Source organism: Ciceribacter sp. RN22 (assembly GCF_024054295.1).
In the GTDB taxonomy this organism is placed as follows: domain Bacteria; phylum Pseudomonadota; class Alphaproteobacteria; order Rhizobiales; family Rhizobiaceae; genus Allorhizobium; species Allorhizobium lividum.
The window spans coordinates 482,154-707,385 of the sequence record NZ_JAMXLD010000002.1; the positions used below are offsets into that span (position 1 = coordinate 482,154).

A 225,232-nucleotide genomic window follows, 5' to 3' on the forward strand; every position below is an offset into this window, starting at 1 on the left:
TGAACTCCACCGTTCCCGCCGACTCATAGTTCGCCTTCTGCCCCAGGGCGACGGCAGCGGCATGAAGACGCTTGCGCACGGCGTCGGGAAGGCCGGGCGCCGGTGTCTCCTCGATGACCTTCTGGTTCCGCCGTTGCAGTGAGCAATCCCGCTCGCCGAGCGCGATCACCCGGCCTTTGCCATCACCAAAGATCTGCACCTCGACGTGGCGCGCCTTGGCAACGAAGCGTTCCAGATAGACCCGCGCATCGCCGAAGCTGGATTTCGCCGTACGTTGCACGCTGTCGAAGGCGGCAGCGAGCGCGTCCGGCGTATCGCACAGCTGCATGCCGATGCCGCCGCCGCCGGCCGTCGATTTCAGCATCACAGGATAGCCGATCCCGTCCGCGGCCGTCTGGGCCTCTTCCTTCGTTTCCAGGAGGCCGGATCCCGGAAGCAGCGGCACGCCGCTTTCGCGCGCCAGTTCGCGGGCAGTGTGCTTCAGACCGAAGGCCTCGATATTGTCGGGCCGGGGACCGATGAAGGCGATCCCTTCCGCCTTCAGTCGCTCTGCAAAGCCGATATTCTCCGAGAGGAAGCCATAACCGGGATGAACGGCCTCGGCACCGGTTTGCCGGCAGGCGGCGATCACGGCATCGATATTGAGATAGCTTTCGGACGCCGGCGAGGGTCCGATCCGGACGGCCTCGTCGGCTGTCAGGACGGCCTTGGAGAAGCGGTCGGCATCGGAATAGACCGCGACCGATGCAATGCCGAGCTTCCTCAGTGTATGGATGATCCGCACCGCGATCTCGCCGCGGTTGGCAATCAGGACTTTCTGAAACATGGTCAGGCCTCGCCGTCCCAAACGAGCACGCGGATCGGCGTGGGGTCGAAGCCGTTACAGGGATTGTTGATCTGCGGGCAGTTGGAAATGACCAGCAACACGCCCATCTCGGCCTTCATCTCGACATAGTCGCCCGGTGCGGAAATGCCGTCGACGATCGTCATCTTGCCATCGGGTTCGATGGGCACGTTCATGAAGAAGTTGATGTTGGGGGCGACATCCCGCTTGCTCATGCCGTGTCTGGAAACCTCGAGGACGAAGTTGTCGCGGCAGGCATGCAGATATTTGGTGCCATGCCCGAAGCGCACGGTATTGCTCTCGCATGAGCAGGCCCCGGCCGAAGTGTCATGCCGTCCGCAACTGTCGGCGGTCATGGTCGCCATCAGCCGGCCCTCGTTCGACATGATCTTCGTGCCGGTCGAGATATAGGCCGCACCTTGCATGCGCATCGTATCCTGGCTGGAATAGCGCTCGGAAAAATCCGCGGCATTGTAGAACAGGGTGTCGACAGCCTGCTGGCCGTAGCTATCCTCGATGCGCAGGATCTGCCCTTTCTTCACGACGGTGGAGAAAGGGGCTTCGGCCGGGATGAAATGGTCCTGGACGGCATTCTCGACGGTGCGGTTGACAGAGGTCGCAATGAAATTCGTCATGGTCATCTCTCCCTTAGGCTTCGGCGCGTGCGTTGTTTTCGAAACCGCGTACGGCTTCGGCGGTCGCGGTCCGGCAAAGGTCGTCGGCCGCCGGCGTGACGGCGGCGACGCGGGTGACGGTTACCGGGACGGGCGCCCATTCCGGTTTCGGATCGAGGGGATGCGGGCAATTGGAGAAGCCGACGAGCATATCCATCTCGGCACGCAGTTCGACATAGTCGGCGCCGTTCAGGAGCTCCGGCTTCCAGGCGAACCGGCCTTCGGCATCCACCCGCACGGGGGCGAAAAGTGACAGGGCGGCCGGAATGTCGCGCTTGTCGAGACCGAGCTTGGTGGCAACGATCACGAAATTGTCGCGCGTGTTGCGGGTCTTCGCCTCACCGTATCTTTCCGCGTTCGAAGCAGCGGTCGAGCCGCCCATCAGACAATCATGCGCGCCGCTCGAATCCTCGGTGATCGAGAACATGACCTTGCCCATGTCGGAGAAGATCACGCGGCCCTTGCCGAGGCCGGTCGTCCATTGCAGCTTGACGGTATCGGGCAGGTTCAGCCGCTCCGACGGATCGGTCTCGTTCCAGGCGACCATGGCAACGGTCGAGAAGCCGCCGTCGAGGCTCACCCGAAGCGTCTCGTTCTTCTTGACCCGGCTCCACCAGTACCAGCCGCCGGGGATGACCTCGCGATGAACGATGCTCTCGGCCGGGACTGTCGGCGCAGGTAAGCTGCTCCTGTCGGGCAGGGCCTTTGGTGCGAAGTCGAGCCCCTTCTTCTGGTGTTCCTCATAGCGCGCACGGTTGGCGGCGATTTCTTCGGGAGAACGTCTGATATGCATGAGTTCTTCTCCTTGCATCCGATGAGCCGGGTCGTCCCGACTAATGACCGCTCGCGACCGGGCCGTCCCGGTCTGGTCGAATGAGTGAAGGCCGGCCCGCCTGACGAGGCGGCCAGATCGGCAGGTCGCGCGTTATCGTTGCACCGTATCGAAGCTTTTCCTCGGGCCGGTCCCGCCTGCGCTCGAAGGCGACGACCCGCGTGGCGAGCGTGAAGGCCTCGCGCATGTCATGGGTCACCATCACCACCGTCATCGGGTTCTCGTGCCAGAGCCGTTTCATCAGCGTATGGATCTCGGCGCGGATGCCGGGATCGAGCGCACCGAAGGGTTCGTCGAGAAGCAGGACCTTCGGCTTCATCACCAGTGCCTGCGCGAGCGCCAGGCGCTGCTGCATGCCGCCGGAAAGCTGGGCGGGATATTTGTCCTCGGCATGGGTGAGGCCGACTTCCGCGATCATCGCGCGGGCTTCTTCGATGGCGGCCTTGCGCGCTGTCCCGAACAGCCGCGCGCTATAGCGGGCGGTGGTCATTTCCTTGCCTATCAGCACATTGCCGAGCACGGTGAGATGCGGGAAGACGGAATAGCGTTGGAAGACGACGCCGCGATCCGGCCCGGGTTCGGCCGACAGTGGCTTGCCGTCGATCAGAATGGTGCCACGCGTCGGCGGCTCCTGACCGAGCAGCATGCGAAGGAAGGTGGTCTTGCCGCAGCCGGAGGGGCCGACAAGTGCGACGAAGGCGCGGGATTCGATCTCGATCGAGATGTCTTCCAGGACGATCTGGTCTCCGTATTCCTTCCAGACCTTGTCGATGGTGAGCGCGCTCATGCGTTCTTCTCCAGTTCGGACCAGGGGAAGACGGTGACGCGCAGCCGGTCGAGCAGAAAGTCCGTGCCGACGGCGAGAAGTGTGATCCAGGCGACATAGGGAAAGATCACATCCATGGCGAGATAGCGGCGCACGAGGAAGATGCGGTATCCGAGGCCGGCCTCCGACGAGATCGCTTCGGCGGCGATGAGGAAGAGCCAGGCCGGACCGATCTGCAGGCGCAACGTGTCGATGAGCCGCGGCAGGATCTGTGGCAGAACCACGCGCAAGGCGATCTGCCACGACGAGCCCCCGAGCGTCTCGGCCTTGATGATCTGTTCGCGCGGCAACGCCGTCGCCGTCAGCGCCAGGTCGCGGATCATGATCGGCGTAACGCCGATGGCGATCAGGGCGATCTTCGAGGTCTCTCCGAGACCCAGGATGATGAAGAGGATCGGCAAGAGTGCGAGCGGCGGCACCATGGAGATGGCAGAAACGAACGGCGCCAGCAGCGCCCGCATATAGGGCAGCATACCGATCAGCATGCCGATCGCCAGTGCGATCAGGGTGGCGACGCCGATGCCCGAGTAAAGCCGGGTGAGGCTTGCGGCTGTGTCTGTCCAGAGCAGGTAGTCGCCGCTACGTACATCGGGCACGAAAGCCATGCGATTGATGGCGTCGGCAAAGCCCGCAAAACTCGGCAACAGCCTGTCGTTCGCATTTTCGGCCAATCGCACAGCCGAACCGATCAGATAGGCGATCAGAACGACCGTGAAGGGCGCAAGCGAAAGGGCGAGCCGGGCGCCTTTGCTCGGGCGCGTATTGATCCAGCGCATCATCTGCTCCGTCGAAATCCCCGGGGATGTGCCGGGCAGCGGGCTGCCCGGCCGTTCAGGTTCGATAGGCGATCAAAGCGTGCCCTTGGCGACGGCCTCCATGTATGTGGAAGTGAAGCGCAGTTTCACATTGTCTTTGTCGCCCAGCACGGAACCGTCAGGCATTTCAATACCGATGACGTCGGCCGACGATGCGCCACTGCCGAGCAGGCCCTTCTCGAACAGGAAGTTGCGAACGTGATCCATGGTTTTCGGGAGATCCGCGGAGCCCGTGAAGCCAACGGCATCCGCCGGCTTGTCGAACAGCTTGGTGGCCGCCATCTGCGCTTCGAACCCTGCCAGATCCGTGCCCGACGCCGCGCCCATCGCAGTGCGCGCGGCCCTGCCTTCGTCGCTGTCGGCAGTCATCACGGCCATGGTGTCATACCAGATGCCGGCGAGCGCCTTGCCGAAATCCGGATTGTCTTTCAGGACCTCCGTATTGGCCACCATCAGGTCGATGATTTCGCCGGGAATCTGTGAGCTGTCGAACACCTTCCTGGCCGACTTGTCTTCCTGGATCGCGGAGACGAGCGGGTTCCAGGTGACGACCGCTGTCACGTCCGGTGTCTTGTAGGCGGCGACCATGTCCGCATCGGACGTGTTGACCACCTTCACATCACGCTCGGTGGACCCCATGCTTTCGAGCGCGCGGGCGAGCAGGTAATGCGAGACGGAAAACTCGACCAGGTTGACGTTCTGCCCCTTGATGTCGGCAAGCTTGTCCTTGTCCTTCAGGATCACCGCATCATTGCCGTTGGAGAAATCACCGACGATGACCGCCGTCGTATCCACACCACCGGCGGCCGGGATCGAAAGCCCGTCCATATTGGTCAGCGTCACGGCATCGAAGGCGCCTGCCGTGTACTGGTTCATCGACTCCACGTAGTCGTTGAACTGAGTGACCTCGATGCTGATCCCGTATTTGTCCGCCCATTTCTTGACGATGCCATGGTCGGCCGCATAGCCCCAGGGCATCCAGCCCACATAGATCGACCAGGCGACCTTGAATTCCTTTTTCGCTTCCGCATGCGCAATGCCGGTTGCGGCGACTGCGAGCGACACGGAGAGAGCGGAGATGGAAAGAAGCTTTTTCAAAGTCTGCATTGGTATTCCCCTTTTTGCATTTTCAAAAAGGGATCGGCAAAGACCAACGCCGCCAATCCCTTGGCTAACGAGGTCTCCCGGGCTTTTGTCCCGCCGTGCACCCGACAGGCTGTCTCTCCTGTCGGTGGCTGCTCTCGGACCAGCGTGCTCGAAAAAGCACCGGAACCCTAGCGGCCAACTCTAACCCGAATGAAGCAAGAGACGTGCCAGCCCGATTTGCGGCACTTTTTTCGGCCATCTGCACTCCATTGACCGTAGGAGGGGCGATGGGCTGCCTGCCCGCTTGATCTTTCGCCTCTTTTTTGGGCGCCTTCTGCCCGCTGTCAGGCAGCGCGCCGTGTCGAATGCCGCCGATCCGAATTGTCTGCGCAATCGTGGTCCGTCAGGCATTTCGCGCGTAGCGCTGGGCAATCAGTGCACACACCATCAACTGGATCTGGTGAAACAGCATCAGGGGCAGGACGACGGCGCCGACGCTCTGGCCGGCGAAGATCGCACCGGCCATCGGAACGCCACTGGCGAGACTCTTTTTCGAGCCGCAGAAGGTGATGGTGATTTCGTCCTCCCTGGAAAACCCGAGGAAACGGCTGCCGAACATGGTGACGGCAAGCACCGTTGCGAGAAGGACGACGTCGACAAGAGCGACAATGCCGAGATCTTGAAGCGAAAGCGTCCGCCACAGGCCCTCGACGACAGCGGAGCTGAAGGCGAGATAGACCACCATCAGGATCGAACCGCGATCAATCGGCGCCAGCAGCTTCTTGCGGGCGCGGATCCAGTCGCCGATCCACGGTTGGAGGATCTGCCCGAGAATGAAGGGCGCCAGCAACTGCAGCAGGATCTGCTCGAGCGCCGTCATCGAAAATCCACCCCCGCCTGACGCCGAAAGCAGCAAGCCGACGAGAAGCGGCGTCAGGAACATGCCAAGGATATTCGAGGCGGACGCAGCGCAGATGGCGGCCGGCACGTTGCCACCGGCCATCGACGTAAATGCGATCGATGACTGCACCGTCGAAGGCAAGACGCAGAGAAACAGGAGACCGGTATAGAGCGCCGCGGGAAGCGATGACGGCAGCACGAGGCCGGCGGCGAGCCCGAGAAGTGGAAAGATGGCGAAGGTTACAAACAGGATCACGCCGTGCAGCCTCCAGTGCAGCAGGCCGGCGATCACCACGTCGCGCGCGAGGCGCGCGCCGTGCAGAAAGAACAGCAGAGCGATGGCGAGCTTCGTCGCAAGCGCCATCCACACCTGCGCCCCGCCGGTGACCGGCAGGACCGAGGCCAGGAGCACTGCCGCCAAGAGCAGCATTGTGAAGGTATCGGGGAGGAAACGGCGCATCTTCTCATTCCGGTGGACGTCGTTTCGCTCACTCCATTATTGTGATACAAGATGCAACAAATAACACTCATCGCGAAACGAGATATCAGATGCTCGACCTCGTCCAGTTGCGCAGTTTCCTCGCGATCCAGCAGACAGGCAGTTTCACCCGCGCCGCGGAAAATCTCGGGCTTGGGCAGTCAACGGTCAGCCAGCATATCCAGAAGCTGGAGGCCGCGCTTGATCGCCGTCTCATCTTTCGCGACACCCATCGCCTCGGCTTGACACCCGATGGCGAAGTCCTGGCCGGCCACGCCCGCGCAATGCTCGCAATCGACGCTCAGGTTTTCGACCTGTTTGCAGCGAACAAGCTGCGCGGGCAATTGCGACTTGGCGTCTCCGAAGACTTCGCAACCAGCCGCCTGACGGCGGTCCTCGAAGATTTCACCCGCGCGTATCCCTCCGTGGATCTGCAATTGACCGTGGCATTGAGTGGAGCGCTTTACGAGATGCAGGATCTGGGAGAGATCGACCTCGTCTTCGCCAAACGACGCCTTGGCGACCAGCGCGGTCGTCTCGTCTATCGCGAGCCGCTGATCTGGCTGGCGCGCGATCCGCTGCAACTGACGGCTCAGTCGGCTCCTTTGCCGTTGATCGCGTTCCCGCCACCAAGCATTACCCGCAAGCTCGCTCTCGAAGCCCTGGATGCAAGCCGGATTCCCTGGCGCATCGTCTGCACATGCGGCAGCCTCAGCGGACTGACGGCTGCAGCGCGCGCGGGCATGGGCGTCCTGGTGCAGCCTCGCAGCATGGCGCCCGCCGGGCTGAAAGAAATCCCCCAGGATATTCTGCCACCGCTCGAGGACGTGGAATTCGTCCTGGTTCCGCGCAACGGAGCCGACCAGGCGCTCATCACCGCCCTGTCGGACGAAATCCTCTCGAAAGTCGGGAGCAGTTCCGAGACGACCTGAAGTCGGAACGGCCGGTTCCTACTCTGAAAGGCCTAAGGTGCGCGTGGATACGCCGCTTCGGCACCGCAATGGTGCGCCTGTTTCGAGCATGACCGCGCGCACCTGCCTCAAAATTGTGCATTTGATTTATTGCACAAAAACTATCTTGACGGTCGCGTGAAATCGGCATTCACTGAACCAATCGGAAATTGGTTCGGACCAATCATGCCAGACACCTCACCCAAAGAAAACTCGAACTACGCCCTCGAAAAGCTCCGGGATCTTCTTCGCCACGGTGACGTCGGAGCGGAAGGGAAACTGCCGACCGAGCGCACACTGTCGGAAAAGCTTGGCCTCAGTCGCCGGGCGATCCGCCGGGCGCTGGAGGTTCTCGAGGCGGAAGGCGCAATCTGGCGTAAGCAGGGATCCGGCACCTTTGTCGGCCAGAAGCCGCACGAGTGGAGCGATCAGCTCGAGACCATCGTGGCGGGAACCAATTTCATGGAGATCATGGAAGTGCGCCTGCGCATCGAACCCCAACTGGCGCAACTGGCGGCCCTCCGGGCGAAAGGCAGCGACATCGACCGCATGCGGGAGCTCGCTCAGAAGATCCTCGGCAGCGAGGATGCCGACGCCAAGGAGCTCTGGGACGGGGCGCTCCACCGGCAGATTGCCCAGGCAGCAGGCAACCTGCTGTTCCTGTCCATCTTCGACGTCATCAACCGGGTTCGCCAGGACGACGCCTGGCAGTCGATCCGCGAGCGCGCCCGCAGCAACGCCAACACGATGAGCATATCCAGCGCCCAGCACGCGGCGATCATCGATGCCATTGCCGCCCGAGATCCAGCCAAGGCGGGCGAAGCGATGCGCCGGCATCTGTTGATGCTGCAAGAGCGCCTGATCCGGCAAACCTCGATGGATCATCTGGAGGATGATCCGATCGGCGATGTGTCATGACGTACCGAATTCCGGCCGCGTGGCCGGTCTGACGTGAACGCCGGGGAAACAACCGGTGAGACCCTTGAGAACAGAGAACCAGACCAGAGGAGTTCCAGAATATGAAGATATTGTCCCGTCTTTCGACCTTATTGCTGGCCGGTGCGATGCTCGCGAGCCCCGCCCTTTCTGCCGAGCTTCGCATCGGCCTCGCGGACGATGCCGACGTGCTTGACCCGGCCCAGTCCCGGACCTTTGTCGGCCGCATCGTCTACACGGCGATGTGCGACAAACTCGTCGACGTCTCGCCTGACCTGAAGATCGTGCCGCAGCTCGCCACGGAATGGGCCTGGTCCGCTGACGGCAAGGAACTCACCATGAAGCTGCGCGAGGGCGTGAAGTTCCATGACGAAACGCCGTTCAACGCGGCCGCGGTCGTCGCCACCATCGAACGCAACATGACGCTTCCGGAATCGCGTCGCAAAAGCGAGCTGAGCTCGGTCGAGAAGATCGAGGCCGTCGGCGACTACGAGGTCAAGTTCACTCTGAAGGCGCCGGACGTCACGCTTCTCGCGCAGCTTTCCGACCGCGCAGGCATGATCGTCTCGCCGGCGGCTGCCAAGGAGCTGGGCGCCAATTTCGGCTCCAAGCCCGTCTGCGCCGGGCCGTTCAAATTCGTCGAGCGCGTGCAGCAGGACCGTATCGTCCTCGAGAAGTTCGCCGACTACTGGGACAAGGACAAGGTGTTCATCGACAAGGTCACCTATCTGCCGATCCCGGATTCCACAGTGCGTCTCGCCAACTTGCGCTCCGGCGAACTCGACATGATCGAGCGGTTGGCCGCAACCGATGCCGCTTCGGTCAAGAGCGACGCCGCCCTCACCTATGCGGATACCGTCAGCATCGGCTACATGGCCATGTACGTCAACATCGCCAATGGGCCGCGCGCCGAAAATCCGTTCGGCAAGGACAAGCGCCTGCGTCAGGCTTTCTCGCTCGCTATCGACCGCGAGGCGCTGAGCCAGGTGGTCTTCGAAGGAACGGCCATGGCCGGCAATCAGCCCTATCCGCCGACAAGTCCGTGGTTCAACAAGGAGATCCCGGTTCCCACCCGCGATGTCGCCAAGGCCAAGGAGCTCATGAAGGCGGCAGGGCATGAAACGCTCGACATCGAGCTGCAGCACGCCAATAGCCCTGTCGTAACCCAGATGATGCAGGTCATTCAATCGATGGTCGCGGAAGCCGGCTTCAACGTCTCGCTGAAGGCCACCGAATTCGCCACCCTGCTTTCCGAACAGTCTGCCGGCAATTTTCAGCTCAGCCGCTCGGATTGGTCGGGCCGCATCGATCCTGATGGCAACCTGCACCAGTTCGTCACGTGCGAAGGCGGTATCAACGACTCCAAGTACTGCAACGCGGAAGTCGACAAGCTCCTCAACGAGGCACGCGCCTCGACCGATGACGCGGTCCGCAAGCAGAAATACGACGCTGCGGCCAAGATCCTCAACGACGACCTGCCGATCATCTATCTCGGCCATCAGTCCTGGATCTGGGCCATCAAGAAAGAAGTCACCGGCTTCGTACCGTCGCCCGACGGCATGATCCGCCTGCTCGGCGTCAAGAAGGGCTGATTTTGCCCAGTCTTGCCTACGGAGCGCCGATGCTCCGTAGGCAACCCCGCAATCCAGGACCGTGCGCCCATGCATCTCTACATCGGAAAACGGCTGCTCGTTGCCATCCCGACGCTGCTGATCGTCTCGATCTTCGTCTTCTCGCTGCAGAAGCTGCTGCCGGGCGATCCCGTCCTCGCCATGGCCGGCGAAGAGCGCGATCCGCAGGTGATCGAATTCCTTCGGGAGAAATACCGCCTGAACGATCCGGTCGTGTACCAGTACGGCTATTGGATCGCCAATGTATTGCAGGGCGATTTCGGCATGTCGCTGCGCACCAACCAGCCGGTGCTGGAACTGATCGGCGAGAAGCTGCCGGTCACCATCCAGCTCGCGGTGATGTCGATGATCTTCGCCTTCGTCATCGGCGTGCCGATGGGCATCCTGGCGGCCGTCAAGAAGAACAGTGTTGTTGATTATGTCGCCAATATCGTCGCGTTGTCGGGCCTTTCCATCCCGAATTTCTGGCTGGGCATCATGCTGATCCTGCTCGTCTCGGTCAGGTTAGGCTGGCTTCCGGCCTCCGGCTACGAATCGATCTTCGTCGATCCCGTACGCTCCATCGAAACGATGATCATGCCGTCCTTCGTGCTTGGCACGGCGCTCGCCGCCACCTTGATGCGACACACCCGCTCGGCCATGCTGGGCGTCATGAGGGCGGACTACATCCGAACGGCGCGCGCCAAGGGCCTGTCGGAACGGGTCGTCATCCTCAGCCATACCTTTCGCAACGCTCTGTTGCCGATCGTAACGCTCAGCGCGCTTCTGTTCGGCGAACTGCTGGCCGGGGCCGTCCTCACCGAACAGATCTTCACCATTCCCGGATTCGGCAAACTGATCGTCGATGCCGTGTTCAACCGCGATTACGCCGTCGTTCAGGGTGTCGTTCTGTGCACCGCCGTCGGCTTCATCCTGATGAACCTCGTGGCCGACGTACTCTATGTCCTCCTCAATCCTCGCATGAGGGCCAACCTATGACCGCGCTCGACCAGACCGCCGTTGCCGCACCGGCCAGGAGCAGCAATCGCGCATGGCGGAAACTCAAGGCCAACAGAAGCGCCCTTGTCGGCCTCTCCATCATCGTGTTCTTCACCTTGCTTGCGATCGCCGCCCCTCTTCTGCCGATCGTCGATCCGCTGGCGACCAGCTGGACGGCCATTCGCAAGGCACCATCCGCCGCCCATTGGATGGGCACCGACGATATCGGCCGCGATATCCTGTCCCGCATGATCTGGGGGGCGCAGGCGTCGCTCATGGCCGGTATCTTTTCGGTCGCCATCGCCATCGCCATCGGCGTTCCCTTTGGCTTGATCTCCGGCTATTTCGGCGGGTGGGTCGATCAGGTGATATCGAGGATCACCGAGGCCTTTCTGGCCCTGCCGTTTCTGATCATGGCCATTGCCCTTGCCGCCTTTCTCGGTCCCAGCCTCACCAACGCGATGATCGCGATCGGCCTTTCCGCGATGCCGGTCTTCGTGCGGTTGACGCGTGGCCAGGTGCTCGCGGTCAAGACCGAAGACTATGTCGAGGGCGCGCGCTCGATCGGCCTTGGCCACTTCGACATCATGACCCGATACATCCTGCCGAACATCATGGCGCCGATCATCGTGCAGGCGACCCTGACGGTCGCGACGGCCATCATTGCCGAGGCCAGCCTCTCCTTCCTCGGCCTTGGTCAACAGCCGCCGGCCCCAAGCTGGGGTTCCATGCTCAATGTCGCGAAGAATTTCCTCGACCAGGCACCCTGGATGGCCATGTGGCCGGGGGCCGCAATCTTCCTGGTCGTGATCGGGTTCAATCTGCTCGGTGACGGTCTGCGCGATGCGCTCGACCCCCGGGAATCATGAAGTAATATCGAAGGAACAGTTGATGAATGACTTTACCACCCGCCCGGAGATCCTCGGCACCTTCGGCGTCGTGACCTCCACCCACTGGATCGCCTCGGCCGTCGGCATGAGCATCCTGGAAAAGGGCGGCAACGCCTTCGATGCGGCCGTTGCATCCGGTTTCGTGCTGCAGGTTCTCGAACCGCATCTGGTCGGCCCCGGCGGAGACATGCCCGGTGTCATCTATTCCGCGAAGAAGGGCAAGGTCGAGGTCATCTGCGCGCAAGGGACCGCACCCGCCGGCGCGACCATCGAACACTACAGCGGCGAAGGCCTGTCGATCATTCCCGGTGACGGGCTGCTGGCGACCGTCATCCCCGGCTCCTTCGATGGCTGGATGCTGATGCTGCGCGACTACGGAACCATGTCGGTGCGTGATGTGCTCGAACCGGCGATCCATTATGCCGAACACGGCCACCCGGTACTGCCGCGCGTTTCGGCGACGATCAAGGGACTGGCGGGCTTCTTCGAAAAGGAGTGGCCGACATCCTATGAGACCTGGCTTCCGGGCGGTTCCGCCCCCGAGCCCCACGCACTCTTCCGCAATCCGGTCCTGGCCGCCACCTGGCAGCGCATCGTCACTGAGGCCGAAAGCGCCAAAGGTCGCGAAAACCAGATCGAGGCGGCCCGCAACGCCTTTTACCGCGGCTTCGTGGCCGAGGCGATCGATACCTATCTGAAAACCGCCGAAGTCATGGATGCCAGCGGCAGCCGCCACAAGGGTGTGCTGACTGCCGGCGACATGGCCGGCTGGAGCGCCACGGTAGAAGAACCGCAGACCTATGACTATCATGGGTGGACCGTCGCCAAGACCGGCCCATGGGGCCAGGGTCCGGTGCTGTTGCAGTCGCTGGCACTCCTGAGCGGCATCGATATCGGCGCCATGGAACCCGGGAGCGCCGAATTCGTCCACACGGTCGTCGAGGCGATGAAGCTCGCTTATGCCGATCGCGAGGTCTATTACGGCGATCCGGCGTTCGCCACCGTCCCGATGGACCGGTTGTTGTCGGCCAGCTACAACGACGAGCGGCGCAAGCTGATCTCCTCGCAGGCATCAATGACGCTCCGCCCGGGCAAGCTGCCCGGCTACGAGACCCAATACGATCTTACCATGGAGATGCTGGCCGGCATGTCGGGCACAGGCGCGGTCTACGAGCCGACCATGTCGCACCTGACCGAAAAACGTGGCGACACCGTCCACATCGACGTCATAGACCGCGAGGGCAACATGGTGTCGGTGACGCCGTCCGGCGGCTGGCTGCAATCCTCGCCGATCGTTCCGGGTCTTGGCTTCTGCCTCAATTCCCGTGCCCAGATGTTCTGGCTGAAGCCCGGACTGCCGACCTCGCTGGCACCCGGCAAGCGCCCGCGCACGACGTTGACGCCATCCCTGGCTCTCTACGAGGGCAAGCCGACGCTCGCATTCGGCACGCCGGGTGGCGACCAGCAGGATCAGTGGCAGCTGTCCTTCTTCCTGCGCTACGTTCACCACAAGCAGAACCTGCAGGCGGCAATCGACATGCCGTTGTTCCACACATCGCATTTTCCGGGCTCGTTCTACCCACGCACAAGCCAGCCCGGAAGCCTGATGATCGAAAGCAATATCGGCAGCGATGTCATCGCCGGACTGGCCGCCATGGGCCACCAGATCACGCCGGCCGATCCCTGGACGGTCGGTCGACTGACCGCGGCCAGGAGAGATGCCGACGGTTTGCTGCGCGCCGCAGCGACGCCGCGTCTCATGCAAGCTTATGCAATAGGGAGATAGTCATGACCTGGTCGATTGTCGCACGTGATCCGCAGACGGGCCATCTGGGCGTGGCGGTGGCAAGCCGCTTCTTCGCCGTCGGCGCCGCCGTTCCACACATTCGCGGCCGGGTGGGCGCCATTGCCACCCAGGCCTTCGTCAGTCCCCTTTACGGCACGGATGGCCTTGTCCTGCTGGCCGAAGGCCGTACACCCGAGGGGATCATTTCGGTATTGACGGCCCGCGATGACGGGAGCCAGCAGCGCCAACTGCATCTGATTGACGCTGCAGGACGCAATGCAGCCTTCACCGGCTCCAGGTGCATCGACTGGGCCGGGCATATTGTCGACGACAATGTGTCCGTTGCCGGCAATATGCTGGCTGGTCCGCAGGTCATCGCCGAGACGCTCAGGGTTTACAAGGCGCTGGCGGATGCGCCTTTCACCGAGCGGTTGCTGGCGGCCATGGACGCCGGGGAAGCGGCCGGCGGTGACAAACGCGGCAAGCAGTCGGCGGCACTCGTGATCTACCGGGACCAGGACTATCCGTGGCTCGACATCCGTGCCGACGACCATCCGGACCCGCTGGCAGAACTCCACCGGCTCTATGCTGTCGCGCAGGAGCGCTATCTCCATGTGGCGCAGACCATGCCGACCCGTGAGAACCCTCACGGACTGACGGACCGCACGGAGATCGACCGCAAGATCGCAGAACTGGAGGCCGCGCGCATAGCCGAAGGACGCCCCTCGCCTTCATTCGCAACCCCGCTGAAGCCCGTGTGAACCACCGCCCGACACGCGTGACCGGATCAGGAAAACCATGAGCCCCATGACGACAGCAGCCGCCGCCCGAGCCGAGATGCCCGCCGTTCTCTCTGTCGAGGGGTTGACGACCTCGTTCCTGGTCGACGGCCAATGGCGATCGGTGGTGCGCGACATCTCCTTTGACGTGAGGCCCGGCGAAACCGTTGCCATCGTCGGCGAATCCGGTTCCGGCAAGAGCGTGACATCGCTTTCCATCATGCGTCTGCTCACCCGGGACACAAGTCGCGTTGAAGGCCGGGTATTGCTGAACGGGCGGGACGTTCTGGCGCTGTCGGAAAAGGACATGCAGAAGGTGCGCGGCAACGAGGCCGCGATGATCTTCCAGGAGCCGATGACCAGTCTCAACCCGATCTTCACGATCGGGCGGCAGATCTCGGAAGTGCTGACACGGCACAAGGGCATGTCGAAAGCCGAGGCCCGAGCCGAGACCGTCCGCATGCTGGAAAAGGTCCGTATCCCCAACGCCGCGAACCGCTTCGACGAATACCCGCATCAATTCTCAGGCGGCATGCGCCAGCGCGTGATGATCGCCATGGCGCTCGCCTCCAGACCGAAGTTGCTGATCGCCGACGAGCCGACCACCGCGCTCGACGTCACGATCCAGGGCCAGATTCTCGACCTCATCAAGGTGCTTCAGGAAGAGGAAGGCATGTCGGTTCTCTTCATCACCCACGACATGGGTGTCGTTGCAGAAATTGCCGATCGGACGATCGTGATGCTGCGTGGAGAGACGGTCGAACAGGGTGCGACCGCGGATGTTTTCCATCGTGGCAAGCATCCCTATACGCGCGCCCTTCTGGCCGCCGTTCCGAAGCTGGGCTCGATGCACGGTCATGCCTGGCCACTGCGCTTTCCCATTGTCGATATCGGGACAGGCAAGGCGAGTGAGCCGACAGAGGTGGCCGACACCGTCGACACTCGCAAGACGCCGGTACTGTCTGTCAAAAACCTCGTGACGCAGTTCCCGATCCGCAGCGGCCTGTTCGGCCGCCAGACCGGCGCCGTGCATGCCGTCGAGGACATCTCGTTCGAGCTCTTCCAGGGCGAGACACTTTCGATCGTCGGGGAATCGGGTTGCGGCAAATCCACGACTGGCCGTTCGATCACTCGGCTGGTCGAGCCGAGAAGCGGCGAAATCCATCTCGACGGCTACAATGTGCTGACGCTGGATCAGCCAAGCCTGCGCGCCATGCGCCGCAGCGTGCAGATGATCTTCCAGGATCCGTTCTCGAGCCTCAACCCGCGCATGACGGTGGGAGCAGCCATCGCCGAGCCCTATCTGAAACACCGGCTCGGGAACAGGCAGGAGGCAAATGAAAAGGTCGCGGATCTCCTGCGGAAGGTTGGCCTCGCCCCGGAGATGATGAGCCGCTATCCGCACGAATTCTCCGGCGGTCAGCGCCAACGCATCGCCATTGCCCGCGCACTGTCGCTCAATCCGAAGGTGATCGTTGCGGACGAAAGCGTCTCGGCGCTGGATGTCTCCATCAAGGCGCAAGTCTGCAATCTCTTGATGGACCTGCAGGAGGAGTTCAATCTCGCTTTTCTGTTCATCAGCCATGACATGGCCGTGGTCGAGCGCATCAGCCACCGGGTCGCGGTCATGTATCTCGGCGAAATCGTTGAGATCGGGCCGCGAGCCGCGATTTTCGACAATCCACAGCACGAATATACGAAGAAGCTGATGGCAGCCGTACCCGTGCCGGACCCCGCCCGGCGCAGTTTGAGGCGCAACACGGCCGTCGATGAACTGAAAAGCCCCGTGCGTCCCTCCGGCTACGAGCCACCCCGCCGCGAATACCGGGAAGTCGCCAAGGGGCATTTCGTGCAGGCCTGATCGGCGACACGACTTCGGCCCGGCAGATTAGCCGCGGCTGGGCACCCCCCTGACGATACTAACCGCACGGACAAGGCCGTGCTCGATCTCGAGGTCCAAAACCTTCGGGCAGGCCAGCGCCGTCGGGTCCCGTCACGCCTGGAATTTCGCCGCGATCACGCACATCAGCTCGAACATCATCGTCGCGCCGGCGATCGCCGTCATGCCGGCGAGATCGAAGGGAGGCGCCACCTCGACGACGTCGGCACCGACGATATCGACGCCTTCGAGCAGCCGGATCATCTGCTGCGCCTCGCGCGTGGTGAAGCCGCCGACCTCAGGCGTCCCGGTTCCCGGTGCCATCGACGGATCGATGCTGTCGATGTCGAAGGTCACATAGGTAGGCGCCGAACCGACGATCGCCTTCGCTTCGGCGATCACGTCGGCCGCGCCGCGGCGGGTGAACTCTTCCATGTAGATGATGCGGATGCCCTGCTCGAGAGCCCAGGCGTGCTCGTCGGTCTCATAGATCGAACCGCGAATGCCGATCTGCACCATGCGCTTGGGCTCGAGCAGCCCCTCCTCGATGGCGCGCCGGAACGGCGTGCCATGCGTATAGCGATTGCCGCCGAAATAGGTGTCGTTGGTGTCGGAATGGGCATCGAAATGGATGAGGCCGACCGGCCTGTGCCGGGCCACCGCCCGCAGCACCGGCAGTGTCGTCAGATGGTCGCCACCGGCCGCGAGCGGAATGGCCCCCACCGCGATGATGCTGGCAATCCCTTCCTCGATGCGCTTGAGTGCATCCATCAGGTCGATCGGATTGACGGAGAGGTCGCCCACGTCGGCGATATTGGCGAGGCTGAAAGGCGCGATCTTGGAAACGTGATGCACCTTGCGCATCAGGCTCGACTGGCTGCGGATCTCGCGCGGCCCATGCCGGGCGCCGGCCCGGTTCGTGGTTCCGCCATCCCACGGGATGCCGACCAGGGCGATGTCGAGCCCCTCGGCGGTCGGCACGGCCGGAAGCCTCATGAACGTGGCCTGACCGGCAAAGCGCGGAACCTCCGCGGCATCCACCGGCTGATGCTTACCATTGATCATATTAGCCTCCAATGCCGAATTCGTCTCGAACGATCTGTGTCATGCGGCTGACCACGTCGGTCAGCAGCCAATTGCCTTTTTCAGCCTGCGATCCTGCCGTCATGGACAGCACGCCGGAGGGCGGCACGTCGGCGAGCGGAGGAGGATAGCGATCATAGGGCTTGAACTTCGCCGGCCCGTCGTGAAGCGACCGGCCGAGATCGACGAGTTCCGGGCGCAGCGCCAGCATCATGGACGTCTCGATCACGCTGGCATGCTCGAGCTCGATGCCGGGATAGCCGTCCGGGAAGATCCGATCGATGGTCGAGGCCTGGACGAGATCCCAGTGGTCGAGCCTGAGGATCGTCAACCCGTCGCAGTGGTCGCGGCCGATCGCATCCAGCGCCAGTTCAATGCCTTCGACGGCGGGCCAGATGTTCTCGTAGTGGCCGTTCACCACCACGATCCGCCGGACCTTCTGCCGGTAGAGCTCGCACAGGACGTCGCGCACCACCAGCGAGAAGGTGTGGGCCGTGAGATTGATCGTGCCGCCGAAGGCCGACCCGCCGCCAGTCTTCGGCTGCGATCGATTGCCGTAGGGAATTGTGGGCAGGACCAGTCCTCCCACGGCTTTCGCGACCGTTTCACAAATGGACGTCGGCAGCACGACGTCGACATTGAGCGCCATGTGATGGCCGTGCTGCTCCGTCGCTCCGAGTGGCAGGAATATCGGTGCGCCGCCGGCCACCTTTGCGGCCGCCTCGGGCCAAGTCTGCTCCGCCCAGAATACACTGTCGTTCATCGTGACGTCCTCAAATCATCGCCGCGCCGCCATTGGCGCCCAGGCATTGTCCGGTGAAGAAGGTAGCCCCCGGCCCTGCGAGAAAAACCACGGCCGCCGCCACTTCCTCCGGCCTGCCGATCCGCCCCATGGGATTGGCCGTCTCGGCCGCCTTCTGTTCCACCGTCAGTGTCTCGAACGCCAGGAGCGGAGTGTCGGTCGGTCCCGGAGCAACGGCATTCACAAGGATCTTCGGCGCGAGCTCCCGCGCCCAGGAGCGGGTCAAGCCGAGGATGGCCGCCTTGGTGGCGCAATAGACAGAGGCGTCCGCCCTGCCGAGATAGGCGAGTTCGGAGGCGATATTGATGATCCGCCCTCCATCGGGCAGATGCGGCAGTGCTTCCCGCGCCACGAGGATTGCCCCCCGCACGTTGACCGCGACCATGCGATCGACATGGGCGGCGCCGATGCTCCCCAGTGGGCATTCCTCGAGTATGCCCGCATTGTTGACGAGGATGTCGATTCCGCCCATTCGCCGCGCGGCTTCGCCGACGCAGGAGACGACCTGCCCCTCGTCCGCGAGATCGCAGGCGAGAATGGACCGGTTCCCCTCCTGCGCTCTCAGATCGAGGCCGATGACCGTGGCGCCTTCGGCCGCCAGCGCCTCCGCGACAGCTAGACCGATGCCGCTGGCCGCTCCGGTCACCAGCGCCCTCTTGCCCGTCAACGGCTTCACCATGGAACTTCTCCCCGATCGGCGCCGATCGACTGGCCGGTGATGTTCTTCGCCTTGTCGGACGCGAGGAACAGATAGATTTCGCCCATGTCGTCGGGTTCCATCAGGCCGGGCAAGGCCTGGCCGCTGACGATGTCTTCGAGAAGGCTGTCTTCGCTGACCCCTTGCGCGGATGCCATCAGCCCCAGCGAACGCATCGAGGCTTCCGTCCTCACCCAGCCGGGGCAGACGGCATTGACGCGGATATTGCGCGGCCCGAGTTCCTTCGCCCAGGTCTTGGTGAGCCCGATGATCGCGTGTTTCGAGGCCACATAGGCGTCGAACTGTGCCTCCGCCACACGCCCCCAGATCGAGGCCGTGTTGACGATCGCCCCACCCGAAGACATGGACTGGAGTGCGCGCCTTGTGACCAGCGCCGTGCCGGCGATATTGATGTCGATGATGCGGCGGAAAGTGGCGAAAGCCTCGGGGCTCGGATCGCCAAGCGGCGTCAGGCGTTCGAGGCCGGCGTTGTTGATCAGCACGTCGATCGTTGCCACGTCCTTCAACGCGGCGTCGACGCTGGCTCCGTCCGCAATGTCCGCCTGGGCGGCGGTGGCGCCGAGTTCGTCGGCGCGCGCGTGCACCGCAGGGTCATCGGCAATCAGATGGAGCCGCGCACCCTCGCGGTGGAAGGCCCGGGCAATGCCGAGCCCGATCCCGCGGCTTGCCCCGGTGATCACCACCGTGCGATCCGAGAACATGCCCTTCATAGGGGGTCTCCCGTTTCATTGCGGATGAGATGGAGGATCTTGTTGCGAAGGTCGAAGAAGCTCTGCGTTTCGCGGATCTCTAGCGGCCGCTCGACCCCCAGTGCGGCGTTGACGTCGATGTCGGCGACGATGCGCGCCGGCCGCTTCGAGAACAGCACGATGCGGTCAGCAAGGAGCACGGCCTCCTCGACGTCATGGGTGACGAAGATCACCGTCTTCTGCTCGGAGATCTGCAACGCCCTCAGTTGCACCTGCAGGCGTTCGCGGGTCAGGGCATCGAGCGCACCGAATGGCTCGTCCATCAACAGGACTTCGGAACCGGCGGCAAGCGTGCGGGCGATGGCGACGCGCTGGCGCATGCCGCCGGAAATGCGCGACGGATAGGCATCGGCGAATTCCTCGAGGCCCACCAGCTTCAGATAGTGCGCCTTGCGTTCCGCCTTTTCCTGCGCCGAAATATCGGAACGGTAGCGCATGCCAAAGGCGATGTTTTCCGCGACCGTCAGCCAGGGAAAGGAGGAGTAGGCCTGGAAGACCATGCCGCGGCGGCGATCGGGGGCACGGACGATATCGCCGTCGAGCCGAATACGGCCGGTCGTGGGCGTATCGAGCCCGCCCACCATGCGCATCAGCGTGGTCTTGCCGCAGCCGGACGGGCCGAGAAAGACGACCAGGCTGCCGCGGCCGATCGAAAGATCGGTCTTTGTCACGACGTCCATAGGGCCGAAGCTCTTGGTGACGCCTTCGAATGCCAAGTAGTTCTCTGCCATGGAGGACTCACACATATTGGAAGATCCTGCGATGCAGGACACGCAGCAACTGGTCGGTCACCAGGCCGACCAGCCCGATGACGAGAACGCCGGCCATGACTTCCGGCGTCTTGACATAACGGCGCGCCGACCAGATGACGAAGCCGATGCCGGAATCGGCTGCGACGATTTCGGCGATGATGAGGTAGGTCCAGCACCAGCCGAGCGTGATCCGGAGATTGTCGAGCAGCGACGGTCCCATGGCCCTGAAGATCACATCCGTCATCACCTGCCGCGACCGCGCACCCACGGTACGGGCGACCTCCACATATTCGTTAGGCACCCGGCGCACGTCGTCCGCCACGAACAGCACGAGCTGAAAGAAGGTACCGAGCCACAGCAGGAAGATCTTGGTGGACTCCCCCACACCGAACCAGATGATCGACAAGGGCACGAGAGCCGGCACCGGCAGGTAGCGGATGAAATCGATCATCGGTTCCAGCGACGCCCCGACGATGCGATAGCTGCTCATCAGCATGCCGATCGGGATCGCCATCAGCGCGGCCAGCAGGAAAGCCGACCAGACACGCCCCGCCGAGACCGCCGTGTGCCAGAGGAGGTCTTGCTGCGTCAGCATGCGCCAAAGCGCCGCCAGAACGTCGCCCGGAGACGGCAGGAACTGCGGCTTGACGAGCCCCATCCTTGCCACCAGCTCCCAGAACCCCAGCAGGAGCGCTGCCGCCGCCAGACCGACAAGCAGTTCGGCGACGGGCGACTTCCCGCCTCGAAAGGTGAACAGTTTTGCAAACATCCGCGTGTGCCGGTCCGAACTCACTTGCCGACGGTCGCGATGACGGTGCTATCAATCTGCTCGGCAGCCACCAGCTGGTTGTCGGCCGCTCCGTTCTCGAGGTTGAGCGCCATCAACGTGTCGAAGATCGCAAACAGGCTGCCGGGCTTCGAGGGCTCGCCCATATAGGTCTTGGCTTCCGACAGTGTGGTATAGGCCAGACTGCCGTTGACCACGTCCAGTACCTCTTCAGGCGTCAGGCCAAAGCTCGGGGCGGCGATTTCGGCGAACTTCTGTGGTTCGGCCTTGATGAAGTCGACGGCCGAATAGATGCACTTCAGGAAACGCCCATACTTGTCCGGCGAGGCCTTGAGGTCGTCGTTGCGCGCAATGATGGCGTCAATGATGAGGCCGCGGTGATCCTTGGAAGAGATCAGCACCTTTGCGCCCTCCCGCGAGGAGGCCTTGATGGCCTGCGACATGAAGGGTTCGTAGGTGGCGACGGCGGCAATGCTCTCGTCGACGAAAACGGCACCCGTATCGGCCGTGGAAATCTCCTTGATGTCCAGATCCTTCAGGGTGAGGCCGGCCTGCTTGAGCTCCATCTGCAGCAGAAGGCGCGAAGGGATATTGGGCTCGGCGGCGATGGTCTTGCCCTTGAGATCGGCAACCGTCTTGATGCTGCCGTCGGCGATCACGCCGTCGCCACCGACCGATTCGTCGATCGTGCCGATGATGATACCGGGCGTCGTCTTGTCGCGCGGACGGCCCTGATACTCGCCGACGCTGCGCATCTGGATCTCGATATCGCCGCGCGCCATGGCCGCCATCACGTTGCTGAGGTCATCTTCAAAGGCGATGGTGACGTCGAGCTTCTCCTGTTCGAAGCAGCCGTTGGCCTGCGCCACATGGACCGGCGCGAAGCCGAGCCAGGTCGGCGCGAGAATGCGGATCTGGTCCGCAGCGAAAGCGTTCGTCGACGACACGATCAGGGCGATCGCGGTCGTCAGTCCGAGTGTCTTGTTCATGATGTTCCCCTTTTTTGAATTTGAGGCAGCGTCATGCATATTCACATTGGAGTAAATCACAATATTTGGGATTATACATCGAAGAACGTCAATGTGAGTTTCGTCAATGCGTCGCCTCGACAATATCGATATCCGCCTGCTTCGCGTTTTCGTCGCGCTTGCGGACGCCAATGGCTTTTCGGATGCGCAACTGGCGCTGAACCTGTCGCAGTCGACGCTGAGCACCCATCTGGCGGAGCTCGAAAAGCGGATCGGCGGCCAGTTGTGTCATCGCGGCAGGCAGCAGTTTCGCCTGACCGAACTCGGCCGCGCCACCTATGACGCTGCCGTCAAGCTGTTCCGCGACATCGACGATTTCACCCAGCGCGTCAGTGCGGCGAGCGGCAATCTTTCGGGCCGGCTGCGTCTGGGCGCGTCGGACGGCGTGATGACCAGCGAGCAGCTCGGAGTGCAAAGGGCGATCGCCCAGTTCATGCAGCCGGGTACGGACATTTTCGTCGACCTCGAACTGGGCACGCCCTCGGAGCTCGAACAAAAGGTGGCGGATGGCGATCGCGATATCGCCATCGGTCCGTTTTCACAGCGTTCTCCGGGCCTGACCTACCGGGATTTTGCCAGCGAGCCGCACAATCTCTACTGCGGCCGCGAACATCCGCTGTTCGACAGACCGGACCACGAGATCGACCAGCGGGTCATCTCCGGCGCCCGCTTCTCGGTCCGGCGCTACCGCCATTTCGACGACCTCTACCTGGTCGGCCATCCGCGCGCGAGCGCCTCTGTCGTGGCGATGGAAGCGCAGGTCATGCTCATCCTGTCCGGGCAGTTCATCGGTTTTCTGCCCTGCCATTTCGCCGACCCGTGGGTGGCGCGCGGCGAACTGCGCGCCATTCGCCCCGGCGCTTTCGGCTTTTCGTCGATGCACAAGATCGCCTATAGGCGAGAGAACAAGAACAGTCCGCTAATTGCGGAGTTTCTGACCATCCTGGAGCGACTAAAGAGCCCGATCTGACGTGCACAGGAATTCATTGCGGGGTTCGCAACCAATCCCGGATCTGGCAGAGCTCGTCAGCATCTGATTTCAACCGTCGCACGGTATTGAGGGAACCGCTCTCCCGCTACGACTCTTCCTTTCTTTTCAAAGATCTGGGCCTTCGATCATCGCCGGTCGATCGCATTGCCCGACAGACACGCCGGTGCATTCACGCGCGGTCTCCCGCCGTGGTGTCCGGCATTTCGGTTCCCCCTTCTGCCCTTTCGGACGCGGGGGATCGGACGGGGCGCTGAAAGCTGCCTCGTAAGTTATTTTATGTGGCACCTCTCAGCGCCCCGTTCGGCGTTCTTGACCGCTGCATGCGTCTCTCTGGCAAGGCGGCGCCTTTGCCGAAACTTGAAGTCTCGGCATCGGCCGGCGCGGATCGGCATCGAGCGCGCATCCGTCCGGTGACGGACCTTCGCTGACGCCTGGCCGGTGGCCCGGGAGGTTCCCGCCGGATGGTACCGTCCGGCCTGACCCTCGCCGGCAGATGGAGGAGCGGCATTTCCGCCGGCTTGCTCCACCCCGCCGTCTTTTTCGCCGGGGGGCTTTTTCAAGCTCCCAGGGCGCCTGTCTGTGTGCCTCCAAGGCACGCCCGCGTTAGCGGCGGGGACGGCGAGCCGGTCCGGACCGTTTCGCCTTCCGCCTCCCGCGGAGGGAGACCGTTGCAGCGGCCGGGGTTTTCGACCTGCGACAGTCGTCCACCCCGGCGCCGGTCCCGCCTCGCCGGACTTCGCATGGCCCGGTGTATCCGATGGCGGAACGGGGTTGATTCTACGACAGGCCGGAAGGGGGTGAACGAAAAAGGGGTGTGGGGATTGATTTTATTGGGGAATTTTTGCGGTGAGGCCGAAGGTGGAGGGCGCTCACCCCCCCCTGTCCTGCCGGACATCTCCCCCACAAGGGGGGAGATCGGTCTGCGGCTGGTGCTACGGCCAACCGTGAGCGCGAAGGTAAGGGACACAACGAGCGTCTGGGGATCCTCGGGTCAAGCCCGAGGATGACGGGAGTGCGGGAATCGTGGCCCCAAAGAGGCGTTGACGTGATCGGGGAGGACGACGCGGCACTCGAGACAGATGCCGAGCTTGCACAGACCTCTCGGTAGGGCACTCAAGCGACACATGAAAAGTCGTCATCCTCGGGCTTGACCCGAGGATCCACGCCGTCCTGCCAATCGCGCTAGGGTGTCCTTGCAGCAGAGGGAGCTGGGCCAATGTGAGGGATACGCGCCCTCCCCCACATCCCGCACCTTGACACACCACATCCATCCATTATTCTGGATATATGGATGAGAAAAACGTCATCGCGGCGCTGGCCGCCCTTGCCCAGCCGACCCGGCTGCAGACCTTTCGCCTGCTGGTGGCGTGCGAGCCGGACGGCGTGCCGGCGGGAGAGTTGGCGCGGCTTGCGGGCGTGCCGCAGAACACCATGTCGGCGCATCTTTCGACGCTGGCCCAGGCCGGACTGGTCACGGGCGAACGGCAGGGCCGCTTGATCCTCTACCGCGCCGATCTCGCCCGTTTCCGGGCGATGATGCTTTATCTCCTCAAGGACTGCTGCGGCGGCAATGCCGAACTCTGCGCGCCGCTGATCGCCGACCTCGCACCCTGCTGCCCGCCTGCCGCTCACGCGAAATAACCACGCTCACGCCCGAACCAACCGACGGACGACGACCATGACCGACAAGACCTACAACGTGCTTTTCCTCTGCACGGGCAATTCCGCCCGCTCCATTCTCGCCGAGGCGATCCTGGCGAAGGAGGGGAACGGACGCTTCCGCACCTTCTCAGCCGGCAGCCATCCGAAGGGCGAGGTGCATCCGCTGGCGCTGAAAACGCTTGGCGCCCTCGGCTATCCGACCGATGGCTACCGCTCGAAAAGCTGGGACGAATTCGCCGAACCCGGCGCCCCGGAGATCGATTTCATCTTCACCGTCTGCGACAACGCCGCCGGCGAGGCCTGCCCGGTCTGGCCCGGTCATCCGATGACCGCCCACTGGGGCGTCGAGGACCCGGCTGCCGTCGAGGGCTCCGACGTCGAGAAGGAACGCGCCTTCGGCCAGGCCGCCCGCTTCCTGAAGAACCGCATCACCGTCTTCACCAGCCTGCCGCTTTCCTCGATCGACAAGCTCGCGCTGCAAACGCGGCTGAAGCAGATCGGCACCATGGAAGGCGCAAGCCATGCTGCCGCCGACGCGGCCGGCGGAAAGGTCGCCTGATGTCCACGTTCGAACGCTACCTCACCGTCTGGGTCGGCCTCTGCATCATCGCAGGCATCGCGCTTGGCCATCTCTTCCCGCCGCTCTTCCACGCGATCGGCGCGCTGGAGGTCGCCAAGGTGAACCTGCCGGTCGCCGTGCTGATCTGGCTGATGATCGTGCCGATGCTCCTGAAGATCGACTTCGCAGCCCTTGCCGAAGTCGGCCGCCACTGGCGCGGCATCGGCGTCACCCTGCTGGTCAACTGGGCGGTCAAGCCCTTCTCGATGGCGCTGCTCGGCTGGCTTTTCGTCGGCTGGCTCTTCCGCCCCTACCTGCCGGCGGGCCAGATCGATTCCTACATCGCCGGCCTCATCATCCTCGCCGCCGCCCCGTGCACGGCGATGGTCTTCGTCTGGTCCAACCTGACGAAGGGCGAACCGCATTTCACCCTGACGCAGGTGGCGCTGAACGACGCGATCATGGTGGTCGCCTTCGCGCCGATCGTCGCCCTCCTGCTCGGGCTTTCGGCGATCACCGTCCCGTGGGACACGCTGGTGCTTTCGGTGGTGCTCTATATCGTCATCCCGGTCGCAGTGGCGCAGATCCTGCGGCGGCGGCTGCTTGCCGCCGGCACACCGATCCGGCTGGAGCGCCTGCTCGCGAAACTGCAGCCGCTGTCGCTCGTCTCGCTGCTGGCGACCCTCGTCCTGCTCTTCGGCTTCCAGGGCGAACAGATCATCGCGCAGCCGGCGGTCATCGGCCTGCTTGCCGTGCCGATCCTGATCCAGGTCTATTTCAACTCGGGGCTCGCCTATCTCCTCAACCGCTGGTCCGGCGAAGAGCACTGTGTCGCCGGTCCGTCCGCCCTCATCGGCGCCTCGAACTTCTTCGAGCTCGCCGTCGCCGCCGCGATCAGCCTCTTCGGCTTCCAGTCGGGGGCGGCACTCGCGACCGTCGTCGGCGTGCTGATCGAGGTGCCGGTCATGCTGTCGGTCGTCTGGATCGTCAACCGCAGCAAGGGATGGTACGAACGCGGCGCCGCCGTCTCCCGCGGCATCTCCACCGAAAAGGCCTGAACATGGACGTCGTCATTTATCACAACCCCGCCTGCGGCACCTCGCGCAACACGCTGGCGCTGATCCGCCATGCCGGCATCGAGCCGACCGTGGTGGAATACGTGAAGACCCCGCCGGGACGGGAGGTGCTTGCCGCCATGATCCGCGACGCGGGGCTCTCCGTCCGCGAGGCGATCCGCGAGAAGGGCACGCCCTATGCCGAACTCGGCCTTGCCGATCCGGCGCTCACCGACGAGCAACTGCTGGACGCCATGCTCGCCCATCCGATCCTGATCAACCGGCCCTTCGTGGTGACACCGTTCGGGACCCGCCTCTGCCGGCCCTCGGAGGCCGTGCTCGACATCCTGCCGGCCGACGCCTTCAAGGGCGCCTTCGCCAAGGAGGACGGCGAACAGGTGCTGGACACGGACGGCAAGCGTCTCGCCTGAACCGAAATACCGCTAGCCTTCCGAAGGCGGCCGATCGAAACCGTCCGCAAAGCGGTCGTCGTCGAAGGGGTAGAGGAGCCGCCCGAGCCTTCGGAAACCGGGATCGGAAAGCTCACGGAAAAAGCCGATCGGGTCGCTGCGGTAGCTCGCCGCATCTTCGGCCGAGCCGAGGCGGGCGACGAGCGGCGCGACGAGCGGCGGCAGAAGATGCCGCCAGCCGAGGAGGCCGTAGGGACCGGAAGGCCGCCAGGGTGCAGCGCGCCGGCGCGTTCCGACGAGCCGCCGGCTTTCCGCCGGCACCCCCTCCTCGCGCCAGGCGACCATCTGCGAAAGGCACGCCTCGAAGCTGCTCGCCGCCCCCGTCAGCGGATCGAAATAGCGCGGATAGAGGAGATAGACGCCGGCGAACAGTGCCTCGAGGCTGAGCCTGCGACCGCGCCGCGGATTGGCCTGCCGGTCATCGGTGAGGCCCCAGCCGGCATAGAAGGGCGAACCTATGACCGTCACCGGCTTGCCGCGCAGGAGCGCCTCGAAGCCGGCAAGCGAGGTGATGGTGTAGACGCGGTCGGCAGCCTCCAGCACGTCGGCAAGCGGCACCGGATCGGTCAGGATCTCGCAGAGATGCGCGACCTCCCCTGGATCGGACTGCGCCTTGCGGACGCCTTTCAGCACGTCGGGATGCGGCTTGTAGACGATCCGGGCGCCGGGGTTCTCCGCGGCGGCGAGCCGCACGAGATCGTTGTTGCGGAAGAGCCGGTCGCAGCCGAAGCGGATCGAGGCGTCGTCCTCCACCTGCCCCACCACCAGCACCGTGCGGCGCCCGTCGCCCCTTGCCGGTGACGTCACCCCCGATGCCTGCGGCGCGTTGTACTTGCTGACCCGGCTCTGCAGGAGGGCCGCGATCCCCGCCCTCGCCCGCGCGATCAGCCCGGCATCGCCCTCGAAGTCGTGGGTCTTCAGAAGGTCTTCGAGATCAGAAGGGCCGCGGGCGTCGAAATAGGGGCGCTTGCCGTCGACCGTCAGCGAGAAGGGTGCGCTCTGCCCGGCGCTCGACTGCAGCGAGCGCAGGAAGCCGTCCTCGACGAAGTGGACGGGAATGCCGTGCGTGGCGGCGTGAGCACGCGCCGCCTGCGGCAGGTTCGGCCCCCAGACCACGAAGGCGGTCTTGCCGAGCGCGGCGATCCGCGGCGCCCAGACGGTGCGGAACTCGTCGTCACCAAGATGAAAGGGGATGTAGTGGAAGCGCCATTCCGGGAAATAGGCCTCCATCAGCCGCCTTTTCCATTGGTGGATATGGAAGGCGACGACCGGCAAGGGCGTCGGCCGGGTGCTCATTCTATGCTCCTTGCTCGCTCGCCACGGACAACCTGAGACTGCCTTTACCCTGTCTTCACGCGGGACGCCAGTTCCGCCGGCGAAGCGGCACGGCGACGCAAAAGGCGATCGGAAAACCTTTCGTTAAATTTTACCTAATAGGATCGCCAGTCGAAGTGAGGATTAGCGATGCGTGGCGTAATTGTCGTTGGCCTTCTGCTGGCATTGACTGCTTGTGCGAAACCGCCGAGCCAGACGAAAAATGCCTGCGCGATATTCGAGCAGCGCGACGGGCTGTTCAACAACTGGCGGCGGGCGGCAAAGAGTGCCGAACGGGAATACGGCGTGCCCGTGCCGATCCTGATGGCGACGATCTATACGGAATCGAATTTCAGGCACAATGCGCGCCCACCGCGCACCAAGCTCCTCGGCTTCATTCCGTGGAAACGGAAATCCACGGCCTACGGCTATTCGCAGGCGCTCGACGGCACCTGGGAGCGCTATCAGCGCGAGACCGGCCGCTGGAGTGCGCGGCGCACCGATTTCTCCGACGCGATGTCCTTCATCGGCTGGTATCACCGCGAAAGCGCGATGAAGAACGGCATCCCACTCAACGACCCCTACCAGCTCTACCTCGCTTACCATTCCGGCCATGTCGGCTACGCCAAGGGCAGCTGGAGGAACAACAGCGAGGCGCTCTCCGGCGCCAAGCGCTTCACCGAGATCACGTACACTTACGCCCGCCAGCTGCAGAGCTGCCCGGATTGAAGAGGCCGCTCGGGAGCCTGAAGCGCTCGTCCCCACCGGCGATGCCTTTGCTCAGTACGGCGTGGATCCTCGGGTCAAGCCCGAGGATGACGGCGTATCTGCAAGACCCGTGCCCAAATGCAGCTTGTGGGGCGGTGATGACGTTCCACGACGTGATGCCTGGAACTCGCGCACACGGCCTGGTGGGGTACCTTGCGAGTCATGAAAGGTCGTCATCCTCGGGCTTGACCCGAGGATCCACGGGCGCACGCGACGTCCTTGCTCCCCCCTCATCGCCTCGCATACGCTCGGCACTTCTCCCCGCCGGGGAGAAGAGAGAGTTCCAGACCGGTGGCGTTTATTCCGCGTCGCCCGCCGCCTGGATGGCGGAGATCTGCCAGTCGGCGCCCTGCCGGCGGGTGAAGGTCCAGATCTCCGTCGATTCGGAGAGATTGTCGGGGTCGCCACTCACCACCTTGCCGGTCGCGCGGTCACGCAGCACGTCGATGCTCTCGTAGCGCATGGCGACGGTCGCATAGTCGACATTGCCCTCGCGCCAGGCTTCGGCGACATCGCCCTGCAGAAGCCGGACGTCGCGCACCTCGTTCTTGACGCCCTTCGTGGCGTTCTCGCTCAATTCCTCGGCAAGATAGGACATCGCCTCGGGCGTGGTGATGCGGCGAAGTGCGGAATAGTCCTCGGCCATGTAGGCGGTCTGCATTTCCTTGAGCAAACCGTCGAACCGGTCGAGATCGGCCTGGCTTATGCCGATCTCGTCGGCGGAGGCCGACGGCGTGCGCGGCGCGGCGGACGCGGACGAGCCGCCGAAATCGACGCCGCCCATGCGCGGGATATGAAAGCCGGGGCCGCTCGCCACATTGCTGCGCGCCGAAGCGCCGGCGCCAGAATAGGCGGTCTGATTGTTGCCGAACATGCGCATGAAGAAGCGGATCGCAAAGAAGATCAGCGCGCCCTGCAACAGCAGGCCGAGGAAGCCGAAGCCGCCGCCGATGCCGTGGCCGAGCAGCATGCCGAACAGGCCACCCATCAGGAGGCCGCCCATCAGGCCGCCCGCGAGACCGCCGAACAGGCCACCGGTGCGCCCCGTCTGGTTCGGCGCGGCCGCCGGACGCGTGGCCTGGCTCTGCGGCGTCATGCTGCGCTCGATCGGGGAAGCCGTCGCGGGAGCCGTGCGGGTGACAGGCGGTGCGCTGTAGGTGCGGGTGCCGCGGCTGCCGAAGCCGCCGAAGCTTCCGGCGCGCCGCGCCTCGGCGAGATCGGCCACGCTGACGACGACCGCAAGCGCGATTGCCAGGATCCCGAAGAACTTTCCGTATTGCCGCATCATGCCTTCCTGCATTCCTCCGTCGCCGGGGTGGCGACCGATACGCCTACCATATGGAGGCGGCGGACGCGGAGTTGAAGGGCAAGACGCCGAAATCAACCGGAAAGTCTCGGCCCGCGACGGATGAGCCCGGCTCATGTCCCGATGAAGACCGGCAGCATTGAGGCGACCAGCAAGACGGCCATCGCCACATTGAACGGGACGACGTACTTTCCTTCGCCGAGCAGTCGCTTCAGCATCTGGCCCGAAATCGACCAGACGCCGATCGACGGCACGTTCACCACCGCGAAGACGAGGATCAGCAACATGAGGCTGGCGAGATAGCGGGACGGATCAGTGTAGGAAACCGTGACGATCAGCGCCACCGCCCAGGCCTTCGGATTGACGAGCTGGAAGAGCGCCGCCTCGATAAAGCCGATCGGCCGCGCCATGGAAGGATCGCCGGCGTTGCCCGAAGCGCCGCTCCGGGCGATCTTCAAGGCGAGCCAGAGGACATAGACCGCGCAGATGATCTTGAGCGCGAGGTAGACGGCAGGCGACATCGCCAGGACTTCGCCGAGCCCGAGACCGACCAGCAGGACCATCGACAGGAAGCCGCAGGTGATACCGAAGAGGAGCGGCAGCGAACGGACGAAGCCGAAATTCATGCCGGAGGCGAGCAACATGACGTTCGACGGCCCCGGGGAAATCGACATGACGAGCGCAAAGCCGGCAAGGGCGAGGAGATTTCCGGAGAACATGGGGACCTCTCGGGCAGTGAGCTTCAGGGGCTTTCCGATCGGCGACACCCGATCACGCTCCGGATATTGACATCATCGAAATGCAGACGCAGCCTCGGATTGTTTCGTATTTTTATCCGATCGTCCCGAGATCGATGACCATGAATAAAAATGACATTCTAACTGGCATATTTTCGGCGCTCCGTCTCGAAACCCGGCTCTATTTCGAGGCAGCGTTCCCGAAGGCGTTTTCGGTCGCCCTGCCGAGAGAGCGGCAACACATCCGCTTCCATCTAGTGCTCGACGGTGACGCCTGGATCCGCGCCGGAGACGAGGAGCCGCAGAGGCTCGTCGAAGGCGATCTCGCGATCGTGCCGCACGGCAGCGAACAGATCGTTTCCGACACACCGACGCGGCCACCCGTCGACCTCGCCGAAGTGCTGGCGCGGCATCCGCCGGAAGAGGGCGTGCTAAGCACCGGCGGCAATCCGGCGACGCGCCTGCTCTGCGGCTTCTGCGCCTTCGACGAAGCGATCGCCCACCCGCTGATTGCCGGCCTGCCGGCGCTCCTGGTCGTGCGCCCGGCCGAACTCAGGGACGAAGCCGCGGCCGCCGCGGCGCTCCGGCTGCTGGCGATGGAGGCGACCAATCGCCGCGAAGGCATGCCGGCCGTCGTCATGCGGCTCGTCGAGATCATCCTGATCCAGACGATCCGCCGCCTTTCTTCGGAAGACGATCAGCGCATCGGTTTTGTCGCGGCACTCGCCGACCGGCGGCTCTCGCGCGCCCTTTACGCCATGCACGACGCGCCGGAGCGCGACTGGACCGTCGACCTGCTGGCGAAGGTCGCGGGCATGTCCCGCAGCCGGTTTGCCACAGAATTTGCCGAGGATGTCGGCCGGACGCCGATCGAGTACCTCACGGCCTGGCGGCTGGCGAAGGCAAGAGCGCTGCTCGCCCGCTCGGGACTGGACATCGCCGAGATCGCGGAGCGCTGCGGCTACCGGTCCCTGCCCTCCTTCTCGCAGCGTTTCAAGGCGACCTTCGGCGTCTCGCCGGCACGCTTCCGCCGGGAGAGCCGCGGGCAGGCATGAAAAGCCCGGCGCGGAGGCATCCGCGCCGGGCTCCGGTCACTTCCCTGGGAGGAGGAAAATCAGTCGACGTTGAAGATCAGCGGCTTCGCCTGCTTGATCGCGTGGTGGGCAGTCAGCTTGTCGAGAACGTCCTGCCTGACCGGCTCGTCAACATAGAGAAGCGCAATCGCATCCCCGCCTTCCTTCTCGCGGCCGAGCTGGAAATTGGCGATGTTGACCCCGGCATCACCGAGCGTCGTGCCCATGAAGCCGATCATGCCGGGAACGTCGGTGTTGGCGATGTAGATCATGTGCGCGCCGACATCGGCATCCATGTTGATGCCCTTGATCTGGATGAAGCGCGGCTTGCCGTCGGAGAACACCGTGCCGGCGACCGAACGGGTCTGGCGCTCGGTGACGACGGTGAGCTTGATGTAGCCGTCGTACACGCCGGTCTTGTCGCGCTTGACCTCGGAGAGCACGATGCCCTTCTCCTTGATCATGATCGGAGCCGAGACCATGTTGACGTCCGAGACCTGGTTGCGGATGAGGCCGGCGAGCAGCGCGCTCGTCAGCGCCTTGGTGTTCATCGTCGCGGTGACACCGTCGTAGAGGATCTCGATTTCCTTGATCGGGCTTTCCGTGACCTGGCCTGCAAACGAGCCGAGCACGTCGGCCAGCCGGATGAACGGCTTCAGGATCGGCGCCTCTTCCGCCGTGATCGACGGCATGTTGATTGCGTTGGAGACCGCGCCCTTGATCAGGTAGTCGGACATCTGCTCGGCAACCTGGAGCGCGACGTTCTCCTGGGCTTCCGTCGTCGACGCGCCGAGATGCGGCGTGCAGACGACGTTCGGCAGGCCGAAGAGCGGGCTTTCCGTCGCCGGCTCGACCTCGAAGACGTCGAAGCCGGCGCCGGCGACATGGCCGGACTTGATCGCTTCGGCGAGCGCCGCCTCGTCGACCAGGCCGCCGCGGGCGCAGTTGATGATGCGCACGCCGGGCTTCGTCTTGGCGATCGCATCCTTGCCCAGGATGCCACGGGTCTTGTCGGTCATCGGCACGTGCAGGGTGATGAAGTCGGCGTGGGCGAGCAGTTCGTCGAGCTCGACCTTGGTCACGCCCATTTCCTCGGCGCGCTCCTTCGACAGGAAGGGGTCATAGGCCAGCACATGCATGCCGAGCCCGATCGCCTTCTTGCAGACGATGCCGCCGATATTGCCGGCGCCGATGACGCCGAGCGTCTTGCCGGTGATCTCGACACCCATGAACTTCGACTTCTCCCACTTGCCGGCCTGGGTCGAGGCGTCGGCGGCGGGGATCTGGCGGGCGACCGCGAACATCAGGGCGATCGCGTGTTCGGCGGTGGTGATCGAGTTGCCGAACGGGGTATTCATGACGATGATACCGCGGCGCGAGGCGGCCGGGATGTCGACATTGTCGACGCCGATGCCGGCGCGGCCGATGACCTTGAGATTGGTCGCAGCCGCGATCAGCTTCTCGGTCGCCTTGGTGGCGGAGCGGATGGCGAGACCATCATAATTGCCGATGATCTCGGCGAGCTTTTCCTTGTCCTTGCCGAGCTTCGGCTGGAAATCAACTTCGACGCCGCGATCGCGGAAGATCTGGACGGCGGTTTCCGAGAGTTCGTCGGATACGAGAACGCGAGGTGCCATGACGAGGCCTCCTTCAAAGAGTTCGTGTGTCAAAATTCTGGAAAGAGGGCTTCGCCCGCAGGCGAAGCCGGATCGGCGTCAGGCCGCAGCCTTGGCAAGGGTCGCCTTCTGGGTCTGGTAGGCCCAGGTGAGCCAGGGCATCAGCGCTTCCATGTCGGCCGTCTCGATGGTGGCACCGGCCCAGATGCGAAGTCCGGACGGCGCGTCACGATAGGCGCCGATGTCGTAGGCGACGCCTTCCTTGTCGAGCAGGTTGACAATGCCCTTGGCGAAGGCGGCCTGTGCGTCGGCGTCGAGCGCCAGCACGTTCTTGTCGACGATCGTCAGGCAGACGGAGGTGTTGGAGGCCGTCGCCGGGTCCCTGGCGAGGTTGGCGATCCAGTCGTTCGCCGCAACAAAGTCGGCGATCACCTTCGCATTGGCGTCGGCGCGGGCCATCAGGCCTTCGAGGCCGCCGATCGACTGTGCCCAGAGGAGCGCGTCGATATAGTCCTCGACGCAGAGCATCGACGGCGTGTTGATGGTTTCGCCGGTGAAGATGCCCTCGATCAGCTTGCCGCCCTTGGTCATGCGGAAGATCTTCGGCAGCGGCCAGGCCGGCGTATAGCTTTCGAGACGCGCGACGGCGCGCGGCGAGAGGATGAGCATGCCGTGGCCGCCCTCCCCGCCCAAAACCTTCTGCCAGGAGAAGGTGACGACGTCGAGCTTGGCGAAGTCGAGGTTCTGCGCGAACGCCGCCGAGGTGGCGTCGCAGATCGTCAGGCCCTTGCGGTCAGCCGGGATGAAGTCGGCGTTCGGAACGCGAACGCCCGAGGTGGTGCCGTTCCAGGTGAAGACCACGTCGCGGTCGAAATCGACGGCGGAAAGATCGGGGAGTTCGCCGTAGGGCGCTTCGAACTTGCGGACGTCCGGAAGCTTCAGCTGCTTGACGACGTCGGTGACCCAGCCGGCACCGAAGCTTTCCCAGGCGAGCATGTCGACGCCGCGCTCGCCGAGCAGCGACCAGAGCGCCATTTCGACGGCGCCGGTATCGGAAGCGGGCACGATGCCGATGCGGTAGTCCGCCGGCACGTTCAGAATTTCGCGGGTGAGGTCGATGGCCTGCTTCAGCTTGGTCTTGCCGACCTTGGCGCGGTGCGAACGACCGAGCGGAGCATCAGCGAGCGCTTCGAGCGACCAACCGGGGCGCTTCGAGCAGGGGCCAGAAGAAAAGTGAGCATTCGCCGGACGCGCGGCGGGGGCGACGATATCAGCCATATAGATACCCTTCCAGGTAATTAGCCTCTCGTTGGGGAGAGGTGTCCCGCCGTCGTCGTTAGTCCTCCGCCCTTTTTCAGTCAAGCGCTTTGTGTCGCGATCCGGAAAATTTTTGCCGCAACCGTTGCAGTCGAAATGTCGTACGCCCGCAAGCGCCCCGCCCGACGTCACTCGTCCTGCGATGGAAAACGACGATCTACCAGAGGCTCACGCGCACGCCGGCGCGGAATTCGTGGCGCCGGAGACCGGCGTCATCGCCCGAACTGCCGCCGGAGAACATCGCTCCGCCGGCGATGTCGGAAAAGCGATAGCCGATATCGAGCTTCACGCGGTCGCTGACGCTGTAGCTGACGCCGGCCATCAGGGCGTAGGTGAAGCGCCAGCCGTCCTCGCCGCCGTAGCGCGCGTCGGCAAAGGTCGCGCCGCCGCAGGCGCCGGCGCCGTCGACGCAGTTCGCGCTTGCGGTAAAGCTTCCCCAGGCGACATGGGTCGCGCCGATGCCGGCGCCGACGTAAGGGGTGAAGCCGGAAACGTTCAGGAGATCGACGTAACCGTTCGCCATCAGGCCGTAGGCACGGAAATCCGCCTTGCCGCCATAGGAGCATCCGGTGCCGGCCGGTGCGGCACCCGAACAGGGCTGCGCCGCGCGTCCGGAGCCTTCGAACGTGCCCTCGAAGAACTCGCCCGTGAGATCGGCGCGGAAGAGGTCGTTGAACTGGTAGCCGATGCCGGCGCTGCCGGAGAGCGGCTTGCCGAATCGCGAATCATCGAAATCGCCCGAATTGAGGAGCGCGCCGCCGCCATCGTTGAAGCGGTAGGAGGCATCGTCGTCGCCGGTCCAGCCGGCATAGCCGAGATCGGCGCGCAGATAGAGCCCGGCCTTGGGCTCGCCCGCGGTGATGTCGACTTCCGGCGCGTCGATGAGATCCTCGTCCCCGGCGCGAGCCGATACGGCCGCGGCGGCAAAGGCAAGGGCGGTGATTACAAAAAGGCGAGCCGGCTTCATGGCATTTCCCTGTTCGGGCAAGCGCGCGCCGCCCGGACCAACGATCATCTGCCCGCACTATGCCGGCGACTGGTTAACCCGCCGTTAAGCATATCTGTTAAGCATCTTCGTTAGGAAAAGCGCCCCACCAAACGCGGAAAGGCCGCCCGAAGGCGGCCTCGTCCCGTCGACGCTCCCGGCTGTCAAGCGAGGAGGCAATGCCGGAAGCGTTCCGGACAGACGATCAATCGTCGTTGTCGCTGCCACCGTTGTGGTCGCTGCCGCCGTCATGGCCGCCACCATGGTCGCTGTCGTTACCGCTGTCATGGCCGGCACCGTGGTCGTTCTCGCCACGGCCGTTGTCGTCATTGCCGTTGCGCTCGTTGCGTTCGTTCCGCTCGCGGTTGCGTTCGGTATGGCCCATGCCGTTGTCGTCGTTCGAACGGTCGCTCCGTGCGGACGAGGAATCATGGCCGAGGCACTGAGCAACGGTAGAGCAACCTTCGCTCGCCATGGCAGGCGCGGAAAGCAGCGAGGAAGTGGAAGCGGCGAGAAGGGCGGCGAATACTGCGATGTAGGTCTTCATTGGTCAGTCCTCCGTGTTGAATATGGGACCATGTATACTCAACGCTGGCTGACGGATGCCTGACCGGTACCTGACGGGAAACTGACAGGGGAAGAAAAGTGGAAGAAGGAGAGGTCGGCACCACGATGGCGCAGGTGTGACGGCGGCACTTCTGCGTCGGGCCGGCATCGCGGTCTTTTCCGATCGCGAGATCGATGCGCGCGTGGCACGCATCGCCGAGGGGATGGAATAGTTCCGTCCTGCGGTCGGTGTGCTGCAGGCAGGACAAAAAACGCGAAGGGCGGCGTTGCCGCCGCCCTGATCAGCTCCGGGGGTGTCCGGATCAATCGTCGTTGTCGCTGCCACCGTTGTGGTCGCTGCCGCCATCATGGCCGCTGTCGTTGCCGCTGTCGTGGCCGGCACCGTTGTCGTTCTCGCCGCGGCCGTTGTCGTCGTTGCCGTTGCGTTCGTTCCGCTCGCGGTTACGGTCGGTATCGCCGGCCGTGCCGTTGTCGTCGTTCGACTGGTCGCCCCGTGCGGACGAGGAAGAATCATGGCCGAGGCACTGGGCGACGGTGGAGCACTTTTCGGTGGCCATGGCCGGGGCGGAAAGCAACGAGGAAGTGGAAACGGCGAGAAGGGCGGCGAATACTGCGGTGTAGGTCTTCATTGGTCAGTCCTCCGTGTTGAAGATGGGATTATGTATATTCAACACTGGCTGACGGTTGCCTGACCGGTATCTGACGGGAAGCTGACGGGGACAAGAAAAGCGTCCCCGCAACGAAAAAAGCCGCCGGATCGCTCCGGCGGCTTTCGGTAGGTGCTCCGCCTGCTATGCGGCTATTGCAGCGAATAGCGGAAGCCAAGCTTGATGTCGTGGGACGTGATGTCCTTGAAGTGCATCGGCTCGTTGACCACCGAGCCGTCATAGGCCTTGAGATCGCCGGTCTTGGCGTCTCCGAGATTCATGTAGGAATAGCCGAGATCGAGGGTCATGCGATCGGTGACCTGATAGGCGAGCCCCGCGTGGAGCGCCCAGGCGAAGTTCCAGGTCGAGGCCGTATCACCGTAGGAGACGCCCGCCGTCGGAACGTTGACGTCCTGGAAGTGAGAGATCGTGTTCCGCGACGCGCCGATACCGGCGCCGACATAGGGCGTGATGCCGTACCAGTGGCCGATGTCGACATAGGCGTTCGCCATCAGCAGCCATTCCGATTTCGTGCCGGTATAGTCGTCGGTCGCGTCCCAGACGGTGCCCCCCGCGCCCGTGTGGCCGTAGCGGTCGAGCGCGGAAAAGCTTGCGTCGCCGCGATATTCCACGAAGGCGTCGGCGCGCAGCCAGTCGTTGAACTGGTAGCCGACGCCGATGCCGGCGAGCGGCGCGCTGTCGAAGCCGCCCTCGTCGAGGACGTCGTGGATCTCGACGTCGTTGAAGAGCGTGTGCTGCAGGCTGCCGAGCTGCTGGTTGCTCATGCCGAGGTGGCCGCGCAGGTAGAAGCCGCCGAATGCGGGCGCGACCGGATCCGGGCCGGGATCGACATAAAGGTCAGCAGCAAAAGCCGACGTACTTGCGAAGAGCATTGCTGCAAATGCTATGGGCAATCTGGTCATCTGTTGTTACTCCGCGCACCTTCTTCGGCCGTAGGGATCGGCGCTGCGTGCTTGTATGGACCGGATGATCGCAAATCGGAGTTAACACGACATTAAGCGTACTCGTTAACTCTAGTACTTAACCATACTTTTTAGGAGTTTTTACTGTGGACGGCCCTGCCGGGTGTGACGGCCCGCACTATCGGCAAAGAAAATGCCGGCCCGAGGCCGGCACTATAGTATTGCTAAAGGCTTGCCGCGGTAGAGGTCAGCCGGCGCGGCGCATCGCGTCGTGTCCGTACCGGTCATCGGCTGGCCGCCCGGACTGGGCGAGCTGGAACTGGCCGAGCCGCTGGTCCATCTCGACCGCCTCGGAGGCGAGGCGATGGATGGCGGCGGTCGTTTCCTCGACCATGGCTGCATTCTGCTGCGTCATGATGTCGATCTGACCGACGGAGCTGTTGATCTCGACCAGCGTCTGCGCTTCCTCGCGGGTCGATTCCATGATCTCGCCGATCTGCCCGTTGATCGCGACGACGTGGGCGCCGATACCCTCCAGTGCCGAGCCGGCCTTTTCCACGAGCGAGACACCGTTCGCCACCTCGCTTGTCGATTTCGCAAGCAGGCTCGCGATCTCCTTGGCGGCGGCGGCCGAACGCTGGGCGAGCTCGCGCACTTCCTGGGCGACGACGGCAAAACCCTTGCCGCTTTCACCGGCACGTGCCGCTTCGACGCCTGCGTTGAGCGCCAGAAGGTTGGTCTGGAAAGCGATCTCGTCGATCACGCCGATGATCTGGTTGATCTGCTGCGAGGACGTCTGGATCGCCTCCATCGCCGCGATCGTGTCGCGCATGATGTGCCCGGAATGCTCGGTGTCGTTCTTGGCGTTGCGGGCCAGTCGCTCGGCGTCCTCGGCGCGGGCGATCTGCGTCTTCACGGCGTCGGTGATCGCCTTGATCGCGCTTGCCGTCTCGGTGATCGCGGCCGCCTGACGCTCGGTGCGGGCGGCGAGCTGATCGGCGCCGGCACGCATTTCTTCGGAACCCTCGCGGACGGCGACGGAGTTTCCGCCGATGCCCGAGAGCGTCTGGCTCAAGGTCGACAGCGCCTTGTTGAAATTGTGCCGCAGGCCTTCGAGATCCTGCGGGAATGCCTGGGAGATCTGGAAGGCAAGATCGCCGCTGGCAAGCCGGTCGAGGCCCTCGTCCAGCGCTTCCACGACTGCCTGCAGCGTGCGGGCCTCGGCTTCGCGCTCGGCAAAGCGCTGGCGGCGCTCGGCTTCGGACTTTTCGCGGTTTTCCTCGCTCACGGCCTCCAGCCGATGCTGTTCGATCAGCGCCGTGCGGAAGCGTTCGAGCGCACGCGCCATGGTTCCGATCTCGTCCTTGCGGTCCTGGTTACCGACCACATCGTCGAGCTTGCCGTTCGCGACGTCGCCGGTCACGGTTGCAAGCCTGGCGAGCGGCGCGAACAGGCGGCGGGTGAGAACGCCGGTTGCGACCGCCATGACGGCGAGTGCGGCAACGGCGATAGCCGTCAGGATGCCGGCAATCTCGAGGGAGCCGGCATTGAGTTCGGAAAGACCGATGCTCTCGACCACCAGGAAACCGTGTTCTCCGAAGGAGATCGGTCGGGCATAGGCACGGGCGGTATCCCCGTCGCGGTCGAAATCGGCGATGACGGTGTCGGTGGCAGCCATGGCATCGGCGGTGAAACCGAAGGGAGCGGCGGAGATGTCGGCAAGATGACCGTCCTGCGAAAGCGCTATGCCGGTTCCGTCGGAGGAAAGGATCGCCGAACGCTCCCCGCTCTCGGCGCTGATGCCCTTGGAGAGGATGCCGGCGACGGCGCTTTCCTTGAGCTGGAAGAGGATCGTGCCCTTGAAGGCGCCGAACTTGACGACCGGCACCGCGAAATAGATGTCCGGCGAGGACGGATCGGCACCGACGACAAGCCCGGAGAACCGTGTCGGGGCTGCATCCTCCGTCGCGCCGGCGGCGGCTTCCGCGCCGGCGGCGAAGGCGCGGCCGATGCCGGACGCCTGGAAGTCGCCGGTCGTCACGTTTTCGGCAAACGAGCGGTCCTTCTTGTAGGAATAGACGATGTTGCCGGTCTGGTCGGCGATCAGCAGGTCACGGAACTGCGTGTCGGCGAGGAAGCCGGCGACCTCGGCCTGGGTCTTTTCATGCGCCCCGTAGTAGAAGCCGCTCGGACCCTCGGGCTTCAGGAGCTTCTCGCGTTCGTTCGCGGGGTTCGGGTTCTTGTCGACGAAGACCGAGCGCAGTTCCGCATGGGCATCGCCCGAGTTCTTCACGATGGTGTTCCAGCCGCTCTTCAGCGAGGTCACCGCCTGCTGCAGGCTTTCGATCTTGGCGATCGAGGTCGCCTGGTTCTCCATCTGCGTAAGCTGTTCCTTCAGCATGTCGCCGCGGAAGGTGAGCGTGCTCTCCATCGCATGATAGGTCTGGCGACCGAAAATGCTGCTCGACGTGTAATAGGCAAGAACGTTCAGCACGCCGACCGACGCCGCCGTGAGCAGAAGAAAGATACCAATGACTTTCGAGGACAGTGAATTGAACCGGTAATGCATCACTCTATCCAGCCTTCCCGCATCGCGCCTTTTCGGCGCAGTTCCCCTTGAAACGGTTCGACGGCTCGCGAGCGAGCGCGGCGCCAGAACGGACCGTGATGCTTCTACCCTTGGGAAGCTTTACTTAAACGCCGGTTAATTTGGCGGGCAACATCTCACAAAAGCGCTGAAAAGCCGATGAAAATGACCTCGGAGACAACAAATCTCGCGCTCCGGCCGGCCTCAGTGGGCAGGTTGCATCACCCCTGAGAAGGTACTGAAAATTTCGATCGACTGCAGCCGGGCCTCGACATCGTGGACCGGCGTCGAAATGATGAGCTCGTCGGCGCCCGTCTCGTCGAGGAAGCGGGTGAGTTTCTCTTCCGCGGTCGAGGACGCGCCGACCACCGCGTAACGCAAGGTGTGCTCGACACCCATCCGCTCGACGTCGGACCAGAACCCGTCCATCGTCTCGACCGGACGGGGGAACGGTCGGCGAACATTGCGCCTCAGATTGACGAACTGCTGCTGCGCCGACGTGAAGAGATGCTGCGCCTCGGCATCTGTCTCGGCGGCGACCCCCATCACCCCGACCATCACATGAGGCTTCTGCAACTGCTCCGACGGTTCGAACCGTTCACGGTAGATCGCGATCGCCTCCATCATCTGGTCGGGCGCGAAATGCGAGGCGAAGGCGTAAGGCAGGCCGAGCGCCGCGGCGAGATGGGCGCTGTAGAGGCTGGAGCCGAGAAGCCAGAGGGGCACATTGCTGTTGTTGCCGGGCACCGCGATCACTGCCTGCTCCTCCTGCCGGGGGCCCAGCAGCCGCTGCAGGTCAATGATGTCGCGCGGAAAGCTGTCGGCGGAGGCTTCGAGATTGCGGCGAAGGGCGCGGGCCGTGCGCATGTCGGTGCCCGGCGCACGGCCGAGGCCGAGGTCGACGCGGCCGGGAAAGAGCGCCTCCAGCGTACCGAACTGCTCGGCGATTACGAGCGGCGAGTGATTGGGCAGCATGACACCGCCGGACCCGATGCGGATGCGCGAGGTGGCCGCTCCGACATGGGCGATGACGATCGAGGTGGCGGCGCTGGCGATCCCCGGCATGCCGTGATGCTCGGCGAGCCAGAAGCGCTTGTAGCCGCAGGCCTCGGCCTTCTGTGCCATTCGCCGTGACGCGTCCAGCGCCTCGCCGACGGTGTGTCCCTCGGCGACCGGTGAAAGGTCGAGGATCGAAAAAGGTATCATCGGCAGCCCCTGCGTCTCGTTCTCTCGTGGTCGGAAAACTCTATTTAGAAAGCCGGAGTGCGATTGCCAGCCCGAAGCCGGCGCGGCGGCGATCACGATCCCTTGTTGTTGAATGTTTTTGTTTTGTTCACATTTTGCTGGCAAACCCTCCGGGAGACGGAATAGGGTGAACCATGCAAAGTGCGATTCGCATCATCGGTATCGATCCGGGCCTCAGACGCACCGGCTGGGGCGTCATCGAGACGCTCGGCAACAGCCTGCGTTTCGTCGCCTCCGGCACCGTGACCTCGGACGGAGACATGGATCTCGCCTCGCGCCTCTGCCAGCTGCATGACGGACTTGCCGAGATCGTCCATGCCTACAAGCCCGACGAGGCGGCGGTCGAACAGACCTTCGTGAACAAGGACGCGGTCGCGACGCTGAAGCTCGGCCAGGCGCGCGGCGTTGCCATGCTGGTTCCGGCCCGCGCCGGCCTGCCGGTCTCCGAATACGCGCCGAACGCGGTGAAGAAGTCGGTGATCGGCGTCGGCCACGGAGAAAAGCAGCAGATCCACATGATGCTGAAGATCCTGATGCCGAAGGCCGAGTTCAAGGGCAACGACGCCGCCGACGCGCTGGCGATCGCCATCTGCCACGCCCACAATCGCGGCGGCGAGCGGATGCGCAGGGTTCTCGCCACCGGTTGACAATTCGCCCCCACCACCCGACGGATCACACTTCATGATCGGCAAGCTCAAAGGCACCATCGAGGAAATCGGCAGCGACTACGCCCTGATCGACGTCCACGGCGTCTGCTACATCGCCCACTGCTCCTCGCGCACGCTCTCGAAGCTCGGCTCCGCCGGCGAGGCGGCCGTGCTCTTCATCGAAACCTATGTCCGGGAGGACCAGCTGAAGCTCTTCGGCTTCCTGACCGCACTGGAACGGGAATGGTTCAACCTGCTGCAGAGCGTGCAGGGCGTGGGCACCAAGGTGGCGCTCGCCGTCCTCTCCACCCTCACCCCGTCCGAACTCGCCAACGCGATCGCGCTGCAGGACAAGACGTCGATCTCGCGCGCGCCGGGCGTCGGGCCGAAGGTCGCGGTGCGCATCGTCACCGAACTCAAGAACAAGGCACCCGCCTTCGCCGGCGACGCGGCCGGCACGATCGGCCTGAAGCAGGAGCTCGGCGAAGGCGTCGCCCCTGCCCCGGTCTCCGACGCCGTCTCGGCGCTCACCAATCTCGGCTATTCGCGCGAACAAGCCGCAAATGCCGTGGCAGCGGCGCTCAAGAATGCCGGCGAAGGCGCCGACAGCGCCAAGCTCATCCGGCTGGGGCTGAAGGAGCTGTCGCGGTGAGAATTTGATACCCGGCATCTTACTGGTACTATTGCCGCAAGAACACGGAGCCGGAGGGCGAGAGATGGGCGCATTGACGACGATGACCTCGAAAGGACAGCTCACGATCCCGAAGGACGTGCGCGACCAGTTGAACCTCGCTCCGGGCACCCGCTTCTACGTGACGGTGCGTAACGGGCAGGTGGTGGCCACCCCGAAGAACAAGAAACTGGCCGATCTCGCGGGCGTTCTGGGCAAGCCTCCCTTTGGTGCGGGCATGACCGCCGAGGATATGGACGAGGCGATCATGGATGCCGCCGCCGAGGATGACGCGCGGATCACGCGGGAATGGCACGAAGGCCGGAAATGATCGGCGTCGATACGAATATCCTGTTGCGCCTGGTCGTCATCGACGATCCGGAGCAGAACGAGAGGGCTCGTCGTTTCCTCTCCGAGCGCTCGGCCGGGGACCCCGCCTATATCAGCGGCATTGTCCTGGCCGAACTGGTATGGGTCCTGCGCAGAAGGCTGGGCTATCAGCAGCCGCAGATCGCCGAGCTGCTGCTGTCTCTCCTTGCGTCGGAGGACGTTGTGATGGAAAACGCCGAGGAACTCGGCCTGCTGCTTTCGGAGGAAAATCCGCCGGTGGACACGCTCGCCGACAACCTGGTCGCTTGGGCCGCAATGAGGGCCGGCTGCAGCAAAGTCGTCACCTTCGACCGAAAGGCCGCAAAGATAGTACCCGGCATGGAACTCCTCGCATGAGCACACCGAACCCCATCCTCTCCCCGGACAAGCGCGGCGAGGACATCGACGCCACGCTGCGCCCGCAATCGCTCGACGAGTTTACCGGCCAGGCCGAGGCGCGGGCAAACCTGAAGATCTTCATCGAGGCGGCGAAGGGTCGCGGCGAGGCGCTCGACCACGTGCTGTTCGTCGGTCCGCCCGGCCTCGGCAAGACGACGCTCGCCCAGATCATGGCGAAGGAACTCGGCGTCAATTTCCGCTCGACCTCCGGTCCGGTCATTGCCAAGGCGGGCGATCTGGCCGCCCTGCTCACCAATCTCGAAGAGCGCGACGTCCTCTTCATCGACGAAATCCACCGGTTGAACCCGGCGGTCGAGGAAATCCTCTATCCGGCGATGGAGGATTTCCAGCTCGACCTCATCATCGGCGAGGGTCCGGCCGCCCGCTCGGTCAAGATCGACCTCTCGAAATTCACGCTGGTTGCCGCGACCACCCGCCTTGGGCTCCTGACCACGCCGCTGCGCGACCGCTTCGGCATTCCGGTGCGGCTCAACTTCTACACCGTCGAGGAACTGGAGCTGATCGTGCGACGTGGTGCCCGGCTGATGGGGCTCGGCATGACGGACGAAGGCGCCCGCGAGATCGCCCGCCGCGCCCGCGGCACGCCGCGCATCGCCGGCCGGCTGCTGCGCCGCGTGCGCGATTTCACCGAGGTCGCCCGCGCCGAGGCCGTCACCCGCGAGATCGCCGACGAGGCGCTGACCCGGCTTCTGGTCGACAATATGGGCCTCGACCAGCTCGACAAACGCTACCTCAACATGATCGCGGTCAATTTCGGCGGCGGCCCGGTCGGCATCGAGACGATCGCCGCGGGCCTTTCCGAACCCCGCGACGCGATCGAGGACATCATCGAGCCCTACATGATCCAGCAGGGCTTCATCCAGCGCACGCCGCGCGGGCGCGTGCTGACGGCAACCGCCTGGAAACACCTCGGCCTGCAGCCGCCGAAGGACCTCGAAGCCGCGCAGTTCCGGCTGACGCTGGAGGACGAATAGTCCGATCACAGACGAAGGGAGTGCAGCGATGGACGACCTGACCGACCCCACCCGCGTCTTCCGCAAGCTCGCGCGCAACAATGCGCTCGCCAACTGGCGGCTGCACGACGCCTGCGCGCGCCTGCAGCCGGGCGAGCTGGAAGCGGCGCGCACCAGCTTCTTCCCCTCGATCCTCAAGACCCTCAACCATATCCTGGTCGTCGACTGGTTCTACGTCGATGCGCTCGAAGGCGGGACGCTGGGGCCGAAGGCCTGGGAGGACGAGGAACCGTCCCACGACCTGCCGGGACTGGCAGACGCACAGGTGACCGTCGACCGGCAGCTGCTCGACTTCTGCGACCGGCTGGAAGCTGGCGATCTCGCGCGGGTGGTCGCCATTCATCGCGGTAACCGCGTGCAGCACGACCGCTGCGACGACATCCTGAGCCACCTCTTCCAGCACCAGACCCATCATCGCGGGCAGGTCCATGCCATGCTCGCCGGCACCAGCGTGAAGCCGCCGCAGCTCGATGAGTTCATCGTCGGCGACGACGCGGAGGCGCGGAAGGACGCCATGGCGGCCTTCGGCTGGACCGAGGCCGAGCTGATGCGCTGAGGGCGACAAACCGCTCCGGACCTCAGCCGGCGTCCTGCCCGGCAAGGCTGCCGATCGTCGCCTCGAACAGTGCGCGCGCGCCCGGCTGCCAGCCGAGCGCCCGGATGCGGTCCGTCGCCATCTCCCCGATCCCGGCATGATCGGCCGCCTCCGGCAGCGAATGGGGACAGCCGACGAGCGCACCGTAGAGCGAGAGCAGGTCGCGACGGTCGACGACGATGTCGGAGACGTTGAAGGACTGCGCCGTGACCTTCGAGGCGTCTGCCTGCAGTACGAGCGCGACCGCCCGGCCGACATCGCGGCCGTGCACCTCGGTGCCGGCGCGCGCCGCAATCGGCCGGCCGGCGCGATAGTCTGCGAAGAGGCCGTCCCACTTGTTCGGACGGAGATCGCCGTAGACGCCGGTGGGCCGCAGACTCGTACCCGCAAAACCCGGCGCAGAGAGACCGGACAAGGCCCGCTCGGCGGTCAGCTTGACCTCGCCGTAGAGGCTCTCGGGCGCGAGCACCATATCCTCCCGGAACGGCGCCGGCTCGCGGCAGCCGTCATAGACCGCACGGCTCGACAGGAAAATGCAGCGCCGCAGCCCGGCCGTCTTCGCCGCCTCGAAGAGCGCCACCGTGCCGTCGAGATTGCGCCGCCGGAAGCCGGCCGGGTCGCTCCCTTCCCCGCCGCGATACTTTCCGGACAGGTGGTCGAAGGCGGCGTGGACGAAATGATAGACGTCGTCGAAAGCGGCCGCGTGATCCGCCTGCGGATCGAGGGAGAGCGGCCGGAACCCGACCGGACGGGAGAAATGACCCGGCGGCGGCGCCTGGCGGCCGGCGACGACGACCGAGTATCCGGCGGCAAGGAGTTCCTCGACGACATAGCGTCCGACGAGGCCGGTTGCGCCGGACACCAGAACCTTCATGCGACCTCCGCCCGCGCGGGATCGGGAAGGGCCGCAAGCTCGGGGATGCCCTCGCCGGTGCGATAGGCGTGCCAGAGATCGATCAGCGGCCGGAGCGCGGCGCTCTTCGGATGATCGGCCTCCCACGGCTTCTCATACTGATAGTGGAGGACGGAGATCGCCTTCCAGTCCCACAGCTCCGGCAGGTTGAACCAGACGTATTGCAGCATGTTCATGAAGACCGGCAGGCCGTGCCAGTCCGGAAAGAACGCTTCGAGGAAGGTCTGGTCCGTCCGCCGCCAGAAGACGTTCGGCTGGTCGAGCCTACGCAGCATGGCCTCGAAGGTCAGCAGCGACGGCCGGGCGACGAAGACGCCGGAATTCAGCCGGTGGAAGTCCGCAAGGCTCTCGTAGACGTTCGGCGCTGCGGAGAATTCAGGGTATTCGAACATCCGGTCGATGTTCTTGAGGACGATGGCGTCGGCATCGATGAAGATGCAGGCGCGGTAGTCGATGAGTTGCCAGAGCCGGAGCTTGCAGAAATTGTCGAGCGGCGTGTGGAAGGACGGCTTGCGCCCCTTGGTGAAGGGCGCATCCGCATGCAGCCGCCCGCGGGCATGCCGCTCGTTGAAGGCCTCGGAGAGCGGCAGGTGCTCGACCTCGACCAGCCGGCAGTCGAGCACCTCCAGCGGCGCAAGATCGGCCGCCCCGACGGCTTCGGTGTGGAGCACGACAATGTCGGCGCGACTGCCGGAGAGGCGGATCGAGCGGGCGAGCGCCACAGCCCCCATGGCGTAGTCGGCATTGGTCACGAGCGTGACATAGGCTTCCCGCGAGCGGGCCGCCGTTGCGGAGCGGATGCCCCGCAGGGTTTCGCTGCCCATCATCATGAGACGGACTTCAGCTTCTTGCCTTCGGGATCGCGGTTGATCGTCTTGGCGATGTCCTTCGTCCACGCCGAGACGGCCGGCACCCGCGAACGGTCGACGCGGTAGGCGAACTTCTTCGCCACCTCGACGATCTCGTCGAGCAGCCCGCCCTCGAGCGTCGTCGGCTCGAGCCCGAGGCCGAGGAACTTGTCGTTCTTGACGATCAGGTCGTTTTCCGGGGCTTCCTTGCGCGGATTGGGAAGCCAGGCGATCTCCGAACCGGTCATGCCGGCGATCATTTCGGCGAGATCGCGCACCCGGTGCGTCTCGGTCATCTGGTTGAAGATCTCCACCCGCGATCCGCGCGCCGGCGGATTGTTGAGCGCGATCTCGATGCAGCGAACCGAATCCTGGATGTGGATGAAGGCGCGCGTCTGCCCGCCGGTGCCGTGCACCGTCAGCGGATAGCCGATCGCCGCCTGGATCAGGAAGCGGTTCAGAACGGTGCCGTAGTCGCCGTCGTAATCGAAGCGGTTGACGAGCTGCGGATGGCGCCGCGTCTGCTCGGTGTGCGTGCCCCAGACGATCCCCTGGTGAAGATCGGTGATCCTGAGCGCGTCGTTCTTCGCGTAGAACTGGAAGAGAAGCTGATCCAGGCACTTGGTCATGTGGTAGATCGAGCCGGGATTGGCGGGATAGAGGATCTCCTGGGCGACCGTCTCGCCGGAGGTCGTCTCCACCCCGACCGGGAGATAGCCCTCGGGGATCGCGGCCCCGACGGTCGAATAGCCGTAGACACCCATGGTGCCTAGGTGCACGAGATGGGCGTCGAGGTTGAGCTCGACCAGCGCGTTCAGCAGATTGTGAGTCGCGTTGATGTTGTTGTTGACGGTGTAGTTCTTGTGGCGGTCGCTCTTCATGGAATAAGGCGCCGCCCGCTGCTCGGCGAAATGGATGATGGCGTCGGGCCGGTATTCGGCGAGCCAGTTCTTCAGAAGCTCGTAATCGCGGGCGAGATCGATGAGGTGGAAGTGGATGCGACGCCCGGTTTCCGCATGCCAGACGCGGGTGCGTTCCTGGATGGAATCCATCGGTGTCAGTGACTGGACGCCGAGTTCGGTATCGATCCAGCGGCGGGAGAGATTGTCGAGGATGTGGATGTCGTGGCCGGCATCGGAAAGATGCAAGGACGTCGGCCAGCCGACAAAACCATCACCGCCCATAACTGCTATTCGCATGGTATCGACTCCTGTGCCGGTTGAGCTCGATTTCTGATAATGCCCATTTGTGACAGAACTACAACGCCGATGATCCGGCTCCCCGAAACCCCAGACTATTGAGAGTGCAAAGGGATAAAACGTTGACGAACAAAGCGATTTCCATATGCGGCGAGCTCGTCGAAACCGGCCATCGCCTGCTCCAGCGGGTCTATTACGAAGACACCGATTTCTCCGGGCTGATCTATCACGCCCGCTACCTGCACTTCCTGGAGCGCGGCCGCACCGACTATCTGCGCTGCCTCGGCGTCGAGCAGAGCGCCCTTCTGGGGATCGATGACGAGGGCCTCGTCTTCGTGGTTCACCGGATGGAGATCGACTTCAAGAGCCCGGCGCGCATGGACGACGTGCTGGAGATTTTGACGACGACGGTGAAGGCGGGCGGCGCCAAGATGGTGCTGGAGCAGGAGATCCGCCGCGGCGAGCAGCTGCTGATCGCGGCAAAGGTGACGATCGCCGTCGTCAACCGGCTCGGGCGCCCGCGCCGCCTGCCGGAGGGACTGGCGGCACAGTTCCTCACGTCGAGCACACAAGCGCCGCGCTAACGATGTTTTAACCATATCGATGCTTACTGGCAGCGTGCAGATTTGTGCGACGCACGCCTTCGTTTGACCAAAATTGAACGCAACAAGGCGTTCTGGGAGCTTGAAGCGGATGGCGACCGGACTCCTTGATAGGCAAGCAATCTTGAACCGCCCGGTCTCGTGCCGGGCGTTTGGATTTCGGGGATTACAAAGCGATGGAAGCAGTTGATTTGGCGGCAGCGACGCAGGACGTGAGCCTCTGGAGCCTGTTCATACAGGCGGGCTTCGTGGTGAAACTGGTCATGCTGGGGCTGCTCTCCGCCTCGGTATGGACCTGGGCGATCGTCATCGACAAGACGATGAGCTACACGAGGGCACGGCGACAGTTCGACCAGTTCGAGCAGGTGTTCTGGTCGGGCCAATCGCTCGAGGAACTCTACCGGACCCTTGCCGAACGCAACAATACCGGCCTCGGCGCGATCTTCGTCGCCGCCATGCGGGAATGGAAGAAGAGCTTCGAGCGCGGCGCCCGTTCGCCGATCGGCCTGCAGATGCGTATCGACCGCGCCATGGATGTGACGCTCGCGCGCGAATCCGAGCAGCTCGAAGCGCGCCTCGGTTCGCTCGCCACCATCGGCTCGGCCGCGCCCTTCGTCGGCCTCTTCGGCACCGTCGTCGGTATCATGACCTCGTTCCAGGCCATCGCCGGATCGAAATCGACCAATCTCGCCGTCGTCGCCCCGGGTATCGCCGAAGCGCTGCTCGCGACCGCGATCGGCCTCGTCGCCGCTATTCCCGCGGTTATCGCCTACAACCGCTTCTCCGGCGACGCCGGCAAGCTGACGGCCCGCATGGAAGGTTTCGCCGACGAATTCTCGGCCATCCTCTCGCGCCAGATCGACGAGAAGCTGCAACCGCGTCAGGCCGCCCAGTAAGGGCGGCCGGTTACGGAGACTGACCGATGGCAATGTCTGTTGGATCGAATGGCGGTGGCGGCGGTCGCCGCGGCTCGCGTCGTGGCGGCGGCAAGAAGAAGCCGATGAGCGACATCAACGTGACGCCGCTCGTCGACGTCATGCTCGTGTTGCTGATCATCTTCATGGTGGCCGCACCAATGATGACGGTCGGCGTGCCGATCGACCTGCCGGAAACCCAAGCGAAGGCGATGAACGCCGACACCCAGCCGATCACCATTTCGGTCAACCCGGCGGGCGAGGTCTACCTGCAGGAAACCCCGATCGCGATCGACGAGGTCGTCGCCAAGCTGCAGGCAATCGCCACCACCGGCTACAACGAGCGCATCTACGTGCGCGGCGACACTGCCGCCGCCTACGGCACCGTGATGAAGGTGATGGCCCGCATTTCCGCGGCCGGTTACAAGAATATCGGCCTCGTGACGCTGCAAGAACAGGAAAAGTGATCGGACGCTATGAAAGGCAGTCTCATCACATCGGCCGTCCTGCATGTGCTGGCGCTGGTCTTGGCGCTGGTCACCATCAGCGCGCCCCAGTCCTTCGACGTCGCCGACGTCGAGGCGCTGCCGGTCGACATCGTGCCGATCGAGGAGATCACGCAGATCCAGCAGGGCGACAAGAAGGCGCCCGTCGCCGAGAAGTCCGCCCCCGTCCCGACCCAGAAGCCGGCCTCGGTCGAGAACGCCGAAAACCTCGGCGACAATAAGGTCGACCTGAAATCGGTACCGACCCCGAACGCCAAGCCGAACAACGCCGAATCCTCCGCCGCGCCGGAAAAGGTCGAGAAGGTCCAGCCGAAGCAGGACGACGTGACCAACGACGTCCAGGACATCATCAAGGAAGACACGGCGACCAATCCTTCGACCGAAGTCGCCAAGGCCGAGCCGCCGAGCGAGACGAAGCCCGAGCCGGCACCAGAAGCGAAGCCGGAAGCCAAGCCTGAGGAAACGGCGGCCGAAGAAATCCCGCTGCCGGAAAGCGTGCCTCTGCCGGCCGCCAAGCCGAAACCGGAAAAGCCGAAGCCCGCCGAGAAACCGGCCGAGAAAAAGCCGGCCGAGACCCAGACGGCAAAGGCTCCGGACAAGAAGAAGGCCGACAAGAACCAGGAGTCGGCGAAATCCAAGTCGTCCAAGGAAAGCGATTTCAACGCCGACGAGATCGCAGCCCTCTTGAACAAGAATGATCCGACGGCCGGCGGCGCCAAGGCGTCCCAGGACAAGGCGGCATTCGGCGGCAAGAAGACCACCGGCGGCTCGAAGCTCAGCCAGAGCGAGATGGACGCCCTCAAAGGCGTGATCCAGAACAACTGGTCGTTCATTCCCGGCCTCGCCGGAATGGAGGGCATGGTCATCCGGGTGAAGTTCCGGCTCGATGAATCCGGCAACCTGATCGGAGATCCGGAGGTCACCGCCAGCGGCGGCGAAGCCTCCACGCAGCAGGTCATGATGGCGAGTGCACGGCGTGCGGTCCTGCGCTCGGCGCCCTTCACCAATCTTCCACCCGACAAATATGACGCCTGGTCGGAGGTCATCGTGAACTTCGACCCCAGCGAAATGATGTAAAAAGCTAAAGGCCTGAAACGAATGATGAAGCTCAATCTTCTTCGATATCTGGCGGTGATCGTCGGCCTTGCCGGCGCCTTCGCGACGCCGGCGAACGCGCTCGTCGAGATCAACATCAACAAGGGCAATGTCGAACCGCTGCCGATCGCCGTCACCGACTTCGTGTCGGGTGACGACATCGGCGCCCGGATATCCCAGGTGATCGAGGCGGACCTGAAACGCTCGGGGCTGTTCGCCCCGGTCAACCGCCAGGCCTTCATCGAAAAGGTCTCCAACCCGGACAAGGCTCCGCGCTTCGAGGACTGGAAGGTCGTCAACGCCCAGGCGCTCGTCGTCGGCCGGATCAACAAGGAAGGCGACGGTCGTCTTCGCGCCGAGTTCCGCCTGTGGGACACCTTCGCCGGCCAGCAGATGACCGGCCAGCAGTTCTTCACCCAGCCGGAGAACTGGCGCCGTGTCGCCCACATCATCGCCGACGCGATCTATGAGCGCATCACCGGCGAGAAGGGCTACTTCGACACCCGCGTCGTCTTCGTCTCCGAAAGCGGCACCAAGGCCGACCGCAAGCGCCAGCTCGCGATCATGGACCAGGACGGCGCCAACGTCCGCATGCTCACCAACACCAAGGACATCGTGCTGACGCCGCGCTTCTCGCCGAGCCGCCAGGAAGTGACCTACATGTCCTTCGAAGGCCAGCAGCCGCGCGTCTACCTCCTGCAGCTCGAAACCGGGCAGCGCGAGGTCGTCGGCAACTTCCCCGGCATGACCTTCAGCCCGCGCTTCTCTCCCGACGGCCAGCGGGTCATCATGAGCCTGCAGCAGGACGGCAACGCCAACATCTACACGATGGACCTGCGCTCGCGCACGACGACGCGGCTGACCAACACCGCGGCGATCGACACCTCGCCGTCCTATTCCCCGGACGGGGCGCGGATCGTCTTCGAAAGCGACCGTGGCGGCCGCCAGCAGCTCTACGTCATGAATGCGGACGGCTCCGGCCAGAACCGCATCTCCTTCGGCGACGGCTCCTATTCGACGCCGGTCTGGTCTCCGCGCGGCGACCTCATCGCCTTCACCAAGCAGTCGGGCGGCAAGTTCTCGATCGGCGTGATGAAGCCCGACGGCTCCGGCGAGCGCATCCTGACGACCGGCTTCCACAACGAGGGCCCGACCTGGGCGCCGAACGGCCGCGTCATCATGTTCTTCCGTCAGGCCGCCGGCGCCGGCGGGCCGCAGCTCTACTCGATCGACCTCACCGGCTACAACGAGCAGATGATCCCGACGCCGTCCTACGCCTCGGACCCGGCCTGGTCGCCTCTCCTCGAATGAGGCGCAATTGCGCCTCTTTCTTGCCGCAAAGTGCTGCAAATCAGGCACTTTCAGCGGTTCTTTAGGACTTTGCTAACCATGTTCCTTCGATGCCGGTTAACCTAGAACGGTTAGAGTCCGGCAACCCTAACCGAAGACATTCAAGGAGAGACCGGCGATGAGCCGTACTTACGTTCCGGCCACGAGCCGCATGCAGAAACTCGCGAGCAATCCCGCCATCGTCGCACTGGCCCTCACGCTTGCCCTCGCCGGCTGCGCCTCGAAGAAGAACCTTCCGAACAGCGCCTCCGACCTCGGCCTCGGCGCGGGCGGAGCGGGCACCCCCGGTTCGCAGCAGGACTTCACCGTGAACGTCGGCGACCGCATCTTCTTCGACACCGACAGCTCGTCGATCCGTGCCGACGCCCAGCAGACGCTCGACCGCCAGGCCCAGTGGCTGATGAAGTATCCGCAGTACGCGATCACCATCGAAGGCCATGCCGACGAGCGCGGCACCCGCGAATACAACCTGGCACTCGGCGCCCGCCGCGCCGCCACGACCCGCGACTACCTCGCCTCGCGCGGCGTTCCAGCGAACCGCATGAAGACCATCTCCTACGGCAAGGAACGTCCGGTCGCCGTCTGCGACGACATCTCCTGCTGGTCGCAGAACCGCCGCGCGGTCACCGTGCTCGGCGGCGGCGCCGGCCTCTGAGAACAAGCATTCCGACCGATTGTCGAAGGCGGCTCCCGCAAGGGGCCGCCTTCAGTCTTTTCTCCATACTTTGGCCGAACTTCAGTTGCTTTTTACCCGCGATTGGAAAGAATCGGCTGTCCGCGCCGGCGTGCGCGAGGATCAGATCGAAACAGGAAACTTGACATGAAACGACTTGCCATGGCCGCGATGCTCGCGACGGTCTCGCTGGGGGGACTGTACGGCACCGCGAGCTCCATGCAGCTTATGCCGGGTATCGGTTCGTCGGCGGCACAGGCACCGGCGAGCACCAATGCGCGGCGGCCGGTCGTGCTCGCCCAGAGCAGCGACGCCTCCGTTCGCGTACTCCAGCTCGAAGAAGAGATCCGTACCCTGAACGGCCGGGTCGAGGAAATGAGCTACCAGCTCCTGCAGATGCAGGAGCAGATCCGCAAGTTCCAGGAAGACAACGAGTTCCGCTTCCAGGAACTGGAAAAGTCGAAGTCGACCAAGAGCGGGGCACTCGACGCCCCGGTCAAGAGCGGCGCGCAGCAGGACGAGGTCGCCCGCGTCATCACCACCGAGCCCCCGGCATCCGCCGGGGACCCCTCGGGCGCACAGCTCGGCACGCCGGAACAGACCCTCGGCTCGATCGAGCTCGATTCGAGCGGCATGCCCGTCTCCGCATCGATCAACACCAGCGCGCAAGGCGGCACGAACCTGCCCGGCGTCGAGACGCCGGCCGGCACGGGCTCGGCGCAAGTCGCCTCGCTCGGCAGCGAGTCCAACGTCTACCAGAGCGCCTACGGCCATGTGCTTTCCGGCGACTACGGCCTCGCCGAGAACGAATTCAACGATTTCCTGAGCCGCTATCCGCAGAGCCGCAAGGCCGCCGATGCCCACTTCTGGCTGGGCGAAGCACAGTATTCGCAGGGCAAGTACAACGAGTCCGCCAAGACGTTCCTGAACGCGCACCAGGCCTACAGCTCGTCGCCGAAGGCGCCGGAAATGTTGCTGAAGCTCGGCATGTCGCTGGCCGCCCTCGACAACACCGAGACCGCCTGCGCCACCCTCAAGGAAGTGACGCGCCGCTATCCGAAGGCCTCGCGCGCCGTGGTCAACAAGGTTGCGACCGAACAGAAGCGCCTGAGCTGCTGACGCGGCCGTCGCGATGGACGCGCCTGCAGACACCCTGCTCCAAGCCGACGCCTCGCCCGAAGACGCCGTTTCGGATTTCCTGAGGTCGCTCGCAAAGTCCTCCCGCATCCTGGTCGCAATCTCCGGCGGCAGCGATTCCACCGGCCTTCTCCTTGCCCTGCATCAGGCCATCGCCGCAGGCGCACACACCCACACCCTTCTCGCCGCGACGATCGACCATGCGCTGAGGCCGGAATCTTCCGGCGAAGCAGCACGCGTCGCCGAATTCTGCCGCGACCTCGGCATTCCGCACGAAACCCGCCGCTGGCGCGGAGAGAAGCCCTCGACCGGCATTTCCGCCGCCGCGCGGGAAGCCCGCTACCATCTCCTCGCCGATGTCGCCGCCGAGCTTCGCGCCGATCTTCTCGTGACCGGCCACACTGCCGACGACCAGGCGGAGACGATCGCCATGCGCACGGCACGCGCGCCCTCACCCCACGGTCTTGCCGGCATGGCCCCGGCCACCCTCTACGACCGCCGGCTCTGGATCGTGCGCCCCTTCCTCGCCGTCCGGCGCGTGGCGATCCGTGCCTTCCTGACACGGAACGGCTTCGGCTGGATCGATGACCCGAGCAATCTCAACCCCGCCTATGAGCGCGTCCGCACCCGCATGGCGATCGAGGGGACGCCACTCGCCTTTGACGGAGACGCCGCGATCGGCCGCACCCGCCTCTCCGGCGCGGCGGCAAGCCTTCTGCACACTGCTGCAACGGTCCGGCACGAGACCATCGTCCGGCTCGCGCCCGAAGCGCTCGAAGCCGAACCGGCGGTGCTGCGCCATGCGCTGGCCTTCCTGCTCGCCGTCCTCGGCGGCCGACCGTACCTGCCGGCAGGCGACCAGATGGCGCGGGTCGTCGCCTTCGCGCTTGCGCCCGGACACGGTCGCATGACGGTTGCGCGCACGCTTGCCTGGAAGCGGAGCGACGGTCTCTATCTGATGCGGGAGAACCGCAGCCTGCCGCAGCTCACGGTCACACCGGGGCAAGCCGTTCTCTGGGACGACCGCTTTCTCGTTACGAATGGCAGCGCGGAGGAGGTCCGTATCGGTCCCGGGCCGGACCTGCCGGTCGGCGACGATGACCGGTCTGCCCCCCGTACGCTTGCGCGCCACCGGGCGCGGGTTCTGCCGCATGTCATCCCGCCGGAGGGCGGTGCGCCCGTCGCGGCTGCCAAGGTGGAGACCCTGTCGGTCGAGCTCATGCTCGCCCCCTTCGATCATTTTCTGCCGGATTTCGATCTCGCCGTCGCCGAGGTTCTTGCCGCGCTCTTCGGCAGATCCCGGTATCCTGTTGCGCCGATTTAGGTCTTGTTGACGGAAAACGCATTCGTGAGGTCGGTTTTCCTTGGCAAGGCGGTACCGCAATCCTATGTTAACGGATAATCATACCGGCCGCAGGCAATGCAGGCTGTTTCTGTTCGGGGAGTTCAATGAACCCAAATTTTCGTAATTTCGCGCTGTGGGCCATCATCGCCTTGCTGTTGATCGCTCTCTTCAGCATGTTCCAGACGTCACCGTCTCAGACCAGCTCGCGCGAAATCCCGTATTCGCAGTTCCTGCGCGAGGTCGATTCCGGCCGCGTCCGTGATGTCACCGTCACCGGCAACCGCGTCGTCGGCACCTATGTCGAGAACGGCACGGCCTTCCAGACCTATGCACCGGTCATCGACGACATGCTGCTCGAAAAGCTGCAGTCGAAGAACGTCATGATCGTGGCCCGCCCCGAGACCGACGGCTCGTCCGGCTTCCTCAGCTATCTCGGCACGCTTCTGCCGATGCTCCTGATCCTCGGCGTCTGGCTGTTCTTCATGCGGCAGATGCAGGGCGGATCGCGCGGCGCCATGGGGTTCGGCAAGTCGAAGGCGAAGCTCTTGACCGAGGCCCACGGCCGCGTGACCTTCGACGATGTCGCCGGTGTCGACGAGGCCAAGCAGGACCTCGAGGAAATCGTCGAATTCCTCCGCGACCCACAGAAGTTCCAGCGCCTCGGTGGCCGCATTCCCCGCGGCGTACTGCTGGTCGGCCCTCCGGGTACCGGTAAGACGCTGCTCGCCCGCGCCATCGCCGGCGAGGCCAACGTGCCCTTTTTCACAATTTCGGGCTCAGACTTCGTCGAAATGTTCGTCGGCGTCGGCGCAAGCCGCGTCCGCGACATGTTCGAGCAGGCGAAGAAGAACGCGCCCTGCATCATCTTCATCGACGAAATCGATGCGGTCGGCCGTCATCGCGGCGCTGGCCTCGGCGGCGGCAACGACGAGCGCGAACAGACGCTCAACCAGTTGCTCGTCGAGATGGACGGGTTCGAAGCCAACGAAGGCATCATCCTGATCGCCGCGACCAACCGTCCCGACGTTCTCGATCCCGCACTCCTGCGTCCGGGCCGCTTCGACCGCCAGGTCGTCGTGCCGAACCCGGACATCGTCGGCCGCGAACGCATCCTGAAGGTTCACGCCCGCAACGTTCCGCTGGCGCCGAACGTCGACCTCAAGGTGCTGGCCCGCGGTACCCCCGGCTTCTCCGGCGCCGACCTGATGAACCTCGTGAACGAGGCGGCGCTGATGGCGGCGCGACGCAACAAGCGCGTCGTCACGATGCAGGAGTTTGAGGACGCCAAGGACAAGATCATGATGGGTGCGGAACGCCGCTCGTCCGCCATGACCGAGGCCGAGAAGAAGCTGACCGCCTATCACGAGGCCGGCCACGCCATCCTCGCCCTCAACGTGCCGGTCGCCGATCCGCTGCACAAGGCGACGATCATTCCGCGCGGCCGTGCCCTCGGCATGGTCATGCAGCTCCCCGAGGGCGACCGCTACTCGATGAGCTACAAGTGGATGGTCTCGCGGCTCGCGATCATGATGGGCGGCCGCGTCGCCGAGGAGATCACCTTCGGCAAGGAGAACATCACCTCCGGCGCCGCCTCCGACATCGAGCAGGCGACCAAGCTCGCCCGCGCCATGGTCACGCAGTGGGGCTTTTCCGACGAACTCGGCCAGGTCGCCTACGGCGAGAACCAGCAGGAAGTCTTCCTCGGCCACTCCGTTTCACAGAGCCGCAACGTCTCGGAATCGACCGCTCAGAAGATCGACAACGAAGTACGCCGCCTGATCAACGAAGCCTATGCGGAAGCCCACCGCATCCTCACCGAGCAGCACGACGAATTCGTCGCGCTGGCCGAGGGCCTGCTGGAATACGAAACGCTGTCCGGCGACGAGATCAAGGCGCTCTTGAAGGGCGAGAAGCCCGCCCGTGACCTCGGCGACGACACGCCGCCGAGCCGCGGCTCGGCCGTTCCGACGACCGGCGTCAAGAAGGACACGGGCGCCAAGGGCGGAGAGCCCGAGGGCGGTCTGGAACCCCAGCCGCACTGACGCCTCCCCGCAGGCACAGCTCCAGGAACACGGGACCGCCGCTCGAAAGACCGGCGGTCCTTTTCGTTTCCGGTAACAGGATATATTGGACATTGACGCGAATTTACGTGCCGTTTCGCGCGTTTTGTGGCATGAGCAGCCCGAGAGGGTGCCGCGCCCTTGGCCCCGTCTGCGCGCAGCCGCGAGGCGGAACCTGAGACCGCGCGCGGCGCCGCCAACGCATTTTCGGGAGTACACATGTCACGTCGCTATTTCGGTACGGACGGTATCCGCGGACAGTCCAACATCTTTCCGATGACACCGGATCTCGCCATGCGGGTCGGCATTGCCGTCGGCACGATCTTTCGCCGCGGCCATCACCGGCACCGCGTGGTGATCGGCAAGGATACGCGCCTTTCCGGCTACATGCTCGAGAACGCCCTCGTCGCGGGATTCACCGCCGCCGGCCTCGACGTCTTCCTGCTCGGACCGATCCCGACACCTGCCGTCGCCATGCTCACCCGCTCGCTGCGCGCCGATATCGGCGTCATGATCTCCGCCTCGCACAATCCCTTCGCCGACAACGGCATCAAGCTCTTCGGCCCGGACGGCTACAAGCTTTCCGACGAAATCGAACAGCAGATCGAGGATCTGCTGGACAAGGACATCTATACGCAGCTCGCGCCGGCGAAGGAGATCGGCCGCGCCAAGCGCGTCGACGGCGACATCTATCGCTATATCGAATTCGTCAAGCGTACCCTGCCCCGTGACGTCACCCTGCACGGCCTCCGGATCGCCATCGACTGCGCCAACGGCGCCGCCTACAAGGTGGCGCCCGCCGCGCTCTGGGAACTCGGCGCCGAGGTGATCACCATCGGCAACGAGCCGAACGGCACCAACATCAATCTCGATTGCGGCTCGACCCATCCTTCCGCCCTGCAGAAGAAGGTCCATGAGGTGCGCGCCGACATCGGCATCGCGCTCGACGGTGACGCCGACCGCGTCATCATCGTCGACGAGAACGGCGCCATCGTCGACGGCGACCAGCTGATGGCGGTGATTGCCGAAACCTGGGCCAACGACCAGACCCTGAAGGGCAGCGGCATCGTCGCCACGGTGATGTCCAATCTCGGGCTCGAACGCTTCCTCAACGGCAAGGGGTTGAGCCTCGCCCGCACCAAGGTCGGCGACCGCTATGTCGTCGAATACATGCGCCAGCACGACTACAATGTGGGCGGCGAGCAGTCGGGCCACATCGTGCTCTCCGACTTCGGCACCACCGGCGACGGCACCATCGCGGCGCTGCAGATTCTGGCCTGCGTCAAGCGCACCGGCAAGACGGTGAGCGAAATCTGCCACCGCTTCGATCCCGTGCCGCAGCTCCTGCGCAACGTTCGTATCTCCGGCGGCAAGCCGCTCGAGGACAAGACGGTGAAGCAGGCGATTGCCGACGCCGAAAGTGAGCTCGCCAAGAACGGCCGTCTGGTGATCCGCCCCTCCGGCACTGAACCGCTGATCCGCGTGATGGCCGAAGGCGACGACCGCGGCCAGATCGAGCGCATCGTCAACGACCTCGTCGGCGTGATCGGCAGCGCGCGCGGCGCGGCGGCGTAAGGCACTCGACGCAGCAAGGTCTCCGCCCGGAAACCTTTAGCAGGGGAGTCATACTCGGGCTTGACCCGAGTATCCAAGGCGAAGCAACATTTCCCGCATGGCGGGATTTGTCTACATCATGACCAACCACAAGCATGGTACGCTCTATATCGGCGTCACGTCCGATCTGGAGCGCCGGATCTATGAGCATCGCGAAGAGTTGGTAAAAGGCTTCACATCGACCTACGGCCTGAAAAGGCTTGTCTGGTATGAGGAGCACCAGAGCATCGGCTCCGCGATCCAGAGGGAAAAGTCCCTGAAGCGCTGGTACCGTCAATGGAAGATCGAACTGATCGAGTCCCTGAACCCGGACTGGCGCGATCTGTATCCTGAGCTGTGGTAGACCTCGCGAAGGTATCGTGGATGCTCGGGTCAAGCCCGAGCATGACAGAGTGAGTTGGTACGCCGTCCCCTCGTCGGACCCCGCATGAGGGGCGGCGTCGGCAGGAGGATGAGGGGCCGCTCGGGCTTCACGAGCAAACAATTAAAAAAAGGCCCGGCTGCGCAGGCAACCGGGCCTCTTTTATGTGGTGGCTTGACGATCAGGCCGAGAGCTTGGCCATGACCTCGTCGGAGACTTCGAAGTTCGAGTAGACGTTCTGGACGTCGTCGTCGTCTTCCAGCGTGTCGATGAGCTTCATCAGCGACTGCGCCTTTTCCTCGTCGACTTCGATCGTGTTCTGCGGCTTCCAGATCGCCTTGACGGATTCGGCTTCGCCAAGGGCGGTTTCCAGCGCCTTCGAGACTTCGTTGATGTCCTCGAAGCCGCAATAGATCGTGTGGCCGTCCTCGTCGGTGACGACGTCTTCGGCACCGGCCTCGATCGCCGCTTCCATCACCTTGTCGGCATCGCCGACGGAAAGCTTGTAGGTGATTTCACCGACATGGTCGAAAGAGAAGGAAACCGAGCCGGTTTCGCCGAGCGCGCCGCCGGCCTTGGAGAAGGTGGAGCGCACGGAAGAGGCGGTGCGGTTGCGGTTGTCGGTCAGGGTCTCGACGATGACGGCAACGCCGCCCGGACCATAGCCCTCGTACCGGATCGCGTCATAGGTTTCGGCATCGGCGCCCGATGCCTTCTTGATCGCGCGTTCGATGTTGTCCTTCGGCATCGACTGCGCCTTGGCGTTCTGAACAGCCAGGCGAAGCGCCGCATTCATCGTCGGATCGGGCAGACCGGTCTTTGCGGCAACGGTGATTTCGCGCGCGAGCTTGGAGAACATTTTCGACCGCACGGCATCCTGACGGCCCTTGCGGTGCATGATGTTTTTGAACTGTGAATGGCCAGCCATGGCACCCCTGATCACACTTATTGTTGGGAATGGCGCCTTATAAGAGCGAAAACCGCCCGGTTCAAGTGCGGCAGGGCCATTTCCGCCACCGGGGGCCGTTCGGGCGGCGGGCAGTTGCGAGGGGGCCGCCCGGCGGCGGCCCCTGAGGATCAGGCGGCGGGCGACAATGCCTCTCGCCGCACGAGCCCGCGGATCGCCTGCTCCTCCGCCGTGAAGGCGGGGTGGGAGACGGCGCCGAAGGCGGCGGCAGCACCCCGCACCCGCCCGACCCCGTCGGGGAGCGCATCCGTGCCGTCGAGGCGGAAGGACACCGCCGAAAGCGGACCGAAGAGCAGCGCCCGCTCGAGATCCGGCCGCGCGGAGAGGTCCGGCTCGACCCCGGCATTGCGCGCGAAGCCGAGCGCGGCGACATGCATCGGCAGTGACGGAGGCCCGGCCCGCATGGCCTTCGCCCGCGCGACACCTTCCGCCATCTCCGCCTGCGACGGCATCGGCACGATCCCGGCGAAACAATAGCTGATCCAGCGGGCCTGCAACTCCAGTACCGGCAGGTAGGGGCCGACGAGATCGTAGAGGCCGAGGAAGGCCAGTCCCGGCAGGTCGGGGTGGAAGGTCTGGTCGTGGAGGTCCATGTGGACGTCATCGAGGCCGAGCGTCGCTGCCGTCGCGGCATCGAGGAAGGGCAGAGACAGGCGATAGCCGGTCCCGAGAATGATGCCGTCGAATTCGCCCCGGCGTCCGCCGCGGAACAGGACGCGGTTACCGTCGATCTCCTCGATCCACGGCATGACCGCGATGCGCCCCTCCGCCACCGCCGGCAGGAACTGCTGCGACTGGGTGACGCCCGCCGCGAAGATGTCGTCGTCGGGGGCCGGCGCACCGAACTGGGCCGGATTGCCGGCGACCGCGAGCACCTTGGCCCGCAGTCCCGCAGCAAGCTCCGGCGGCGGCAGGACGCCGCCGAGAAGCGCTGCGGCGCGGTTGAACATGACGTGCTCGGTCGGCACACCTGAGATCAGTTTCGGCAGGACATAGCGCTGGCGGCGATTGGCGACCGTGACCCGCGCGCCGCCATAGGCGAGCTCCGAGGCGATTTCGAGCGCACTGATCGAGCAGCCGGCGACGAGTACATGGCGGCCGCGATAGCGTTCGACGCCGTTGTACTGGGCGGAGTGTATGGCACCGAGCGATCCGGAAAAGCGGGAAAGCCCCTCGATCTCCGGGACGGACGGCATACCGCAGCGGCCGGTCGCCACCACGACCCGCCGGAAGACTTCCGAGCGCTCGCGTCCGCCGCTCGCCGAGCGGATGAGCCAGCTGCCGCCAGCCGCAGGTTCGAGGCTCTCCACCCGTGTCGACAGCCGCAGCGTCGGCAACAGTCCCGAGACGAAGGCATAGCGCTCGAGATAGTCGAGCATCTCGTCCTGGGTGAGATAGGTCGCACTGCCGGGCGCGTGGTCGAGATCGGAAAAGGCCGTCATGATCCGGCTGGTGTTGGTGCGCATCCCCGGCCAGACGGCACTCGTCGCTGAGGTCGAGTTCCACTGGCCGCCCAACCGGGCGGACGCCTCGAAGATGACCGGCTCGAGCCCGTGGGCCGTGAGCCACTTCGCCGCGGCAAGTCCGCCCGGTCCGGCGCCGATCACGGCGACACAATTGTCGGGCATCACTGTCGTTTGCTGTTGCACCTTGCTCTCCTTCAATAGCTGGGAGCCTTGCTAATAGGCGCTTCGACTGAAGCCGTTTCCTAAAAGCTTGCTAAGCCGGGCGGGGGGAATCCTAAAACTTCTCCTGCTGCGTTATGCATGTCGAAAGAGGAGAGATTCCATGCTGGACCACGAACTGGCGGCCTTCATCGAAAGCCCGGTGATGCAGATCATCGGGACGGCCGATGCCGACCGTCGCCCGGAGGTCGGCCGCGGCGTCGGCGCATGGCCGCTCGACGGGCGCCGGATGGCGATCGTCGTCTCCGCCTGGCAGTGGCCCGGCACGGTCGCCAACCTGCAGGACAACGGAATGATTGCCGCAACCTTCTCGCGCCCCTCCGACTATGTGACCTACCAGATCAAGGGCAGGGCGGAGGTGCGGGAGGCCGCCGCGGACGAGATCGAGCGCTCGGAACGCTACATGGTCGCCATGGTTTCCGCGCTGATGCGCCTCGGGATTGCGCCGGACATCATCGCCCCCTGGCTCACCCACCGCGAGGCCCGGCTGGTGACAGTCGACGTCGCCTCGGTCTTCGTGCAGACGCCGGGTGCGAAGGCCGGCTCGAAGCTCTGGAGTGCGACGACATGACGATGACCCTTCGCGACCTCGAAGCGTGTTTCGAGGGCGTCATTCCCTCGATCATCGCCACCGCCGACGCAGAAGGCGTACCGAACATTTCCTATCTCTCCCACGTGTCGATGGTGGATGACCAGCACGTGGCGCTCTCCAACCAGTTCTTCGCCAAGACCGCCGCCAACATCCGCCTCAACCCGAAAGCGACCCTCGTCGTGGTCGACGGCCTGACGGGCGCGCAGTCCCGCCTGCATCTCGCCTTCGCCTACACGCTGGAGGAAGGTGCCCTCTTCGACCGGCTCGCGCAGGAGGTCGCCGCCGGCAGTGCACAGGTGGGCTTAAGCGACGTCATGCGGCTGCGCTGCGTCGACGTCTTCCGTGTCGTCGCCATCGAAGCCGTTCCCTCGCCGGTCGAGGTGGCCGCCGCTTCCGCGCGCATGCGGCCGGACCGGCTTGCCGCGGCGGAGAGAATAGTCGCGGCCATCGCCGCGGCGACGGATGCGGGCGGTGTGGTCGACGCCCTGCTCGGAGGAATCGCCGGGCATCTCGGCTTCGACCATGCGCTCCTCTTCCAGAGCTATGGCGAGAAGGCGCAGATCACCGCGATCGGCAGCACCGGCTATGTCCCCTCGGGCATCGGTGCCGAAGTGCCGTTCGGTGAGGGTTTGATCGGATCGGCGGCTGCAAGCGGCAGGGTCGTCAAGGTCAGCGACATGAGCCGCATCCGCCGCTTTGGTTCGGCGGTTCGCCACTCCTCGCCGGACGAAAACCGGACCCGGGAGATCGTGCTGCCGGGCATGGCCGACGCCATGAGCCAGATCGCCGTGCCGCTCGTCGTCCAGGGACATGTCGAAGGCGTCCTCTTCGTCGAGAGCGGGAGGCGTCTCGCCTTCACCCGCGAGGACGAGGCGGCGCTCTCGATCGTCGCCCGGCAGGCAGCGGTGTCGCTCGCACTCTGCGAACGCATGTCCTTCGACCCGGAGGCCGCCTTCCCGGCCGATGCGGCACCTGCCGCAGGCGGCAGCCGGATCGATGTCGCCCATCACCCCTTCGACGACAGCGTCTTCATCAACGGCGATTATGTGATCAAGGGCGTCGCCGGGCGGCTGCTGGTGCACATGCTCGGCCAGTATATCGACGGCGGTCGCCGGGAGTTCACCAATCGCGAGATCCGTCTCGACACGAGCCTCCGCCTGCCCGACTACAAGGACAACCTCGAAACCCGACTTCTGCTGCTGCGGCGACGGCTCGAAGAGAAACACCTGCCGATACGCCTCCTGCAGCTCGGCCGCGGCAAGATCGGGCTGGCCGTCGAGGGCGAGGTTCGCCTCACCCGCCGGTAGAGCGGGCCTCAGACGCCCTTCAACACGAGGATCAGCGGCTTTTGCGGCAGCGTGGCGATGGAGACGGTGACGGCGGCGCTGTTGGAAATCTTCCAGTCGAAGCTCTGGTCGAACATCGCGAGGAAATCGGAAATCGGCGGACCGCGGCGGTGCATCGGCAGGACCAAGGCCGAGCGGAGCCGCTTCACCGTGCGGCTCATGCTGTCGGCGCCCATGGTGAGACCGCCGTCGACGGGAACCATGACGACGTCGAGCCGCCCGATCTCGGCGAAGTGCCCATCCGTCAGCTCGTGGTGCAGGTGCCCGAGATGGCCGATGCAGAGCCCCGCGACCTCGAAGATGAAGATCGAATTGCCGTTCGGCTCGAAGCCGCCGAAACTGCGGATGTCGGTGGAGACGTTGCGGACGTAGACATCGCCGACGACCAGCCGGTGCATCGCCTTTTCGCCGGGCGTGTCGCTCCATCCGTGCAGGACATTGGCGATCGCCGGGTCCGGTGCGAGCGTGTAGTGGCTCGAATGCGCCTTGTTCATCGTCACCACGTCCGGCAGGCGCGGCGAGCGCAGCCAGCCGTTATAGTCCGTCGCGATCGAGATCCCGCCGGGCGTCTCGATGAGGAAAGTCGAATGGCCGAGATAGGTGATCGTCACGTCGCGGTCGGCAGCGGCCAACTGGAGCGAGGGGGAAGCATCGAAGCGCACGAAACTAGCCTTCGGCACGGCATCGGCGACAAGCTGGCATTCGCTGACCGGCGAGCGCTCTTCCTCGCCGCCAGCGGCGCCCGCGGCAAGGATCAGGGAAATGAACGCTATGGCAAGTCGCAGCATCATGCCGGCCCCGCACCATCCATCCGATGGCACAGGATGGGACAGGACGGCGGCGCGGTAAAGCCGGAAAGGCTCACATTTGCGTTAGAGCCGCCGCAGCGGGCTTACCGCCAGAAGTCCGGGATCGTCTCGGTGAGCCGCGGCCCGATCCGCAGCGGCGCAATCTTCTCGGCGAGGCCAGTCCGGTCGGAAATCTCGACGCCGACGCCGCAGATCGTCGCCGGCCCGTGCGCTGCCTCGAAGCGCCCTTTCGGCATCTTCGAGATGAAGCGGTTGAGCGGCTCTTCCTTGTCCATGCCGAGCGAGGAGTCGTAATCGCCGCACATGCCGGCATCCGACATGTAGGCCGTGCCGCCGTTCAGGATCTGGTGGTCGGCAGTCGGGACGTGCGTATGGGTGCCGACGACGACGCTCGCGCGACCGTCGACGAAGTGGCCGAAGCACTGCTTCTCGCTGGTCGCCTCGGCATGGAAATCGAAGACGATGGCGTCGGCCTGCTCGCCGAGCGGACAGGCAGACAGGATCGCCTCCGCCGAGGTGAAGGGATCGTCGAGCTCCGGATGCATGAAGACCCGGCCCATGATGTTGGCGACGAGCACGCGCGCGCCGTTGCGGGCGTAGAAGACGCCCGAGCCCTTGCCCGGCGTCCCCGACGGATAGTTGGCCGGCCGCAGGAACTGGTCGTGGCGCTCGCAGAAGGAGACGGCCTCCTTCTGGTCCCACACGTGGTTGCCGGTGGTCACGACATCGGCGCCGGCATTGATGGTTTCGAGGTAGATGTCCTCGGTGATGCCGAACCCGCCGGCGGCGTTCTCGCCGTTGACCACGACGAAGTCGAGCTTCAGGTCGGAAATCAGGCCGGGAAGCCGCTCCCAGACCGCCGTCCGTCCGGTCTTGCCGACCATGTCACCGAGAAAAAGCAACCGCATTCACGTATCCAGTCATCATCATCCAAAAGTCCGCATGCCATTCTCCGTCACCACGGCTTCCAGCCGGACGTCGTGCGGTTCGAAGGGGACATGTGCCACTTCCTGGCAGGCGAATGCAATGCCGATCAGCCGGGGATCACGCCCTTTTTGCCGCAACCGCGCGATCGCACGGTCGTAGTGGCCGGCGCCGTAGCCGATGCGGTGGCCGCGGCCGTCGAAGGCGGCGAGCGGCACCAGGAGGATGTCGGGATCGAGTTCCGCCGCCTCCGGGCCCGGCCCGCGGGTGCCGAAACCGGTCGAGACGAGCTCGGCAGCGGGCAAGAGTTCGCGGAAGACGATGGTCTCACGGTCGAGCACCACCGGCAGGCAAAGACGCGCGCCCCGCTCCCGCAGCCGCGCCATCAGCGGACGGATGTCGGCCTCCGATCGGATTGGGAAAAAGCCGGAAACGATCGCTCCCGGCTCGAACGCCAGCGCCTCTCCGAAAGCGGCGATCGCCAGGCTGTCTTCGATCCGCGTCTCGGCGGGGATCTGGTCCCGCAGTTCGAGCCGTTCCTTGCGCAACTGCGCCTTCATCGCCGCTTGTCCCGTCATTCCATCTTCCTGCTCAGCCGTCGCGGCACATTAGCCGGCGCGCGCGCCTTTGCAAGCCGTTGCCGCCCCATCGGTGGCACCGACAATTGCCGCTCGCAACGGTTGAGGAATGCGCTAACATGCAGACCGTTTCAGCCAGCGCGCGAGGTCTGCATGTTCCTGCTTTCCCATATGCTGAAGTCATTCATCAAGAAGGGCCGGCTGACGGTCATCGACGCCGACGGCAAGCGGCACGTCTTCGGCGGCATGCAGGAGGGCCCGCAGGTCACGATGCGGCTGACCGATCCGAAGCTCTACCGCAGTCTCGTCTTCAAGGCGGAACTCGTCGCCGGCGAAGCCTACATGGACGGCACCATGCGGTTCGAGGACGGTTCGAGCCTGCGCGACTTTCTGATGCTGTTTTCGATCAACCGGCTGTCGCTCGGCTCCTATCCGATCCAGAAGGTCATCCGCGCCGTGCGCATGCGGTTCCGCAAGCGCGAGCAGTCGAACCGCAAGGGCCAGGCACAGCAGAACGTCGCCCACCACTACGATCTCGGCAACGACTTCTACAAACTCTTCCTCGACGAGAACTTGCTCTACTCCTGCGCCTACTTCCGCGAACCGGAGGAGACGCTGGAACAGGCGCAGCGCAACAAGCTGAGGCTGCTCGCGGCCAAGCTCAACCTGAAGCCCGGCATGAAGGTGCTCGATATCGGCTGCGGCTGGGGCGATCTCGCGCTCTACCTCGCCCGGTTGGAGGACGTTTCGGTCGTCGGCGTGACGCTGTCGAAGGAACAGCACGCGCTCGCGACCAAGAGGGCCGCCGATGCCGGCCTTGCGGGCCGCGTCCGCTTCGAACTCAAAGACTATCGCGATGTGACGGAAACGTTCGACCGTATCGTCTCGGTCGGCATGTTCGAGCATGTCGGCGTGCAGCACTATGACGAGTTCTTCAAGAAGCTGAACGCTCTGATGCCGGACGACGGCGTCGCCGTCATCCACTCGATCGGCCACATGAGCCCGCCCGGCACGACGAGCCCGTGGCTGCGCAAGTACATCTTCCCCGGCGGCTATTCGCCGGCGCTGTCGGAAGTGGTCTCCGTCACCGAGCGGAACAGCCTGTGGGTCACCGACATCGAGGTTCTGCGCGTGCATTACGCGACCACGCTCGCCCACTGGTGCCGGCGCTTCGAGGCCAACCGCGACAAGGTCGTCGCCATGTATGACGAGCGCTTCGCCCGCATGTGGGAATTCTACCTGATCAGTTGCGAGATGATGTTCCGCGCCGGCAGCCAGATGGTCTTCCACCTGCAGCTGTCGCGCAAGCGCGATGCGGCGCCGATCGTGCGGGACTACGTGACCGACAGGCAGCGCGCCTATATCGAGCGCGAGAAGGAACTGGGGCTAGCTGTCTGAGACACGAGACTAGTCAAGTCCGCCATAGGTCTTCACCATGGCGGCCATCACGCCGGCCGCGGCGCTCCCCTCAGCGTCGAGCCCTTCGGCAACGCCGCGGCGATCGGCCTCGTTGCGGTTCTGGCTGACCTTCCACTTGCCTTCGATGGTGGTGATCTGCACCTCGATGCCGACAATGCCCTTCAGCTGGGCGGTGATGAAGTCGTCGGGCGCATCCCCGACGGCCCACGGGATCATGCGCTTGCTCTCGTGACCGTCGGTCAGCCGGTCCACCTGCGCCCTCAGCCACTGGCTGTCCTCGATCACCCGGACCGTGCCCCGGACCTGGACGATGGCATAGTTCCAGGTGGGCACGACCTTGCCGGTCTCGCGCTTCGTCTCGTACCAGGACGGGGTGATGTAGTGATCGGCACCCTGGAAGACGATGAGAACCTCCGCGCCGCCGGAAAGCGCCCGCCATTGCGGATTGACTTTCGCCATATGCGCCTGAAGCGTGCCCAGCCCCTCCTCCGTCTTCACCAGCCGGAAGGGGATCGGATTGGCGAGAAGCCCACCCTCTCCGGACGAGATCAGAAGCCCGAGCGGATGGCTCCGGATGAGGGCATGCTGGACTTCGCGACGATCCTCGCGATGATGCGGCGGCTGGTACATGGGCACTCTCCGGGGTGCAGACGGAACGGCCCAATTAGGCAGCCGGGTCATTGCGGGTCAAGACCACCACCTGCCGCGAAGCCGCGGCGCGAAACAGGGGACCGAAGACCTCTCCGCCCCCTTGCGCCCCCTTGATCGAGAAGGAACTCGCGCACGTCGCATTTTCTTGCATCCGTCAAATTCCATTTTGGATTTGCCCGGACAACCAAGGGTTAACCCCAGGGCCTTAGACTGACGTGAAAGCCAATGTCAAAGGGGCACGTCTACATGAAGATCTTTTCGCGCTTCGGCATCACGAAAACGATTACCGTGACGACGGTGATCATCCTGGTCGCGTCGCTCGGCGCGGTCTCCTGGGTTATCTCCAACAGCATCGAGAACCGCATCCAGGAACAGGCCATCGCCGGCCAGAACGCCAGCCTGCGGACGGCGGCCACCTTCATCGAACGCGATCTCCCCGGAACCAAGGTGACCTGGGGGAAGGACGGCAATGTCGCGCGGATCGAGATGGAATCGATCCCGACGGAATTTACGGATCACACCATGATCGACACGATCGGCCGCATGACCGGCCAGACCGCGACGATCTTCGCCTGGGATCCGCAGAGCAAGGACTTCTGGCGCCGTACCACCAACATCATCAAGCCGGACGGAAACCGTGCCGTCGGCACGGCACTCGGCCAGAAGGGCGCCGTTTATCCCTTCGTGACAAAGGGGCAGATCTATCGCGGCGAGGCCGTGATCCTGGAAACGCCCTACTACACCATCTATCAGCCGATCTTCTCGCCGAAAGGCGACGTTCTCGGCATCCTCTATGCCGGCGTCCGCAAAGCCGAAATCAACAGCATCGCGGCCGAGATGATTTACGCGATCGGGATCACTGCACTGATCGTGCTGGTGATCGCCGCCACTCTCGTCGCCTTGCTGGTCCGCCGTATCGTCGGTGCCCTGCCTCGCCTCACCGCGGTTGCCGACAGTCTCGCCTCCGGGCATCTCGACACTGCAGTGCCGGATCAGGATCTCAAGAACGAGATCGGCGCCCTTGCGCGTGCCATCAACGTGTTCCGTGAAAGCGCGATCCAGAAGATCGAGATCGAACGCGAGGCTGCCGATGCCACAGCCCGCAGCGAACGCGAACGCCAGGAACGCGAACTGGCCAAGGTCGAAGACGCGCGCGCCGTTCAGGACGCCATCGAAGTTCTCGCCGGTTCTCTTCAGAAACTGAGCGACGGCGACCTGACGGTCCGCATCGAACGCTCCTTTGCCGGCAACCTTGACAGGCTCCGCGTCGATTTCAACAATTCGGTCGAAAAGCTCGCCGGTACCATGGCGGAACTGCGGGCCGAAACCGCAGGCATCGAGGCGAGCTCCGCAGAGATGCGCTCCGCGACCGACGACCTGTCGAAGCGGACCGAACAGCAGGCGGCATCGCTCGAAGAAACCTCGGCCGCGCTAGAGGAGATCACCTCGACCGTCCGCGGCTCTTCGGCCAAGGCCGACGACGCGGCAAACATGGCGATCAAGGCACGCCAGAGCACCGAAAGCTCGAGCAAGGTCGTCTCCGATGCCATCGATGCCATGGGCCGCATCGAGCAGGCGTCGAGCGAAATCTCCAAGATCATCAACGTCATCGACGAGATCGCTTTCCAGACGAACCTGCTGGCGCTCAACGCCGGTGTCGAGGCGGCCCGTGCAGGTGAAGCCGGCAAGGGGTTTGCCGTCGTCGCGCAGGAGGTCCGCGAACTGGCTCAGCGTTCCGCCAACGCCGCGAAGGACATCAAGGTCCTGATCAACAGATCCGGCGAAGCGGTCGCCGGTGGCGTGTCGCTCGTGCAGCAGACGGGTGCGGCGCTCGGCGAGATCTCGAACCAGGTGGCGGTGATCAACGAGCATATCTCCGCGATCGCCTCCGCGTCCCGCGAGCAATCAACCGCGCTCAACGAGATCAACAGCTCCGTCAACCATATGGACCAGTTCACGCAGAAGAATGCGGCAATGGTCGAGGAGGCGACGGCAGTCACGCACCGTCTCGCCGACAGTGCACGCAGTCTCGCCGGCCTCGTCTCGCAGTTCCGCATGAGCGACCGCGGCGTGAGCGCTCCCGCCTATCAGTCCGCCGGGCAGGCGCCGCGCGCCGCGACCCCTCGTCCGGCGTCGGCCCAGGCACGACCGGTCGCCTCTCCGGCGCGCAAGATGGTGGGAAGCCTCGCCAAGGCTTTCGGCGGCGGCAACACCGCTCCGGCGACATCGCAGGACAGCTGGGAAGAATTCTGACCGGCTCGGGCATCCCACAAGCACAAAGCCGTCGCGAATGATCGCGGCGGCTGGTACATGGGCACTCTCCCGGGCACAGACGGAACGGCCCAATTAGGCAGCAGGGTCATCGCGGGTCAAGACCACCGCCTGTTGCGAAGCCGCGGCGCGCCCGATACAAGGACATTCTCCTCTCGCCAACCGGTACGCCCATGTCCCTGCATACGATCCTGTGGTTCATCCCCGCCTGCTTCGCGCTCAACATGGCGTTCGGGCCGAACAATCTCCTCGCGCTCACCAACGGCATGCGCTGGGGCGTCGGCGTCGCGCTAGCCGCCTCGATGGCCCGCATCGCCGCCTTCGCGATCATGATCGTCATCACCGCCGTCGGCCTCGGCGCACTGCTGATCGCCTCGGAAATCGCCTTCTCGGCCATCAAATGGGCGGGTGCCGCCTATCTGGTCTGGCTCGGCATCAAGATCCTGCGCGCCGGTGCGCCGCAGATCGAACACGCGGCAGAGATCAGGACCGCCCTTTCCATGAAGAAGCTCGCGCAACAGGAATTCTGGGTGGCGATCGGCAATCCGAAGGCGATCCTGATCTTCACCGCCTTTTTCCCGCAGTTCCTCGACGCCGCAAACTACGCGGTAAGCTTCACGGTCCTCGGCGTCATCTTCCTCGTTCTGGAAGTGATCGCGATCACCATCTACGCGATCGCCGGCCGCCGGCTCGGCCGCTTCGCGAAGGGGAAGTCGTCTTTCGGATGGGTGAACCGCGTGAGCGGCAGCATGATGATCGCCTTCGGGGCGATGCTCGCCCTCGCGCAACGGCCGTCGATGTAAGAAAGAGAAGTGCGATCCACGGCAACCGATGGAGTTTTTACGATCCTGGGCGCCTACAAAAGTAGGTGGGCGCCGTGTGTCCAAGCCCACGGGCCTGGCCAGGGACAGCTCCCTCTGGATCGAGTATGGCCCCAGGGATTGTGGTTTCCTGTCGTGAGGCGCAGACCGCACGCCTGATATAGGGCCAAACGCCCCGCCGCGCCAGAGGCCATGTCGTCAAAAAGGCCCGGGACTCAGCTTTCCTGCGCCGCCGCGCTCGAAGGGCGCGCCGTCAGCTTGCGGGTGATCGCGTTCAGCCGCTCGGCGAGTTCGACAATCGTCGCGGCGAGCAGTTCTTCCTTGCGCTGGTTTCCCGCGGCCGCCGTATCGCGGCCCTCGCGCAGGCTCGCAAGCTCGCGCTCCATCTCGGCGAGCTTGCGGTTCGTCTCCGAAAGCTCGTCCATCACCATGATCCCGGCCATGACGGTGATCCGCAGATCGCCGATCTCGCCGAATTGCGACTTCAGATGCGAGACGTAGTTGTCGAACCGGGTCGCAAGCTCGACGAGATGCGCCTCCTGGCCCTCCTCGCAGGCCATGCGGTAGGCTTTCCCGTCGATTGTCACCGTTACCTGTGCCATATGCCCTTCCGCATACCGAGACCACGCATCCGTCGACCGTCAGCGGTCGAGCACCGCCCGTATCGTTTCCATCGCCGTGACCAGCCTGCGCGATACCTCGCGATTGACTTCCTCGAGCCGGTTGGCGCGAAACTCCGACTGGTCGAGTTCCTGGGCGAGCCGGGCGCGGTCGGCATGGACGCGCTTCACCTCGCTTTCGACCTCTGCGTTCTCGCGCTGGGCCTCGAAACGCATGTCGACGGCGTTCTCCAGGCCCGAAATCGCCTGTCGCAGGGCGCCGAGCGCCGCCTCAACCGTGTTGTCCGTCGACATTGCTTGTCCCGGCCTTCCGAAAAAAGTCCACCGAATCGGACACCGAAGCCCGTCATCGTGTTTCTTCGACAGTATTCGCTTGTGTTGCCACCCGTCAATAAAACCGGAGAGGCACGGATTCGCCTATCCTGTGGACGAGGCAGAAATGCCGCGCGAACGACAACCGAACCCGCCCGGCACGGCGCGCCGACCATGTTCCGGCAAGGCGAAATCTCGGCGGATCGGAACCGCAGACCCTGCGGATTTATTGACTCGCGCGCCTCACCTGCTATGGATCACCCGCCTTCAGGCGGTCCGCGGCAGGTGCGGACATCCCCAGTGACTCGGAACAAGCGGAAAAACGATGATTTCTCCCGAAAAACACAACCGGATGGCAAATGCGATCCGATTTCTTGCCATGGACGCAGTCGAGAAGGCCAATTCCGGCCACCCCGGCATGCCGATGGGAACCGCCGACGTCGCGACCGTCCTCTTTACCCGCTTCCTGAAGTTCGATCCGAAGAACCCGCTCTGGCCCGACCGCGACCGCTTCGTGCTTTCCGCCGGCCACGGCTCCATGCTCCTCTATAGCCTCCTCTATCTCACCGGCTACGAGGACATGACCATCGAAGACATCAAGCAGTTCCGCCAGCTGGGTGCGAAGACCGCCGGCCACCCGGAATACGGCCACGCCTCAGGCATCGAGACGACGACCGGGCCGCTCGGCCAGGGGATTGCCAACGCCGTCGGCATGGCGATCGCCGAAAAGAAGCTCGCCACCGAGTTCGGCGCCGAACTGATGGAACACTATACCTACGTGATCGCCGGCGACGGCTGCCTCATGGAAGGCATCAGCCAGGAAGCGATCACGCTCGCCGGCCACCTGAAGCTCAACAAGCTCATCGTTCTCTGGGACGACAACGGCATCTCGATCGACGGCGCGATCTCGCTTGCCGACTCGACCGACCAGCATACGCGCTTCCGCGCTTCGGGCTGGAACACGCTTTCCGTCGACGGCCATGATCCGGAAGCGATCGCCGCGGCGCTCGAGGAAGCCCGCAAGTCCGACAAGCCGACGATGATCGCCTGCAAGACCGTGATCGGCTATGGCGCGCCGAACAAGGCCGGCACCCACAAGGTCCACGGCTCGCCGCTCGGCGCCGACGAGATCGCCGCCGCCCGCAAGGCGCTCGGCTGGGGCGAGGAAGCCTTCACCATCCCCGCCGACGTGCTCGACGCCTGGCGTCTCGCCGGCCTGCGCTCCACCAAGGCCCGCAAGGACTGGGAGGAACGCCTCGCCGCGGCGGATGCCGACAAGCGGGCGGAATTCACCCGGCGCTTCGCCGGCGACCTGCCGGGCAATTTCGACGCGACGATCGACGCCTACAAGAAGAAGCTCGCCGAAACGAAGCCGACGGTCGCGACCCGCAAGGCCTCCGAGGACGCGCTCGAAGTCATCAACGGCGTGCTTTCAGAGACGATCGGCGGCTCCGCCGACCTGACCGGCTCGAACAACACCAAGACCAGCCAGACCAAGTCGATCACCCCGACCGACTTCTCCGGCCGCTACATCCATTACGGCATCCGCGAGCACGGCATGGCCGCCGCCATGAACGGCATCGCGCTGCACGGCGGCCTGATCCCCTATTCCGGTGGCTTCCTGATCTTCTCGGACTACTGCCGTCCGTCGATCCGCCTTGCCGCCCTCATGGGCATTCGGGTTATCCACGTGCTGACCCACGACTCGATCGGCCTCGGCGAAGACGGCCCGACCCATCAGCCGGTCGAGCACATGGCGGCGCTGCGCGCCATTCCGAACCTGCTGATGTTCCGTCCGGCGGATGCGACCGAGACGGCCGAGTGCTGGCAGATCGCGCTCGAACAGAAGCACCGCCCGTCGGGCCTGGCGTTGACGCGCCAGAACCTCGTCGCGGCGCGCACGGAGTATGAAGAGAAGAACCTCTGCGCCAGCGGCGCCTACGAACTCGTATCGGCAAGCGACGCGAAGGTCTCGATCTTCGCCTCAGGCTCGGAAGTCGAGATCGCGCTGAAGGCCCAGGCCGAACTGACCGGCAAGGGCATTCCCGCCCGCGTCGTCTCGGTCCCCTGCTTCGAACTCTTCGCCGAACAGCCGGAAGCCTACCGCCAGGCGATCATCGGCAATGCGCCGGTGAAGATCGGCATCGAAGCCGGCATCCGTCAGGGCTGGGACAGCATCATCGGCTCCGACGGCGTCTTCATCGGCATGTCCTCCTTCGGCGCCTCCGGCCCGTACAAGGAGCTCTACAAGCACTTCGGCATCACCGCCGAAGCCGTGGTTGCCGCCGCCGAAACCCGGCTTGGCTAACGTCAAATTGTCGCAGGGCGATTGCCAACGCCCTGCGATCCATTAGTTTCGAATTCTTTTCTACAGGGGAGTGAACGCCATGACTCTTAAAGTTGCCATCAACGGCTTCGGCCGTATCGGCCGCAACGTGCTGCGCGCCATCGTCGAGTCCGGTCGCACCGACATCGAAGTGGTCGCGATCAACGATCTCGGCCCGGTCGAAACCAACGCCCACCTTCTGCGCTACGATTCGATCCACGGCAAGTTCCCGGCCGATGTGAAGGTCGAAGGCGACACGATCATCGTCGGTGGTGGCAAGCCCATCAAGGTCACGGCGATCAAGGATCCGGCGACGCTTCCGCACAAGGAACTCGGCGTCGACATCGCCATGGAATGCACCGGCATCTTCACCGCGCGCGACAAGGCGGCCGCCCACCTGACCGCCGGCGCCAAGCGCGTCATCGTGTCGGCTCCGGCCGATGGCGCCGACCTGACCGTCGTCTTCGGCGTCAACCACGACAAGCTGACCAAGGATCACCTGGTCATCTCCAACGCCTCCTGCACCACCAACTGCCTGGTGCCGGTCGTCAAGACGCTCGACGACGCCGTCGGCATCGACCACGGCTTCATGACCACGATCCACTCCTACACCGGTGACCAGCCGACGCTCGACACCATGCACAAGGACCTGTACCGCGCCCGCGCCGCAGCCCTGTCCATGATCCCGACCTCGACCGGCGCCGCCAAGGCCGTCGGCCTGGTCCTGCCGCACCTGAAGGGCAAGCTGGACGGCACCTCGATCCGCGTGCCGACCCCGAACGTCTCGGTCGTCGACTTCAAGTTCGTCGCCAAGAAGAACACCACCGCCCAGGAAATCAACGACGCCATCAAGGCAGCGTCGAACGGCGCGCTGAAGGGTATTCTCGGCTACACCGAGGAGCCGCTGGTCTCGCGCGACTTTAACCACGACAGCCACTCGTCGATCTTCGCGATCGACCAGACCAAGGTGCTCGAAGGCAACTTCGTCCGTATCCTCACCTGGTACGACAACGAATGGGGCTTCTCCAACCGCATGTCCGACACGGCGGTCGCCCTCGGCAAGCTCATCTGAGCGATCGACCCAACGATTGTCCTCGAGGAGGCGGGCCGGGATACCGGTCCGCCTTTCATTTTTCCCGCTCCCGCCCTACTCTGATCACGATTGCGGGCGACAAGTGCGGTTCTCGTCTTTCGGCAGTCCTGCCAGATCGTTCCCAGCCCTGCACCGACCCCGACACCGGGGCGGAAAGCGTTATCGTCGCTTTCGCGCTACGCCCGCGGGTCCGGTATGATCGGCAGGCGCGGGACGAGACGGTGAGAGCGGCGGCGAAGGGGATGAGCAGGTGGACGAATTCTATGCGATGACGCTGGTGGGCACGGCGCTGGTCCTCCTGGCGGCGTTTTCGAGCCTGCTCGCCTTCCGCTTCGGCGCTCCCCTCCTCCTGCTCTTCCTGCTGATCGGGCTCGTGACCGGCGTCGATGGCCTCGGCATCGACTTTTCCAACAATTCGCTCGCCTACGCGCTCGGCTCCGTGGCGCTCGCGATCATTCTGTTCGATTCCGGCTACGGGACCTCCCTGCAGTCGTTCAGGCTGTCGGCGACGCCGGCGCTGCTGCTCTCGACCGTCGGCGTGCTGATCACCGCCTGCCTGTTCGGCGCGCTCGCACATCTGTTGCTCGACTTCTCCTTCCTCGAAGGGGCATTGCTCGGCTCGATCGTCGCCTCGACCGACGCGGCGGCGGTGTTCTTCCTGCTGCGCATCGGCGGCATCAACATCCGCGACCGGGTGCGCTCGACGCTCGAGGTCGAGTCCGGCACGAACGATCCCATGGCGATCTTTCTCACCATGGCGCTGGTGCAGCTGCTGTCGACCGGCAAGGGCTATGCCGGCTTCGACATGGCGCTCCTGCGCCTCTTCGTCGAGCAGATGGGGCTCGGCCTCGCGCTCGGGCTGATCGGCGGCGCGATCATCGTCTTCGTGCTGAAACGGATTTCCATCGAACGGGGGCTTGCGCCGATCTTCATGCTGACGATGGCCCTCCTCGTCTTCTCCTACACCGGCGCGGTCGGCGGCAGCGGCTTCCTCGCCGTCTACGTGGCCGGCATCTACGCCGGCAGCCAGAAGATCCCCGCCCGCGGCTCGATCACCCGCTTCCAGGACGGCATGACCTGGCTTGCCCAGATCGTCATGTTCCTCGTGCTCGGCCTGCTCGCGACCCCCTCGCAGTTTCCACAGATCCTGCTGCCGGCAGTCATCCTCGGCCTGTTCCTGGTCTTCGTGGCGCGTCCGCTGGCGGTGTGGCTCTGCCTCCTGCCGTTCGACTACACCCAGCGCGAAACCGGCTTCATCGCCTGGGTCGGCCTGCGCGGCGCCGTCTCGATCCTGCTTGCGATCCTGCCGATCCTCGGTGGCCTGGAAGGCGGGCAGGTCTACTTCAACGCGGCCTTCATCGTCGTGATGATCTCGCTGCTCCTGCAGGGCTGGACGATCAAGCCCGTCGCCCGAAAGCTCGGGCTCATCATCCCGCCGCGCATCGGCGCGATCGACAAGCTGGAGCTCGACCTGCCGGGCGCCGCCAACCACGAACTGCTCGCCTACCGCGTCGTCGCCGACAGCCCGGTCCTGCGCGGCGAGCGCATTCCCCGCTGGGCGATGCCGTCGCTCGTGATCCGCGACGGCAAGTCGATGCGCTACCAGTATGCCGGCCGGCTCAGGGAAAACGACCAGGTCTATCTCTTCATCGCGCCGGGCTATTCGCGCCTGCTCGACCGCCTCTTCGCCAGCAAGGCGCCGGTGGACGAGAACGACAGCGAGTTCTTCGGCATGTTCGCGATCGCCCCGTCGACCCGCGTCGACAATCTCGACCAGGCCTACGGACCATTGCTCGTGAACGAGGCGGAGCGCGCCATCACCGTCGCCGAGCTCATCGAGCAACGCCTCGGCGGCAGGGCCGATTACGCCGACCGCGTCCGCCTCGGCACCATCGTCCTCATCGTCCGCGACATCGATGAGACGGGACATATCGCCTCGGTCGGCGTTTCGCTGGAGCCGGTGGCGCCGGCCACCAAACTGCCGATCTTCCTCAATCTTCGGGAGATTGCTCACGCGCTGCGCGACTATCTCCGCAAGATCCGCAAGGCGGCCGAGTGAATTTTGCCCCGCCCTCGCCTTGCGTCGCGGGTCAGGCGTAGTAATGTCCGGCCCTCACGTTTTAGAACCCAAAGAGACTGGAGGGACGGGTATAACCATGGCGGCTTTCAAGACACTCGACGATCTGACCGACATTGCCGGCAAGCGCGTACTGGTCCGTGTGGACCTCAACGTTCCGGTGACGGACGGAAAGGTCAGCGATACCACCCGCATCGAGCGCGTGGCGCCCACCATTCACGAGCTTTCGGAAAAGGGTGCGAAGGTCATCCTGCTCGCCCATTTCGGCCGGCCGAAGGGTGAGCCGGTCGCCGACATGTCGCTCTCCCTGATCGCACCGGCCGTCGAGGAAGTGCTGGACCAAAGCGTCGCCTTCGCCTCCGACTGCATCGGTGCCCCGGCCGCCGACGCCATCGCCAAAATGAACAACGGCGACATCCTGCTGCTCGAAAACACCCGCTTCCACAAGGGCGAGGAAAAGAACACGCCTGAATTTACCGCCGAACTCGCGAAGAACGGCGACATCTACGTGAACGACGCCTTCTCCGCCGCCCATCGCGCCCACGCCTCGACGGAAGGCCTCGCTCACCACCTGCCGGCCTATGCAGGCCGCACCATGCAGGCCGAGCTCGAAGCGCTCGAAAAGGGCCTCGGTCAGCCGGCCCGTCCGGTCGTCGCGATCGTCGGCGGCGCCAAGGTCTCGACCAAGATCGACCTCCTGATGAACCTCGTGAAGAAGGTCGACGCACTCGTCATCGGCGGCGGCATGGCCAACACCTTCCTCGCCGCCAACGGCACCAATGTCGGCAAGTCGCTCTGCGAGCACGACCTCGCCGACACAGCAAAGCAGATCATGCTTGAAGCTGCGACCGCCGGCTGCGCCATCGTCCTGCCGTCCGACGGCGTTGTCGCCCGCGAGTTCAAGGCCGGCGCCGAGAACGAGACCGTCGACATCAGCGCCATCCCGGCCGATGCCATGGTCCTCGACGTCGGGCCGAAATCGGTCGAGGCGGTCAATGCCTGGATCAGCCGCGCCGCCACCCTCGTCTGGAACGGCCCGCTCGGTGCCTTCGAGATCGCGCCCTTCGACAAGGCGACCGTTGCGGCCGCCCGCCATGCCGCCGACCGCACCCGCGAGGGCAAGCTGGTCTCGGTCGCCGGCGGTGGCGACACCGTCTCGGCGCTGAACCATGCCGGCGTTGCCGACGACTTCACCTATGTCTCGACGGCCGGCGGCGCCTTCCTCGAATGGATGGAAGGCAAGGAACTGCCGGGCGTGGCAGTCCTCTCCAGGACCGCCTGACCGCCTCATATGCGATCGGGGCGGCGCGGATCGTCCACATTCCCGCGCCGCCGTCACATCCCGTTTAAAGATTTCAGTTATTTTAAACGATTGAAATAATTTCAATCGTTTCAATCAATTAGACCGGGATTTGCCTTTAGGGAAACTTCTGTTATCGGCCAGTTGCAGCCCCGGAGGAAAGGCGAAATAGCCGAACATCTCAGCGATATCGATCCGGGATTGATGAATTCGGCGTTGCCGATTGGTCGTAACATCAACGAACCTACGTGAGCGCGTATCGCGCCACTGTAGGGATAGGAGTGAGATATGGTGGACGCGAAGATGTTGAACAAGATCACCTCTGCACCCGGCTTCATTGCGGCGCTGGATCAAAGCGGTGGTTCAACACCCAAAGCGTTGAGCCTTTACGGCATTTCCGAGTCCGACTACCAGGGCGACGAGGCGATGTTCCGCCTGATGCATGCCATGCGCGTCCGCATCATGAGCGCGCCCGCCTTCACCGGCGACAAGGTGATCGGCGCCATCCTGTTCGAGCGGACCATGGACGGCGACGTCGATGGTGAGCCCGTTCCGTCCTATCTCTGGGAAAAGCGCGGCGTGGTGCCCTTCCTCAAGATCGACAAGGGCCTCGAAGCCGAACAGAACGGCGTTCAGATGATGAAGGCCATGCCGGATCTCGACTCCCTCCTCATCCGCGGTCGCGAAAAGGGCATATTCGGCACCAAGATGCGCTCGGTGATCGCTCATGCCGACAAGGCCGGGATTGCCGCCGTCGTGAAGCAGCAGTTCGAAGTGGCACGCCAGATCATCGGTCAGGGCCTCGTCCCGATCGTCGAGCCCGAAGTCTCCATCAAGAGCCCGACGAAGGTCGAGGCCGAAACCATTCTTCGCGACGAGATCGCCGCCCAGCTCGACAAGCTGCCGGCCGGTGAAAGCGTCATGCTGAAGCTGACGATCCCGACGACCGCCGATTTCTACGCGCCTCTGGTCGCCCACAAATCGGTCGTCCGCGTCGTCGCCCTCTCCGGCGGCTACACCACCGCCGACGCCTGCGAAAAGCTCAGCCACAACCACGGGATGATTGCGAGCTTCTCGCGCGCGCTGACGGAAAAGCTGCGCGTCTCGATGAGCGACGCAGAGTTCGACGCGAGCCTCACCGAAACGATCGACCAGATCTACGCCGCGAGCGTCAACAAGGCCTGATGCGGTCCTGAACCTTTGTCACGATGACACGAAAGCCCGGCCCGCGCCGGGCTTTTTCGTTATAGGTACGGCTGGGGATCATGATCAGGGAGTATCAGCCATGCGGGAATGTCCGTTCGTCACCGTCGACGTCTTCACCGAACACCGCTTTCGCGGCAATCCGCTCGCCGTCATCCTGGACGGCAGCGAGTTGACGACCGAAGAGATGCAACGGATCGCGACCGAGTTCGGCTATTCCGAAACCACCTTCCTGCTGCCGCCGGAAGAGATCGACAACACCGCGCAGGTGCGGATCTTCACGCCGACCACGGAAGTTCCCTTCGCCGGCCATCCGAATGTCGGCACTGCCTTCGTGGTCGGGCGGATGGGCCGGATTTTCGGCCAGTCCGTCGGCGAGGCGTTGCGCTTCGAGGAGAAGGCGGGCCTCGTCACTGTCACGCTCCGTAGACTGGGCGATGCCGTGCGCGGGGCGACGATCCGGGCACCGCAGCCGCTTTCGGTCGGCGCCCAGGTTCCGGTGCCGCTTCTCGCCCGCGCGGCAGACCTCTCCCCGCACGACATCGTCGCCGACCGGCATGCGCCCTCGTTCGCCTCGGTCGGCCTCAAATTCGTCGTCGCCGAACTTTCCGACCTGGATGCGCTTGGCCGCGCCAAACCGAACGTCGAGACGTTGGAAGAGATGTGCGCCACCTTCGCCGCCGAGGAGAGCGATTGCCCGCTCTTCCTCTACACCCGGCTCGACGGCGAGCATATCCGCGCGCGCATGTTCGCGCCGCTCGACAACGTGCCGGAGGACCCGGCGACCGGCAGTGCATCCGCCGCGCTGGGCGCGCTTCTGACTTCGCTGGAGCTGGCGGACCACGGGCATTTCCGCTTCCTGATCGAACAGGGCGTCGAGATGGGGCGCACAAGCCATATCCACGTCGCGACGGAAAAGCGGGGCGGCCACGTCCACACCGTCGATATCTCCGGCGACTGCGTCGAGGTGATGCGCGGCACGATCTCGATCTGACCCGTCAGGGACGGACGAGAAGCACGACGGACCAGATCACGAAGGCCAGGACGGCCAGCTTCCAGAAGTCGCCGCGTTTGCGCAGCCCGGGAACCCCGAGCGGCTTGATGAGTTGCACGACCATGGCGAGGATCAGAAAGGCGGCGATCGCTTTGGTCATTGCAGGTCCTTGCGGAAGAATCGGAGAAGCGTCATATGGCGGACACCTTTGCCTCTCAATGACGCCGCTGCAAGGTGGGACTGATCTTTGACACGCTCGTCTTGCAATCTGTGACGTTTCAGTCGACCTCTAGTGAGCTTCGAATAGAAAGCTGCGAATCGCACCCATGCGCCGTAACTTGCTGCCCGTCCTCGCCCTCCTCCTGGGCACCCTGTTCCTCTTCCTCGGCAACGGCCTGCACGGCCTGCTGCTGCCCGTGCGCGGCTCCGCCGAGGGCTATTCCAACGAAGTCCTCGGCCTGCTCGGCACCTCCTGGGCGACAGGCTTCGTGCTCGGCTGCTTCTTCGCGCCGAAGGTGGTCATGCGCGTCGGCCATGTGCGCGCCTTCTCGAGCTTCATCTCGCTGATCGCGATCATTGCGCTCCTGACCGGCATCCAGGTCGACCAGTTCTGGTGGGTGGCGCTGAGAGCCGTGACCGGCTTCTGCACGGCCGGCACCTCGATGATCATCGAGAGCTGGCTGAACGAGCGGGCGACCAACGAGAGCCGCGGCATGATCTTCTCCTTCTACATCTCGATCACGCTGATCGGGGTCGTGGGCGGGCAGATGCTGGTGCCGCTCGGCGATCCGTCGACCACCGTCCTCTTCATGTTCTGCGGGATCTTCTACTGTCTCGCCATGCTGCCGACGACGCTGTCGACGGCGGCAACGCCGCAGCCGCTGAAATCGGTCAGCCTCGACCTGCGCAGCCTCTACCGCAACTCGCCGATCTCCTTCGTCGGCATCCTGCTGATCGGCATCGCCAACGGCGCCTACGGCACGCTCGGCGCCGTCTTCGGTGCGCGCGCCGGGCTTTCGTCGGGAACGATCGCCGTGATGATGAGTCTGACCATCTTCGTCGGTGCGATCATGCAGTTTCCGGCCGGCAAGCTCTCCGACACCACCGACCGCCGCTACGTGCTGGCGGCGCTCTCGGGCGTCGCGGCGCTCGCTGCCGTGATCCTGGCACTCGTCCAGCCGCACGATGCCTATGTGCTGATCGGCTTCGTCGCGCTTTACGGTGCCGCCGCCAACGCGCTCTACCCGATCGCCGTGGCGCATGCGAACGACTTCGCTCGCTCCGACGACTTCGTGAAGGTCTCCGGTGGCCTTCTGCTCCTCTTCGGGATCGGCACGATCATCGGCCCCACGCTCGGCGGTCCGGTGATGACCAGGCTCGGCCCCTACGCCCTCTTTGCCGTGACCGCCGTGTCGCACGGGCTCCTGACCACCTATGCCATCTATCGCAGCCGCTTGCGCGCGGCAGTGCCCGCGGAGGAACGCGACTACGTGCCGAAGATCCCCGTGGGCGCGGCGCCGACCAGCACGCCGGAAAGCCTCAGTCTCGATCCCCGTGCGGCGCCGCTCGCCGACGTGGCGGAGGCCGAAGTTGCAAGCCAGGAGGAATAGGCCATGAGCATGAGCGACGACGAACGCCCGAAGAAGAAGACGGTGCACGAGATCGGTTCCGATCTCTCGATGCTTTCTGCCGACGAACTGACCGCGCGCATCGGCCTCCTCGAAGAGGAGATCGCCCGTCTCGATGCCGAGCGGCAGCGCAAGCAGGCCGGAAAGCTCGCTGCAGAAAGTCTGTTCCGTCCGAAAGTATAGAGACCGGCTGCCCGACGTATCTCCGACTGTCGCAAGGAACAACACTCTGAAGCAGGCGGTTAACCGTTCATTAACTCTTCTTCGTTAATGTAATTGCCATCCAGAGCTTCTGGATTCAGGCAGTTTCTCCTCATGGCGAATAGGTCTGATTTTCTCCCTGTTTTACCTTGAGAGCCGCTTTCGCGGCTCTTTTTTTGACGTTTTGAAGGGCGCCCGGCAAAACTGTGGGAATTAACCTTTCCTTAAGATTTGCCTTGCGCGTTTAAGGTATTGATAGCATCGTGACTCCATAAGAGCCGGAAAGCATCCTTCGGGGATGAAACAAGACGCGGCCGCGAGAGTTTTGCGTAAGACAGGGGTAATGACGATGTCGGAAGTCGGCGTGAATACGATCAGCTTTGCGGGTCGCGCTGCGACCTCGAACCAGTTCAAGACGATCTATTCGGAAGGAATGGGGCTGGTGGAGGAGACCGCCGCCTATCTCGACGGCCCTGGCCGCTCCGCCGCCAAGGTCCTGCCGCGCATGGCCTCCGTGCTCTACGCAGCCGAATCGATGCGGCTGACCACCCGGCTGATGCAGATGGCCTCGTGGCTGCTTCTGCAGCGCGCCGTCAACAACGGCGAGATGAGCCGCGATCAGGTGATGTCGGAGAAGAGCAAGGTCCGCCTTGACGGTTTCAACGTCGACAAGGCGGCACCCGGCTGGAACGACCTGCCGGAAGCCTTCCGCGATCTCGTCGAACGCTCTCTGCGCCTGCAGAACCGCATCGCACTGCTCGACCGTGAAATCTATCGCCCGGCGGAAACGGCGGTCGTTCCGGACAACGAAAACAGCGTCAAGGCCCAGCTCGACCTGCTGCGGACCGCCTTCAGCGGCAACTGACCGACGCGACACGCCACGCTTCACGGTATCCCGGCAGGCACCGCCTCGCCGGGATTTTTCGTTTCCGCAGTCTGTACGACGCACGGCCTCGACGCCGGGACGGCAAACGCGAAAGCCCGGCGCGAGGCCGGGCTTTGAAAACGGAAGCAGAAGCTTCGAAGCGATTAGAGGCCGAGGCCGCCGAAACGCTTGTTGAACTTCGAGAGACGACCGCCGCGGTCCATGAGCTGCTGGTTGCCGCCCGTCCAGGCCGGATGGGACTTCGGGTCGATTTCGAGGTTCATGACAGCGCCTTCCGAACCCCAGGTCGAACGGGTTTCGTATTCGGTGCCGTCGGTCATGACCACCTTGATCATGTGGTATTCGGGATGGATGTCAGCCTTCATAACGATCTTCCTGCTGTGCCGGAGGAACCGAAAAGCCGCGTTTGCATCTTCGGAACCTATTTAATAAATGAAGCCGTAGTCCCGATCAGGCCACGGCTTCCCAATTCGATGCCGTGCCTATACATGAAGGGCGCAAGGATAACAAGAGCCCCAAGCGCAGGAGCGCGAAGGGCGAACGGGAGAAATGCCAAGGTGTCCGAGGTGACCGAGTCCGAGTCGAAAAAGCGACGTTCGTTGAAGCCGCTTGGCGGGCTCCTGCCCTACCTGAAACGCTATCGGGGCATGGTCGCGGCCGCCCTCTTCTTCCTGGCGCTTGCCGCGGGAACGACGCTGGCACTGCCGCTTGCCGTCCGCCGGATGATCGATCACGGCTTCAGCGGCGCCGATCGTGGCTTCATCAACAGCTATTTCGGCATGCTGGTGGTCATGGCCGTGCTGCTCGCCGTCGCCAGCGCCATGCGCTACTATTACGTCATCTCGATCGGCGAGCGGGTGGTCTCCGACCTTCGGCGCGCCGTCTTCGAACATGTGACCCGGCTCTCGCCCTCCTTCTTCGACGTCAACCAGTCCGGCGAGATCGTCTCGCGGCTGACCGCGGACACCACGCAGATCAAGTCGGCGGTGGGCGCGAGCGCGTCGCTGGCGCTTCGAAACTCGATCCTCTGTCTCGGCGCCGTGGGCATGATGATCTACACCAGCCCGCGGCTCTCGGTTCTCGTCCTCATCGCGATACCGGTGATCGTTTTTCCGCTGGTCGGCTTCGGCCGGTCGGTGCGCAAGCGGTCCCGCGCGGCACAGGATACGCTTGCCGCAGCAACCGCCTATGCGAGCGAGACGATCGGCGCGACGCGCACGCTGCAGGCCTTCAACGGCGAGGCGATCGCGACCGCCCGCTACGGCGACGCGGTGGAGAGCGCCTACGCAGCCGCCCGCACGGCGATTCGCTCTCGCGCCTTCCTGACCGGCTTTGCGATCACCCTCGTCTTCGGCAGCGTCGTCGCGGTTCTCTGGTACGGTGCGCAGAGCGTGCTCGCTGGAACGCTGAGCGCAGGCACGCTCGGCCAGTTCCTGCTCTATTCGGTGATCGCCGCCGGCGCGCTCGGATCGCTCTCGGAAGTCTGGGGCGAACTCGCCCAGGCCGGCGGTGCCGCCGAACGGCTGATGGAACTGCTGCACGAAGAACCGGCGATCGCCGCGCCCGCCTCGCCCAAGGCGCTTCCCGAACCGGCGACCGGCCGGGTGGAATTCGACAACATCCATTTCTCCTATCCGAGCCATCCGGGCCGTTCGGCCCTCAAAGGCCTGAGCTTCAAGGTCGAGCCGGGTGAGACGGTGGCGATCGTCGGCCCGTCGGGTGCCGGCAAGAGCACCGTCTTCTCGCTGATGCTGCGCTTCTACGATCCGGTGAGCGGCACGGTCAGGTTCGACGGCCTCGACGTTCGCGAGGTCGCACCCGACGCGCTGCGCGCCCGCATCGCCATCGTCCCGCAGGACGTCACGATCTTCGCCTCGTCGATCCACGACAACATCGCCTTCGGCGCGCCGAATGCGAGCCGCGCCGATGTGATCGCCGCGGCCGAGGCCGCTCAGGCGCGTGAGTTCATCGACAGGCTGGAGAAGGGTTTCGACACCCAGGTCGGCGAACGCGGCATCACGCTTTCCGGCGGCCAGCGCCAGCGGATCGCGATCGCCCGCGCCCTGCTGAAGAACGCGCCGCTGCTGCTGCTCGACGAGGCGACCTCGGCGCTCGACGCCGAAAGCGAGACGCTGGTCCAGAAGGCGCTCGACGGCCTGATGCAGAACCGCACGACGATCGTCATCGCCCACCGGCTCGCGACCGTGCTCAAGGCCGACCGCATCCTTGTGCTCGATGGCGGCCGGATCGCCGAGGAAGGCACACACCAGAGCCTTATCCGCCAGGGTGGCCTCTATGCGAAGCTCGCCCGCCTGCAGTTCGAAACCGGTGCCCACGACCTGATCGCCGCCGCCAAATAGCGGCGGCTCCGCGCCTCCGTCAGGCGCCGACCGCGCGCCCGGCAACGCGACCGGAAAACAGGCAGCCGCCGAGGAACGTGCCCTCGAGCGCGTTATAGCCGTGCATGCCGCCACCGCCGAAGCCGGAGACCTCACCCGCAGCATAGAGGCCGGGGACAGGCTCGTCGCCGGCGCCGAGCACGCGTGCATGGAGGTCTGTGTGCAGCCCACCAAGCGTCTTGCGCGTCAGCACGTGCAGCCGCACCCCGATCAGCGGCCCGGCCTTCGGGTCGAGGAGCCGGTGCGGCTTCGCGGTGCGCATGAACCTGTCGCCGAGATACTTGCGGGCGCCGTGGATTGCGGTGATCTGCGCATCCTTGTTGAACGGATTGTCGAGTTCCCGGTCGCGGGCCTCGATCTGCGCGCGGACATGCTGCAAGCCGAGACGGTGTTCGCCGGTCAACTCGTTCATGCCGGCGACGAGATCCTCGAGATTGTCGCGGACGACGAAATCCTCGCCCTTGTCCATGAAGGCTTGCACCGGCCCCGGCGGATTGCGGCCGAGGCGAGAGAGAAGGAGGCGGATGTCCTTGCCGGTCAAATCCGGGTTCTGCTCGGAGCCGGAGAGCGCGAACTCGCGCTTGATGATCGCTTTCGTCAGGATGAACCAGCTGTATTCATGACCACGCGCGCGGATCGCCTTCAGCGTCGCCAGCGTGTCGAAGCCCGGCATCGCCGGCGCCTGGAAGCGGTTGCCGTCGGCATCGCACCAGAAGGAGGACGGCCCGGGCAGGATGCGGATGCCGTGGTTCGGCCAGATGGGATCGTAGTTCCTGAGGCCTTCGGTATAGTGCCACATGCGGTCGCCGTTGACGATGCGCCCGCCCGCGCTCTGGGCGATCGCAAGCATGCGGCCGTCGACATAGGCCGGCACGCCGGCGACCATCGATTTCGGCGCCGGGCCGAGCCGCTCCACGGGCCAGCTCTTGCGCACGAGATCATGGTTGCCGCCGATGCCGCCGGACGTGACGATCACCGCACCCGCGCTGATCTCGAACTCGCCGACGGGATGGCGCGAGCTTGCGCCTCCGCGCTGGATGGCGTCCGGCTTGAGGATCGTTCCCTGTGCGCCCGTGACGGCACCGTTGGTGACGATCAGCCGGTCGACCTGATGACGGAAACGGAAAGTAAGACGGCCCGCGGCCTCTGCGGCACGGGCGCGGCGGATGAATGGCGCGATGACCGCCGGCCCCGTTCCCCAGGTGACGTGGAAGCGCGGCACGGAGTTGCCGTGGCCAGCGGCGAGCGAACCGCCGCGCTCGGCCCAGCCGACGACCGGAAACCAGCGCAGCCCCTGCCTGTGCAGCCAGTCGCGCTTTTCGCCGGCGGCAAATTGCAGATAGGCCTCGGCCCACAGCCGCGGCCAGTGGTCTTCGGGCCGGTCGAAGCCGGCCGATCCAAACCAGTCCTGCCGTGCCAGCTCGTAGCTGTCGCGGATCCGCATCCGGCGCTGTTCGGGACTGTCGACGAAGAAGAGGCCGCCGAGCGACCAGAAGGCCTGGCCACCGAGGTTCTGCTCCCCTTCCTGGTCGAGAATGCAGGTCCTGAGGCCGCGGTCCGCCGCCTCGGTCGCGGCGACGAGCCCGGCGAGCCCTCCCCCGATCACCAGTACATCAAAGTCCATTATCTCCCCCTCCCGTACCCGTTTCTTACTTTTACGAACACGTAAGGGTTTGACAACCCTGCCCCTGTGGGGACAAGCGACTTATACCAAGTCTCGGTGATATGAACCGAGGCTTGGTATCATCGTTCGGTGAGCTTCAGCTCGATACGCCGGTTCTGCGAGCGCGCCTCCGGGCTGTCGCCCTCGGCGATCGGCTGGAATTCGCCGAAGCCGGCGGCGACCAGCCGGTTGGACGGTACGCCGCGAGAAATCAGGAACTTCACCACCGCGATGGCGCGTGCCGAGGAGAGCTCCCAATTGTCGGCATAGCGGCCGGTGCCGAGCAGCGGCACGTTGTCGGTATGGCCGTCGACGCGCAGCACCCAGTTTATCTCCGCCGGGATTTCCTTGGCGAGATCGATGAGCGCCGTCGCGAGCTTGGCCATCTCGACTTCACCCTCCGGGTTGAGGTCGCTGCCGCCGGACGGGAAGAGCACCTCCGACTGGAAGACGAAGCGGTCGCCGACGATGCGGATGTTCTCGCGGTCGGAGAGAATTTCCCGCAGCCGGCCGAAGAAATCGGAACGGTAGCGGTTGAGCTCCTGGACGCGCTGGGCGAGCGCTACATTGAGGCGCCGGCCGAGATCGGCAATCTTCGCCTGCGACGTCTGGTCCTTGGCCTCGGAGGCCTGCAGCGCCTGCTCGACGGCGGCGATCTGCGCCCGAAGTGCGGCGATCTGCTGGTTCAGCAGTTCCACCTGGCTCAGCGCCCGCGCGCTCACTTCCTTCTCCTGGTCGAGCTGCTGGTTGAGCGTGCCGATGCGGCTGTTTGCGGCTTCCGCCGAGCCGGCACCGCTTGCGAGAAGCTGCTGCAAGCGGCTGCGTTCGCTCTCGGATGCGGAAAGCGACGACTGCAAGGTCGCCAGCGTGTCTTCGAGGTCCTGCTTGCCGCTCTTCTCCAGCGCGAGCAGCTCGGTCAGTTCCGCGATCTGGCTGTTCAGCCGGTTGAGCACCTCGTCCTTGCCGGAGATTTCACGGCTCAGGATGAACTGCGCCAGCACGAAGACAGTGAGCAGGAACATGATGGCGAGAAGCAATGTCGACAGCGCATCGACGAAGCCTGGCCAGTAGTCGACGCCCCGTTCCCGGCGGCGATTGCGCGCTAGGGCCATCGGTTACTCATCCCCGCCCATCTTGTCGTTCAGCCGTTCGAGGACCTTGCGCATGGCGCGGGCATCCTCCTGCTGCTGCTCGATCCAGTCGCGCAGCATCTGCTGTTCGTTGCGCATGTTCTTGACGAGGCCCTGAATGCCCTCGGCGAGATTGGCGACGGCGGCGACGGAGCGCTCGCTGTTGGCGCCGGCCTGCTGCGTCATCAACTTGTGCATCTGTCCGATCAGCCGCTTCATGTCGTCCGAGGAAACGGCCGGCGTCTCGGCGACCGTGAGATCGGAGCCGACGTCCGTCACCGACGAAAGCCAGTTTTCGAGTTCGGTGTAGAAGCGGTTCTGGGCGCGCCCCGCCTGCAGGTCCAGGAAGCCGAGGATGAGGGAGCCGGAAAGACCGAGCAGCGAGGATGAAAACGCCGTGCCCATGCCGCTCAGCGGTCCGCTGAGCCCGTTCTTCAGCGCCTGCAGCACGTCGGCACTGTCGCCGGAAGACGGATCGAGCGACTGGATGACCGCGGTGATCGAGCCGATCGTGCCGAGCAAGCCCCAGAAGGTGCCGAGGAGGCCGAGAAAGACGAGAAGCCCGATCAGGTAGCGCGAGGTGTCGCGTGATTCGTCGAGCCGCGTGGCGATCGAATCAAGGATGGAGCGAAGCGAGGCGATCGAGATCGCCATGTCCCGACGGCTGCCGATCAGTGAGCGCACCGGTGCGAGCAGGCGCGGCTCGCGGCCAACCTTGTCGGCGCTGCCGGCGGCGAGGAAAGAATTGAACCACCGCACTTCCGGCCGCAGCGCCAGGACATGATTGAAGACCAGGATGATCCCGACGGCGAGCACGCCGAGGATGAGACCGTTCAGTCCGGGATTGGTCACGAAGGCCGCATGGGCCTGCCGGTAGAGGATCGCGGTGATGAAACCCACAATGATCAGGAAGATCAGCATGGTGGTGAAGAAGGGCATCGGGCTCGAGAGCTTGTGCTCGTAATTCCCCGTCCCCGTCTCGGCCGCTTCCAGGTCCGCCAGCTTCACTTTCACCATATCGTCCTCAGCCTCCCGGGATCTTGCAGCGGGAGGCTAGTGGAAAATTGAGACGAATTGAAGGGGCAAGCCGTCGCCGACCACAGCTCGGCGGAACAGCGTCAGGCTTTCGGCACCGGCCGGTTGATCACCTCGACCAGAGCCTTCTGGATGTATTCATTGCCGGCAACGACGGTGCCGGTCGAAAGCATCTCGGTTCCGCCGTCGACGTCACTGCTGAAGCCGCCCGCTTCGCGGATGAGGATCAGGCCGCCTGCGATGTCCCAGGCGTTGAGGTGGGTTTCCCAGTAGCCGTCAAAGCGGCCCGCCGCGACATAGGCGAGATCGAGGGCCGCAGAGCCCATCCGGCGCACGCCGGAGACTTCGCCCATCACATGCCGGAGTTCGACCAGGAACTTGCCGTGATTGCTCTTGCCAAGATGCGGGATCCCGCAGGCGATGACACAGTCGGACAGCGCCTTGCGGGCGGCAACGCGGATACGTCGGTCGTTGAGGAAGGCGCCGCCGCCGCGCTCGGCGGTGAAGAGCTCGTCAGTCGCCGGATTGAAGACGACGCCGGCGACGACTTCGCCGTTGCGTTCGAGCGCGATCGACACGGCGAACTGCGGAATGCCGTGGAGGAAGTTGGTGGTGCCGTCGAGCGGATCGACGAGCCAGCGATGGGAGCCGTCGGTGCCGATGATCTCCTCGCTCTCCTCGCCGAGGAAGCCGTAGGTCGGGCGCGCCTTCAGCAGTTCTTCCCGGACGATCTTCTCCGCACGGAAGTCTGCCTGCGAGACGAAGTCACCGGGCCCCTTCACCGAAACCTGCAGGTTCTGCACCTCGCCGAAATCGCGTGCCAGCGACTTGCCGGCCTTGAGTGCGGCCTGAACCATGACATTGAGAAGAGCTGAACGGGCCATTTCGATATTTTCCCTGAAATCTGCGGCGAGGCGCGCGGCTTCGGTGAGCGGCGGCGCATGAAGGATCGCGGAGCCGGTTCAAGACCACAAAAATCGCCCGAATTCAAGGGGCTTTGCCTGTCTTCTCGGGCAAGCGGCGGCCTTCAGGAGACAGGCGGCACGAGAGTGACCGCCAAAGCGGCGAGCGAGGCGAGGATCGACGCACCCCAGACATGCAGGCTGAAAGCCCGGCCGGTAAGGGCCGAGGCATAGACCGCCTTGGCGGCAATGTTGGCGAACACCGCGATGCCAATCGCCTCCACGGCCGTCTCCCGGGTAAGCGTCGGAAGCATGCCGGCGACCGCAACGGTCGCGGCATCGATATCCGCAAGCCCCGACAACCCTGCCGCAAGGATGAGGCCGGCCGCGCCGAAATAGGTTGCTGCGGCGCGCGCCAGAAAGGCGACGACCACGAGAAGCAGCGCCATCTTGGCGACCGCCGAAAGCTCGAACGGGTTCTGCGGCATGCGCGCACCGTCGCTCGGCGACGCGCGAGCGGCAAGCAGGAGTGCGTAAGCCGTCATCACGCAACCGCCCGCGGCGAGCGGCGGCAGGAGCGATGGCAGCAGCGAGGCGGCAAGCGTTCCGACGAGAAAGGCGGTACGGACAAGCGAAACCGCGCCGGCGGCAATGGCGCCGGCAGCGAGCGTGCGGCTCGATTCTTCGTCACGAGCCTGCCTGGCAAACGCGATCGTGGTGCCCGTCGACGAGACGAGACCACCGATGGCGCCGGCCAGCAGATCGCCGCGCGAGGGACCGAGAATGCGCACCGCCACGTAGCCGACGAAGGAAATCGAGGCGAGCATGATGGCGACCAGGACGAGACTTGCCGGAGAGACGCCGCCGAACGGCCCGATCGGCTCTTCCGGAATGACCGGCAGGAGAACGAAGGTCATCGCAAGCAGGATCACCGCGGAACGCAATTCGACCCATTGCAGGCGCTGGATCGCCTGGTGGAGAAACTGCTTGGCAGCGAGGATCGCAAGCAGCGCCACGCCGCCGGCCGAAGCGAGCGTCATGTCGCCGAGGACGGCGACAACGCCGAGGCCGAAGGTGAGCATGGCCGCGACAACCGAGGTGACGCTGAAGGACTTCGAGGCGATCGCCTCGCGCAGTTCGAAGACGGCGACCACCAGCGTCATCGCAACCAGGAAGCCCGTGACGGCGATTCCCGATCCGGCAACACCCGGGGAAAGGTACTTCTCGACGAGGCCGGCGACGCCGCCGGTCATGCCGATCATCGTGAAGGTGCGGATGCCGGCTGCCCGGGCGCCTTCCGGCTCGTCCTTGGCGCGCCAGTGGCGCTCGACGCCGACCGCCGCCCCGATCGCGATCGCCAGTCCAAGCCGCTGATAGAGTTCGATCTCGTCCATCCACTCCCCCGGCAGCGATGACGCGCCCGTCCGATTCGGAATGTTCGCATTCCACCGCGGAGACCGCCAGAGAAAATGTCCGAATCCGCGCCCGCAGAATGGGCTCGACCGGACGCTCAGCCGCGCCGGAACTTGTTCGCCGCCTCGATCGCCTTCTTCTGCTGCTCGTCGGTGAGGCCGAGGTAGAAGTCCTCGAGCGCAGGGTCCTTGAGCCCGGCGCGGCGCGACAGCACGTACCACTTCGCCGCCTCGACCGGGTCGGGACGTGTACCGAGCGCGTTGACGTAAAGATGGGCGAGACGGTTCTGTGCGACCACGTTGCCGCGCTTCGCGGCGAGACTCAACCAGCGGAAGCCCTCGTCGTAGTTCCGCTCGCCGCCGATGCCGTTCACCAGCCAGATCCCCATGTCGAGCTGGGCGGTGTCGAAGCCGGCGCGCGCCGCCCTCAGCAGCCAGTAACGGGCCTTCGACTTCTTGTCCTCTGGAACATCCCTGACGGCGTTGTACACCTGCGCGACAGCGTATTGCGCGTCGGCGATCCCCTGTTCGGCGGATTTTTCGTAGAAGGGCAGCGCAAGCTTGAGCCCCTTCTCTCCGGGATTGTCGGAGACGAGCGTCTGCGCCCAGTTGAACTGCGCGGAGGCGTTGCCGGCCTCGGCGGCCTTGCGCATGTATTCGTCGGCCTTGGCCTTGTCGCGCGGGACATCGCGGCCCTCCATGAGGAGCAGCGCATACTTGAACATCGCCGCAGGATCACCGCCTGCCGCCGCCTGCCCGTACCAGAAGGCGGCGGCCTTTTCGTCGCGCTTCACCCCGAAACCGCGCGAGGTCATCTCTGCGATCAGGGTCTGCGCCGCCGGATCGCCGAGCTGCGCCCGCGGCAGTGCCTTGTCGATCGCAGTGAGATAGAGCCCGCGCTGGAAGGCGCCGTAGGCGTCGTCGACCGGTCCCTTGTATTCCGGCTCGGGCGGCAGGTCGGGAAGCGGCACTCCCATGCGCTCGAAAAGGGTAAGCCCCTTGGAGGAGGAGCCCGCCCCGTCCTTGCCCGCACCGTTGCCGGAGGTCGGGCGGTCGCCGCGCTCCAGCGTGCCTGCGTCCGCGGGCAGCGGGCGGGTGAGCGCCTCATCCTTGCCCTGCGCCCGCACGGGCGCGGCATGGCCGCTCCAGAGCGCAATGGAGACGGACGAAAACAGGATGCCGAGAGAATATCGAATGAACCGCATGACGAGGTTCAATCTTCAAACCGTGGCGCTTTTTCGTCAAGGACCGCATTGACCGACGCGACCACGCTCGCAGCCTGGGCGGGGTCGGCAAACACCGCCCTGCCGAGAGCGACGAATTCCACGCCGGTTTCAGCGACGGCGAGCGCCGATGCGGGATCGTTGCCTCCCATCACCAGCGCGGGGATTTCCACCATGGCCGCCCACCATTCGCCGAGGGCCAGGTTCTTCGAATGCGCCTCCGGCTTGATGTCACCGTCGAGCCGACCGAAGAAGATGTAATCCGGCTGCACCTCGCCGATCTCGAGCGCGTGATGGCGATCCATCGCATTGCCGCCACCAACGATCAGCTTCGGCGCATGCTTCTCCACCGCCTCGGCGAGCGCTGCCGCATTGCCGGTGATGTGCAGGCCGTCGGCCTTGACGCGACCGGCGACCCGGCTGTTGTCGACGACGAGCGCTGCAGCGCCCGCCGCCTGGATGACGGGCACCAGCTTCTCGGCATGCTTCTGGAATGCCGTATCGTCGAGATCGTATTGCGGAATGATGACGGAGGCGACATCCCCGCCCCTCAGCGCGTCACCGACGATGCGGGCCTTTTCCTCCGCATCGGCGATGTCGGGCACGATCAGCACAAGGCGGCAGCGGTCTTCAGGTCCGGTCATCGGTCAATCCATTTTCGGCGAAATCGATAGGGGGTGTCAGATTCCACCCTCGTTTTGTTCAAGTGAATCCGATAGACCGGTCTGGTCCAAGGATCAATGGAAACAAATGCTGCCCGACATACAGTTCTTCGCCGCCGCGATACCGGCCGTCGCCCTCGTCGGTCTTTCCAAGGGAGGCCTCGGCGGTGCGCTCGCCCTGATCGGCGTCCCGATGATGGCGCTCGTGGTGCCGCCGCTCCAGGCAGCGGCGATCTTCCTGCCGATCCTGCTCGTCATGGACGCGGTCGCGCTCTGGGCCTGGCGCAAACACAACAACCGGCCGACGCTCTTCGCCATGCTGCCGGGCGCGATCCTCGGCATCGCCATCGCCTGGGCGACCTCGGCCTATGTCTCGGCGAACGCCATGCGCCTCATTCTCGGCGGCATCGCCCTTCTCTTCGCCGTTCGCTATTTCGTCGAAACCTTCGGTCCGCGACGGCACGAGGAGCGGCCGGCCGCGCCCGAACGCCCCGTCGCCGGCACCATCTGGGGCAGCCTTTCCGGCTACGCGAGCTTCGTCGCCCATGCCGGCGGCCCGCCCTTCCAGATCTACGTACTGCCCCTGAAACTCGACCCGCTGACCTATACCGGCACCAGCACGCGCTTCTTCGCGATCGTCAACGCCATCAAGGTCATCCCCTATTTTGCGCTCGGCAACCTCGACAGCACCAACCTCACCCTGTCGGCCACACTGCTGCCGGTCGCCCTCGTCTCGACGTTGATCGGCGCCCGCATCGTCCGTTACCTGAAGCCCGCGGTGTTCTACCCGCTGATGTATGGGATGGTGCTGGTCGCGGCAGGCAAACTCGTCTGGGACGGACTGCAGTTCTAGGCCACCGAGAGCGAGCGCAAGGTTTGCTGCACTGCACATCTTGTCTTGCCCGACGGCCCCACTTGCCGTAGGTTGACGCCATGTCGAACTCGGATCCCTTTGCAGCGATTGCCGACCCGAACCGGCGCCATCTCCTGGAGGAGCTTCGCCGAGCCCCCAGGACCGTCAACGATCTTGCCAAGGGCCTGCCGATCAGCCGGCCTGCCGTCTCCCAGCACCTGAAGGCCCTGCTGGACTGTGACCTCGTGACCGTCACCGCATCCGGCACCAAGCGTATCTACTCGGTGAACATTCCGGGCTTCAACCGGATGAACCTCTGGCTCGACCAGTTCTGGAACTGAGACCCGGTCCCCGTCCTTCGCAGACGCTTGCCCTCGCCTCGCGTGTGTCGCCTCCCGGCAATACCTCTGACAACGAAAAGCCCCGAAAACCGCTCTGGTTTCCGGGGCATATAAGGATGATCGGAGAATTGTCTCTCAGCCGGGGCGGGTCCGACGGCCCACCCGGCGGGAACGAGAAATGTCAGTGTCGGGTGGACGACCTCAGACGTTCGATCTCGTCCTTGATGCGCAGCTTGTGCCGCTTGATCTCTGCGATTTCCTTGTCATCGACGGAGGGAGATGTAAGAGCAGTGTGAAGCCTCTCCTCAAGGGCTCCGTGCTTCTTTTCGAGCGATTCAAGATGAGCCTGAATGGTCATTTGATGCGTCCTTCCTTTCGCCTGCCTCCAGCCGTCCACCGCTGGGGCCTCAGGCATTACGACAGCAGTGTGACACGAAGAATGTGTTTTGTCGAAGGCCAAAGCAGCGACTCGTCGCCGCAATTTCCGGATCAAGGATAACTTCCCGTTACCTGCATTTGGTGATAGGAGCTTGCGCGAATCTTCGGCGCAATCGACAAAGATACGAAGACGACATGGGGACACGAACATGCCCGATCAGGAACAGGCGGACATCAGGCTTCAGCTGGCAAGACTCCGCCAGGAGCATGAGGACTACGACGTTGCGATCAACGCGATGACGGCGACCGGATGCGACGTCCTGCGCATCCAGCGCATGAAGAAGAAGAAGCTTGTGATCAAGGACCGGATGAGCAAGCTCGAAGACCAGATCATTCCCGATATCATCGCCTGAGAGAAAGGGCCACGACGATGACCGAGGAGCGCCCTCCCGTCGCCATCATCATGGGAAGCCAATCCGACTGGGAAACCATGAAGAATGCCGCCGATACGCTGGACGCGCTCGGCGTCAGCTACGAGGCCCGCATCATCTCCGCTCACCGAACGCCGGATCGGCTGGTCGCCTTCGCCAAGGGTGCGCGTGACGAAGGGTTCAAGGTCATCATCGCCGGTGCCGGCGGCGCGGCACACCTGCCCGGCATGGCCGCGGCGATGACGCCGTTGCCCGTCTTCGGGGTTCCGGTCCAGTCGCGAGCCCTTTCCGGACAGGACAGCCTGCTGTCGATCGTCCAGATGCCCGCGGGCATCCCCGTCGGCACGCTCGCGATCGGCAGGGCCGGCGCGGTGAACGCCGCGCTGCTCGCCGCCGCCGTACTGGCGCTCTTTGACGAAGATCTCGCCGACCGGCTCGACGAATGGCGCGAACGCCAGACCGCCGCCGTCGCCGAATACCCCATGGACGAAGCATGAGCGCCCGCACCATCGGCATCATCGGCGGCGGCCAGCTCGGCCGGATGCTGGCCATTGCCGCCTCCCGCCTGAATTTCCGCACGATCATCCTCGAACCGCAGGCGGACTGTCCGGCCGCGCAACTTGCAAACCGCCAGATCACGGCCGCCTATGCCGATCCGGTGGCGCTCGCCGAGCTTGCGGCCGATTGCGACATCGTCACCTACGAATTCGAGAACGTTCCGGTCGAGGCCGCCGAGATGCTGGCCCGCAACGTTCCGGTCTATCCGCCGCCGAAGGCGCTCGAAGTGGCGCAGGACCGGCTGACGGAGAAGCGGTTCCTGAACGGCTGCGGTATCCCGACCGCGCGGTTCCATGCCGTCGACGATCAGGCGCAGCTCGAGGCGGCGCTTGCCGATTTCGGCGGATGCGGCGTCCTGAAGACCCGCCGCCTCGGCTATGACGGCAAGGGCCAGCGCGTCTTCCGTTCGGCGGACGAAAGCCCCGCCGGCGCCTTCGAAGCCTTGGGCGGCGTGCCGCTGATCCTCGAAAGCTTCGTTCCCTTCGAGCGCGAAATCTCGATCATCGCCGCCCGCGGGACTGACGGTGCGGTCGCCTGCTACGATCCGGCGGAGAACGTCCATCGTGACGGCATTCTCGACACCTCGACGCTGCCCGCCCGTATTTCCGACGCTACGGCGCAGGCCGCCCGCGACGCCGCGAAGAAGCTCCTCGATGCGCTGAACTATGTCGGCGTTGTCGGAATCGAGTTCTTCGTCCTGCCGGACGGCAGCCTCGTCGCCAACGAGATCGCGCCGAGGGTGCACAATTCCGGCCACTGGACGGAGGCGGCCTGCGTCGTCTCGCAGTTCGAGCAGCATATCCGGGCGATCGCCTCCCTGCCGCTCGGCGATCCTCGCCGCCACTCGGACTGCGTGATGACCAACCTCATCGGCGACGACATCCTGCAGGTACCCGACTGGCTTTCGCGCCCCGACGTGCTCGTCCATCTCTACGGCAAGACCGAGTCGCGGCCCGGCCGGAAGATGGGACACGTCACCGAATTGACGGCCGGACGCCGCTGATAAGGCAGGAAAATCCGGCGCGGAGCGCTGGAAAACCGGTCCAACCGGTTGACACGAAGGGCTTTGTCGGGCTATTGGCCACCAACCCTAAAGGAGCGCGCCCCGCGGCGCGCTTTTGATTGTTGAAGACAACGGGCGAATCGAAAGTTCCCCGGCAACCGTTGCGGATCAGGAAAATGAAGATCAAGAATTCGCTGAAAGCGCTCAAGGCCCGTCATCGCGATAACCGTCTGGTTCGCCGCAAGGGTCGCGTCTACATCATCAACAAGCAGAACCCGCGCTTCAAGGCCCGTCAGGGCTGATCTGCGGGACGCGTCGCCGTCTCACGCCATCACCCGGGTTTGCCGGGCTGGATGGAGGGAAGCGACGATTGCGGCCTTCTCTTGATTTTGATTTGAAACATAGCGCAGGCGGTCTATCATAACCGCATGCGCTATTTTCGTTGCACGTTCATGATTGCGGGCCTCCTTGTCGCCTGCGGTCCGGCCCTCTCCCAGGACATCGGCCCCTCCTCCACGGAGAACGCGGCGACCGAGGCGCAGACGCTCGGTGACGAGTCGGTGAAGGACATCCAGTCGCTCCTGACCGACCTCAAGAGAGAGCGTGACCCGGAAGCGGCGAGCGAAATCGCCGCGGAGATCACCACCCACTGGAACACCTCCGGCAGCCCGACCATCGACCTCCTGATGCAGTGGGCGTCCGAGGCAATCAAGGAGAAGCGCAATCCGGCCGCGCTCGACTTCCTCGACCAGGCGATCACGCTGAAGCCGGACTTCGTCGGCGCATGGAACCAGCGCGCCACGCTCCACTACACCATGAACAACTACAGCAAGGCAATGTCCGACATCGAGCATGTACTGGCGATCGAGCCGCGCCACTTCGGAGCGCTCGCCGGCATGGCCGCGATCCTTGCCGAGCGTGGCCGGGAGGAAATGTCGCTGAAGGCGTGGGAACGTTACCTCGAGATCTATCCGACCGACCGCGAGGCGCAGGACCTGGTAACGAAGCTCTCGGAGAAGCTCGCCGGCAGCCGGACGTGAGTGTGCCTGCGTCGATCCGCATGCCCGGCGCCCCCTGCCGATCCCCCTTTCCTCGATCCACAGCCTCTGACCCGGCCCCGAACCTTCCGGATTCGAATCATGCTCCTTTCCGCCCTCGCCTCCCTTGTCGGTCTCGCATCGCTCTCCGCCGCCGGCACCGCGCTGCGGGCCCGCGCGATCGAAGAGAACGCCCCCAATATCGGCGAGAAAACTGATCTCGGCGGTTTCGCCGTCAACGCACTGCACGTCCCGGCCGGGCGGAATCCGGACCTTCCGCCCATTGTCTTCATTCATGGTACCAGTGGCAATCTGCGCGACCAGGCAGCGACGTTCCTGAAACCTCTCCGAGACCGCGCCGAATTGCTCTTCGTAGACCGCCCGGGCCACGGCTATTCCGAACGCGGCGGTCCGGAAAACGCCTATCCGGACGGCCAGGCGGCGGCGATCGCGCTGCTCATGGAAAAGCGCGGCATCGAGCGGGCGATCATCGTCGGCCATTCCTTCGGCGGCGCGATCGCGGCGAGCTTCGGCGTTCTGTACCCCGACAAGACCGTGGGCCTGCTGTTCCTTGCGCCAGCGACGCATCCCTGGCCGGGTGGCGTAGACTGGTACTATCGCCTGGCCTCCACGCCGGTTGTCGGCCCCCTTTTCTGCCATACGGTGGCACTGCATGCCGGCATGGCACGGCTGGAAGCCGCCACCCGTAACGTCTTCGCCCCCAATCCACGTCCCGACACCTATGTTGCAGACACCGCCCCTACTCTCGTTCTTCGCCCCGCCACCTTCCACGCCAATGCGAAAGACGTCGCCAATCTGCACGGCTATGTGTCGCAGTTCTCGCCCCGCTATCGCGAGATCAAGGCGCCGACGGTGATCGTCACGGGTGACAGCGACGACATCGTTCTGGCGCAAATCCATTCGCGCGGGCTTGCCCGCGACATCGAGGGATCCGAACTCGTCTGGATCAAGGGCCTCGGCCACAAGCCGGACTATGCCGCACGCCATCTCGCAATTTCGGCGATGGAGAAGATCGCGGGCCAAGAACACGACCTGCAGGCCATGGCGCAGCGGCTGGAGCCGGAGCGTTGAAGCGGGCGGTGTTGCCGCACCGGCTCCCGCCATGCGGCGGCATGACCGGTAGCCCCACACGAACATCCTTCAATCACGCATGAAAAAGCCGCCCTGAAGGCGGCTTTTCGTTCGGCGTTCGTAGCAGAGATCGTCAGACGCCGCTCAGGCCGTCCGACCCGATATAGGCGATCCTCAGCATGTTCGTCGAACCCGGCGTGCCGAGCGGAACGCCGGCGGAGATGATCACCCGGTCGCCCGGCTTGCCGAAGCCTTCCTGTACGACGATCCGGCAGGCGCGATTGACCATGTCGTCGAGGTCGGTCGGCTCTTCCGAGACCACGCAGTGCAGGCCCCATACGACCGAGAGACGGCGGGCCGTCTGGATGACCGGCGAGAGCGCGATGATCGGCACCTCGGGACGCTCGCGCGAGGCACGCAAGCCGGTGGTGCCGGACGACGTGTAGCAGACGATAGCCGAAAGCTTCAGCGTCTCGGCGATCTGGCGGGCGGCGAGCGAGATGGCATCCGCCCCCGTCGCTTCCGGCTGGGCACGCTGGGCATAGATGATGCCCGGATAGTGCGGTTCGCGCTCCACGGTGAAGGCGATCGACGCCATGGTCGAGACGGCTTCCACCGGATACTGGCCGGACGCCGATTCGGCCGACAGCATGATCGCGTCCGCACCTTCGAAAACGGCGGTCGCGACGTCGGAGACTTCCGCACGGGTCGGGACCGGGGCGGAGATCATCGATTCCAGCATCTGGGTCGCGACGACGACCGGCTTGCCGGCCTTGCGGCAGGCGCGGATCAGCTGCTTCTGCAGGCCCGGAACCGCTTCGAGCGGCATTTCGACACCGAGGTCGCCGCGCGCCACCATCAGCGCGTCGGAGAGCTCGATGATCTCGTCGATGCGCTCGATCGCCTGCGGCTTCTCGATCTTGGACATGAGGCCGACGCGGCCGCGTGCCACCTTGCGGACATCCGCGAGGTCTTCCGGACGCTGAATGAAGGAGAGCGCGACCCAATCGACCTCACCGGTCGCGAGCACCGCATCGAGGTCGGAGCGGTCCTTGTCCGTCAGGGCGCCGACGCCGAGCAGCGTGTCGGGCAGGCTCACGCCCTTGCGGTCGGAGATCTTGGTGCCGGAGACGACCGTCGTGACGATGCTCTTGCCGTCGCATTTTTCCGCACGCAGGTGCAGCTTGCCGTCGTCGATCAAGAGCCGGTGGCCGGGCTTCACCGCTTCCAGGATTTCCGGATGCGGCAGGTAGACCCGGGTGTTGTCGCCGGGCTCGTCGCGGTTGTCGAGCGTGAAGGTCTGGCCCGGAACGAGCTCGACGGTGGTCGCCGCGAACTTGCCGACGCGAAGCTTCGGCCCCTGCAGGTCGGCGAGGATGCCGATCGGCCGGCCGCAGGCCGCCTCGACGCTGCGGATCCGCGCAATCAGGGTGCGCATCACATCATGGCTCGCATGGCTCATGTTGATGCGGAAGAGATCTGCACCCGCCTCGTGCAGCTTTCGGATCATGGATTCTTCGGAGGATGCAGGTCCGAGGGTGGCGAGGATCTTGACCTTGCGGTTACGCTTCATCAATTCTGGCTTTCTTGCGTGCCGGGCGTATCGGAAAGCTGGACCATCCAGCTGCCCTGGCGGCCGGTGTCATATTCCTTGAAGCCCATCTGCTGATAGCCGCGTGCATAGCAATCCTGTACGCCGACGATCTTGAACTCGTTCTCGGCGACGCACATTTTGATGTCGCCGGCCCAGCGGCCGCCGCGTGCAGCGTCTTCAGCATAGAGATAATAATAACGTGATTTGAGCTCGCCCTCGATCAGGGTCGCGCACGTCGCTGCCGGCACTTGCCACCAGCCCTCCGTGACCCACCCTTCCGCGGCGCGATATCCGATGGCGACGCCGACCAGGTTCTGTGTACCGTTGCAAACCCTGAATTCGGCATGTGCTGCACCAGCCGTCACCAGGGGAGCAAGGAAGGCTCCGGCAATGATCAGGCACTTCGTGTTGCGCACGCTTCCGCGAGCGCTCTTGGTCGAATTTCGCTTCGGCACGATTTCCGATCGAACTCCATTTTGGTGCATCGGTTGCTTTCTTGCGATGATGAGGCGGGAATGTCAACTTAAGTCTAATCGATTAAATTTCAGACCTGAAGCATCGACCGCGATCTTGGCACAAACGTGACGTATGGGAAAGCTTGCGCTCCGCTTTCCCCCATGTCATCAAACCGCAAAGCCAAACGGGCACCCCCTCATCCATGCAAGACTTCTCCGCGTTCGAAATCATACCCGGCCACTATGACAATGGCATGGTGCTGCTGGCCGACCATGCGATGAACCGCCTTCCCGACGAGTACGGCCGGCTCGGACTGCCCGAGGAAGCCTTCCACCGTCACATCGCCTACGACATCGGGATCGAAGGCCTGACGCGCCGGCTTGCGGAGCGGCTCGGCGTGCCGGCGGTGCTCGGCTGCTTCTCGCGCCTGCTGATCGATCCCAACCGGGGCGAGGACGACCCCACACTGATCATGAAGATCTCTGACGGAGCGATCATTCCGGGCAACCATCCGATCACGGCGGAGGAATGGCAGAACCGCATAGAGCGGTTCCATCGGCCCTATCACCGCGCGGTCTCCGAGACGATCGAGGCTGTCGCCGCGGGCTCGGGCAAGGCCCCGCTCGTGCTCTCGCTGCACTCCTTCACGCCGGCCTGGAAGGGCGTTCCCCGCCCCTGGCATGCCGCGGTCCTGTGGGATACCGACGACCGTGCGGTGCACCCGCTCCTCGACGGCCTGCGCGCCTCCGGCGACCTGGTAATCGGCGACAACGAGCCCTACGACGGCGCTCTGAGGGGCGACACGATGTACAGCCACTGCATGACGAAGGGCATACCCCACGCGTTGCTCGAGGTGCGGCAGGACCTGATCGGAAGCGAATCGGGCATGGACGCCTGGGCCGACCGGCTGGCACCGATCTTCGCCGCGCTCAACGCCGATCCGGCGCTGCATGCCTACCGGCGCTTCGCCTCGCGCACCGGCGCCTACGAGACCTGAGGAGGAGGAAAACCGTGACGGATATGACACCCGAACAGCAGAGAGATTTCGAGGCCGCGGCCTTCCGCCGGCTGGTCGCCCATCTGAGCAAGCGTACCGATGTGCAGAACATCGACCTCATGAACTTTGCGGGCTTCTGCCGCAACTGCCTCGCCAACTGGTATCACGACGCCGCCCGCGAGGCGGGTGCCGACCTCTCCAAGGACGAGGCCCGCGAACACGTCTACGGCATGCCCTACGAGGAGTGGAAAGCGCTTCACCAGAGCGAGGCGAGCGAGGAACAGAAGGCGGCGTTCGAGCGCAACAGGCCGAAGGAATGAGGGCACAGCCGTCAAACCGGTCTTGACGCGGGCCGCGCTTCGCGGCAGGTCAGCACCCATCCGAATTCGTTTCCAGAGATACAGGAGAACTTCATGTCTGATGCCCACGGCGTCGCCCGCGACCAGCTTCGCGCCTTTGTCGAAAGGATCGAGCGGCTGGAAGAAGAAAAGAAGACCATCGCCGACGACATCAAGGATGTTTACGGCGAAGCCAAGGGCATGGGCTTCGACACCAAGATCCTGAAGAAGGTCATTGCGTTGCGCAAGAAGGACGAACAGGAACGGATGGAAGAGGACCTGATCCTCGACACCTACCTGCATGCACTCGGCATGATCGAAAGCCCGCCGGACGAGCAGTAAAAGTGCGGACGTAAAGCAGCGTCACCGACGAAGAACGAGAAAGCCCGCCGGCGATGCCGGCGGGCTTTCTCTTTGGGTCACGTTCCTGCTGAAAGCCCCGAATCCCGTCAGGGGGTTACCGGGCCGAAGCGGCCGGAATCGACCGGCTGGGCATCACCCTTGAAGCCGACGGGGTAGATCTTCGCAGGCTCGGCGCTGAGCGCGCGGCTGACGACCCGCGGCGCCTTGACCGGCTTCGCAACAGTCTCGAACTTGTTCTGGCTGATCGCCCACTGTGACAGCATGGTCTGGGTGAGCGCCGTACCGCCGCTCAGGGCGACGCGTGCAGCCTCGGCGTCGGCGCGGCTCGGGCGTCCGCCCTTGGCCGGCAGGCCCGCCTCGATACCGGACTTCGCGGATTTCGCAGCGTCCGGAGCATCGAAGACATCACCGAAGTCGACGCTGCGGGCCGAAGGCTCAGGCTGCGGATGAAGGGCAGCAACCTCGACCGGCGCTTCCATCGCCTGCGCAGCGGCCGCATCGGCCTGACGGCTTTCCTCAAGCGCCGCGGCGGCTTCGGGCGACAGGATCGCCTGCTCGATCTCGTCCGCCTCCGCCTCTTCCTGACCATCGGCCTGCGCAAGCAGGGCCTCTGCGACAGCCGGACGGCCGATCGGAACGGGAACGGCAAAATCCGCCGTTTCCGCGCCGACCTGGGCAGGATCGACCGACGCCGTCATGATCTCGCCTTCGGCGTCGCCCTTCATCCCGCGCGGGCCGAGCAGGGTCGGAACGGGGATCTTGTAGGTCTGGAGATCGGCGAAGGTCTCGTTGCCTTGCGGCGTTGCGGCGGCGACCTGCGACAGCGCTTCCTCCGCCGGATTGCGGGCCGGAGAGTAAAGGGCCACGGCCAGACTGGTGTCGCCGACCTGCGGCCTGAGCGACGGACGCGACAGCGGCACCGGCGCATTGTCGACCATCGTCGGCGCTGCCGCGGCGGGCGCGGCTTCGACGGCAGGCGGAGCGGCGGTTTCCACGCCCGGAGGTGGTGCTGCCGAGGCCATCATGACCGGCGGCGAATTCGTCAGCACGGGCTGCTGCCGCGTGGCCGGACGTTCGCTGGGCACGACGATATCTTCTTCCTCGTCCTCGTCGCCGGTTCCGAACAGGAAGGCGAGAAGGTTCTTGCGCTTGCCCGGCGCCTTGTTGTCGGCGACGACGATATCGTTGGAATTCAGACGCTGCTTGTATTCGGCCATCGCCTGCTGGTAGCCGGGCAGCGGCCTGCCATCGCTCGGAATGTGCAACGTCTTGCCGTTCGGGAAGAGCCGGACGAGCTCGTTGCGCGACATGCGCGGCCAAGAGCGAACGCCGGCGACATCCATGTGGACGAAGGGAGAACCGGAGTTCGGGTAATAGCCGACGCCGCCGGCCTGCATCTTCATGCCGACCTCGCGCAACGTCTTCAGCGAAACACCGGGAATGTAGAAGTCCATCGCCGTGCCGCGCATGTGCTGGCTTTCCTTGGCGACACCCTTGGAGCGCCTGCGCAGCATCGAGTTCGTCTCGGGCGAGCGATAGCCGGACACGACGTTGATGTAGCCGCTCGCGCCCGCCTGTTGATAGACCTGCCAGACGAGATCGAAGAGACGCGGGTTCATCTTCGTCGGCTCGTTGCGGCGCCAGTCGCGGAGAATGTAGTTGAGCTGCTTCAGGCCGCTCGCATCGTAGCGGCCGTTGCGCTTGAAGGTGATGGACGCCTTTTCGCCCGTATGGACGAAATGAATCTTCAACGTGCGGGTCTCCGCCGCGGCCTCGGAGGCCGAACCGGCGAATGCGGCAAGCGAAAGAGCAATGAACAAGAGGGTCAGGAAGAGATGCCTGACGGCAGAAATCGCGTTTGCAGCGTTTCCGTTACGCCCGGCAAAGCCGCAAGGCGCGATCGTTGCATCCGTAATCGGCAATTCAATCCCCGTCCGAAAGACTGCGTCCCACATTATCCAGATGAATGCCAAATGCGGTAACACCATGGCAAAACTGCCACAGATTTGCACTCAATGCATATATAGTGAACGCTTGTCTAACAAGTGATTTACTGCTGGTAACGGAATATATTTACCCGAGCGTTAACGGAGCTGCCTTGACCTTGCTCAAGCCGCGTGCTTTTGCGGGTCGTCCGGATCGATTCCGTAGTCCTTGAGCTTGCGGTAAAGGGTCGAACGCCCGATTCCGAGCTTCCGCGCCACCTGGCTCATCTGTCCACGGTAGAATTTGAGCGCGAAACGAATCAGTTCCTCCTCGACCTCCGCAAGCTTGCGGACATTGCCGCTCTCGTCCGTACTGACGATCACATTCGCACTCGCGGCCACATTTGCCGGCGCAGCGGCCGGGACCCGCCCTGATTCGGCCATGAACGGGGCGCCTGCGACCGTGCTCGCCTGCTCTGCTGCAGGAGACGACGGGGCGCGAGGCAGGGCGGTCGCGAAGGGTCCGGCGCGGCCCGGAAGCTGTGCCGCCACTTGCGGGAAATCCCGCTCGGTCAGTTCATTGCCTTCCGCAAGAATAACGGCGCGGAAAACGGCATTTTCGAGCTGGCGGACATTGCCCGGCCAATCATAGGCCGTCAGCAGTGCAAGCGCGCCGGAGCCGAGGCTCAAAGGCCGCTGGAGACGCTGCTCGGCGGAAAACCGTTCGGCGAAGGCGCGCGCCAGATGAACGATGTCCTCCTTTCGGCGGCGAAGCGCCGGCACGGTGATCGGGAAGACGCTGAGGCGGTAGTAGAGGTCCTCGCGGAAACGGCTCGCCTTGACCTCCTCGATGAGGTCCTTGCTGGTCGAGGCGATGATCCTGACGTCGACCTTTTGGGGACTGCGGCCACCGGCGGCAACGATCTCTCCCTTCTGCACGGCCTCCAGAAGCTTTGCCTGGGCGTGCAGCGGCAGATCGCCGATCTCTTCGAGAAACAGGGTGCCGCCGTCGGCTTCCTTGAACTTTCCGAGGTGACCTTCGTCCGTTCCGTCCGGCTCGTGTCGCCCGAAGAGGACGGCTTCAATGGTCGCGTGCGGTATCGCCGCACAATTGACGGCGATGAACGGCCGGCCGGACCTTTCGCTTGCGGAATGGATGGCGCGGGCGAGCATCTCCTTGCCGACACCCGCCTCTCCCTCGACCATGATCGGGAGATGCGACTGGACCGCACGACGCCCGAGCTCCAGCACGCGCGCCATGCCCGCACTCGCCGCAATGATGTCACTGAAGGAGACCGAGGCGGAACGACCTCGCTTCAACGGACGACCGGAGGCATCGTTTTCATGCAGTTTCAGGGCGTTGGACACGGCAGTGGCTATCCGTTCGAGCGAGGTCGGCTTGACCACGAAGTCGAATGCACCGGCGCGCATTGCCTCGACGGCCAGATCCGTGCCGCTTTCGGCTGTCTGGACGATGACGGGCACGTCGGCCCGCAGGCGATCGAGAAAGGACAGCACCGAAAGGCCGTTGCCTTCCCCCGACTTGAGATCGAGCAGCACGGCGTCGATCTCGCCGCGCATTTTCCTGAGCAATTCGAGGCCCGCCTGATCGTTCTCGGCCACATGCACGGCATGGCCGCGGCTTTCGATCACGGCCTTCAGCGAGCGACGCTCCTGCGGGTCGTCGTCAATAACGAGAATGTGTGCTGTCACTTTTCGAGCTCCCCGGAATCATTCCGACGCATCATGCGTTTGTGAACCTTCGAGCCCCGAGGCTGCCGGACAGGCCTGAAAATCCGGTTTTAAAAAACTCTCGCATTTTAGCGAATCGCGTTTTTGCACAGTCCGCCTCCTCCCGAAGGAGATCGGGTGAATGCCGCCGCAGGCAACTTTCCGTCGCGATGCACGGTTTTCATCGGTCGTCGACTGCTCTAAACCTGACCGCCAATTGCCTTTGAAACGGAAGGACTGCCCCATGCGCTCATCCCGGACCCCTGCCATCGCGCTCGCCGCCGAAGCCGCCGCGACCGCCGAAAGCGCCCCGGCTCTCGGGTCGCTGCCGGTCTGGAAGCTCGAGGATCTCTATGCCTCGCCGACCGCCGCGGAATTCACCCGCGATCTCGAAAGGGCGGAGAAGGACACGCTGGCCTTCGAGGCAAAATGGAAGGGCAAGCTTTCGGACGCGGCCGCCACCACCGGCGATGCGGGGATCGGTGCGGCGCTTGGCGAATACGAGGCGCTCGACGACCTGCTCGGCAGGCTCGCCTCCTATGCCGGTCTCACCTACTACTCGGACATGACGAACACCGCGAACGGCAAGTTCTTCGGCGACGTGCAGGCGCGGCTCACCGACCTTTCCGCGCATCTCCTGTTCTTCACGCTCGAACTCAACCGGATCGACGACGCCGTAATGAATGCCTGCATGGACCGCGATCCGGCCGCCGGACACTACCGTCCGTGGATCGTCGACCTGCGCAAGGACAAGCCCTTCCAGCTCGAGGACCGGATCGAACAGCTCTTCCTCGAGAAGTCGATGACCGGGGCCGGCGCCTTCAACCGGCTCTTCGACGAGACGCTGGCAAGCCTCCGCTTCACCGTCGACGGTGAGGCGCTGCCGCTCGAAGCAACGCTGAACCTGCTGCAGGAGGCCGACCCGGAACGTCGACGGGCCGCCGCACTCGCGCTCTCGGCGACCTTCAAGGAGAACATCCGCATCTTCGTTCTGGTGACGAACACGCTCGCCAAGGACAAGGAGATTTCCGACCGCTGGCGCGGGTTCGAGGACATCGCCGACAGCCGCCATCTTTCGAACCGCGTCGAGCGTGAGGTGGTCGATGCGCTCGCAAGCGCGGTCAAGGCCGCCTACCCGCGGCTCTCGCACCGCTACTACGCCATGAAGGCGAAGTGGCTCGGCATGGAAAAACTCAACTTCTGGGACCGCAACGCGCCGCTTCCCGAAAGCCCCGACCGCATCATCCCGTGGGACGAGGCGAAGGAGACCGTGCTTTCCGCCTATGGCCGCTTCGCGCCGGAGATGGCGGCAATCGCCGGGCGTTTCTTCGACGGTGGGTGGATTGATGCGCCGGCACGTCCCGGCAAGGCGCCCGGCGCCTTCGCCCATCCGACGGTGCCGTCGGCCCACCCCTATGTCCTGGTCAACTACCTCGGCAAGCCGCGGGACGTCATGACGCTCGCCCACGAGCTCGGCCACGGCGTCCACCAGGTGCTGGCCAGCGCGCAGGGCGCGCTGATGTGCCAGACGCCGCTGACGCTCGCCGAGACCGCCTCCGTCTTCGGGGAGATGCTGACCTTCCGCGCGCTTCTCGACCAGACGAAGGACCGGCGTGAGCGCAAGGCGATGCTGGCCCAGAAGGTCGAGGACATGATCAACACGGTCGTCCGACAGATCGCCTTCTACGAGTTCGAACGCAAGGTGCACACGGCCCGCAAGGAAGGCGAACTGACGGCCGAGACGATCGGCGAACTCTGGCTGTCGGTTCAGGCGGAGAGCCTCGGACCGGCGATTGGCATCTCGGAAGGCTACGAGACCTGGTGGGCCTATATCCCCCACTTCATCCATTCGCCCTTCTACGTCTATGCCTACGCCTTCGGCGATTGCCTGGTGAATTCGCTCTACGCGGTCTACCGGCAGGCGGAGGCGGGCTTCCAGGACAAGTATTTCGAGCTCCTGAAGGCCGGCGGCACCAAGCACCATTCCGAACTCCTGAAGCCTTTCGGCCTTGACGCCACGGACCCGTCCTTCTGGGCCAAGGGCCTGTCGATGATCGAAAGCCTCATCGATGAACTGGAAGCGCTCGACGAGACTCCATGACGACGCCCGCCGCATCGCCGGCGGATGCCGGCCGCTACGTTCTCTTCCGCGACGACACGCGCGGCGAATGCAAGGTTTTTGCCTCGCCGTCGGAGATCATCGTCGCCTACGAGGCCGACGGCTTCTTCCCGGCGCTCGCGCGCCTCGATGAGGCCCACCGGGCCGGCAAGTGGCTCGCCGGCTTCTTCTCCTACGAGGCCGGCTATCTCTTCGAGAAGAAGCTCGCGCCGCTCGCCGCCGAGAATCGCGAAACGCCGCTCGTCTGCTTCGGCGTCTTCGACGCACCGGCCGGCGACGACCATCCGCTCGCGACGCCGCGGCAGCGCAAGGAGAACGCGCCCTTCATCACCGAACCGCGCGCGGCCTGGGATTTTCCGGCCTATCAACGCCGCTTCGACCGGCTGCACCGGCATCTGCGCGAGGGAGACTGCTACCAGGCGAACCTGACCATGCCGATCCATGCCCGCTGGGACGGCGACCCGCTCGCCGCCTTCTGGTCGCTGATCGAGCGCCAGCCGGTGCGCTACGGCGCCCTCGTCGATCTGGCGGGACCGGTCATCCTCTCCCGCTCACCGGAACTCTTCTTCGCCGTCGACAAGGACGGCTTCATCGAGACCCATCCGATGAAGGGCACGGCCGCCCGCGGGCAGACGCCCGCCGAGGACCGTGAGATCATCGCAGGTATGCTCGCCGACGAGAAGACGCAGGCCGAGAACCGGATGATCGTCGATCTGCTGCGCAACGACATCTCCCGCATCAGCGAAGTCGGAACGCTCTCGGTGCCGAAGCTCTTCGAAATCGAGACCTATCCGACGCTGCACCAGATGGTGAGCCATGTGCGCGCAAAGCTCTCGCCCGGTATCACCATCGCCGACATTTTCGCCGCCCTCTTCCCCTGCGGCTCGATCACCGGCGCCCCGAAGATGCGCGCGATGGAAATCCTGCACGACCTGGAAGTCGGGCCGCGCGACGTCTATTGCGGCGCGATCGGCTATATCGACCCGGAGGGCCCGATGCGTTTTTCGGTTGCCATTCGCACGCTTTCGCTTTTCAAGAATGGAGAGGCCGTCTTCAATGTCGGCGGCGGCATCGTCTTCGATTCGAACGCCGGGGCGGAATACGAGGAATGTCTGCTGAAGGCGCGGTTTGCGGTAGGAGACCAATGGATTTCTCGCTGATCGAAACGATGCGTTGGCAGCCGGGAGAGGGTTTTCTCCGGCTGGAGCAGCACCTGCGGCGGCTCGCGCGCTCCGCCGACGCGCTCGGGTTTCGCCAGCCGCAGAACGTCGAGGCCAAGCTCAAGGCGCTGAAGACCGCCGACGCGCCGCTGCGCGTCCGGCTCACCATGAATTTCCGCGGACAGGTCGAGGTGACCGGAACGCCGTTCGAACCGCAGGCGCCCGACACCGTCTGGAAGGTCCGTATCGCCAGGACCCGGATGGATTCCGAGGATGCCCTCTTCCGCCACAAGACCACGCGGCGAGAACCCTACGAGGCCGCGAGAGCCGAGTTCACGCCCGAAGAGGCCGACGAGGTTCTCCTGCTCAACGAGCGCGGCGAAGTCTGCGAAGGCACGATCACCAATGTCTTCGTCGAGGATCTCGGCGGGCAGTTCATCACGCCGCCACTGTCGAGCGGGCTGCTGCCCGGCATCCTGAGGGCGGAACTGATCCGTGAGCGCAAGGCCCGCAGCTCGATCGTGCGCCCGCAGGATCTCAAGGACCAGCCGTTCTTCGTCGGTAATTCCCTGCGTGGCCTGATCCGGGCCGAACTCATCGAAAGCGACACCTGAATGCTGATACTCTCCCTCACCTACAAGAAGAGCCTCGAAGAAGCGGACCGCTTCATGGACCAGCATCTCGCCTGGCTCCGGCAAGGCTACGAACGCGGTTGGTTTCTCGCCTCCGGACGCAAGGTGCCGCGGACCGGCGGCGTCATTCTTGCCGCCGGCGACCGCGCCGAGATCGAGGCCTTTGCCGTGACTGACCCCTTTGTGGTGAACGGCATCGCCGATTGCGAGGTCACCGAAACCCTGCTGACGACGGTGGCACCCGGCTTCGAAAGCCTGAAGTCCTGAGGAGAGGCGGCCATGGACGTGACCACGACGACACCTGCCAGGCCGCCTCGCACCCCTTACGACGGCTCATCGACACCCTTCACCATCGGCTTGCGCCCGCTCGAACTCCGCCGCTGGTTCGAGCCGGACGAGGAACTCGCCGGCGAGCTTGCCGAGAAGCGACGTCTCTTTGGCCTCTATGCCGACGACATCTTCATGGAGGCGCCGGACAGCCGGCCGGGTCAACAGGAATGCCTCGACCTCCTCTCCGACTACCTTCAACGTGAGCAGGCGCATCTCTATCGCCGGTCCGGTAATGTCATGCACATGGCCGGCCATTCGACCGACCTTTCCGACGCGGCGATGCCGCCGCTCCTGCGGGCGGGGTTCATGGTCCAGGATGACCTCGTCCTGATGCGCCGGCGCGAGAACGGCTGGCAGATCGCCGCCGCCCACCTTTCCTTCCCCTCTTCGTGGTCGCTCAAGGAGAAGTTCGGCCGCCCGATGGAAGAGGTCCACGCCGCCGTCCCCGGCTTCCAGGCCGGCACGCGCAATGCCACGCTCGTCAACCGCATCTTCGACAGTCTTCATCCCGACCAGCCGGCCGAGCGGTTCAACTGGTCGATCAACTGGCGCCACGCCCTTTTCCACCCACAGACGGCAAAGCTTCCCGTCGAGCCGTCGTCGACCTCGGTCGCGGCGGACAGGGCGATCGTCAGGGTCGAGCGTCAGACCCTGCGCAAGCTGCCGGTCTCCGGCGACATCATCTTCACGATCCGCATCTATCTCGATCCCATCCGCGCCTTCGCCGCCCATCCGGCCGGCGCCGAGCTCGCCGAAAGGCTGGCCGGACAGCTGGAGGCACTCACGGAGGCGCAGGTGAACTACAAGGGCCTCGCCGAAAAGCGCGACGAACTCGTCTCCTGCCTGCGGAGCGGTCTCTTCGCCGGAAATCCGGGCGACGACGGCGCCGCCTGAGGCCCCCTTTATTGTGTCAGGAATTTATGATCTAGAGCGTTCCGAGAACCGGAAGGCCGTTGCAACGACGTTGTGCACAGGCCCGCGCGGTGGGCTGCGCATCTGAAGGAGAGTGGAATGAGCAAACAAGATTATCCGGTTCATGCAGAGATCACCGGCCCGATCGTGATGATCGGCTTCGGCTCCATCGGCCGCGGCACGCTGCCGCTGATCGAGCGGCATTTCAAGTTCGACAAGAGCCGGATGGTCGTCATCGACCCGCGCAACGACGAAGCCCCCCTGCTTGCCGAGCACGGCATCCGCCACATCCAGGCGCACGTCACCAAGGACAACTACAAGACCCTGCTGACACCGCTGCTGACCGACGGTTCCGGCCAGGGCTTCTGTGTCAACCTTTCCGTCGACACCGGCTCGCTCGACCTCATGAAGCTCTGCCGCAAGCTCGGCGTCCTCTATATCGACACCGTCGTCGAGCCCTGGCTCGGCTTCTATTTCGACGACAGCCTGGGCAATGCCGACCGCACCAACTATGCGCTGCGCGAGACCGTCCGCCAGGAAAAGAAGAAGAATCCGGGCGGCACGACGGCCGTCTCCACCTGCGGCGCCAATCCGGGCATGGTCTCCTGGTTCGTCAAGCAGGCGCTGGTCAACCTCGCCAACGAGATCGGTCTCAAGTTCGACGAGCCGGACCAGGACGACCGCGAAGGCTGGGCCCGCCTGATGAAGAAAGTCGGCGTCAAGGGCGTCCACATCGCCGAACGCGACACCCAGCGCACCAAGCATCCGAAGCCGCTCGACGTTTTCTGGAACACCTGGTCGGTCGAAGGCTTCATCTCGGAAGGCCTGCAGCCGGCCGAACTCGGCTGGGGCACCCATGAAAAGTGGATGCCGAAGAACGCCAAGAAGCACAAGAAGGGCTGCAAGGCCGCGATCTACCTCGAACAGCCGGGCGCCAACACCCGCGTGCGGAGCTGGTGCCCGACGCCGGGCGCGCAATACGGCTTCCTCGTCACGCACAACGAGTCGATCTCGATCGCCGACTATTTCACGGTGCGCGACAAGGAGGGCGAAGTGACCTTCCGCCCGACCTGCCATTACGCCTATCACCCGGCCAACGACGCGGTGCTGTCGCTGCACGAGATGTTCGGCAACGGCGGCAATCCGCAGCCGGTGCTGCACGTGCTCGATGAGGACGAACTGGTCGACGGCATCGACGAACTCGGCGTGCTGCTCTATGGCCACGAGAAGAACGCCTACTGGTACGGCTCGCGCCTCTCGGTCGAAGAGACCCGTCGCATCGCCCCCTACCAGAACGCCACCGGCCTGCAGGTTTCCTCCGCCGTGCTCGCCGGCATGGTCTGGGCGCTCGAGAATCCGGAAGCCGGCATCGTCGAGGCCGACGAGATGGACTACAAGCGCTGCCTCGAAGTCCAGTCGCCGTATCTCGGGCCGGTCGAGGGACACTATACAGACTGGACGCCGCTCACCAATCGTTCGAGCCTCTTCCCGGAAGACCTCGACGCCAAGGACCCGTGGCAGTTCCGGAACATCCTCGTTCGCTGATCGAGGCACCCCGGGACACCCCGCTCCTTCGCCCGCCGCCTCGTGCGGCGGGTTTTCTTTTGGCAATGGTCAACCACGTGCGCTCGTCATTGGAAAACCGCGCAAAGGCGGATACTTGGCCTTGCTTTCACCATTTGTTGGCGGCATGGTTCCGGGTCACAGGCTGGCCCGGACTATGTGGGGAATAAGGAATGAAAATCAGGAATCTCGGCGTTCTGCTGGTATGTGCCTCGGCGCTGTCGGCATGTTACTCCAGTGGTCCGCGACCGATGCCACCGGTTCGTCAGGCGACGACTGTTGAAGGCACGTGGGTCGATCCGAACGGAATCACCTCCACCTTCTCCGGCGGCACGTTCAACACGCGCACGACCGATACCAATCAGCTCCTCGCCTCCGGCACCTACACTAACGTTTCGGATCGTCTGGTCGAGATCAACATGACCTCGCTCGTCCGCAACACGCAATCGAAGGTCAATTGCGCACTGGTGACGCCCAACCAGCTGAACTGCACCTCCGACAGCGGCGCACAGTTCTCGCTCGCCCGCCGGTCCTGATCGCGTTCCGTTCCCGCAGATGATGCACCCGGGCCGACGGCCCGGCGGCGTTGTCGTGCGCCGTCCACCGCACCGCGGAGCCGAAGACGGACCTCCTTCGCGCAACTGTCGCCTTGCTGGTTTACCACGTCTGCGCTGAGCGGCGGGGACGAAGCGTATTTGCTCTTGCGGTCGCAGGCACTTGGTGGAAACATCTCCACCAAGTGTAGTCCTTGAATACCGAGCAGAAATACGAACGACGGCTGAAGAAAAAGGCCGTAGATACCAGGAGAAAACCGATGTTGAAACAATTTCGATTGGGACTGTTGAGTGTCTCTGTGCTCGCTCTCTCGACGAGCGCGGCCTTTGCGGATTTCGAACTGAACATCCTGCACATCAACGACTTCCACTCGCGCATCGAGGCGATCAACAAGTACGATTCGACCTGCTCGGAGGAAGAGGCCGGCAAGAACGAGTGCTTCGGCGGCATCGCCCGTGTAAAGACGGCGATCGACACCCGTCGCAACGAGCTTTCGGGCGGCAACGTGCTGGTTCTCGACGCCGGCGATGAGTTCCAGGGCTCCCTCTTCTATACGACCTACAAGAGCGCACCGATCGCCGAGTTCATGAACGGCATCGGCTTCGACGCCATGGCGATCGGCAACCACGAGTTCGACGACGGCCCGGAAGAGCTTGCCCGCTTCATCGCGGCACTCAAGTTCCCGATGATCTCCGGCAACACGCTCGCCGGCCTCAACACGCCGATCGCCGACAAGTACAAGCCCTATATCGTCAAGGAATTCGGCGGCGAGAAGGTCGCGATCGTCTCCGTGCTTGCAAGCGACACCGACGAGACCTCGTCGCCCGGCAAGGATGTGCTCTTCGCCGACGAGATCGGCTACCTGAAGGATGCGGTGAAGGAAATCCAGGCCGCTGGCGTCAACAAGATCGTGCTGCTCTCGCATGTCGGCTACGTCAAGGACCAGGAGATCGCGAAAGCCGTCGACGGCATCGACGTGATCGTCGGCGGGCACAGCCACACGCTGCTGTCGAGCACCGACGAGAAGGCGGCCGGCCCCTACCCGACGCTGGTCAAGTCGCCGTCGGGCGTCGACGTTCCGATCGTGACCGCCTACGCCTATTCGAAGTATCTCGGCGACCTGAAGGTCGTCTTCGACGATGCCGGCGTGGTCAAGTCGGCCGAAGGCGCACCGAAGCTGCTCGATGCCTCCGTCAAGCCGGATGAAGGCTACACCGCCAAGGTGGCGGAACTGGCCGGCCCGATCGAGGAACTGAAGAAGAAGGAAATCGGCCAGTCCGCCGACGTCATCGACGGCTCGCGTGAGGTCTGCCGCGTCAAGGAATGCTCGATGGGCAACCTCGTCGCCGACGCCATGGTCGACCGCGTCAAGGATCAGGGTATCACGATCGCCATCCAGAACGGCGGCGGCCTGCGCGCCTCGATCGACGGCGGCGTCGTCACCATGGGCGAAGTGCTGACCGTGCTGCCGTTCCAGAACACGCTTGCCACCTTCCAGCTGAAGGGTGCCGATATCGTCGCGGCACTCGAGAACGGCCTCAGCCAGATCGAGGAAGGCGCCGGCCGCTTCCCGCAGGTCTCCGGCCTGAAATACAGCTTCGACAAGTCGAAGCCGGCAGGCAGCCGCGTGATCTCCGTCGAGGTCAAGGAGGGCGACGCTTTCGTGCCGCTCGACCCGGCGAAGGTCTATGGCGTGGCGACCAACAACTACATGCGCGCAGGCGGCGACGGCTACAAGATCTTCGCGAGCGCCGGCACGAACGCCTATGACTACGGTCCGGGCCTCGAAACGGTGGTGGCCGACTACGTCGCCAAGAACAGCCCGTACAAGCCCTATACCGACGGCCGCATTGCCGAAGTCGCAGCCGCTGCGCAGGCCCCGGCAGCAACAGCACCCGCGACGGAAGCCCCGGCACCGGCGGCAGCCGATGCGGCGGTCGCGACCGTCAAGACCTACTCCGTGGCAGCCGGCGACAACCTCTGGAAGATCGCCAAGGAACTCTTCGGCGACGGCATGATGTGGTCGAAGATCGCCGAGGCCAACAAGCTGAAGAACCCCAACTTCCTGATGGTCGGCCAGGAACTCGAGGTTCCTGCGAAATAACGTCGCTTTGCCGCAGGCATCAGGCCGGTCCGGGCTTCCCCGGACCGGCTTTTCTTTTTAGAAAAGACTTACGCGCGCGCCGCGCTCACGAATCTGCCAGACGGCGATACAGGATCAGGACAAGCACAGACAATGACAGCCGATCTCACCCACCTGCCCGCCGACCACCCGCCCGTTCGCTTCGGAAAGGTCGGCGTCCTTCTGGTCAATCTCGGCACGCCCGACGGCACCGACTACACCTCGATGCGGCGCTACCTGAAGGAATTCCTGACCGACAAGCGCGTGATCGAATGGTCGCCGTGGAAATGGTACCCGATCCTCTTCGGCATCGTGCTCAACACCCGCCCGCAGAAGGTCGGCAAGGCCTATGCGGAGATCTGGAACAAGGAGAAGGACGAGAGCTATCTGCGCACCTATACCCGCAGCCAGTCGGAGCTGCTGACCGAGGCGCTCAGTGATCTTCCGGACGTCGTCGTCGACTGGGCGATGCGCTACGGCCAGCCGTCGATCGCCACGAAGATCGACGCACTGCAGGCGGCGGGCTGCGACAAGATCCTTCTCTTCCCGCTCTATCCGCAATATGCCGCCTCGACGACGGCGACCGTCAACGACAAGGCCTTCGAGAAGCTGATGGCGATGCGCTGGCAACCGGCGCTGCGCACCGTGCCGCAGTACCACGACGACCCGGAATACATCGACGCACTGGCGGTCTCGGTGGAAAAGACGCTGGCCGGTCTCGACTGGCAGCCGGAAATGCTGCTCGCCTCCTTCCACGGCATCCCGCAGTCCTATTTCAAACAGGGCGACCCCTATCACTGTTTCTGCCAGAAGACGGGACGGCTGTTGCGCGAGCGCCTCGGCCTGCCGAAGGACAGGTTCATGGTGACCTTCCAGTCGCGGTTCGGGCCCGAGGAGTGGCTGCAGCCCTATACGGACAAGACCGTCGAGAAGCTTGCCACGGAAGGCGTGAAGCGAATCGCTGTCATCAATCCGGGGTTCGTCTCCGACTGTCTGGAGACGCTGGAAGAAATCGCCGGCGAGGCCGCGGAGAGCTTCCACGAGCACGGCGGCGAAAAGTTCGTCCATATCCCCTGCCTCAACGACAGCCCCGAGGGCATGCGCGTGCTCGAAAAGGTTGTGCGCCGCGAGCTGCAGGGCTGGGTCTGACCGCCCCACGCCGGCGAAAACCCGCTGTTGTTTCTTGCGCTTAACGTGCCGAAGTGATCAACTGGCACGACACCTTGTAGAGGAGGCAGAGATGGGTCTCGCCGGTTCGGATATCGTCGTCATTGCACTCGTGGCACTTGTCATCCTGGTCTTGTTCGCCGGGATCAAGACGGTGCCGCAGGGCTTCCGCTACACCATCGAGCGCTTCGGCCGCTACACCCGCACGCTGGAGCCGGGCCTCAACCTGATCGTTCCGTTCATCGAGCGCATCGGCGCCAAGCTGAACGTCATGGAACAGGTGCTGGACGTTCCGACCCAGGAAGTCATCACCAAGGACAATGCCAGCGTCTCGGCCGACGCCGTCGCCTTCTACCAGGTGCTGAACGCCGCCCAGGCGGCCTACCAGGTCGCCAACCTCGAAAACGCGATCCTCAACCTCACGATGACCAACATCCGTTCGGTCATGGGCTCGATGGACCTCGACGAGTTGCTCTCCAATCGCGAGCAGATCAACGAGCGGCTGCTCAGGGTCGTCGACGAGGCGGTCGGCCCCTGGGGCATCAAGGTCACGCGCGTCGAGATCAAGGACATCCGCCCGCCGGCCGATCTCGTCGACGCGATGGCGCGACAGATGAAGGCCGAACGCGAGAAGCGTGCGCAGGTGCTCGAAGCCGAAGGCTACCGCAACGCGCAGATCCTGCGGGCGGAGGGCGCCAAGCAGTCGGCCATCCTCGAAGCAGAAGGCCAGCGTGAGGCCGCCTACCGCGAGGCGGAAGCCCGCGAGCGTCTGGCGGAGGCCGAAGCCAAGGCAACGCAGATGGTGTCGCAGGCGATCGCCGCCGGCGACATCAACGCGATCAATTACTTCGTGGCGCAGAAATACACCGAGGCGATGACCTCGATCGGCACGGCGTCCAATTCGAAGGTGGTGCTGATGCCGATAGAGGCCTCGAGCCTCATCGGCACGCTCGGCGGGATCGGCGCCATCGCCCGCGAGGTCTTCGGCGATGCGCCGGCCCAGCCACCCCGTCCGCGCATGGCCCCTGCCCGCTCGACGCCCGCTGTGAACCCCTTCGCCGCTGATCGGCCGAGCGAGGAGAGCTAAGCCATGCTGATGCGCCTGATTAGCGAACTCGGCCCCTGGAGCTGGTGGCTCCTCGGCCTCGTCCTGCTCGCCGCAGAACTGGCGCTGCCCGGCGTCTTCCTTGTCTGGATCGGAATCGGCGCGCTGCTGACGGGACTTTTGTCCATCCTGCTGTGGACGATGGGCTTCTGGGTTTGGCAGCTGCAGTTTCTCGTCTTTGCCACCCTTGCGGTGGCCGCTACCTTTGCCGGCCGTCGCTTCCTGTCGGGCGGCGAGCAGGTGACCGACGAACCGCTGCTCAACCAACGGGGCGCGAGCCTCGTCGGGCGAACGGCGACCCTCCCCGAGCCGATCGTCAATGGTCGGGGGCGCATCCGCCTCGACGACACCTACTGGCCGGTCATGGGGCCGGACCTGCCGGCGGGCACCAAGGTAAAGGTGGTCTCAGGGACAGGACGGGATCTGGTGGTGGAGGCGGCCTGATCGGCGATCAGGCGACGCCGATCCGCAACAGGTCGTGGAAATGCACGATGCCGAGCGGTGTGCGATCCTCGTCGGCGACGAAGAGCGCCGAGATGTTGTGCTGGTTGAGCAAGCCCATCGCGCTGGTCGCGAGCGTTGCCGGCGCGACGATCTTCGGATTGCGCGTCATGACGTCGTCAACCGTCAGTTCCGCGAGGTTGCGCGCAAGATGACGGGCGATGTCGCCGTCGGTGACGATGCCGCACAGCGTGCCCTCACCATCCACGACGCCGACGCAGCCGAAGCGCTTCATCGACAGCATGGTGATCGCATCTGGCATCGAGGTGCCGAGCGGCACCAGCGGAATGCTCTCGCCGGTGTGCATGATGTCAGTCACATGCGTCAGCATCGCACCGAGCTTGCCGCCCGGATGGAAGGTGCGGAAATCGAGCGCCGTGAAGCCGCGTGCCTCGAGCAGCGAGACCGCGAGCGCGTCGCCCATGGCGAGCTGCATCATCGTCGAGGTCGTCGGAGCGAGGCCGTGCGGGCAGGCTTCCTGCTCCTTGGGCAGCAGCAGCACGATGTCGGCCTCGCGCGCCAGCGTCGATGTTTCGCCGGCCGTCATCGCGATCAGCGGAATGGAGAAGCGCCGCGAATAGGAGAGGATACCGTGCAGTTCGGTGCTCTCGCCGCTCCAGGACATCGCCAGGATCACGTCGTCGCGGGCGATCATGCCGAGATCGCCGTGATTGGCCTCCACCGGATGGACGAAGAAGGATGGCGTGCCGGTCGACGCGAAGGTCGCGGCGATCTTCGAGCCAATGTGGCCGCTCTTGCCGACGCCGCTGACGACGACGCGACCGGAAATGCTGCCGATCACCTTGATCGCGTTGCAGAAGGGACTTGCGAGATACCCGGTCAGGGCATCCTGCAGGGCGTCCAGACCACTCTTTTCGGTTGCAACGGTGCGCAGGGCGGTTTCGATAGCCCCGGCTTCGACAAGTTTGACAGCGCGCTTGATCATGGGCGATCCATACTGCTTTTGCTTTTTCTTGTCCACATTTCGATGCTTGCTGCGGCTTTCGGTCCACATTTCTTGCACAACCCAGTGGCGTTGCAGTCACAGCAGGCGGTCGCAAGCAACGGGACGGCAGGAGCAGTCGCAACCAAACGTTAACCACATGGCTTTACGTTTGGGTAAGCATTTTCAAGCGATCGCCGAGCCCAGACCCCATGAATTCAATCGCAAGAAGCGGAGCCGGAGGAAAGCGCCCGCAGGCGCCACGCCTGCTGGCCGCCTGCCTGACCGCCGGCAGCCTCGTCGGCGCTGTCTCGCCGGCGTCCGCGCAGACCGTCTGGCAGCCGCTGCCGGCCCCGGCCACGGGCCAGGGGCAGGATGGTGCGGCGACCGCCAGCGGAACGGAGACGACCGCCAGCGGGACGGAGACGGCCGCAACGCCGGCCAGGAGGGCGATCCAGCCAACGGAACCGGACGCTCCCGCCAACCCGGTGACCGGCTCGGTCCCTGCGGAAGATCCCGAAGCCTCCGATTTCGGCCGGACGAACACTCGTGAGGCCCCTGTCCAGGACGCCCCGACGCGTGCGCTGGCAGGCGACACCGAAGCGCCCGGCATCCGCCTCGGCACGATGACGTTGCGCCCCGCCTTGATGCAGAGGCTCGGCGTCGAATCGAACCGGACCGGAGGCGACAAGCAGCAGCGGACCTTCTGGGAGACGGGTCTCAAGGGATCGCTCACATCCGACTGGTCCCGCCATCAGCTGACCATCACCGGTGAAGGCTACTGGCAACGCAATCTCTCCGGCGACGGCGCGACTGATCCGCGCGCCAATATCGATGCCGATCTGCGGCTCGATCTCTCCGACAGCACGACCGCGCATCTGCGCGCCGGCTACGGTTTCAGCCGCGAGGATACCAACGACCCGAACGCGATTTCCGGTGCGTCGGTACAGTCCGGCATCCACCACTTCACCGGCGGCGCCTCCGTCGAGCACGACTTCGGACGGCTGCGGGGAACGCTCGGAGCGGACGTCGAACGCTGGCTGTATTCGGATGTCGAACTTTCCGACGGCACGCAGGTATCACTTTCCGATCGCAACCGGACGGCCGGCACCCTTCGTGCTCGGCTCGGCTACGAAATCTCCCCGGCGCTCATTCCCTTCGTGGAAGCGTCGATCGGGCGTGTCCTCTACGACGAGAAGACGGATTCGAGCGGCTATGCCCGTTCGGCGGATGTCTATGCGGCAAAAGCCGGCATCAGCTCGGATTTCGGCGAAAAGCTGAGAGGCGAGCTGTCGCTCGGCTACCGTATCCAGGATTTCGACGACAGCCGCCTCGAAGACATCGCGGCCGTGACGGTCGACGGCAACATCGCATGGTCACCGCATCGCGGCACCGATGTCGATCTCCGGCTTTCCACCACCATCGACCCGTCAACGACGGCGGGCGTCAGCGGCGCCGTCATCTATGCGCTGAACGCCGCCGTCACCCACCAGTTGCGCAGCAATCTGGTCGCCCGCCTCGCCGGCGGCGCGACCTGGACCGACTACCCGTCGGATGCCGGAGTCTCGGACAGCGTCAAGTACACGGCAGGTGCCGGCCTGACCTACAGCCTCAACCGCTACCTCGATCTGACGGCGGATGTCGGTTACGAATACACCGACCGGCGATCCGCAACCGACTCCGAAACCTGGAATGCGATGGTCGGCCTGACGGCCAAGCGCTGAGCCGCCCTACTTGAGGGCGGCGAGCAGAGCCTTGAGCGGCTCCTCGATCATCGGGCGGATATCGGCACGCTCAATGGCGAAACTGACATTGGCGAGAATGAAACCGTCCTTGGCGCCACAGTCGAAGGTCTGTCCCTTGAAGTGATAGCCCGCGAAGGCTTGCGTCTTTGCAAGCTTCAGCATGCCGTCGGTCAGCTGGATCTCGTTTCCGGCGCCGCGCTCCTGGGTCTCGAGGATCGCGAAGATCTCCGGCTGCAGGATGTAGCGGCCGTTGATGAAGAAGTTCGACGGCGCCGTGCCCCTGGCCGGCTTCTCGACCATTTCGGTGATCCGGAAACCGCCTTCGAGCTGCTCGCCAACGCCGACGATGCCGTATTTGTGGGCCTGGTCGGGAGCGCACTCCTCGACGGCGATGACGTTGCCACCAGTCTTCTCGTAAAGCTCAGCCATGCCCTTGAGACAGCCCTTTTCGGCCCGCATGATCATGTCCGGCAACAACAGTGCAAAGGGCTCGCCGCCGACGATGTCGCGGGCGCACCAGACGGCATGGCCCAGTCCGAGCGGTTCCTGCTGACGGGTGAAGCTCGCCGAGCCGGCCTTCGGCAGCAGGCCCGAGAGCAAGGTCAGCTCGGCGTTCTTGTTTCTGGCCTTGAGGGTCTGCTCCAGCTCGAACTGGATGTCGAAATAGTCCTCGATGACGCCCTTGCCGCGCCCCGTGACGAAAACGAAATGCTCGATCCCGGCTTCCGCCGCCTCGTCGACCACGTACTGGATGACGGGCTTGTCGACGACCGTAAGCATCTCCTTCGGAACCGCCTTGGTGGCGGGAAGGAAGCGCGTGCCGAGGCCCGCGACGGGAAAAACAGCTTTACGGAGCTTGTTATGTTGAACCACTCGTCCCTCCTTGAGGACATTCCGGCAGGCGTCCTCATCTCACGCCTGCGAACTCTTATATATTTGCCTCCATTTCGCAAAGGCCTGTGCTGGTCCGAAGCGTCATGGTAAAGAATTTGTTGACGCAATTGCCTTAACCTGAGGTGAACAGCCCTCACAAAGGCTGGAAAATGAACCGTACGATAACGGGGAAATTCCAATGACCAGACAGAACCGCAAGCTTCTCGGAGCCCTTGGCATTTCGCTGGCCACCCTCATGCTGCCGGGCGCCGCAATGGCCGATGCCGGCTTCAAGAAATGGGTCAACGGCTTCTATACCACCGCGGCCAAGAACGGCATCAGCGAGCGTACCTACAATGCCGCCTTCGCAGGCGTCTCCTCGCCCGATCCGGACGTCCTGGAGAAGGCTCGCTATCAACCGGAATTCAGGTCGCAGATCTGGGACTATCTCGATTCTCGCGTCAATCCGTACACGGTGAAGATCGGCCGCGAGATGGCCGCCAAATACGGCTCGACGCTCGCCGCACTGGAACGGCATTTCGGCGTCGACCGGAACATCCTGCTCGCCATCTGGTCGATGGAATCGAATTACGGCGCGGCACTCGAGACACCGGAGCGACTGCACCACGTACCGACGGCCCTGGCGACGCTCGCCTATGCCGACCCCAGGAGGTCGAAATACGCCAAGAAGCAGCTGATCGCCGCGCTTCGGATGCTGCAGAACGGTGATGTCGCCTCGAAGAACCTGATGGGTTCCTGGGCCGGGGCCATGGGCCATACCCAGTTCATCCCGTCGAGCTACCTGCTCTACGCGGTCGACGCCGACGGCAACGGCCGCAAGGACATCTGGCATTCGGTCGGCGATGCGCTCGCGACCTCCGCCAACCTGCTCGACAAGAACGGCTGGCAGGCGGGCAAGACCTGGGGCTACGAGATCGCCGTGCCGAAGGGCGCCGCCGCCTACGAGGGCAAGACCAAGACTCTCGCCGAATGGGCGAAGCTTGGCTTCGTCCGGCCGAACGGCAAAGGTTTCAGGAATGGCGGCGACCGCGCCGTGCTGAAGATGCCGGCAGGTCCCGGCGGACCGGGCTTCCTGATGACCAAGAACTTCTTCGTCATCAAGCGCTACAATGCGGCTGACAGCTACGCGCTGGCGGTCGGCCTGCTCGCCGACGAAATCGCCGGTTACGGCGGGATGCGGCAGACCTGGCCACGGCCGAACGGAACACTCGACATCAAGGAGAAGTTCGAGTTGCAGACGCGCATGCAGGCACTCGGCTATTATGAAGGCGAGATCGACGGCAACTTCGGCTCCGGATCGAAGGCGGCCATCACGGCGCTGCAGTCACGGCTCGGGATGGAGGTTGACGGCGAACCTTCCCGTCGCCTTCTCGAGGCCCTGCGTAACTGACCTTGCCCGAGCGCCGGCGTCCGGAATAGTGTGACCCCGCAAGACGAGACGGAAACCGACCAGACGGTGGAACGTGATGCGGCAAAAGAGCGGATATAGGCATTGGCGCGGCAGCCTCTGGCTCGCCGTGCTTGCGCTCGTTCTGCCGCTGCTCGCCACTCCGGACGCCGTGCAGGCGCAGTACCGCGAACGGAGAACGCTGCTCGACCTGCTCTTCGGCGGGCCGCGCTACATCGAACCGATCGAGCCGGTCCCGACCCGGCGCAAGATCACCACACCGCGTGCGCCGAAGAAGACACCGAAAACCGCGGCGAGCCCGGCCGCCCCGCCACCGCCACCGCCGATCGTCAAGCTGGAGAACGCACGCAAGGTGCTCGTCGTCGGCGACTTCATCGCCGGCGGCCTTGCGGAGGGACTCGACGAAGCCTTCGCCAATTCGGCGGGCGTCACCGTCATAGAGAAGAGCAACGGTTCGTCGGGCCTCGTCCGCGAAGACTACTACAACTGGCAGACGGAACTTCCGACGATCCTGGACGAGGTGAAACCCGACCTGGTGGTGATCGAGATCGGCGCCAACGACCGCCAGCAGATAGTGACGGCAACCGGCAGGCAAGACTTCCGGACCGACGACTGGCACAAGGAGTACGAGCGCAGGATCATCGCGCTCGCGAAGACCGTCACCGACCGCAAGCTTCCGCTGCTCTGGGTCGGCATGCCGCCGTTCCGCCCGCAGAACATGACCTCCGACGCCCTGATGCTGAACGGCATCTACGAGAAGACTGTCGAGGCGCACGGCGGCGAGTTCATCGATATATGGGAAGGGTTCGTCGATGCGGACGGGCGCTTCATCCTCACCGGCTCGGACATCAACGGCCAGCAGGTCCGCCTGCGCGGATCGGACGGCATCAATCTCACCGCCGCCGGCAAGCGCAAGATGGCCTTTTACGTCGAGAAGCCCGCACGCCGGCACCTCGGTGAAATGGCAAGCCCCGAATTCATGACGCTCGACGGAGGCAATCTCCCCGAGTTGAGGAGCCTTCCGCCGTCGCAGATGCAGAACATCGTCTCGACCCAGCCGATCAACATGACCGACCCCGAGCTCGACGGCGGGACAAAACTGCTCGGCGACGAACCGCCGCCGGCGGCGGCATTCCCCTCCCCGCGCGAAAACCTCGTGCAGAGAGGGCAGCTACCACCGCCGCCACGCGGTCGGGTCGACGATTACGCCCTGCCGCAGGCGAACACTGTCCTCCAATAGAAAACGGGCCGCGTCGCCGCGGCCCGTCCGTATTTCCGTTGCCCTACTGCTCAACGCGGCAGGACGCTTTCGCCCATCAGCGCCTCGTCGATGGCACGTGCCGCCTGCCGGCCTTCCCTGATCGCCCAGACCACCAGAGACTGGCCACGACGCACGTCGCCGGCCGCCCAGAGCTTCGGAACCGAGGTCTTGTAGTCCTTGTCGTCGGCGACGACGTTGGTCGAGCCGCGACGGTCGGTGTTGAGCGTCAGCTTGCCGTCGAGCTCCTTCAGCACGCCTTCGGCGATGGGGCCGCGGAAGCCGATTGCGATGAAGGCGAGATCGGCCTTGATGATGAACTCCGAACCGGCGATCGGCTTGCGGCGATCGTCGACCTGGCAGCACTTGACGCCGGTCAGGACGCCATCCTCACCGACGAAGGCGAGCGTGCCGACCTGGAACTCGCGCACAGCGCCTTCGGCCTGGCTGGAGGAGGTGCGCATCTTCGTCGCCCAGAAGGGCCAGACCGCGAGCTTGTCCTCGACTTCCGGAGGACGCGGGCGAATGTCGAGCTGGGTCACCTTGACGGCGCCCTGGCGGAAGGCCGTGCCGACGCAGTCCGACGCGGTGTCGCCACCGCCGACGACGACGACGTGCTTGCCGCCGGCGAGGATCGGATCCGACGGCCAGCCGACACTGTCGATGTTCTCGCGGCCGACGCGGCGGTTCTGCTGTACGAGATAGGGCATGGCGTCGTGGACGCCGTGCAGGTCCGCGCCGGGAATGCCGGCCTCGCGCGGCGTTTCCGAGCCGCCGCAATAGAGGACCGCGTCATAGTCGGCGAGAAGCTTCTCGGCCGCCACGTCGACGCCGACGTTGACGCCGCAGTGGAAGGTGACGTTCTCGCCCTTCATCTGCTCGACGCGGCGGTCGATGAAGTTCTTCTCCATCTTGAAGTCCGGAATGCCGTAACGCAGAAGTCCGCCGGGCTTGGTCTCACGCTCGTAGACATGCACCTCGTGGCCGGCGCGGCCGAGCTGCTGGGCGGCGGCAAGGCCGGACGGGCCGGACCCGATGATCGCAACCTTCTTGCCGGTATGGACGGTCGCCGGCTGCGGCACGATGAAGCCGAGCTCATAGGCCTTGTCGGCCAGCGCCTGCTCGACGGTCTTGATGGCGACCGGCGTGTCTTCCAGGTTGAGCGTGCAGGCCTCTTCGCACGGCGCCGGGCAGACACGGCCGGTGAATTCCGGGAAGTTGTTGGTCGAATGCAGGTTGCGGATCGCCTCTTCCCACTTGCCGTTGTAGACGAGGTCGTTCCAGTCCGGGATCTGGTTGTGCACCGGACACCCCGTCGGACCGTGGCAGTAGGGAATGCCGCAATCCATGCAGCGCGCCGCCTGCTTGGTGACTTCGGCATCCGACATCGGAATCGTGAATTCGCGGAAGTGGCGGATACGGTCGGAGGCCGGCTGATACTTCGCCACCTGCCGGTCGATCTCCATGAAGCCTGTTACCTTGCCCATTACTGTCTCCCTTACCGTACCACGACGGCAGTTCCCGACACGGACACCATCAGCATCGAGCCGCTGGAACCGGTGGAAACATTCTCATAATCAATATCGACGCCGACGACCGCATTCGCGCCGAGACGCCGTGCTTCCTGTTCGACTTCGCGAAGTGCGGTTTCGCGGGCTTCCCGCAAGACCTGTTCGTAGGACGCCGAACGACCACCAACGAGATCGCGGATGCCGGCAAAGATGTCGCGGAAGATATTCGTGCCGAGGATCGCTTCGCCGGTCACGATACCCTTGTACTCGATGATCGATCGGCCTTCGATCGTCGGCGTAGTGGTGATGATCATCGCGCTCATTCGGCGGCGACCCCCATGTGCATCCGCTCCATCTCTTCCAGTGCACGTCGGTACTCGACCGGCATCACCTTGCGGAATTTCGGACGGAACTCGGCCCAGCGGTCGAGAATATCCTTTGCCCGCGCCGACCCCGTGTAGTGCAGGTGGTTGGAGATCAGCTGGTAGAGACGCTCCTCGTCATGGCGGGTCATGTCGCCCGAGACGTCGACGCGGCCCTTGTGCATGAGGTCTCCACCGTGGTGGTGCAGCTTCTCCAGCATGTCGTCCTCTTCCGGCACCGGCTCCAGCTCGACCATCGCCATGTTGCAGCGCGACGCGAAGTCGCCCTCCTCGTCGAGAACGTAGGCGACGCCGCCGGACATGCCGGCCGCGAAGTTGCGGCCCGTCTGCCCGAGCACGACGACGACGCCACCGGTCATGTACTCGCAGCCGTGGTCACCCACGCCTTCGACGACGGCCACCGCACCGGAGTTACGCACGGCGAAGCGTTCGCCGGCCACACCGCGGAAGTAGCACTCGCCTTCGATGGCGCCGTAAAGAACAGTGTTGCCGACGATGATCGAGTTCTCGGCGACGATGCGGGCGTTCTCCGGCGGACGGACGATGATGCGTCCACCCGAGAGGCCCTTGCCGACATAGTCGTTGCCGTCGCCGACGAGATCGAAGGTGACGCCGCGGGCGAGGAAGGCGCCGAACGACTGGCCTGCCGTGCCACGCAAGGTGACGTGGATGGTGTCGTCCTTGAGGCCCTTGTAGCCGTGACGCTTGGCGAGTTCGCCCGAAAGCATGGCGCCGGCCGAACGGTCGACGTTCTTGATGTCGACGTCGAAGACCACCGGCTGCTTGCTTTCGAGAGCCGGCATCGCCTTCTCGATCAGCTTGCGGTCAAGCACGTCGTCGATCGGGTGCTTCTGCCGCTCGGTCCAGTAGGTCGCTTCCTTCGGCGCTTCCACCTTGTGGAAGATCTTCGTGAAGTCGAGCCCCTTGGCCTTCCAGTGGGCGAGCATCTCTTCCTTCTCGAGGTATTCCGAGGCGCCGATGATCTCGTCGAGCTTGCGCACGCCGAGCGAGGCGAGGATTTCGCGAACCTCTTCGGCCACGAAGAAGAAGTAGTTGACGACGTGTTCCGGCGTACCCTTGAAGCGCTTACGGAGAACCGGATCCTGGGTCGCGACGCCGACCGGACAGGTGTTCAGATGGCACTTGCGCATCATCACGCAGCCCGCCGCGATCAGCGGAGCGGTGGCGAAGCCGAACTCGTCGGCGCCGAGCATCGCCCCGATGATGACGTCACGGCCGGTCTTCAGACCGCCATCGACCTGCAGGGCGACGCGCGAGCGAAGCCCGTTGAGCACCAGCGTCTGCTGGGTCTCGGCAAGGCCGATCTCCCAGGGACTGCCGGCATGCTTCAGCGAGGTGAGCGGTGACGCCCCGGTCCCGCCGTCGAAGCCGGAGATGGTGATGTGGTCGGCACGCGCCTTGGCGACACCGGCGGCAACCGTGCCGACGCCCACTTCCGAGACCAGCTTCACCGAGATGTCGGCGACCGGGTTGACGTTCTTCAGGTCGAAGATCAGCTGCGCGAGATCCTCGATCGAGTAGATGTCATGGTGCGGCGGCGGCGAGATGAGGCCGACGCCCGGGGTCGAATGGCGGGTCTTGGCGATCGTCGCATCGACCTTGTGACCGGGCAGCTGGCCGCCTTCGCCGGGCTTCGCACCCTGCGCGACCTTGATCTGCAGCACGTCGGCATTGACGAGGTATTCGGTCGTGACGCCGAAGCGGCCGGACGCGACCTGCTTGATCGCCGAACGTTCGGGATTGGCCGACCCGTCGAGCAGCGGCATGTAGCGGTCGGCTTCCTCGCCGCCCTCACCGGTGTTCGACTTGCCGCCGATCTTGTTCATCGCGATCGCGAGCGTCGTATGCGCCTCGCGGCTGATCGAGCCGAAGGACATCGCACCCGTCGAGAAGCGCTTGACGATCTCGACGGCCGGTTCGACTTCCTCGAGCGCTACCGGCTTGCGGCCGAGCTCGTTCGCCGACTTGATGGTGAACAGCCCGCGGATCGAGTTCAGCCTGAGCGAGGTGTCGTTCACCATCTGGGCAAACTCGCGGTAGCGGTCGCGCGAATTGCCGCGCACCGCATGCTGGAGAGCAGCAATCGAATCCGGGCTCCAGGCGTGGTTTTCACCGCGCATGCGGAAGGCGTACTCGCCGCCGATGTCGAGCGTGTTGGCAAGAACCGGGTCCTTGCCGAAGGCGGCGTGGTGACGGTTAACGGTCTCCTCGGCGATTTCCTTGAGCCCGATGCCTTCGATGGTCGTGGCGGTGCCGAAGAAGTACTGGTTGACCAGCTCCGACGACAGGCCGACGGCATCGAAGATCTGCGCGCCGCAATAGGACTGGTAGGTCGAGATGCCCATTTTGGACATGACCTTGAGAATGCCCTTACCGACCGCCTTGATGTAGCGGTAGACGACTTCGTTGGCGTCGACTTCCTTCGGGAACTCGCCGTGCTTGTGCATGTCGGTGAGCGTATCGAAGGCGAGATAAGGATTGATCGCCTCGGCACCGTAGCCAGCAAGACAGCAGAAGTGATGCACTTCGCGCGGCTCGCCGGACTCGACGACGATGCCGACCGAGGTCCGGAGCCCCTTGCGGATCAGGTGGTGGTGCACGGCCGCGGTGGCGAGCAGCGCGGGAATAGCGATCCGGTCCGGCCCGATCTGGCGGTCGGAGAGAACGATGATGTTGTAACCGCCGCGAACGGCAGCCTCCGCCCGCTCGCAGAGGCGGTCGAGCATTTCCGGCATGCCTTCGGCGCCGCGCTCGGCGTCATAGGTGAAGTCCAGCGTCTTGGTGTCGAACCGGTCCTCGGTGTGGCCGATCGAGCGGATCTTCTCGAGGTCACCGTTGGTGAGGATCGGCTGGCGCACTTCGAGCCGCTTCGCCCGTGCCGCGCCTTCGTGGTCGAGCAGGTTCGGCCGCGGTCCGATGAAGGAGACGAGGCTCATGACCAACTCTTCGCGGATCGGATCGATCGGCGGGTTGGTGACCTGCGCGAAGTTCTGCTTGAAATAGGTGTAGAGCAGCTTCGACTTCTGCGACATCGCCGAGATCGGCGTGTCCGTGCCCATCGAGCCGATCGCTTCCTGGCCGGTGGTGGCCATCGGCGACATCAGGAGCTTGGTGTCCTCGACCGTGTAGCCGAAGGCCTGCTGGCGGTCGAGCAGCGATACGTCGCGACGCAGCGCCCGCGGTTCGACCGGCTTCAGGTCTTCGAGGATCAGCTGCGTGCGGTCGAGCCACTCGCGATAGGGATGGGTCTTGGCGAGCTCGGACTTCACCTCCTCGTCGGAGATGATGCGGCCCTTCTCCATGTCGATGAGCAGCATCTTGCCCGGCTGCAGGCGCCACTTCTTGACGATCCGCTCCTCCGGAACCGGCAGCGTGCCCGCTTCCGAGGCCATGATGACCCGGTCGTCGCTGGTGACGATGTAGCGGGCCGGACGCAGGCCGTTGCGGTCGAGCGTCGCGCCGATTTGCTTGCCGTCCGTGAAGGCGACCGCCGCCGGGCCGTCCCACGGCTCCATCAGCGCCGCATGGTACTCGTAGAAGGCCTTCCGTTCGGCCGACATCAACTGGTTGCCGGCCCAGGCTTCCGGGATCAGCATCATCACCGCCTGCGCCATCGGGTAGCCGCCGCGCATCAGGAATTCGAGCGCGTTGTCGAAGCAGGCGGTGTCCGACTGCCCCTCGTAGGAGATCGGCCAGAGCTTGGAAATGTCGGCGCCGAAGAGCGGCGACGAGACGGAGGCCTGACGTGCCGCCATCCAGTTGACGTTGCCGCGCAGCGTGTTGATCTCGCCGTTGTGGGCGACCATGCGATACGGGTGCGCGAGTTTCCACGACGGGAAGGTGTTGGTCGAGAAGCGCTGGTGGACGAGCGCCACGGCCGAGACGAAACGCGGATCGCGCAGGTCCTGGTAATAGGCGCCGACCTGGTAGGCGAGGAACATGCCCTTGTAGACGATGGTCGAGGACGACAGCGAAACCGGGTAGAAGCCGGTCTCGTGGCCGCCGTACTGGTCGTAGATGCGGTTGGAGATGACCTTGCGCAGCAGGAACAGCCGGCGTTCGAACGTTTCCTGGGTCGCGGCGTCCCGGCCGGCCCCGATGAAGACCTGGATGTGACGCGGCTCGGTCGCGGCGATATCCGGCGCCTTCGAGAGCGACGAATTGTCGACCGGAACGTCGCGATAGCCGAGCAGGTGCTGCCCCTCGTCCTGGCAGACCTCGGCGATGACCTCCTTGAAATGGGCGATCTGCTCTTCGTCCTGCGGGAAGAAGAAATGTCCGACGGCGTACTCGCCCGCCTTCGGCAGGGTGACGCCCTGCTTGGCCATTTCCTCGCGGAAGAAGCGGTCCGGGATCTGAACGAGAATGCCGGCACCGTCGCCCATCAGCGGATCGGCACCGACGGCGCCGCGATGGGTCATGTTCTCGAGGATGAACAGGCCGTCCTTGATGATCTGGTGCGACTTCTCGCCCTTCATGTGGGCGATGAAGCCGACGCCGCAGGCATCATGCTCGTTGGACGGATCATAGAGCCCCTGTTTGGCGGGAAGGCCGGCACGCTTGGTCGCGGCACGCGTCTCGTCCGCGCACGCATGAGCCATCATCGATCCTTCAGACGGAGCCATCTTCGTCATCGCCTTCCCTCCTGTTGTATCGCGCGCGCCTGCCCGGCAACCCGGAACCGGCCCGCGCGACAAGTCCGCCTGCATGGCAAGCGGCCAATCTATCGCAAATCTAGTCCGAGGTCATGACAGACACATGGTGTCGCGTCCGCCAAAAGCCTCAAATTAGGTCAACTCATCTGACCTAATTCCTGCGCCTCTATGCCAGAAACCCCGCCGTACTTCAAGAGTGAACCGGAAAATTCCGGCAGGAGACGGACCGATGATTGCCGGATCGACACTTGCGAGGAAATTTTCTTTCTTTGCATCGATGGATCGGTTGCGTTTCTTGCAACCCACCATCCTTGCGATCGGTCCGACTTTGAGACCATTGATCGCGGCCGGGAAATCCCTAATCTCCGGCAGTGAACCACTCCTTCATCCAACCACAGGACGATCCATGTTCTTCGCCTCCGACAACTGGGCCGGTGCCCACCCGCTGATTGCCGAAAGTCTCGTGAAGGAGGCGTCGGGTGCTGCGGCTGCCTATGGCACCAGCGAGCTCGACAGGCAGATCGAGGAACGTTTCAATCAGATCTTTCAGCGCGAGGTGGCGGTCTTCTTCGTCGGCACCGGCACGGCGGCGAACTCGCTGGCGCTTGCGAGCGTCGCCCGCCCCGGCGGCGTGACCTTCTGCCATTCCGAGGCGCATGTGACGGCGGACGAATGCGGGGCACCGGAATTCCTGACCGGCGGCTGCCGACTCGTGCCCGTCGAGGGACCGGGCGGCAAGCTCGATCCGGCAGCCCTCGCCGCCGCGATCGACCGCTATCCGCCGGGCGCGGTGCACCAGGGCCGCCCGATGGCCATCACCCTGACCCAGGCGACCGAGAGCGGCACCGTCTACTCGCTCGCGGAAATCGAGGCGATCGGCGAGGTCGCGCGCACCAACAGCCTGCCGCTGCACATGGACGGCGCCCGCTTCGCCAATGCGCTCGTGGCGCTCGATGCGACCCCCGCCGACATGACGTGGAAGCGCGGCGTCGACATTCTCTCCTTCGGCGGCACCAAGAATGGCTGCTGGTGCGCGGAGGCCGTCGTCTTCATGAAGCCGGAAATGGCCCTGGACATGCCGTTCATCCGCAAGCGCTCGGCACAGCTCTTCTCGAAGACGCGGTTCATCGCCGCGCAGCTCGAAGCCTATTTCGAGGGTGGGCTGTGGCTCGAACTCGCCCGCCACGCCAACGCCATGGCGACGAGGCTCCGGACCGGCATCGCCGCGTCGAACCGCGGGCGGCTGGCCTGGGGCACCGAAACCAACGAAGTCTTCGCGGTTCTTTCGAAGGATGCGGCCGCGCTCGCTGAACACCACGGCGCCCGCTTCTATGACTGGCCGGTGCCGCAGGAACTGCCGAACCTGCTCGGCGAGAGCGACAAGCTGATCCGGCTGGTGACGAGCTTCGCCACGACCGAAGACGAGGTCGATCGCTTCGTCGAAGCACTGGGCTGAGCCGCGGCTTTCGGCAGACACCGGATATGAAAAAGGCGGCTTCCTCGCGAAAGCCGCCTTTCTTACAAGAATATCGCAGACTTAGTTGACGTGGGCCTCGATCGACTTCGGCGCGTTCACGGCTTCCGCCGCGATCGCGATCTTGCGCGGCTTCATGGCTTCCGGAATGTTGCGCAGAAGGTCGATGTGCAGCAGGCCGTTCTTCAGGGAAGCGCTCGTCACTTCCACGTGGTCGGCAAGCTGGAAGCGGCGCTCGAAGGCGCGCTTGGCAATGCCGCGATAGAGATATTCGGTCTGCTGGGTCTTTTCGTCTTCGGACTTCTCGCCCTTGACCGTCAGGACATGGGCGTGGGCTTCGATCGTCAGCTCGGTTTCGTCGAAACCGGCGACGGCCATGGTGATCCGGTAGGTGTTCTCGCCCGTGCGCTCGATATTGTAGGGCGGATAGGCCTGGGCCTGCTCGGGCTGGCCGAGGCCGTCGAGCATGGTGAACAGCCGGTCGAAACCGACGGTGGAACGATAGAGCGGGGAAAAATCAACGTGACGCATGATGTCCTCCTGGTGAAGCGACGGATTGCGATAACCGGTTCCAGTGCCCCTTTCAGGCGGCGCCGAAACCACTCGACGGCCCCTTCTGGCGGCCGCATCAACAACATGGGAAGACGGTCCGGCGAATTCAAGGGAGGCCGCAGGACCGGATGAACGCCCGATGAACGGCCGGTTCAAACCTCGTTCAGTGGCCACTCACTAGAACGAAATCATCGGGGTCACCCCCGACGGCCGAAGCATTCGTCCCTTCGTCTTCGGTCCAGATTGGCCGGAACCGCCAACCTCTTCCCGTGCGCGGCGGTTCCGGCTTTTTTCTTTGACCTCTCCCGGGCTTCATCCTATCCCGATTATGTTCGGGCAATCCCGCTCGGGGGCATGATTCGGGGCGGCGGCATGGAAGTTGTCCTTCACGAGACACCCGGAAATCCGGTTCCGGAAAATCACATCGCCGGCTTTTTCCAGGGCCATCGCAGCGCAAAACTGCGCTACGCCATATTCCGGGCACCCCAGCCGGTCGCCAAGGGCACCGTCGTGCTGCTGCACGGACGCAACGAGTCGATCGAGAAATACTACGAGACGATCAACGACCTGACCGCCCGCGGGCTCTGGGTCGCGACCTTCGATTTTCGCGGACAGGGCGGCTCGCAACGATTGCTCAAGAACCCGCGCCTCGGACACGTCACACGGTTTTCCGACTACGTGCGTGATCTCGAACTCTTCCTCGAGCACATCGTGCTTCCGGATACCCGCCTTCCATTCTTCCTCGTCGCCCATTCGACCGGCGGGCTGATCGCGCTTTCCGCGGCACCGAGGCTTGCAAACCGCATCGACCGGATGGTGCTGTTGTCCCCCTTCGTCGGCCTCGGCGGCCAGAAGCTCTCCGCCGGCAAGATCTATCTCTTGTCGGCGCTCTTGCGCTGGACCGGACTCGGCCGGCTGCGGCTGACCTCCGACTCACCGCTCGCCCCCTTCGAAGGCAATCCGCTCACCTCGGACCCTGAACGCTACAGCCGCAACCAGGACATCCTGCGCGCCCATCCGGAACTCGCCCTCGGGCCGCCGACGGCACGCTGGCTCTACGAGGCGCAGAGCGCGATGCGGAAGGTCTCGAATCCCGCCCATCTCGCCTCGATCATGGTGCCGACGGTGATGATTTCTCCGGGCAACGACGTGCTTGTGCCCTTTGCCGACCAGGAGCGGCTGTCCCACTATTTCCGCGCGGCCCAGCTGGTGCCCGTACCCGGAGGCCGGCACGAACTCCTGCAGGAGCGTGACCGCTACCGCGCCCAGGCGCTGGCGGCGATCGAGGCCTTCATTCCCGGCAGCGATGACGGTCCGGCCGTTCCCTGAGGTCCGGCCGGAGGCTTCATTTGCCGGAAAGGATGGCGAGCGCCTGCGCGTGCAGCGCCTCGCTGCCGGCGGCGACGATCGCCCCGCCCGCTTCCGGACGTTCGCCGGTCCAGGTGGTGATCTTTCCGCCAGCCTGCTCGATGATCGGGATGAGGGCTCCGACGTCATAGGGCTTCAGCACCGTCTCGATGACGAGGTCGACGTGGCCGGCGGCGAGAAGCACATAGGCGTAGCAGTCGATGCCGTAGCGGAACAGCCGGACTTTCTCCTGTACGGCCTCGAAGCGCTTGGCTTCCACTCCCTTGAAGAGATGCGGGGACGTGGTGAAGAGGATCGCATCCTCGAGACGGTCGCACTCGCGGGTATTGATCCGCTGCTCGCCGTCCGGCCCGCTGTACCAGGCATGCTCGCCGTCGGCGAAGTAGCGTTCGCCGGTAAAGGGCTGGTCCATCATGCCCATGACGGCCCGCCCCTTCTCCTGGAAGCCGATCAGCGTACCCCAGACCGGCACGCCGGAAATGAAGGCGCGCGTTCCGTCGATCGGATCGATGACCCAGACCTGGTCGCGGTCGACGCCGACATTGTCGTGCTCTTCGCCCAGAATGCCGTGCTCAGGATATTCCGACGCGATGATGGCGCGGATCGCCGCTTCCGCGGCGCGGTCGCCTTCCGTTACCGGGTCGAAGCCGAGCGCCTCCTTGTTCACCACGTTGAGGGGCGAGCGGAAGCGCGGCAGGGTTTCCGCTCTGGCGGCCTCGGCGAGGCGGTCGAAGAAAGCGCGGTCGGGACGCATGGGGATTTTCCGTTTCTGGGACGTAACTGACGGACTGTCTTATCCGACCTGTCCCATTTTGCAATGTGCGAGCAAGGCCCAAGGGATGCCTAAAAATTCGCCATGCACAAAAACATGCCAAAATCCACTTGACTCTTGTGCGGCGCAATATTAGCGTGAGCCTACGGTCTTCGGGCCGTAAATACCCTCCTTGGGTGTTTCCTCCCTAGATTTAGCCGCGCCCATGGCGCGGTTTTTTTTTGGTTTTTTCTATCGGGGTTATTCGGCCGCGAGCGCGCTGTCGCCCGTGTAGCCGGCGACGAATTCCGCCATCCCTTCCATGAAGACGGAGAGCGACCCGGCGAGCGCGGCGAAGTCCGGCCGCTTGGCAAGGCTGACCTCGTCGACGTAGAGCGCCCGGTTCACCTCGATCTGAAGGGCGTGCAGCCCCTTCACCGGGCGGCCGTAATGCTCGGTGATAAAGCCACCGGCATAGGGCTTGTTGCGCACTGCAGTGAAGCCGAGATCCTCGAGGAGCGCGATCGCGGCATTGGAGAGGTCCGCCGAGGCGCTGGTGCCGTACCTGTCGCCGACGATGAAGTCCGGACGGATGCCGGTGCCGGCGACCCGGATGTTGCCCGGCATGGAATGGCAGTCGATCAGCACGCCGAAGCCGAAGCGCGCATGGGTGCGGGCGATCAGCCTGCGCAGGCAGGCGTGATACGGCTTGTAGATCGTCTCAATCCGCGAGAGCGCTTCAGCGACCGGAAAGCGCCGCTGATAGATCTCGACGTTTTCGGCGACGATGCGAGGAATGGTTCCGAGCCCGCCTGAGACGCGAATGGAATTGCTGTTGGCATAGGGCGGAACGGCGTCGACGAACATGCGCGGGTCGAGTTCGTAGGGCTCGCGATTGACGTCGACATAGGCGCGCGGAAAGTGGGCGAGCAGCAGGGGCGCACCGAGATCGGGGGCGGCGGCGAACAGCTCGTCGACGAAGTGGTCCTCGGAGCGGCGGATGCCGAGCGCATCGAGCCGCGAGCTTTCGAGAAAGGCCCGGCTGTAGCGGCGGCCGCTGTGGGGCGAATTGTAGACGAAGGGGATTGTTTGCGTCTCGGGCTCGCACACCTCGAACAGCTCCGGATCCCAGTACGTCTCGTCCATCGCGCCCCTTCTTTACCAAATCAACAACTTGCAACAATGAGCATGTTGCCAGCTGGCCCTGGTGAAGTCCATAGTATAGCAAGCGGCAGGACGGCCCGAACGCGCGAGTTCACCGGATGTTTACCCCGGTGGCGTTAGCGTGAACGGCCGGAATCCATCCTTCTATCAGTACGAGTAGCGGTCCATACATGACTCAGAAAATTCTCCTCGCCGAAGACGACAACGACATGCGCCGGTTCCTGGTCAAGGCGCTGGAAAAGGCAGGCTACAAGGTTGCCTCCTACGACAACGGTGCCAGCGCCTACGATCATCTTCGCGAGGAGCCGTTCTCCCTGCTGCTGACCGACATCGTCATGCCCGAGATGGACGGCATCGAACTGGCGCGCCGCGCGACCGAGCTCGACCCCGACCTCAAGGTGATGTTCATCACCGGTTTCGCCGCCGTCGCGCTGAATGCCGATTCGAAGGCCCCGAAGGACGCGAAGGTGCTCTCCAAGCCCTTCCACCTGCGTGATCTCGTCAACGAGGTCAACAAACTCCTTGCGGCGTAAGGGGTTTGAAAAAACTCGTCACAAAACCGAAAAAACCCTATTGACGGGACAGAGGGTTTTGTGGTCTTAAGCCGCCATCGGATGGGCGTGTAGCTCAGCGGGAGAGCACTACGTTGACATCGTAGGGGTCACAAGTTCGATCCTTGTCACGCCCACCATCCCTATTCAGATCAAGGGCTTGCCGAAATACCGGCGAGCCCTTTTTCGTTTCTCCGAGTACCGCGGAAGCGGCGCGAATCACTCGTTCTCGCTACCTCACTCCACCTCCGGAAGCAGCTCCAGAAACTTGAGTGGGGCGGCACCGCCGGCACCGTCGCAGGACTTCGCCGGCGAGGCGACGACCAGTTCCCAGCAAATTTCCGCATCCGCGATCTCCGCGACATGGATATCCCCCTGCCATGCGGCGGCGACGGTCTCCGGCACCAGCGCAATGCCGAGCCCGTGGCCGACGAGTTCCATGAGGCTGTCGAGGTCGCTGACCTCGAAGGCAGTGCGCCGTTCGAGCCGGCGGGCGGAGAATGCGTCGTCGATCAGGCGCCGCGTGCCGCGGTCGGCCTCGAAATCGACGAAGGCGTGGCCGGCGATGTCGGTGAGCTCGATCGAGTTCAGCCGGGCGAGCGGATGGCCGGGCGCACAGACGACCACAAGATCCTCGCAAGCGATCATGCGGGTGACGATGTCGGGCGGCGTATCGACAACCGGCAGGAAGGCGAGATCGATGAGACCATTCCTCAGCTTGTCGATCAGGTGCGCCAGTCCGCCCTGGCAGAGCCTGACCTCGACCTCCGGGTGACGCTGATGAAACTCGGCGAGCAGCGCGGGCAGGTCGAGGAACGGCGACAGCCCCTGAACGGTGCCGATGCCGATCTTGCCACGGCGCGCATCCTGCACCGCTTTCACACTGTCGCGCGCCTCCTGCGCGGCATCGAGCACGATCTGCGCCTTTTCCAGGAGCGTGCGCCCCGCCGGCGTCAGCCGGACCTGGCGGGTGCTGCGGACGAAGAGCTTGGCATCGAGTTCGTCTTCAAGTGCCTTGATCGCACTCGACAGCGCCGATTGCACGATGTTGAGCTGACGCGCCGCCACCGTGAAATGCTCGACCTTCGCCGCCGTGACGAAATAGTGCAACTGCCGAAGTTCCATGGCGACGTCCTTGATTATGCAATTCTGGAGAATAATCGCATCTATATCTTCTATTGGACGGATCAAACAGGAATCTGCATGGTCGCGCTGATCCGTTCGCCGAGCCCCCCTCGGCGAGCGGCATCGACAACTGCGGGCGGGACGGAGGCTTTCCGTCCTGCCTGGCACCGGAGGCAAACACCATGACCGCGCCCACCCTCGTCATTCCCGATCTCGCCGGCAAGGCCGTCCTCATCACCGGGGCATCGACCGGCATCGGCGCTGCGCTCGCCCGGGCCTTTGCGGAACAGGGCGCCATGGTCGGGCTCCACTACCATGCGAGCATCGACGCGGCCGAACGGCTTGGCGAGGAGATCGCCGCGTCCGGTGGCAAGGTGACGCTGCTGCAGGCCGACGCAACCCATTCAGGCGAGATGGCCCGCATCGTCAATGAGGCCACCGAGGCCTTCGGGCGGCTGGACGGTCTCGTCAACAATGCCGGCGGCATGGTCGCGCGCCTCAGCTACGAGGCGATGACCGACGCCCATTACGACGCGGTGATGGACCTCAACGCCCGCTCCGTGCTCGCCGCCTCTGCGGCCGCCATTCCGCACCTGAAGAAGCAGGGCGGCGGCTTCATCATCAACACGACCTCGATTGCGGCCCGCAACGGCGCGAGCGGCGGCGCCGGCATCTACGGCTCAGCCAAGGCCTTCGTCGCCAACGTCACCCGTGGCATGGCAAAGGAACTGATCGCCTACGACATCCGCGTGAATGCCGTGGCGCCGGGCGTCATCCTCACGCCATTCCACGAGCGCTACTCGACCGCGCAGCAACTGGAAGCCCAGCTCGCCACCGTCCCGCAGAAGCGCTTCGGCACGCCGGAAGACTGCGTCGGCGCCTACCTGTTCCTCGCCTCGAAGACCCTGTCCGGCTACATGATCGGCCAGACGCTCGAGGTGAACGGCGGACAACTGATGCCCTGACGGGCCCCTCATATCTCGAACTCATTCCGGGAGGAAAACCCATGACGAAACGCATCGTCTTCACCGGCGGCAGCGGCAAGGCCGGCCGACACGTCGTCCCCTATCTCATCGACAAGGGCCACGAGGTGCTGAACCTCGACCTGGTGCCGCTCGACCATCCGGGCGTCAACACCCTCATCACCGACGTCAACGACGGCAGCCAGGTGTTCAACGCGCTCTCCATGCATTTCGGCTTCGAAGGCCTTGAGACCGGCAACGGGCCGGCGCCCGTCGATGCGGTGGTACACTTCGCAGCAGTACCGCGCATTCTGATGCGACCCGACAACACGACGTTCCTGGTCAACGTCGCCTCCACCTACAACGTCATCGAGGCGGCGGTGAAACTCGGCATCCGCAAGATCATCATCGCCTCCAGCGAAACCACCTACGGGGTCTGCTTCGCCGAGGGCGACAAGGATTTCCACCAGTTTCCGCTCGAGGAAGACTACGACGTCGATCCGATGGACAGCTACGGCCTCTCCAAGGTGGTCAACGAGAAGACCGCCCGCGCCTTCGCGATGCGTTCCGGCGCCGACATCTACGCGCTGCGCATCGGCAACGTCATCGAGCCGCACGAATACGACCGGTTCCCGGCCTTCATCGCCGATCCGCCGTCGCGCAAGCGCAATGCCTGGAGCTATATCGACGCCCGCGACCTCGGCCAGATCGTGCATCTGTGCGTGGAAAAGGACGGGCTCGGCTACCAGGTCTTCAACGCCGTCAACGACACGATCACCGCAAACGAGCCGACCGCCGAGTTCCTGAAGCGCTGGGCGCCCGGCACGCCCCACACCCGCAAGATCGAGGGCTTCGAAGCGCCGATCTCCAATTGCAAGATCCGCGAGGTGCTCGGTTTCAGGGAAGAACACGACTGGCGGAAATACGTCTCCGCCTGACGATGTCGCCGGCCGGTCCCGCCACCATGAGCGGAACCGGCCGTTGCATTACTCGGCCGGTCCGATCGACAGTTCGATTGGTTCGAGCCCGTCGATGCCGCCGGTGATCCTCTCGCCGGCGACCACCGGACCGACTCCCGCGGGCGTACCCGTATAGAGGAGATCTCCCTGCCTGAGGTGGTAGTACCGCGACAGGTGGCTGATCAGCTCCGGAACGGACCAGGCGAGTTCCGAAAGCCGCCCGTCCTGGCGCAGCTCCTCGCCGACCTTCAACCAAATGCGCTGGTCGCCGATGCCGGCAAACGTCGCCGCCTTGGAGATCCTTCCGATCACCGCCGAATTCTCGAAGGCCTTGCCGAGGTCCCACGGCCGCTGCTTGACGCGGGCTGCCTGCTGCAGGTCGCGCCGGGTCATGTCGAGGCCGCAAGCAAAGCCATAGACCGCCTTCGCCGCCTCTTCTGTGCCCGCCTTGAACAGCGGCGCGCCGATCGCGACCACCAGTTCCATCTCGTGGTGCAGGTTGCTCGTTCCCGGCGGATAGGGAATTTCAGCGCCGGAAAGCACGATCGCGCTCGCCGGCTTGGTGAAGTAGAACGGCTCCTCCCGGTCGACCTCGGCGCCCATCTCGGCAGCGTGCGCCGCATAATTGCGGCCGACACAGAAAATCCGGTGGACGGGGTAACCGGCCTCCTCCCCCTCGACCGGCACGAGCGGCGATGCCGGGATCTCGAACAATGCCTTCATCTGTCTTCGCTTGCTCCTCGAACATGGATCCGCCACCGGCGGATGCGCATAGAGGTATGCACCAGCGACGCCTCCGGCGCAAAAGCAAACTCGAATGGAGACAAAGGCAGGCCGCAGCGTGATACGTTCAGCGATCAAAAGGGGCATAATGTACGCGAAAATATACCTTAGATTGTGCCGAAACTGATAAACGTCAAGTCTTGCGAAAGGGCGCACACGTCCTATCGTCAACTCTCACGGGCAGGTCTTTTTTGTTCTCCCAAATGACGGTAGACGAAAGGAATCGAACTGTGGGGGGCACAATTTCGAGATGCTTGAAATCTATGAAATGCCGGGGCACCTGATTCGACGCTTGAATCAGGTTACTGTATCGTTGTTTGTCGAAGAAACGTCCAAGGAAGGCTTTGATCTGACGCCGGTGCAATATGCCGCGCTGATCGCCATCAACTCCATGCCGGGCCTCGACCAGGCGTCTGTCGCAAGCCACATCGCCTATGATCGGGTGACAATCGGCGGCGTGATCGACCGCCTGGTGCAGAAAGAGCTGGTTCGTCGCGAAACGAATCCGAACGACCGGCGCGCGCGCAGGCTCTATCTGACGGAAGGCGGAACGGAAACGTTACAGAAGATCCGACCGATCGTCTGGCGGCTTCAGGAGGAACTGCTGGCAGGTCTCGAACATGCCGAACGCGAGCAGTTCGTCTCTCTGCTGCGCAAGGTGGCCGAACATGCGAACGAAAAGAGTCGCGCGCCGCTGCGAGTGGACTGGCAGCAATAGACCCGCAGCCTCGGATCTACGGCACGAGAACGGCCGCGCCCTGGAACCGCCCGGCGCGGAGGTCGTCGAGCGCCTCGTTGGCGCGCTCGAGAGGATAGACCGTCGTCGTCGTCCTCACGCCCGCCCGCGGCGCCAGGTCGAGGAACTCGACGGCATCCCGGCGCGTGAGATTGGCGACCGAAAGGATCTGCCGCTCGCCCCAGAGGATCTCGTAGGGAAACTGCGGGATGTCGCTCATGTGGATACCGCCGCAGACCACCCGTCCACCCTTAGCGACCGCCCTGAGCGCAGCCGGCACCAGGTCGCCGACCGGAGCAAAGATGATCGCAGCGTCGAGAGGACAGGGCGGAGCCTCGTCCGACCCGCCGGCCCAGACGGCGCCGAGCGACAGCGCCATCTGTTGGGCGGGTGTGTCGCCGCTGCGCGTGAACGCATAGACCTCGCGCCCCTGATAGCGGCAGACCTGCGCAATGATGTGGGCGGCGGCGCCGAAGCCGTAGATGCCAATGCGCCTTCCTTCCCCCGCCATCTTCAGCGAGCGCCAGCCGATCAGGCCGGCGCACATCAGCGGTGCGGCGGCCACCGGATCGTCGAAGCCGGCGAGCGGAAAGCAGTAATCCGCGTCCGCCCTGATCTCGGTCGCAAAGCCTCCGTCGCGGGTGTAGCCAGTGAAGCCGGGATCGTCGCAGAGGTTCTCGCGCCCATCCCTGCAATAGGAACAGCAGCCGCAGGTGTGCCCGAGCCAGGGAATGCCGATCCGCATGCCGACCGAGAGGTTCCGGACGCCCGGGCCGACCTTCGAGACGATGCCGACCACCTCGTGGCCCGGAACCAGGGGAAGTTTCGGCCGGGTAAGATCGCCGTCGACGACGTGCAAATCCGTCCGGCACACGGCGCATGCCTCAACGCTTGCGACGATCTCGCCCTCGCCGGGTTCGAGATCCGGCCGCTCTTCGAGCCGCAGCCGCTCACCCGGCGCATGAAGCACCATCGCTCTCATCTGCCACTCCTTTGCCTCAAGGGCGCGCGGCCAGTCGCCGCGGAACGGAACAAGTCCTATCCCGAAGACCTTTCCCCACCCGTCGGCGAGGATCAAGCCGCGTTCGAAAGAAAGAGCAAAAGAACCGTTCACCTTTTGGATGTATAGCTCTCCCGCCTCCCCCGGACTTGGACAGGCCGGGAAAAAATGCGACAAACCGGAAGTCGCCGGATCGGCGCGCATGGTCCCGCCCGCCGGCGAGATCGCGTCGGCGCCCGGCCGATGACAAGCCTGTCCGGCAGAATCGTTCGACGTCCGCCCAACGAAAGGCAATGCAGCAATGACCCACAAGATCGTTCCCGTCGTGATGGCCGGTGGCAAGGGAACCCGCCTCTGGCCGTTGTCCCGGGCGACCGCCGCAAAGCAGTTCATACGGCTGATCGGCGACAAGACCTTGTTCCAGGGAACTCTGGACCGTGTCGCCGACACGCAGACCTATGAGCCGCCCCTGGTCATCACCAACGACGAGTTCCGTTTCCTCGTTGCCGAGCAGGCCCGCGAACTGGGCGTACCGCTCTCCGGCATCGTCCTCGAGCCGGAGGCACGCAACACGGCGGCGGCCATCGCAGTTGCGGCCGTCATCATCGGTCGTGATTTCGGCGATCACGCGGTGATACAGATCCTGCCGTCCGACCACGAAATCCTCGCCGACGAAACCTATACGCGCTGCGTCGAGACGGCGGCGGAAACGGCGCGCCAGGGCAAGATCGTCACCTTCGGCATCACGCCGACCGAACCCGCGACAGGCTATGGCTATATCGAGATGGGCAAGGCGTTGCCGGGCGGCGCCCACACGGTGAAGCGCTTCGTCGAAAAGCCGAAGCTCGAAGACGCCCAAAAGATGCTGGAGGCGGGCGGCCACTTCTGGAACTCCGGCATGTTCATGTGCACGGCCGGACAGATGCTCGCCGAGCTCCGCGAACACGCCCCCGAAGTTCTGGCAGCAGCCGAGGAAGCCGTCACCGAGGCGACGACCGACCTCGACTTCGTCCGTCTCGGTGCAGCCGGGTTCGCCAAGAGCCCCAGCATATCGATCGATTATGCCGTCATGGAAAAGGCGCCGAACGTCGCGGTCGTACCCTCGCCGATCACCTGGTCAGACCTCGGCAGCTGGGATGCGATCTGGAAGCTGGGCAACGCCGATGCCGACGGCAATGTCGTCGCCGGCAATGCCACCCTCGTCAACACCCGCAATTCGCTGGTGATGTCGCGCCACGCCCATCTGGCGGTCCAGGGGATGGACGGCGTCGCCGTGATCGCGAGTGAGGACGCAGTCTATGTCGGACGCCTCGACGAAAGCCAGGAGGTCGGCAATCTGGTCAAGACGCTCGCCGCGAAGAAGCAGACGGCGCACCTGACGGAAAACCACCCGACCTCGCTGCGCCCGTGGGGCGGCTACACCTCGGTCCTCAACGGCGAGCGCTTCCAGGTGAAGCGGCTCTTCGTGCATCCCGGCAAGAAACTCTCGCTGCAGAAGCACTATCACCGCTCCGAGCACTGGATCTGCGTCAAGGGCACGGCCGAGGTGACGATCGACGACAAGGTGACGATCCTGCACGAAAACGAGTCGATCTATATCCCGCAGGGTGCTGTCCACCGGCTCGGAAACCCCGGCAAGATCCTGCTCGAGATGATCGAGATCCAGACCGGCTCCTATCTCGGCGAAGACGACATCATCCGCATCGTCGACGAATTCGGTCGCAGCTGAGGCCGGTCCCGAGACCGGTGACCGTCTCCGGGAGGCTTGCATCGGGCTTTTCCGGCAGGCACTGTCTGCCGGATTGTCGGCGATGACCGTCTCGGCTATAGCCGAGGCACGGACAAGGAGCGTCTGAGCGCCCGGGGACCTTGGAAAACAAATGACCAGCCTTCCGGCCGCGGACGACGCTGCGGCAGACGACACCAGAGCAGGACGAACGGCAGGATACAACCCACTGCCGGGCGTCGCCGACGAAATGGTCGACCCCTCGGGCAATGTCCGTCCTGTCTGGCGCTCCTTCGTCGCGGCGATCGACGCGATGCCGGATCATGAACTGCACGAACGCTTCGCCCGCGCCGACCGCTACCTGCGGGATGCCGGGGTCTTCTACCGGGCCTATGGCGCGACCGGCAGCAGCGACCGCGCCTGGCCCTTCTCGCACATCCCGGTGCTGATCGACGAGAAGGAATGGCAATCGATCGCCGCGGGACTGGTGCAGCGGGCCGACCTGCTCGAGACGATCACCGCCGACATCTACGGCGAGAACAGGCTCGTGCAGGAAGGCTTCCTGCCGCCTGCGCTGATCGCCGGCAATGCGGAATTCCTGCGCCCGCTCGTCGGCGTGCGGCCGACCAGCGGCCATTTCCTGCACTTCTGCTCCTTCGAGATCGGCCGCGGCCCGGACGGCAACTGGTGGGTGCTCGCCGACCGCACCCAGGCCCCCTCCGGCGCCGGTTTCGCCCTGGAAAACCGCGTCGCGGCGAGCCGCGCCTTCGCCGAACTCTACGGCGAAACCCGCGTGCATCGCCTCGCTTCCTTCTTCGGCGCCTTCCGCGAGGCCCTGATGGAGCAACGGCGGGGCTCCGAGGATCGCGTCGCGGTGCTCACCCCCGGACCGGCGAACGAGACCTATTTCGAACACGCCTTCATCGCCCGTTATCTCGGCATCATGCTCCTCGAAGGCGAGGACCTCGCGATCGTCGACGGACGCGTGATGGTGCGGACCGTCGCGGGACTGAAGCCGGTCAGCGTGCTCTGGCGTCGGCTTGACGCAGCCTACGCCGACCCGCTGGAGCTCGACCAGGATTCCCGCATCGGCACGCCGGGGATGGTACAGGCTGTGCGCAACGGTTCGGTGTCCTTCGTCAACGCGCTCGGCTCCGGGATCCTCGAAACCCGCGCCCTGCTCGCCTTCATCCCCGGCATCTGCCGCCGGCTCCTGGGCGAGGATCTCGCCCTGCCCTCCATCGCGACGTGGTGGTGCGGCCAGACGGCGGAGCGCGCCCATGTCGTCGCCAATATCGACCGGATGGTGATCGGCCCGGCCTTCTCGCGGCTTCCGTTCTTCGACGACAACGGCCAGTCGGTGCTCGGCTCGACGCTGCGCAACAGCGCCCGCCACTCGATCACGGAATGGCTCTCCTCCGACGGCGCCCGGCTGGTCGGCCAGGAAGCCGTCACGCTTTCAACCACGCCCGCCATGGTCGCGGGACAACTCACCCCGCGGCCGATGAGTCTGCGCGTCTATGCCGCCCGCACACGGGACGGCTGGCAGATCATGCCGGGCGGCTTCGCCCGCATCGGCAACGGCAGCGATGCCGCGGCGATCGCCATGCAGTCGGGCGGCGGTGCCGCCGACGTCTGGATCGTCAGCGCCAAGCCGGTCGCCCGAACGACGCTGCTTCCGACCGAGACGGAAGTCCCACGCAACGCGCCGGGCAGCCTGCCGAGCCGTGCGGCCGATAACCTCTATTGGCTCGGCCGCTACATCGAGCGGGCCGAAGGCGCATTGCGCATTCTCCGCGCCTGGCATGCCCGTTTCGCCGAGTCAGCCGATCCCGGTCAGCCGCTGCTCGCCTACGTCGCGCGCTATCTCGCGACGCTCGACATCGCCATGGACCGTGGCGTCCCGGAAAGCCTCGTCGGCAACGTCGACAGCGCCGTCTATTCCGCAAGCAACATCCGCGACCGTTTTTCGCCGGACGGCTGGCTCGCGCTCAACGATCTGGCGAAGACGGCGCGGCGTTTCCGTGAGAATGTAAAGGCCGGCGACGACGCGACGCACGCCATGACCATCCTGCTGCGCAAGCTCGCGGGCTTCGCCGGACTGGTGCACGAGAACATGTACCGCTTCACCGGCTGGCGCTTCCTCGCGATCGGCCGCTACCTGGAGCGCGGCCTGCACATGACCCGCCTGCTCGGACACATGACTGGCGACGACGCGCCGGACGGCGCCTTCGACATGCTGCTCGAAATCGGCGACAACGTCATGACCCATCGCCGCCGCTACAATGTCAGCACCACACGCCTGACCGTCACCGACCTCCTGGCGCTGGACCCGTTGAATCCGCGCTCGATCCTCTTCCAGCTGAACGAAATCCGTGCCGAGATGGAACAGCTCCCCGGCGCGCGCGTGAACGGCCAGATGTCGCCGCTGCTGCGCGAGGCGACGCGTCTGCAGTCGAGCCTCTCCGTCATGACCGCGGACATGATGGGCAGTAACCTCTATCACGATTTCGAGCGGGATCTGGAGAGGCTGTCGGACATGCTCGCCCAAACCTATCTCGGATAGCCCATGCAATACGATCTCTCGCTGCACATGGGCTATCGCTATGACGTTCCGGCCTCCGGATCGCATCACATCCTGCGGGTCGTACCGCTTTCGCTTCCGGGCCGCCAGCGGCTTGTCGCCGGAGCCGTGACGATCGAACCGGCGCCGGACGAAACCACACGTTTCGTCGACTTCTTCGGCCATCCGGCGACAGCGATCGCACTGCGCTCTCCCCATCCGCGGCTCGACATCCGCATGCAGGCAAGAGTGATTGTCGACGCCCAGCCGATCCAGGCCGATTTCTCCCCGACCCTCGACGGCCTCGCCGATGAACTGACGACACTGTGGTCGCTCGATGCGAATTCTCCGCACCATTTCCTGGGGCCGAGTCCGCGACTGCCCGAAGTGGCGACGATTGCCGGCTATGCCCGGACGGACCTCGACTGCACCCGCACGGTGAGGCAGCTTGCCGAGAGCCTCTGCGCCAGGATCCACGCCGACTTCCGCTACGACCCGGACGCCACCACGGTCGATACACCGCCCAAGGACGCCTTTGCGCTGAAAAGGGGCGTCTGCCAGGACTTCGCCCACGTGATGATCATCGCACTCAGGAGCCTCGGTATTCCCGCCGGCTACGTCAGCGGCTTCCTGCGGACGATCCCGCCACCGGGCCAGGAACGGCTGGAAGGTGCAGACGCCATGCATGCCTGGGTTCGCGTCTGGTGCGGCAAGGCCACCGGATGGATCGAACTCGATCCGACCAACGACATCGCCGCCGGGACCGATCACGTCGTGGTCGCCTACGGACGCGACTACGCCGACGTCGCGCCCGTCATCGGCGTTCTGAAGAGTTACGGCGGACAGCAGACGATTCAGGCGGTGGACGTCGTTCCGACGAGTTAGACCAACATTTTCTTGCACTGGCGCGCCGGCAGTGCCCCCGCTTCACCCTCGCTTGCGAAAAGTCCAGCCGGATCATCGGCTTGGCGTTGACCGCTCACCCGGTGCCTGCGTCTGAGCGTTCCGCAAACGTGTGAAAGCTCCGGAATCCGGCCGTTTGAACAATCGTCTAAAGGAGCATTCGCTAAAATTTTACCGTTTCGTTTAAGTCGAAGAGAAGGTCTTCCGTCTATTAGCTTTCCATCACCCTTCTACGATGGAAGAACATGATGATCGGCCTCGGTGAGAATGAGCGTACTTTCCTGCGTTTCCTGAAGGACCGCAGTGGCAATTTCGGCGTGATGACCGCGCTGCTCCTTCCAGTTTCACTCGCTGCGGCGGGTGTGGCGATGGACCTGACGAAGCTCGTCCAGGTCAAGAGCGCCCTGCAGGACGCGGCGGATTCCGCGGCCCTCGCCGCGGCGGCGGCGATGTCGGGCAAGGGCCTCACGGACGCCGAGGCGATCGCACTCGCCAAGAAGTTCATAGCGGCGCAGTCGGCCAACAGCATCGCGCCGAGTGCAGACGAACTCGGCCTGACGGAAGAGGAGATGCAGGCGAAGCTCGAGGAAGCCGCCGTCGGCACGGTCGAGCGCACGCCGAACGGCTCGGGCGAAATCTATGACGTTACGGTGAACAGCTACTACGACGTGCCGATGACCCCGCTCACCCGCCTCCTCGGTTACGAGACGGTTCGTGTGAGCGTCACGAGTTCGGCCCAGAGCGCCACGGCCAATACCAAGAACCCGCTTTCAATGTATATGGTCCTCGACCGCTCCGGTTCGATGGCTTGGGACACGAGCGAGACCTATGACACGACGTGCTATACGCGGTATGGCTGGGCCTATTCATGCACGAAATACTATACCAAGATTGAAGCGCTGAAACTGGCTGTCAAGGATCTCGCCAACCAGCTCGACACGGCCGACCCGGACGCCAAATATGTCCGTACGGCCGCCGTCTCCTACAACAGTTCGATGCAGACGCCGACCTCGTTCGCCTGGGGCACGACAAGCGTGGTCAAATATGTCGACGCGCTGACGGCCACGGGGGGCACCGATTCGTCCTCGGCCGTGGCGACGGCCTACAAGGCGCTCGCCGGCAGCACCGAGAATACGGCCCATCAGAAGATGAACGGCGAGACGAGCCCGAGCAAGTTCATCGTCTTCATGACTGACGGCGACAACAACTATACCAGCGCAGACACCGCGACGAAGAAGACCTGCGACTCGGCGAAGACTGCGGGCATCGAGATCTACACGATCGCCTTCATGGCACCCGAACGTGGCCAGGCCCTCTTGCAGTATTGCGCGACGGACACCTCGCATTACTTCGACGCCCAGAATGCCGCCGACCTGGTCGCCGCATTCAAGGAGATCGGCGAGAAGGCGACCGAGTCAATGACGCGACTGACCAATTAGACCGCAACCAGAAAACCGGCACATCCGTGGAACCGCGCCGGAAACGACGCGGTTCTTGTCTTTTGTCAGATCGAAAAACCGTCATCTGCTCACGGACAGATGCGGCGGCCATTTTCGCACCTGCGGAATTCGTCTGTTGCACGTGCTTGAGAACGATGCGTAAACTGGTATCGGCAACCACGCGTGGTTGCCGCCCCGCGCAACGTTCCGACGCAACGAAAGAAGTGCTGGCGAAGACATGACGAAGCCCAAAGGCAATGCCGATCTGCTGCAACCGAAACCCCGCATTTCCAGCCCCGACGTTCTTGCCGCGGAAATCATCGAGCACCTGACTTACGGAATCGGCAAGGACGCCAAGGTTGCCACCCCGCACGACTGGCTGACCGCGACCATTCTGGCGATCCGCGGGCGCATCATCGACAAGTGGATGGACTCCACGCGGGAGGCCTACAGGACGAACGGCAAGCGGGTCTACTATCTCTCGCTGGAGTTCCTGATCGGCCGCCTGATGCGCGATGCGGTCTCTAATCTCGGACTGATGGACGAAGTCCGCCAGGCGCTCGTCTCGCTCGGCGTCAATCTCGACGTCATCGCCGAACTGGAGCCGGATGCGGCTCTCGGCAATGGCGGCCTCGGTCGGCTCGCCGCCTGCTTCATGGAATCCATGGCGACCGTCGGCATTCCCGCCTACGGCTACGGCATCCGCTACGTCCACGGTCTCTTCCGCCAGCAGATGGCCGACGGCTGGCAGGTCGAGCTTCCCGAGACCTGGCTCGCCCACGGCAACCCGTGGGAATTCGAACGCCGCGAAAGCTCCTACGAAATCGGATTCGGCGGTGCGGTGGAGACGAACGGCGGTCCCGACGAGCCGCGCCGCTATGTCTGGAAACCCGCCGAGCGGGTTATTGCGACCGGCTACGACACGCCGGTCGTCGGCTGGCGTGGCGCCCGCGTCAACACGCTGCGCCTCTGGTCCGCCCAGCCGATCGACCCGATCCTTCTCGACGCCTTCAACGCCGGCGACCACATCGGCGCGCTGCGCGAGAGCAACAAGGCCGAAACGCTGACGCGCGTGCTCTATCCCGCCGACGCAACGCCGGCCGGGCAGGAACTGCGCCTGCGCCAGGAATATTTCTTCTGCTCCGCCTCCCTGCAGGACATCCTGCGGCGGCACCTGCAGCAGGGCAATGCACTCGCCTCTCTGCCGGACAAGGTGGCGATCCAATTGAACGACACCCACCCGGCGGTCTCGGTCGTCGAACTGATGCGCCTTCTCTGCGACATGCACGGGCTCGACTTCGACCAGGCTTGGGACATCACCTGGCGGACCTTCTCCTATACCAACCACACGCTGCTGCCCGAGGCGCTGGAAAGCTGGCCCGTGCCGCTCTTCGAGCGCCTCTTGCCGCGCCACATGCAGCTCGTCTACGAGATCAACGCCAAGGTACTGCTCGATGCCCGCCGCAGCCGGCATTTCGGCGATCAGGAGATTGCCCACATCTCTCTGATCGAAGAGAGCGGCAGCCGTCGCGTGCGGATGGGCAATCTCGCCTTCATGGGCTCGCACAGTGTCAACGGCGTCTCCGCGCTTCACACCGACCTCATGAAGCAGACGGTGTTTGCCGACCTTCACAAGCTCTTTCCGGACCGCATCAACAACAAGACGAACGGCATCACGCCGCGCCGCTGGCTGATGCAGTGCAATCCCGGGCTGACCGACCTCGTCACGGAAGCGATCGGCCCCGATTTCAAGGACGATGTCGAGAAGCTCCGCCCGCTCGACAACTTCGCCGACGATCCCGCCTTCCAGGAGAAATTCGCGGCAATCAAGCGCGCCAACAAGGAGCGGCTTTCCAATCTGGTGCTAAGCCGCATGGGGATCCGCATCGACCCCTCGGCCCTCTTCGACATCCAGATCAAGCGCATCCACGAATACAAGCGGCAGCTCCTCAACATCATCGAGGCGATCTCGCTCTACGACCAGATCCGCTCCCATCCCGAGCGGGACTGGGTGCCGCGGGTGAAGCTGCTCGCCGGCAAGGCGGCACCGAGCTATCACAACGCCAAGCTGATCATCAAGCTCGCCAACGACGTGGCGCGGGTGATCAACAACGACCCTTCGGTACGCGGCCTCCTGAAGGTGGTCTTCATCCCGAACTACAACGTCTCGCTGGCGGAGATCATGGTGCCGGCCGCAGACCTCTCCGAGCAGATCTCGACCGCCGGCATGGAGGCTTCGGGAACCGGAAACATGAAGTTCGCGTTGAACGGGGCACTGACAATCGGCACGCTCGACGGCGCCAATGTCGAGATGCTCGAACATGTCGGGGAGGAGAATATCGTGATCTTCGGAATGACCGCCGAGGAAGTCGCGGCCGCCCGCTCCGACGGACACGATCCGAGGGCGATCATCGAATCGTCACCCGAACTGGCCCAGGCCCTCTCGGCGATTTCGGCAGGCGTCTTCTCGCCCGATGACCGTGACCGCTTCTCAGGCCTCGTGGACGGCCTCTTCCAGCACGACTGGTTCATGGTGGCTGCCGACTTTGACGCCTACGCGAAGGCGCAGCGCCAGGTCGACTCGATCTGGACGGATGCTTCCGCCTGGTATTCCAAGACGATCCGCAATACGGCCCGGATGGGCTGGTTCTCTTCCGACCGCACGATCAGACAGTACAGCGCCGACATCTGGAGAGCCTGATGACGAAAGCGCCGAAAAAGGCCGGAAAGACCGGCCAGACGGAGCAGCCATCCGCCGCCGACATCGCGGCCATCGTCAACGGGCAACACATGGATCCTTTCGCCGTTCTCGGCGTACACGACTCCGGCTCCGGTTTCCGGGCCCGCTGTTTTGTGCCGGGGGCGGAGACGATCGAGGCTTTCGCGCTCGACGGTACGCCGATCGGAACTCTGGCCTGCCTGCATCCGGCGGGCTTTTTTGACGGCCCCGTTTCGATCATAACGTTCCAGCCCATTCGCTATCGTGCCACCCGCGGCGATGCCGAATGGATGGTCACCGATCCCTATAGCTTCTGGCCGGTGCTCGGCCCCATGGACGACTACTTCCTGCGAGAGGGGTCGCATCTGCGCCTGTTCGACAAGATGGGTGCCCATCCGATACGCCATCAGGGGGTCGACGGTTTCCACTTCGCCGTCTGGGCGCCGAATGCGCGACGGGTTTCCGTGGTCGGGGATTTCAACGACTGGGACGGCCGCCGGCACGTGATGCGGTTACGCCGCGACACCGGGATATGGGAGATATTCGCGCCAGACGTCCGGCCCGGATCGGCCTACAAGTTCGAGATCATCGGCAAGAACGACGAACTTCTGCCGCTCAAAGCCGACCCTTACGCCCGAAAGACGGAACTGCGCCCGAAGAACGCCTCGATCACGGCCGCCGAACTCGACCAGACCTGGGAGGACGAGCCGCACCGCAAGCATTGGGCATCCGTCGACAAGCGACGCCAGCCGATGAGCATCTACGAGGTGCATGCGGGCTCCTGGCAACGGCGCGACGACGGGGGCATGCTGAGCTGGGACGAACTCGCCGACCGGCTGATCCCCTACTGCGTCGACATGGGCTTCACCCACATCGAGTTTCTGCCGGTCACGGAACATCCCTACGACCCTTCCTGGGGATACCAGACGACGGGGCTTTACGCGCCGACCGCACGGTTCGGGGAACCGGAGGGCTTCGCCCGCTTCGTCAACGGCTGCCATAAGGTGGGGCTCGGCGTCATCCTCGACTGGGTGCCCGCCCATTTCCCCACCGACGAACACGGACTTCGCTGGTTCGACGGCACCGCGCTCTACGAGCACGAGGACCCGCGGCAGGGTTTCCATCCCGACTGGAACACCGCGATCTACAATTTCGGCCGCATCGAGGTGCTGTCCTACCTCATAAACAACGCCCTCTACTGGGCGGAGAAATTCCATCTCGACGGACTTCGCGTCGATGCCGTCGCCTCGATGCTCTATCTCGACTACTCCCGCAAGGAAGGTGAGTGGATCCCGAACGAATACGGCGGCCGCGAGAACCTGGAGGCGGTGCGCTTCCTCCAGAAGATGAACACACATCTCTACGGCAGCCATCCGGAAGTGATGACGATTGCGGAAGAGTCCACATCCTGGCCGAAGGTCTCACAGCCGGTGCATGAAGGCGGGCTCGGCTTCGGCTTCAAGTGGAACATGGGTTTCATGCACGACACGCTGAGCTATTTCTCGCGTGATCCGGTGCATCGCAGGTTCCACCATCAGGAAATCACCTTCGGCCTGCTCTACGCCTTCTCGGAAAATTTCGTGCTGCCCATCTCCCACGACGAGGTGGTGCACGGCAAAGGCTCGATGATCGCCAAGATGCCGGGTGACGACTGGCAGAAATTCGCCAACCTGCGCGCCTACTACGCCTTCATGTGGGGCTATCCCGGCAAGAAGCTCCTCTTCATGGGCCAGGAGTTCGCCCAGTGGAGCGAATGGAGCGAGGCGCGCGCCCTCGACTGGAACCTGCTGCAATATGCCCTCCACGAAGGCATGCGGCGCCTCGTTCGCGACCTCAACCTGACCTATCGCTCCAAGCCGGCGCTGCATGCGCACGACTGCGAGGGCGACGGCTTCGAATGGCTGATCGCCGACGATCAGGACCGCTCCGTCTTCGCCTGGCTGCGCAAGGTGCCGGGCGAGAAGCCGGTCGCCGTCGTCTCGAACCTGACGCCGGTCTATCACGAACGTTTTTCCGTGCCGCTGCCGATCGCCGGGCGGTGGCGCGAGATCGTGAATACGGACGCCGAGATCTACGGCGGCAGCGGCAAGGGGAACGGCGGCAGGGTGACCGCCGAGCGCGGACCGGATGGGCGGATCGCGGCCTCGCTTTCGCTGCCGCCGCTCGCCGTCATCATGCTCGAACCAGAAAACTGACGCGGGAGGGGAACCATGCAGGAAAGAAGAATACAACCTCTGGCACGCGACGCGATGGCCTATGTCCTTGCCGGCGGACGGGGGAGCCGCCTCAAGGAACTGACCGATCGGCGCGCCAAGCCAGCCGTTTATTTCGGGGGGAAGACCCGCATCATCGACTTCGCGCTCTCTAACGCGCTGAATTCCGGTATCCGCCGCATCGGGGTCGCCACCCAGTACAAGGCGCATTCGCTGATTCGCCATCTGCAGCGAGGCTGGAACTTCTTCCGCCCGGAACGAAACGAGAGCTTCGACATCCTCCCTGCGAGCCAGCGCGTCTCCGAGACGCAGTGGTATGAAGGGACGGCCGACGCGGTCTACCAGAACATCGACATCATCGAGCCCTACGGCCCGGAATACATGGTGATCCTTGCCGGCGACCACATCTACAAGATGGACTACGAGCTGATGCTGCAGCAGCACGTCGATTCCGGGGCCGACGTCACGATCGGCTGCCTCGAAGTGCCGCGCTCGGAGGCGAGCGCCTTCGGGGTCATGCACGTCAACGAGAAGGACGAGATCATCGCCTTCATCGAGAAGCCGGCCGATCCGCCCGGCATTCCCGGCAAGGAGGATTTCTCGCTCGCCTCAATGGGCATCTACGTCTTCCACACCCGCTTCCTGATGGAATGCCTGCGGCGAGACGCCGAGGACCCGAAATCGAGCCGCGACTTCGGCAAGGACATCATTCCCTACATCGTCGAGAACGGTAAGGCCGTCGCCCATCGCTTTGCGCGCTCCTGCGTGCGCTCGGAAGGCGAGCATACGCCCTACTGGCGCGATGTCGGAACGATCGACGCCTACTGGCAGGCGAATATCGATCTCACCGACGTGGTTCCGGAACTCGACATCTACGACAAGTCCTGGCCGATCTGGAGCTATGCCGAGGTGACGCCGCCCGCCAAGTTCGTGCACGACGACGAGGGACGCCGCGGCTCCGCCATCTCGTCTCTGGTTTCGGGCGACTGCATCATTTCCGGTTCCTCGCTCCACAAGAGCCTTCTCTTCACCGGTGTGCGCGCCAATTCCTATTCGCGCCTCGAAGGTGCGATCATATTGCCGCGGGTGGTAATCGGTCGCCATGCGCGGCTCACCAACGTCATCATCGATCATGGGGTCGTTATTCCCGAGGGCCTCGTGGTCGGCGAGGACCCGGAGCTTGACGCACGACGCTTCCGCCGCTCCGAAAACGGCGTCTGCCTGATCACCCAGACCATGCTGGACAAACTCGAAGCGGGAGCCTGATGAGAATTCTTTCGGTTACCTCCGAGATTTACCCGCTGGTCAAGACCGGCGGGCTCGCCGACGTTGCCGGCGCCCTGCCGCTGGCGCTGAAGGCCCACGACATCGAGGTGAAGACGCTGGTGCCGGGATATCCGGCAGTCATGCGGGTCATCGGCAAGGCCGAGGAACGCCTACACCTGCCGGACGTCTTCGGCGTCGAGGCGCGCGTTCTGGAGGTCGAGCACGAAGGCCTCGATCTCCTCGTGCTCGACGCCCCTGCCCTGTTCGATCGCATGGGCGGGCCTTACATCGACCAGAACGGCGCGGACTACGGCGACAACTGGAAACGCTTTGCCCTCCTCTCGAAGATCGGCGCCGAGATCGCCGCCGGTGCAATCGAGGGCTGGCAGCCGGATCTCGTGCATGCGCACGACTGGCAGGCGGCACTGACGCCGCTCTACATGCGCCATTCGACGACTGCCGGGACACCGTCGGTGATCACCATTCACAACATGGCGTTCCAGGGCCAGTTCTCCTCCGAGCTCTTCGCCCAACTCGGTCTTCCCGACCGCGCCTACATGGAATCGCTCGAATATTACGGGCGCGTGAGCTACCTGAAGGGCGGCCTGACCTCGGCCACCGCAATCACCACGGTCAGCCCCTCCTATGCCGAGGAGATCCTCACCCCGGAATACGGCATGGGCCTCGAAGGCGTGATCGCGAGCCGCGCCGAGGATGTCTACGGCATCGTCAACGGCATAGACGCCGCCGTCTGGAACCCGGCCAGCGATCCGCTGCTCGTCGAAAACTACACCGCGGCGGCCCTGCGCAAACGGATGGCGAACCGCGCCGCGGTCGCAAGCCATTTCGGCCTGGACGACGATGAAGGCCCGATCTTCTGTGTGATCTCCCGGCTGACCTGGCAGAAGGGCATGGACCTCCTCGCGGAAGTCGTCGACGACATCGTCGCCGCCGGAGGAAAGCTCGCCGTTCTCGGCACGGGGGACGCAGCACTCGAAGGAGCCATGCGCGCCGCGGCCGGTCGCCACAACCGGCGCGTCGGAGTCATCATCGGCTATGACGAGCAGCTGTCCCATCTGCTGCAGGGCGGCGCCGACGCGATCCTCGTTCCCTCCCGCTTCGAGCCCTGCGGGCTCACCCAGCTCTACGCCCTGCGCTACGGCTGCGTGCCCGTCGTCGCCCGCACCGGCGGGCTCGCCGACACGATCGTCGATGCCAACGAGGCAGCCCTCGGCGCGCGGGCTGCCACAGGCGTGCAATTCTCGCCGGTCACTGCCGACGGGCTGCGGCACGGCCTGCGCCGTGCCATCCGGCTTTACGGCGACGCCAAACTTTGGACGCAGATTCAAAAGCAGGGTATGAAAGCCGACGTATCCTGGGGCAAGAGCGCCGAGCGGTATGCGGACCTCTATCAACGCCTCGTTTCGAAAGGCCATTGATTACATGATCAAAACCATTGCAACCAAACCTTACGACGACCAGAAGCCCGGCACGTCCGGCCTGCGCAAGAAGGTTCCGGTTTTCCAGCAGGAGAACTACGCGCAGAACTTCATCCAGTCGATCTTCGACTCGCTCGAAGACTTCGCGGGCAGGACGCTGGTCATCGGCGGCGACGGGCGCTACTTCAACCGTGAGGTCATCCAGATCGCGATCAAGATGGCGGCCGCCAATGGCTTCGGCAAGGTGATGGTCGGCAAAGGCGGGATCCTTTCGACGCCGGCGGCCTCGAACCTCATCCGCAAGTACAAGGCCTTCGGTGGCATCATCCTCTCGGCCAGCCACAATCCCGGCGGCCCGACCGAGGATTTCGGCATCAAGTACAACACGAGCAACGGCGGGCCGGCGCCGGAAAAGATAACCGACGCGATCTATGCCCGCTCCAGAGTCATCGACAGCTACAAGATCTTCGACGCCCCGGATCTGGACCTCGACGCCATCGCCACGCTTACACTCGGCGACATGATCGTCGAGATCATCGATCCGGTTGCCGACTATGCGGAACTGATGGAAGAACTCTTCGACTTCCCGGCGATCCGCAACCTCTTCGGCCTCGGTTTCCAGATGGTCTTCGACGCCATGAGCGCGGTCACCGGCCCCTACGCCAAGGAGATCATCGAGCGGCAGCTCGGCGCGCCCGAGGGCACGGTTCGCAACTTCACGCCGCTGCCGGACTTCGGCGGCCACCACCCCGATCCGAATCTCGTCCATGCCAAGGAGCTCTACGACGAGATGATGAGCGGCGACGACGCCCCCGACTTCGGCGCCGCCTCCGACGGCGACGGCGACCGAAACCTGATCATCGGCCGCGGCATCTTCGTCACGCCCTCCGACAGCCTCGCTGTTCTTGCCGCCAATGCTCAGCTCGCCCCCGGCTATTCCAAAGGCATCGCCGGCATCGCCCGCTCGATGCCGACCAGCACCGCCGCCGATAAGGTCGCCGAGAAACGCGGCATCGGCATGTACGAGACGCCGACCGGCTGGAAGTTCTTCGGCAATCTGCTCGACGCGGGCAAGGTTACGATCTGCGGCGAGGAGAGCGCCGGCACCGGCTCGGATCACGTGCGTGAGAAGGACGGCCTCTGGGCCGTGCTGCTTTGGCTCAACATCCTCGCGGTGCGCGGCGAGAGCGTCGAGGACATCGTGACCCAGCACTGGGCGACCTACGGCCGCAACTACTATTCCCGCCATGACTACGAAGGCGTCGATTCCGACGCTGCCAACGGGTTGATGGCGGCGCTGCGCGAGAAACTGCCCTCGCTTCCCGGAACGAAGATCGGTGATCTCACCGTCGCGACAGCCGACGACTTCGCCTATCACGATCCGGTCGACAATTCCGTTTCGAAAAACCAGGGCATTCGCGTGCTGTTCGAGGGCGGCTCGCGCGTCGTCTTCCGCCTCTCGGGAACCGGCACCTCGGGTGCCACCCTGCGCGTCTACATCGAACGCTACGAGCCAGACGCCAATCGCCACAATCTTGAAACCCAGGCGGCTCTCGCCGACCTGATCGCTGCGGCCGAGACCCTTGCCGACATCCGGGTACGCACCGGACGCGACGCCCCGACCGTCATCACCTGAGGCGAAGACCGATGACCAGCTTTCCGACCGGTGGCGTCGCACTGACGGCGAAGGGATGCGATTTCGCCGTGTGGTCGCACCATGCGGAACTCGTGGAACTGTGCCTTTTCGACTCGGCGGGCGACATGGAAATCTGTCGCCTGCCGATGACGCGCGACCAGAACGGGCATCATCGCCTGCACGTGGAGGGCGTCCGGCCGGGCGTCCGCTACGGCTACCGCGCCCACGGACGCTATACTCCCGACCAGGGCTACTGGTTCGACCCGTCGAAGCTCCTGGTCGATCCCTATGCAAAAGAGATCGACCGGCCGTTCAGACAGGACCCTCGCCTCGGCATCTTCGGTGAGAACACCGATTCGCTCGTCCCGAAGGCGATCGTAACCGAGGACGTGGCAGCCACTCGCAAGCCGCCGCTCTTCGCGCCCGGTGGCCTGATCTACGAGGTTCCGGTCAAGGCCTTCACGATGCTTCACCCGGACGTGCCGGAGCACCAGCGCGGGACGATTGCCGCACTTGCGCATCCCGCCGTCCTCTCACATCTGAAAGAGCTGAAAGTCGACGCGGTTGAGCTGATGCCGATCGTCGCCTGGCTCGACGAGCGTCATCTGGGCCCTCTCGGCCTCGTCAACGGCTGGGGCTACAATCCTATTACCCTGATGGTGATCGATCCGCGGCTCGCGCCGGGGGGAGTGGCGGAGCTCCGCGACACCGTCGCCGCGCTCCATGCAGAAGGGATCGACGTCATCCTCGACGTCGTCTTCAACCATACGGGAGAAGGCGACCGGCACGGCGGCACGCTCTCGCTGCGCGGCCTCGACAATCTCTCCTGCTATCGTCACCTGCCGGACAATCCGGGCGTTCTCGTCAACGACACCGGCTGCGGCAACACGCTTGCCTGCGACCATGTCTACGTTCGTCGGCTGATCCTCGACAGCCTGCGCCACTTCGTGCTGCATGCCGGCGTCGACGGCTTCCGGTTCGACCTCGCCCCCATCCTCGGCCGCACCGCGCGCGGTTTCCACACCACGGCCCGCACGCTGCACGCCATCGCCTGCGACGACGTGCTTGCCGACCGGGTCCTGATCGCCGAGCCGTGGGATGTCGGCCCGGGCGGCTACCAGCTCGGCAATTTTCCGCAGCCCTTCCTCGAATGGAACGACCGGGCGCGCGACACGGTCCGGCGCTTCTGGCGGGGAGACGACCATATGCGCGGCGCCTTTGCGACGGCACTGGCCGGCTCGCAGGACGTTCTCGCCCGCCATGGCGAGACGATGTCGCGCACCGTCAACTTCGTCGCCGCCCATGACGGCTTCACGCTTTTCGATCTCGTTTCCCACACGCACAAGCGCAACGGCCGCAACGGCGAGAACAACCACGACGGCCACGACGAGAACTTTTCCTGGAACAATGGGGCCGAGGGCGCGACCGACGATCCCGAGATCGCACAGCGCCGCCGCCACGATGTGGCCGCGCTCATCTCGACGCTGTTCTCCATGCGCGGCACGATCATGCTGACGGCCGGCGACGAGGGCGGAAGAAGCCAGCGCGGCAACAACAATGCCTATTGCCAGGACAACGAGCTCACCTGGATCGACTGGCAGGCGATGGATCGCGGCCTCGTCAACCACACCGCCGTGGCCTCTGCGCTACGCAAGCGCTTCGACATCTTTTCCCGCACAGGCTTCTTCACCGGCGAGAACGGTGATGTCGAGTGGATGAACGCCGCCGGCGAGCCGAACACCATACCCGACTGGGAAGAGGCGGAAGGTGCGACGCTCACCATGATCCTGAAGACCTTCGACCGGGAAACCGGGCACGATGTCCGTATCGCCATCCTCTTCAACCGGGCGCAGCGGTCGCGTCATTTCGTGCTGCCGCAGACGACCGACCTTGCCTGGCACAACCCGTTTTCGGGCGAAAAGCTCGCCTCTATCATGCTGCAGCCGCGAACAGTGGCGTTGTTCATCGAATACTAGCGTATATCCGGCGTTGGTTTGATGCCGGCCGCACGCTATGAAATTGCAGAACGGAAATACTGACGACTCAGGGCTGCGCAGCACGCCCCCGCATTCAAACGACAAAGGCATTTCAGACAATGGAAAATTCAGCGAGGACCCATGCCACGTGAGATTTCGCTTTCGGATGTTGCGGGACTCGTCGGCCAGGAAATCGGCCTGTCGGACTGGATCACCGTCGACCAGTCGATGATCGACGCCTTTGCGGGTGCGACGAACGACCACCAGTTCATCCACGTGGACCCCGTGCGCGCCGCCGCCGAATCGCCCTTCGGCGGCACGATCGCCCACGGCTTCCTGACGCTGTCGCTGCTCTCGACCATGAACTACAACTGCCTGCCGGTCATCCGTGAGCAGACCATGGGCATCAACTACGGCTTCGACCGCATCCGCTTCATGTCGCCGGTCAAATGCGGCAAACGGATCCGCGGCCATTTCGTCCTGACCGAGGCGCGCTTCCGCGGCGCCGGCATGATGATGACGACCTATGACATCAGCATCGAGATCGAGAACGAACGCAAACCGGCGTTGACCGCCACCTGGATCACCATTGTACAGTTCGATCCGAAGGACCGACCGCAGGGAGTATGACGATGGAAAAGACCGAGATCGTGAGACACGCCTTCCTGCGCCAGGCGCAATCCTGCGACGACCTCGGTTCGCCCTTCACCGCACGACTTTGCAGAATCGCCGCCGCGCGGTTGGAGGATGACACTGCAGTCGGAAGGCACGTCCTCAGATGGACAGGAGATCCGGCGAGCACCGGCGATGCACTCGCATTGCGTCTTGCCGGTTCCCTGCACGCGCTGGTGCTCTCCGGTCTGGCTCCCTCCCTCGCCGCAGCTTACCCGCCCAACACTGTCGATGATGATTTGTTCTGGCAGGCCTGCAGAGCGGCCTTCCGCGAACATGAAGCGTTCATTCTGGAGCGGCTGAAATCTGCCCCGCAGACCAACGAGGTTCGCCGCTCGGCCGCGCTGCTGCCAGGCTTCCTGACCATCGCCGCCGTGACGCACAAACCGCTCGTCCTCTCCGAGGTCGGGGCGAGCGCCGGGCTGAACCTGCAATGGGATCGTTACCATTACCGTCTCGGCGATTCCGTCTGGGGCCCGGACTCGACGGTCGTACTCGAACCGGACTGGCAAGGTCCGCCGCCGCCATCGGCCGATCTTGCCGTCCGCGAAAGAGCGGGCTGTGATCTCAACCCGCTCGATCCCTCCTCTGCCGAGGACCGGCTGCGGCTATCCTCCTACATCTGGGCAGACCAGAAGGATCGGCTGGAACGCACGCGCAACGCCCTCGAGATCGCCCGCAGCGACGACCTCACGGTCGAGCGCGCCGACGCCATCGACTGGCTGCGACGGCGGCTGGCCACCCCGCACCGCGGCGCCGTGCATGTGATCTATCACACCATTGCCTGGCAGTACCTGCCCGACGCATTGAGGGAAGAAGGCGAGGCGTTGATCCGGCACGCGGGACAGGAAGCCTCGGACGAGGCCCCGCTCGCCCGCCTGCAGCTCGAAGCCGACGGCAAGGCAGACGGGGCGGCTTTGACGCTCGAAATCTGGCCCTCAGGCGAACGCCAAGAGATCGGGCGAGCCGATTTCCACGGCCGCTGGGTGAAATGGAAGGGCTGGGCAGGCCTCTGAACGGCCTGCCCCATTTTCGTCAGGCGGCAGCGTCTTCAGCCGCTTCGGCGAGAAGCCCGAAGGCATACTCAGCGAAAGACCGCCAGCATTCGACGCGGAAGGTTTCCTCGTCGACGCGATAGAGCACGATCTCGATTTTGCCGAGCACCGTGCGTGCGGCAGCACCCACCGGGAACGCCCCGAGCGACAGGTCGAGCGGGCAGCCGGCATTCACCGTGTTTTCCGCACCCGGCCCGGAAACGATGATTGCCGTGTTGCGATGGGAGACGTCGGTCGAGGCATGCACCACGCCCGCGCCGGCGCAGGCGGCCATCAGGTCGCCGCCCTGCTCGTCGATCACCAGCCATTCGTCCGGCCCGAGCCAGAGGGCCGTGCGACCCTTGGCCGAGGCCGAGGTCTTCGGCTTGACCGGGAGCTTGACGCCGAGTGCCTTCGACAGGCCGGCCACGGCATCCGCTCCCGCCCGCAGCGAGATGCGTTCCGCCGGAGCCGCCGGGGTCAACCGGACGACCGTCGAGCCGCCATGGGCGCCTTCCAGCACCGATTTCCGAGATGCCGCCATGAGATCAGCCATGGATGCGTACCCCTTCCTTGTCAAAGAACACCATGTCCGTCACTTCGACGGCGATGGTCTTGTCGGCCATCGGGACATAGAGCGTTTCACCCATACGGTTGCGCCCGCCCGCCACCATCGCGATCGCGATCGACCGGCCGGCATTCGGCGACCAGTAGGAGGAGGTGACATGGCCGAGCATGGTCATCGGCTTCGGCTGGTTCGGATCGGCGACGATCTGCGCGCCTTCCTCCAGCACCGTGTTCGGGTCCTTCGTCAGAAGGCCGACAAGCTGCTTGCGGCCTTCCTTGACGAGGTCCGGACGCTTGAGGCCGCGGATGCCGACGAAATCCGTCTTCTTCTTGGAGACGGCCCATGCGAGACCGGCATCGTCCGGGGTGAGCGTCCCGTCGGTGTCCTGACCGACGATGATGTAGCCCTTCTCGGCGCGCAGGACGTGCATGGTCTCGGTACCGTAGAGGCAAGCCCCCATGCTTTCCGCCCGGTTCCAGACGGCTTCCAGGACTGACGCGCCGTAATCGGCCGGCACGTTGATTTCGAAGCCGAGTTCGCCCGTGAAGGAGACGCGGAAGAGGCGGGTCGGCACGCCGCAGAACTTGCCTTCGGCGACGCTCATGTGCGGGAAGGCTTCATTCGAGATGTCGATGCCCTCGACGAACGGCGCGATGATATCGCGCGCCTTCGGCCCCTGCACCGCAATCACCGCCCACTGTTCGGTGGTCGAGGTGAGCCAGACCTTGAGGTGCGGGAACTCCGTCTGCAGATAGTCTTCCATGTGCTGGAGGACGCGCGGCGCACCGCCGGTCGTCGTCGTGACGTGGAAGCGGTCCTCGGCGATGCGGCCGACGACGCCGTCGTCATAGACGAAGCCGTCTTCGCGGGTCATGATGCCGTAGCGGGCCTTGCCCGGTTTCAGCGTGTCCCAGGCATTCGTGTAGAGAAGGTTGAGGAAGGTCGCGGCATCGGGGCCGACGACCTCGATCTTGCCGAGCGTGGACGCATCGAAGACGCCCGCGACATCGCGAACCGTCTTGCACTCACGGTTGACCGCCTGGTGCATGTCCTCGCCCGCCCGGGGATAGTACCAGGCGCGCTTCCAGTTGCCGACATCCTCAAACTCGGCGCCTTGCGCCGCTTCGAAGAAATGCATCGGCGTCTTGCGGGTCGGATCGAAGAGATCGCCGCGGGAGTGGTTGATCAACGTGCCGAAGGTCACCGGCGTATAGGGCGCGCGGAAGGTGGTGAGGCCCACCTGTGGGATCGGCCGGCCGAGCATTTCGGCCGCGATCGCCAGGCCGTGCATGTTGGAAAGCTTGCCCTGGTCGGACGCCATGCCGTTGGTGGTGAAGCGCTTGATGTGCTCGATCGAGTGCATGCCCTCGCGCACGGCAAGGCGGATATCCTTGGCGCAGACGTCGTGCTGGAAGTCGATGAAGGCCTTGATGGTGGTGTCCGGCCCCGCCCCTTCCGCAGCGCCGATCATGCCGCCGGTCCAGTCGAAGGCGTTGCTGCCCGAGAACTGCACCGCCGTGGTTCCGGTGGCACCTGCCGCCACGGCCATTGCCGCACCGGCCGAGGATGCCTCGTCGAGGATCGCCTGCAGGTCGTCGGTGCCGTTGCAGGTGCCGACGCTGACGCATTCCTGCGCATAGACATCCGGCAGGAAACGGTCGTTTTCGGCGTCGAACCTGAGCTTGCCGCGCGACTGCGAGAACAGATGCACCGACGGCGTCCAGCCGGCCGAAACGAGAAGCGCATCGACCTCGATCTTGCGCGACGCACCGCCGCCATTGCGGCGAACGGTCATCGACTTGATCCGGAGGCGGCCGGCGGTATCCACGACGCCGTGGCCGAGCAGCACGTCGATGCCGAGCGAGCGGGCTTCCGCCAGAACCTTTTCGCCGGGCTTTTCGCGGCAGTCGACGATCGCGACGACGGAAACGCCGGCGCGCTTCAGGTCGAAAGCGGCTTCGTAGGCGGAATCATGGGCGGTATAGACGCCGACCTTGGCACCGACGGAAACGCCGAAGTGGTTCAGATAGGTGCGCCCCGCGGCCGCCAGCATGATGCCCGGGCGGTCGTTGTTGGCGAACACCATGTGCCGCTCGATCGAGCCGGTGGCGAGCACCACGCGCTTGGCGCGAACCTGCCACAGACGCTCGCGCGGAAGGCCCTTGGCGGGCTTCGCGAGGTGGTCGGTCACGCGCTCGGCCAGTGCCACGAAATTGTGGTTGTAGTAACCGAAGGCGGTGGTACGGGTGAGAAGGCGAACGTTCGGCATCGAGGCGAGCTTCGCCGCGACGGACTGCGCCCAGTCGTAGCCGTTCTGCCCGTCAACGGTTGCGGCGGTGTCGTAGTGGAAGGCACCGCCGACTTCCGGTTGTTCGTCGCAGACGATCACCTTGGCCCCTGCCTCGGCAGCCGAAAGGGCTGCAGCAAGACCGGCCGCCCCGCCGCCGACGACGAGAACGTCGCAGTGGGCGTAACGACTGGAATAGTGATCCGGATCGGCCTCTTTCGGCGCAACCCCGAGACCGGCGGCACGACGGATGAAGGGTTCATAGACCGAATGCCAGAAGCTCTTCGGCCACATGAACGTCTTGTAGTAGAAGCCGGCGGCGAAGAACGGCGAGGCGAAGTCGTTGATTTCGCCGATATCGAAGGCAAGGCTCGGCCAGCGGTTCTGCGTGCCGATCTTCATGCCGTCGAAGACTTCCTGCACCGTCGCACGCACGTTCGGCTGGCGGCGCGCCGCGTCACGGCTGACGTCGAGCAACGCATTCGGCTCTTCCGGGCCGGCGGTCAGGATGCCGCGCGGACGGTGATACTTGAAGGAACGGCCGGCGAGATGCATGCCGTTGGCGAGCATCGCGGAGGCGACGGTGTCGCCTTCGATCGCCGTCAGGCTTCGGCCGTCGATGGTGAAGCGCGCGGTTCTGGCCGGCGTGAGGCGACCCTTGCCGGGAATACGGTTGGCGCCGCTCATTTGGCAGCTCCCTTGTCTTGGCTGTTGAGAACGGCGGCGACGTCGGGCTTCGGCTCGCCGGCCTTGTAGGTCATCAGGAACTTGTCGCTCACGGTGTCGCGCACCGCGTTGAAGAAGCGGCCGCAACCGTGGATGTGGCGCCAGCGTTCAAAGATGAGGCCCTTCGGGTTGTCGCGCAGGAAGAAGTACTCGGCGAATTCCTCGTCGGAGATCTCGGCGATGTTGGCGGGGCGCACGATGTGGGCCTCGCCGGCGCCGCGGAATTCGAGCTCGGAGCGCTCTTCTTCACAATAGGGGCATTTGATCAGCAGCATGATGAGCGGTCCTCGGTATCAGTGCGCCACGGCAGCGGCAGCCGCCTCGTCGATCAGGCGGCCGGTGCGGAACCGGTCGAGCGTCAGGCCGGCGGCGAGACGGTGCGGTTCGCCGCGCGCGATCAGGTGCGCGAAGAGATTGGCCGAGCCCGGCGTCGCCTTGAAGCCGCCCGTGCCCCAGCCGGCATTGACGAAGAGGTTCGGCACCGGCGTCACGCTCTGGATCGGCGAGCGGTCGGCGGTGTTGTCGGTGATGCCGCCCCACTGGCGCATCATCTTGACCCGGCGGAACATCGGGAAAAGTTCGCAGATCGCGTCGAGCGTATGGGTGATGATCTGCAAGCCGCCGGTCTGGGAGTAGGAGTTGTACTGGTCGGTGCCGGCGCCGATGACGAACTCGCCCTTGTCCGACTGCGAGATATAGGCATGCACGCTGTTCGACATGACGACGCACGGGAAGATCGGCTTCATCGGCTCGGAGACGAGCGCCTGCAGCGGCGTCGAGTGGACCGGAAGCTTGATGCCGGCCATCGCCATGACGACCGAGGAATGGCCGGCGGCGGAAACGCCGATCTTCTTTGCGCCGATGAAGCCGCGGCTCGTGTCGACCCCGGTCACCTCACCGTTCGGGCCGCGCCGGATGCCGGTCACTTCGCAGTTCTGGATGATGTGGACGCCGCGGTCGGACGCCGCGCGGGCGAAGCCCCAGGCGACCGCGTCGTGACGGGCCGTGCCGCCGCGGCGCTGCAAGGCGGCGCCGTTGATCGGGTAGCGTGCAGTCTTCGAGATGTCGAGCGGCGGGCAATAGGCCTTCGCCTGCTCCGGCGTCAGCCACTCGTTGTCGATGCCATAGAGATTGTTGGCATGCACATGACGCTTGAAGGACTGCATGTCGTGCACATTGTGCGACAGCATCATCACGCCGCGCGGCGAGTACATGACATTGTAGTTGAGATCCTGGCTCAGCCCTTCCCAGAGCTTCAGCGAATGCTCGTAGATGTCCATGCTCTCTTCATAGAGATAGTTGGACCGGATGATCGTGGTGTTGCGCCCGGTATTGCCGCCACCGATCCAGCCGCGCTCGAGCACGGCGACATTGGTGATTCCATGTTCCTTGGCGAGATAGTAGGCGGCTCCCAGACCATGGCCGCCGCCGCCGATGATGATCACATCGTAGGACGACCGGGGCTCCGGAGAGGTCCACTGGGCGTCCCAGCCCTTGTGACCGCGCAGCGCCTCGCGTGCCACGGCAAAAACCGAATATTTGCGCATTTCGCCTCAAACTCCTGTGGGTCAGGCAATTGGGTAGGGCCTTACCAGTCGCAAATCAATATGCCTTGCGAGCGCCCTTTTGCGACGCATTGCCCTCCGGCTTTCGACATGGACGGCAAAGATGGCATTTCGCGGGATTTTTCTGCACCTCGCACCTTCCCCATCTGGACTTTCCAAGCCCGATCTGTTATTCGACCGCCAAATCGTCAGGCCTGCGCCTCACGAAGCGATAGTTTCTTAGCCGGCGATCTGCTCCGGCGAGACGACAACTCTAAACCAAAGGAACGGGATAAACGTGCAGGTACTAGTCCGCGACAACAATGTTGACCAAGCGCTTCGCGCTCTGAAGAAGAAGATGCAGCGCGAGGGTATCTTCCGTGAAATGAAGATGCGCGACTATTATGAAAAGCCGTCGCAGAAGCGTGCGCGTGAAAAGGCCGAAGCCGTACGCCGCGTCCGCAAGCTGGCCCGCAAGCGTATGCAGCGCGAAGGCCTGATCTCCGCTGGCCGTTCGGGCCGCTGATCCGTCGTTTTTTCGACGTTTTCCGATGTTCTAAGGGCGGGGGCGACGGGTCGCCACCGCTCTTTTCATTTGTGAAGCCAAATACCTGCCCTCGTTACGGAAAGCATACCGGAAAATGGTCGTCACTTCTGTTTCCCCTCATGCCCTGGCACACAAGGTCGAGGAGCATCACCGTACGCGTTTCGGTTTCATGCTGGGCACAGCGGCCATGGTTGCAGCTCTCGGGCTTTCGGGCTGCCAGTCGACTTCGACGACGAGCGACATGATCCGCATCGACCGGGCGCAGGGGTCGGAAGAGAACATCGCCTCGCTTTCGGCCGTTATCGCCGCCAATCCGCAAGATCCCGAAGGCTATAACGTCCGCGGCTCCGCCTATGGCCGCGCCGGCGAATTCCGCAGGGCCGTCGACGACTTCAACACCGCGCTGAAACTCAACCCGAATTTCTACCAGGCCTATGCCAACCGCGCGCTCGTGCTGCGCAACATGGGCAAGCCGGTGGATGCGGCGAACGACTACAGTGCGGCACTGCGCATCAACCCGAGCTACGACGTCGCCTATATCGGCCGCGGCAACATCTATCGGCAGGCAGGCCGAATCGACGAGGCCTTCAGCGATTTCAACCGCGCCATCGAACTCGACACCACCGACGGGCGCGCCTACCACAATCGCGGCCTGATCTACCAGCTCCGTGGTCAGCACGACAAGGCGATCGACGACTTCTCCAAGGCCATCTCGCTGTCGCCCAATTCGCCCGAGCCGCACAACGGTCGGGGCATCTCCTATCTGGCATTGAACAACGACGACAACGCTTTCGCCGACTTCAACCATGCGATCGAGCTCAATCCGAAGCTCGCAGAATCCTGGGCCAACCAGGCGCTGGTCTACGAGCGGCGGGGCGACAAGGCCCGCGCGGCGAAATCCTTCGCGCACGCGCTGTCCCTCGACCCGAAGTACAAGCCGGCCGCCGACGGCCTCGCCCGCACGCGCGGCGCGTCGAGCTGACCTGCAGGGGCCGCCGAGCCCCTCCCCCATTTTCGATCACAAAAGCGCCGGCCGCCGGCGAGTTCGGCGTCGCCGTGATGTCGGCGGAGACGACCACCTCGACAAAAAGAGAAGGCCCCGCAGAGCGGAGCCTTGCAAGCTGTGGCAGAAGGCCGGTCCGGCCTCAGCGCAACAGGTAGATGCCGGCGATCGTGAGAACGACGAAAAGGACCAGGCCGCCGAAGAAGCCGGCCGCAGTGAAGAAGCCCGCGGCCATCGCGATCATCAGCGCTACGAGCATGACGGTGCCGTATTTCGCGCCGGCGATGAAGAGACCATAGGTCTTCTCGTGTTCGGCATAGTTCATCGATGCGCCGGTTTCGACGGGTCCGGTGTGGTGTTCGCTCATGATCTGTCTCCCCTTGAGGCGGCCGCGATTGCTGGTCGATGACACCGCCCGGCGGCGACGCTATTGCCGCGGCGCGATCCATCGCTCTTCCCTTCCGTCCGACTTATACCAAGCCCGCGGGAAGTGCAATCGGCTCGCAACTGGCGTTCAGGTCAAAAGTGGACGCCGCTGACCGCTCCCTGAATGTGTCCCTCCGCCACCAGCCGCGCCGACGGGCGGATGGTGAGCGGCGGCAGGCAGGCCCCGCTGTGCCGCGCGAACATCAGCCGCCGCTCGTGCTCGCCGGAATCGAAGAAGGGATAGCGCGTGAGCAGCTTTGCCCCCGTCTTGTGCGTGTCGGTCGCGAGAAGGTTCAGTTCGAGCCCGTAGATCTCGGTCATGCGCCGCTCGATGATGGTATCCGCGTAGAACACCCGCTTGTAGAAAGCCGAATGCGCGGGGCGCACGTGCTGCAGCACTCGATCGGCCTTGAAATAGGCGGCAGCGACGATGCTTGGTCGCAACGTGATGTAGGGAATGACGGGGAGTTCCGCAGCCACCTGCGGATCGGCGGCGAAGCGCGCCGGGTCGATGAGCGTCAGTCCCGCATCGAGAAAATCGTCGATCGCATCCGGAAAGACGCCCGAGGACTGGCAGACCGGATGATCGGGCGTGACGTAGTGCAGCCGGATCGTGCTCACCAGTTCCTCGAAGTAGTAGACGCCGAAGACGTAGGCATGATCGTCGAAGTCGATGTCGTCGAGCAGCCTGGCGCCACCGACGGGCAAGACATCGGCCGCCTTGTAGGCGCGGTAGCGCAACCGCTCGATCTCCCCGAAGTCCTCCGCGCATTCGATCCGCCGGTATTCGACATGGTCGAGAAGCTGCATCAGTCGTCCGGAAAAACTGTCCTCGACGGAGACATGTACATTCATCTGGAAAACTCTCGGTTAACGTTTCATTAACCAAAGAATAGCAGTCGACTGCGATTTTCACAGTCTCACCCGCAAAAGCGCGTAATTTAACGGAAATTATGGTTAACGGCACACAAGAAGGCGCCGACCATGCCCCAGGTCAGGTCAAGAACCCCTAAATTTATACTGGATTATACCTTAGAACTTACTTTTCGACGTGGGCAGTACCGAGACCCGGCGTCGCCTTGGCGGTCATCTCGGCGCGTTCCGCCAGCAGGCCGACAGTTTCCGCGGCGACCGGCATCGAGTAGACATAGCCCTGGATCAGATCGGCACACTCGTATTTCCGCAGCAGCGCGAGCTGCTCCTCCGTCTCGACGCCCTCTATGACGATCTGGAGGCCGAGCTGACGCGACATCGTCACGATGCCGCGAAGCAGGCGGAAACGGCGGGCATCCTCGGAGATGTCGAGGACGAAGGAGCGATCGATCTTCACGACATCGACCGGCAGCGTATCGAGATAACTGAGGCTTGAGAAACCGGTGCCGAAATCGTCGATGGCGATCGTGATTCCTTGCGTACGCAACTGCTCGAGGATGAGCCGCACATTGGCCACTTCCTCGACGAGGCTTCCTTCCGTGACTTCGAGATGAAGCCTCTCGGGCGCAAGACCGGTCTCCTTCAGCGCATCCATGACGATCTGGATGATCGCTTCGTTGCGCAGGTCGTGCTCGGAAAGATTGACGGATACGCTGATGTACGATGGCCATGTCGCGCAATCGCGGCAGGCCTGAATGATCATGAAGCGGGTAATGTCGGAGACGATCCCCATCTCCTCGGCGATATGGATGAAGACGTCGGGCGGAATTGCTCCGCGTTCCGGATGGGTCCAGCGCGACAGCGCCTCGCAACAGTCGATACGGGAGCCGTCGAGCCTGTACATAGGCTGGTAGACGACACCGAGGGAGCCAGCCGCCACGGCCGCCGCGAGATCAGTCTTCAGGCGTTGTCTTTCCACGTAACGCGCATCCATCTCCTGCTCAAAGACGGTGAACACTCCCTTGCCGCGGGATTTCGACTCGTAAAGCGCCAGGTCGGCCTTGATCTGCCATTCCTCCATCCGAAGGTCGGAACTGTCCACGATCACACAGCCGGCACTGAACGACACCGGCATCGTCGTGCCCTCGACCTCGTAATCGGCGCTCGCCGCGGCATGGAGGTTGCGCATTCGCGCCTCGAGGTCCGTATCCCTCGCGACGTTCGGGAAGAACAGGGCAAAGTGATCCCCGACGAGATGACCGACGAGCGCCTCCCGACCGGCAAGCGCCAGCAGACGGTTCGCGATCGCCACCAGCAGCCTGTCGCCTGCGAGATGTCCGCGCATGTCGTTGACGTGCTTCAGCTCTGCCACGTCGAGGACCATGAAGCCTACTTCGCCCGGCTGGCGACGCCTGGCGAGCTCGTCCTTCACCAGTTCGGAGAAGTAGTTGCGATGGGGAAGTCCCGTCAGGGCGTCGAAGCGAACCATGTGCAGGATCTTCCGGTCGGCACGCACCCTTGCGGTGACGTCCTCGAAGATCACCACGACGCCGCCTTCCGGCCGGCGCGTGGCGGAGAATTCGAGGATCATGTCTTCGGAAAACTGCATGACGGCGCGCGAGATCGTCCCGTCCGTCAGTTGTGAAAGCTGCTTCTGGATCAGCCCGGGCATGGAGCCGTCGACGAAGGCGTGGCGCGTGCCGTAGCGCAGGACGACGTCGAGATCGCAATTCTTGAGCTGGGTGAGGTCTCCGAGGTGGAGGAGTTCGCATGCCTTGCGGTTGATGACCTCGATACGGTTGTCCGGATCCAGCATCAGGAGCCCGTGCGTCATGTTGTTCAGTGCCGTGTCGAAACTGCCGGCGATCTTCTTCATCTCCTGCGAGGCGACCACGTTCTCGTAGAGAAACTCACGCACGCCGGTCGCCATCGACTGCGTCGTGAGCATGAAGGGAATCAGCATGATCGACAGCAGCAGCTTGTAGGGGTCGTCGGCGAACAGCGCCGCGACGATGATCGGCAGGCAGGCGGCCATGGTCTGGAGGCTGACAGCGAGGCGCGATCCGTAGTTGCGTCCTACCACTGAAACCATGGAAGCCATGGTGACGGCCACGCAGGCCAGTTCCACGAAGGTGTCCTCGAAGAAGAGTATGGCATAGCCGCAGCCGATGCCCAGGATCGCTGCCGTCGACGCCGCTCCAATGACATACCGATGCTCCCAGCGGGCGATCTCCTGACGGCTCCACAGGGACTTGTCGGCCTTGCTGAAGCGGGCGAAGAGCCTGATCCGGTGGGCGAAGACGAGGAGGAAGGCGAGCGACAGGCCGATATAGAAAAAGTCCCTCGTCTTATGATAGACGGCCATATAGGTGAGGATGTGGGCGCCCATGCCGACGAAGAGCGTCCGGCGGTTGCCGAACAGGGACTCGACGAAGGACAGATAGACGTCCGTCGGCACAGCTGCACTTCGAGCCTTCATCCAGGGAGCCTCCTCCGCGACGGGCACGGTATAAAGAAGAAATTAAGATTTGATTGCGCAAGTACGAACGAATCTCCGCAATCCGGTAGCCGTCGAGCACTGCCCCTGGCAAATCCGGCAGCCGGCCGACGACATGCGGCAAGACCCCGGGAAAGGCCGCCAAGCCGCGGCTACCCCTCGAATATTATAGAAACCACTTTAGCCTTTAGTCTAAATTTCAGACGGCGGATCAAACCGCGTCCGCATTATATCAACAATCACTAATCAATGACCAAATTCCCTGATCCACGGGTCGAACTGTGCCATATCGGCCCGAGACTGTATAGATCGCCAGAATTCCGGACGATTTGACGAGGATCAACGCCGTTGCCGGGCGAGGACCGCGCCACGGGTGCGGCTGCGGACGAGTCACGCCCCCGGCCGTCGACTTGCCGGCACCGCCAGCAGGCACCTGCCCTTCTTCGCCGAGGCCTAATGATGCCGCGGTTGCGCCATCCTCACCCTTGCTCTATGGGAAACTACGGGTTTTAGGGAGAAAAACCGATATGTCATTACTATTGGCGATCAGCCGTTTGATCGACGCGATCAACGGTGCAATCGGACGCTGGGTGTCGTGGCTGTTGCTCGCCGCCGTCCTCATCAGTGCAGGTAACGCAGTCGTCCGTAAGATGTTCGACATCTCGTCGAACGCCTGGCTCGAGCTGCAGTGGTATCTCTACGGAACGGTGTTCATGCTCGCAGCCGCCTATGCGCTGCTCAAGAACGAGCATATCCGCATCGACATCATTTCCGGCGGGTGGAGCAGACGGACACGCAACTGGATCGACCTGATCCTGCACACCATCTTCCTCGTTCCCTTCTCCTTCCTGATGACATGGCTCGCCTGGCCGTGGTTCTGGAACTCCTACAAAATCGGGGAGATATCCTCGAGCGCAGGAGGCCTGATCGTCTGGCCGGCGAAAGCCGCCATTCTCGTCGGCTTTCTCCTCCTGAGCGCCCAGGCAGTGTCCGAGATCATCAAGCGCGCGGCGATCGTGTTCGGCTACCTCAAGGACCCGTCCGAAGACAGCCTCGAAGTGACGGGACACTGACATGATCGATTTCATCGCACACAATCTCGCCCCGATCATGTTCACCTCGGTGATGCTGCTGCTGCTGCTCGGCTATCCCGTGGCCTTCACCCTCGCCGCAGGCGGCCTGATCTACTTCGCGGTCGGCGTCGAACTCTCGGCAATCTCGCCGGAGATCCGGCTGTTCTGGCCGCTTCTGCAATCCCACCCGGACCGCATTTACGGCGTGATGTACAACGACACTCTGCTGGCCATTCCGTTCTTCACCTTCATGGGCCTGATCCTCGAACGATCGAGGATGGCCGAAGACCTGCTGGATACAATCGGCCAGCTGTTCGGACCGATCCGCGGCGGCCTCGCCTACGCTGTCATCCTCGTCGGTGCCCTGCTCGGAGCCACCACCGGCGTCGTCGCTGCCTCTGTCATGGCGATGGGCTTGATCTCCCTGCCGATCATGCTGCGCTACAACTACAATCGCCCGCTGGTCGCCGGAACCATCGCCGCATCGGGCACGCTGGCACAGATCGTTCCGCCCTCGCTTGTCCTGATCGTGATGGCCGACCAGCTAGGCCGCTCGGTGGGCGACATGTATGTCGGCGCACTCTATCCGGCTATCCTGATCGTCGGCGCTTACTGCGCCTACATATTCTTGATCTCGCTGATCCGCCCCAAATGGGCCCCTGCCCTGCCGCTCGAGGCCCGCACTCTCGGCGGCGGTGTCACTTCGCTGGCGGCGATGATCGCGGTGGCGGCAGCCCTCTATTTCATCGGGCACAAATACCTGTTCACCAGCATCGCAAGCCCTGAATGGCGCCTCGTTGCAGCCCTCGCCTTCGGCGTGTTTGCCGCCTATCTCGTCGCACTCGCCAACCGGCAATTCAACCTCAATATCATCTCCCGGCTCGCACAGCAGGTCATCATCGTCCTCATCCCGCCGCTGGCGCTGATCTTTCTCGTGCTCGGCACGATCTTCCTCGGCATCGCGACACCGACCGAAGGCGGCGCCATGGGCGCGACAGGCGCACTCATCATGGCCGCCCTCAAGGGACGCCTCTCGCTCGCGACGCTCAAGCACTCTCTCGATGCCACGACGAAGCTCTCCGCCTTCGTGATGATGATCCTCATCGGCGCCCGCGTCTTCGGCCTCACCTTCTACGGCATCAACGGCAATGTCTGGATCGAGGAACTGCTGACGGCACTTCCGGGCGGCGAATACGGCTTCCTGGTCGTCGTCACGATCATCGTGTTCATCCTCGGCTGCTTCATCGACTTCTTCGAGATCGCGTTCATCATGGTGCCGCTCTTGGCGCCGGTCGCGGAGAAGCTCGGCATCGACCTCGTCTGGTTCGGCGTCATCCTCGGCATCAATCTGCAGACATCCTTCCTCACGCCGCCGTTCGGCTTCTCGCTCTTCTACCTGCGCTCCATCGCGCCCGCGGGACGCTGGAAGGACGAGGTAACCGGAAAGGTGATGGACGGCATGAAGACGCTCGACATCTACAAGGGCGTCCTGCCGTACATCGTGATCCAGTTCGTGATGATCATCGTGGTGATCGCCTTCCCCGGCCTGGTCATGCGCTACAAGGCGGGCGTGGAAACGATCAATCCTGCCGACATCAAGATCGAGGTTCCGGGCTTTGGCCAGGGCGGGGGAATGTCCCTGCCGCCGCTCGGCCAGGACGGCGGAACCGGTGCGCCGAACTTCGGCCTGCCGCCACTCGGCGGCACGGGTTCACAAGCACCTTCGATGGGTCTGCCGCCGCTCAATCTCGGTGGTGAGCAGCCGGCACCCGCTCCGGCTCCGGCACCGGGCGCTGGCAGCCCCGGCATGGACCTGAGCCAGCCTCCGGTCATCAAGTAAGCCAACGAGCAACGGCGCCCGCGAGGCGCCGTTTCTTTCTCTGCACTGCACTTTCCGCATGTCACGACAAAAAGAAGAGCCCCGGGATCGCTCCCGGGGCTCGACCTGTGACCGTGCTGACCGAAGCTCAGAGCTTGCCGGCGCGCTGCTGGATCATCATGAAGGTATCGAAGGTGTACTCGCCGAGCTGGGCCCAGAGGTAGGCATCCTTCTTGAACGCCAGCTGATCGTCGTAGACCTTCTTGAAGTGCGGGCTCTGGGCCGACAGGTCCGCGTAGATCCCGACGGCGGCCTGGTAGCAGGCTTCCAGGATTTCCTGGCTGAAGGGGCGCAGCACCGTGCCCTCGGCGACGAGCTGCTTCAGGGCCGGCGGGTTCTTGGTGTCGTATTTCGCCATCATGTTGGTGTTGGCGAAGGAGCAGGCATCCTGAAGGACCGCCTGGTAATTCTTCGGCAGGTTGTTGAACTTCTCCAGGTTGAAGAAGCCGTGAACAACCGGGCCTGCTTCCCAGAAACCCGGATAGTAGTAGTACTTGGCAACCTTGTGGAAACCGAGCTTGGAATCATCATACGGACCGACGAATTCCGCAGCGTCGATCGTGCCCTTTTCGAGCGCCGGATAGATGTCGCCGCCGGCGAGCTGCTGCGGCACGACACCAACCTTTTCCAGCACCTTGCCGGCAAGACCGGCGATGCGCATCTTCAGGCCCTTGAGGTCGTCGACGGTGTTGATTTCCTTGCGGAACCAGCCGCCCATCTGAACGCCCGTATTACCAGCCGGAAGACCGTAGAGACCCTGGGTGGCATAAAACTCGTTCATCAGCGTGTTGCCGTTGCCCTGGTAGAACCAGGCGTTCGACATGCGCGCGTTGAGACCGAAGGGAATGGCGGTACCGAAGGCGAAGGTCGGTTCCTTGCCCCAGAAGTAATAGGACGTGGTATGCGCAGCTTCGACCGTGCCCGCGGCAACGGCATCGACGGCCTGCAGGCCGGGTACAATTTCGCCGGCGGCGAAGACCTGAATGTTGAAATTACCGTCAGTCGCAGCAGCGACGCGTTCGGCGATATCGGTCGCACCGCCAAAGATGGTGTCGAGCGACTTCGGGAACGAAGACGTCAGGCGCCAGGTGATCTTCGGATTTTCCTGGGCGATGGCCGGTGCAGCCAGAACGGTGGAAGCAGCAACGCCTGCGCCCGTTACTCCGGCCTTTTTGATGAATGAACGACGATCCATAAAAGTAAAACCTCCCTTTAGACCTGCCCCGACAGGAAAGCTCCCTCACCCGCCCAGCAGCAGTCCCAGCGAGATAACCATTTTGGGTGAACCCTTTCAAGCGCTTGGGCAATATTCTTTCGGCCTATAACGATTGCCTGTTCCGACAATCTCGCCCCAGCTCGGAAATGCTGGGCATTTCCTGCCTCCACCCGTCTCTTTTGGCGGGTTCCTGCCCCGCAACGGCTGTGGAAAGACTATTGACTTCCGCAGCCGGAGCACGGCAGAAATCGCACATCCCGCTGCATCTTCCGGAGCCCATGATGCCGAAGCCGATCATCGCCATTCCCGCCGACATCCGGGAGTTCGACGGCACCCTCTGGCATGCGGCACAGAATCAGTATGTCCGCGCAGCACTGAAGGTCGCCGACGTGATGTCGTTCATCATTCCCGCCTTCGAGGAAGGCAACGACACGGACGCGCTGCTCGACCGTGTGGACGGCCTGCTCGTCTCCGGCTCGGCGACGAATGTGCATCCCTCCCTCTACGGTGCCGAGGCGAAAGAGAGCGACGGGCCTTTCGACCCGGCACGCGACGCGACGACACTGCCTCTCATTCGCCGGGCGCTCGAGCGCAGCATTCCGCTTCTGGCGATCTGCCGCGGCATACAGGAGCTCAACGTGGCGCTCGGCGGCACGCTTGCAACCGAGATCCACGAGCAGCCCGGCATCTGGGACCATCGCAAGCCGGCAGACGTGGAGCGGGATGTCGCCTTCTCGATCCGTCAGGATGTGATCGTTGCGGAAGGGTCCTGCATTGCCCGCTATCTCGGCGCCGGCAAGGTCAAGGTCAACTCGCTGCATCGCCAGGCGATCTCGAAGACGGCACCCGGGCTGCAAGTGGAAGCCATGGCGGAAGACGGCACGATCGAGGCCGTTTCCGTGATCGGCGCGCGCGGATTTGCCGTCGGCGTGCAATGGCATCCGGAGTACTGGGCAGAAACCGACAGGCCCTCCCGCGCCCTCTTCGAGGCATTTGGCGAGGCCGTGCGCACCTATGCGAGCGCCCGGGCGCTCACGGCGTGAGGCGATAGAGACCGCTACTCGGCGGCCTTCTGCGGCGTCTCCGGCACCGGCGTCAGGACCCGGCCAATCTCAAACCAGGCAAACAGATTGTCGACGACCAGATCGGCCATGGCGTTGCGCGTCGGCACCGAAGCCGAGGCCACGTGCGGCAGCAGCGAGACGTTCGGAAAGGCGAGCAGCTCCTGCGGCACATGCGGCTCGTCCTGAAAGACGTCGAGGCCGGCGCCGGCGATCGTGCCGTCGCGAAGGGCTGCGATCAGCGCCTCCTCATCGACCGTCCAGCCGCGACCGACATTGATCAGGACGCCGTTCGGGCCGAGCGCCGAAAGCACCTCCGCATTGATCGCCTTGAAGGTTTCCGGCGTCTTCGGAACGATCGAGATCAGCGTATCGACGGCCTCGGCAAGCGCCGTCAGCGACGGGAAATAGCCGTAGCCGAGATCGGTTCGCGGGCGACGGGTGTGATAGCTAATCCTGACCTTGAAGGGTTCGAGCCTGCGCGCGATTTCGAGGCCGATACGGCCGAGCCCGTGAATGCCGACATGCCGACCCTTGAGCGAAAGCGGCGAGAGAGGAAACGGCCCTTCACGTTCCCATCGGCCCTGGCGCAGCCAGGTTTCCGCCTGAGGCAACTGACGGACGGTGTTGATGAGCAGCGCGACCGCGGTGTCGGCGACCTCGTCGTTCAGCACGTCCGGCGTATTTGTGACGGTGATCCCGCGCCCCGCGGCCTCCGCGACGTCGACGGCGTCATAGCCGACGCCGAAGCTCGAGATCACTTCGAGATTGGGAAGCCGGGCAATCCAGTGCCCCGGCAGGGCACCGGAGACGGCGACGCCGCGAACACGTGCCGCTTCGGCCTCACCGAGTTCCAGTTCCGGCCCGTGCGGCACGTGCAGGACCTCGAAGCGGTCTGCGAGCCGTTCGGTGACCCTGGGATTGATACGGCCGGGCACGAGGATGGTCGGGCGCGGCTGTATCGCCATGGTCTGCTCCTTATCGCTTGATGGGGCCAGTCGACTGGCGGATGCGCATTTCCGGCTTGATGAGGTGGATACCGTCCGGCTCGTGACTGCCCGCCAGTTTATCGAGAAGCGCGCGGGCTGCAAGCCTTCCGACCTCCGCCTGCCCGTTCCAGACCGTCGTCAATGCCGGTGTCGCAATCGACGCCTCCTCGAGGTCGTCGTAGCCGGTGACCGAAATATCCTTGCCGGGAACGAGGCCGGCACGGGCGATGCCGTTCATCAGGCCGATCGCCACGAGGTCGTTCCAGCAGACCGCCGCCGTCGGCTTCTGCGGCAATGACAGGAAATGCACCGCCGCCTCGAAACCGCCCTGCTTGGTGCGCGGTCCCGGAATGCGCAGCGCCGGATCGACCTCGATGCCGGCCTTGCGCAACGCATTGACGTAACCCTGATAGCGGTCGCGCCCCGTCGACGTCTGGTCCGTGCCGCCGATCATCGCGATCGTCCGGTGGCCGAGGCCGATCAGGTGGTTGGTGGCGAGCGAGATACCGTAGCTGTCGTCGCCGCGATAGGTCGGCAGGTCGAGGCCCTCCATCGAGCGGGCAATCAGGATCGCCGGCATGCCGTTTTCCTCTGCCAGCATGACGTCCTCTTCCGGCGTGCCGATCGCCGGGGACATGATCACCCCGTCACCGCCGAGCTGCAGCAGCGTCTCGATGAACGTCCGCTGCTTTTCGACGGAATCATAGTGATTGGAGAGGATGAAGGTATGGCGGCTGCGGTCGAGCTCGCTTTCGATGGCTTTGAGGATTTCGCCGTAGAACGGGTTCATGATGTCGTGCACGACGACGCCGATGATGCCGGAGCGCGAGGTCCTGAGGCTGGCTGCACGGCGATTGTAGATATAGCCCAGATGACGGGCCTGTTCCTTGATCTTCTCGCGCGTATCGACCGCGACCAGCGGGCTATCGCGCAGGGCCAGCGATACGGTGGCGGTCGACAGACCGAGAGACTCGGCTATCGTAGAGAGCTTCACTTTTTGAGCCACGTGTCCTCCCGGGGCAATCGCGTTCGCTCGCGGAGGAAAGCCTTGTCTCTCTCCCGCGATTAAACGTTTTAATTAAACAATTTAATTGCGGATTTCAATTGCTGTTTTCGGCTGTGAAACGGCGTCACCCTCGGCGACCTTCAACGCTTGCCGATCGCCGACTGCAGGTTCTCCTCGACTGTAAAAAGCAGCCGCAGCAGTGTCTTGACCTCCTTGCCGGAAAGGCCGTGCAGCGCCTCTCGTTCGCACGCCTCCGCTGCGGCGGCGATGCGCTCAAGGCTGGCGCGACCGCCGTCGGTGAGAAAGACCTTGGTAAGACGGTGGTCGAGCGTATCCGCCCGCCGCTCCACGAAGCCCTGGGCTTCCATCCGTCCGATCGTGCGGGTCATGGTCGGTGCCTTGACGCCGAGCTTCTGGGCGAGCGCGCCCGGCGTAAGGCCGTCCTCCCCGGCGAGCGCCTGGACGACGCCGTCCTGCCCGGCATAGAGGCCGCAATCGGCAAGATTGCGGGAGAGAAGCGTCCGGAGCGACCGGGCCGTCTGCGTGACGATGGGCGCGAAGGCGCCGTTCACGACCTCCCGCCCGGCATCCTTTTTCTTCTCTGCCTTGTCTTTCTTGCCGCCCTTCTTGTCTGCCTTGTCCTTCTTCGCCATCTCTATGCTCCGACAGTGATCGCTGATTGTCGGCATGATAAGCCGGCTAACCTTTACAACGCATTGAAACGCCGTCCGCAGATCGGATAAAGTCCAAGAATGTCCCCACCGCACCGCAATTTTGCCGACAACGACCCAAATCTCTCTCCGAAGGAGCACCGCGACTGGATCGTCGTCCTGCCGCTCGGTGCGCACGAGCAGCACGGTCCGCATCTGCCCTTCGAGACGGATCGCCTGATCGTCGAGGGGATCGTCGAAAGACTGACCGCCGCCCTCCCTGCCGATCTGCCCGTCACCTTTCTCCCGGCGGAACCGGTCGGCTATTCCATCGAACACCTGGACGTTCCGGGAACGCGAAGCCTCGGCTACGGGGAGGCCGTCGAGCGCTGGCTTTCGATTGCGGGCGATCTGGCGCGGCAGGGCATCCGCAAGCTGGTGATGCTCAATGCCCACGGCGGAAACTCCCCGCTGATGACGATCGTCTCCACCGAAGCGCGCGTGCGCTTCGGCATGCTGGCGGTGGCCACGAGCTGGACTCGGTTCGGCGTGCCGGAGGGCGTCGTGACGCCGCAGGAGAAGGCCCTCGGTATCCATGGCGGCGATATCGAGACTTCCGTCATGCTGGCACTTCATCCGGACAAGGTCGACATGACGCGGGCCGCGGACTTTCCCTCCCACCAGGTCGACTATGCCCGGCGCTTTACCCATCTGCGCGCCTACGGCCCCCATGCCTTCGGCTGGAAGATGGCGGATCTCAACCCGCAAGGGGTGACCGGCAACGCCGCGGCCGCGACGGCGGAGAAGGGCGAACAACTGATCGCCCACGCCGTCCATGGCCTCGTCGAACTCCTCGAGGACGTTCACGCCTTCGACGTCGACGAACTGCGTTAGAGACGCAAGGGCGGGCTCCACCAACAAAGCCTTTGAACTGTCGCACGCCGCGGCCTATATGAACTCAACCGCACCGGGGGCACCTGTCCGCCCAGTTCACCCATCGAGGTTTCTATGTCCGAAGTTGCAGCAAAACCCATTCCCGTCACGGTCCTGACCGGCTATCTCGGCGCCGGCAAGACGACCTTGCTCAACCGCATCCTCTCGGAAAACCACGGCAAGAAATACGCCGTCATCGTCAACGAGTTCGGCGAGATCGGCATCGACAACGACCTGATCGTCGAGTCCGACGAGGAAATCTACGAGATGAACAACGGCTGCGTCTGCTGCACGGTGCGCGGCGACCTGATCCGCGTCGTCGAGGGCCTGATGCGCCGCCCCGGCCGCTTCGACGGCATCATCGTCGAAACGACCGGCCTTGCCGATCCGGTGCCGGTCGCCCAGACCTTCTTCATGGACGACGACGTCCGTTCGAAGACCGAACTCGACGCGGTCGTCACCCTCGTCGACGCCAAGCACCTGCCGCTCCGGCTGAAGGACAGCCGCGAGGCCGAGGACCAGATCGCCTTTGCCGACGTTGTCGTCATCAACAAGGCCGATCTCGTGAGCCACGACGAGCTTCATCGCATCGAAGACATCGTCCATGCGATCAACCCGTCTGCCCGCGTCTACACGACCACCCGCTCGGGTGTCGACCTCGCGAAGGTGCTGAACCAGGGCGCCTTCAACCTCGAGCGCGCGCTGGAGAACGATCCGAGCTTCCTCGACCACGACGACCCGGACCATGTCTGCGGTCCCGGCTGCGATCACGACCATGGCCATCATCACGGTCATGATCATGATCATGATCACGACCATCACCACCACGGGCACGATCACCACCATCACGACCACGGTCCGTCCGCCATCCACGACGTGACCGTCACCTCGATTTCGCTGCGCGGCAGCGAGATGAACCCGGACCGCTTCTTCCCGTGGATCCAGAAGGTCACCCAGACCGACGGTCCGAACATCCTCCGCCTCAAGGGCATCATCGCCTTCAAGGGGGACGAGGAACGCTATGTCGTCCAGGGCGTGCACATGATCATCGAAGGCGACCACCAGCGCCCCTGGAAGGATGGAGAAAAGCGCGAGACGCGCCTCGTCTTCATCGGCCGCAATCTCGACCGCGAGAAGCTGAAAAAGAGCTTCCACGCCTGCGAGGCCGCAGCATGAGCCTGAGAAGTGCAAGGCGGTTTCCGGGACAGATCATGCCGACGGGAAAGAAAGCCTGATGCCGACGGTTGCCCCTCTTGATATCGAAGGCCACATCGTCGCTGCCGCCTTTCTCGGAGACATCCCCTTCTTCGCCGCCGCGTCCGGCGCCATCCACCGGCTGGACGGCGGCGACAAGGTGACAGAGGCCCACCAGGGGCTTCTCACCTGCGTCAAGGACCACGCCAGCCAGACGCTGGTAACCGGCGGCGAGGACGGCAAGGTCCTGAGGGTTGCCCATGACGGCAGCGTCAGCACGCTTGCCGAAGTGCCGCGCAAATGGATTTCCGTCGTCGCAGCGGGGCCGCAGGGTGCGGTCGCCTATGCGCACGGCAAGTCCGCTTTCGTGCGGCTCGCCGACGGTACGGTGAAGGAGTTCACCGAACAGCGCACGGTGGAAGGCATCGACTTCGCACCGAAGGGACTGAGGATCGCGCTTGCCCGCTACAACGGTGTAACGCTTCACTGGATCGGCACCGCAGGCACGCCGGTCGACCTCGACTGGAAGGGCGCCCACACCGGCGTCACCTTCTCGCCGGACGGCCGCTTCGTCGTCACCACGATGCAGGAGAGCGCACTGCACGGCTGGAAGCTCGACGGCAAGCCCGGCGAGAGCCGCCACATGCGCATGACCGGCTATCCCGCCAAGGTCAAGTCGCTCTCCTGGTCGCCGAAGGGCAAATGGCTCGCCTCCTCCGGAGCACCTGCGGCGATCGTCTGGCCCTTCGCCGGCAAGGACGGCCCGATGGGCAAGGCGCCGCTCGAACTCGGCACGCGCGCCAATATCCTGGTGACCAACGTCGCTTTCCATCCCGCAGACGAGGTTCTCGCCATCGGTTTCATCGACGGCATGATCCTCGCGGTCCGCGTCGCCGACGGCAAGGAGGCGCTGCTGCGCCGGCCAGGCAAGGGCGCCATCACTTCGATGGCCTGGAGCGCGAACGGCAAGCTGCTCGCGTTCGGCTCCGAGGCCGGCGACTGCGGCGTGGTGGACATCTCGGGCTGAGCCCAACGGGCAGGCATAAAAAAAGCGGCCGCGGAACTGGTTCCGCGGCCGCCTTCGATGGCATGACTTAGAAGCGGTAAGTCACACCACCGCCGATGAGCCACGGATCCAGCTTGGCGTTGCCGGTCAGGTTTGCACCGCCAACCGTGACGTCGAAGTCGGGACGCAGGAAGATCTTCTTGACGTCGAAGTTGACGCCCCAGTGCTCGTTGATCATGTAGTCGAAGCCAGCCTGCAGGGCGAAACCGAAGCTGTCCTTGACGTGCAGGGCAGTGGCGCTGTCGGCATTCTGGTTGTAGAAGATCGTATAGTTCACGCCGGCGCCGACATAGGGCTTGAAGGCGCCGAAGTCCGTGAAGTGATATTGCAGGGTGAGCGTCGGGGGCAGAACCCACGTGCTGCCGATGCGCCCCAAGCCGGCGAGCGAGCCTTCGCCGTAGATGCCGGCCCAGGTCGTGCCGAGGATGAGTTCGGCGGCCAGATTGTCCGTGAAGTAATAGGTGATGTCGAGCTCGGGGATGACCGAGTCGCTGTAGGAGAGATCCGAGCCGGCGACGCCGTCGACCGAACCTTCGTCATTGGTGATGACGCCAAGGCCGCGTACGCGGATCTGCCACGGACTGACGGCGCCGATGGCCTCGGCGGTCGGGGTGGGCTCGACCGCGGGCATCAGGTCCGCCGCGCCGGCCGCCTGGGCGAACAACAAGATTGCAGTGGTTGCGGCAAGAGCGCTGATCCGCCTTGTGCAAGTGGTGGTCATGGGGTCTCTCCTTGGTCAGTCGTTTGGCCCGAAGCCATGGCGCCGACTATCCCCCACGCACACCGTCGCCGGTTGCGCTAGATCAATATTTCATATGTTAATTAAATGCGGAAAATCAATCATCGAAAACTGTGACTTTTTTGCAATGCGAAACTTGACGAAAGACATTTTACATAGAAAAATCTGCGGCTTAACGACACATCGCCCCGCGTCGCCGAACTGTGGCGTCCATAGCCATCCGCCTTTTGCGACTCGGAGGTCTGCACGCAGAAGGCGAATCGACCTCCGGAAAGAACGCAGATGAAGCTCCGTACGGGATGCCGTATCAGCCCTTCTGCCGCCGTCCTGCTCGCGACAACTTGCGGCCGCTGCCGACGATCATGCCGACGGCGTCATCAAGCCACCCGGATTTCAGCTCCAGCGCCAGGAAACGCTCGCGTGCGAACGGCCCCGGCATGACGAGATGCCTGGTCTTTTCGGCGACAAAGCCGAAACGCCCATAGTATGGCGCGTCGCCGACCAGCAGGATCGCGCCGTGGCCGCGGGCCTTCGCTTCCGCAATCGCTGCCCGCATCAGTGCCGAGCCGACACCCTTGCCTTCGTGGGCATTGTCGACCGCGAGCGGCCCGAGCAGGAGCGCGTCCACCGGTCGGCTATTGCTGTCGACGCCAGCCTCGATATTCCACAGCCGCACGGTGCCGATCACGTGACCGTCGGCATCGCGGGCGACGAGCGCGAGGCCTTCGGCCGGCACGCGGCCGCGACGGATATTCTCCGACGACTTCTTGCGGCGGTCGGCACCCATCGCCCGGTCGAGCAGCATTTCGCGCGCGACGACGTCGGCGGGCGTTTCATTTTCGATGACGAAGGTCGGTGCAGGCGCGAAGAAGGCGCGCACCGTGTCAAGAACAGTGGCCATGTCGACCTCCCATCCCCAAAGCGTTTCCGATGATTTTTTGTGATTGCCGCGCCGGATATGCCGGCGCGGTCGGGCGTCAGATGACGTAGGCCTTGAGCGGCTCGAAGCCGTTGAAGGCCACCGCGGAGTAGGTCGTGGTGTACGCACCCGTGCCTTCGATCAGAACCTCATCGCCGATCGTCAACGAGACCGGCAGCGGATACATGTTCTTCTCGTAGAGGACGTCGGCCGAATCGCAGGTCGGGCCGGCGAGCACGCAGGGCTCCATCTCCTCCGCGTCGCGCTCCGTGCGGATCGGGTAACGGATCGCTTCGTCCATGGTTTCGGCGAGACCGCCGAACTTGCCGATGTCGAGGAAGACCCAGCGGTGCGCGTCGTTGTCCGACTTCTTCGAGACGAGCACAACCTCGGCCTTGATCACGCCGGCATTGCCGACCATGCCGCGACCCGGCTCGATGATCGTCTTCGGGATATGATTGCCGAAGTGCTTCTTCAGCGCACCGGTGATCGCCAGGCCATAGGCCTCCGCCGACGGAATGTCGCGCAGGTACTTGGTCGGGAAACCGCCGCCCATGTTGACCATCTGCAGGTGGATGCCCTGCTTGGCGAGCGAGGCGAACACGCGCTTGGCATCGGCGAGGGCCGAATCCCAGGCATCGACCTTGGTCATCTGCGAACCGACGTGGAAGGAAACGCCGTAGGACTCGAGACCGAGCTGATGCGCGTAGACAAGCACGTCGACGGCCATCTGCGGGACGCAGCCGAACTTGCGGGAAAGCGGCCATTCGGCACCTTCGCCGTCCGTCAGCACGCGGCAGAAGACGCGGGCGCCGGGCGCGGCACGGGCGATCTTTTCGACTTCCTCGTGGCTGTCCACGGCAAAGAGGCTGATGCCGAGCGCATGGGCGCGCGCGACGTCACGTTCCTTCTTGATGGTGTTGCCGTAGGAAATGCGGTCCGCGGTCGCGCCGGCGTCGAGTGCCATCTGGATCTCGGCGACGGAGGCGCAGTCGAAGCTCGAGCCGAGCCCGGCGAGCAGCGACAGGATTTCCGGAGCCGGATTGGCCTTGACGGCATAGTAGATCGCGCTGTCCGGCAGGGCGTGACGGAAGGCGGCATAGTTGTCGCGCACGACGTCGAGGTCGACCACAAGGCAGGGACCTTCCGGTCGTCGGGACTTGATGAAGTCGAGGATGCGGGCAGTGGTCATCGGTCTATCCCTTCCATATTCCAAAGAGCCCGGAACCTGCAAAAGTTCCGGAAGGACAAAGGGCGACGAGAGAACGCGCGAAACCAGCCGGTGGAGACTCTGGTACCGTACGAACGCTCAACGCGTAAACGATGGATAGACGCACCCGCTAACCGGGCGCATAAATCCGCTTTGTCTGCCATGGATTGGAGGGGAGACCCGACCGCACTTCCGGCAATGATGGTGTGCCTCTTCAGTGACCCCGGCTGATGGAAAGCCGGAAGAGAACCAGAAAGGCCCGCACCGTCGTTGCTTCAAGATGTCCTCGCATTTCCCGGTTGGCCGGAATAGCGACTGGAGGGGTTAGTTCCAGGTACCTTACCGATGACCTCACCTTAGGGATTTCTCCCAGTTCGAGGGTCGGCGGACACCCACAGGCACGTGCGACTTTGGGCAAGCGAGGAGATAAGAACATTCGCGGTCATAATCAAGCGTTTTTTGCCCTGTTTTCCGAAAATGAGATTGAACGATCTTCCGCTTATGTTCACAATTCGGCGCAGTTCGCGAAGGAGCCCGCATCATGGATACCTTGACCCGCATGCGCGCCTTCATCGACGTCGTCGAAGCCGAAGGCTTTTCCGCCGCCGCCCGCAAGACCGGTCGCTCGAAGGCCCTGCTTTCCAAGTACGTCCGCGAGCTGGAGGACGAACTCGGCGCGCTTCTTCTCAACCGCACGACGCGCCAGTTCTCCCTGACCGGGGCCGGCCACACCTACTACCGGACGGCCTCCGACATCCTGAAGGAGATCGACAACCTCGCCGACCTGGTGCGCGAGAACAATGCCGACATCCGCGGCAAACTGAAGGTCTCGCTGCCGCGCACCTTCATCGACGCCGATGTAGGGCAGTCGCTGATCGACTTCGTCAAGGAACACCCCGATCTGTCGCTGGAGATCGTCGCCGAGGACCGGTTCGTCGATCTCATCGAGGAGGGCTTCGACCTCGCGATCCGCATTACCAAGCTCGACGATTCCGGCCTGATCGCCCGCAAGCTTTCCGATTTCCGCGTCTATGCCTGCGCCACGCCCGCCTTCGTCGAGAAGCACGGGCCACTCACCCAGCCGCAGGACCTGTCGCGAGTGCCATTCCTGATCGACACGAATTCGCGGACCCACAACACGCTTCGCTTCCATGACCCGAAGGACGGCAGCTTTTCCGTGAGCGTCAGCGGCCCGATCGAGGTCAACAGCCCGCAGGCGACGCTCCGGGCTGCGCGCGCAGGGCTCGGCGTCGCGATGATCCCCGACTTCATCGCGAGACCCTACCTACAATCCGGAGAGCTCGTTTCGCTCTTCGACGACTACCTGCCATCCGACCGGGGCATCTACGCCGTCTATCCCCATCGTCGCTACCTGCCGGCAAAGGTCCGCGCCTTCGTCGACTATCTCCACGGCTGGTTCCGCAAGAACGCCTGAGGGTTGCCAGCCCGGCACAGGACAGGCAGTCCAACTTCCGTCCCAATTCTGGTAAAGGGAACGATGACGGATCGCCGAATCCCGTGACGCGAGCACAACGACAGGGCACCATGAAGAAAACTCTCACGCCGGCGGCCGCAGCGATCGCCCTTGCCCTGCAGCCGCTGCCCGCTCTTGCCCATCCGCATATCTTCGCCGAGGCGCGGCTGGAGGTCGTCGCCGACGCCGGAAAGATCACGGAAATCCGCAATGTCTGGCGCTTCGACGACGTGTTCTCCTCGAGTGTACTGCTCGATTTCGACAAGAACACCAATCTGAAGCTCGACCCGGACGAACTGAAGGAAATCGCCGACACGATCCGCACCTCGACGGGCGACTACGACTACTTCACCTTCATCACAGACAACGGCAACCCGGTGAAACTTGCGACGCCGGAGGTGTTCAACGTCGACTTCAAGGACAACCAGCTCATCGTCTTTTTCATCGTGAAGCCGCAGACCGCCGTGCCGCTCAAGGGCAAGCTCTCCTTCGGCATCTACGACCCGACCTTCTATACGTCGATCGACTTTGCCAAGGACGGCGATCTCGCAACCGAAGGTCAGGGCTTCGACGCCTGCAAGCGAGAGGTCATCCGCCCCGATCCGGACGCGGTGATGGCGCAGAACCAGAACATGATGACAGAAGCCTTCTTCAACAATCCCGGCGGCTCGGACATGGGCAAGCTGTTCGCAACCCGCCTCGAAGTGTCATGCTGAACGCCCGCCTCGGCAAATATGCCGCGCTCGCGGCCCTCCTGGTCGCCATTGCGGCGCCGGCCGCTTTCGCGGGATCGCCGCTCGGCATCGGCACGGCCGAACCGTCGTTCCCCACCACCGGCATGTTCGGCGGATTTCTCGGCTGGGTGAACGAACACCAGCAGGCCTTCTACCGTGCGCTGACCGAATCGCTGAAGGCAATGCGGGAGGACCCGAGCCGACTTGCAACGCTCGTCGGGCTTTCCTTTGCCTATGGCGTGTTCCATGCCGCCGGTCCAGGACACGGCAAGGCCGTGATCTCTTCCTACATGATTGCCAACGAAACGGAGTTGAAACGCGGCGTCGGCATTTCCTTCGTCTCCTCAGCGGTACAGGCGCTGGTCGCGATCGCCGTGGTCGGAACCGCCTATCTCGTCCTGCGGGGCACGGGAATCACGCTGACGAACGCGACGGATGCGATGGAGCTTGCAAGCTACGGGCTCATCATCGCCTTCGGCCTCTGGCTTCTCGTCCGCAAGCTGCGGTCGGTCTTCGCCATGCAGGCAGCAAGCGCCACGCTCTTCGCCGCTCCCGTGTCGACCTCCGTCCCGCGCACGACGACAGGCCTTCGTTTCGAAGCCATCGCCGCCGAACACAGCCATGCGGGCCTTGCGCCGGAGGCCGTCTGCCCCGACTGCGGCATGACCCATATCGCCGATCCGCGGCTTCTGTCGGCGAAGGAGTTCCGGCTGCGCGACGCATGGTCCGCGATCGTCGCCGTCGGCCTGCGCCCCTGTTCGGGCGCCTTGCTGGTGATGACCTTCGCGATCCTGAACGGGCTCTATCTCGGCGGCGTGCTCTCGGTGTTCGCCATGGCCCTCGGGACCGCGATCACCGTCTCCCTTCTCGCGACGCTTGCCGTCTCGGCCAAAAGCTTCGCCGTTCGCCTCTCCGGCCCCGGTTCGCCGGCAGCGCGAAAGGTCGCGAGCGCCATCGAAATCGGCGGCGCCCTTCTGGTCATCGTGATGGGCGTGGTGCTGCTTGCGGCGGCGCTTCAGTCCTGACCGTCGCGGCCGCGCTGATAACGCGCGCGCAGCCAGAAGATCAGGAAGAAGGACAGGATCACCAGCGTGCCGAGCGCAGCCGCCAGCACCGGCGAGTAGCCGCCGACCCACAGCACGACCTTCGGCATGACGAGGAGCGCGATACCGATCCCGAGCAGGATGACGAAGGCGGCGATCGCCGAGGAGCGGGAGTTCTTGTCGTCCTCTGCCATCATGCCGTCGCCCGTGCGAGCTCGGCGCGGATGTCCTCGAGCTTCCGCTTCTGCCGGCCGTCCGCATCGAAATTGTCGGGATGCAGCCAGGCTTCGAACCCCGCCTTCACCAGCGGCCAGTCGCCATCGATGATCGAAAACCAGGCGGTGTCGCGGTTCTTGCCCTTCGACAGCATGTGCTGGCGGAACACGCCCTCGAAAGTGAAGCCGTAGCGGCGCGCGGTCGTCTTGCTCGCCTCGTTGTCGTTGTGGCACTTCCACTCGTAGCGGCGATAGCCGAGATCCTCGAAGACGTGCTTCGCCATCAGGTAATGGGCCTCGGTCGCAAGCGGCGTGCGGCTCATCGCCGGACCGTGGGCGACGCCCCCGACCTCGACGACGCCGTTGGCCGGGTCGGCGCGCATGTAGTTCGCCATGCCGACGATCTTGCCGGAGGCATTGTCCCGGAAGACGTGGGTGAGCCAGCCGCCCTTGGTGCGGGCAGTATCGAGCCAGCTCTCGAAGTCGGCGATGCTGTCGAAGTCCGGCTGGGTGAAGTATGTGAGCAGCGGATTGATGCCCATGCCGCCGAGGCCGTCCCACAGGGCCTGGAGGTGCTTGTCCTTGACGTAGGGCTCGACCGTCACAAAACGGCCCTCGAGCCTTACCGGCGACGGCGCCGGACAGCCTTTGAATGTCGATAGATCGCGCATGCCTGCCTCACGGAATGTTCCGGCAAAGCAGTAGGCCAGCCGCCGGGCAAAGGCAACCGACCTCCTGGTGACATTACGCGCTCAGACGGTGGCACCCGCGACCGTCGCCTCGATATGGTCGACCAGACCGTCGGCGAGGCCGAGACGGCCGGCAAGCATGTCGAGATAGCCGCGTTCGGCGCGGCTGTCGGGATCGATTGCGAGCCGCGACGCCGTGAAGAGCTCCACTTTCTGGGCTTCGGTCTTTGCCGCCGCGACCAGGGCCTCGATATCCGTCGGCCGGGCGAGTTCCTCGGCGATGAAGGCCTCAGCCTCCGCATCAAGGGCGGAGGAGTGGATCTTGTCCAGGATGCGGGCCCGCTCGGCATCATCGACGTGGCCGTCAGCCTTGGCGGCCGCGATCATCGCGCGGACCAGCGTCAGCGCGAAATCGTTCCCCGCCGCCGCAGCCTCGGGGCTGAACGGCGAATCGGCCGGCGGCGGAAGAAGGACGGGCTCGGAGGCGGCAGGTGCCGTCTGTGGGGCCTTGCCGGCCTGATAGTTCTTGTAGGCCTGGTAGCCGAGGCCGGCGATGGCGGCGATGCCGCCGATGGTCGCGACATTGCCGGCGAGCTTGCGGCCGGCCTTGGTGCCGAGAACGGCGGCGAGGATGGCGCCGGTCGCGAGCGGATTGTCCCTGGCGAGCTGGGCGATGCCGCCCGCCTTTTCCTTCACCGTTCCCGTAGTTCCGGGAACCTGTGAACCGAGAAACTGATCCAGAAGCTTCTTCGCGTCGAACATCGCCATCTCCGTGTTGTGCAATCGTTCAACGCTACATAGGTAGCCGATCGTGACAATACAAAGATGGCGATATCGCCTGCCCGATCAGCCCTTGAGGGCCGCCGCCTCGGAGGCGAGCCTGGTGATGCCCGCCCAGTCGCCGGCCGCGACCAGTTCTTTCGGCGCTACCCAAGAACCGCCGACACAGACGACATTCGGCAGAGAGAGATAATCGCGCGCGTTCTTCAGCGAAATGCCGCCGGTCGGGCAGAACAGCGTGCCGGCGAGCGGCGACGACAGCGCCTTCAGGTAGGCGGCGCCGCCCGCCTGTTCGGCGGGGAAGAATTTCAGGACCTGGTAGCCTTCCTCGCGCAACTGCATGACTTCGCTCGCGGTCGCCGCGCCGGGAAGCAGCGGAATGTCCGACGACCGGGCGGCGTGGATGAGTTCGCGCGTCGTACCGGGACTGACGATGAACTGGGAACCAGCCTCGACGGCCGCCTCGAAATGCGCGGCGTTGAGGATCGTTCCGGCGCCGACGACGGCACCCTCGACTTCGGCCGCGACCCGCCGCACCGCCTCCAGCGCGTCCGGCGTGCGCATGGTGATCTCGATCGCCTTCAGTCCGCCGGCAACCAGCGCACGCGCGAGCGGCACCGCCGTCCCGGCATCCTCGACGATCAGCACCGGCACGACCGGCTGCAGTTTCAGGGTCGAAAGAAGCTTTTCGGTTTTGGCGCCCATGGTCCGGCTCCCTTTCTTAAAACGATTGAAATTGACAGACGGATATAGCGACAGGCCCGCCTTGTCGAGACAAATGCACGCGTTCGCGTCGCCGCCGTTTGACGCATTCCAGACTTCCTGTACGGTAACCCCGCAGGGCGGCAACCGGAATGGGGTCGATGGCCAAGGAGATAGAGCGGAAGTTCCTCGTGGCAAACGATGATTGGCGGGCGCTCGCGACGTCTGCGACGCCGATGCGCCAGGCCTACGTCGTTCTCATGCACGACCGCTCCGTTCGCGTGCGCACGAAGAACGGCACCTCGGCACAGCTGACGGTCAAGATCGGCCAGAATTCGCTCGTCCGCGACGAGTTCGAGTATTCCATTGCTCTCGACGACGCCGAGGAGATGATCGCGCTCGCGGTCGGCAACGTCATCGAGAAGGTGCGTTACACGGTCGAGCATCACGGCTTCGTCTGGGAGATCGATGCCTACGAAGGCGCCTACCAGGGGCTGGTGATCGCCGAGGTGGAATTACGGAAAGAAAGCGACGCGCCGCCCCTGCCCCACTGGATCGGCCGCGAAGTGACGGGCGACCGGCGCTATTCCAACCAGGCGCTGGCGACCGAAAAGCTGCAGCAGGACGTGCTTTATGGCCTACCGAATTAGGCCCGACCGTCCCTTCTCCGGGGCGTTGCGCAAGGCGGCGGCCGGCGAACTCGAGCGGGCGATCGCCCTCGTCACGGAGCAGCCCGAGGGCCTGCACGAAGCCATCCATCAGGCCCGCCGGAAGCTGAAGCGCGTGCGCGCGCTCTATCGTCTGGTGGCAGACGACGCGCGAGATTTCCAGAAGCGGGAGAATGCGCGTCTGCGAGACATCGCCCACACGTTGTCGCTGGTGCGCGACGCGACCGCCCTGATCGAAACCGCCGCCTACCTCGAAGACCATGCGCTGAATACCGACGAACGGGAAGCGCTCGCCCATGCCCGGACGGCGCTCACGGCAAGAAGGGATACGATGGCGGAAAACGAGGTCGACCTGCCGCAAAAGGCGGAAGCCGCCATTGCGGCATGCCGGGACGCGATCCGTGCGCTGGACGGGCTCTCCTTCAATGACGGCCGGCAGGCGACGGCGAAGCGCATCGCAAGGGGATGGCGGAGCAATCTTTCACGCGCACACGAAGCGCTCGGGGCCTGCCATTCGGTTGCCCACGAAGAGGTCTTCCACGAGCTGCGCAAATGCGCGCAGGACTATTCGATGCATCTCGCCCTCCTGCGCGACCTCTGGCCTTCGGCCATGGCGGCCAAGTTCGCCGAAGCCAAGGCACTGGTCACCGTTCTCGGTCACGAGCACGATCTGGCGCTGCTGGTCGCCCTTCTCGACCGTGAGCCCGATGTCCTGAACGGCGGTGCTGAACTCGCGCACCTGTTGGGTGCCGTAATCCGCCAGCAACAGGCGCTGCGGCGCGAGGCGCTGGAGATCGCCGAACGCCTCTTCGCCGATCCACCGAAGGCCGAAGCCCGCGTCATCGAGGTACTTTGGCTCGACGCGAGCCGCTGAGCAGCCGTCATCCGGACGCGCTCGGGACTCGCCAAACGCGTAGGTCTGCCCTATTCCTGCTGACAAAATCTGCCAGCATGGGACACCGATGAGCCGCTCCGAACGCCTCCTGCAACTCCTTCAGGTCCTGCGCCAGCACCGCCGGCCGGTGAGCGGTCGCGTGCTCGCAGAGACGCTCGGCATATCGCTGCGCACGCTCTACCGCGACATCGCCTCGCTGCAGGCGCAGGGCGCAGACATCGATGGGGAGGCCGGCGTCGGCTACATGCTGCGCCCCGGCTACATGCTCCCGCCCCTGATGTTTTCCGCCGATGAGATTGAAGCACTGGTGCTCGGCATGCGGCTGGTGGCAAGCCGAGCCGATCCCCAGCTTGTATTTGCCGCCCGTGACGCGCTGTCGAAGATCGATGCCGTCCTCCCGGCAGACCTGCGCGAGACGTTGGCGTCGAGTCCGCTGCTCGCCGGCGGAAAACCGGAACTACCCGAAGATCGGGTCGACCTCACCCTTTTGCGCAAGGCGATACAGGCCGAGCGGACATTGAGGATCGTCTATCGTGACGAAAAGGGCAGCGCCACTGAACGCACTATCTGGCCCTTTGCTCTCGCCTTCTTCGATGGCGCTCGCGTCCTTCTCGCCTGGTGCACGCTCCGCAATGATTTCCGCCATTTCCGCACCGACCGGATGGACGTCATCGAGGAGGGAACCGGGCGCTATCCCCGACGCCGCACGCAATTGCTGAAGGAGTGGCGGCAGAAAAGCGGCATTCCGGAGCGGATCTTCTGACGTTGAATGATGCTGCCAATTTCTGGCAGCATGTCGGTCTAGTCTCCGGTTATCGAAAGGAGAACCCGATGACACCGAACCTCACCATCCTCTATGTCGACGAGCCGCAGAAAAGTGCCGCCTTTTACGCCGGACTTCTGGGAGCAACACCCGTCGAACAGTCTCCCACCTTCGCCATGTTTGTCTTTCCCGGCGGCATCAAGCTTGGGCTGTGGTCACGCCACACGGTCGAGCCGGCAACTACAGGCGTCCCCGGTATGATCGAAATTGCCGTTCCACTGGAGAATGCCGCAGCCGTCGACGAAGCCTATGCGACTTTCGCTCCGGCCGGGCATGTCGTCCTGCAACCGCCGACGGACATGGAGTTCGGCCGCACTTTCGTGCTCGCCGATCCCGATGGACACCGCATCCGCTTCTACAATCCGCCGGTGTGACGATCATGGCCTGGGTCATCGTCGCTTCCGCCGATCATGTCGCCCGCGGCGTTGCCGGCGGCTTCGTACAGGCCTGCCACGGAAAGGATGCGCCGCTCCGGCGCATCCGGCCTGGCGAGACGGTTATTGCCTATTCGCCATCCTCGGTTTTCGGCCAACCATCGCCGCTCAGGGCCTTCACCGCCATCGGCGCCATGCAGGGCCGTCCACCCTACCGCGTGCAGATGACGGAGGATTTCATGCCTTTCCGCCGCGATGTCGAATGGTATGCTTCTCAGCCCGCGCCGATCCTGCCATTGCTCGACCGGCTGGAGCTGACAAAGGGCAAGCGCAACTGGGGCCATGCCTTCCGTTTCGGCATCCTGAGCATATCCGACGAGGATGCGGCAAGCATTGCGGCCGCAATGAATGCAGCCAGAGCGAACCGGTCTTCAGAACCGCGAGAAGTATCGCAACTCTCGCTGCTCGGGATTTGACAAACCTCAAAGCACGGCAGAACGCGCCTCTTCCCGCACCCGGCCGTGATGTTCCTTGACGTTGTCAACCTCGTACATCAGGGCCTTGAAGGCGATGATTGCCTCCTGATCGCCGAGCTTCCGGTCGGCGACCAACGGTTCGAGCGTCTCGATGACCAGTCGCAAGGCATCCTCGATCCTGCCGAGCTGCTTGCCGTAGCTTGCGACGTCGCTGAGGATGTCCTTCTCAACCTCCGGGTTGGTCGAGGGGCCGAGGTCGATACTGAAGTTGAACAGCCCGACCTGACCACCCTCACCCGGGCTGAAGACCCAAGTCCAGGGATTGATCGTCTGCGAGACATTGCCGGAAAGCGGTAACTGCAAGCGTGCCATTCTCACCTCCATTGCAACCGATGGAGGCAGTCTCTGTTGTCGGCGCGCAAAAGGCAAGCGCCGCACTGAAACGAAAACCCCCTCCGCAAGGAGGGGGCTCTGTCGTCTGCCGATCGCGCAAAAGGATCAGAACGCCGGGATGAGGGCGCCCTTGAACTCCTCATTGGTGAAGGTCCTGATGCTGTCGTCATGGTAGGACTCGACCAGCGTCTTGACCCAAGGGGCATCCTTGTCGGCCGTGCGCACCGCGATCACGTTGGCATAGGGCGACTTCTCGCCTTCGATGGCGATCGCATCCTTCTTCGGGTGCAGGCCCGCTTCCATCGCGTAGTTGGTGTTGATCACTGCGGCGTCGACGTCATCCAGCGAGCGCGGCAGCTGGGCGGCATCGAGCTCGGCGAACTGGATGTTCTTCGGGTTCTCGGTGACGTCGGCCGGACCGACCTTCAGGCCGGCTTCGGGGTTGACCTTGATGAGGCCCTTCGAGGCGAGCACGAGCAACGCGCGGCCGCCGTTGGTCGGGTCGTTCGGGATCGCGACGGTCGCGCCGTCCTGCAACTCGTCGAGGCTCTTCGCCTTCTTGGAATAGACGCCCATTGGCGTGGTGATGGTCGTGCCGACGCTGACGATGTCGAAACCGCGGTCGGCGATCTGGTTGTCGAGATACGGCTGGTGCTGGAACGAGTTGGCATTGAGATCGCCGTCTGCCAGCGCCTGGTTCGGCACGACGTAGTCGGAGAACTCGACGATATCGATGTTCAGGCCCTTCTTCGCCGCGATTTCCTTGACCTTTTCCATGATCTGGGCGTGCTCGCCAGCGGTCACGCCGACCTTGATGTCCTCGGCAAGCGCCGTACCGGCGGAAAACAGGGCTGCGATAGCGGCAGCGACGATCAGTTTCCTCATTGTCTTTTCTCCTTGGGTTTCCTGAAAGGGAGGTTTCAGTTCTTTCGGCTGCGCTTGTCGAAACGCCGGGCGAGCGCATCACCAGCGCTCTGCACGGTCTGGACGAGCAGGATGAGCACGACGACGACGGCGAGCATCACCTCGGGCATGAAGCGCTGGTAGCCGTAACGGATGCCGAGATCGCCGAGCCCACCGCCACCGACCGCACCGACCATGGCGGAGTAGCCGATGAGGCTGACGACGGTCAGCGTCAGCGCGAGCGTGATCCCGGGCCTGGCCTCGGCGAGCAGCACCTTGACGACGATCTGGAAAGGCGTCGCGCCCATTGCACGCGCCGCCTCGATGAGCCCCTTGTCGACCTCGCGGATCGCCGCCTCGATCAGGCGGGCGATGAAAGGAATGGTCGAGATCGTCAAAGGGACGATCGCCGCGATCGTGCCGATCGAGGTGCCGGTGATGAACCGCGTCAGGGGAATGATCGCAACCACCAGGATGATGAAGGGCGTCGAGCGCAGGGCATTGACGACCAGTCCGACGATGCGGTTGGTGAGCGGCGCCTCGAAGAGTTCACCCCTGCCGCTGGTCGCGAGAAAGATCCCCATCGGCAGGCCGACGAGCGTGCCGATGAACCCAGCGGCAGTGACCATCTGCAACGTCTGCAGCAGCGCCTTGACGAGAAGGCCAATGAGCATGTCAGGCGCCATAGCCGAGCACCTCCGTGGTCAGACCGGTTTCGCGGTAGAAACGCTCCGCCCGCTTGAGCGTCGCCGGATCGGCGGGATAGGAAACGACGAGCGAGCCGAAGGGTTCGCCCGCGATCTCGTCGATCGCGCCCGCAAGGATGTTGAGGTCTGCGCCGATCTCGGCGGCAAGCCGTGCGGTCAGCGGCCGGAAGGCCGTCTCTCCGAAGAAGATCAGCCGCACGAAAGCCCGATCGCCCGCGCTCGGCGCGCTGGCGAGGTCATTGCTGATCCACTCCGGCAGTTTCACGCCGACGGCGGCCGAAAGCAGTGCACGCGTGGTCTCGTGCTGCGGCCGGGTGAAGACATCGAAGGTCCGCCCCTGCTCGACGATGAGGCCCCGGTCGATCACGGCGACATCGGAGGCGATGGTCTTCACGACTTCCATCTCGTGGGTAATCAAGAGCACGGTGAGGCCAAGCTCGCGGTTGATCCGCTTCAGGAGATCGAGGATGGATTGCGTGGTCTCGGGATCGAGCGCCGACGTCGCCTCGTCGGAGAGGAGGAGCTTCGGTTCGGTGGCGAGCGCCCGTGCGATCCCGACCCGCTGCTTCTGCCCGCCGGAAAGCTCGGCCGGATAGCGCTTTGCCTTGTCGCCGAGTCCGACGAGATCCATCAGCGGCCCGACCTTGGCCTCGATCGTTCGCGCGTCGACACCCGCGATTTCGAGCGGCAGCGCGATGTTGTCGCGCACGGTCCGCGAGGAAAGCAGGTTGAAGTGCTGGAAGATCATTCCGATCTGCCGCCGGAGTGATCGAAGGCCCGCTTCGTCGAGCGCGCCGACATCAACCCCGTCGACCGCCACACGGCCGGTGGAGGGTGTCTCCAATCCGTTCACCAGCCGGATCAGCGTCGACTTGCCCGCGCCGGACCGGCCGATGATGCCGGTGATCGAACCGCGCGCCACGGCAAAGTCCACCCCGGCGAGCGCGGAGAACGCCGGACGGCCTCCGCTGCCGCCGAAGCGCTTGGTGACGCCTTCGAACGTCACCATCGGCTGCGCATCGGTCTTCGGGAGATGGGCGACGATCGACATCAGGCACCCTCCGGCACGAGCGAAATCCCGTAGCTTCGTCTGTTCATGAAATTTCTCTTCGGTAGAAGGCCGCAAACGGGCCGCGGACAGGGGTTCTCTCGGTGCTTACCGCGAGCAACACATTCGACGCATGAGACGCCGCTCTACCATTTCCTGCCATTCCCTTTCAAACCCGCGGCCTGCATGGGTGTCATGCATCCGCGAACGATGGCTTCTTATCGCACCATCTTACCGGCCTGCCGAGCGAAGTTATTTCCCTCTCGGGCTTCAGGGCGCAAAATATGACCAAACATCAGAGAGGAACCGAAGGCGTTCAGGCGCGCCGCCTTGGGAGGATACGGCGCGCCTTCGTCGTTCAAGCGACGACGCTGACGAAACTGTCCTTCGGGCGGCGGACCTTCTTGAGGTTCACCAGCCAGTCACCCTCGGTCTCGCGGTAGCCGAGCGGCATGATCGTCACCGAGCGAAGGCCGCGCTCGCGCAGGCCGAGGATCTCGTCGACCTTGTCCGGCTCGAAACCTTCCATCGGCGTCGCGTCCACGCCTTCGAAGGCGGCCGCCGTCAGCGCGAGACCGAAGCCGATATAGGCCTGCCGTGCGGCGTGCTGGAAATTCACCTCCGGATCGCGCGGTACATAGGTGTTGAGTAGCATCTGCCGGTAGTTTTCCCAGCCTTCGTTGGTGAAGCCGCGTTCCTTGTTCACAAGATCAAACATCATATTGATCCGCTCGGGCGTGTAATTGTCCCAGGCGGCGAAGACGAGCAGGTGCGAGCCGTCGGTGACCTGAGCCTGATTCCAGGCCACCTCGCGGATGCGCGCGCGCACCTCCGGATTGGTGACCACGATCACTTCATAGGGCTGCAGGCCGCTGGACGTGGGCGCCAGCCGCGCCGCTTCGAGTATCCGCTCGACCTTGTCGTCCGGGACGACCTTGGTCGGGTCCATCTTCTTGGTCGCGTAGCGCCAGTTGAGCTTGTCGAGGAGCATGAGAGAGTGCCTTTCTGGTCTGCGGTTTCCGGAGGCTGGCCGTTCAGGCAAGGTACATTCGGAAACCTGGTAACAAAACGTAACCAGACCTAAATATGTAACTCCGCACGAGACACAAGAAGGCACATGAGTTATACCAAGTCACACGGAGGTAAGCGTAATGTGTTCGAGCTATGACCCAGGCAAGTGCCCGACCGTCAGCGAAATGCTGTCACGGCTCGGCGACAAGTGGACCGTTCTCATTATCATGGTGCTCCGGAACGGGCCGCAGCGCTTCAGCGACATCAAGCGCACGGTCGTCGGCGTATCGCAACGCATGCTGACGCTGACGCTGCGCGCGCTCGAACGCGACGGCATGGTGCGGCGGACCGTCTATGCGTCCGTGCCGCCTCGGGTCGAATACGAACTGACGGAACTCGGCCAATCCTTCTCGGAACCGATCCAGGCGCTCGGCGGCTGGGTTTTTGAGAACTACAACCAGATCCACGCCGCCCGTGCAGAATTCGACGCACGCAGCGAAGCCGAACGCGGCAATGACAAGCTGATCAAGATCGGTTGAACGGAGTACGTCGCCCTGCCCTGACGCCGCCCTTTGGAAACGGCGAGCCAGGGCACCACCCTGAGGAAATGTCCGAGCTCCCTACCGTGACGCCGGGTCCTTCGCGGCAACCGCGCCCATGAAGCGCCCGAGGGCCGAGCAAATTGCGTGTTCGGTCTCCGGCGCGCCGAGGATGGCCGCGATTTCGTCCTCCGATTTGCCGAGCAACGGCACGCGCAGGAAGGTCTCGGGTCTGAGATCGGTCGCGATCGTCTTCAGCACCTCGGTCAGCGCTTCCAGCGCGAAATCGCCCCGATGGGAAGCATGCACGAGCATGACGGGCTTGCCGGGAATTTCGAACCGCGACACCAGCCAGTCGAGGGCGTTCTTCAGACCTCCCGGAATGCCGTGGGCATATTCCGGCGCGCTGACGATCAAGCCGTCCGCGGTCGCGATCTCTTGCGCAAAGGTCAGCACCGGTTCGGGCGTGAGATCGCCTTCCAGGTCGGGATTGAAGATCGGCATCAGGCCGATCAGGCCGGAGATTTCGACCTCCACGCTGTGCGGGGCAAGTCGCCGGATCGCTTCGAGCAGCGCGCGGTTGGTGGAGCGTGTCCGCAAGGAACCGCAGAGCGCGTAGAGGCGTTTGGCCGGGACCGACATGTGGGCGTGCCTTTCAGGAGAATCGGAGCGCCATCATCGCACGCCCGCCGGCCGTGTCACCCCGCCTTGAAGTTGCCCTTCGGAAACTGCGAGGCGAGCGCGCCGTACCATTTGCCGCTCTTCTTGACGATGCGTTCCTGGGTCTCGTAATCGACATAGACGAGGCCGAAGCGCATCCGGTAGCCCTCCGCCCATTCGAAATTGTCCATCAGGCTCCAGGCGAAATAGCCTCGCATCGGAAAGCCTTCCTTGATCAGGTCCGCAACGATGCCGAGGTGCTCGACATAGTAGTCGAGGCGCGGCTGGTCGTCGACCTCGCCTTTCTCCGGCCCCATGTTGTAGCAGGCGCCGTTTTCGGTGATGTAGCAGGCGGGCAGGTCGTAGCGGTCATAAAGCCCCTCGACGAGCGACTTCAGCGCCGGCGCATAGACCTCCCAGCCGATATCGGTCTTCACCTTCGAGACCGGCGGCGCGCCCGCGGTCGCCGGAAACTCGGCATCGGGCGCCGGATCGGCGGCAACCCGCATCGGCGAATAGTAATTGAGCCCCCACCAGTCGAGACTCTGGCCAATCACCTCCATGTCGCCGTCCTCGATCGCCGGCATGCGACTGCCGAGCGCCTCCATGAACCGGTCCGGATACATACCCTTGAAGACCGGATCGAAGAAGACGCCGTTGTGGAACTGGAAGGCGCGCTCGGCCGCCGCCTTGTCGGCATCGCTGCCGGAAGCCGGGATCACCGCATGGGCGTTGATGACGAGGCCGGCCGGCACCTGCGGTGCCACCTGCCGGATGGCGTCGATGCCGAGGCCGTGGGCGAGATTGGTGTAGTGGAGCGCATGCAGCGCCGCATCCATGTTCCGCTCCCCCGGCGCATGCACGCCGTAGAGATGAGAAAGCCAGACAGAGCACCAGGGCTCGTTGAAGGTCGCGACCGCATCGAGCCGGTCCCCCAGCCGCGCCATCACGATTTTCGCATAGCGGTGGAAGGCATCCGCCGTCGAGCGCGACGTCCAGCCACCATCGCCCATCAGCGCCAGCGGCAGGTCCCAATGATAGAGCGTCGCGAAGGCCTTGATGCCGCGCGCTTTCAAGCCGTCGAGCAGCTTGTCGTAGAAGTCGAGCCCCTTCTCGTTGATGCGGCCCGTACCCTCAGGGATGATCCGCGGCCAGGCGATCGAGAAGCGGTAGGCGGAGACGCCCATCTCCTGAATGAGGTCGAGATCCTGTTCCCAGCGGTGGTAGTGGTCGCAGGCGATATCGCCGTTGTGCCTCTGGTAAACGTGCCCCGGCATATTGGAAAACGCATCCCAGATCGACGGTTTGCGGCCGTCCTCCTTCGTCGCGCCCTCGATCTGGAACGAGGCGGTGGCAACGCCGAAAACGAAATCGCCGGGGAACCGCTCGGCAAGTTTCTTCGGATCGATCATGGGAACACTCCGTTCGCTTTGAATCGGGACACGCGGGACCGGAAGCGATGGCGCACGGCCCGCCCGAGAACGTCGCAAGCGGTTTAAACCAATCCGGAATGAGGAGAAAGACCGATGGGCGAAAAAACTGCAACGTTGCAGTTGAACGACATCCTCCCTTGAAGGGGAGGGTCGGGCCGCAGGTCCGGGGTGGGGTGAACACGTCGACAGGGATCATCCCCACCCGCGCATTCCGCGCGACCTCCCCCCTCAAGGGGGAGGTGGGCGAACAATCACACCTTCACCCAGGCCCCGTTTTGCTTCGACGAGGCAATGCAGGCCTCGACGAAGGCGACGCCCTTCACCCCGTCGTCGATGGTCGGATAGACGACGGCGGGATCGACGACCGTACCGGAGCGGGCCGCACTGATGGCGGCCGCCGCTTCCGAATAGATCGTGGCGAAGGCTTCGAGATAGCCCTCCGGGTGGCCGCTCGGAATGCGGGTGACACGCGCGGCGGATGTACCGGCGCCGGCGCCTGCACGGGTGATGAGCTGCTTCGGCTCGCCGAGCCGTGTGAACCAGAGATAGTTCGGATCGGCCTGCGTCCACTCGATGCCGCCCCGGCTGCCGTAGACGCGCAGTTTCAGCCCGTTCTCGTGGCCGGTCGCCACCTGGCTGCACCAGAGCATGCCCTTGGCGCCACCCTTGAAACGCAGCATGACATGGGCGTTGTCGTCGAGCTTGCGCCCGGCGACGAAGGTGTGGACGTCAGCCGCCAGTTCATCGAGCTCCAGCCCGGAGACGAAGCAGCCGAGATTGTAGGCGTGCGTGCCGATGTCGCCGGTGGAGCCGCCCGCTCCCGACTGCTTCGGGTCGGTGCGCCAGGCGGCCTGCTTCTGGCCGGTCTGCTCGATCGGTTCGGCGAGCCAATCCTGCGGATACTCCATCTGCACGATGCGGATTTCGCCGAGTTCACCGTTGAGCGCGAGTTCCCGCGCGTGGCGAACCATCGGATAGCCGGTGTAGTTGTGGGTGAGGATGAAGAGCGCGCTGCTCTTGTCCGCCACTGCCTTCAATTTCCTGGCGTCCTCCAGATTGGAGGTGAGCGGCTTGTCGCAGATGACGTGGATGCCGCGTTCCAGGAAAGCCTTCGCGGCCGGATAGTGCACATGGTTCGGCGTGACGATCGAGACGGCCTCGATGCCGTCCGGCCTTGCCGCCTCCTTCTCCGCCATCTCTTCGAAGGCACCGTAGCAACGCGCCGGGTCGAGGCCGAGTTCACGGCCCGAAGCCAGCGACTTCTCCGGCGTCGAGGAGAGCGCGCCGGCCACGAGGTCGAAATGATCGTCGAGCCGGGCGGCCATCCGGTGCACGCCGCCGATGAAGGCGCCCTGCCCGCCGCCCACCATGCCGAGCCTGATCTTCGCCGTCCGCTCGCCCGTCTTACCCGCTTCGATCGCCATCGTATTAGCTCCTTCTGGAAGTTGGTCTGGAATCCGGATTCCAGATTGGTTAGAATGGCATCCTGAAGAGAAGGATGCCCTGACAGTGAACAACTGAGATCCGCCTCCCGCGAGGCGAAGCACCAGAGCCGATGCCGACACTCGACGTGCATCGAAGCCCCGCTTTATCAAGGATCTTGGTCATGCCTTTTCTCGACAGCCAACTGGCTCATCCCATCACGCTCGCCGACGGCTCCCCCTACGAGGAAACCGTCTACCTCAACGTCGTCATCGACCATCCCCGTATGGAGATCGGCGACTTCAGTTACTTCACCCATTCAGGCCCCGTCACCGAAACAGCCACGATTCTGGCACCCTATCTCTATCCTTTCAGCCGGGAGAAACTGACAATCGGCAAGTTCGTGCAAATCGCACGTGGCAGCCGCTTCATCACCAGTTCCGCCAACCACCCAATGACGGGCATCAGCACCTATCCGTTCCGGGTCTTCGATCCGCAGACAATCGGCGGCTATCAGGAGCTTCCCTTCAAGAACACTGCCGTCGGCAACGACGTCTGGATCTGCGACAGCGCAACCATCATGCCGGGCGTCACCATCGGGTCCGGCGCCATCATCGCGGCGTCTTCCGTGGTGACACGCGACGTACCCCCCTACACGATCGTCGGCGGGAACCCGGCCAAAACGATCCGCCAGCGATTCCCGCCCGAGGATGTCGCCAACCTCCTCGCCCTTGCCTGGTGGGATTGGCCGCTGGACCGGATCGAGGCCGCCCTGCCGGCGCTCGAAAAGGGTGACATTCCAGCCCTCCTGCTGGCTTGACGAGTCATAGCCCCAGCATCCGGCGGTTGGCCGCCTCGTCGGTGCCGCCGGAGGCGAAGTCGTCGAAGGCCTTCTCCGTCACGCGGATGATGTGCGCCTTCACGAACTCGGCACCTTCACGCGCGCCGTCTTCCGGGTGCTTCAGCGCGCATTCCCATTCGACAACGGCCCAGCCGTCGAAATCGTTGGCCGCCATCTTCGAGAAGATCGCACCGAAGTCGACCTGTCCGTCGCCGAGCGAACGGAAGCGTCCGGCGCGCTCGACCCAGCCCTGGTATCCGCCATAGACGCCCTGCCGGCCGGTCGGGTTGAACTCCGCGTCCTTGACGTGGAACATCTTGATCCGGTCCTTGTAGACGTCGATGTTGTCGAGATAGTCGAGGCACTGCAGCACGTAGTGCGACGGGTCGTAGAGCATGTTGGCGCGGGCATGGTTCTTCACCCGCTCGAGGAACATCTCGAAGGTGACGCCGTCATGCAAGTCCTCGCCGGGATGGATCTCGTAGCAGACATCGACGCCCTGTTCCTCGGCATAGTCGAGGATCGGCAGCCAGCGTTTCGCCAGCTCGTCGAAGGCCGTCTCGACGAGGCCGGCCGGCCGCTGCGGCCAGGGATAGAAGAAGGGCCAGGCGAGCGCGCCGGAAAAGGTCGCATGGGCCTTGATGCCAAGATTGCGGGACGCCTTCAGCGCATATTTGACTTGCTGCACGGCCCATTCCTGGCGGGCCTTCGGATTGCCGCGCACCTCCGGCGCCGCAAAGCCGTCGAAGGCCTCGTCATAGGCCGGATGGACGGCGACCAGCTGGCCCTGCAGATGGGTGGAAAGCTCGCTCACCTCGACACCGTTCCGCCGCGCGACACCGGCAAACTCGTCGCAATAGTCCTTGGATTCGGCCGCCTTTTTCAGATCGATCAGCTGCCCCGCCCAGGTCGGCACCTGCACGCCGGCATAGCCCTTCTCCGCGGCCCATTTGGTGATCCCGTCCCAGGAATTGAAAGGCGCCGCATCGCCGGCGAACTGCCCGAGAAAGATGCCGGGCCCCTTGATCGTCTTCATGAATGCTCCTCCACATCTGCAACGTTGCCGTTAACAATTACAGCATTATACACCGGAGACAACCGGCTAGATTTCATGACCGGGTAGAGGCTTGCAAGCACGGGTCCGACCGTGAACTGCGCCATCGACGCGACGTCGAGCTCCGAGATCAACGTGGTGAACGGGCCTGCGAGAAGGTGACGGGGGCAGGCGGCGTGGGAGATAGCGATCAGGCAACGCAGCCGGTGATTTGATGCAGGTCATTCCAGGCCGGCGCAGATAGGCTAGTGAAAATAAAGACCAAGCCTATTGTCGGAGAGACCAAGCGGGAATGCCGTGTCCAGTTGAAGCGCTGGATGATTTCGCCTTCATTCGCGAAATGCGTCCGGAGACGCGCAAGCGTCTCAGTTCCAAGATCACGCTGACGGCCTTGCCACCGGCGGCCAGCGTTCTACGCCTCGGCGACGTCGTGGACGGGGTCTATCTCATACGCTCCGGCGGTATTCGTGTTTACTATCTCGACGCCGATGGTCGTGAAGGAACGCTCTATTGGATCGAAGCCGGACAGAGCTGCATCCTGGCTTTGAACAGCCTGTTCACCGAGATCCCCTACCCGGCGTGGGCAGAGGCCGAGGCAGACGGCGTCGAGATCCTCACGGTTCCGGGGCCACTCTTTCGTGAACTGTTTGCCGGCGAGCCGGCCGCACAGCGTTTCCTGTTCGAGCAGCTGTCGGAACGGGTATTCGAGCTGCAAAAACTGTTGGAGCGGACCATGCGCCTGCCGCAGGAACAGAGGCTCATCCTTCTGCTGCTGGCGCACGCCGATGCGGATGGAACAGTCCGCCTCGCTCAGGAGAAGCTGGCACGGCATCTGGGAACTATACGTGAAGTCGTGGCCCGCCTTCTGCGCCATCTCGCAAGTCAGGGGCTCGTCGCAACCGCGCCGCGCCGGATACTGCTGCTGGACAAGCGGAGGCTCATGAAAATCGCTGCGGCCGAAGACGAGACTGCCTTTCCTCTGTGGTCCGCAGCACCTCGATGCGGCACGGCGCCCGGACAGGTCCGAGCGCCGTTGAACGACTGATCCCGAATTATTTGCGCAGCGCGTCCACCGCGTCCTTGGTGGTAAGGACGCCATTGGCGATCATGCCGTAGTTGACGAGCGCGGCGTTGTAGGCATCGACGCCGGGAGCCGCGACGGCATCCTTGACGACATAGACCTTGAAGCCGTTCTCCATCAGCGCGCGCATGTGGGAGTCCACGCAAAGGTTGGCGACCATGCCGCCGAGGATGACGGTGTCGATGTCGCGGGCACGAAGCTGGTAGATCAGGTCATTGCTTTCCGGCCCGTACATCTTGTGCGGAGCAACCACGATGGTCTTGCCGTCGTAGATATAGGTCTTGTACGGCTCGTAGAAGTCCGCTCCGGATCCTTCGAAGCCCTCCGGATCGTTGAGCGACACGCGCTGCAACGCCTTCATGTCGAGAAGCTGGCGCTGCAAGGCCCCCGCCCGCGACCAGTCCACGTCGAGCACGTTGTAGACCAGCGGATCGACGGCGAGCGCGACGCCGCTCGACTTGGCCGTCGCCATCAGCGTCTCGATGTTCTTGATCGTGCCGAGTTCCTTGAGATTATCGGCGAGAAGGCCGTAGAGCTTTCCGTTTTCGGCCAGGAAGTCGTTCTGGGGATCGGTGATGACGATGGCGGTGTGCGCCTTGTCGAAATGCGGGAGAGCGGGCTCGGCGGCCGAAGCAACAGCAGCCGAAAATGCGAGCGGAAGCCCGACTGCGAGTGAGAGGAGGAGATTCTTCATTGTCCTTGTCCTTGATAAGCGGATGATATCGATCATCGTTCGTCCACGGACGCTGCCGATGACGCCGAACGGTTACGCCTCTCGCCAAATCGCCGATGTAACAATTGTTGCGTCCCGAAAGCCGGGCGCCTATCCCGGATTTGCCGTCCCGCCCCGTCCTGTCGTATAGACTGTCTGTTCGCCTCTGGCGTCGCATTGTCACCGCGAGAAACGGAACGGAGATCGAGTTTGAGTGTCGCTTTCATCAAGGAAGAGAGTGCCGAGACGGCCTCCGAAACCCTTTTGCCTGACCGGCCGATATCGCTGCATCCGAACCTCGTGACGGAAGCGGGCCTGAAGGCGCTGGAGGAGCAGTTGCGGCAGGCCCGCGAAGCCTATGAGGCGGCAAACACAATCGAAGACGTGAACGAGCGGCGCCGGCAGTCGGCGAGCCCCTTGCGGGACCTTCGCTATTTTTCCGAGCGGGTGCGCACGGCCCAGCTCGTCCCGCCGCCCGCTTCTACGGGGACGGTCGCGTTCGGAAGAACGGTGACCTTCGAGCGCGACGACGGGCGGGTGCAGACCTACCGGATCGTCGGCGAGGACGAGGCCGACCCGAAGGCCGGATCGATTTCCTATGTCTCCCCGGTGGCGGCGCTGCTTCTCGGCAAGGCCGTCGGCGACGTCGTCACCGTCAACGGCCAGGAGCTGGAGATCACGGCGATCGGGTGAAGACGCCCTCCAAGATAGAAGGCCGGAGCGCATACGCACCCCGACCCATCTTTCACTTCGGACTTCCGCCTCAGACGTAGCGGTTGACCACGTTCTCCAGATATTCCTGACGGCCGGACTTCGGCTCGGGATTGGTGTTTTCCCGCTCCACCATGCCGGCGATCTCGTCGAGGGAATATTCGCCGCGCAGCATCTTCTGCGCTTCGGGGCTCTCCCACTTGGCGTAGCGCTCCTCGAGCGGCTTCGACAGCGCCCGGTCCTCGATCATCTTCGCCGCCGCCTTGACGCCGCGGGCGCAGCAGTCCATGCCGCCGATATGGCCGATCAGCAGGTCCTGCGGATCGAGCGACTGGCGCCGCAGCTTGGCGTCGAAGTTCGTGCCGCCGGTCTTGAAACCGCCACCCGCGAGGATGTGGTAGTAGGCGAGCGCCATTTCCGGCACGTTGTTCGGGAACTGGTCGGTATCCCAGCCGGACTGGTAGTCGTTGCGGTTCATGTCGATCGAGCCGAAGATGCCGAACGCATTTGCCATGGCGATTTCATGCTCGAAGGAATGGCCGGCGAGGATCGCGTGGCCCTGCTCGATATTGACCTTGACCTCGTTTTCCAGCCCGTTCTTCTGCAGGAAGGCGTAAACGGTGGCGACGTCGTAGTCGTACTGGTGCTTGGTCGGCTCCTGCGGCTTCGGCTCGATCAGGATCGTGCCCTTGAAACCGATCTTGTACTTGTACTCGACGACGAGGTTCAGGAAGCGGCCGAGCTGGTGCAGTTCGCGCTTCAGGTCGGTGTTGAGCAGCGTCTCGTAGCCCTCGCGGCCGCCCCACAGCACGTAGTTCTCGCCGCCGAGGCGCTGGGTGGCGTCGAGGCAGGTCTTCACGGTCGCGGCCGAGAAAGCGAAAACGTCCGGATCGGGATTGGTGGCAGCGCCCGACATGAAGCGGCGGTTGGAGAAGAGGTTCGCTGTGCCCCAGAGCAGCTTGACGCCGGTCTCGGCCTGCTTCTTCTCGAAGTAATCGACGATCTCGCCGAGGTTGCGGGTGTTCTCCGCAAAGTTCGTGCCTTCCGGCCGCACGTCCGCGTCATGGAAGCAATAGTAAGGCACGCCGAGGAGCTGGAAGAATTCGAAGGCGACGTCCGCCTTGAGCTTGGCCGCTTCCATGGTGTCGGAGAACCACGGGCGCTGGAAGGTCTGGCCGCCGAAGGGATCGCCGCCCGGCCAGGTAAAGGTGTGCCAGTAGGCGATCGCAAAGCGCAGATGGTCTTCCATCCGCTTGCCGGCGACGATTTCATCGGGGTTGTAGTGGCGGAAGGCGAGTGGATTGGTGCTCTCCGGGCCTTCGTATTTCACTTTGGCGATATCGCCGAAAAAGCCTGTGCTCATGGGTAGTCCTCCTTTGGAAATGTTCACCCTCCCCTCGAGGGGGAGGGTCGGACCGCAGGTCCGGGGTGGGGTGACCGCGGCTTTTCACCCCCACCCGCCGCTTCGCGGCGACCTCCCCCCTCAAGGGGGAGGTGGAAAGATCAGATCGCCCGGATCGCCGGATAGAGCGCCCGGTAGCGCCGGTAGGCGTCCTCGTAGGCACCCGCCAGTCCGGCGACCGGCTCGATCGTTTCTGCCGTCTTCGGCGCCGTGCAGACGGAAAGTGGATCTGCCCCCGTCGCCGCGATCAGGCCGAGGCGGGCGGCGCCGAAAGCCGCGCCGAAGTCGCCGTCGGCCGGAACGTCGACCGGAACCCCGAGCGCGGTGGCGATCGAGGCGAGCCAGTAGCGCGAGCGCGAGCCGCCGCCGATCGCCGTCACCCGTGCGATCGTCGTGCCGGCCGATTTCAGCGCCTCGAGATTGTCGCGGATGGCAAATGTGACGCCTTCGAGCACGGCCTGGGTCAGCACCGCACGCGCGCTCTCGTGGCCGAGGCCGATGAAGGCGCCGCGGATCTTCGCGTCGTTGTGCGGCGTGCGCTCGCCGGAAAGGTAAGGCAGGAAAGTGACGCTGCCCGGCGCCTTCAGCGTGTCGCCGAGCTCGGCCGTCAGCTCGCCTGCCGACTTGCCGGTGACGCCAGAGTGCCAGTTCAGCGCATCGGTTGCGGAAAGAATGACACCCATCTGGTGCCAGGTTGCAGGCAGCGCGTGGCAGAAGGCGTGCACGGCGCTCTCGGGTTTCGGCAGGTAGCTGCCGTTGGCCGCAAAGAGCACGCCTGAGGTGCCGAGCGAGACGAAAGCCTGGCCTTCCGCGACCGTGCCCATGCCGCAGGCGGAAGCCGCATTGTCGCCGGCCCCGCCGGCAACGACGACGCCCACCGCCATGCCCCATTCGCCGGCAAGCTCGGCGCGCAGCCGCCCCGCCTCCTCGGTTCCCTCGACCAGTCCCGGCATCTGGCTTTCCGAGAGGCCGGTGGCCGAGAGCAGCTCCGGCGACCACCGGCGCGCGCCGGTGTCGAGCCAGGACGTGCCGGCCGAATCCGACATGTCGGAGAGATACTCGCCGGTGAGCCAGAGCCGCAGATAGTCCTTCGGCAGCAGCACCTTCGCCACCTTGGCGAAGACCTCCGGTTCGTTCCCGGCGACCCAGGCGAGCTTCGGTGCGGTGAAGCCGGGGAAGACAATGTTGCCGGTGATCGCGCGGAAGCGTGGATCGGCGTCGAGCGCCGCGGCCTCGGCATGGCTACGGGTATCGTTCCACAGGATGCACGGCCGCAGGACGCGGTCCTCGGCATCAATGAGCGTCGCGCCGTGCATGTGTCCGGAGAGCCCGATGCCCTTCACTGCCGAAAGTTCATTCGGATGCTTCGCCTTGAGGCCGGCAACCGCTTCCCTGGTCGCCCGGATCCAATCGGCCGGCTCCTGTTCCGACCAGCCGGGATGCGGCCGCGACACGTCGAGCGCGCCGTTCGCCGAGCCGATGACGCGCTGGTCGCCGTCGATCAGCATCGCCTTGACGCCCGAGGTTCCCAAATCCAGGCCGAGATACATGTGTCACTCCATTCTTTGGCCGTTACGGCAGATTGTCCCGCAGAAATATGTCGAGACGGATGCGCTCCTGCGCCTCGACGACCGATTGCCCGTCGGCACTGGCCTTCAGCACGCGGATCGCGCTTCTGACCTCGTGGCCGGCATCCTGGTTGAGCACAGCGTCGATCAGCCCGTCGGTCAGCGCGGCCCGCGTCGTCCCGGTGAGCTCGTGGGCGATGACCACCGGCCGGCGATCGCGGCGCACCTCCTTCAGAAGGCGCACGAGACCTCGGTTGCCGGCACCGAGGCTGTAGATGCCGGCGATGTCGGCGTGGGCGGAAAGCGCCTCGCGCAGCACCTGTTCGGCGGTTGCCGGGTCATCTCGTCCCTCCAGAACCGGCAGCAGATGCAGATGACTGAACTCCGCCTCCATGACGGCGCGGAACCCCTCGAAACGCTCCCGATGGTCGCGTACCATCAGCGAACCCGCCAGAACCGCGACACTGCCCGGTTCCCGTCCGAGAAACCGCCCCATGAGGCTCGCCGCCGTACGGCCGGCCGCGATGTTGTCGATCCCCGCATAGTGCTGTCGCCTCGATCCCGGCAGGTCGGAGACCAGCGTCACGACCGGGATGCCCTCCTCGACGAGCTCGTCGACAACCGCGCGCACCTCAGGGGCGTCGACCGCCACCAGCGCGATGCCGGCGGGTTTCTCCCTCCCCGCTTCCCTCAACGCGGCGACGAGCGCCTGCGGATCGAAGGCGGGGATCTCGATGATGCGGATCGCCAGCCGTTCGACCGCGGCCCGGGCGATCGCGTCGCCGACGGCGGCCGCGAGCCCCCGCATGAAGGAGTTGTCGTTGGAAGGCAGGATGAAGGTGAGCGGATAGACGCGCCCCTTCGCGAGATTGGCCGCGGCCATATCCCGCACGAAGCCCAGCGCCGCGACAACGGCGTCGACCTTCGCGCGCGTCTCGTGCCGCACGCCGGGCCGGTTGTTCAGCACCCGGTCGACGGTCGCGAGGCTCACGCCCGCATGGACGGCGATATCATGGACGGTCGGCTTCATGTTTCCTCCGGCGCGACTCTCTACCGGAGTTTATGAGGTACGTAAATCACATTTTGAGATACGTACCTCAGAAATACGTACATGTTCGCTGCGTGAAGCCACGACCGACGACGTCTTTCCTATTCGGCCATTTCGCGCAGCAGGTACCGCCAACAGGTCGGGTTTCCACACGCCCGAAGGATCGCGCGCTCGTCCTCGGGGTTGTAGAGGTAGGCGGTGCCAGCGGGCACTGAGAAATTCGCATCGTAAAGCCGCCCGGAAGTTCGGCCGCGCGGAAACCTATGGGCACGTCGGGAACTTCCTTGTCGGTTACACCTTCGAGCCAACCTTGGCTCTTGAGGTAGACCACGTCGTGCTCAGAAAGCCCGCCTGCCCGGACCGGGTTCAGCACGGGATTGAATACACCCATATTACGCATAACCCCTCCCATGAGTTGCTTGATCAACGAAAGCAACTCTAGATTATATTCAAACACTCCGCAATCAAAAGTGGCGCCGCCCCGTTCTCGCGGGGCGGCGTCGGGCATGCGCTGCGGTGGATCTGGGAGGTGGGAGGATCAGTGCCCGCTGCCGGCAGGTGCCGCGGCGGCCGGCCGCTTGATCAGCAGGGTCAGGAAGATCAGCGAGAAGAACAGGAGCGTGAGCCCCATGAAGACGTCGATGAAGGAGAGGAGCCACGATTGCTGGGTCACGAGGCCCGAGAGCTTCTTTACCGCCGCCGAGGCGCCGTCGAGGCCGTAGCTGTCGTAATTGCCGCCAACGCTGTTCAGCCAGTTGAGCGCCGCCGGATTGCTCCAGGTGATGTGCTCGGACAGGCGGGCATAGTGCTCGTCCGAACGCTGGGTGAGCATGGTGTTGATGATCGCCAGCCCGACCGCCCCGCCGAGATTGCGCGTCAGGTTGAAGAGACCCGAGGCATTCTTGATCCGCTCCGGCGGCAGCGTGCCGAGCGCGATGTTGTTGATCGGCACCATGCAGAGCATCAGCGAGCAGCCGCGCAGGATCTGCGGCAGCAGAAGTTCGTAGAAGTCCCAGTCCGCGGTCATGCCGGTCATGAGCAGCGTGCCGGCGGAAAAGCCGCCGAAGCCGATCATCATCATCACACGCGGATCGAGGCGGCTAGACAAGGCCCCCGCAACGGGTGCGGTCAGGAACATCGCCGCACCGGAGACGAACATGGTCTCGCCGATCATAAGCGAATCGTAGCCGCGGATGCGCCCGAGATAGAGCGGGTAAAGGTAGGTGAGACCGTAAAGCCCGACGCCCATGACGAAGGAGAAGAGCGAGCCGAACGCGAAGTTGCGGTTGGCGAAGGCTTTCAAATCAACGACGGGGAAGTCCACCCTGAACACCCGGTAGAAGAACACGGCCGCGCCGATCACCATCGCGATCGTGCCGAGGACGATGTGCTCGTCGTTGAACCAGTCCTTGCCGTTGCCTTCTTCCAGCACGTATTCGAGCGTGCCGAGGAAGAGCGCCATCGAGACGAGTCCCCACCAGTCGAACTTTTTGAACAGGCTGAGCTCGGGCTCGTCGAAGTCGATGAGGCTCCAGGTTACGGCGGTCACCAGAATGCCCGGAATGACGTTGATCAGGAACAGCCAGTGCCACGACATCGCATGGCTGATATACCCGCCGATGGTCGGGCCGATCGTCGGCGCGAGCGTCGCGACGAGGCCGATGATGGGCGAGACTACGTTGCGCTTGGACGGCGGGAAGATCGTGAAGGCCGCGGCGAACACCGACGGGATCATGCCGCCGCCGATGAAACCTTGGATCGCCCGGTAGACGATCATCTGCTCGATATTGGTGGCGGTCGCCGCGAGCGCGCTGGCCATCGTGAAGCCGGCGGCCGACAGCGCGAACAGAACCCGCGTCGAGAGGATGCGCGCGAGCACACCCGAGAGCGGGATCATGATGACTTCGGCGATCAGGTAGGACGTCTGCACCCAGGCGATTTCGTCGGCACCTGCGCCGAGACCCGCCTGGATTTCAGCGAGCGACGCCGAGACGATCTGGATGTCCAGGATGGACATGAACATCCCGAACACCATCGCGAAGAACGCGACGACGCGCTTCGGGTCCATCGGCTGGTCCGCGGCGGGCAGTGCCGCGCCCGCATTCCTCATTGTTGCCGTCGCCGCCATGCTGTCACCTCGACATCCGTCACTTGGCCGCGAGTGCGTGTTCCGCCGGGGCGGTGCGCGTGTCGACGTCAACGACGACACTCAGGCCAGCCCTGAGCTTGCCGGTATCGAGAGCCTCCTTGGGAAGGGAGATACGTACCGGCACGCGCTGGACGACCTTGGTGAAGTTGCCGGTCGCGTTCTCGGCCGGCAGCATCGAGAAGACGGCACCGGAGGCCGGCGCAATCGAGGTCACGGTGCCGACGAGCGGCTCCTCGTCGAAGGCATCGACGTGAATGTTGACCTTCGACCCGGGTGCGAGATGGGCGATCTGCGTCTCCTTGAAGTTCGCATCGATATAGAGATCGCTCACCGGAACCAGCGCGGCGAGCCGCTTGCCGACCGAGACGAGATCCCCCGCCTGGACCGAAAGATTGCCGACGACACCGTCATAGGGAGCCTTGAGGATCGTGAAGTCCAGGTCGCGCCTGGCCTTTTCGAGCGCCAGTTCGGCGGAGCGGATCGCCGCCTCGGCCTCTGCACGCTGCGCCTTCAGGACGGCAATCTGCGCCTCGGCTGCGGCGATGTTCGCGTCGGCGGCGCTCACGTTAGCCTGTGCCTGCTCGAGCTGCGTCTTCGCACTGTCGAGGTCCGCGATCGAGACGACCTTCTGCGCCTGCAGGCCGCTCGCCCGGTTGTAGGAGAGCTGCGCCAGGTCGAGGCTGGCGACGGTCGCCTGCTTCTGGGCTTTCGCCTGCAGCAGGCTCGCTTCAGCGCCCTTGATCTGTGCGTCGACCCGGTCGAGTGTGAGATGCTGGCTCTTCAACTGTGCCTCGGCCTGTTCGGCGGCGATGCGATAGTCGCCGTTATCGAGGGTCACGAGCGGATCGCCCGCCTTGACGATCTGGTTGTTGGTGACGTTGACCTTCTCGACGTAGCCGCCGACCTTCGGCGAGATGATGGCGATATCGCCACCGATATAGGCGTCGTCGGTGGACACCATGAAGCGTCCCTCGGTCCACCAGTCGTAACCATACCAGGCGGCACCGGCGAGAAGCGCAAGCGCCACGACCGGCAGAATCGGGCTGCGGCGCTTCTTCGCCTTCGCGGGTGCCTGCACCTGCGAGGGAGCGGCACTCTCGCCCTGACGGCCTTCGACGGTTTCCGGGGCCGTCGTCTCGACGACCACCGGATCGCGCCCGGTGTCGACGGAACGGATTGCGTTGCTTCTCTGGGAGCCGGACATTGTCGTTTCCATCCAAACTGGCAGGTTTCGTTTCGGGTCAGCTATAGAAATTCGCATGCGGATTGAACTGAACCGTTCGGTTCGCTTGACTTAGAGCGTTTCATCGCACATATCAAGAGCGATCGAACCATCGAGTTCGATTTCGTTAATTTTGAGTACCCCGAAGAGACGTGTGAGCAAGAAAATGTCCGAAACGCCGAGTCCAACCCCGGACAACAGCCTCTGTTCCGTAGGGCGCTTCGCAGCAGGCGAAGACCCGGTGAAGCGCGAGCAGATCCTCGACGGCGCCCGCTCCGTCTTCATGCGGATGGGGTTCGATGCGGCGAGCATGAACGACGTAACGCGTGAGGCCGGCGTTTCCAAGGGAACGATCTATGTCTATTTCGACAGCAAGGAAGAGCTGTTCGGGGCGCTGATCGAACGGGAGAAGGGCCGCTTCACGGAGTTCCTGCGCGACATCCTGGCAGACAGCGACGACGTCCGCGACGGCCTGCGTCGCTTCGGCATCGCCTTCGCCCGACACATCATCAAGTCCGACATGATCCCCGCGATGCGCATCCTGCTCGGGGTCGTGGACCGCATGCCGGGCCTCTGCAAGCGCTTCTTCGCCTCCGCCCCTACCAACGCGCGCACCGTGCTGCGTGCCTATATCGAGCAGCAGGTCGAGGCCGGCGCGCTGAAGGTCGATGACACCGATCTCGCCGCCCGCCAGTACATCGAGCTTGCGACCGGCCAGTTTTTCCGCCAGCGTCTCTTCGGCGAAATGACCGTGCCGCCGGAAGAGACTGAGATCGAGTATGTCGTGGACAGCGGCCTCAAGGTCTTCATGGCCGCCTACGGTCCCGAGGCACGGGTAGACGGCTAAGCGCCGAAACTGTCGTAATTTTCCGGAATGGGCCCACGTCGGGGCCTTGTCGTTTGGCGGCACTTGGGCCATTTGTGCTTGCACCAGCCACAAACCGGAAGAAGTTCATGCAGGATCTCGCCCTTCTCGTTCAGAACCCCGCTGCCTGGGTCGCCCTGATCACGCTGATCGTCATGGAAGTCGTCCTCGGGATCGACAACCTGGTGTTCATTTCGATCCTCACCAACAAGCTTCCCGCCGTACAGCGTGTGCCGGCCCGCCGCATCGGCATCGGCCTAGCCCTCATCATGCGGCTGGTGCTGCTCGGCACAGTGGCCTGGATCGTCCAGCTCACGACCCCGGTCTTCGAACTGTTCAGCCACGGCTTCTCCTGGAAGGACCTGATCCTGGTCGGCGGTGGCCTGTTCCTCGTCTGGAAGGCCACCAAGGAAATCCACCACAACGTCGATCCGGTCGACCAGAATGAGGATTTCATCGCCTCGTCCGCGACGGGTACGCTTGCCGCCGCCATTGGCCAGATCCTCTTGCTGGACCTCGTATTCTCCGTTGACAGCATCATCACCGCGGTCGGCATGACCGACCACCTGCCGGTGATGATCGTCGCGGTCATCGTCGCCGTCTCGATCATGCTGATCGCCTCGACCCCGCTCGCGAACTTCATCGAGAAGAACCCGACCATCGTGATGCTGGCGCTCGGCTTCCTGCTGATGATCGGCATGACGCTGATCGCCGACGGCATGGGCTTCCACGTCCCGAAGGGCTACGTCTACGCCGCGATGGCCTTCTCGGCTCTGGTCGAAGGTCTCAACATGCTCGCCCGGCGCAAACGACGCGCCGAGACCGGAAAGAAGACGCTGCACTGACGAGCGAAACCGCTTCCTGCGGTCGGCGCGGATCGTTGCGCGGGCCGTTTTCACCGACAGATTTGCCAATTGCGATCCAGCGGCGAGGGTTCGTAGCGGTCCGCTCTTGATGTGCTGCCCACGACGTCGCCCCTGCCCTGCCGCAGTGTGTCTTGACGCCCGCGGCCGAATGTGGCCTAAGGCCACGGAATGAAAAATCGCGGGATTTCCCGCCTCCGGCGGTCTTCGGCGCGGTTTTTCGCTTTTCGACACCTCGTCCGTGACCACGCGGTTTTTCCGCCCGGTCACTCGCACGTCACCAGAGCAAGAATCCGATGACCACTTCCGGCGTTCGCGTCCGTATTGCACCTTCCCCGACCGGCGAGCCCCATGTCGGCACCGCCTACATCGCGCTGTTCAACTATCTCTTCGCCAAGAAGAACGGCGGCGAGTTCATCCTCCGCATCGAGGACACCGACGCGACACGCTCGACGGCGGAATTCGAGGAGAAGGTTCTCGACGCGCTGAAATGGACCGGCCTCAAGTGGTCCGAAGGCCCCGATGTCGGCGGACCCTACGGCCCCTACCGCCAGTCCGAGCGCAAGGACATCTATCGCCCCTTCGTCGAGCAGCTCGTTCGCGACGGCCACGCCTTCCGCTGCTTCTGCACGCCGGAACGGCTCGAAATGATGCGTGACGCGCAGCGCGCCAAAGGTATGGCGCCGAAATATGACGGCCTCTGCCTCCACCTGACCGCCGAGGAAGTGACCGAGCGCATGGAGGAGGGCGAACCCTCCGTCGTCCGCATGAAGATCCCGACCGAAGGTTCGTGCAAGTTCCACGACGGCGTCTACGGCGACGTCGAGATCCCGTGGGACAGCGTCGACATGCAGGTGCTGCTGAAGGCCGACGGCATGCCGACCTACCACATGGCGAACGTCGTCGACGACCACCTGATGAAGATCACCCATGTCGCCCGCGGCGAGGAGTGGCTGGCATCGGTGCCGAAGCACATCCTGCTCTACCAATATCTCGGCCTCGAACCGCCGAAGTTCATGCACCTGTCGCTGATGCGCAATGCCGACAAGTCGAAGCTGTCGAAGCGCAAGAACCCGACCTCGATCTCCTACTATTCGGCGCTCGGCTATCTGCCGGAAGCGCTGATGAACTTCCTCGGCCTGTTCTTCGTTCAGATCGCCGAGGGCGAGGAATTGCTGACGATGGACGAGCTCGCCGAGAAGTTCGATCCGGAGAACCTGTCGAAGGCCGGCGCGATCTTCGACGTGCAGAAACTCGACTGGCTGAACGGCCGCTGGATCCGCGAGAAGCTGACGCCGGAGGATTTCCTCTCCCGCATCTTCGACTGGGCGTCGGAAAACGACCGCCTGACGGAGGGCCTGAAGCTCGCCCAGAGCCGCATCTCGAAGCTCGGCGAACTGCCGCCGCTTGCCGGCTTCCTGCTGGCGAACGACGTCGGTCTCACGCCTGCCTCCTTCGCAGGTCTGAAGACCTCGCCCGCCGAAACGCTGGAGATCGTCAACACGGTCCAGTTCGATCTCGAAAAGATCGTCGAATGGAACGTCGCGACGATTGAAGAGGAACTCAGGGCGATTTCCGACCGCCTCGGCAAGAAGCTGCGCGTCGTCACGCCGCCGCTCTTCGTCGCCGTCTCGGGAAGCCAGCGCTCGCTGCCGCTCTTCGATTCCATGGCGCTGCTCGGCCGCTCGGTCGTGCGCCAGCGGCTGAAGGTGGCAAGCCAGGTGCTGGCCTCGATGGTGGGTAGCGGAAGCTGAAATTGAAGTAGGCCCCTCATCCGCCTGCCGGCACCTTCTCTCGTCGCAAGCAAGGAAAAGGGAGCAAGAGGCGCCGCAGCCAGTCCCCTCGCCCCGCTTGCGGGGAGAGGGTTAGGGTGAGCGGCAATTTACACGGCGCAAGGCCAAGAGCCGCCACAGGAATTGAACGATGAACGAACAGAAGACCGAAACCGCCCTTTCCTCCGACGCGACGGAAGTCCGTCGCCAGAAACTCGGGCTGCTGCGCGAAAAGGTGGGCGACGTCTATCCCGCACATTTCCACCGCACGATGACCAATGAGGAACTTGCGGAGAAATATGCCCACCTCGAGCCGGACACCGAGTCCGGCGACGTGGTGACGGTCGCCGGTCGTGTCTACTCCTCGCGCAATTCGGGCATGTTCATGGACATCCATGACGCCTCGGGCAAGATCCAGATCTTCTCGCACAAGGACACGACCCCGGAAGAGGCCCGCAGCCTCCTGCCGCTGATCGATCTCGGCGACATCATCGGCGTGACCGGCGCGGTACGCCGCACCAAGCGCGGCGAGCTGACGATCAACGCGCAAGAGATCACCATGCTGACCAAGACTCTTCTTCCGATGCCGGAGAAGTATCACGGTCTCGCCGACATCGAGACGCGCTACCGCAAGCGCTATCTCGACATCATGGTGAACGAGGAATCCAAGCTACGCTTCCAGCAGCGCAGCAAGATCCTCTCGGCACTGCGCCGCTTCCTCGAGGACGACGGCTTCATGGAAGTCGAAACCCCGATGCTGCAGGCGATCTATGGCGGTGCAGCGGCCGAGCCCTTCAAGACGCACCACAACACGCTGAAGCTCGACATGTACCTGCGCATCGCGCCGGAGCTCTATCTGAAGCGCGTTCTCGTGTCGGGCCTCACCGACAAGGTCTTCGAGGTCAACCGCAACTTCCGCAACGAAGGCGTGTCGACAAGGCACAATCCCGAATTCACCATGATGGAGTGCTACTGGGCCTATGCCGATTACGAGGACATGATGAGCCTCGTCGAGCGGCTGTTCGAGAGCCTGGCGCTCGCCGTCCACGGCAAGACCGAATTCGCCTTCACCGACAAGGAGCTCTCGTTCAAGGGCCCGTTCCGCCGGATCTCCATGCCCGACGCGGTCAAGGAAGCGACCGGCATCGACTTCCTGTCGATCAAGACCGACAAGGAGGCACGCGCTGCCGCTTATGGCGCCGGGTTCGAGGTCGAGAAGGACGCGACCTGGGGCGAATGCCTCGCCTATGTCTTCGAGGAGAAGGTCGAGGCGACGCTGATCCAGCCGACCCACGTCATCAACTTCCCGAAGGATATTTCGCCCTTTGCCAAGGAAGTACCGGGCGAGCCGCGGCTGGTCGAACGCTTCGAGAGCTACTGCAACGGCTGGGAAATCGGCAATGCCTTTTCCGAGCTCAACGATCCGGTCGAACAGCGCAACCGCATGGTGGAGCAGCTGACGCAGGCCCACGAGCGCGGCGAGACCGAAAAGGAACTGGACGAGGACTTCCTCGAAGCCATGGACCAGGGCATGCCGCCGGCGGGTGGCCTCGGCATCGGCGTCGACCGCCTCATCATGCTTCTGACGGACTCGCCGTCGATCCGTGACATCATCCTCTTCCCGGCCCGCCGCCACAAGGGCGACTGAGCCGGTCGATCTGCCAACAAACAAAGCCCCGGGATAGACCCTATCCCGGGGCTTTCGTTTTCCGATGATGTCATGCGGCGTCAGCCGTGACCGCCGCCCTCCGCCGGCGCGGCATGCGCATCGCCGCCGTGGGCAGCTGCGGTTGTCTCGACAGCACCTTCCGGTTTCGAACAGTCGAACTTGTCGTCGATCGACGCGGCGATACGCTCGGCGTCCTCGCTCGGCACCACGATCTTTTCGCCGTAAAAGAGGCCAGTCTCGTTGGCCGGGCGATCGATGTAGTGCGCGCTGAACACGGCCGCACCCTCGACCTCGGGCACGCGCGAGGGATCGGGAATGTAGACGACATCCGCGCCGATCGCATGACCACGCATGTTCGCGCGATCCTTAGGACCGTTCACGTCGAGCACCACCACCTGGACGAGATCCGGTTTCTCCGCCTCGAACGTCTTCTCGGCGACACGCAGTGCCGTCTTCATGCGGGAAAGACCGTCTCCACCATTGGTCGAGACGTATTTGCGGATCCACTGGCGATCCATCTTCTTGATCAGGACCGTCTTCACTTCGGTGCACTTCTGGCCGTTCGCTCCCCGAAAGGTCGGCCCGAGCAGCTTCTCGGCGCCGATGTAGACGGCGGCGGCACCCGTCGCACCGCAGAAAACCAGGACCCCGCCGAGAACGAGTGCCAGCTTTCGGGACGGGCGGAATATATTCAACAGCCCCTTCAAGCCCACGACACCACCATCTGACCACTCCCGGTTACGCAATACCAACGGCCTTTGCTAGCACGCCGATCTTGAGGAAGTTTTAATCGCACGGCACGGATCACGCGAATATTGCGAATGACTTGCAAAAGGAGTCGTCTGCGTGAGACGGAAGATCATCGGCCTGCTTGCAGCCATCATATTCGTCGGCCTGCCCGCCGCGGCGGTCGCAGCGGAGAAGCCGAAAGTCATCACGACCTTCACCATCATCGCCGACATCGCGCGCAATGTTGCGGGCGACGCCGCCGAGGTCGACAGCGCCCCTGCCCCGACGATCGTGCTGCTGATGAGCGCCATGTTCGTTCTGGCCTTCGTCCGAACGGTCTGGCAGGCGCATCGAAGGCCGGTTACGCGAGAATCCGTCTCGAGATAGATCGCCCTCCAGACTTGCTGGAGATCAAGCCGCAGATCGTCCATACTTGCTATTGAGGTACTATCGAGTCCCCTCTCCGGAAGGCGTTCATGTCCCCGTTCAGCGCACTGAAAGACCCGACCCGTTTCCTCTTCTTCACCGGCAAGGGCGGGGTCGGAAAGACTTCCCTGAGTTGTGCGAGCGCCATAGCGCTCGCCGATCGTGGTCTTCGTATCCTCCTCGTCAGTACCGACCCGGCCTCCAACCTCGACGAGATGCTCGGCGCCAACCTCTCGGACACCCCGACGCCCATCCCCGGGGTTCCGGGCCTGTCGGCCATGAACATCGACCCGGAGCAGGCCGCCGAGGACTACCGCACGCGCGTCATCGAACAGCTCGGACCGGAGGCCGACAGCAAGGAGGTGTCGACCGTCCGGGAGCAGCTTTCCGGCGCCTGCACAACCGAGATTGCGGCCTTCGACGAGTTCGTCGGCCTGCTCGCCGACGACGCCCCCGAATTCGACCACATCATCTTCGACACGGCGCCGACCGGCCACACGCTACGTCTCCTCAGCCTGCCGAAGGCGTGGACCGGTTTCCTGGAGACCAACGAGCGCGGTGCCTCGTGCCTCGGCCCGCATTCCGGGCTGAAGATGCAGGAGGATCGCTTCCGCAGCGCACTTCGTTGCCTCGGAGACCCGGCGCGCACCACGATCATCCTCGTGACCCGCCCCGACAAGGGTGCGATCCGCGAGGCCGCACGCACCTCGGACGAACTCGCGGAACTCGGGCTGTCGAACCAGCTGCTCGCGGTCAACGGCCGCTTCCGGGCCGCGGACCCGACTGATCCGGTGGCGTCCGCTCTCGTGCGGGAGCAGGACGAAGCGATTGCCGGCATGCCCGCGTCGCTCGCGGCCCGCCCACGCGACGAATTTCTGCTGCTCGGTTTCGACATGGTCGGCATTCCGGCCTTGCGAGCGCTGCTGTCTCCGCCTTCCGCAGCGCCGGCGCAGGTGGAGGACGTGCCGAATGCGGCGGGCGACTTGCCGGGGATCGGCAGGCTGGTCGATGAGATCGCCGCCGGCGAAAAGGGTCTGGTGATGGTGATGGGCAAGGGCGGCGTCGGCAAGACGACGGTCGCCGCGGCGATTGCTGTCGGGCTGGCGAAGCGCGGCCACGCGGTGCACCTTACGACCACCGATCCGGCG

Annotated in this window: 209 protein-coding genes, 1 tRNA gene, 1 other RNA gene, 3 pseudogenes and 1 riboswitch (2 of these 215 only partly in view); of the genes and pseudogenes, 117 read left to right on the forward strand and 97 right to left on the reverse strand. The window is 64.1% G+C overall.

Annotation, left to right across the window (positions count from 1 at the left end; genetic code table 11):
• The 7 genes and pseudogenes from uca to NHF53_RS17320 form a co-directional block, all read right to left on the reverse strand.
• Nucleotides 1-826, reverse strand: partial view of an urea carboxylase gene (gene uca, locus NHF53_RS17290; protein WP_252835344.1) — the 5' end (the start) only. It extends 2,711 nt beyond the left edge of the window; the window shows 826 of its 3,537 coding nt (coding positions 1-826); it begins with the start codon at nucleotides 824-826; the stop codon falls past the left edge of the window.
• A gap of 2 nt (nucleotides 827-828) precedes the next feature.
• Nucleotides 829-1,479 carry an urea amidolyase associated protein UAAP2 gene (locus NHF53_RS17295; RefSeq protein WP_252835345.1) on the reverse strand — a complete coding sequence of 217 codons (651 nt, stop codon included), beginning with the start codon at nucleotides 1,477-1,479 and terminating at the stop codon, nucleotides 829-831.
• A 13-nt stretch (nucleotides 1,480-1,492) separates the two neighbouring features.
• Nucleotides 1,493-2,311: an urea amidolyase associated protein UAAP1 gene (locus NHF53_RS17300; protein ID WP_252835994.1), complete on the reverse strand. Its 819-nt coding sequence runs from the start codon at nucleotides 2,309-2,311 to the stop codon at nucleotides 1,493-1,495.
• A 3-nt stretch (nucleotides 2,312-2,314) separates the two neighbouring features.
• Nucleotides 2,315-3,137 (reverse strand): annotated as a pseudogene (locus NHF53_RS17305) (ABC transporter ATP-binding protein); the annotation flags it as partial.
• Complete coding sequence (locus NHF53_RS17310; RefSeq protein WP_252835346.1) at nucleotides 3,134-3,952, reverse strand: ABC transporter permease; 819 nt, start codon at nucleotides 3,950-3,952, stop codon at nucleotides 3,134-3,136. The pseudogene NHF53_RS17305 and the gene NHF53_RS17310, both read right to left, overlap by 4 nt.
• 72 nt (nucleotides 3,953-4,024) lie before the next feature.
• A complete protein-coding gene (locus NHF53_RS17315) occupies nucleotides 4,025-5,098 on the reverse strand; it encodes a putative urea ABC transporter substrate-binding protein (protein WP_252835347.1) in 1,074 nt (357 codons plus the stop codon).
• Nucleotides 5,099-5,170: 72 nt separating this feature from the next.
• A riboswitch (guanidine-I (ykkC/yxkD leader) is annotated at nucleotides 5,171-5,280 on the reverse strand.
• Nucleotides 5,281-5,480: 200 nt separating this feature from the next.
• Entirely contained in the window at nucleotides 5,481-6,437 is a 957-nt protein-coding gene (locus NHF53_RS17320) for a bile acid:sodium symporter family protein (protein WP_252835348.1), read from the reverse strand.
• An 89-nt stretch (nucleotides 6,438-6,526) separates the two neighbouring features.
• On the opposite strand from NHF53_RS17320, the gene NHF53_RS17325 reads away from it, so the two are divergent.
• From NHF53_RS17325 to NHF53_RS17360, 8 genes are all read left to right on the forward strand, one after another.
• Nucleotides 6,527-7,387: a LysR family transcriptional regulator gene (locus tag NHF53_RS17325; RefSeq protein ID WP_252835349.1), complete on the forward strand. Its 861-nt coding sequence runs from the start codon at nucleotides 6,527-6,529 to the stop codon at nucleotides 7,385-7,387.
• A 204-nt stretch (nucleotides 7,388-7,591) separates the two neighbouring features.
• Nucleotides 7,592-8,323, forward strand: coding sequence for a FadR/GntR family transcriptional regulator (locus NHF53_RS17330; protein ID WP_114364856.1), 732 nt, complete (start codon nucleotides 7,592-7,594; stop codon nucleotides 8,321-8,323).
• 101 nt (nucleotides 8,324-8,424) lie between these two features.
• Nucleotides 8,425-9,933, forward strand: coding sequence for an ABC transporter substrate-binding protein (locus tag NHF53_RS17335; RefSeq protein WP_252835350.1), 1,509 nt, complete (start codon nucleotides 8,425-8,427; stop codon nucleotides 9,931-9,933).
• 69 nt (nucleotides 9,934-10,002) lie between these two features.
• Complete coding sequence (locus NHF53_RS17340; protein ID WP_252835351.1) at nucleotides 10,003-10,950, forward strand: ABC transporter permease; 948 nt, start codon at nucleotides 10,003-10,005, stop codon at nucleotides 10,948-10,950.
• A complete protein-coding gene (locus tag NHF53_RS17345) occupies nucleotides 10,947-11,819 on the forward strand; it encodes an ABC transporter permease (RefSeq protein WP_252835352.1) in 873 nt (290 codons plus the stop codon). Before NHF53_RS17340 ends, NHF53_RS17345 begins: the two co-directional genes overlap by 4 nt.
• A 22-nt stretch (nucleotides 11,820-11,841) precedes the next feature.
• A complete protein-coding gene (locus tag NHF53_RS17350) occupies nucleotides 11,842-13,626 on the forward strand; it encodes a gamma-glutamyltransferase family protein (protein WP_252835353.1) in 1,785 nt (594 codons plus the stop codon).
• Nucleotides 13,627-13,628: 2 nt separating this feature from the next.
• On the forward strand, nucleotides 13,629-14,387 hold the full coding sequence (locus NHF53_RS17355) for a DUF1028 domain-containing protein (RefSeq protein WP_252835354.1): 759 nt from the start codon (nucleotides 13,629-13,631) through the stop codon (nucleotides 14,385-14,387).
• A gap of 37 nt (nucleotides 14,388-14,424) precedes the next feature.
• A complete protein-coding gene (locus NHF53_RS17360) occupies nucleotides 14,425-16,266 on the forward strand; it encodes an ABC transporter ATP-binding protein (RefSeq protein WP_252835355.1) in 1,842 nt (613 codons plus the stop codon).
• Between the two features lie 132 nt (nucleotides 16,267-16,398).
• On the opposite strand, the gene speB is transcribed toward NHF53_RS17360, so the two are convergent.
• From speB to NHF53_RS17395, 7 genes are read right to left on the reverse strand one after another with little or no spacing between them, the layout of a single operon-like run.
• The gene (gene speB / locus NHF53_RS17365) at nucleotides 16,399-17,349 is read right to left on the reverse strand and encodes an agmatinase (protein WP_252835356.1); all 951 of its coding nucleotides are present in this window, start codon (nucleotides 17,347-17,349) and stop codon (nucleotides 16,399-16,401) included.
• 1 nt (nucleotide 17,350) lies between these two features.
• Entirely contained in the window at nucleotides 17,351-18,130 is a 780-nt protein-coding gene (locus NHF53_RS17370; RefSeq protein ID WP_252835357.1) for a creatininase, read from the reverse strand.
• Nucleotides 18,131-18,140: 10 nt separating this feature from the next.
• The gene (locus NHF53_RS17375; protein ID WP_252835358.1) at nucleotides 18,141-18,848 is read right to left on the reverse strand and encodes an SDR family NAD(P)-dependent oxidoreductase; all 708 of its coding nucleotides are present in this window, start codon (nucleotides 18,846-18,848) and stop codon (nucleotides 18,141-18,143) included.
• The gene (locus NHF53_RS17380) at nucleotides 18,842-19,597 is read right to left on the reverse strand and encodes an SDR family NAD(P)-dependent oxidoreductase (protein ID WP_252835359.1); all 756 of its coding nucleotides are present in this window, start codon (nucleotides 19,595-19,597) and stop codon (nucleotides 18,842-18,844) included. Before NHF53_RS17380 ends, NHF53_RS17375 begins: the two co-directional genes overlap by 7 nt.
• Nucleotides 19,594-20,367 (reverse strand): ABC transporter ATP-binding protein, encoded by a 774-nt coding sequence (locus NHF53_RS17385; RefSeq protein ID WP_252835360.1) that lies wholly within the window; start codon nucleotides 20,365-20,367, stop codon nucleotides 19,594-19,596. Before NHF53_RS17385 ends, NHF53_RS17380 begins: the two co-directional genes overlap by 4 nt.
• A gap of 7 nt (nucleotides 20,368-20,374) precedes the next feature.
• A complete protein-coding gene (locus NHF53_RS17390) occupies nucleotides 20,375-21,157 on the reverse strand; it encodes an ABC transporter permease (RefSeq protein ID WP_114364844.1) in 783 nt (260 codons plus the stop codon).
• A 20-nt stretch (nucleotides 21,158-21,177) separates the two neighbouring features.
• Nucleotides 21,178-22,164 (reverse strand): ABC transporter substrate-binding protein, encoded by a 987-nt coding sequence (locus NHF53_RS17395; protein WP_252835361.1) that lies wholly within the window; start codon nucleotides 22,162-22,164, stop codon nucleotides 21,178-21,180.
• A 106-nt stretch (nucleotides 22,165-22,270) separates the two neighbouring features.
• On the opposite strand from NHF53_RS17395, the gene NHF53_RS17400 reads away from it, so the two are divergent.
• From NHF53_RS17400 to arsC, 5 genes are all read left to right on the forward strand, one after another.
• Nucleotides 22,271-23,173 (forward strand): LysR family transcriptional regulator, encoded by a 903-nt coding sequence (locus NHF53_RS17400; RefSeq protein WP_252835362.1) that lies wholly within the window; start codon nucleotides 22,271-22,273, stop codon nucleotides 23,171-23,173.
• Nucleotides 23,174-24,481: 1,308 nt separating this feature from the next.
• Nucleotides 24,482-24,835, forward strand: a complete 354-nt coding sequence (locus tag NHF53_RS17405; RefSeq protein WP_252835363.1) for a helix-turn-helix transcriptional regulator — start codon at nucleotides 24,482-24,484, stop codon at nucleotides 24,833-24,835.
• 37 nt (nucleotides 24,836-24,872) lie between these two features.
• The gene (locus tag NHF53_RS17410) at nucleotides 24,873-25,415 is read left to right on the forward strand and encodes an arsenate reductase ArsC (RefSeq protein ID WP_252835364.1); all 543 of its coding nucleotides are present in this window, start codon (nucleotides 24,873-24,875) and stop codon (nucleotides 25,413-25,415) included.
• Nucleotides 25,415-26,473, forward strand: a complete 1,059-nt coding sequence (gene arsB / locus NHF53_RS17415) for an ACR3 family arsenite efflux transporter (protein ID WP_252835365.1) — start codon at nucleotides 25,415-25,417, stop codon at nucleotides 26,471-26,473. The genes NHF53_RS17410 and arsB overlap by 1 nt, the downstream gene beginning before the upstream one ends.
• A 2-nt stretch (nucleotides 26,474-26,475) precedes the next feature.
• Nucleotides 26,476-26,901 (forward strand): arsenate reductase (glutaredoxin), encoded by a 426-nt coding sequence (gene arsC, locus NHF53_RS17420; protein ID WP_252835366.1) that lies wholly within the window; start codon nucleotides 26,476-26,478, stop codon nucleotides 26,899-26,901.
• A gap of 12 nt (nucleotides 26,902-26,913) precedes the next feature.
• Here the strand turns inward: arsC and NHF53_RS17425 are convergent, their stop codons facing one another.
• Complete coding sequence (locus NHF53_RS17425) at nucleotides 26,914-28,236, reverse strand: capsular polysaccharide biosynthesis protein (RefSeq protein WP_252835367.1); 1,323 nt, start codon at nucleotides 28,234-28,236, stop codon at nucleotides 26,914-26,916.
• Nucleotides 28,237-28,404: 168 nt separating this feature from the next.
• On the opposite strand from NHF53_RS17425, the gene NHF53_RS17430 reads away from it, so the two are divergent.
• The gene (locus NHF53_RS17430) at nucleotides 28,405-28,983 is read left to right on the forward strand and encodes a transglycosylase SLT domain-containing protein (protein WP_114364836.1); all 579 of its coding nucleotides are present in this window, start codon (nucleotides 28,405-28,407) and stop codon (nucleotides 28,981-28,983) included.
• A gap of 337 nt (nucleotides 28,984-29,320) precedes the next feature.
• On the opposite strand, the gene NHF53_RS17435 is transcribed toward NHF53_RS17430, so the two are convergent.
• Both NHF53_RS17435 and NHF53_RS17440 read right to left on the reverse strand, forming a co-directional pair.
• Nucleotides 29,321-30,307, reverse strand: coding sequence for a Tim44 domain-containing protein (locus NHF53_RS17435; RefSeq protein WP_252835368.1), 987 nt, complete (start codon nucleotides 30,305-30,307; stop codon nucleotides 29,321-29,323).
• A 134-nt stretch (nucleotides 30,308-30,441) separates the two neighbouring features.
• A complete protein-coding gene (locus NHF53_RS17440) occupies nucleotides 30,442-31,047 on the reverse strand; it encodes a LysE family translocator (protein WP_252835369.1) in 606 nt (201 codons plus the stop codon).
• 140 nt (nucleotides 31,048-31,187) lie between these two features.
• Between NHF53_RS17440 and NHF53_RS17445 the strand changes: the two genes are divergently transcribed.
• Nucleotides 31,188-32,120 (forward strand): AraC family transcriptional regulator, encoded by a 933-nt coding sequence (locus NHF53_RS17445; protein WP_252835370.1) that lies wholly within the window; start codon nucleotides 31,188-31,190, stop codon nucleotides 32,118-32,120.
• Nucleotides 32,121-32,179: 59 nt separating this feature from the next.
• Here the strand turns inward: NHF53_RS17445 and serA are convergent, their stop codons facing one another.
• From serA to NHF53_RS17490, 8 genes are all read right to left on the reverse strand, one after another.
• Nucleotides 32,180-33,775 carry a phosphoglycerate dehydrogenase gene (serA, locus tag NHF53_RS17450; RefSeq protein WP_252835371.1) on the reverse strand — a complete coding sequence of 532 codons (1,596 nt, stop codon included), beginning with the start codon at nucleotides 33,773-33,775 and terminating at the stop codon, nucleotides 32,180-32,182.
• A 78-nt stretch (nucleotides 33,776-33,853) separates the two neighbouring features.
• Nucleotides 33,854-35,032 carry a phosphoserine transaminase gene (locus NHF53_RS17455; RefSeq protein WP_252835372.1) on the reverse strand — a complete coding sequence of 393 codons (1,179 nt, stop codon included), beginning with the start codon at nucleotides 35,030-35,032 and terminating at the stop codon, nucleotides 33,854-33,856.
• Between the two features lie 196 nt (nucleotides 35,033-35,228).
• Nucleotides 35,229-36,038 carry an outer membrane protein gene (locus NHF53_RS17460; protein ID WP_252835373.1) on the reverse strand — a complete coding sequence of 270 codons (810 nt, stop codon included), beginning with the start codon at nucleotides 36,036-36,038 and terminating at the stop codon, nucleotides 35,229-35,231.
• Nucleotides 36,039-36,261: 223 nt separating this feature from the next.
• Nucleotides 36,262-36,603, reverse strand: a complete 342-nt coding sequence (locus NHF53_RS17465) for a hypothetical protein (protein WP_114362683.1) — start codon at nucleotides 36,601-36,603, stop codon at nucleotides 36,262-36,264.
• Nucleotides 36,604-36,925: 322 nt separating this feature from the next.
• The gene (locus NHF53_RS17475; protein ID WP_252835374.1) at nucleotides 36,926-37,252 is read right to left on the reverse strand and encodes a hypothetical protein; all 327 of its coding nucleotides are present in this window, start codon (nucleotides 37,250-37,252) and stop codon (nucleotides 36,926-36,928) included.
• Nucleotides 37,253-37,422: 170 nt separating this feature from the next.
• The gene (locus NHF53_RS17480; protein ID WP_252835375.1) at nucleotides 37,423-38,193 is read right to left on the reverse strand and encodes an outer membrane protein; all 771 of its coding nucleotides are present in this window, start codon (nucleotides 38,191-38,193) and stop codon (nucleotides 37,423-37,425) included.
• A gap of 247 nt (nucleotides 38,194-38,440) precedes the next feature.
• Nucleotides 38,441-40,762: a methyl-accepting chemotaxis protein gene (locus NHF53_RS17485; RefSeq protein WP_252835376.1), complete on the reverse strand. Its 2,322-nt coding sequence runs from the start codon at nucleotides 40,760-40,762 to the stop codon at nucleotides 38,441-38,443.
• 222 nt (nucleotides 40,763-40,984) lie between these two features.
• Nucleotides 40,985-41,986: an LLM class flavin-dependent oxidoreductase gene (locus tag NHF53_RS17490; RefSeq protein ID WP_252835377.1), complete on the reverse strand. Its 1,002-nt coding sequence runs from the start codon at nucleotides 41,984-41,986 to the stop codon at nucleotides 40,985-40,987.
• 173 nt (nucleotides 41,987-42,159) lie between these two features.
• Between NHF53_RS17490 and ruvC the strand changes: the two genes are divergently transcribed.
• From ruvC to NHF53_RS17520, 6 genes are all read left to right on the forward strand, one after another.
• Nucleotides 42,160-42,672 (forward strand): crossover junction endodeoxyribonuclease RuvC, encoded by a 513-nt coding sequence (gene ruvC, locus NHF53_RS17495; RefSeq protein ID WP_252835378.1) that lies wholly within the window; start codon nucleotides 42,160-42,162, stop codon nucleotides 42,670-42,672.
• Nucleotides 42,673-42,706: 34 nt separating this feature from the next.
• Nucleotides 42,707-43,324, forward strand: a complete 618-nt coding sequence (gene ruvA / locus NHF53_RS17500; protein ID WP_114364179.1) for a Holliday junction branch migration protein RuvA — start codon at nucleotides 42,707-42,709, stop codon at nucleotides 43,322-43,324.
• A 64-nt stretch (nucleotides 43,325-43,388) separates the two neighbouring features.
• The gene (locus NHF53_RS17505; protein WP_112689815.1) at nucleotides 43,389-43,673 is read left to right on the forward strand and encodes an AbrB/MazE/SpoVT family DNA-binding domain-containing protein; all 285 of its coding nucleotides are present in this window, start codon (nucleotides 43,389-43,391) and stop codon (nucleotides 43,671-43,673) included.
• Nucleotides 43,670-44,068 carry a PIN domain-containing protein gene (locus NHF53_RS17510; RefSeq protein WP_252835379.1) on the forward strand — a complete coding sequence of 133 codons (399 nt, stop codon included), beginning with the start codon at nucleotides 43,670-43,672 and terminating at the stop codon, nucleotides 44,066-44,068. Before NHF53_RS17505 ends, NHF53_RS17510 begins: the two co-directional genes overlap by 4 nt.
• Entirely contained in the window at nucleotides 44,065-45,105 is a 1,041-nt protein-coding gene (ruvB, locus tag NHF53_RS17515) for a Holliday junction branch migration DNA helicase RuvB (protein ID WP_252835380.1), read from the forward strand. Before NHF53_RS17510 ends, ruvB begins: the two co-directional genes overlap by 4 nt.
• 28 nt (nucleotides 45,106-45,133) lie before the next feature.
• The gene (locus NHF53_RS17520) at nucleotides 45,134-45,700 is read left to right on the forward strand and encodes a DinB family protein (RefSeq protein ID WP_252835381.1); all 567 of its coding nucleotides are present in this window, start codon (nucleotides 45,134-45,136) and stop codon (nucleotides 45,698-45,700) included.
• A 22-nt stretch (nucleotides 45,701-45,722) separates the two neighbouring features.
• Here the strand turns inward: NHF53_RS17520 and NHF53_RS17525 are convergent, their stop codons facing one another.
• Genes NHF53_RS17525 through NHF53_RS17535 form a run of 3 tightly spaced genes read right to left on the reverse strand, consistent with a single transcriptional unit; the run spans nucleotide 45,723 to nucleotide 48,699 of the window.
• Nucleotides 45,723-46,613: an NAD(P)-dependent oxidoreductase gene (locus NHF53_RS17525; protein WP_252835382.1), complete on the reverse strand. Its 891-nt coding sequence runs from the start codon at nucleotides 46,611-46,613 to the stop codon at nucleotides 45,723-45,725.
• On the reverse strand, nucleotides 46,610-47,479 hold the full coding sequence (locus tag NHF53_RS17530; protein WP_252835995.1) for a glycosyltransferase: 870 nt from the start codon (nucleotides 47,477-47,479) through the stop codon (nucleotides 46,610-46,612). Before NHF53_RS17530 ends, NHF53_RS17525 begins: the two co-directional genes overlap by 4 nt.
• Nucleotides 47,479-48,699: an NAD-dependent epimerase/dehydratase family protein gene (locus NHF53_RS17535; RefSeq protein WP_114364185.1), complete on the reverse strand. Its 1,221-nt coding sequence runs from the start codon at nucleotides 48,697-48,699 to the stop codon at nucleotides 47,479-47,481. The genes NHF53_RS17530 and NHF53_RS17535 overlap by 1 nt, the downstream gene beginning before the upstream one ends.
• A 122-nt stretch (nucleotides 48,700-48,821) precedes the next feature.
• Between NHF53_RS17535 and ybgC the strand changes: the two genes are divergently transcribed.
• The 11 genes from ybgC to NHF53_RS17590 all read left to right on the forward strand — a co-directional run bounded on the left by ybgC (nucleotide 48,822) and on the right by NHF53_RS17590 (nucleotide 60,338).
• On the forward strand, nucleotides 48,822-49,283 hold the full coding sequence (gene ybgC / locus NHF53_RS17540; protein ID WP_252835383.1) for a tol-pal system-associated acyl-CoA thioesterase: 462 nt from the start codon (nucleotides 48,822-48,824) through the stop codon (nucleotides 49,281-49,283).
• A 194-nt stretch (nucleotides 49,284-49,477) separates the two neighbouring features.
• The gene (gene tolQ, locus NHF53_RS17545; protein ID WP_112689823.1) at nucleotides 49,478-50,197 is read left to right on the forward strand and encodes a protein TolQ; all 720 of its coding nucleotides are present in this window, start codon (nucleotides 49,478-49,480) and stop codon (nucleotides 50,195-50,197) included.
• A 26-nt stretch (nucleotides 50,198-50,223) separates the two neighbouring features.
• Nucleotides 50,224-50,682, forward strand: a complete 459-nt coding sequence (gene tolR / locus NHF53_RS17550) for a protein TolR (protein ID WP_114364187.1) — start codon at nucleotides 50,224-50,226, stop codon at nucleotides 50,680-50,682.
• 9 nt (nucleotides 50,683-50,691) lie between these two features.
• Nucleotides 50,692-51,798 (forward strand): cell envelope integrity protein TolA, encoded by a 1,107-nt coding sequence (tolA, locus tag NHF53_RS17555; protein ID WP_252835384.1) that lies wholly within the window; start codon nucleotides 50,692-50,694, stop codon nucleotides 51,796-51,798.
• 21 nt (nucleotides 51,799-51,819) lie between these two features.
• The gene (gene tolB / locus NHF53_RS17560; protein WP_252835385.1) at nucleotides 51,820-53,127 is read left to right on the forward strand and encodes a Tol-Pal system beta propeller repeat protein TolB; all 1,308 of its coding nucleotides are present in this window, start codon (nucleotides 51,820-51,822) and stop codon (nucleotides 53,125-53,127) included.
• A 157-nt stretch (nucleotides 53,128-53,284) separates the two neighbouring features.
• Nucleotides 53,285-53,821 (forward strand): peptidoglycan-associated lipoprotein Pal, encoded by a 537-nt coding sequence (pal, locus tag NHF53_RS17565; protein WP_114364190.1) that lies wholly within the window; start codon nucleotides 53,285-53,287, stop codon nucleotides 53,819-53,821.
• A gap of 165 nt (nucleotides 53,822-53,986) precedes the next feature.
• Complete coding sequence (ybgF, locus tag NHF53_RS17570; RefSeq protein ID WP_252835386.1) at nucleotides 53,987-54,958, forward strand: tol-pal system protein YbgF; 972 nt, start codon at nucleotides 53,987-53,989, stop codon at nucleotides 54,956-54,958.
• A gap of 13 nt (nucleotides 54,959-54,971) precedes the next feature.
• Nucleotides 54,972-56,300: a tRNA lysidine(34) synthetase TilS gene (gene tilS, locus NHF53_RS17575; RefSeq protein ID WP_252835387.1), complete on the forward strand. Its 1,329-nt coding sequence runs from the start codon at nucleotides 54,972-54,974 to the stop codon at nucleotides 56,298-56,300.
• A gap of 125 nt (nucleotides 56,301-56,425) precedes the next feature.
• Nucleotides 56,426-58,363, forward strand: coding sequence for an ATP-dependent zinc metalloprotease FtsH (gene ftsH, locus NHF53_RS17580; RefSeq protein WP_252835388.1), 1,938 nt, complete (start codon nucleotides 56,426-56,428; stop codon nucleotides 58,361-58,363).
• A gap of 237 nt (nucleotides 58,364-58,600) precedes the next feature.
• Nucleotides 58,601-59,956: a phosphoglucosamine mutase gene (gene glmM / locus NHF53_RS17585; RefSeq protein ID WP_252835389.1), complete on the forward strand. Its 1,356-nt coding sequence runs from the start codon at nucleotides 58,601-58,603 to the stop codon at nucleotides 59,954-59,956.
• 97 nt (nucleotides 59,957-60,053) lie between these two features.
• Nucleotides 60,054-60,338 (forward strand): GIY-YIG nuclease family protein, encoded by a 285-nt coding sequence (locus NHF53_RS17590; RefSeq protein WP_252835390.1) that lies wholly within the window; start codon nucleotides 60,054-60,056, stop codon nucleotides 60,336-60,338.
• A 199-nt stretch (nucleotides 60,339-60,537) separates the two neighbouring features.
• Here NHF53_RS17590 and NHF53_RS17595 read toward each other — a convergent pair whose 3' ends face one another.
• Together NHF53_RS17595 and NHF53_RS17600 are read right to left on the reverse strand one after the other, a co-directional pair.
• Entirely contained in the window at nucleotides 60,538-61,284 is a 747-nt protein-coding gene (locus NHF53_RS17595) for a YebC/PmpR family DNA-binding transcriptional regulator (RefSeq protein WP_114364195.1), read from the reverse strand.
• 149 nt (nucleotides 61,285-61,433) lie between these two features.
• Nucleotides 61,434-62,972 (reverse strand): NAD(P)/FAD-dependent oxidoreductase, encoded by a 1,539-nt coding sequence (locus NHF53_RS17600; protein WP_252835391.1) that lies wholly within the window; start codon nucleotides 62,970-62,972, stop codon nucleotides 61,434-61,436.
• Nucleotides 62,973-63,111: 139 nt separating this feature from the next.
• Here NHF53_RS17600 and NHF53_RS17605 point away from each other — a divergent pair, with 139 nt between their 5' ends.
• Nucleotides 63,112-63,579: a pyridoxamine 5'-phosphate oxidase family protein gene (locus tag NHF53_RS17605; protein ID WP_252835392.1), complete on the forward strand. Its 468-nt coding sequence runs from the start codon at nucleotides 63,112-63,114 to the stop codon at nucleotides 63,577-63,579.
• Complete coding sequence (locus NHF53_RS17610; RefSeq protein ID WP_252835393.1) at nucleotides 63,576-64,907, forward strand: GAF domain-containing protein; 1,332 nt, start codon at nucleotides 63,576-63,578, stop codon at nucleotides 64,905-64,907. The genes NHF53_RS17605 and NHF53_RS17610 overlap by 4 nt, the downstream gene beginning before the upstream one ends.
• An 8-nt stretch (nucleotides 64,908-64,915) precedes the next feature.
• Here the strand turns inward: NHF53_RS17610 and NHF53_RS17615 are convergent, their stop codons facing one another.
• The 3 genes from NHF53_RS17615 to NHF53_RS17625 form a co-directional block, all read right to left on the reverse strand.
• A complete protein-coding gene (locus NHF53_RS17615; protein ID WP_252835394.1) occupies nucleotides 64,916-65,737 on the reverse strand; it encodes an MBL fold metallo-hydrolase in 822 nt (273 codons plus the stop codon).
• A gap of 101 nt (nucleotides 65,738-65,838) precedes the next feature.
• On the reverse strand, nucleotides 65,839-66,663 hold the full coding sequence (locus NHF53_RS17620; RefSeq protein WP_252835395.1) for a TIGR00282 family metallophosphoesterase: 825 nt from the start codon (nucleotides 66,661-66,663) through the stop codon (nucleotides 65,839-65,841).
• Nucleotides 66,664-66,681: 18 nt separating this feature from the next.
• Nucleotides 66,682-67,257, reverse strand: coding sequence for a 5-formyltetrahydrofolate cyclo-ligase (locus tag NHF53_RS17625; RefSeq protein ID WP_252835396.1), 576 nt, complete (start codon nucleotides 67,255-67,257; stop codon nucleotides 66,682-66,684).
• A 153-nt stretch (nucleotides 67,258-67,410) separates the two neighbouring features.
• Here NHF53_RS17625 and NHF53_RS17630 point away from each other — a divergent pair, with 153 nt between their 5' ends.
• Entirely contained in the window at nucleotides 67,411-68,655 is a 1,245-nt protein-coding gene (locus NHF53_RS17630) for a cyclopropane-fatty-acyl-phospholipid synthase family protein (RefSeq protein WP_252835397.1), read from the forward strand.
• 9 nt (nucleotides 68,656-68,664) lie between these two features.
• On the opposite strand, the gene NHF53_RS17635 is transcribed toward NHF53_RS17630, so the two are convergent.
• Complete coding sequence (locus NHF53_RS17635) at nucleotides 68,665-69,306, reverse strand: FMN-binding negative transcriptional regulator (protein ID WP_252835398.1); 642 nt, start codon at nucleotides 69,304-69,306, stop codon at nucleotides 68,665-68,667.
• 267 nt (nucleotides 69,307-69,573) lie between these two features.
• Between NHF53_RS17635 and NHF53_RS17640 the strand changes: the two genes are divergently transcribed.
• Both NHF53_RS17640 and NHF53_RS17645 read left to right on the forward strand, forming a co-directional pair.
• Nucleotides 69,574-71,580, forward strand: a complete 2,007-nt coding sequence (locus NHF53_RS17640; RefSeq protein ID WP_252835399.1) for a methyl-accepting chemotaxis protein — start codon at nucleotides 69,574-69,576, stop codon at nucleotides 71,578-71,580.
• Between the two features lie 191 nt (nucleotides 71,581-71,771).
• A complete protein-coding gene (locus tag NHF53_RS17645; RefSeq protein ID WP_252835400.1) occupies nucleotides 71,772-72,401 on the forward strand; it encodes a LysE family translocator in 630 nt (209 codons plus the stop codon).
• A 9-nt stretch (nucleotides 72,402-72,410) separates the two neighbouring features.
• Here NHF53_RS17645 and ssrS read toward each other — a convergent pair.
• The 3 genes from ssrS to NHF53_RS17660 form a co-directional block, all read right to left on the reverse strand.
• A non-coding RNA gene (gene ssrS, locus NHF53_RS17650) (6S RNA) lies at nucleotides 72,411-72,571 on the reverse strand.
• A 63-nt stretch (nucleotides 72,572-72,634) separates the two neighbouring features.
• Entirely contained in the window at nucleotides 72,635-73,021 is a 387-nt protein-coding gene (locus NHF53_RS17655; RefSeq protein WP_252835401.1) for a cell division protein ZapA, read from the reverse strand.
• Between the two features lie 39 nt (nucleotides 73,022-73,060).
• Nucleotides 73,061-73,333 carry a DUF4164 domain-containing protein gene (locus tag NHF53_RS17660; protein ID WP_114364204.1) on the reverse strand — a complete coding sequence of 91 codons (273 nt, stop codon included), beginning with the start codon at nucleotides 73,331-73,333 and terminating at the stop codon, nucleotides 73,061-73,063.
• 343 nt (nucleotides 73,334-73,676) lie between these two features.
• Between NHF53_RS17660 and tkt the strand changes: the two genes are divergently transcribed.
• The 6 genes from tkt to NHF53_RS17690 all read left to right on the forward strand — a co-directional run bounded on the left by tkt (nucleotide 73,677) and on the right by NHF53_RS17690 (nucleotide 82,344).
• Nucleotides 73,677-75,659 carry a transketolase gene (gene tkt / locus NHF53_RS17665; RefSeq protein ID WP_252835402.1) on the forward strand — a complete coding sequence of 661 codons (1,983 nt, stop codon included), beginning with the start codon at nucleotides 73,677-73,679 and terminating at the stop codon, nucleotides 75,657-75,659.
• A gap of 79 nt (nucleotides 75,660-75,738) precedes the next feature.
• Nucleotides 75,739-76,749: a type I glyceraldehyde-3-phosphate dehydrogenase gene (gene gap / locus NHF53_RS17670; protein ID WP_114364206.1), complete on the forward strand. Its 1,011-nt coding sequence runs from the start codon at nucleotides 75,739-75,741 to the stop codon at nucleotides 76,747-76,749.
• A gap of 271 nt (nucleotides 76,750-77,020) precedes the next feature.
• Nucleotides 77,021-78,829 (forward strand): potassium/proton antiporter, encoded by a 1,809-nt coding sequence (locus NHF53_RS17675; RefSeq protein WP_114364207.1) that lies wholly within the window; start codon nucleotides 77,021-77,023, stop codon nucleotides 78,827-78,829.
• 97 nt (nucleotides 78,830-78,926) lie between these two features.
• Entirely contained in the window at nucleotides 78,927-80,129 is a 1,203-nt protein-coding gene (pgk, locus tag NHF53_RS17680) for a phosphoglycerate kinase (RefSeq protein ID WP_252835403.1), read from the forward strand.
• A gap of 306 nt (nucleotides 80,130-80,435) precedes the next feature.
• Nucleotides 80,436-81,332: a fructose bisphosphate aldolase gene (locus NHF53_RS17685; protein WP_252835404.1), complete on the forward strand. Its 897-nt coding sequence runs from the start codon at nucleotides 80,436-80,438 to the stop codon at nucleotides 81,330-81,332.
• Between the two features lie 100 nt (nucleotides 81,333-81,432).
• Nucleotides 81,433-82,344 (forward strand): PhzF family phenazine biosynthesis protein, encoded by a 912-nt coding sequence (locus NHF53_RS17690; RefSeq protein ID WP_252835405.1) that lies wholly within the window; start codon nucleotides 81,433-81,435, stop codon nucleotides 82,342-82,344.
• Nucleotides 82,345-82,348: 4 nt separating this feature from the next.
• Here NHF53_RS17690 and NHF53_RS17695 read toward each other — a convergent pair whose 3' ends face one another.
• Entirely contained in the window at nucleotides 82,349-82,504 is a 156-nt protein-coding gene (locus NHF53_RS17695) for a hypothetical protein (protein WP_252835406.1), read from the reverse strand.
• A 166-nt stretch (nucleotides 82,505-82,670) separates the two neighbouring features.
• Between NHF53_RS17695 and NHF53_RS17700 the strand changes: the two genes are divergently transcribed.
• The 3 genes from NHF53_RS17700 to NHF53_RS17710 all read left to right on the forward strand — a co-directional run bounded on the left by NHF53_RS17700 (nucleotide 82,671) and on the right by NHF53_RS17710 (nucleotide 85,038).
• Nucleotides 82,671-83,954: an MFS transporter gene (locus NHF53_RS17700; RefSeq protein WP_252835407.1), complete on the forward strand. Its 1,284-nt coding sequence runs from the start codon at nucleotides 82,671-82,673 to the stop codon at nucleotides 83,952-83,954.
• A 3-nt stretch (nucleotides 83,955-83,957) separates the two neighbouring features.
• Entirely contained in the window at nucleotides 83,958-84,155 is a 198-nt protein-coding gene (locus NHF53_RS17705; RefSeq protein WP_114364212.1) for a DUF1192 domain-containing protein, read from the forward strand.
• A gap of 367 nt (nucleotides 84,156-84,522) precedes the next feature.
• Nucleotides 84,523-85,038 carry a DUF1465 family protein gene (locus tag NHF53_RS17710; RefSeq protein WP_252835996.1) on the forward strand — a complete coding sequence of 172 codons (516 nt, stop codon included), beginning with the start codon at nucleotides 84,523-84,525 and terminating at the stop codon, nucleotides 85,036-85,038.
• Between the two features lie 164 nt (nucleotides 85,039-85,202).
• On the opposite strand, the gene rpmE is transcribed toward NHF53_RS17710, so the two are convergent.
• Nucleotides 85,203-85,424 carry a 50S ribosomal protein L31 gene (gene rpmE, locus NHF53_RS17715; protein ID WP_112689852.1) on the reverse strand — a complete coding sequence of 74 codons (222 nt, stop codon included), beginning with the start codon at nucleotides 85,422-85,424 and terminating at the stop codon, nucleotides 85,203-85,205.
• A 192-nt stretch (nucleotides 85,425-85,616) separates the two neighbouring features.
• Here rpmE and NHF53_RS17720 point away from each other — a divergent pair, with 192 nt between their 5' ends.
• Complete coding sequence (locus NHF53_RS17720; protein WP_252835408.1) at nucleotides 85,617-87,419, forward strand: ABC transporter transmembrane domain-containing protein; 1,803 nt, start codon at nucleotides 85,617-85,619, stop codon at nucleotides 87,417-87,419.
• 19 nt (nucleotides 87,420-87,438) lie between these two features.
• Here NHF53_RS17720 and NHF53_RS17725 read toward each other — a convergent pair whose 3' ends face one another.
• The 7 genes from NHF53_RS17725 to NHF53_RS17755 all read right to left on the reverse strand — a co-directional run bounded on the left by NHF53_RS17725 (nucleotide 87,439) and on the right by NHF53_RS17755 (nucleotide 95,467).
• On the reverse strand, nucleotides 87,439-89,082 hold the full coding sequence (locus tag NHF53_RS17725) for an FAD-binding dehydrogenase (RefSeq protein WP_254007977.1): 1,644 nt from the start codon (nucleotides 89,080-89,082) through the stop codon (nucleotides 87,439-87,441).
• 119 nt (nucleotides 89,083-89,201) lie between these two features.
• The gene (locus tag NHF53_RS17730; protein ID WP_252835409.1) at nucleotides 89,202-90,233 is read right to left on the reverse strand and encodes a peptidoglycan -binding protein; all 1,032 of its coding nucleotides are present in this window, start codon (nucleotides 90,231-90,233) and stop codon (nucleotides 89,202-89,204) included.
• A 3-nt stretch (nucleotides 90,234-90,236) separates the two neighbouring features.
• A complete protein-coding gene (locus tag NHF53_RS17735) occupies nucleotides 90,237-91,268 on the reverse strand; it encodes a flagellar motor protein MotA (protein WP_252835410.1) in 1,032 nt (343 codons plus the stop codon).
• A 101-nt stretch (nucleotides 91,269-91,369) separates the two neighbouring features.
• Nucleotides 91,370-92,170, reverse strand: a complete 801-nt coding sequence (locus NHF53_RS17740) for an inositol monophosphatase family protein (RefSeq protein ID WP_114364217.1) — start codon at nucleotides 92,168-92,170, stop codon at nucleotides 91,370-91,372.
• Nucleotides 92,171-92,313: 143 nt separating this feature from the next.
• Nucleotides 92,314-93,582, reverse strand: coding sequence for a DUF4010 domain-containing protein (locus NHF53_RS17745; RefSeq protein ID WP_252835411.1), 1,269 nt, complete (start codon nucleotides 93,580-93,582; stop codon nucleotides 92,314-92,316).
• Between the two features lie 116 nt (nucleotides 93,583-93,698).
• The gene (locus NHF53_RS17750) at nucleotides 93,699-94,805 is read right to left on the reverse strand and encodes a tetratricopeptide repeat protein (protein WP_252835412.1); all 1,107 of its coding nucleotides are present in this window, start codon (nucleotides 94,803-94,805) and stop codon (nucleotides 93,699-93,701) included.
• A gap of 8 nt (nucleotides 94,806-94,813) precedes the next feature.
• Entirely contained in the window at nucleotides 94,814-95,467 is a 654-nt protein-coding gene (locus tag NHF53_RS17755) for a thiamine phosphate synthase (RefSeq protein ID WP_252835413.1), read from the reverse strand.
• 106 nt (nucleotides 95,468-95,573) lie between these two features.
• Here NHF53_RS17755 and NHF53_RS17760 point away from each other — a divergent pair, with 106 nt between their 5' ends.
• Complete coding sequence (locus NHF53_RS17760) at nucleotides 95,574-96,338, forward strand: sulfite exporter TauE/SafE family protein (RefSeq protein ID WP_252835414.1); 765 nt, start codon at nucleotides 95,574-95,576, stop codon at nucleotides 96,336-96,338.
• A gap of 80 nt (nucleotides 96,339-96,418) precedes the next feature.
• A complete protein-coding gene (locus tag NHF53_RS17765; protein WP_112689861.1) occupies nucleotides 96,419-96,679 on the forward strand; it encodes a metalloregulator ArsR/SmtB family transcription factor in 261 nt (86 codons plus the stop codon).
• Nucleotides 96,680-96,860: 181 nt separating this feature from the next.
• On the opposite strand, the gene NHF53_RS17770 is transcribed toward NHF53_RS17765, so the two are convergent.
• Complete coding sequence (locus NHF53_RS17770; protein ID WP_112689862.1) at nucleotides 96,861-97,037, reverse strand: YdcH family protein; 177 nt, start codon at nucleotides 97,035-97,037, stop codon at nucleotides 96,861-96,863.
• Nucleotides 97,038-97,266: 229 nt separating this feature from the next.
• Here NHF53_RS17770 and NHF53_RS17775 point away from each other — a divergent pair, with 229 nt between their 5' ends.
• The 6 genes from NHF53_RS17775 (at nucleotide 97,267) to NHF53_RS17800 (ending at nucleotide 101,178) form a co-directional block, all read left to right on the forward strand.
• Nucleotides 97,267-97,470, forward strand: coding sequence for a YdcH family protein (locus NHF53_RS17775; RefSeq protein WP_112689863.1), 204 nt, complete (start codon nucleotides 97,267-97,269; stop codon nucleotides 97,468-97,470).
• 17 nt (nucleotides 97,471-97,487) lie between these two features.
• Nucleotides 97,488-97,985 carry a 5-(carboxyamino)imidazole ribonucleotide mutase gene (gene purE, locus NHF53_RS17780; RefSeq protein WP_252835415.1) on the forward strand — a complete coding sequence of 166 codons (498 nt, stop codon included), beginning with the start codon at nucleotides 97,488-97,490 and terminating at the stop codon, nucleotides 97,983-97,985.
• A complete protein-coding gene (locus tag NHF53_RS17785) occupies nucleotides 97,982-99,049 on the forward strand; it encodes a 5-(carboxyamino)imidazole ribonucleotide synthase (protein WP_170141907.1) in 1,068 nt (355 codons plus the stop codon). Before purE ends, NHF53_RS17785 begins: the two co-directional genes overlap by 4 nt.
• Nucleotides 99,050-99,225: 176 nt before the next feature.
• Nucleotides 99,226-99,351, forward strand: coding sequence for a type B 50S ribosomal protein L36 (gene ykgO, locus NHF53_RS17790; RefSeq protein ID WP_003497670.1), 126 nt, complete (start codon nucleotides 99,226-99,228; stop codon nucleotides 99,349-99,351).
• A gap of 126 nt (nucleotides 99,352-99,477) precedes the next feature.
• Nucleotides 99,478-100,089, forward strand: a complete 612-nt coding sequence (locus NHF53_RS17795) for a hypothetical protein (protein ID WP_252835416.1) — start codon at nucleotides 99,478-99,480, stop codon at nucleotides 100,087-100,089.
• A 99-nt stretch (nucleotides 100,090-100,188) separates the two neighbouring features.
• Complete coding sequence (locus NHF53_RS17800; RefSeq protein ID WP_252835417.1) at nucleotides 100,189-101,178, forward strand: alpha/beta fold hydrolase; 990 nt, start codon at nucleotides 100,189-100,191, stop codon at nucleotides 101,176-101,178.
• A 133-nt stretch (nucleotides 101,179-101,311) separates the two neighbouring features.
• Here NHF53_RS17800 and pyk read toward each other — a convergent pair whose 3' ends face one another.
• Together pyk and NHF53_RS17810 are read right to left on the reverse strand one after the other, a co-directional pair.
• Complete coding sequence (gene pyk, locus NHF53_RS17805) at nucleotides 101,312-102,751, reverse strand: pyruvate kinase (protein ID WP_114364226.1); 1,440 nt, start codon at nucleotides 102,749-102,751, stop codon at nucleotides 101,312-101,314.
• Nucleotides 102,751-103,134, reverse strand: a pseudogene (locus NHF53_RS17810) (DUF1036 domain-containing protein); the annotation flags it as partial. The pseudogene NHF53_RS17810 and the gene pyk, both read right to left, overlap by 1 nt.
• A gap of 296 nt (nucleotides 103,135-103,430) precedes the next feature.
• Here NHF53_RS17810 and NHF53_RS17815 point away from each other — a divergent pair.
• The 3 genes from NHF53_RS17815 (at nucleotide 103,431) to NHF53_RS17825 (ending at nucleotide 104,905) form a co-directional block, all read left to right on the forward strand.
• Nucleotides 103,431-104,225 carry an N-formylglutamate amidohydrolase gene (locus NHF53_RS17815; RefSeq protein ID WP_252835418.1) on the forward strand — a complete coding sequence of 265 codons (795 nt, stop codon included), beginning with the start codon at nucleotides 103,431-103,433 and terminating at the stop codon, nucleotides 104,223-104,225.
• Nucleotides 104,226-104,248: 23 nt separating this feature from the next.
• Nucleotides 104,249-104,545, forward strand: a complete 297-nt coding sequence (locus tag NHF53_RS17820) for a DUF1244 domain-containing protein (protein ID WP_254008003.1) — start codon at nucleotides 104,249-104,251, stop codon at nucleotides 104,543-104,545.
• A 93-nt stretch (nucleotides 104,546-104,638) separates the two neighbouring features.
• On the forward strand, nucleotides 104,639-104,905 hold the full coding sequence (locus tag NHF53_RS17825) for a DUF2312 domain-containing protein (protein ID WP_114364229.1): 267 nt from the start codon (nucleotides 104,639-104,641) through the stop codon (nucleotides 104,903-104,905).
• Nucleotides 104,906-105,012: 107 nt separating this feature from the next.
• On the opposite strand, the gene NHF53_RS17830 is transcribed toward NHF53_RS17825, so the two are convergent.
• The 3 genes from NHF53_RS17830 to NHF53_RS17840 all read right to left on the reverse strand — a co-directional run bounded on the left by NHF53_RS17830 (nucleotide 105,013) and on the right by NHF53_RS17840 (nucleotide 108,828).
• Nucleotides 105,013-106,881, reverse strand: a complete 1,869-nt coding sequence (locus tag NHF53_RS17830; protein WP_374591264.1) for a DUF882 domain-containing protein — start codon at nucleotides 106,879-106,881, stop codon at nucleotides 105,013-105,015.
• A 153-nt stretch (nucleotides 106,882-107,034) separates the two neighbouring features.
• Nucleotides 107,035-108,564 carry a sigma-54 dependent transcriptional regulator gene (locus NHF53_RS17835; RefSeq protein ID WP_252835421.1) on the reverse strand — a complete coding sequence of 510 codons (1,530 nt, stop codon included), beginning with the start codon at nucleotides 108,562-108,564 and terminating at the stop codon, nucleotides 107,035-107,037.
• A gap of 18 nt (nucleotides 108,565-108,582) precedes the next feature.
• Entirely contained in the window at nucleotides 108,583-108,828 is a 246-nt protein-coding gene (locus NHF53_RS17840) for a hypothetical protein (protein ID WP_252835422.1), read from the reverse strand.
• Between NHF53_RS17840 and NHF53_RS17845 the strand changes: the two genes are divergently transcribed.
• From NHF53_RS17845 to NHF53_RS17895, 11 genes are all read left to right on the forward strand, one after another.
• Entirely contained in the window at nucleotides 108,827-110,683 is a 1,857-nt protein-coding gene (locus tag NHF53_RS17845; RefSeq protein ID WP_252835423.1) for a M3 family oligoendopeptidase, read from the forward strand. The genes NHF53_RS17840 and NHF53_RS17845 overlap by 2 nt on opposite strands.
• Nucleotides 110,680-111,861: an aminodeoxychorismate synthase component I gene (locus tag NHF53_RS17850; RefSeq protein WP_114364233.1), complete on the forward strand. Its 1,182-nt coding sequence runs from the start codon at nucleotides 110,680-110,682 to the stop codon at nucleotides 111,859-111,861. The genes NHF53_RS17845 and NHF53_RS17850 overlap by 4 nt, the downstream gene beginning before the upstream one ends.
• On the forward strand, nucleotides 111,846-112,475 hold the full coding sequence (locus NHF53_RS17855) for an aminotransferase class IV family protein (protein WP_114364234.1): 630 nt from the start codon (nucleotides 111,846-111,848) through the stop codon (nucleotides 112,473-112,475). The genes NHF53_RS17850 and NHF53_RS17855 overlap by 16 nt, the downstream gene beginning before the upstream one ends.
• Nucleotides 112,476-112,760 carry a YciI family protein gene (locus NHF53_RS17860; RefSeq protein ID WP_114364235.1) on the forward strand — a complete coding sequence of 95 codons (285 nt, stop codon included), beginning with the start codon at nucleotides 112,476-112,478 and terminating at the stop codon, nucleotides 112,758-112,760.
• A 12-nt stretch (nucleotides 112,761-112,772) separates the two neighbouring features.
• On the forward strand, nucleotides 112,773-113,717 hold the full coding sequence (locus NHF53_RS17865; protein WP_252835424.1) for a DUF3445 domain-containing protein: 945 nt from the start codon (nucleotides 112,773-112,775) through the stop codon (nucleotides 113,715-113,717).
• Between the two features lie 117 nt (nucleotides 113,718-113,834).
• Nucleotides 113,835-115,280 (forward strand): homospermidine synthase, encoded by a 1,446-nt coding sequence (locus NHF53_RS17870; RefSeq protein WP_252835425.1) that lies wholly within the window; start codon nucleotides 113,835-113,837, stop codon nucleotides 115,278-115,280.
• 191 nt (nucleotides 115,281-115,471) lie between these two features.
• Entirely contained in the window at nucleotides 115,472-115,834 is a 363-nt protein-coding gene (omp10, locus tag NHF53_RS17875; protein ID WP_112689878.1) for an outer membrane lipoprotein Omp10, read from the forward strand.
• A gap of 278 nt (nucleotides 115,835-116,112) precedes the next feature.
• On the forward strand, nucleotides 116,113-117,957 hold the full coding sequence (locus NHF53_RS17880) for a 5'-nucleotidase C-terminal domain-containing protein (protein ID WP_252835426.1): 1,845 nt from the start codon (nucleotides 116,113-116,115) through the stop codon (nucleotides 117,955-117,957).
• A 132-nt stretch (nucleotides 117,958-118,089) separates the two neighbouring features.
• Nucleotides 118,090-119,124 (forward strand): ferrochelatase, encoded by a 1,035-nt coding sequence (hemH, locus tag NHF53_RS17885; protein ID WP_252835427.1) that lies wholly within the window; start codon nucleotides 118,090-118,092, stop codon nucleotides 119,122-119,124.
• Nucleotides 119,125-119,215: 91 nt separating this feature from the next.
• Nucleotides 119,216-120,229 carry an SPFH domain-containing protein gene (locus tag NHF53_RS17890; RefSeq protein WP_252835428.1) on the forward strand — a complete coding sequence of 338 codons (1,014 nt, stop codon included), beginning with the start codon at nucleotides 119,216-119,218 and terminating at the stop codon, nucleotides 120,227-120,229.
• Between the two features lie 3 nt (nucleotides 120,230-120,232).
• On the forward strand, nucleotides 120,233-120,691 hold the full coding sequence (locus NHF53_RS17895) for an NfeD family protein (protein ID WP_252835429.1): 459 nt from the start codon (nucleotides 120,233-120,235) through the stop codon (nucleotides 120,689-120,691).
• Nucleotides 120,692-120,698: 7 nt separating this feature from the next.
• Here the strand turns inward: NHF53_RS17895 and NHF53_RS17900 are convergent, their stop codons facing one another.
• Nucleotides 120,699-121,694 carry an SIS domain-containing protein gene (locus tag NHF53_RS17900; RefSeq protein ID WP_252835430.1) on the reverse strand — a complete coding sequence of 332 codons (996 nt, stop codon included), beginning with the start codon at nucleotides 121,692-121,694 and terminating at the stop codon, nucleotides 120,699-120,701.
• Nucleotides 121,695-121,903: 209 nt separating this feature from the next.
• Here NHF53_RS17900 and NHF53_RS17905 point away from each other — a divergent pair, with 209 nt between their 5' ends.
• Complete coding sequence (locus NHF53_RS17905) at nucleotides 121,904-123,415, forward strand: outer membrane beta-barrel protein (protein ID WP_252835431.1); 1,512 nt, start codon at nucleotides 121,904-121,906, stop codon at nucleotides 123,413-123,415.
• A gap of 6 nt (nucleotides 123,416-123,421) precedes the next feature.
• On the opposite strand, the gene galU is transcribed toward NHF53_RS17905, so the two are convergent.
• A complete protein-coding gene (galU, locus tag NHF53_RS17910; protein WP_252835432.1) occupies nucleotides 123,422-124,309 on the reverse strand; it encodes a UTP--glucose-1-phosphate uridylyltransferase GalU in 888 nt (295 codons plus the stop codon).
• 199 nt (nucleotides 124,310-124,508) lie between these two features.
• On the opposite strand from galU, the gene NHF53_RS17915 reads away from it, so the two are divergent.
• Nucleotides 124,509-125,720, forward strand: a complete 1,212-nt coding sequence (locus tag NHF53_RS17915; RefSeq protein WP_252835433.1) for a lytic murein transglycosylase — start codon at nucleotides 124,509-124,511, stop codon at nucleotides 125,718-125,720.
• Between the two features lie 76 nt (nucleotides 125,721-125,796).
• Nucleotides 125,797-126,978 (forward strand): DUF459 domain-containing protein, encoded by a 1,182-nt coding sequence (locus NHF53_RS17920; RefSeq protein ID WP_252835434.1) that lies wholly within the window; start codon nucleotides 125,797-125,799, stop codon nucleotides 126,976-126,978.
• 50 nt (nucleotides 126,979-127,028) lie between these two features.
• Here the strand turns inward: NHF53_RS17920 and NHF53_RS17925 are convergent, their stop codons facing one another.
• From NHF53_RS17925 to gltB, 3 genes are read right to left on the reverse strand one after another with little or no spacing between them, the layout of a single operon-like run.
• A complete protein-coding gene (locus NHF53_RS17925; RefSeq protein ID WP_252835435.1) occupies nucleotides 127,029-128,483 on the reverse strand; it encodes a glutamate synthase subunit beta in 1,455 nt (484 codons plus the stop codon).
• An 11-nt stretch (nucleotides 128,484-128,494) separates the two neighbouring features.
• Nucleotides 128,495-128,821, reverse strand: a complete 327-nt coding sequence (locus NHF53_RS17930) for a heavy metal-binding domain-containing protein (RefSeq protein ID WP_252835998.1) — start codon at nucleotides 128,819-128,821, stop codon at nucleotides 128,495-128,497.
• A 5-nt stretch (nucleotides 128,822-128,826) separates the two neighbouring features.
• On the reverse strand, nucleotides 128,827-133,515 hold the full coding sequence (gltB, locus tag NHF53_RS17935; RefSeq protein ID WP_252835999.1) for a glutamate synthase large subunit: 4,689 nt from the start codon (nucleotides 133,513-133,515) through the stop codon (nucleotides 128,827-128,829).
• A gap of 457 nt (nucleotides 133,516-133,972) precedes the next feature.
• On the opposite strand from gltB, the gene NHF53_RS17940 reads away from it, so the two are divergent.
• The gene (locus tag NHF53_RS17940) at nucleotides 133,973-135,022 is read left to right on the forward strand and encodes a low specificity L-threonine aldolase (RefSeq protein WP_252835436.1); all 1,050 of its coding nucleotides are present in this window, start codon (nucleotides 133,973-133,975) and stop codon (nucleotides 135,020-135,022) included.
• 81 nt (nucleotides 135,023-135,103) lie between these two features.
• Here the strand turns inward: NHF53_RS17940 and NHF53_RS17945 are convergent, their stop codons facing one another.
• Nucleotides 135,104-135,571: an Hsp20 family protein gene (locus tag NHF53_RS17945; RefSeq protein WP_114364250.1), complete on the reverse strand. Its 468-nt coding sequence runs from the start codon at nucleotides 135,569-135,571 to the stop codon at nucleotides 135,104-135,106.
• 393 nt (nucleotides 135,572-135,964) lie between these two features.
• Between NHF53_RS17945 and NHF53_RS17950 the strand changes: the two genes are divergently transcribed.
• Nucleotides 135,965-136,921, forward strand: coding sequence for an alpha/beta fold hydrolase (locus NHF53_RS17950; protein WP_252835437.1), 957 nt, complete (start codon nucleotides 135,965-135,967; stop codon nucleotides 136,919-136,921).
• A gap of 16 nt (nucleotides 136,922-136,937) precedes the next feature.
• Here the strand turns inward: NHF53_RS17950 and hisN are convergent, their stop codons facing one another.
• Together hisN and NHF53_RS17960 are read right to left on the reverse strand one after the other, a co-directional pair.
• Nucleotides 136,938-137,714 carry a histidinol-phosphatase gene (gene hisN, locus NHF53_RS17955; RefSeq protein ID WP_114364251.1) on the reverse strand — a complete coding sequence of 259 codons (777 nt, stop codon included), beginning with the start codon at nucleotides 137,712-137,714 and terminating at the stop codon, nucleotides 136,938-136,940.
• Between the two features lie 258 nt (nucleotides 137,715-137,972).
• A complete protein-coding gene (locus NHF53_RS17960) occupies nucleotides 137,973-138,857 on the reverse strand; it encodes an N-formylglutamate amidohydrolase (RefSeq protein ID WP_252835438.1) in 885 nt (294 codons plus the stop codon).
• A 188-nt stretch (nucleotides 138,858-139,045) separates the two neighbouring features.
• Between NHF53_RS17960 and cpdR1 the strand changes: the two genes are divergently transcribed.
• On the forward strand, nucleotides 139,046-139,408 hold the full coding sequence (gene cpdR1 / locus NHF53_RS17965; RefSeq protein WP_114364253.1) for a response regulator CpdR1: 363 nt from the start codon (nucleotides 139,046-139,048) through the stop codon (nucleotides 139,406-139,408).
• Between the two features lie 83 nt (nucleotides 139,409-139,491).
• Nucleotides 139,492-139,566 (forward strand) — tRNA-Val (locus NHF53_RS17970).
• Nucleotides 139,567-139,663: 97 nt separating this feature from the next.
• On the opposite strand, the gene NHF53_RS17975 is transcribed toward NHF53_RS17970, so the two are convergent.
• Nucleotides 139,664-140,551, reverse strand: coding sequence for a LysR family transcriptional regulator (locus NHF53_RS17975; protein WP_252835439.1), 888 nt, complete (start codon nucleotides 140,549-140,551; stop codon nucleotides 139,664-139,666).
• Nucleotides 140,552-140,733: 182 nt separating this feature from the next.
• On the opposite strand from NHF53_RS17975, the gene NHF53_RS17980 reads away from it, so the two are divergent.
• Complete coding sequence (locus tag NHF53_RS17980) at nucleotides 140,734-141,516, forward strand: SDR family NAD(P)-dependent oxidoreductase (RefSeq protein WP_252835440.1); 783 nt, start codon at nucleotides 140,734-140,736, stop codon at nucleotides 141,514-141,516.
• A 41-nt stretch (nucleotides 141,517-141,557) separates the two neighbouring features.
• Nucleotides 141,558-142,451 carry an NAD(P)-dependent oxidoreductase gene (locus tag NHF53_RS17985; RefSeq protein ID WP_252835441.1) on the forward strand — a complete coding sequence of 298 codons (894 nt, stop codon included), beginning with the start codon at nucleotides 141,558-141,560 and terminating at the stop codon, nucleotides 142,449-142,451.
• 48 nt (nucleotides 142,452-142,499) lie between these two features.
• Here the strand turns inward: NHF53_RS17985 and NHF53_RS17990 are convergent, their stop codons facing one another.
• Entirely contained in the window at nucleotides 142,500-143,195 is a 696-nt protein-coding gene (locus NHF53_RS17990; RefSeq protein WP_252835442.1) for a fumarylacetoacetate hydrolase family protein, read from the reverse strand.
• A gap of 310 nt (nucleotides 143,196-143,505) precedes the next feature.
• On the opposite strand from NHF53_RS17990, the gene NHF53_RS17995 reads away from it, so the two are divergent.
• Nucleotides 143,506-143,973, forward strand: a complete 468-nt coding sequence (locus NHF53_RS17995) for a MarR family winged helix-turn-helix transcriptional regulator (protein WP_114364257.1) — start codon at nucleotides 143,506-143,508, stop codon at nucleotides 143,971-143,973.
• 16 nt (nucleotides 143,974-143,989) lie between these two features.
• Here NHF53_RS17995 and NHF53_RS18000 read toward each other — a convergent pair whose 3' ends face one another.
• The gene (locus NHF53_RS18000) at nucleotides 143,990-144,973 is read right to left on the reverse strand and encodes a zinc-dependent alcohol dehydrogenase family protein (RefSeq protein WP_252835443.1); all 984 of its coding nucleotides are present in this window, start codon (nucleotides 144,971-144,973) and stop codon (nucleotides 143,990-143,992) included.
• A 319-nt stretch (nucleotides 144,974-145,292) separates the two neighbouring features.
• Here NHF53_RS18000 and NHF53_RS18005 point away from each other — a divergent pair, with 319 nt between their 5' ends.
• The 12 genes from NHF53_RS18005 (at nucleotide 145,293) to NHF53_RS18060 (ending at nucleotide 164,559) form a co-directional block, all read left to right on the forward strand.
• Nucleotides 145,293-146,720: a mannose-1-phosphate guanylyltransferase/mannose-6-phosphate isomerase gene (locus tag NHF53_RS18005; protein WP_252835444.1), complete on the forward strand. Its 1,428-nt coding sequence runs from the start codon at nucleotides 145,293-145,295 to the stop codon at nucleotides 146,718-146,720.
• Nucleotides 146,721-146,871: 151 nt separating this feature from the next.
• On the forward strand, nucleotides 146,872-149,283 hold the full coding sequence (locus NHF53_RS18010) for a circularly permuted type 2 ATP-grasp protein (RefSeq protein WP_252835445.1): 2,412 nt from the start codon (nucleotides 146,872-146,874) through the stop codon (nucleotides 149,281-149,283).
• Between the two features lie 3 nt (nucleotides 149,284-149,286).
• Nucleotides 149,287-150,165 (forward strand): transglutaminase family protein, encoded by an 879-nt coding sequence (locus NHF53_RS18015; protein ID WP_252835446.1) that lies wholly within the window; start codon nucleotides 149,287-149,289, stop codon nucleotides 150,163-150,165.
• Between the two features lie 263 nt (nucleotides 150,166-150,428).
• Nucleotides 150,429-151,622 (forward strand): TadE/TadG family type IV pilus assembly protein, encoded by a 1,194-nt coding sequence (locus tag NHF53_RS18020; RefSeq protein WP_308218681.1) that lies wholly within the window; start codon nucleotides 150,429-150,431, stop codon nucleotides 151,620-151,622.
• A 238-nt stretch (nucleotides 151,623-151,860) separates the two neighbouring features.
• Nucleotides 151,861-154,323 (forward strand): glycogen/starch/alpha-glucan phosphorylase, encoded by a 2,463-nt coding sequence (locus NHF53_RS18025; RefSeq protein ID WP_252835447.1) that lies wholly within the window; start codon nucleotides 151,861-151,863, stop codon nucleotides 154,321-154,323.
• Nucleotides 154,323-156,536, forward strand: a complete 2,214-nt coding sequence (gene glgB / locus NHF53_RS18030) for a 1,4-alpha-glucan branching protein GlgB (protein ID WP_252835448.1) — start codon at nucleotides 154,323-154,325, stop codon at nucleotides 156,534-156,536. The genes NHF53_RS18025 and glgB overlap by 1 nt, the downstream gene beginning before the upstream one ends.
• Before the next feature lie 15 nt (nucleotides 156,537-156,551).
• On the forward strand, nucleotides 156,552-157,820 hold the full coding sequence (gene glgC / locus NHF53_RS18035) for a glucose-1-phosphate adenylyltransferase (protein WP_114364265.1): 1,269 nt from the start codon (nucleotides 156,552-156,554) through the stop codon (nucleotides 157,818-157,820).
• Nucleotides 157,820-159,259: a glycogen synthase GlgA gene (gene glgA, locus NHF53_RS18040; RefSeq protein WP_114364266.1), complete on the forward strand. Its 1,440-nt coding sequence runs from the start codon at nucleotides 157,820-157,822 to the stop codon at nucleotides 159,257-159,259. Before glgC ends, glgA begins: the two co-directional genes overlap by 1 nt.
• Nucleotides 159,260-159,263: 4 nt before the next feature.
• Complete coding sequence (locus NHF53_RS18045; RefSeq protein WP_252835449.1) at nucleotides 159,264-160,895, forward strand: alpha-D-glucose phosphate-specific phosphoglucomutase; 1,632 nt, start codon at nucleotides 159,264-159,266, stop codon at nucleotides 160,893-160,895.
• Between the two features lie 11 nt (nucleotides 160,896-160,906).
• On the forward strand, nucleotides 160,907-162,871 hold the full coding sequence (gene glgX / locus NHF53_RS18050) for a glycogen debranching protein GlgX (protein ID WP_252835450.1): 1,965 nt from the start codon (nucleotides 160,907-160,909) through the stop codon (nucleotides 162,869-162,871).
• Between the two features lie 141 nt (nucleotides 162,872-163,012).
• Entirely contained in the window at nucleotides 163,013-163,501 is a 489-nt protein-coding gene (locus NHF53_RS18055) for a MaoC family dehydratase (RefSeq protein WP_252835451.1), read from the forward strand.
• Nucleotides 163,498-164,559: a DUF2332 domain-containing protein gene (locus NHF53_RS18060; RefSeq protein WP_252835452.1), complete on the forward strand. Its 1,062-nt coding sequence runs from the start codon at nucleotides 163,498-163,500 to the stop codon at nucleotides 164,557-164,559. Before NHF53_RS18055 ends, NHF53_RS18060 begins: the two co-directional genes overlap by 4 nt.
• A gap of 19 nt (nucleotides 164,560-164,578) precedes the next feature.
• Here NHF53_RS18060 and NHF53_RS18065 read toward each other — a convergent pair whose 3' ends face one another.
• From NHF53_RS18065 to NHF53_RS18080, 4 genes are read right to left on the reverse strand one after another with little or no spacing between them, the layout of a single operon-like run.
• Complete coding sequence (locus NHF53_RS18065; RefSeq protein ID WP_252835453.1) at nucleotides 164,579-165,133, reverse strand: sarcosine oxidase subunit gamma; 555 nt, start codon at nucleotides 165,131-165,133, stop codon at nucleotides 164,579-164,581.
• Nucleotides 165,126-168,119 carry a sarcosine oxidase subunit alpha gene (locus NHF53_RS18070; protein WP_252835454.1) on the reverse strand — a complete coding sequence of 998 codons (2,994 nt, stop codon included), beginning with the start codon at nucleotides 168,117-168,119 and terminating at the stop codon, nucleotides 165,126-165,128. Before NHF53_RS18070 ends, NHF53_RS18065 begins: the two co-directional genes overlap by 8 nt.
• Nucleotides 168,116-168,433 carry a sarcosine oxidase subunit delta gene (locus tag NHF53_RS18075; RefSeq protein WP_148657649.1) on the reverse strand — a complete coding sequence of 106 codons (318 nt, stop codon included), beginning with the start codon at nucleotides 168,431-168,433 and terminating at the stop codon, nucleotides 168,116-168,118. The genes NHF53_RS18070 and NHF53_RS18075 overlap by 4 nt, the downstream gene beginning before the upstream one ends.
• Nucleotides 168,434-168,451: 18 nt before the next feature.
• Nucleotides 168,452-169,705 carry a sarcosine oxidase subunit beta family protein gene (locus NHF53_RS18080; protein ID WP_148657648.1) on the reverse strand — a complete coding sequence of 418 codons (1,254 nt, stop codon included), beginning with the start codon at nucleotides 169,703-169,705 and terminating at the stop codon, nucleotides 168,452-168,454.
• 295 nt (nucleotides 169,706-170,000) lie between these two features.
• Between NHF53_RS18080 and rpsU the strand changes: the two genes are divergently transcribed.
• Both rpsU and NHF53_RS18090 read left to right on the forward strand, forming a co-directional pair.
• The gene (gene rpsU, locus NHF53_RS18085) at nucleotides 170,001-170,228 is read left to right on the forward strand and encodes a 30S ribosomal protein S21 (protein ID WP_114364274.1); all 228 of its coding nucleotides are present in this window, start codon (nucleotides 170,001-170,003) and stop codon (nucleotides 170,226-170,228) included.
• 190 nt (nucleotides 170,229-170,418) lie between these two features.
• Nucleotides 170,419-171,231, forward strand: a complete 813-nt coding sequence (locus NHF53_RS18090) for a tetratricopeptide repeat protein (RefSeq protein ID WP_374591267.1) — start codon at nucleotides 170,419-170,421, stop codon at nucleotides 171,229-171,231.
• Nucleotides 171,232-171,394: 163 nt separating this feature from the next.
• Here NHF53_RS18090 and NHF53_RS18095 read toward each other — a convergent pair whose 3' ends face one another.
• From NHF53_RS18095 to NHF53_RS18105, 3 genes are all read right to left on the reverse strand, one after another.
• Nucleotides 171,395-171,619: an aa3-type cytochrome c oxidase subunit IV gene (locus tag NHF53_RS18095; protein ID WP_252835456.1), complete on the reverse strand. Its 225-nt coding sequence runs from the start codon at nucleotides 171,617-171,619 to the stop codon at nucleotides 171,395-171,397.
• A 152-nt stretch (nucleotides 171,620-171,771) separates the two neighbouring features.
• Nucleotides 171,772-172,533, reverse strand: a complete 762-nt coding sequence (locus NHF53_RS18100) for a hypothetical protein (RefSeq protein ID WP_252835457.1) — start codon at nucleotides 172,531-172,533, stop codon at nucleotides 171,772-171,774.
• 184 nt (nucleotides 172,534-172,717) lie between these two features.
• The gene (locus tag NHF53_RS18105; protein WP_252835458.1) at nucleotides 172,718-175,030 is read right to left on the reverse strand and encodes a bifunctional diguanylate cyclase/phosphodiesterase; all 2,313 of its coding nucleotides are present in this window, start codon (nucleotides 175,028-175,030) and stop codon (nucleotides 172,718-172,720) included.
• Nucleotides 175,031-175,575: 545 nt separating this feature from the next.
• Between NHF53_RS18105 and NHF53_RS18110 the strand changes: the two genes are divergently transcribed.
• A complete protein-coding gene (locus NHF53_RS18110) occupies nucleotides 175,576-176,121 on the forward strand; it encodes a TRAP transporter small permease subunit (protein WP_114364279.1) in 546 nt (181 codons plus the stop codon).
• 1 nt (nucleotide 176,122) lies between these two features.
• The gene (locus tag NHF53_RS18115; RefSeq protein ID WP_252835459.1) at nucleotides 176,123-177,961 is read left to right on the forward strand and encodes a TRAP transporter large permease subunit; all 1,839 of its coding nucleotides are present in this window, start codon (nucleotides 176,123-176,125) and stop codon (nucleotides 177,959-177,961) included.
• Nucleotides 177,962-178,088: 127 nt separating this feature from the next.
• Here NHF53_RS18115 and NHF53_RS18120 read toward each other — a convergent pair whose 3' ends face one another.
• Nucleotides 178,089-179,195 carry a TRAP transporter substrate-binding protein gene (locus NHF53_RS18120; RefSeq protein WP_252835460.1) on the reverse strand — a complete coding sequence of 369 codons (1,107 nt, stop codon included), beginning with the start codon at nucleotides 179,193-179,195 and terminating at the stop codon, nucleotides 178,089-178,091.
• 302 nt (nucleotides 179,196-179,497) lie between these two features.
• On the opposite strand from NHF53_RS18120, the gene NHF53_RS18125 reads away from it, so the two are divergent.
• On the forward strand, nucleotides 179,498-180,259 hold the full coding sequence (locus NHF53_RS18125; RefSeq protein ID WP_252835461.1) for a gamma-glutamyl-gamma-aminobutyrate hydrolase family protein: 762 nt from the start codon (nucleotides 179,498-179,500) through the stop codon (nucleotides 180,257-180,259).
• Nucleotides 180,260-180,273: 14 nt separating this feature from the next.
• Here NHF53_RS18125 and NHF53_RS18130 read toward each other — a convergent pair whose 3' ends face one another.
• The 3 genes from NHF53_RS18130 to NHF53_RS18140 all read right to left on the reverse strand — a co-directional run bounded on the left by NHF53_RS18130 (nucleotide 180,274) and on the right by NHF53_RS18140 (nucleotide 182,925).
• Entirely contained in the window at nucleotides 180,274-181,245 is a 972-nt protein-coding gene (locus NHF53_RS18130; RefSeq protein WP_252835462.1) for a 2-hydroxyacid dehydrogenase, read from the reverse strand.
• 10 nt (nucleotides 181,246-181,255) lie between these two features.
• On the reverse strand, nucleotides 181,256-182,272 hold the full coding sequence (locus tag NHF53_RS18135) for a LacI family DNA-binding transcriptional regulator (RefSeq protein WP_114364283.1): 1,017 nt from the start codon (nucleotides 182,270-182,272) through the stop codon (nucleotides 181,256-181,258).
• Nucleotides 182,273-182,412: 140 nt separating this feature from the next.
• Complete coding sequence (locus NHF53_RS18140; RefSeq protein ID WP_252835463.1) at nucleotides 182,413-182,925, reverse strand: MarR family winged helix-turn-helix transcriptional regulator; 513 nt, start codon at nucleotides 182,923-182,925, stop codon at nucleotides 182,413-182,415.
• Nucleotides 182,926-183,024: 99 nt separating this feature from the next.
• On the opposite strand from NHF53_RS18140, the gene NHF53_RS18145 reads away from it, so the two are divergent.
• The 3 genes from NHF53_RS18145 to NHF53_RS18155 all read left to right on the forward strand — a co-directional run bounded on the left by NHF53_RS18145 (nucleotide 183,025) and on the right by NHF53_RS18155 (nucleotide 186,076).
• The gene (locus NHF53_RS18145) at nucleotides 183,025-183,816 is read left to right on the forward strand and encodes a creatininase family protein (RefSeq protein ID WP_252835464.1); all 792 of its coding nucleotides are present in this window, start codon (nucleotides 183,025-183,027) and stop codon (nucleotides 183,814-183,816) included.
• Nucleotides 183,817-183,930: 114 nt separating this feature from the next.
• A complete protein-coding gene (locus NHF53_RS18150) occupies nucleotides 183,931-185,031 on the forward strand; it encodes a GTP-binding protein (protein ID WP_252835465.1) in 1,101 nt (366 codons plus the stop codon).
• Between the two features lie 58 nt (nucleotides 185,032-185,089).
• A complete protein-coding gene (locus NHF53_RS18155) occupies nucleotides 185,090-186,076 on the forward strand; it encodes a WD40 repeat domain-containing protein (RefSeq protein ID WP_252835466.1) in 987 nt (328 codons plus the stop codon).
• A 67-nt stretch (nucleotides 186,077-186,143) separates the two neighbouring features.
• Here NHF53_RS18155 and NHF53_RS18160 read toward each other — a convergent pair whose 3' ends face one another.
• From NHF53_RS18160 to odc2, 3 genes are all read right to left on the reverse strand, one after another.
• Nucleotides 186,144-186,836 (reverse strand): OmpW family protein, encoded by a 693-nt coding sequence (locus NHF53_RS18160; protein ID WP_252835467.1) that lies wholly within the window; start codon nucleotides 186,834-186,836, stop codon nucleotides 186,144-186,146.
• 325 nt (nucleotides 186,837-187,161) lie between these two features.
• Nucleotides 187,162-187,755 (reverse strand): GNAT family N-acetyltransferase, encoded by a 594-nt coding sequence (locus NHF53_RS18165; RefSeq protein ID WP_252835468.1) that lies wholly within the window; start codon nucleotides 187,753-187,755, stop codon nucleotides 187,162-187,164.
• A 76-nt stretch (nucleotides 187,756-187,831) separates the two neighbouring features.
• A complete protein-coding gene (gene odc2, locus NHF53_RS18170; protein WP_252835469.1) occupies nucleotides 187,832-188,965 on the reverse strand; it encodes an ornithine/lysine decarboxylase in 1,134 nt (377 codons plus the stop codon).
• Between the two features lie 559 nt (nucleotides 188,966-189,524).
• On the opposite strand from odc2, the gene NHF53_RS18175 reads away from it, so the two are divergent.
• The 3 genes from NHF53_RS18175 (at nucleotide 189,525) to NHF53_RS18185 (ending at nucleotide 192,216) form a co-directional block, all read left to right on the forward strand.
• Entirely contained in the window at nucleotides 189,525-190,418 is an 894-nt protein-coding gene (locus NHF53_RS18175) for a LysR family transcriptional regulator (RefSeq protein WP_114364291.1), read from the forward strand.
• A 110-nt stretch (nucleotides 190,419-190,528) separates the two neighbouring features.
• Entirely contained in the window at nucleotides 190,529-191,173 is a 645-nt protein-coding gene (locus NHF53_RS18180; RefSeq protein ID WP_114364292.1) for a DUF1007 family protein, read from the forward strand.
• Entirely contained in the window at nucleotides 191,167-192,216 is a 1,050-nt protein-coding gene (locus NHF53_RS18185) for a nickel/cobalt transporter (RefSeq protein ID WP_252835470.1), read from the forward strand. Before NHF53_RS18180 ends, NHF53_RS18185 begins: the two co-directional genes overlap by 7 nt.
• Here the strand turns inward: NHF53_RS18185 and NHF53_RS18190 are convergent.
• The 4 genes from NHF53_RS18190 to NHF53_RS18205 all read right to left on the reverse strand — a co-directional run bounded on the left by NHF53_RS18190 (nucleotide 192,207) and on the right by NHF53_RS18205 (nucleotide 194,623).
• Nucleotides 192,207-192,428: a hypothetical protein gene (locus NHF53_RS18190; protein ID WP_252835471.1), complete on the reverse strand. Its 222-nt coding sequence runs from the start codon at nucleotides 192,426-192,428 to the stop codon at nucleotides 192,207-192,209. The two genes, NHF53_RS18185 and NHF53_RS18190, sit on opposite strands and share 10 nt — an antisense overlap.
• Nucleotides 192,428-193,120, reverse strand: coding sequence for a GNAT family N-acetyltransferase (locus tag NHF53_RS18195; RefSeq protein ID WP_252835472.1), 693 nt, complete (start codon nucleotides 193,118-193,120; stop codon nucleotides 192,428-192,430). The genes NHF53_RS18190 and NHF53_RS18195 overlap by 1 nt, the downstream gene beginning before the upstream one ends.
• Nucleotides 193,121-193,201: 81 nt before the next feature.
• Nucleotides 193,202-193,900 (reverse strand): tellurite resistance TerB family protein, encoded by a 699-nt coding sequence (locus tag NHF53_RS18200; RefSeq protein ID WP_252835473.1) that lies wholly within the window; start codon nucleotides 193,898-193,900, stop codon nucleotides 193,202-193,204.
• Between the two features lie 84 nt (nucleotides 193,901-193,984).
• Complete coding sequence (locus NHF53_RS18205; protein ID WP_112689941.1) at nucleotides 193,985-194,623, reverse strand: 2-dehydro-3-deoxy-phosphogluconate aldolase; 639 nt, start codon at nucleotides 194,621-194,623, stop codon at nucleotides 193,985-193,987.
• Nucleotides 194,624-194,781: 158 nt separating this feature from the next.
• Here NHF53_RS18205 and NHF53_RS18210 point away from each other — a divergent pair, with 158 nt between their 5' ends.
• From NHF53_RS18210 to NHF53_RS18230, 5 genes are all read left to right on the forward strand, one after another.
• On the forward strand, nucleotides 194,782-195,270 hold the full coding sequence (locus tag NHF53_RS18210; RefSeq protein ID WP_252835474.1) for a CYTH domain-containing protein: 489 nt from the start codon (nucleotides 194,782-194,784) through the stop codon (nucleotides 195,268-195,270).
• Nucleotides 195,254-196,162, forward strand: coding sequence for a CHAD domain-containing protein (locus NHF53_RS18215; RefSeq protein ID WP_252835475.1), 909 nt, complete (start codon nucleotides 195,254-195,256; stop codon nucleotides 196,160-196,162). The genes NHF53_RS18210 and NHF53_RS18215 overlap by 17 nt, the downstream gene beginning before the upstream one ends.
• 88 nt (nucleotides 196,163-196,250) lie before the next feature.
• Complete coding sequence (locus NHF53_RS18220) at nucleotides 196,251-196,946, forward strand: YafY family protein (protein ID WP_114364300.1); 696 nt, start codon at nucleotides 196,251-196,253, stop codon at nucleotides 196,944-196,946.
• Nucleotides 196,947-197,014: 68 nt separating this feature from the next.
• The gene (locus NHF53_RS18225) at nucleotides 197,015-197,380 is read left to right on the forward strand and encodes a VOC family protein (protein WP_114364301.1); all 366 of its coding nucleotides are present in this window, start codon (nucleotides 197,015-197,017) and stop codon (nucleotides 197,378-197,380) included.
• Nucleotides 197,381-197,385: 5 nt separating this feature from the next.
• Entirely contained in the window at nucleotides 197,386-197,856 is a 471-nt protein-coding gene (locus NHF53_RS18230; RefSeq protein WP_252835476.1) for an EVE domain-containing protein, read from the forward strand.
• 6 nt (nucleotides 197,857-197,862) lie between these two features.
• On the opposite strand, the gene NHF53_RS18235 is transcribed toward NHF53_RS18230, so the two are convergent.
• The 5 genes from NHF53_RS18235 to NHF53_RS18255 all read right to left on the reverse strand — a co-directional run bounded on the left by NHF53_RS18235 (nucleotide 197,863) and on the right by NHF53_RS18255 (nucleotide 201,898).
• Nucleotides 197,863-198,228, reverse strand: coding sequence for a hypothetical protein (locus NHF53_RS18235; protein ID WP_252835477.1), 366 nt, complete (start codon nucleotides 198,226-198,228; stop codon nucleotides 197,863-197,865).
• A 126-nt stretch (nucleotides 198,229-198,354) separates the two neighbouring features.
• On the reverse strand, nucleotides 198,355-199,134 hold the full coding sequence (locus NHF53_RS18240) for a MetQ/NlpA family ABC transporter substrate-binding protein (RefSeq protein WP_252835478.1): 780 nt from the start codon (nucleotides 199,132-199,134) through the stop codon (nucleotides 198,355-198,357).
• Nucleotides 199,135-199,169: 35 nt separating this feature from the next.
• Complete coding sequence (locus NHF53_RS18245; RefSeq protein ID WP_252835479.1) at nucleotides 199,170-199,838, reverse strand: methionine ABC transporter permease; 669 nt, start codon at nucleotides 199,836-199,838, stop codon at nucleotides 199,170-199,172.
• Nucleotides 199,828-200,868 carry a methionine ABC transporter ATP-binding protein gene (locus NHF53_RS18250; protein WP_374591270.1) on the reverse strand — a complete coding sequence of 347 codons (1,041 nt, stop codon included), beginning with the start codon at nucleotides 200,866-200,868 and terminating at the stop codon, nucleotides 199,828-199,830. The genes NHF53_RS18245 and NHF53_RS18250 overlap by 11 nt, the downstream gene beginning before the upstream one ends.
• 397 nt (nucleotides 200,869-201,265) lie before the next feature.
• A complete protein-coding gene (locus NHF53_RS18255; RefSeq protein WP_252835481.1) occupies nucleotides 201,266-201,898 on the reverse strand; it encodes an NAD(P)H-dependent oxidoreductase in 633 nt (210 codons plus the stop codon).
• 160 nt (nucleotides 201,899-202,058) lie between these two features.
• On the opposite strand from NHF53_RS18255, the gene NHF53_RS18260 reads away from it, so the two are divergent.
• The gene (locus NHF53_RS18260) at nucleotides 202,059-202,457 is read left to right on the forward strand and encodes a helix-turn-helix domain-containing protein (protein ID WP_114364307.1); all 399 of its coding nucleotides are present in this window, start codon (nucleotides 202,059-202,061) and stop codon (nucleotides 202,455-202,457) included.
• A gap of 81 nt (nucleotides 202,458-202,538) precedes the next feature.
• Here the strand turns inward: NHF53_RS18260 and NHF53_RS18265 are convergent, their stop codons facing one another.
• The 3 genes from NHF53_RS18265 to NHF53_RS18275 form a co-directional block, all read right to left on the reverse strand.
• Nucleotides 202,539-203,099 (reverse strand): NADPH-dependent FMN reductase, encoded by a 561-nt coding sequence (locus tag NHF53_RS18265; protein ID WP_114364308.1) that lies wholly within the window; start codon nucleotides 203,097-203,099, stop codon nucleotides 202,539-202,541.
• Between the two features lie 56 nt (nucleotides 203,100-203,155).
• Nucleotides 203,156-204,529: a GH1 family beta-glucosidase gene (locus NHF53_RS18270; RefSeq protein ID WP_252835482.1), complete on the reverse strand. Its 1,374-nt coding sequence runs from the start codon at nucleotides 204,527-204,529 to the stop codon at nucleotides 203,156-203,158.
• A gap of 272 nt (nucleotides 204,530-204,801) precedes the next feature.
• Entirely contained in the window at nucleotides 204,802-205,974 is a 1,173-nt protein-coding gene (locus NHF53_RS18275; RefSeq protein WP_252835483.1) for a Gfo/Idh/MocA family protein, read from the reverse strand.
• 182 nt (nucleotides 205,975-206,156) lie between these two features.
• On the opposite strand from NHF53_RS18275, the gene NHF53_RS18280 reads away from it, so the two are divergent.
• Nucleotides 206,157-206,792 carry a CatB-related O-acetyltransferase gene (locus NHF53_RS18280; RefSeq protein WP_252835484.1) on the forward strand — a complete coding sequence of 212 codons (636 nt, stop codon included), beginning with the start codon at nucleotides 206,157-206,159 and terminating at the stop codon, nucleotides 206,790-206,792.
• Nucleotides 206,793-206,796: 4 nt separating this feature from the next.
• Here the strand turns inward: NHF53_RS18280 and NHF53_RS18285 are convergent, their stop codons facing one another.
• Entirely contained in the window at nucleotides 206,797-207,849 is a 1,053-nt protein-coding gene (locus NHF53_RS18285) for a sugar phosphate isomerase/epimerase (protein WP_252835485.1), read from the reverse strand.
• A gap of 358 nt (nucleotides 207,850-208,207) precedes the next feature.
• On the opposite strand from NHF53_RS18285, the gene NHF53_RS18290 reads away from it, so the two are divergent.
• Nucleotides 208,208-208,912, forward strand: a complete 705-nt coding sequence (locus NHF53_RS18290) for a Crp/Fnr family transcriptional regulator (protein ID WP_252835486.1) — start codon at nucleotides 208,208-208,210, stop codon at nucleotides 208,910-208,912.
• 7 nt (nucleotides 208,913-208,919) lie between these two features.
• On the opposite strand, the gene NHF53_RS18295 is transcribed toward NHF53_RS18290, so the two are convergent.
• On the reverse strand, nucleotides 208,920-209,642 hold the full coding sequence (locus NHF53_RS18295; protein ID WP_252835487.1) for an isochorismatase family protein: 723 nt from the start codon (nucleotides 209,640-209,642) through the stop codon (nucleotides 208,920-208,922).
• A 228-nt stretch (nucleotides 209,643-209,870) separates the two neighbouring features.
• Here NHF53_RS18295 and greA point away from each other — a divergent pair, with 228 nt between their 5' ends.
• Nucleotides 209,871-210,353, forward strand: coding sequence for a transcription elongation factor GreA (greA, locus tag NHF53_RS18300; protein ID WP_252835488.1), 483 nt, complete (start codon nucleotides 209,871-209,873; stop codon nucleotides 210,351-210,353).
• A 70-nt stretch (nucleotides 210,354-210,423) separates the two neighbouring features.
• Here the strand turns inward: greA and xylA are convergent, their stop codons facing one another.
• The 5 genes from xylA to NHF53_RS18325 all read right to left on the reverse strand — a co-directional run bounded on the left by xylA (nucleotide 210,424) and on the right by NHF53_RS18325 (nucleotide 217,742).
• Nucleotides 210,424-211,734: a xylose isomerase gene (gene xylA, locus NHF53_RS18305; protein ID WP_252835489.1), complete on the reverse strand. Its 1,311-nt coding sequence runs from the start codon at nucleotides 211,732-211,734 to the stop codon at nucleotides 210,424-210,426.
• Nucleotides 211,735-211,874: 140 nt separating this feature from the next.
• Entirely contained in the window at nucleotides 211,875-213,323 is a 1,449-nt protein-coding gene (xylB, locus tag NHF53_RS18310; protein ID WP_252835490.1) for a xylulokinase, read from the reverse strand.
• A 22-nt stretch (nucleotides 213,324-213,345) separates the two neighbouring features.
• Entirely contained in the window at nucleotides 213,346-214,371 is a 1,026-nt protein-coding gene (locus NHF53_RS18315; protein WP_252835491.1) for a LacI family DNA-binding transcriptional regulator, read from the reverse strand.
• 556 nt (nucleotides 214,372-214,927) lie between these two features.
• Nucleotides 214,928-216,517, reverse strand: a complete 1,590-nt coding sequence (locus NHF53_RS18320) for a DHA2 family efflux MFS transporter permease subunit (protein ID WP_252835492.1) — start codon at nucleotides 216,515-216,517, stop codon at nucleotides 214,928-214,930.
• 19 nt (nucleotides 216,518-216,536) lie between these two features.
• A complete protein-coding gene (locus NHF53_RS18325) occupies nucleotides 216,537-217,742 on the reverse strand; it encodes an HlyD family secretion protein (protein ID WP_252835493.1) in 1,206 nt (401 codons plus the stop codon).
• A gap of 184 nt (nucleotides 217,743-217,926) precedes the next feature.
• On the opposite strand from NHF53_RS18325, the gene NHF53_RS18330 reads away from it, so the two are divergent.
• From NHF53_RS18330 to lysS, 4 genes are all read left to right on the forward strand, one after another.
• On the forward strand, nucleotides 217,927-218,607 hold the full coding sequence (locus NHF53_RS18330; protein ID WP_252835494.1) for a TetR/AcrR family transcriptional regulator: 681 nt from the start codon (nucleotides 217,927-217,929) through the stop codon (nucleotides 218,605-218,607).
• A 107-nt stretch (nucleotides 218,608-218,714) separates the two neighbouring features.
• Nucleotides 218,715-219,470, forward strand: coding sequence for a TerC family protein (locus NHF53_RS18335; RefSeq protein WP_252835495.1), 756 nt, complete (start codon nucleotides 218,715-218,717; stop codon nucleotides 219,468-219,470).
• A 314-nt stretch (nucleotides 219,471-219,784) separates the two neighbouring features.
• Nucleotides 219,785-221,242: a glutamate--tRNA ligase gene (gene gltX / locus NHF53_RS18340; RefSeq protein ID WP_252835496.1), complete on the forward strand. Its 1,458-nt coding sequence runs from the start codon at nucleotides 219,785-219,787 to the stop codon at nucleotides 221,240-221,242.
• A gap of 169 nt (nucleotides 221,243-221,411) precedes the next feature.
• On the forward strand, nucleotides 221,412-222,908 hold the full coding sequence (lysS, locus tag NHF53_RS18345) for a lysine--tRNA ligase (protein WP_252835497.1): 1,497 nt from the start codon (nucleotides 221,412-221,414) through the stop codon (nucleotides 222,906-222,908).
• An 80-nt stretch (nucleotides 222,909-222,988) separates the two neighbouring features.
• Here lysS and NHF53_RS18350 read toward each other — a convergent pair whose 3' ends face one another.
• Nucleotides 222,989-223,624, reverse strand: coding sequence for a hypothetical protein (locus NHF53_RS18350; RefSeq protein WP_252835498.1), 636 nt, complete (start codon nucleotides 223,622-223,624; stop codon nucleotides 222,989-222,991).
• 151 nt (nucleotides 223,625-223,775) lie between these two features.
• Here NHF53_RS18350 and NHF53_RS18355 point away from each other — a divergent pair.
• A pseudogene (locus tag NHF53_RS18355) lies at nucleotides 223,776-223,943 on the forward strand (metal ABC transporter substrate-binding protein); the annotation flags it as partial.
• A gap of 191 nt (nucleotides 223,944-224,134) precedes the next feature.
• A protein-coding gene (arsA, locus tag NHF53_RS18360) for an arsenical pump-driving ATPase (protein ID WP_252835499.1) crosses the window boundary here: on the forward strand, nucleotides 224,135-225,232 show its 5' portion. The gene runs 657 nt beyond the window's last position; only the first 1,098 of its 1,755 coding nucleotides appear in the window; it begins with the start codon at nucleotides 224,135-224,137; its stop codon lies off the right edge, out of view.

Coding starts and splice junctions, on each gene's coding strand:
- NHF53_RS17865 (WP_252835424.1), top strand. CDS start 112,773: ATGGACGTGACCACGACGACACCTGCCAGGCCGCCTCGCACCCCTTAC.
- NHF53_RS18265 (WP_114364308.1), bottom strand. CDS start 203,099: ATGTCGGTCCCGGCCAAACGCCTCTACGCGCTCTGCGGTTCCTTGCGG.
- NHF53_RS17400 (WP_252835362.1), top strand. CDS start 22,271: ATGCGTCGCCTCGACAATATCGATATCCGCCTGCTTCGCGTTTTCGTC.
- ruvB (WP_252835380.1), top strand. CDS start 44,065: ATGAGCACACCGAACCCCATCCTCTCCCCGGACAAGCGCGGCGAGGAC.
- ruvA (WP_114364179.1), top strand. CDS start 42,707: ATGATCGGCAAGCTCAAAGGCACCATCGAGGAAATCGGCAGCGACTAC.
- NHF53_RS17505 (WP_112689815.1), top strand. CDS start 43,389: ATGGGCGCATTGACGACGATGACCTCGAAAGGACAGCTCACGATCCCG.
- NHF53_RS17690 (WP_252835405.1), top strand. CDS start 81,433: ATGCGGGAATGTCCGTTCGTCACCGTCGACGTCTTCACCGAACACCGC.
- NHF53_RS18255 (WP_252835481.1), bottom strand. CDS start 201,898: ATGCTCCTCGACAAGCTCAACTGGCGCTACGCGACCAAGAAGATGGAC.
- NHF53_RS17725 (WP_254007977.1), bottom strand. CDS start 89,082: ATGGACTTTGATGTACTGGTGATCGGGGGAGGGCTCGCCGGGCTCGTC.
- NHF53_RS17320 (WP_252835348.1), bottom strand. CDS start 6,437: ATGCGCCGTTTCCTCCCCGATACCTTCACAATGCTGCTCTTGGCGGCA.
- NHF53_RS18010 (WP_252835445.1), top strand. CDS start 146,872: ATGACCAGCCTTCCGGCCGCGGACGACGCTGCGGCAGACGACACCAGA.
- NHF53_RS17945 (WP_114364250.1), bottom strand. CDS start 135,571: ATGCGTCACGTTGATTTTTCCCCGCTCTATCGTTCCACCGTCGGTTTC.
- glgA (WP_114364266.1), top strand. CDS start 157,820: ATGAGAATTCTTTCGGTTACCTCCGAGATTTACCCGCTGGTCAAGACC.
- ybgF (WP_252835386.1), top strand. CDS start 53,987: ATGAAACGACTTGCCATGGCCGCGATGCTCGCGACGGTCTCGCTGGGG.
- NHF53_RS18195 (WP_252835472.1), bottom strand. CDS start 193,120: ATGCGCGATCTATCGACATTCAAAGGCTGTCCGGCGCCGTCGCCGGTA.
- NHF53_RS17440 (WP_252835369.1), bottom strand. CDS start 31,047: ATGTTCTCCGGAAATCTCCTCGCCCTTGCCGGCTTTGCGCTCGTCATG.
- NHF53_RS18240 (WP_252835478.1), bottom strand. CDS start 199,134: ATGAGGAAACTGATCGTCGCTGCCGCTATCGCAGCCCTGTTTTCCGCC.
- NHF53_RS18280 (WP_252835484.1), top strand. CDS start 206,157: ATGCCTTTTCTCGACAGCCAACTGGCTCATCCCATCACGCTCGCCGAC.
- NHF53_RS17295 (WP_252835345.1), bottom strand. CDS start 1,479: ATGACGAATTTCATTGCGACCTCTGTCAACCGCACCGTCGAGAATGCC.
- NHF53_RS17435 (WP_252835368.1), bottom strand. CDS start 30,307: ATGCGGCAATACGGAAAGTTCTTCGGGATCCTGGCAATCGCGCTTGCG.
- tolA (WP_252835384.1), top strand. CDS start 50,692: ATGAAAGGCAGTCTCATCACATCGGCCGTCCTGCATGTGCTGGCGCTG.
- pal (WP_114364190.1), top strand. CDS start 53,285: ATGAGCCGTACTTACGTTCCGGCCACGAGCCGCATGCAGAAACTCGCG.
- NHF53_RS17820 (WP_254008003.1), top strand. CDS start 104,249: ATGACACCCGAACAGCAGAGAGATTTCGAGGCCGCGGCCTTCCGCCGG.
- tkt (WP_252835402.1), top strand. CDS start 73,677: ATGATTTCTCCCGAAAAACACAACCGGATGGCAAATGCGATCCGATTT.
- NHF53_RS17800 (WP_252835417.1), top strand. CDS start 100,189: ATGCTCCTTTCCGCCCTCGCCTCCCTTGTCGGTCTCGCATCGCTCTCC.
- NHF53_RS17850 (WP_114364233.1), top strand. CDS start 110,680: ATGACGACGCCCGCCGCATCGCCGGCGGATGCCGGCCGCTACGTTCTC.
- NHF53_RS18220 (WP_114364300.1), top strand. CDS start 196,251: ATGAGCCGCTCCGAACGCCTCCTGCAACTCCTTCAGGTCCTGCGCCAG.
- NHF53_RS17985 (WP_252835441.1), top strand. CDS start 141,558: ATGACGAAACGCATCGTCTTCACCGGCGGCAGCGGCAAGGCCGGCCGA.
- NHF53_RS17535 (WP_114364185.1), bottom strand. CDS start 48,699: ATGCGAATAGCAGTTATGGGCGGTGATGGTTTTGTCGGCTGGCCGACG.
- NHF53_RS17490 (WP_252835377.1), bottom strand. CDS start 41,986: ATGATACCTTTTTCGATCCTCGACCTTTCACCGGTCGCCGAGGGACAC.
- NHF53_RS17645 (WP_252835400.1), top strand. CDS start 71,772: ATGTCCCTGCATACGATCCTGTGGTTCATCCCCGCCTGCTTCGCGCTC.
- NHF53_RS17480 (WP_252835375.1), bottom strand. CDS start 38,193: ATGACCAGATTGCCCATAGCATTTGCAGCAATGCTCTTCGCAAGTACG.
- NHF53_RS17765 (WP_112689861.1), top strand. CDS start 96,419: ATGTCGAACTCGGATCCCTTTGCAGCGATTGCCGACCCGAACCGGCGC.
- NHF53_RS18295 (WP_252835487.1), bottom strand. CDS start 209,642: ATGAAGAATCTCCTCCTCTCACTCGCAGTCGGGCTTCCGCTCGCATTT.
- NHF53_RS17700 (WP_252835407.1), top strand. CDS start 82,671: ATGCGCCGTAACTTGCTGCCCGTCCTCGCCCTCCTCCTGGGCACCCTG.
- NHF53_RS17750 (WP_252835412.1), bottom strand. CDS start 94,805: ATGCGGTTCATTCGATATTCTCTCGGCATCCTGTTTTCGTCCGTCTCC.
- NHF53_RS17705 (WP_114364212.1), top strand. CDS start 83,958: ATGAGCATGAGCGACGACGAACGCCCGAAGAAGAAGACGGTGCACGAG.
- NHF53_RS18110 (WP_114364279.1), top strand. CDS start 175,576: ATGTCATTACTATTGGCGATCAGCCGTTTGATCGACGCGATCAACGGT.
- NHF53_RS17735 (WP_252835410.1), bottom strand. CDS start 91,268: ATGGTGAAAGTGAAGCTGGCGGACCTGGAAGCGGCCGAGACGGGGACG.
- NHF53_RS18080 (WP_148657648.1), bottom strand. CDS start 169,705: ATGCGCAAATATTCGGTTTTTGCCGTGGCACGCGAGGCGCTGCGCGGT.
- NHF53_RS18290 (WP_252835486.1), top strand. CDS start 208,208: ATGCGTCCGGAGACGCGCAAGCGTCTCAGTTCCAAGATCACGCTGACG.
- NHF53_RS17370 (WP_252835357.1), bottom strand. CDS start 18,130: ATGAACGACAGTGTATTCTGGGCGGAGCAGACTTGGCCCGAGGCGGCC.
- NHF53_RS18330 (WP_252835494.1), top strand. CDS start 217,927: ATGTCCGAAACGCCGAGTCCAACCCCGGACAACAGCCTCTGTTCCGTA.
- NHF53_RS17335 (WP_252835350.1), top strand. CDS start 8,425: ATGAAGATATTGTCCCGTCTTTCGACCTTATTGCTGGCCGGTGCGATG.
- NHF53_RS18275 (WP_252835483.1), bottom strand. CDS start 205,974: ATGGCGATCGAAGCGGGTAAGACGGGCGAGCGGACGGCGAAGATCAGG.
- NHF53_RS17525 (WP_252835382.1), bottom strand. CDS start 46,613: ATGAAGGTTCTGGTGTCCGGCGCAACCGGCCTCGTCGGACGCTATGTC.
- purE (WP_252835415.1), top strand. CDS start 97,488: ATGACCGAGGAGCGCCCTCCCGTCGCCATCATCATGGGAAGCCAATCC.
- tolR (WP_114364187.1), top strand. CDS start 50,224: ATGGCAATGTCTGTTGGATCGAATGGCGGTGGCGGCGGTCGCCGCGGC.
- NHF53_RS18055 (WP_252835451.1), top strand. CDS start 163,013: ATGCCACGTGAGATTTCGCTTTCGGATGTTGCGGGACTCGTCGGCCAG.
- arsB (WP_252835365.1), top strand. CDS start 25,415: ATGTCCACGTTCGAACGCTACCTCACCGTCTGGGTCGGCCTCTGCATC.
- pyk (WP_114364226.1), bottom strand. CDS start 102,751: ATGAAGCGTAACCGCAAGGTCAAGATCCTCGCCACCCTCGGACCTGCA.
- NHF53_RS17465 (WP_114362683.1), bottom strand. CDS start 36,603: ATGAAGACCTACATCGCAGTATTCGCCGCCCTTCTCGCCGCTTCCACT.
- NHF53_RS17760 (WP_252835414.1), top strand. CDS start 95,574: ATGCTGCCCGACATACAGTTCTTCGCCGCCGCGATACCGGCCGTCGCC.
- NHF53_RS17625 (WP_252835396.1), bottom strand. CDS start 67,257: ATGACGGGACAAGCGGCGATGAAGGCGCAGTTGCGCAAGGAACGGCTC.
- omp10 (WP_112689878.1), top strand. CDS start 115,472: ATGAAAATCAGGAATCTCGGCGTTCTGCTGGTATGTGCCTCGGCGCTG.
- NHF53_RS18140 (WP_252835463.1), bottom strand. CDS start 182,925: ATGGCGAAGAAGGACAAGGCAGACAAGAAGGGCGGCAAGAAAGACAAG.
- NHF53_RS17950 (WP_252835437.1), top strand. CDS start 135,965: ATGGAAGTTGTCCTTCACGAGACACCCGGAAATCCGGTTCCGGAAAAT.
- NHF53_RS18060 (WP_252835452.1), top strand. CDS start 163,498: ATGACGATGGAAAAGACCGAGATCGTGAGACACGCCTTCCTGCGCCAG.
- lysS (WP_252835497.1), top strand. CDS start 221,412: ATGAACGAACAGAAGACCGAAACCGCCCTTTCCTCCGACGCGACGGAA.
- NHF53_RS18020 (WP_308218681.1), top strand. CDS start 150,429: ATGATGATCGGCCTCGGTGAGAATGAGCGTACTTTCCTGCGTTTCCTG.
- NHF53_RS17905 (WP_252835431.1), top strand. CDS start 121,904: ATGAATTCAATCGCAAGAAGCGGAGCCGGAGGAAAGCGCCCGCAGGCG.
- glgX (WP_252835450.1), top strand. CDS start 160,907: ATGACCAGCTTTCCGACCGGTGGCGTCGCACTGACGGCGAAGGGATGC.
- NHF53_RS18185 (WP_252835470.1), top strand. CDS start 191,167: ATGCTGAACGCCCGCCTCGGCAAATATGCCGCGCTCGCGGCCCTCCTG.
- pgk (WP_252835403.1), top strand. CDS start 78,927: ATGGCGGCTTTCAAGACACTCGACGATCTGACCGACATTGCCGGCAAG.
- NHF53_RS17380 (WP_252835359.1), bottom strand. CDS start 19,597: ATGAAGGGCATGTTCTCGGATCGCACGGTGGTGATCACCGGGGCAAGC.
- arsC (WP_252835366.1), top strand. CDS start 26,476: ATGGACGTCGTCATTTATCACAACCCCGCCTGCGGCACCTCGCGCAAC.
- NHF53_RS18250 (WP_374591270.1), bottom strand. CDS start 200,868: ATGGTGACGTTCGAAGGCGTCACCAAGCGCTTCGGCGGCAGCGGAGGC.
- NHF53_RS17845 (WP_252835423.1), top strand. CDS start 108,827: ATGCGCTCATCCCGGACCCCTGCCATCGCGCTCGCCGCCGAAGCCGCC.
- tolQ (WP_112689823.1), top strand. CDS start 49,478: ATGGAAGCAGTTGATTTGGCGGCAGCGACGCAGGACGTGAGCCTCTGG.
- gltB (WP_252835999.1), bottom strand. CDS start 133,515: ATGATGGCTCATGCGTGCGCGGACGAGACGCGTGCCGCGACCAAGCGT.
- NHF53_RS18095 (WP_252835456.1), bottom strand. CDS start 171,619: ATGAGCGAACACCACACCGGACCCGTCGAAACCGGCGCATCGATGAAC.
- odc2 (WP_252835469.1), bottom strand. CDS start 188,965: ATGACCACTGCCCGCATCCTCGACTTCATCAAGTCCCGACGACCGGAA.
- glgC (WP_114364265.1), top strand. CDS start 156,552: ATGCAGGAAAGAAGAATACAACCTCTGGCACGCGACGCGATGGCCTAT.
- NHF53_RS18075 (WP_148657649.1), bottom strand. CDS start 168,433: ATGCTGCTGATCAAATGCCCCTATTGTGAAGAAGAGCGCTCCGAGCTC.
- NHF53_RS17880 (WP_252835426.1), top strand. CDS start 116,113: ATGTTGAAACAATTTCGATTGGGACTGTTGAGTGTCTCTGTGCTCGCT.
- NHF53_RS18210 (WP_252835474.1), top strand. CDS start 194,782: ATGGCCAAGGAGATAGAGCGGAAGTTCCTCGTGGCAAACGATGATTGG.
- NHF53_RS17775 (WP_112689863.1), top strand. CDS start 97,267: ATGCCCGATCAGGAACAGGCGGACATCAGGCTTCAGCTGGCAAGACTC.
- NHF53_RS17640 (WP_252835399.1), top strand. CDS start 69,574: ATGAAGATCTTTTCGCGCTTCGGCATCACGAAAACGATTACCGTGACG.
- NHF53_RS17745 (WP_252835411.1), bottom strand. CDS start 93,582: ATGGACGAGATCGAACTCTATCAGCGGCTTGGACTGGCGATCGCGATC.
- NHF53_RS17425 (WP_252835367.1), bottom strand. CDS start 28,236: ATGAGCACCCGGCCGACGCCCTTGCCGGTCGTCGCCTTCCATATCCAC.
- NHF53_RS18065 (WP_252835453.1), bottom strand. CDS start 165,133: ATGGCTGATCTCATGGCGGCATCTCGGAAATCGGTGCTGGAAGGCGCC.
- NHF53_RS17330 (WP_114364856.1), top strand. CDS start 7,592: ATGCCAGACACCTCACCCAAAGAAAACTCGAACTACGCCCTCGAAAAG.
- NHF53_RS18155 (WP_252835466.1), top strand. CDS start 185,090: ATGCCGACGGTTGCCCCTCTTGATATCGAAGGCCACATCGTCGCTGCC.
- NHF53_RS17345 (WP_252835352.1), top strand. CDS start 10,947: ATGACCGCGCTCGACCAGACCGCCGTTGCCGCACCGGCCAGGAGCAGC.
- NHF53_RS18235 (WP_252835477.1), bottom strand. CDS start 198,228: ATGGCACGCTTGCAGTTACCGCTTTCCGGCAATGTCTCGCAGACGATC.
- NHF53_RS17430 (WP_114364836.1), top strand. CDS start 28,405: ATGCGTGGCGTAATTGTCGTTGGCCTTCTGCTGGCATTGACTGCTTGT.
- NHF53_RS17520 (WP_252835381.1), top strand. CDS start 45,134: ATGGACGACCTGACCGACCCCACCCGCGTCTTCCGCAAGCTCGCGCGC.
- gap (WP_114364206.1), top strand. CDS start 75,739: ATGACTCTTAAAGTTGCCATCAACGGCTTCGGCCGTATCGGCCGCAAC.
- NHF53_RS17975 (WP_252835439.1), bottom strand. CDS start 140,551: ATGGAACTTCGGCAGTTGCACTATTTCGTCACGGCGGCGAAGGTCGAG.
- NHF53_RS17405 (WP_252835363.1), top strand. CDS start 24,482: ATGGATGAGAAAAACGTCATCGCGGCGCTGGCCGCCCTTGCCCAGCCG.
- hemH (WP_252835427.1), top strand. CDS start 118,090: ATGACAGCCGATCTCACCCACCTGCCCGCCGACCACCCGCCCGTTCGC.
- NHF53_RS17355 (WP_252835354.1), top strand. CDS start 13,629: ATGACCTGGTCGATTGTCGCACGTGATCCGCAGACGGGCCATCTGGGC.
- NHF53_RS17530 (WP_252835995.1), bottom strand. CDS start 47,479: ATGATGGGCAGCGAAACCCTGCGGGGCATCCGCTCCGCAACGGCGGCC.
- NHF53_RS17925 (WP_252835435.1), bottom strand. CDS start 128,483: ATGGGCAAGGTAACAGGCTTCATGGAGATCGACCGGCAGGTGGCGAAG.
- ruvC (WP_252835378.1), top strand. CDS start 42,160: ATGCAAAGTGCGATTCGCATCATCGGTATCGATCCGGGCCTCAGACGC.
- NHF53_RS18270 (WP_252835482.1), bottom strand. CDS start 204,529: ATGATCGATCCGAAGAAACTTGCCGAGCGGTTCCCCGGCGATTTCGTT.
- NHF53_RS17895 (WP_252835429.1), top strand. CDS start 120,233: ATGCTGATGCGCCTGATTAGCGAACTCGGCCCCTGGAGCTGGTGGCTC.
- NHF53_RS18015 (WP_252835446.1), top strand. CDS start 149,287: ATGCAATACGATCTCTCGCTGCACATGGGCTATCGCTATGACGTTCCG.
- NHF53_RS18225 (WP_114364301.1), top strand. CDS start 197,015: ATGACACCGAACCTCACCATCCTCTATGTCGACGAGCCGCAGAAAAGT.
- NHF53_RS17815 (WP_252835418.1), top strand. CDS start 103,431: ATGCAAGACTTCTCCGCGTTCGAAATCATACCCGGCCACTATGACAAT.
- NHF53_RS17350 (WP_252835353.1), top strand. CDS start 11,842: ATGAATGACTTTACCACCCGCCCGGAGATCCTCGGCACCTTCGGCGTC.
- NHF53_RS18000 (WP_252835443.1), bottom strand. CDS start 144,973: ATGAGAGCGATGGTGCTTCATGCGCCGGGTGAGCGGCTGCGGCTCGAA.
- NHF53_RS18105 (WP_252835458.1), bottom strand. CDS start 175,030: ATGAAGGCTCGAAGTGCAGCTGTGCCGACGGACGTCTATCTGTCCTTC.
- NHF53_RS17710 (WP_252835996.1), top strand. CDS start 84,523: ATGTCGGAAGTCGGCGTGAATACGATCAGCTTTGCGGGTCGCGCTGCG.
- xylB (WP_252835490.1), bottom strand. CDS start 213,323: ATGTATCTCGGCCTGGATTTGGGAACCTCGGGCGTCAAGGCGATGCTG.
- NHF53_RS17610 (WP_252835393.1), top strand. CDS start 63,576: ATGACGATGACCCTTCGCGACCTCGAAGCGTGTTTCGAGGGCGTCATT.
- NHF53_RS17445 (WP_252835370.1), top strand. CDS start 31,188: ATGAATAAAAATGACATTCTAACTGGCATATTTTCGGCGCTCCGTCTC.
- NHF53_RS17740 (WP_114364217.1), bottom strand. CDS start 92,170: ATGGCCCGTTCAGCTCTTCTCAATGTCATGGTTCAGGCCGCACTCAAG.
- NHF53_RS18145 (WP_252835464.1), top strand. CDS start 183,025: ATGTCCCCACCGCACCGCAATTTTGCCGACAACGACCCAAATCTCTCT.
- NHF53_RS17590 (WP_252835390.1), top strand. CDS start 60,054: ATGGCGGGATTTGTCTACATCATGACCAACCACAAGCATGGTACGCTC.
- NHF53_RS17685 (WP_252835404.1), top strand. CDS start 80,436: ATGGTGGACGCGAAGATGTTGAACAAGATCACCTCTGCACCCGGCTTC.
- tolB (WP_252835385.1), top strand. CDS start 51,820: ATGATGAAGCTCAATCTTCTTCGATATCTGGCGGTGATCGTCGGCCTT.
- NHF53_RS17315 (WP_252835347.1), bottom strand. CDS start 5,098: ATGCAGACTTTGAAAAAGCTTCTTTCCATCTCCGCTCTCTCCGTGTCG.
- NHF53_RS17755 (WP_252835413.1), bottom strand. CDS start 95,467: ATGACCGGACCTGAAGACCGCTGCCGCCTTGTGCTGATCGTGCCCGAC.
- NHF53_RS17615 (WP_252835394.1), bottom strand. CDS start 65,737: ATGATGCTGCGACTTGCCATAGCGTTCATTTCCCTGATCCTTGCCGCG.
- NHF53_RS17375 (WP_252835358.1), bottom strand. CDS start 18,848: ATGGTGAAGCCGTTGACGGGCAAGAGGGCGCTGGTGACCGGAGCGGCC.
- NHF53_RS17310 (WP_252835346.1), bottom strand. CDS start 3,952: ATGCGCTGGATCAATACGCGCCCGAGCAAAGGCGCCCGGCTCGCCCTT.
- NHF53_RS17795 (WP_252835416.1), top strand. CDS start 99,478: ATGCGCTATTTTCGTTGCACGTTCATGATTGCGGGCCTCCTTGTCGCC.
- NHF53_RS17655 (WP_252835401.1), bottom strand. CDS start 73,021: ATGGCACAGGTAACGGTGACAATCGACGGGAAAGCCTACCGCATGGCC.
- NHF53_RS18245 (WP_252835479.1), bottom strand. CDS start 199,838: ATGGCGCCTGACATGCTCATTGGCCTTCTCGTCAAGGCGCTGCTGCAG.
- NHF53_RS17995 (WP_114364257.1), top strand. CDS start 143,506: ATGCTTGAAATCTATGAAATGCCGGGGCACCTGATTCGACGCTTGAAT.
- NHF53_RS17595 (WP_114364195.1), bottom strand. CDS start 61,284: ATGGCTGGCCATTCACAGTTCAAAAACATCATGCACCGCAAGGGCCGT.
- NHF53_RS17730 (WP_252835409.1), bottom strand. CDS start 90,233: ATGGCCCTAGCGCGCAATCGCCGCCGGGAACGGGGCGTCGACTACTGG.
- NHF53_RS17635 (WP_252835398.1), bottom strand. CDS start 69,306: ATGTACCAGCCGCCGCATCATCGCGAGGATCGTCGCGAAGTCCAGCAT.
- cpdR1 (WP_114364253.1), top strand. CDS start 139,046: ATGACTCAGAAAATTCTCCTCGCCGAAGACGACAACGACATGCGCCGG.
- NHF53_RS17605 (WP_252835392.1), top strand. CDS start 63,112: ATGCTGGACCACGAACTGGCGGCCTTCATCGAAAGCCCGGTGATGCAG.
- NHF53_RS18180 (WP_114364292.1), top strand. CDS start 190,529: ATGAAGAAAACTCTCACGCCGGCGGCCGCAGCGATCGCCCTTGCCCTG.
- NHF53_RS17630 (WP_252835397.1), top strand. CDS start 67,411: ATGTTCCTGCTTTCCCATATGCTGAAGTCATTCATCAAGAAGGGCCGG.
- NHF53_RS17980 (WP_252835440.1), top strand. CDS start 140,734: ATGACCGCGCCCACCCTCGTCATTCCCGATCTCGCCGGCAAGGCCGTC.
- serA (WP_252835371.1), bottom strand. CDS start 33,775: ATGGCACCTCGCGTTCTCGTATCCGACGAACTCTCGGAAACCGCCGTC.
- speB (WP_252835356.1), bottom strand. CDS start 17,349: ATGATCAATGGTAAGCATCAGCCGGTGGATGCCGCGGAGGTTCCGCGC.
- NHF53_RS17460 (WP_252835373.1), bottom strand. CDS start 36,038: ATGAAGCCGGCTCGCCTTTTTGTAATCACCGCCCTTGCCTTTGCCGCC.
- tilS (WP_252835387.1), top strand. CDS start 54,972: ATGGACGCGCCTGCAGACACCCTGCTCCAAGCCGACGCCTCGCCCGAA.
- NHF53_RS17770 (WP_112689862.1), bottom strand. CDS start 97,037: ATGACCATTCAGGCTCATCTTGAATCGCTCGAAAAGAAGCACGGAGCC.
- NHF53_RS17620 (WP_252835395.1), bottom strand. CDS start 66,663: ATGCGGTTGCTTTTTCTCGGTGACATGGTCGGCAAGACCGGACGGACG.
- NHF53_RS17960 (WP_252835438.1), bottom strand. CDS start 138,857: ATGGACGAGACGTACTGGGATCCGGAGCTGTTCGAGGTGTGCGAGCCC.
- ykgO (WP_003497670.1), top strand. CDS start 99,226: ATGAAGATCAAGAATTCGCTGAAAGCGCTCAAGGCCCGTCATCGCGAT.
- NHF53_RS18150 (WP_252835465.1), top strand. CDS start 183,931: ATGTCCGAAGTTGCAGCAAAACCCATTCCCGTCACGGTCCTGACCGGC.
- NHF53_RS18130 (WP_252835462.1), bottom strand. CDS start 181,245: ATGGCGATACAGCCGCGCCCGACCATCCTCGTGCCCGGCCGTATCAAT.
- xylA (WP_252835489.1), bottom strand. CDS start 211,734: ATGAGCACAGGCTTTTTCGGCGATATCGCCAAAGTGAAATACGAAGGC.
- NHF53_RS18190 (WP_252835471.1), bottom strand. CDS start 192,428: ATGGCAGAGGACGACAAGAACTCCCGCTCCTCGGCGATCGCCGCCTTC.
- NHF53_RS17840 (WP_252835422.1), bottom strand. CDS start 108,828: ATGGGGCAGTCCTTCCGTTTCAAAGGCAATTGGCGGTCAGGTTTAGAG.
- NHF53_RS17410 (WP_252835364.1), top strand. CDS start 24,873: ATGACCGACAAGACCTACAACGTGCTTTTCCTCTGCACGGGCAATTCC.
- NHF53_RS17830 (WP_374591264.1), bottom strand. CDS start 106,881: ATGTGGGACGCAGTCTTTCGGACGGGGATTGAATTGCCGATTACGGAT.
- NHF53_RS18005 (WP_252835444.1), top strand. CDS start 145,293: ATGACCCACAAGATCGTTCCCGTCGTGATGGCCGGTGGCAAGGGAACC.
- NHF53_RS17390 (WP_114364844.1), bottom strand. CDS start 21,157: ATGTTTGCAAAACTGTTCACCTTTCGAGGCGGGAAGTCGCCCGTCGCC.
- NHF53_RS17785 (WP_170141907.1), top strand. CDS start 97,982: ATGAGCGCCCGCACCATCGGCATCATCGGCGGCGGCCAGCTCGGCCGG.
- NHF53_RS18100 (WP_252835457.1), bottom strand. CDS start 172,533: ATGAATGTACATGTCTCCGTCGAGGACAGTTTTTCCGGACGACTGATG.
- NHF53_RS18125 (WP_252835461.1), top strand. CDS start 179,498: ATGCCGAAGCCGATCATCGCCATTCCCGCCGACATCCGGGAGTTCGAC.
- NHF53_RS17825 (WP_114364229.1), top strand. CDS start 104,639: ATGTCTGATGCCCACGGCGTCGCCCGCGACCAGCTTCGCGCCTTTGTC.
- NHF53_RS18260 (WP_114364307.1), top strand. CDS start 202,059: ATGTGTTCGAGCTATGACCCAGGCAAGTGCCCGACCGTCAGCGAAATG.
- NHF53_RS17385 (WP_252835360.1), bottom strand. CDS start 20,367: ATGGCAGAGAACTACTTGGCATTCGAAGGCGTCACCAAGAGCTTCGGC.
- glgB (WP_252835448.1), top strand. CDS start 154,323: ATGACGAAAGCGCCGAAAAAGGCCGGAAAGACCGGCCAGACGGAGCAG.
- NHF53_RS18325 (WP_252835493.1), bottom strand. CDS start 217,742: ATGTCCGGCTCCCAGAGAAGCAACGCAATCCGTTCCGTCGACACCGGG.
- NHF53_RS17940 (WP_252835436.1), top strand. CDS start 133,973: ATGTTCTTCGCCTCCGACAACTGGGCCGGTGCCCACCCGCTGATTGCC.
- NHF53_RS17855 (WP_114364234.1), top strand. CDS start 111,846: ATGGATTTCTCGCTGATCGAAACGATGCGTTGGCAGCCGGGAGAGGGT.
- hisN (WP_114364251.1), bottom strand. CDS start 137,714: ATGCGTCCCGACCGCGCTTTCTTCGACCGCCTCGCCGAGGCCGCCAGA.
- NHF53_RS17920 (WP_252835434.1), top strand. CDS start 125,797: ATGCGGCAAAAGAGCGGATATAGGCATTGGCGCGGCAGCCTCTGGCTC.
- NHF53_RS18160 (WP_252835467.1), bottom strand. CDS start 186,836: ATGACCACCACTTGCACAAGGCGGATCAGCGCTCTTGCCGCAACCACT.
- NHF53_RS17990 (WP_252835442.1), bottom strand. CDS start 143,195: ATGAAGGCATTGTTCGAGATCCCGGCATCGCCGCTCGTGCCGGTCGAG.
- NHF53_RS18230 (WP_252835476.1), top strand. CDS start 197,386: ATGGCCTGGGTCATCGTCGCTTCCGCCGATCATGTCGCCCGCGGCGTT.
- NHF53_RS17890 (WP_252835428.1), top strand. CDS start 119,216: ATGGGTCTCGCCGGTTCGGATATCGTCGTCATTGCACTCGTGGCACTT.
- NHF53_RS18120 (WP_252835460.1), bottom strand. CDS start 179,195: ATGGATCGTCGTTCATTCATCAAAAAGGCCGGAGTAACGGGCGCAGGC.
- ftsH (WP_252835388.1), top strand. CDS start 56,426: ATGAACCCAAATTTTCGTAATTTCGCGCTGTGGGCCATCATCGCCTTG.
- NHF53_RS17485 (WP_252835376.1), bottom strand. CDS start 40,762: ATGCATTACCGGTTCAATTCACTGTCCTCGAAAGTCATTGGTATCTTT.
- NHF53_RS18045 (WP_252835449.1), top strand. CDS start 159,264: ATGATCAAAACCATTGCAACCAAACCTTACGACGACCAGAAGCCCGGC.
- NHF53_RS18320 (WP_252835492.1), bottom strand. CDS start 216,517: ATGGCGGCGACGGCAACAATGAGGAATGCGGGCGCGGCACTGCCCGCC.
- NHF53_RS18335 (WP_252835495.1), top strand. CDS start 218,715: ATGCAGGATCTCGCCCTTCTCGTTCAGAACCCCGCTGCCTGGGTCGCC.
- NHF53_RS17340 (WP_252835351.1), top strand. CDS start 10,003: ATGCATCTCTACATCGGAAAACGGCTGCTCGTTGCCATCCCGACGCTG.
- NHF53_RS17695 (WP_252835406.1), bottom strand. CDS start 82,504: ATGACCAAAGCGATCGCCGCCTTTCTGATCCTCGCCATGGTCGTGCAA.
- NHF53_RS17395 (WP_252835361.1), bottom strand. CDS start 22,164: ATGAACAAGACACTCGGACTGACGACCGCGATCGCCCTGATCGTGTCG.
- glmM (WP_252835389.1), top strand. CDS start 58,601: ATGTCACGTCGCTATTTCGGTACGGACGGTATCCGCGGACAGTCCAAC.
- rpmE (WP_112689852.1), bottom strand. CDS start 85,424: ATGAAGGCTGACATCCATCCCGAATACCACATGATCAAGGTGGTCATG.
- NHF53_RS17660 (WP_114364204.1), bottom strand. CDS start 73,333: ATGTCGACGGACAACACGGTTGAGGCGGCGCTCGGCGCCCTGCGACAG.
- NHF53_RS18205 (WP_112689941.1), bottom strand. CDS start 194,623: ATGGGCGCCAAAACCGAAAAGCTTCTTTCGACCCTGAAACTGCAGCCG.
- NHF53_RS18090 (WP_374591267.1), top strand. CDS start 170,419: ATGCTGGGCACAGCGGCCATGGTTGCAGCTCTCGGGCTTTCGGGCTGC.
- NHF53_RS18165 (WP_252835468.1), bottom strand. CDS start 187,755: ATGGCCACTGTTCTTGACACGGTGCGCGCCTTCTTCGCGCCTGCACCG.
- NHF53_RS17915 (WP_252835433.1), top strand. CDS start 124,509: ATGACCAGACAGAACCGCAAGCTTCTCGGAGCCCTTGGCATTTCGCTG.
- NHF53_RS18175 (WP_114364291.1), top strand. CDS start 189,525: ATGGATACCTTGACCCGCATGCGCGCCTTCATCGACGTCGTCGAAGCC.
- NHF53_RS17860 (WP_114364235.1), top strand. CDS start 112,476: ATGCTGATACTCTCCCTCACCTACAAGAAGAGCCTCGAAGAAGCGGAC.
- NHF53_RS18070 (WP_252835454.1), bottom strand. CDS start 168,119: ATGAGCGGCGCCAACCGTATTCCCGGCAAGGGTCGCCTCACGCCGGCC.
- gltX (WP_252835496.1), top strand. CDS start 219,785: ATGACCACTTCCGGCGTTCGCGTCCGTATTGCACCTTCCCCGACCGGC.
- NHF53_RS17870 (WP_252835425.1), top strand. CDS start 113,835: ATGAGCAAACAAGATTATCCGGTTCATGCAGAGATCACCGGCCCGATC.
- NHF53_RS18215 (WP_252835475.1), top strand. CDS start 195,254: ATGGCCTACCGAATTAGGCCCGACCGTCCCTTCTCCGGGGCGTTGCGC.
- NHF53_RS18115 (WP_252835459.1), top strand. CDS start 176,123: ATGATCGATTTCATCGCACACAATCTCGCCCCGATCATGTTCACCTCG.
- NHF53_RS17300 (WP_252835994.1), bottom strand. CDS start 2,311: ATGCATATCAGACGTTCTCCCGAAGAAATCGCCGCCAACCGTGCGCGC.
- NHF53_RS17475 (WP_252835374.1), bottom strand. CDS start 37,252: ATGAAGACCTACACCGCAGTATTCGCCGCCCTTCTCGCCGTTTCCACT.
- NHF53_RS17930 (WP_252835998.1), bottom strand. CDS start 128,821: ATGATCATCACCACTACGCCGACGATCGAAGGCCGATCGATCATCGAG.
- NHF53_RS18285 (WP_252835485.1), bottom strand. CDS start 207,849: ATGAAGACGATCAAGGGGCCCGGCATCTTTCTCGGGCAGTTCGCCGGC.
- NHF53_RS18200 (WP_252835473.1), bottom strand. CDS start 193,900: ATGTTCGACGCGAAGAAGCTTCTGGATCAGTTTCTCGGTTCACAGGTT.
- NHF53_RS18025 (WP_252835447.1), top strand. CDS start 151,861: ATGACGAAGCCCAAAGGCAATGCCGATCTGCTGCAACCGAAACCCCGC.
- NHF53_RS17900 (WP_252835430.1), bottom strand. CDS start 121,694: ATGATCAAGCGCGCTGTCAAACTTGTCGAAGCCGGGGCTATCGAAACC.
- NHF53_RS18315 (WP_252835491.1), bottom strand. CDS start 214,371: ATGAAGCCGACCGTCCATGATATCGCCGTCCATGCGGGCGTGAGCCTC.
- NHF53_RS17455 (WP_252835372.1), bottom strand. CDS start 35,032: ATGGCTGATATCGTCGCCCCCGCCGCGCGTCCGGCGAATGCTCACTTT.
- NHF53_RS17510 (WP_252835379.1), top strand. CDS start 43,670: ATGATCGGCGTCGATACGAATATCCTGTTGCGCCTGGTCGTCATCGAC.
- NHF53_RS17360 (WP_252835355.1), top strand. CDS start 14,425: ATGAGCCCCATGACGACAGCAGCCGCCGCCCGAGCCGAGATGCCCGCC.
- NHF53_RS17325 (WP_252835349.1), top strand. CDS start 6,527: ATGCTCGACCTCGTCCAGTTGCGCAGTTTCCTCGCGATCCAGCAGACA.